The organism is Clostridioides sp. LIBA-2809, assembly GCF_056688965.1.
On the sequence record NZ_CP197004.1, the window covers coordinates 2,559,702 to 2,790,387 of the forward strand.

The 230,686-nt window shown below is 29.0% G+C and carries 220 protein-coding genes, 1 pseudogene, 2 CRISPR repeat arrays and 3 riboswitches (1 of these 226 running past the window's edge); of the genes and pseudogenes, 31 read left to right on the forward strand and 190 right to left on the reverse strand.

Translation table 11 applies throughout. The annotated features are described in order from the left end of the window. The first annotated feature begins 501 nt into the window (after positions 1-501). The 5 genes from modA (at position 502) to ACTG44_RS12150 (ending at position 4,567) form a co-directional block, all read left to right on the forward strand. Positions 502-1,314 carry a molybdate ABC transporter substrate-binding protein gene (modA, locus tag ACTG44_RS12130; RefSeq protein WP_021385111.1) on the forward strand — a complete coding sequence of 271 codons (813 nt, stop codon included), beginning with the start codon at positions 502-504 and terminating at the stop codon, positions 1,312-1,314. 87 nt (positions 1,315-1,401) lie between these two features. Continuing rightward, positions 1,402-2,115, forward strand: coding sequence for an ABC transporter permease (locus tag ACTG44_RS12135; protein ID WP_479920514.1), 714 nt, complete (start codon positions 1,402-1,404; stop codon positions 2,113-2,115). A gap of 1 nt (position 2,116) precedes the next feature. Next, positions 2,117-2,812 (forward strand): ATP-binding cassette domain-containing protein, encoded by a 696-nt coding sequence (locus ACTG44_RS12140; protein WP_021385115.1) that lies wholly within the window; start codon positions 2,117-2,119, stop codon positions 2,810-2,812. Further along, the gene (locus ACTG44_RS12145) at positions 2,799-3,530 is read left to right on the forward strand and encodes a Rossmann-like domain-containing protein (RefSeq protein ID WP_021385098.1); all 732 of its coding nucleotides are present in this window, start codon (positions 2,799-2,801) and stop codon (positions 3,528-3,530) included. Before ACTG44_RS12140 ends, ACTG44_RS12145 begins: the two co-directional genes overlap by 14 nt. Positions 3,531-3,766: 236 nt before the next feature. Next, positions 3,767-4,567 (forward strand): PIG-L family deacetylase, encoded by an 801-nt coding sequence (locus tag ACTG44_RS12150; RefSeq protein ID WP_021385246.1) that lies wholly within the window; start codon positions 3,767-3,769, stop codon positions 4,565-4,567. 105 nt (positions 4,568-4,672) lie between these two features. Here ACTG44_RS12150 and ACTG44_RS12155 read toward each other — a convergent pair whose 3' ends face one another. Continuing rightward, positions 4,673-5,326 (reverse strand): NUDIX hydrolase N-terminal domain-containing protein, encoded by a 654-nt coding sequence (locus tag ACTG44_RS12155; RefSeq protein WP_021385241.1) that lies wholly within the window; start codon positions 5,324-5,326, stop codon positions 4,673-4,675. Between the two features lie 452 nt (positions 5,327-5,778). Between ACTG44_RS12155 and ACTG44_RS12160 the strand changes: the two genes are divergently transcribed. After that, a complete protein-coding gene (locus ACTG44_RS12160; RefSeq protein ID WP_021385102.1) occupies positions 5,779-6,495 on the forward strand; it encodes a response regulator transcription factor in 717 nt (238 codons plus the stop codon). Continuing rightward, positions 6,464-8,056: a sensor histidine kinase gene (locus ACTG44_RS12165; protein WP_044213649.1), complete on the forward strand. Its 1,593-nt coding sequence runs from the start codon at positions 6,464-6,466 to the stop codon at positions 8,054-8,056. Before ACTG44_RS12160 ends, ACTG44_RS12165 begins: the two co-directional genes overlap by 32 nt. Positions 8,057-8,169: 113 nt before the next feature. Here ACTG44_RS12165 and ACTG44_RS12170 read toward each other — a convergent pair whose 3' ends face one another. The 11 genes from ACTG44_RS12170 to ACTG44_RS12220 form a co-directional block, all read right to left on the reverse strand. Next, positions 8,170-9,165, reverse strand: coding sequence for a GGDEF domain-containing protein (locus ACTG44_RS12170; protein WP_021385188.1), 996 nt, complete (start codon positions 9,163-9,165; stop codon positions 8,170-8,172). 339 nt (positions 9,166-9,504) lie between these two features. Beyond that, positions 9,505-11,007, reverse strand: coding sequence for a phosphohexomutase domain-containing protein (locus ACTG44_RS12175; RefSeq protein ID WP_021385156.1), 1,503 nt, complete (start codon positions 11,005-11,007; stop codon positions 9,505-9,507). A 110-nt stretch (positions 11,008-11,117) separates the two neighbouring features. After that, positions 11,118-11,783, reverse strand: a complete 666-nt coding sequence (locus ACTG44_RS12180) for a ribulose-phosphate 3-epimerase (protein WP_021385138.1) — start codon at positions 11,781-11,783, stop codon at positions 11,118-11,120. A 31-nt stretch (positions 11,784-11,814) separates the two neighbouring features. After that, complete coding sequence (rpiB, locus tag ACTG44_RS12185) at positions 11,815-12,261, reverse strand: ribose 5-phosphate isomerase B (protein WP_021385129.1); 447 nt, start codon at positions 12,259-12,261, stop codon at positions 11,815-11,817. 174 nt (positions 12,262-12,435) lie between these two features. Then, positions 12,436-13,356: a transketolase family protein gene (locus ACTG44_RS12190; RefSeq protein WP_021385137.1), complete on the reverse strand. Its 921-nt coding sequence runs from the start codon at positions 13,354-13,356 to the stop codon at positions 12,436-12,438. Between the two features lie 2 nt (positions 13,357-13,358). Beyond that, positions 13,359-14,171, reverse strand: coding sequence for a transketolase (locus tag ACTG44_RS12195; protein ID WP_021385185.1), 813 nt, complete (start codon positions 14,169-14,171; stop codon positions 13,359-13,361). Positions 14,172-14,261: 90 nt separating this feature from the next. Further along, positions 14,262-15,293: a zinc-binding dehydrogenase gene (locus ACTG44_RS12200; RefSeq protein ID WP_021385090.1), complete on the reverse strand. Its 1,032-nt coding sequence runs from the start codon at positions 15,291-15,293 to the stop codon at positions 14,262-14,264. Further along, the gene (locus tag ACTG44_RS12205) at positions 15,293-16,345 is read right to left on the reverse strand and encodes a galactitol-1-phosphate 5-dehydrogenase (protein WP_021385173.1); all 1,053 of its coding nucleotides are present in this window, start codon (positions 16,343-16,345) and stop codon (positions 15,293-15,295) included. Before ACTG44_RS12205 ends, ACTG44_RS12200 begins: the two co-directional genes overlap by 1 nt. Before the next feature lie 130 nt (positions 16,346-16,475). Beyond that, a complete protein-coding gene (locus ACTG44_RS12210; protein ID WP_021385204.1) occupies positions 16,476-17,750 on the reverse strand; it encodes a PTS galactitol transporter subunit IIC in 1,275 nt (424 codons plus the stop codon). 58 nt (positions 17,751-17,808) lie between these two features. Beyond that, complete coding sequence (locus ACTG44_RS12215; RefSeq protein ID WP_021385190.1) at positions 17,809-18,084, reverse strand: PTS sugar transporter subunit IIB; 276 nt, start codon at positions 18,082-18,084, stop codon at positions 17,809-17,811. A 64-nt stretch (positions 18,085-18,148) separates the two neighbouring features. Further along, on the reverse strand, positions 18,149-18,607 hold the full coding sequence (locus ACTG44_RS12220; RefSeq protein WP_021385161.1) for a PTS sugar transporter subunit IIA: 459 nt from the start codon (positions 18,605-18,607) through the stop codon (positions 18,149-18,151). A gap of 492 nt (positions 18,608-19,099) precedes the next feature. On the opposite strand from ACTG44_RS12220, the gene ACTG44_RS12225 reads away from it, so the two are divergent. After that, a complete protein-coding gene (locus ACTG44_RS12225; RefSeq protein WP_021385126.1) occupies positions 19,100-20,578 on the forward strand; it encodes an arylsulfotransferase family protein in 1,479 nt (492 codons plus the stop codon). 309 nt (positions 20,579-20,887) lie between these two features. On the opposite strand, the gene ACTG44_RS12230 is transcribed toward ACTG44_RS12225, so the two are convergent. From ACTG44_RS12230 to ACTG44_RS12270, 9 genes are all read right to left on the reverse strand, one after another. Beyond that, positions 20,888-22,807 carry an extracellular solute-binding protein gene (locus ACTG44_RS12230; RefSeq protein WP_479920515.1) on the reverse strand — a complete coding sequence of 640 codons (1,920 nt, stop codon included), beginning with the start codon at positions 22,805-22,807 and terminating at the stop codon, positions 20,888-20,890. Between the two features lie 6 nt (positions 22,808-22,813). After that, the gene (locus ACTG44_RS12235) at positions 22,814-25,099 is read right to left on the reverse strand and encodes a bifunctional diguanylate cyclase/phosphodiesterase (RefSeq protein WP_021385191.1); all 2,286 of its coding nucleotides are present in this window, start codon (positions 25,097-25,099) and stop codon (positions 22,814-22,816) included. A 716-nt stretch (positions 25,100-25,815) separates the two neighbouring features. Further along, positions 25,816-28,740, reverse strand: a complete 2,925-nt coding sequence (locus ACTG44_RS12240; RefSeq protein ID WP_021385120.1) for a sigma 54-interacting transcriptional regulator — start codon at positions 28,738-28,740, stop codon at positions 25,816-25,818. 137 nt (positions 28,741-28,877) lie between these two features. Beyond that, the gene (gene fsa / locus ACTG44_RS12245) at positions 28,878-29,528 is read right to left on the reverse strand and encodes a fructose-6-phosphate aldolase (RefSeq protein WP_021385171.1); all 651 of its coding nucleotides are present in this window, start codon (positions 29,526-29,528) and stop codon (positions 28,878-28,880) included. Positions 29,529-29,592: 64 nt separating this feature from the next. Next, positions 29,593-30,165 carry a xanthine phosphoribosyltransferase gene (locus tag ACTG44_RS12250; protein WP_021385179.1) on the reverse strand — a complete coding sequence of 191 codons (573 nt, stop codon included), beginning with the start codon at positions 30,163-30,165 and terminating at the stop codon, positions 29,593-29,595. Between the two features lie 181 nt (positions 30,166-30,346). Continuing rightward, a riboswitch (purine riboswitch) is annotated at positions 30,347-30,448 on the reverse strand. Positions 30,449-30,552: 104 nt separating this feature from the next. Then, the gene (locus ACTG44_RS12255) at positions 30,553-31,701 is read right to left on the reverse strand and encodes a mannitol-1-phosphate 5-dehydrogenase (protein WP_021385253.1); all 1,149 of its coding nucleotides are present in this window, start codon (positions 31,699-31,701) and stop codon (positions 30,553-30,555) included. An 18-nt stretch (positions 31,702-31,719) separates the two neighbouring features. Next, positions 31,720-32,142, reverse strand: a complete 423-nt coding sequence (locus ACTG44_RS12260; RefSeq protein ID WP_021385085.1) for a PTS mannitol transporter subunit IIA — start codon at positions 32,140-32,142, stop codon at positions 31,720-31,722. Positions 32,143-32,170: 28 nt separating this feature from the next. Beyond that, on the reverse strand, positions 32,171-34,309 hold the full coding sequence (locus ACTG44_RS12265) for a BglG family transcription antiterminator (protein WP_234781121.1): 2,139 nt from the start codon (positions 34,307-34,309) through the stop codon (positions 32,171-32,173). Between the two features lie 25 nt (positions 34,310-34,334). Then, positions 34,335-35,756 (reverse strand): PTS mannitol transporter subunit IIBC, encoded by a 1,422-nt coding sequence (locus ACTG44_RS12270; protein ID WP_021385174.1) that lies wholly within the window; start codon positions 35,754-35,756, stop codon positions 34,335-34,337. Positions 35,757-36,591: 835 nt separating this feature from the next. Between ACTG44_RS12270 and ACTG44_RS12275 the strand changes: the two genes are divergently transcribed. Next, a complete protein-coding gene (locus ACTG44_RS12275; protein ID WP_021385196.1) occupies positions 36,592-38,091 on the forward strand; it encodes an IMP dehydrogenase in 1,500 nt (499 codons plus the stop codon). Between the two features lie 143 nt (positions 38,092-38,234). Here ACTG44_RS12275 and ACTG44_RS12280 read toward each other — a convergent pair whose 3' ends face one another. The 9 genes from ACTG44_RS12280 to ACTG44_RS12320 all read right to left on the reverse strand — a co-directional run bounded on the left by ACTG44_RS12280 (position 38,235) and on the right by ACTG44_RS12320 (position 49,675). Continuing rightward, entirely contained in the window at positions 38,235-39,392 is a 1,158-nt protein-coding gene (locus tag ACTG44_RS12280; RefSeq protein WP_021385209.1) for a toxic anion resistance protein, read from the reverse strand. 114 nt (positions 39,393-39,506) lie between these two features. Then, positions 39,507-40,427 carry a 5-bromo-4-chloroindolyl phosphate hydrolysis family protein gene (locus tag ACTG44_RS12285; RefSeq protein WP_479919102.1) on the reverse strand — a complete coding sequence of 307 codons (921 nt, stop codon included), beginning with the start codon at positions 40,425-40,427 and terminating at the stop codon, positions 39,507-39,509. Between the two features lie 284 nt (positions 40,428-40,711). Beyond that, entirely contained in the window at positions 40,712-41,830 is a 1,119-nt protein-coding gene (locus ACTG44_RS12290; protein ID WP_479920516.1) for a 4-hydroxybutyrate dehydrogenase, read from the reverse strand. A gap of 19 nt (positions 41,831-41,849) precedes the next feature. Next, complete coding sequence (locus tag ACTG44_RS12295; RefSeq protein ID WP_479917077.1) at positions 41,850-43,157, reverse strand: acetyl-CoA hydrolase/transferase family protein; 1,308 nt, start codon at positions 43,155-43,157, stop codon at positions 41,850-41,852. Between the two features lie 25 nt (positions 43,158-43,182). After that, positions 43,183-43,458, reverse strand: coding sequence for a hypothetical protein (locus tag ACTG44_RS12300; protein ID WP_021385158.1), 276 nt, complete (start codon positions 43,456-43,458; stop codon positions 43,183-43,185). A gap of 134 nt (positions 43,459-43,592) precedes the next feature. Continuing rightward, positions 43,593-45,089 carry a 4-hydroxybutyryl-CoA dehydratase/vinylacetyl-CoA-Delta-isomerase gene (abfD, locus tag ACTG44_RS12305; RefSeq protein ID WP_479920517.1) on the reverse strand — a complete coding sequence of 499 codons (1,497 nt, stop codon included), beginning with the start codon at positions 45,087-45,089 and terminating at the stop codon, positions 43,593-43,595. 188 nt (positions 45,090-45,277) lie between these two features. Next, positions 45,278-46,669 carry an aldehyde dehydrogenase family protein gene (locus tag ACTG44_RS12310; protein WP_479920518.1) on the reverse strand — a complete coding sequence of 464 codons (1,392 nt, stop codon included), beginning with the start codon at positions 46,667-46,669 and terminating at the stop codon, positions 45,278-45,280. A gap of 31 nt (positions 46,670-46,700) precedes the next feature. Further along, complete coding sequence (locus ACTG44_RS12315) at positions 46,701-48,245, reverse strand: acetyl-CoA hydrolase/transferase family protein (protein WP_021385112.1); 1,545 nt, start codon at positions 48,243-48,245, stop codon at positions 46,701-46,703. Between the two features lie 26 nt (positions 48,246-48,271). Then, positions 48,272-49,675 (reverse strand): aspartate-alanine antiporter-like transporter, encoded by a 1,404-nt coding sequence (locus ACTG44_RS12320; RefSeq protein WP_479920519.1) that lies wholly within the window; start codon positions 49,673-49,675, stop codon positions 48,272-48,274. A 414-nt stretch (positions 49,676-50,089) separates the two neighbouring features. Between ACTG44_RS12320 and ACTG44_RS12325 the strand changes: the two genes are divergently transcribed. Beyond that, positions 50,090-50,962 carry a LysR family transcriptional regulator gene (locus ACTG44_RS12325; protein ID WP_021385235.1) on the forward strand — a complete coding sequence of 291 codons (873 nt, stop codon included), beginning with the start codon at positions 50,090-50,092 and terminating at the stop codon, positions 50,960-50,962. A gap of 175 nt (positions 50,963-51,137) precedes the next feature. Here ACTG44_RS12325 and ACTG44_RS12330 read toward each other — a convergent pair whose 3' ends face one another. The 16 genes from ACTG44_RS12330 to ACTG44_RS12405 form a co-directional block, all read right to left on the reverse strand. Further along, positions 51,138-51,737 (reverse strand): hypothetical protein, encoded by a 600-nt coding sequence (locus ACTG44_RS12330; RefSeq protein WP_021385234.1) that lies wholly within the window; start codon positions 51,735-51,737, stop codon positions 51,138-51,140. Between the two features lie 112 nt (positions 51,738-51,849). Beyond that, positions 51,850-52,929, reverse strand: a complete 1,080-nt coding sequence (locus tag ACTG44_RS12335; protein WP_479920520.1) for a M24 family metallopeptidase — start codon at positions 52,927-52,929, stop codon at positions 51,850-51,852. A 518-nt stretch (positions 52,930-53,447) separates the two neighbouring features. Further along, the gene (locus tag ACTG44_RS12340; protein ID WP_479920521.1) at positions 53,448-54,023 is read right to left on the reverse strand and encodes a flavodoxin family protein; all 576 of its coding nucleotides are present in this window, start codon (positions 54,021-54,023) and stop codon (positions 53,448-53,450) included. A 253-nt stretch (positions 54,024-54,276) separates the two neighbouring features. Continuing rightward, positions 54,277-54,693 (reverse strand): arsenate reductase ArsC, encoded by a 417-nt coding sequence (locus ACTG44_RS12345; RefSeq protein ID WP_479917082.1) that lies wholly within the window; start codon positions 54,691-54,693, stop codon positions 54,277-54,279. Continuing rightward, positions 54,680-54,961, reverse strand: a complete 282-nt coding sequence (locus tag ACTG44_RS12350) for a thioredoxin family protein (RefSeq protein ID WP_479920522.1) — start codon at positions 54,959-54,961, stop codon at positions 54,680-54,682. Before ACTG44_RS12350 ends, ACTG44_RS12345 begins: the two co-directional genes overlap by 14 nt. Before the next feature lie 87 nt (positions 54,962-55,048). Next, complete coding sequence (locus ACTG44_RS12355) at positions 55,049-56,065, reverse strand: permease (RefSeq protein ID WP_479920523.1); 1,017 nt, start codon at positions 56,063-56,065, stop codon at positions 55,049-55,051. Positions 56,066-56,143: 78 nt separating this feature from the next. After that, positions 56,144-56,446 (reverse strand): ArsR/SmtB family transcription factor, encoded by a 303-nt coding sequence (locus tag ACTG44_RS12360; protein ID WP_479920524.1) that lies wholly within the window; start codon positions 56,444-56,446, stop codon positions 56,144-56,146. Positions 56,447-57,015: 569 nt separating this feature from the next. Continuing rightward, entirely contained in the window at positions 57,016-58,161 is a 1,146-nt protein-coding gene (gene grdD / locus ACTG44_RS12365) for a glycine/sarcosine/betaine reductase complex component C subunit alpha (protein WP_479920525.1), read from the reverse strand. 10 nt (positions 58,162-58,171) lie between these two features. Then, positions 58,172-59,704: a glycine/sarcosine/betaine reductase complex component C subunit beta gene (gene grdC, locus ACTG44_RS12370; protein ID WP_479917087.1), complete on the reverse strand. Its 1,533-nt coding sequence runs from the start codon at positions 59,702-59,704 to the stop codon at positions 58,172-58,174. A 253-nt stretch (positions 59,705-59,957) separates the two neighbouring features. Beyond that, positions 59,958-61,268, reverse strand: coding sequence for a glycine reductase complex selenoprotein B (grdB, locus tag ACTG44_RS12375; protein ID WP_079747011.1), 1,311 nt, complete (start codon positions 61,266-61,268; stop codon positions 59,958-59,960). A gap of 31 nt (positions 61,269-61,299) precedes the next feature. Then, positions 61,300-61,773, reverse strand: coding sequence for a glycine/sarcosine/betaine reductase complex selenoprotein A (gene grdA, locus ACTG44_RS12380; protein WP_079739759.1), 474 nt, complete (start codon positions 61,771-61,773; stop codon positions 61,300-61,302). Between the two features lie 112 nt (positions 61,774-61,885). After that, positions 61,886-63,172 carry a glycine/sarcosine/betaine reductase component B subunit gene (locus tag ACTG44_RS12385; protein WP_021385101.1) on the reverse strand — a complete coding sequence of 429 codons (1,287 nt, stop codon included), beginning with the start codon at positions 63,170-63,172 and terminating at the stop codon, positions 61,886-61,888. A 275-nt stretch (positions 63,173-63,447) separates the two neighbouring features. Then, positions 63,448-63,765: a thioredoxin TrxA gene (gene trxA / locus ACTG44_RS12390; protein ID WP_021385220.1), complete on the reverse strand. Its 318-nt coding sequence runs from the start codon at positions 63,763-63,765 to the stop codon at positions 63,448-63,450. A 68-nt stretch (positions 63,766-63,833) separates the two neighbouring features. Next, positions 63,834-64,781, reverse strand: a complete 948-nt coding sequence (gene trxB / locus ACTG44_RS12395; RefSeq protein ID WP_021385149.1) for a thioredoxin-disulfide reductase — start codon at positions 64,779-64,781, stop codon at positions 63,834-63,836. A gap of 95 nt (positions 64,782-64,876) precedes the next feature. Continuing rightward, complete coding sequence (locus tag ACTG44_RS12400) at positions 64,877-65,248, reverse strand: GrdX family protein (protein ID WP_021385187.1); 372 nt, start codon at positions 65,246-65,248, stop codon at positions 64,877-64,879. Between the two features lie 103 nt (positions 65,249-65,351). Further along, positions 65,352-65,463: riboswitch (glycine riboswitch) on the reverse strand. Between the two features lie 330 nt (positions 65,464-65,793). Next, entirely contained in the window at positions 65,794-67,488 is a 1,695-nt protein-coding gene (locus ACTG44_RS12405) for a M3 family oligoendopeptidase (RefSeq protein ID WP_479920526.1), read from the reverse strand. Between the two features lie 511 nt (positions 67,489-67,999). Between ACTG44_RS12405 and yidA the strand changes: the two genes are divergently transcribed. Continuing rightward, positions 68,000-68,821 (forward strand): sugar-phosphatase, encoded by an 822-nt coding sequence (yidA, locus tag ACTG44_RS12410; protein WP_021385259.1) that lies wholly within the window; start codon positions 68,000-68,002, stop codon positions 68,819-68,821. Positions 68,822-68,954: 133 nt separating this feature from the next. On the opposite strand, the gene saoL is transcribed toward yidA, so the two are convergent. The 12 genes from saoL to nadA form a co-directional block, all read right to left on the reverse strand. Then, complete coding sequence (gene saoL / locus ACTG44_RS12415) at positions 68,955-69,596, reverse strand: MerB-like organometallic lyase SaoL (protein WP_265113941.1); 642 nt, start codon at positions 69,594-69,596, stop codon at positions 68,955-68,957. 12 nt (positions 69,597-69,608) lie between these two features. Then, positions 69,609-70,361 (reverse strand): ABC transporter ATP-binding protein SaoA, encoded by a 753-nt coding sequence (gene saoA, locus ACTG44_RS12420; RefSeq protein WP_021385238.1) that lies wholly within the window; start codon positions 70,359-70,361, stop codon positions 69,609-69,611. Further along, complete coding sequence (gene saoP, locus ACTG44_RS12425; RefSeq protein WP_479918796.1) at positions 70,361-71,161, reverse strand: ABC transporter permease subunit SaoP; 801 nt, start codon at positions 71,159-71,161, stop codon at positions 70,361-70,363. Before saoP ends, saoA begins: the two co-directional genes overlap by 1 nt. Next, complete coding sequence (gene saoB / locus ACTG44_RS12430) at positions 71,137-71,916, reverse strand: ABC transporter substrate-binding (seleno)protein SaoB (RefSeq protein ID WP_265113945.1); 780 nt, start codon at positions 71,914-71,916, stop codon at positions 71,137-71,139. The genes saoP and saoB overlap by 25 nt, the downstream gene beginning before the upstream one ends. Before the next feature lie 13 nt (positions 71,917-71,929). Continuing rightward, on the reverse strand, positions 71,930-73,021 hold the full coding sequence (gene saoX, locus ACTG44_RS12435; protein WP_479920527.1) for an ABC transporter substrate-binding subunit SaoX: 1,092 nt from the start codon (positions 73,019-73,021) through the stop codon (positions 71,930-71,932). A gap of 34 nt (positions 73,022-73,055) precedes the next feature. Further along, entirely contained in the window at positions 73,056-73,514 is a 459-nt protein-coding gene (saoC, locus tag ACTG44_RS12440; RefSeq protein WP_021385152.1) for a Cys-Cys-COOH (seleno)protein SaoC, read from the reverse strand. Beyond that, positions 73,507-74,592 (reverse strand): efflux transporter SaoE, encoded by a 1,086-nt coding sequence (saoE, locus tag ACTG44_RS12445; protein WP_021385130.1) that lies wholly within the window; start codon positions 74,590-74,592, stop codon positions 73,507-73,509. Before saoE ends, saoC begins: the two co-directional genes overlap by 8 nt. A gap of 26 nt (positions 74,593-74,618) precedes the next feature. Continuing rightward, the gene (gene saoT, locus ACTG44_RS12450) at positions 74,619-74,876 is read right to left on the reverse strand and encodes a thioredoxin-like (seleno)protein SaoT (protein WP_243192668.1); all 258 of its coding nucleotides are present in this window, start codon (positions 74,874-74,876) and stop codon (positions 74,619-74,621) included. 88 nt (positions 74,877-74,964) lie between these two features. Next, positions 74,965-75,297, reverse strand: a complete 333-nt coding sequence (saoD, locus tag ACTG44_RS12455; protein WP_021385110.1) for a DsrE-related protein SaoD — start codon at positions 75,295-75,297, stop codon at positions 74,965-74,967. A 262-nt stretch (positions 75,298-75,559) separates the two neighbouring features. Beyond that, entirely contained in the window at positions 75,560-76,396 is an 837-nt protein-coding gene (gene nadC / locus ACTG44_RS12460; RefSeq protein WP_479920528.1) for a carboxylating nicotinate-nucleotide diphosphorylase, read from the reverse strand. Beyond that, entirely contained in the window at positions 76,377-77,678 is a 1,302-nt protein-coding gene (locus ACTG44_RS12465; protein WP_479920529.1) for an L-aspartate oxidase, read from the reverse strand. The genes nadC and ACTG44_RS12465 overlap by 20 nt, the downstream gene beginning before the upstream one ends. Before the next feature lie 12 nt (positions 77,679-77,690). Further along, positions 77,691-78,605, reverse strand: coding sequence for a quinolinate synthase NadA (gene nadA, locus ACTG44_RS12470; protein ID WP_021385143.1), 915 nt, complete (start codon positions 78,603-78,605; stop codon positions 77,691-77,693). Positions 78,606-78,988: 383 nt separating this feature from the next. Here nadA and ACTG44_RS12475 point away from each other — a divergent pair, with 383 nt between their 5' ends. The 3 genes from ACTG44_RS12475 to ACTG44_RS12485 all read left to right on the forward strand — a co-directional run bounded on the left by ACTG44_RS12475 (position 78,989) and on the right by ACTG44_RS12485 (position 81,462). Next, on the forward strand, positions 78,989-80,446 hold the full coding sequence (locus ACTG44_RS12475; protein ID WP_479920530.1) for a carbon starvation CstA family protein: 1,458 nt from the start codon (positions 78,989-78,991) through the stop codon (positions 80,444-80,446). 219 nt (positions 80,447-80,665) lie between these two features. Next, complete coding sequence (locus ACTG44_RS12480) at positions 80,666-81,094, forward strand: hypothetical protein (RefSeq protein WP_021385192.1); 429 nt, start codon at positions 80,666-80,668, stop codon at positions 81,092-81,094. A gap of 59 nt (positions 81,095-81,153) precedes the next feature. Then, positions 81,154-81,462: a DUF1540 domain-containing protein gene (locus ACTG44_RS12485; RefSeq protein WP_021385244.1), complete on the forward strand. Its 309-nt coding sequence runs from the start codon at positions 81,154-81,156 to the stop codon at positions 81,460-81,462. A gap of 146 nt (positions 81,463-81,608) precedes the next feature. Here ACTG44_RS12485 and ACTG44_RS12490 read toward each other — a convergent pair whose 3' ends face one another. The 11 genes from ACTG44_RS12490 to ACTG44_RS12540 all read right to left on the reverse strand — a co-directional run bounded on the left by ACTG44_RS12490 (position 81,609) and on the right by ACTG44_RS12540 (position 95,673). Then, the gene (locus ACTG44_RS12490) at positions 81,609-82,631 is read right to left on the reverse strand and encodes an AI-2E family transporter (protein ID WP_021385219.1); all 1,023 of its coding nucleotides are present in this window, start codon (positions 82,629-82,631) and stop codon (positions 81,609-81,611) included. 174 nt (positions 82,632-82,805) lie between these two features. Further along, the gene (locus ACTG44_RS12495) at positions 82,806-83,312 is read right to left on the reverse strand and encodes an NUDIX hydrolase (protein ID WP_021385184.1); all 507 of its coding nucleotides are present in this window, start codon (positions 83,310-83,312) and stop codon (positions 82,806-82,808) included. Positions 83,313-83,370: 58 nt separating this feature from the next. Further along, the gene (locus ACTG44_RS12500) at positions 83,371-84,072 is read right to left on the reverse strand and encodes a YczE/YyaS/YitT family protein (protein ID WP_021385203.1); all 702 of its coding nucleotides are present in this window, start codon (positions 84,070-84,072) and stop codon (positions 83,371-83,373) included. Between the two features lie 217 nt (positions 84,073-84,289). Continuing rightward, the gene (gene buk / locus ACTG44_RS12505) at positions 84,290-85,360 is read right to left on the reverse strand and encodes a butyrate kinase (RefSeq protein ID WP_021385231.1); all 1,071 of its coding nucleotides are present in this window, start codon (positions 85,358-85,360) and stop codon (positions 84,290-84,292) included. Between the two features lie 52 nt (positions 85,361-85,412). Then, positions 85,413-85,988 (reverse strand): indolepyruvate oxidoreductase subunit beta, encoded by a 576-nt coding sequence (locus ACTG44_RS12510; protein WP_021385150.1) that lies wholly within the window; start codon positions 85,986-85,988, stop codon positions 85,413-85,415. 1 nt (position 85,989) lies between these two features. Then, positions 85,990-87,777, reverse strand: coding sequence for an indolepyruvate ferredoxin oxidoreductase subunit alpha (iorA, locus tag ACTG44_RS12515; protein WP_479919114.1), 1,788 nt, complete (start codon positions 87,775-87,777; stop codon positions 85,990-85,992). A 60-nt stretch (positions 87,778-87,837) separates the two neighbouring features. Next, the gene (locus ACTG44_RS12520; protein WP_021385193.1) at positions 87,838-89,097 is read right to left on the reverse strand and encodes a pyridoxal phosphate-dependent aminotransferase; all 1,260 of its coding nucleotides are present in this window, start codon (positions 89,095-89,097) and stop codon (positions 87,838-87,840) included. A 263-nt stretch (positions 89,098-89,360) separates the two neighbouring features. Beyond that, entirely contained in the window at positions 89,361-91,352 is a 1,992-nt protein-coding gene (locus ACTG44_RS12525) for a sigma 54-interacting transcriptional regulator (protein WP_021385125.1), read from the reverse strand. A gap of 16 nt (positions 91,353-91,368) precedes the next feature. Next, positions 91,369-93,198 (reverse strand): diguanylate cyclase, encoded by a 1,830-nt coding sequence (locus ACTG44_RS12530; protein ID WP_479921699.1) that lies wholly within the window; start codon positions 93,196-93,198, stop codon positions 91,369-91,371. Between the two features lie 83 nt (positions 93,199-93,281). Beyond that, positions 93,282-95,090, reverse strand: a complete 1,809-nt coding sequence (locus tag ACTG44_RS12535; protein WP_479920531.1) for a diguanylate cyclase — start codon at positions 95,088-95,090, stop codon at positions 93,282-93,284. A gap of 163 nt (positions 95,091-95,253) precedes the next feature. After that, positions 95,254-95,673, reverse strand: coding sequence for a DUF3785 domain-containing protein (locus ACTG44_RS12540; protein ID WP_021385113.1), 420 nt, complete (start codon positions 95,671-95,673; stop codon positions 95,254-95,256). A 317-nt stretch (positions 95,674-95,990) separates the two neighbouring features. Between ACTG44_RS12540 and ACTG44_RS12545 the strand changes: the two genes are divergently transcribed. Beyond that, on the forward strand, positions 95,991-96,173 hold the full coding sequence (locus ACTG44_RS12545) for a hypothetical protein (protein ID WP_227432649.1): 183 nt from the start codon (positions 95,991-95,993) through the stop codon (positions 96,171-96,173). A gap of 336 nt (positions 96,174-96,509) precedes the next feature. Beyond that, the gene (locus tag ACTG44_RS12550; RefSeq protein WP_479920532.1) at positions 96,510-97,532 is read left to right on the forward strand and encodes an alpha-hydroxy-acid oxidizing protein; all 1,023 of its coding nucleotides are present in this window, start codon (positions 96,510-96,512) and stop codon (positions 97,530-97,532) included. Positions 97,533-97,648: 116 nt separating this feature from the next. On the opposite strand, the gene ACTG44_RS12555 is transcribed toward ACTG44_RS12550, so the two are convergent. Genes ACTG44_RS12555 through ACTG44_RS12565 form a run of 3 tightly spaced genes read right to left on the reverse strand, consistent with a single transcriptional unit; the run spans position 97,649 to position 99,696 of the window. Continuing rightward, positions 97,649-98,251, reverse strand: coding sequence for a peptidoglycan-binding domain-containing protein (locus ACTG44_RS12555; RefSeq protein WP_479920533.1), 603 nt, complete (start codon positions 98,249-98,251; stop codon positions 97,649-97,651). A gap of 40 nt (positions 98,252-98,291) precedes the next feature. Next, positions 98,292-99,329 (reverse strand): M56 family metallopeptidase, encoded by a 1,038-nt coding sequence (locus ACTG44_RS12560; RefSeq protein ID WP_479920534.1) that lies wholly within the window; start codon positions 99,327-99,329, stop codon positions 98,292-98,294. Continuing rightward, the gene (locus tag ACTG44_RS12565; RefSeq protein WP_021385207.1) at positions 99,322-99,696 is read right to left on the reverse strand and encodes a BlaI/MecI/CopY family transcriptional regulator; all 375 of its coding nucleotides are present in this window, start codon (positions 99,694-99,696) and stop codon (positions 99,322-99,324) included. The genes ACTG44_RS12560 and ACTG44_RS12565 overlap by 8 nt, the downstream gene beginning before the upstream one ends. Positions 99,697-100,227: 531 nt before the next feature. Here ACTG44_RS12565 and ACTG44_RS12570 point away from each other — a divergent pair. Then, positions 100,228-100,527 carry a hypothetical protein gene (locus ACTG44_RS12570; protein ID WP_479920535.1) on the forward strand — a complete coding sequence of 100 codons (300 nt, stop codon included), beginning with the start codon at positions 100,228-100,230 and terminating at the stop codon, positions 100,525-100,527. A 386-nt stretch (positions 100,528-100,913) separates the two neighbouring features. On the opposite strand, the gene ACTG44_RS12575 is transcribed toward ACTG44_RS12570, so the two are convergent. The 4 genes and pseudogenes from ACTG44_RS12575 to ACTG44_RS12590 form a co-directional block, all read right to left on the reverse strand. Beyond that, positions 100,914-101,393, reverse strand: a complete 480-nt coding sequence (locus ACTG44_RS12575; protein ID WP_479920536.1) for a DUF2975 domain-containing protein — start codon at positions 101,391-101,393, stop codon at positions 100,914-100,916. Between the two features lie 292 nt (positions 101,394-101,685). After that, a complete protein-coding gene (locus tag ACTG44_RS12580) occupies positions 101,686-102,387 on the reverse strand; it encodes a radical SAM protein (protein ID WP_479920537.1) in 702 nt (233 codons plus the stop codon). A gap of 19 nt (positions 102,388-102,406) precedes the next feature. Beyond that, positions 102,407-103,111 (reverse strand): B3/B4 domain-containing protein, encoded by a 705-nt coding sequence (locus ACTG44_RS12585; RefSeq protein ID WP_479920538.1) that lies wholly within the window; start codon positions 103,109-103,111, stop codon positions 102,407-102,409. Positions 103,112-103,174: 63 nt separating this feature from the next. After that, positions 103,175-103,269: riboswitch (guanidine-I (ykkC/yxkD leader) on the reverse strand. Positions 103,270-103,399: 130 nt separating this feature from the next. After that, positions 103,400-103,573: pseudogene (locus ACTG44_RS12590) on the reverse strand (BlaI/MecI/CopY family transcriptional regulator); the annotation flags it as partial. A 404-nt stretch (positions 103,574-103,977) separates the two neighbouring features. Here ACTG44_RS12590 and ACTG44_RS12595 point away from each other — a divergent pair. Together ACTG44_RS12595 and ACTG44_RS12600 are read left to right on the forward strand one after the other, a co-directional pair. Next, positions 103,978-104,142, forward strand: coding sequence for a succinate dehydrogenase (locus ACTG44_RS12595; RefSeq protein ID WP_479917099.1), 165 nt, complete (start codon positions 103,978-103,980; stop codon positions 104,140-104,142). A gap of 20 nt (positions 104,143-104,162) precedes the next feature. After that, complete coding sequence (locus tag ACTG44_RS12600; RefSeq protein ID WP_479920539.1) at positions 104,163-105,149, forward strand: CPBP family intramembrane glutamic endopeptidase; 987 nt, start codon at positions 104,163-104,165, stop codon at positions 105,147-105,149. Positions 105,150-105,389: 240 nt separating this feature from the next. Here ACTG44_RS12600 and ACTG44_RS12605 read toward each other — a convergent pair whose 3' ends face one another. The 6 genes from ACTG44_RS12605 to ACTG44_RS12630 all read right to left on the reverse strand — a co-directional run bounded on the left by ACTG44_RS12605 (position 105,390) and on the right by ACTG44_RS12630 (position 111,132). After that, complete coding sequence (locus ACTG44_RS12605) at positions 105,390-106,406, reverse strand: transglycosylase domain-containing protein (protein WP_479919122.1); 1,017 nt, start codon at positions 106,404-106,406, stop codon at positions 105,390-105,392. A 128-nt stretch (positions 106,407-106,534) separates the two neighbouring features. After that, positions 106,535-107,041 carry a 3'-5' exonuclease gene (locus ACTG44_RS12610; RefSeq protein WP_479920540.1) on the reverse strand — a complete coding sequence of 169 codons (507 nt, stop codon included), beginning with the start codon at positions 107,039-107,041 and terminating at the stop codon, positions 106,535-106,537. Positions 107,042-107,252: 211 nt separating this feature from the next. Further along, positions 107,253-107,927: an MORN repeat-containing protein gene (locus ACTG44_RS12615; RefSeq protein WP_479920541.1), complete on the reverse strand. Its 675-nt coding sequence runs from the start codon at positions 107,925-107,927 to the stop codon at positions 107,253-107,255. A gap of 402 nt (positions 107,928-108,329) precedes the next feature. Next, on the reverse strand, positions 108,330-108,836 hold the full coding sequence (locus ACTG44_RS12620) for a flavin reductase (RefSeq protein ID WP_021385273.1): 507 nt from the start codon (positions 108,834-108,836) through the stop codon (positions 108,330-108,332). Between the two features lie 359 nt (positions 108,837-109,195). Further along, entirely contained in the window at positions 109,196-110,224 is a 1,029-nt protein-coding gene (locus ACTG44_RS12625) for a 3'-5' exonuclease (RefSeq protein WP_021385272.1), read from the reverse strand. Between the two features lie 47 nt (positions 110,225-110,271). After that, positions 110,272-111,132, reverse strand: a complete 861-nt coding sequence (locus ACTG44_RS12630) for a tRNA 2-thiocytidine biosynthesis TtcA family protein (RefSeq protein WP_021385277.1) — start codon at positions 111,130-111,132, stop codon at positions 110,272-110,274. Between the two features lie 268 nt (positions 111,133-111,400). Between ACTG44_RS12630 and ACTG44_RS12635 the strand changes: the two genes are divergently transcribed. The 3 genes from ACTG44_RS12635 to ACTG44_RS12645 are packed head-to-tail and all read left to right on the forward strand — an operon-like array spanning position 111,401 to position 112,477. After that, entirely contained in the window at positions 111,401-111,610 is a 210-nt protein-coding gene (locus ACTG44_RS12635) for a spore coat associated protein CotJA (protein WP_021385270.1), read from the forward strand. Then, positions 111,610-111,876 carry a spore coat protein CotJB gene (locus tag ACTG44_RS12640; RefSeq protein ID WP_021385274.1) on the forward strand — a complete coding sequence of 89 codons (267 nt, stop codon included), beginning with the start codon at positions 111,610-111,612 and terminating at the stop codon, positions 111,874-111,876. The genes ACTG44_RS12635 and ACTG44_RS12640 overlap by 1 nt, the downstream gene beginning before the upstream one ends. A gap of 28 nt (positions 111,877-111,904) precedes the next feature. Next, positions 111,905-112,477, forward strand: a complete 573-nt coding sequence (locus tag ACTG44_RS12645) for a manganese catalase family protein (protein WP_021385285.1) — start codon at positions 111,905-111,907, stop codon at positions 112,475-112,477. A gap of 239 nt (positions 112,478-112,716) precedes the next feature. Here ACTG44_RS12645 and ACTG44_RS12650 read toward each other — a convergent pair whose 3' ends face one another. Together ACTG44_RS12650 and dut are read right to left on the reverse strand one after the other, a co-directional pair. Continuing rightward, positions 112,717-113,907 (reverse strand): C40 family peptidase, encoded by a 1,191-nt coding sequence (locus ACTG44_RS12650; protein WP_021385281.1) that lies wholly within the window; start codon positions 113,905-113,907, stop codon positions 112,717-112,719. Between the two features lie 261 nt (positions 113,908-114,168). Further along, a complete protein-coding gene (gene dut, locus ACTG44_RS12655; protein WP_021385268.1) occupies positions 114,169-114,600 on the reverse strand; it encodes a dUTP diphosphatase in 432 nt (143 codons plus the stop codon). 112 nt (positions 114,601-114,712) lie between these two features. Here dut and ACTG44_RS12660 point away from each other — a divergent pair, with 112 nt between their 5' ends. Further along, a complete protein-coding gene (locus ACTG44_RS12660) occupies positions 114,713-116,941 on the forward strand; it encodes a type IA DNA topoisomerase (RefSeq protein WP_479917105.1) in 2,229 nt (742 codons plus the stop codon). Between the two features lie 112 nt (positions 116,942-117,053). Here ACTG44_RS12660 and ACTG44_RS12665 read toward each other — a convergent pair whose 3' ends face one another. Next, positions 117,054-117,539: a MarR family winged helix-turn-helix transcriptional regulator gene (locus ACTG44_RS12665; protein ID WP_021385271.1), complete on the reverse strand. Its 486-nt coding sequence runs from the start codon at positions 117,537-117,539 to the stop codon at positions 117,054-117,056. A 251-nt stretch (positions 117,540-117,790) separates the two neighbouring features. On the opposite strand from ACTG44_RS12665, the gene ACTG44_RS12670 reads away from it, so the two are divergent. Genes ACTG44_RS12670 through ACTG44_RS12680 form a run of 3 tightly spaced genes read left to right on the forward strand, consistent with a single transcriptional unit; the run spans position 117,791 to position 123,485 of the window. Continuing rightward, positions 117,791-119,014, forward strand: coding sequence for an efflux RND transporter periplasmic adaptor subunit (locus ACTG44_RS12670; RefSeq protein WP_479920542.1), 1,224 nt, complete (start codon positions 117,791-117,793; stop codon positions 119,012-119,014). A gap of 4 nt (positions 119,015-119,018) precedes the next feature. After that, the gene (locus tag ACTG44_RS12675; RefSeq protein ID WP_479920543.1) at positions 119,019-122,153 is read left to right on the forward strand and encodes an efflux RND transporter permease subunit; all 3,135 of its coding nucleotides are present in this window, start codon (positions 119,019-119,021) and stop codon (positions 122,151-122,153) included. Positions 122,154-122,174: 21 nt separating this feature from the next. Then, positions 122,175-123,485, forward strand: a complete 1,311-nt coding sequence (locus tag ACTG44_RS12680) for a TolC family protein (RefSeq protein WP_479920544.1) — start codon at positions 122,175-122,177, stop codon at positions 123,483-123,485. A gap of 318 nt (positions 123,486-123,803) precedes the next feature. Here the strand turns inward: ACTG44_RS12680 and ACTG44_RS12685 are convergent, their stop codons facing one another. Further along, on the reverse strand, positions 123,804-124,835 hold the full coding sequence (locus ACTG44_RS12685; protein WP_479920545.1) for a proline racemase family protein: 1,032 nt from the start codon (positions 124,833-124,835) through the stop codon (positions 123,804-123,806). A gap of 168 nt (positions 124,836-125,003) precedes the next feature. Between ACTG44_RS12685 and ACTG44_RS12690 the strand changes: the two genes are divergently transcribed. Continuing rightward, positions 125,004-126,269: an ROK family transcriptional regulator gene (locus tag ACTG44_RS12690; protein ID WP_479920546.1), complete on the forward strand. Its 1,266-nt coding sequence runs from the start codon at positions 125,004-125,006 to the stop codon at positions 126,267-126,269. Positions 126,270-126,335: 66 nt separating this feature from the next. Here ACTG44_RS12690 and ACTG44_RS12695 read toward each other — a convergent pair whose 3' ends face one another. The 29 genes from ACTG44_RS12695 to ACTG44_RS12835 form a co-directional block, all read right to left on the reverse strand. Continuing rightward, positions 126,336-126,581 (reverse strand): zinc ribbon domain-containing protein, encoded by a 246-nt coding sequence (locus ACTG44_RS12695; RefSeq protein WP_021385311.1) that lies wholly within the window; start codon positions 126,579-126,581, stop codon positions 126,336-126,338. Between the two features lie 215 nt (positions 126,582-126,796). Next, entirely contained in the window at positions 126,797-129,424 is a 2,628-nt protein-coding gene (gene ppdK / locus ACTG44_RS12700) for a pyruvate, phosphate dikinase (RefSeq protein ID WP_479920547.1), read from the reverse strand. 60 nt (positions 129,425-129,484) lie between these two features. Beyond that, positions 129,485-130,327 (reverse strand): pyruvate, water dikinase regulatory protein, encoded by an 843-nt coding sequence (locus ACTG44_RS12705; protein WP_044213707.1) that lies wholly within the window; start codon positions 130,325-130,327, stop codon positions 129,485-129,487. A 6-nt stretch (positions 130,328-130,333) separates the two neighbouring features. Beyond that, complete coding sequence (gene ccpN / locus ACTG44_RS12710) at positions 130,334-130,972, reverse strand: transcriptional regulator CcpN (protein WP_044213709.1); 639 nt, start codon at positions 130,970-130,972, stop codon at positions 130,334-130,336. Between the two features lie 448 nt (positions 130,973-131,420). Continuing rightward, positions 131,421-132,713 carry an NAD(P)H-dependent oxidoreductase gene (locus ACTG44_RS12715; protein WP_021385342.1) on the reverse strand — a complete coding sequence of 431 codons (1,293 nt, stop codon included), beginning with the start codon at positions 132,711-132,713 and terminating at the stop codon, positions 131,421-131,423. 37 nt (positions 132,714-132,750) lie between these two features. Beyond that, entirely contained in the window at positions 132,751-133,107 is a 357-nt protein-coding gene (locus ACTG44_RS12720; protein WP_021385302.1) for a PTS glucitol/sorbitol transporter subunit IIA, read from the reverse strand. Between the two features lie 34 nt (positions 133,108-133,141). After that, the gene (locus tag ACTG44_RS12725; protein ID WP_021385328.1) at positions 133,142-133,501 is read right to left on the reverse strand and encodes a transcriptional regulator GutM; all 360 of its coding nucleotides are present in this window, start codon (positions 133,499-133,501) and stop codon (positions 133,142-133,144) included. Positions 133,502-133,549: 48 nt separating this feature from the next. Further along, the gene (locus ACTG44_RS12730; RefSeq protein WP_479917110.1) at positions 133,550-135,523 is read right to left on the reverse strand and encodes a BglG family transcription antiterminator; all 1,974 of its coding nucleotides are present in this window, start codon (positions 135,521-135,523) and stop codon (positions 133,550-133,552) included. Positions 135,524-135,743: 220 nt separating this feature from the next. Then, complete coding sequence (srlE, locus tag ACTG44_RS12735) at positions 135,744-136,757, reverse strand: PTS glucitol/sorbitol transporter subunit IIB (protein WP_021385303.1); 1,014 nt, start codon at positions 136,755-136,757, stop codon at positions 135,744-135,746. A gap of 12 nt (positions 136,758-136,769) precedes the next feature. Continuing rightward, positions 136,770-137,315, reverse strand: coding sequence for a PTS glucitol/sorbitol transporter subunit IIC (gene srlA, locus ACTG44_RS12740; RefSeq protein ID WP_021385333.1), 546 nt, complete (start codon positions 137,313-137,315; stop codon positions 136,770-136,772). Positions 137,316-137,691: 376 nt separating this feature from the next. Further along, a complete protein-coding gene (locus ACTG44_RS12745) occupies positions 137,692-138,561 on the reverse strand; it encodes an AraC family transcriptional regulator (RefSeq protein ID WP_021385291.1) in 870 nt (289 codons plus the stop codon). A 255-nt stretch (positions 138,562-138,816) separates the two neighbouring features. After that, positions 138,817-139,668 (reverse strand): aldo/keto reductase, encoded by an 852-nt coding sequence (locus ACTG44_RS12750; protein ID WP_021385299.1) that lies wholly within the window; start codon positions 139,666-139,668, stop codon positions 138,817-138,819. A 167-nt stretch (positions 139,669-139,835) separates the two neighbouring features. Further along, positions 139,836-140,354, reverse strand: coding sequence for a cyclophilin-like fold protein (locus ACTG44_RS12755; protein WP_021385340.1), 519 nt, complete (start codon positions 140,352-140,354; stop codon positions 139,836-139,838). A 38-nt stretch (positions 140,355-140,392) separates the two neighbouring features. Then, entirely contained in the window at positions 140,393-141,511 is a 1,119-nt protein-coding gene (locus ACTG44_RS12760; RefSeq protein WP_479920548.1) for a C45 family autoproteolytic acyltransferase/hydolase, read from the reverse strand. A gap of 171 nt (positions 141,512-141,682) precedes the next feature. Continuing rightward, positions 141,683-142,174 carry a flavodoxin gene (locus ACTG44_RS12765; protein ID WP_479917112.1) on the reverse strand — a complete coding sequence of 164 codons (492 nt, stop codon included), beginning with the start codon at positions 142,172-142,174 and terminating at the stop codon, positions 141,683-141,685. 2 nt (positions 142,175-142,176) lie between these two features. Then, positions 142,177-142,731: a flavin reductase family protein gene (locus ACTG44_RS12770; RefSeq protein ID WP_021385292.1), complete on the reverse strand. Its 555-nt coding sequence runs from the start codon at positions 142,729-142,731 to the stop codon at positions 142,177-142,179. Between the two features lie 77 nt (positions 142,732-142,808). Continuing rightward, a complete protein-coding gene (locus ACTG44_RS12775; RefSeq protein WP_021385331.1) occupies positions 142,809-143,204 on the reverse strand; it encodes a MerR family transcriptional regulator in 396 nt (131 codons plus the stop codon). Between the two features lie 249 nt (positions 143,205-143,453). After that, on the reverse strand, positions 143,454-144,872 hold the full coding sequence (locus ACTG44_RS12780) for a YfcC family protein (protein WP_021385355.1): 1,419 nt from the start codon (positions 144,870-144,872) through the stop codon (positions 143,454-143,456). A 24-nt stretch (positions 144,873-144,896) separates the two neighbouring features. Continuing rightward, a complete protein-coding gene (locus ACTG44_RS12785; protein WP_021385322.1) occupies positions 144,897-146,036 on the reverse strand; it encodes a M20 family metallopeptidase in 1,140 nt (379 codons plus the stop codon). A gap of 258 nt (positions 146,037-146,294) precedes the next feature. Further along, positions 146,295-147,758 carry an alanine/glycine:cation symporter family protein gene (locus ACTG44_RS12790; RefSeq protein WP_021385330.1) on the reverse strand — a complete coding sequence of 488 codons (1,464 nt, stop codon included), beginning with the start codon at positions 147,756-147,758 and terminating at the stop codon, positions 146,295-146,297. 577 nt (positions 147,759-148,335) lie between these two features. Continuing rightward, the gene (locus tag ACTG44_RS12795) at positions 148,336-149,595 is read right to left on the reverse strand and encodes an MFS transporter (protein WP_479919131.1); all 1,260 of its coding nucleotides are present in this window, start codon (positions 149,593-149,595) and stop codon (positions 148,336-148,338) included. A gap of 23 nt (positions 149,596-149,618) precedes the next feature. Further along, complete coding sequence (locus tag ACTG44_RS12800) at positions 149,619-150,827, reverse strand: aminotransferase-like domain-containing protein (protein WP_021385332.1); 1,209 nt, start codon at positions 150,825-150,827, stop codon at positions 149,619-149,621. A gap of 30 nt (positions 150,828-150,857) precedes the next feature. Continuing rightward, positions 150,858-151,751 (reverse strand): bifunctional enoyl-CoA hydratase/phosphate acetyltransferase, encoded by an 894-nt coding sequence (locus tag ACTG44_RS12805; protein WP_021385300.1) that lies wholly within the window; start codon positions 151,749-151,751, stop codon positions 150,858-150,860. 17 nt (positions 151,752-151,768) lie between these two features. Beyond that, positions 151,769-152,827 (reverse strand): butyrate kinase, encoded by a 1,059-nt coding sequence (gene buk / locus ACTG44_RS12810; protein ID WP_479920549.1) that lies wholly within the window; start codon positions 152,825-152,827, stop codon positions 151,769-151,771. A 160-nt stretch (positions 152,828-152,987) separates the two neighbouring features. Beyond that, positions 152,988-153,527, reverse strand: a complete 540-nt coding sequence (locus ACTG44_RS12815; protein ID WP_021385325.1) for a 2-oxoacid:acceptor oxidoreductase family protein — start codon at positions 153,525-153,527, stop codon at positions 152,988-152,990. Positions 153,528-153,539: 12 nt separating this feature from the next. Further along, the gene (locus tag ACTG44_RS12820) at positions 153,540-154,259 is read right to left on the reverse strand and encodes a thiamine pyrophosphate-dependent enzyme (protein ID WP_021385321.1); all 720 of its coding nucleotides are present in this window, start codon (positions 154,257-154,259) and stop codon (positions 153,540-153,542) included. 2 nt (positions 154,260-154,261) lie between these two features. Next, on the reverse strand, positions 154,262-155,338 hold the full coding sequence (gene vorB / locus ACTG44_RS12825; RefSeq protein WP_479920550.1) for a 3-methyl-2-oxobutanoate dehydrogenase subunit VorB: 1,077 nt from the start codon (positions 155,336-155,338) through the stop codon (positions 154,262-154,264). A gap of 29 nt (positions 155,339-155,367) precedes the next feature. Then, the gene (locus ACTG44_RS12830; RefSeq protein ID WP_003416663.1) at positions 155,368-155,565 is read right to left on the reverse strand and encodes a 4Fe-4S binding protein; all 198 of its coding nucleotides are present in this window, start codon (positions 155,563-155,565) and stop codon (positions 155,368-155,370) included. Positions 155,566-155,854: 289 nt separating this feature from the next. Beyond that, entirely contained in the window at positions 155,855-156,622 is a 768-nt protein-coding gene (locus ACTG44_RS12835) for an IclR family transcriptional regulator (protein ID WP_021385347.1), read from the reverse strand. Between the two features lie 283 nt (positions 156,623-156,905). Between ACTG44_RS12835 and ACTG44_RS12840 the strand changes: the two genes are divergently transcribed. Beyond that, entirely contained in the window at positions 156,906-158,453 is a 1,548-nt protein-coding gene (locus ACTG44_RS12840; protein ID WP_479920551.1) for a nitrite/sulfite reductase, read from the forward strand. Positions 158,454-158,525: 72 nt separating this feature from the next. Here the strand turns inward: ACTG44_RS12840 and glyS are convergent, their stop codons facing one another. The 21 genes from glyS to prmA all read right to left on the reverse strand — a co-directional run bounded on the left by glyS (position 158,526) and on the right by prmA (position 175,745). Further along, positions 158,526-160,592: a glycine--tRNA ligase subunit beta gene (glyS, locus tag ACTG44_RS12845; protein ID WP_479920552.1), complete on the reverse strand. Its 2,067-nt coding sequence runs from the start codon at positions 160,590-160,592 to the stop codon at positions 158,526-158,528. After that, positions 160,592-161,470, reverse strand: a complete 879-nt coding sequence (glyQ, locus tag ACTG44_RS12850; RefSeq protein WP_021385338.1) for a glycine--tRNA ligase subunit alpha — start codon at positions 161,468-161,470, stop codon at positions 160,592-160,594. The genes glyS and glyQ overlap by 1 nt, the downstream gene beginning before the upstream one ends. Before the next feature lie 159 nt (positions 161,471-161,629). After that, complete coding sequence (locus ACTG44_RS12855) at positions 161,630-162,229, reverse strand: DUF4342 domain-containing protein (RefSeq protein WP_021385335.1); 600 nt, start codon at positions 162,227-162,229, stop codon at positions 161,630-161,632. Then, positions 162,222-162,995: a DNA repair protein RecO gene (gene recO / locus ACTG44_RS12860; protein ID WP_021385310.1), complete on the reverse strand. Its 774-nt coding sequence runs from the start codon at positions 162,993-162,995 to the stop codon at positions 162,222-162,224. Before recO ends, ACTG44_RS12855 begins: the two co-directional genes overlap by 8 nt. Next, a complete protein-coding gene (locus ACTG44_RS12865) occupies positions 162,961-163,116 on the reverse strand; it encodes a YqzL family protein (RefSeq protein WP_003416649.1) in 156 nt (51 codons plus the stop codon). The genes recO and ACTG44_RS12865 overlap by 35 nt, the downstream gene beginning before the upstream one ends. A 72-nt stretch (positions 163,117-163,188) precedes the next feature. Then, positions 163,189-164,568: a magnesium transporter gene (mgtE, locus tag ACTG44_RS12870; RefSeq protein WP_479920553.1), complete on the reverse strand. Its 1,380-nt coding sequence runs from the start codon at positions 164,566-164,568 to the stop codon at positions 163,189-163,191. An 11-nt stretch (positions 164,569-164,579) separates the two neighbouring features. Continuing rightward, positions 164,580-165,473, reverse strand: a complete 894-nt coding sequence (gene era / locus ACTG44_RS12875) for a GTPase Era (protein ID WP_021385319.1) — start codon at positions 165,471-165,473, stop codon at positions 164,580-164,582. 57 nt (positions 165,474-165,530) lie between these two features. Continuing rightward, a complete protein-coding gene (locus tag ACTG44_RS12880) occupies positions 165,531-165,932 on the reverse strand; it encodes a cytidine deaminase (RefSeq protein WP_021385346.1) in 402 nt (133 codons plus the stop codon). Between the two features lie 118 nt (positions 165,933-166,050). Further along, the gene (locus ACTG44_RS12885; RefSeq protein WP_021385290.1) at positions 166,051-166,770 is read right to left on the reverse strand and encodes a diacylglycerol kinase; all 720 of its coding nucleotides are present in this window, start codon (positions 166,768-166,770) and stop codon (positions 166,051-166,053) included. Between the two features lie 5 nt (positions 166,771-166,775). Then, entirely contained in the window at positions 166,776-167,237 is a 462-nt protein-coding gene (gene ybeY / locus ACTG44_RS12890) for an rRNA maturation RNase YbeY (RefSeq protein ID WP_021385287.1), read from the reverse strand. Positions 167,238-167,293: 56 nt separating this feature from the next. Continuing rightward, positions 167,294-168,310 carry a PhoH family protein gene (locus ACTG44_RS12895; protein WP_021385298.1) on the reverse strand — a complete coding sequence of 339 codons (1,017 nt, stop codon included), beginning with the start codon at positions 168,308-168,310 and terminating at the stop codon, positions 167,294-167,296. 37 nt (positions 168,311-168,347) lie between these two features. Next, positions 168,348-169,682, reverse strand: coding sequence for a sporulation protein YqfD (yqfD, locus tag ACTG44_RS12900; RefSeq protein WP_021385305.1), 1,335 nt, complete (start codon positions 169,680-169,682; stop codon positions 168,348-168,350). A gap of 12 nt (positions 169,683-169,694) precedes the next feature. Then, positions 169,695-169,931, reverse strand: a complete 237-nt coding sequence (locus ACTG44_RS12905; protein WP_021385288.1) for a YabP/YqfC family sporulation protein — start codon at positions 169,929-169,931, stop codon at positions 169,695-169,697. Between the two features lie 216 nt (positions 169,932-170,147). After that, positions 170,148-170,711 carry a ribosome hibernation-promoting factor, HPF/YfiA family gene (gene hpf, locus ACTG44_RS12910; RefSeq protein ID WP_021385351.1) on the reverse strand — a complete coding sequence of 188 codons (564 nt, stop codon included), beginning with the start codon at positions 170,709-170,711 and terminating at the stop codon, positions 170,148-170,150. Between the two features lie 192 nt (positions 170,712-170,903). After that, positions 170,904-171,401 carry a TspO/MBR family protein gene (locus ACTG44_RS12915; RefSeq protein WP_479920554.1) on the reverse strand — a complete coding sequence of 166 codons (498 nt, stop codon included), beginning with the start codon at positions 171,399-171,401 and terminating at the stop codon, positions 170,904-170,906. Positions 171,402-171,511: 110 nt separating this feature from the next. Then, positions 171,512-171,955 carry a GatB/YqeY domain-containing protein gene (locus ACTG44_RS12920; protein WP_054271053.1) on the reverse strand — a complete coding sequence of 148 codons (444 nt, stop codon included), beginning with the start codon at positions 171,953-171,955 and terminating at the stop codon, positions 171,512-171,514. A gap of 29 nt (positions 171,956-171,984) precedes the next feature. After that, entirely contained in the window at positions 171,985-172,164 is a 180-nt protein-coding gene (rpsU, locus tag ACTG44_RS12925) for a 30S ribosomal protein S21 (RefSeq protein WP_003416618.1), read from the reverse strand. 163 nt (positions 172,165-172,327) lie between these two features. Beyond that, positions 172,328-172,678: a histidine triad nucleotide-binding protein gene (locus ACTG44_RS12930; RefSeq protein ID WP_021385324.1), complete on the reverse strand. Its 351-nt coding sequence runs from the start codon at positions 172,676-172,678 to the stop codon at positions 172,328-172,330. Positions 172,679-172,720: 42 nt separating this feature from the next. Beyond that, positions 172,721-174,019, reverse strand: coding sequence for a tRNA (N(6)-L-threonylcarbamoyladenosine(37)-C(2))-methylthiotransferase MtaB (gene mtaB / locus ACTG44_RS12935; protein WP_479920555.1), 1,299 nt, complete (start codon positions 174,017-174,019; stop codon positions 172,721-172,723). 1 nt (position 174,020) lies between these two features. Next, positions 174,021-174,779, reverse strand: a complete 759-nt coding sequence (locus ACTG44_RS12940; protein ID WP_021385323.1) for an RsmE family RNA methyltransferase — start codon at positions 174,777-174,779, stop codon at positions 174,021-174,023. Between the two features lie 18 nt (positions 174,780-174,797). Beyond that, the gene (gene prmA, locus ACTG44_RS12945) at positions 174,798-175,745 is read right to left on the reverse strand and encodes a 50S ribosomal protein L11 methyltransferase (protein WP_021385334.1); all 948 of its coding nucleotides are present in this window, start codon (positions 175,743-175,745) and stop codon (positions 174,798-174,800) included. A gap of 363 nt (positions 175,746-176,108) precedes the next feature. On the opposite strand from prmA, the gene ACTG44_RS12950 reads away from it, so the two are divergent. Both ACTG44_RS12950 and ACTG44_RS12955 read left to right on the forward strand, forming a co-directional pair. Further along, complete coding sequence (locus tag ACTG44_RS12950) at positions 176,109-177,218, forward strand: ABC transporter ATP-binding protein (protein ID WP_479920556.1); 1,110 nt, start codon at positions 176,109-176,111, stop codon at positions 177,216-177,218. Positions 177,219-177,247: 29 nt separating this feature from the next. Next, positions 177,248-178,015, forward strand: a complete 768-nt coding sequence (locus tag ACTG44_RS12955) for a PucR family transcriptional regulator (RefSeq protein ID WP_479917118.1) — start codon at positions 177,248-177,250, stop codon at positions 178,013-178,015. A 186-nt stretch (positions 178,016-178,201) separates the two neighbouring features. Here the strand turns inward: ACTG44_RS12955 and ACTG44_RS12960 are convergent, their stop codons facing one another. From ACTG44_RS12960 to ACTG44_RS13040, 17 genes are all read right to left on the reverse strand, one after another. Beyond that, complete coding sequence (locus ACTG44_RS12960; protein ID WP_479920557.1) at positions 178,202-179,575, reverse strand: MFS transporter; 1,374 nt, start codon at positions 179,573-179,575, stop codon at positions 178,202-178,204. Positions 179,576-179,607: 32 nt separating this feature from the next. Beyond that, a complete protein-coding gene (locus tag ACTG44_RS12965; protein WP_021385304.1) occupies positions 179,608-180,543 on the reverse strand; it encodes an ROK family protein in 936 nt (311 codons plus the stop codon). 956 nt (positions 180,544-181,499) lie between these two features. After that, on the reverse strand, positions 181,500-182,654 hold the full coding sequence (gene dnaJ / locus ACTG44_RS12970) for a molecular chaperone DnaJ (RefSeq protein WP_021385307.1): 1,155 nt from the start codon (positions 182,652-182,654) through the stop codon (positions 181,500-181,502). 210 nt (positions 182,655-182,864) lie between these two features. Continuing rightward, on the reverse strand, positions 182,865-184,712 hold the full coding sequence (gene dnaK / locus ACTG44_RS12975) for a molecular chaperone DnaK (protein WP_021385295.1): 1,848 nt from the start codon (positions 184,710-184,712) through the stop codon (positions 182,865-182,867). Positions 184,713-184,803: 91 nt separating this feature from the next. Continuing rightward, on the reverse strand, positions 184,804-185,424 hold the full coding sequence (gene grpE / locus ACTG44_RS12980; RefSeq protein WP_479920558.1) for a nucleotide exchange factor GrpE: 621 nt from the start codon (positions 185,422-185,424) through the stop codon (positions 184,804-184,806). A 29-nt stretch (positions 185,425-185,453) separates the two neighbouring features. Next, positions 185,454-186,473, reverse strand: coding sequence for a heat-inducible transcriptional repressor HrcA (gene hrcA / locus ACTG44_RS12985; RefSeq protein WP_479920559.1), 1,020 nt, complete (start codon positions 186,471-186,473; stop codon positions 185,454-185,456). Between the two features lie 102 nt (positions 186,474-186,575). Further along, a complete protein-coding gene (gene hemW / locus ACTG44_RS12990) occupies positions 186,576-187,745 on the reverse strand; it encodes a radical SAM family heme chaperone HemW (RefSeq protein WP_479920560.1) in 1,170 nt (389 codons plus the stop codon). 172 nt (positions 187,746-187,917) lie between these two features. Beyond that, on the reverse strand, positions 187,918-189,231 hold the full coding sequence (locus tag ACTG44_RS12995; RefSeq protein ID WP_479920561.1) for an APC family permease: 1,314 nt from the start codon (positions 189,229-189,231) through the stop codon (positions 187,918-187,920). Between the two features lie 225 nt (positions 189,232-189,456). Beyond that, positions 189,457-190,794, reverse strand: a complete 1,338-nt coding sequence (locus tag ACTG44_RS13000) for a CCA tRNA nucleotidyltransferase (protein WP_479920562.1) — start codon at positions 190,792-190,794, stop codon at positions 189,457-189,459. 150 nt (positions 190,795-190,944) lie between these two features. Beyond that, the gene (gene lepA, locus ACTG44_RS13005) at positions 190,945-192,750 is read right to left on the reverse strand and encodes a translation elongation factor 4 (RefSeq protein WP_479920563.1); all 1,806 of its coding nucleotides are present in this window, start codon (positions 192,748-192,750) and stop codon (positions 190,945-190,947) included. Positions 192,751-193,027: 277 nt separating this feature from the next. Further along, positions 193,028-193,279, reverse strand: a complete 252-nt coding sequence (locus ACTG44_RS13010; protein ID WP_479920564.1) for a hypothetical protein — start codon at positions 193,277-193,279, stop codon at positions 193,028-193,030. Between the two features lie 29 nt (positions 193,280-193,308). Further along, positions 193,309-194,316 carry a stage II sporulation protein P gene (gene spoIIP / locus ACTG44_RS13015; RefSeq protein ID WP_021385341.1) on the reverse strand — a complete coding sequence of 336 codons (1,008 nt, stop codon included), beginning with the start codon at positions 194,314-194,316 and terminating at the stop codon, positions 193,309-193,311. Positions 194,317-194,333: 17 nt separating this feature from the next. After that, a complete protein-coding gene (gene gpr, locus ACTG44_RS13020; protein WP_021385350.1) occupies positions 194,334-195,287 on the reverse strand; it encodes a GPR endopeptidase in 954 nt (317 codons plus the stop codon). Positions 195,288-195,535: 248 nt separating this feature from the next. Continuing rightward, positions 195,536-195,919: a BlaI/MecI/CopY family transcriptional regulator gene (locus tag ACTG44_RS13025; protein ID WP_479920565.1), complete on the reverse strand. Its 384-nt coding sequence runs from the start codon at positions 195,917-195,919 to the stop codon at positions 195,536-195,538. 25 nt (positions 195,920-195,944) lie between these two features. Then, positions 195,945-196,295 (reverse strand): BlaI/MecI/CopY family transcriptional regulator, encoded by a 351-nt coding sequence (locus ACTG44_RS13030; RefSeq protein WP_479920566.1) that lies wholly within the window; start codon positions 196,293-196,295, stop codon positions 195,945-195,947. 563 nt (positions 196,296-196,858) lie between these two features. Continuing rightward, complete coding sequence (locus tag ACTG44_RS13035; RefSeq protein WP_021385485.1) at positions 196,859-197,035, reverse strand: hypothetical protein; 177 nt, start codon at positions 197,033-197,035, stop codon at positions 196,859-196,861. Positions 197,036-197,210: 175 nt separating this feature from the next. Next, positions 197,211-198,371: a PIN-like domain-containing protein gene (locus tag ACTG44_RS13040; RefSeq protein ID WP_479920567.1), complete on the reverse strand. Its 1,161-nt coding sequence runs from the start codon at positions 198,369-198,371 to the stop codon at positions 197,211-197,213. Positions 198,372-198,722: 351 nt separating this feature from the next. Here ACTG44_RS13040 and ACTG44_RS13045 point away from each other — a divergent pair, with 351 nt between their 5' ends. Next, positions 198,723-199,202: a hypothetical protein gene (locus ACTG44_RS13045; RefSeq protein ID WP_095903997.1), complete on the forward strand. Its 480-nt coding sequence runs from the start codon at positions 198,723-198,725 to the stop codon at positions 199,200-199,202. Positions 199,203-199,230: 28 nt separating this feature from the next. On the opposite strand, the gene ACTG44_RS13050 is transcribed toward ACTG44_RS13045, so the two are convergent. The 37 genes from ACTG44_RS13050 to ACTG44_RS13230 all read right to left on the reverse strand — a co-directional run. Further along, the gene (locus ACTG44_RS13050; RefSeq protein WP_479920568.1) at positions 199,231-200,028 is read right to left on the reverse strand and encodes an N-acetylmuramoyl-L-alanine amidase; all 798 of its coding nucleotides are present in this window, start codon (positions 200,026-200,028) and stop codon (positions 199,231-199,233) included. Beyond that, positions 200,028-200,285 (reverse strand): phage holin family protein, encoded by a 258-nt coding sequence (locus tag ACTG44_RS13055; RefSeq protein WP_227483856.1) that lies wholly within the window; start codon positions 200,283-200,285, stop codon positions 200,028-200,030. The genes ACTG44_RS13050 and ACTG44_RS13055 overlap by 1 nt, the downstream gene beginning before the upstream one ends. 15 nt (positions 200,286-200,300) lie before the next feature. Continuing rightward, entirely contained in the window at positions 200,301-200,531 is a 231-nt protein-coding gene (locus tag ACTG44_RS13060; RefSeq protein WP_021385516.1) for a hemolysin XhlA family protein, read from the reverse strand. A 130-nt stretch (positions 200,532-200,661) separates the two neighbouring features. Next, positions 200,662-202,323 carry a glycine rich domain-containing protein gene (locus tag ACTG44_RS13065; RefSeq protein WP_479920569.1) on the reverse strand — a complete coding sequence of 554 codons (1,662 nt, stop codon included), beginning with the start codon at positions 202,321-202,323 and terminating at the stop codon, positions 200,662-200,664. 135 nt (positions 202,324-202,458) lie between these two features. Next, positions 202,459-202,641 carry a hypothetical protein gene (locus ACTG44_RS13070; protein ID WP_479920570.1) on the reverse strand — a complete coding sequence of 61 codons (183 nt, stop codon included), beginning with the start codon at positions 202,639-202,641 and terminating at the stop codon, positions 202,459-202,461. After that, complete coding sequence (locus tag ACTG44_RS13075) at positions 202,641-202,934, reverse strand: hypothetical protein (protein WP_479920571.1); 294 nt, start codon at positions 202,932-202,934, stop codon at positions 202,641-202,643. The genes ACTG44_RS13070 and ACTG44_RS13075 overlap by 1 nt, the downstream gene beginning before the upstream one ends. A 14-nt stretch (positions 202,935-202,948) precedes the next feature. Next, positions 202,949-204,439, reverse strand: coding sequence for a hypothetical protein (locus ACTG44_RS13080; RefSeq protein ID WP_479920572.1), 1,491 nt, complete (start codon positions 204,437-204,439; stop codon positions 202,949-202,951). A gap of 16 nt (positions 204,440-204,455) precedes the next feature. Next, positions 204,456-205,259 carry a phage tail protein gene (locus ACTG44_RS13085; RefSeq protein ID WP_479920573.1) on the reverse strand — a complete coding sequence of 268 codons (804 nt, stop codon included), beginning with the start codon at positions 205,257-205,259 and terminating at the stop codon, positions 204,456-204,458. Further along, positions 205,252-205,899, reverse strand: a complete 648-nt coding sequence (locus ACTG44_RS13090; protein WP_479920574.1) for a YmfQ family protein — start codon at positions 205,897-205,899, stop codon at positions 205,252-205,254. Before ACTG44_RS13090 ends, ACTG44_RS13085 begins: the two co-directional genes overlap by 8 nt. After that, positions 205,896-207,026 carry a baseplate J/gp47 family protein gene (locus tag ACTG44_RS13095; RefSeq protein ID WP_479920575.1) on the reverse strand — a complete coding sequence of 377 codons (1,131 nt, stop codon included), beginning with the start codon at positions 207,024-207,026 and terminating at the stop codon, positions 205,896-205,898. Before ACTG44_RS13095 ends, ACTG44_RS13090 begins: the two co-directional genes overlap by 4 nt. A gap of 8 nt (positions 207,027-207,034) precedes the next feature. Further along, positions 207,035-207,493 carry a DUF2634 domain-containing protein gene (locus ACTG44_RS13100; protein WP_479920576.1) on the reverse strand — a complete coding sequence of 153 codons (459 nt, stop codon included), beginning with the start codon at positions 207,491-207,493 and terminating at the stop codon, positions 207,035-207,037. Next, positions 207,468-207,833, reverse strand: a complete 366-nt coding sequence (locus ACTG44_RS13105; protein ID WP_479920577.1) for a hypothetical protein — start codon at positions 207,831-207,833, stop codon at positions 207,468-207,470. The genes ACTG44_RS13100 and ACTG44_RS13105 overlap by 26 nt, the downstream gene beginning before the upstream one ends. Further along, the gene (locus ACTG44_RS13110; protein WP_479920578.1) at positions 207,826-208,788 is read right to left on the reverse strand and encodes an XkdQ/YqbQ family protein; all 963 of its coding nucleotides are present in this window, start codon (positions 208,786-208,788) and stop codon (positions 207,826-207,828) included. Before ACTG44_RS13110 ends, ACTG44_RS13105 begins: the two co-directional genes overlap by 8 nt. Beyond that, positions 208,785-209,456, reverse strand: coding sequence for a LysM peptidoglycan-binding domain-containing protein (locus ACTG44_RS13115; protein WP_479920579.1), 672 nt, complete (start codon positions 209,454-209,456; stop codon positions 208,785-208,787). Before ACTG44_RS13115 ends, ACTG44_RS13110 begins: the two co-directional genes overlap by 4 nt. Positions 209,457-209,668: 212 nt before the next feature. Then, a CRISPR array of direct repeats spans positions 209,669-210,157; the repeat unit is 29 nt; unit sequence GTTTACACACTACATAGTCATTATAAAAC. A 345-nt stretch (positions 210,158-210,502) separates the two neighbouring features. Beyond that, positions 210,503-211,708 carry an RNA-guided endonuclease TnpB family protein gene (locus tag ACTG44_RS13120; RefSeq protein ID WP_479920580.1) on the reverse strand — a complete coding sequence of 402 codons (1,206 nt, stop codon included), beginning with the start codon at positions 211,706-211,708 and terminating at the stop codon, positions 210,503-210,505. Positions 211,709-211,802: 94 nt separating this feature from the next. Then, a complete protein-coding gene (locus ACTG44_RS13125) occupies positions 211,803-211,961 on the reverse strand; it encodes a hypothetical protein (protein ID WP_227860895.1) in 159 nt (52 codons plus the stop codon). Positions 211,962-212,015: 54 nt separating this feature from the next. After that, positions 212,016-212,837, reverse strand: coding sequence for a BRO-N domain-containing protein (locus ACTG44_RS13130; protein ID WP_479920581.1), 822 nt, complete (start codon positions 212,835-212,837; stop codon positions 212,016-212,018). 118 nt (positions 212,838-212,955) lie between these two features. After that, entirely contained in the window at positions 212,956-213,144 is a 189-nt protein-coding gene (locus tag ACTG44_RS13135) for a hypothetical protein (protein ID WP_054276387.1), read from the reverse strand. Between the two features lie 219 nt (positions 213,145-213,363). Next, positions 213,364-213,854: direct repeats of the CRISPR family, unit length 29 nt; unit sequence CTTTACATACCACATAGTTAATATAAAAC. Between the two features lie 544 nt (positions 213,855-214,398). Further along, the gene (locus tag ACTG44_RS13140) at positions 214,399-214,938 is read right to left on the reverse strand and encodes an SHOCT domain-containing protein (protein ID WP_479920582.1); all 540 of its coding nucleotides are present in this window, start codon (positions 214,936-214,938) and stop codon (positions 214,399-214,401) included. Between the two features lie 74 nt (positions 214,939-215,012). Next, entirely contained in the window at positions 215,013-218,297 is a 3,285-nt protein-coding gene (locus tag ACTG44_RS13145) for a phage tail tape measure protein (RefSeq protein WP_479921700.1), read from the reverse strand. Between the two features lie 258 nt (positions 218,298-218,555). Beyond that, positions 218,556-219,434, reverse strand: coding sequence for a hypothetical protein (locus ACTG44_RS13150; protein ID WP_407964268.1), 879 nt, complete (start codon positions 219,432-219,434; stop codon positions 218,556-218,558). Positions 219,435-219,598: 164 nt separating this feature from the next. Then, positions 219,599-220,612: a phage tail tape measure protein gene (locus ACTG44_RS13155; protein ID WP_479920583.1), complete on the reverse strand. Its 1,014-nt coding sequence runs from the start codon at positions 220,610-220,612 to the stop codon at positions 219,599-219,601. Positions 220,613-220,814: 202 nt separating this feature from the next. Next, on the reverse strand, positions 220,815-221,312 hold the full coding sequence (locus ACTG44_RS13160) for a phage tail assembly chaperone (RefSeq protein ID WP_219674201.1): 498 nt from the start codon (positions 221,310-221,312) through the stop codon (positions 220,815-220,817). A gap of 82 nt (positions 221,313-221,394) precedes the next feature. Beyond that, entirely contained in the window at positions 221,395-221,808 is a 414-nt protein-coding gene (locus tag ACTG44_RS13165) for a phage tail tube protein (RefSeq protein WP_479920584.1), read from the reverse strand. Between the two features lie 15 nt (positions 221,809-221,823). Further along, entirely contained in the window at positions 221,824-223,245 is a 1,422-nt protein-coding gene (locus ACTG44_RS13170) for a phage tail sheath subtilisin-like domain-containing protein (RefSeq protein ID WP_479920585.1), read from the reverse strand. 2 nt (positions 223,246-223,247) lie between these two features. Beyond that, on the reverse strand, positions 223,248-223,451 hold the full coding sequence (locus ACTG44_RS13175; protein ID WP_167640252.1) for a YqzN/YkzM domain-containing protein: 204 nt from the start codon (positions 223,449-223,451) through the stop codon (positions 223,248-223,250). 12 nt (positions 223,452-223,463) lie between these two features. Continuing rightward, the gene (locus tag ACTG44_RS13180) at positions 223,464-224,288 is read right to left on the reverse strand and encodes a hypothetical protein (protein ID WP_479920586.1); all 825 of its coding nucleotides are present in this window, start codon (positions 224,286-224,288) and stop codon (positions 223,464-223,466) included. Between the two features lies 1 nt (position 224,289). Beyond that, complete coding sequence (locus ACTG44_RS13185; RefSeq protein WP_479920587.1) at positions 224,290-224,700, reverse strand: hypothetical protein; 411 nt, start codon at positions 224,698-224,700, stop codon at positions 224,290-224,292. A 12-nt stretch (positions 224,701-224,712) separates the two neighbouring features. Next, the gene (locus ACTG44_RS13190; protein WP_479920588.1) at positions 224,713-225,096 is read right to left on the reverse strand and encodes a hypothetical protein; all 384 of its coding nucleotides are present in this window, start codon (positions 225,094-225,096) and stop codon (positions 224,713-224,715) included. Next, positions 225,093-225,410, reverse strand: a complete 318-nt coding sequence (locus tag ACTG44_RS13195; protein ID WP_479920589.1) for a hypothetical protein — start codon at positions 225,408-225,410, stop codon at positions 225,093-225,095. Before ACTG44_RS13195 ends, ACTG44_RS13190 begins: the two co-directional genes overlap by 4 nt. A gap of 2 nt (positions 225,411-225,412) precedes the next feature. Beyond that, entirely contained in the window at positions 225,413-225,613 is a 201-nt protein-coding gene (locus ACTG44_RS13200) for a DUF7210 family protein (protein ID WP_479920590.1), read from the reverse strand. A gap of 14 nt (positions 225,614-225,627) precedes the next feature. Further along, positions 225,628-226,680, reverse strand: coding sequence for a major capsid protein (locus ACTG44_RS13205; RefSeq protein WP_332850908.1), 1,053 nt, complete (start codon positions 226,678-226,680; stop codon positions 225,628-225,630). 7 nt (positions 226,681-226,687) lie between these two features. Continuing rightward, the gene (locus ACTG44_RS13210; RefSeq protein WP_223195772.1) at positions 226,688-227,041 is read right to left on the reverse strand and encodes a hypothetical protein; all 354 of its coding nucleotides are present in this window, start codon (positions 227,039-227,041) and stop codon (positions 226,688-226,690) included. A 22-nt stretch (positions 227,042-227,063) separates the two neighbouring features. After that, positions 227,064-227,711, reverse strand: a complete 648-nt coding sequence (locus ACTG44_RS13215; RefSeq protein WP_054270870.1) for a phage scaffolding protein — start codon at positions 227,709-227,711, stop codon at positions 227,064-227,066. A 67-nt stretch (positions 227,712-227,778) separates the two neighbouring features. After that, positions 227,779-227,931 carry a hypothetical protein gene (locus ACTG44_RS13220; protein WP_021370617.1) on the reverse strand — a complete coding sequence of 51 codons (153 nt, stop codon included), beginning with the start codon at positions 227,929-227,931 and terminating at the stop codon, positions 227,779-227,781. Between the two features lies 1 nt (position 227,932). Next, positions 227,933-229,552: a hypothetical protein gene (locus tag ACTG44_RS13225; protein WP_479920591.1), complete on the reverse strand. Its 1,620-nt coding sequence runs from the start codon at positions 229,550-229,552 to the stop codon at positions 227,933-227,935. Between the two features lie 12 nt (positions 229,553-229,564). After that, positions 229,565-230,686, reverse strand: the 3' portion of a protein-coding gene (locus ACTG44_RS13230) for a phage portal protein (protein WP_479920592.1). The gene runs 384 nt beyond the window's last position; the window shows 1,122 of its 1,506 coding nt (coding positions 385-1,506); the start codon falls outside the window, past its right edge; the stop codon is at positions 229,565-229,567.

Consider the following 230,686-nt stretch of genomic DNA (forward strand, 5'->3'; position numbering starts at 1 on the left):
AAAATTTCTATGATTTACGCTTTATAACGCCTATTTCATATAATATATTATACACTAGAAAAATGACTTATTATATTATAATATGTAAATATTTACCATATTTTTATAAAAAATAAATATAAACTTTATATCAATTAAATAGAAGATTAAAACTCTAATTCCATAATATATAATATTTTTATTATGCAAAAATAAATTTATTATTTGAATTTATTCAATAGATTATAATTATTTTACATAATAGCTCTTAGTTCATATTTTATTAATTAAATTCATATGAACTAAGTTAACACTAGAAATTTTAAACAATAATTAATACAGTAAACTCTTTACAATCTAGACACTATATTATATCTACCCCCTCAAATAAATCTTTTTAACACAACAAAACATAACTAAACATTATAAAATATAACAAAACATAACAAAAACTTAGACATCGTTTTCTTAATATGATATACTGAAAAAGAATTTACATTAATTACTAAGGGGGAATATATTATGTTAAAAAAATTTTCGGTATTAGCTTTAGCTATGATTATTTCGTTAAGTATTACTGCATGTAATTCTAAAGAAAAGAAAGTTAATAATGAAACTAATACTAAAGTTATAACAACTAATGATTCAAAAGAAAAAGAAACGCTTTTTGTCTATTCAGGGGCAGGCTTAAAAAAGCCAATGGATGAAATAGCTCAAAAATTTGAGAAAGAAAATAATGTAAAGATTGAATATAGTTATGCAGGTTCTGCACAACTAATAGCCCAAATTGAAACAAGTCACAAAGGTGATGCATTTATTGTTGGCTCTGAACCAATTTACTCAAAAGCATTTGAAAAAGAACTTGTAAGTGAACATAAAACAGTGGCACATCATACACCTGCAATGGTTGTACCTAAAGGAAATCCCGCTAATATTGAAAAACTAGAAGATCTAAATAAAGATGGCATAAAACTTATTTTCGGAGATAAAGAATCTAATGCTATAGGTAAGACTACTCAAAAAATACTTGAAAAAAATAATTTAAAATCTATAAATGATAATGTTGTTTCTACAGCTGCAACTGTAAATGAAATGATTGTACAGTTAACATCAGGTAAAGCAGATGCTACAATAGCCACAAAAGACTCTGTTTTTGGTAATAATGATGTAGAAGTTATAGAAATTGCTCCAGACAAAAACATAGACCAAATTATATCAGCAGGAACTGTAAACTATAGTGATAAAAAAGATTTAGCTAATAAATTTATAAATTATGTAGCATCAGATGAAGCTAAACAAATATTTAAAAAATATGGTTTTGAACCAGTTAAGTAGTGCTTGAATTTGAGAAATAAAATTTTTACTATACTACTCACTGGATTTTTTGCTATAGTTTTTTTATTTATTGTATCCCCACTTTTTATGCTAATAATCAAAGGTCTGAGTTATGTTCCTATATGTTTAAATTCAGTGGAAGTACAATATGCAGTAGTACTCAGCATCAAGACATCTTTAACATCTACCATATTATGTCTTTTATTAGCTGTTCCAACAGCTTACTTTTTACATATTACTAAATTACCATTTAAAAAACTAATTATACAGATAATAAATCTTCCGATGTCTCTTCCTCACCTAGTATCAGGAATTGCTCTTTTACTTTTGTTTGGTAGAATGGGTATTGGAGATTCCATTTACAAAATTCTTAAACTTGATTTTGTGTTCACAAGACAAGGAATAGTTTTAGCTCAGGTATTTGTAAATCTGCCACTTACTATTAAAATACTTCACACTTCATTAAGTGAAGGTAATGAAAAAATGATATTTGTTGCACGTACTCTTGGATGTAATAGTTGGGAGGCATTTAAGTTTGTAATTCTTCCAAATCTAAAAATTGGAATAATATCTGCAACTGTAATGACTTGGTCAAGAGCACTTGGTGAATTTGGTGCAGTAGCTATGATAGCAGGGTCTACACGTATGAAAACTGAAATTATACCTACTTCAATATATTTAAATATGTCTACTGGTGATATAGATATTGCAATAGGTATAGCTGTAATTTTAATATTTATATCACTTACATGCTTGATGTTCTTTGAGATATTTTTTAATAGAGAGGTTGATGAAAACTAATATGTTGGAAATTAAAAATTTATCACTTGATTTGCCTAATTTTAAGTTAAAAAAAAATAGTTTAAACATTAATAACCACGAGTACTTTGTTTTATTAGGCTCCAGTGGTTCAGGTAAAACTCTATTTCTAGAAACATTAGCAGGAAGATACTCATCTGCTAAAGGTGATGTAAGATACAAAGAAAATTTAATATCAAATTTGCCTCCAGAAAACAGAAATATAGGATTTGTATATCAAAACTTTGAACTCTTTCCAAATATGAGTGTTGAAGATAATATAAGATTCCCACTTAAATTGAGAAAAATATCTAAAGATGAGCAAATATTTAAAGTTAATCACTTATCTAAGTTAATGCAGATAGAAAATATAAAAAACAGGTATCCTAAAAATTTAAGTGGAGGAGAAAAACAACGAGTTGCATTTGCACGTGCATTGATAGGTGAGCCAGACATATTACTTCTAGATGAGCCTATGAGCTCATTAGATTATATTACAAAAAAACATATAAGTAAAATACTAAAAGATGTTTACTTAAAGTACAGACCAACAGTGATTCATGTTACTCATGATATTTCTGAAGCAATGTTTTTTGCTCATAAGATAGGAATAATGAACAATGGAAAAATAAACCATATTTTTGAGTTAAATGAACAAGTAAAACAGAAAGGAGAGTCTTTTTTCTATGAATATATTTGATACCTTGAAAGATTACTTATTAGAACACGTTGACAAATATAATTTAGATATGGATATGATAAGTATTGTATCTAAATCTCTATCTGCTAAAGAAGCAATTGGAAATACCAAACGTAAAGATTTTCCAATTATAGTTGGTAAAGAAATAATGCTTGAAGCCGATTTTAAAGGAGCTAAAGGACAAGCATTTACTTCTACACCATCTACATTTGAAGGTTCTTTGAAAGAAATACTATCATTAGATTTACATGGTAGCTCTCATGATAGAAGCCTTTTTATAGCATCATTAAATGCGGTTATGAAGTACTTAGGCATGACAGATAGAACCATTCACTGTAAAAATAATGAGCCAGAAGTATGCGCAAAGAACTTTCCTAAATTTATAAAAAATGAATTTGATAATCCAAAAGTAGCAATTATAGGATATCAACCAGCTATAATTGATAATATTAAAGATTGTTTTGAAACTAGAGTATTAGATTTAAATCCTGAGTTTATAGATACTATTCAGTACAATATTAAGATTGAAGATGGCATACGAGATTATGAAGATGTAATATCTTGGGCTGAGATAATCATTTGTACAGGAAGTACATTATGTAATAACTCAATCATAAACTTTATATCATTGAATAAACCAGTTTACTATTATGGAACTACGATAGCTGGTGCATCAAGTATTTTAGGACTTAAAAGACTCTGTTTTTGTAGCAAATAATCAATTATACTAATAAGGAGTGCACAAATATCAATGTGCACTTTTTATATTTATGCCTAGATTCCTATCAATTCCCCATTCTTTTTATTAGTTTTACATATAAATATTTTTTTAAATTTTAAACTAGTAAAAAAATTTTATTCCATTAATCCACTCTATATTTTTTAGGATTTGAGAAATAATTTTTAGGATTTTGTTTGATAATATAACTAAGACAGCTTTCAGGAGATGATTAAATGACACTTAAGAATAAAAAATTTACTATAAATAAGTATGGAATTTTATCTATCATTTTAATTTTATGCTTGATTTTAACAGGTTTCAATAGTTATGTGAATTATAGTAATAGAAAATTTAAAGATTATGTTGTCTTCTATGTACAACATCAAGATGATGAAGTATTGTGGGCTGGAAGTGCTATTGTAAACGCTATAAAAGAAAGAGGAAAAAATCATGTATTTGTAGTTTTGGTGTCTACTGGATGTGGTATATCTGTTTTTAATAAATATAAAAAATATGAAAATCTTACAGACATACAAAAATCAGAGTACAGAAATAGAGAATTTTTAGCTTCTCTTAACAATCTTGGAGTAAAAAGAGAAAATATAATATTATTACCAGAAAAAAATACACATGGTAATACTGATTTCAATTATATGGAGAAAATTGCTCTCACTTTTGAAGAAAATCTCAAAAGTGTAACTCATATAGCACATACCTACAAGTTAGATGACCATTTACAACATTTAAAAAATGGTTCTGTTATCCAAAATTTATATAATGCTGGTCAGATAAAAGATGTTAAATATTTTGTAAAACCCAAATTTGCTGATAAGATAACTTTTAATAATAAGATAGTTTACAAAGCTCATTCTTCTGAAGATTATGAAAAAGTAAAAAATGCTTGTGAACAATATAAGCTTGTTGACGAGTTAGAATGTAGAGAAGGTATCGGCTACAAATCTGACCATAAATCATTTGATGAATTACTTAGTGATAAAAACGTCCCTGCTATACTTCATACTCCTAATTTATAATATTCATTTTAACTTAATTCATGATAAAGATATTTATTTGAGATTTTGTAATATAGCACTTTTTTGTGCTATACTACCTTTTCTCGTTTACTTATGATATTTATTCTAATCAAATTTTGTTTCCCAATTCTTATCTCTATATGCTTCAAAGCACATCTCTATTTGCTTTTGAGTATTTTTTTCTTCTGCAAGTAAAGGTAATTCATCAACTGTAAAATAATCAAATCCAATTGTTTCAATATTTTCTATAAATTCTCCACTAATTACCTCACAAAGTACAAATACTTTACATACTCCATAAGCGTATGTAGGTATGTTATGCTTATTTCTATCTTGTATAGCAATAATTTTCTTTGCTTTTACCTCAAGACCAGATTCTTCTCTTACTTCTTTCACTGTGTTCGATTCGATAGATTCAAGCACATCAACCCATCCACCAGGCAAAGACCACTTACCATTATTTTCATGGACAAGTAGTATTTTCCCATCTTTAAATATAGCTGCCCTCGTATCTAATTTAGGAGTTTGATACCCTTGTTCATTACAAAAAAGGGATTTAATTTTTTCAATTGGAATATCAGTTTTATAGCTCAACATTTCTGCTGATATATTTCGTAACTGTTCATATCGTTCTATATCATATACATCTTTTGAATATGTTAAACCACATTGAGCAATACTCTGAATCTCCATAGCCCATTTTAGCCAAGGTTCTGATAAAATAGTATTTTTAGATGTTCTAGTAAGTTTATATGACATGATAATCTCACTTCCTTTGTTTATTTCCTATATTCTACCATATGAATACATCTAAATTGAAGAATATAAACATGTTATCCTTAAAATCTATAAATTTTGTTCTTAAATGTTTTATATGTATTTATAATGAACTACATCAAAATAATTATTTGTTATAAATTCTTAATAATTATGAAACTCATTTGTTATTTATATTTGTTAATATATCTTTATACCTAAGAAATTAATAAATCTAAAACAAGGTAAGGAGTGTGATAAATTATACTAAACACTTTCATAAACTTTTAAGTTCATATTAATATAGACGTCTATACTTCAACATTTACTATATTCATTAGCAATATAAAAATACTAGTTTTATTTCATAATGAGTATGCTTACTGTTTTCTAATACCTGTTTTTAGTATAAAATAAAAATTGGTTAAAATAAAATTTCAAGGGGGATTAATAAATTGATTCAAAATATATTGGTTGTGGATGATGATAAGGAAATAGTTGATGCTATAGAATTCTATTTAAGACCTGATAACTTTAATATTTTAAAGGCATATGATGGATTGGAAGCATTAGATATATTGATTGGAAATGATGTTAAATTAATAATAATGGATGTAATGATGCCCAATTTAGATGGACTTAAAACTACACTTAAGATAAGAGAAAAAAAGAATATTCCTATAATACTCTTGTCTGCAAAATCAGAAGATATGGATAAAATTATAGGTCTGAACATGGGTGCTGATGACTATATAACTAAACCATTTAATCCACTAGAACTTACTGCACGAGTAAAATCTCAACTTAGAAGATATATAAATTTAGGCGATTTTAGCAATTTAAACAATTCAAAGGATACTAATTATATTCTAAAAAGTGGTGGTCTAGAGTTAAATACAGATACAAAAATAATTTCTTTAGATGGCGAGGAAGTTAAAATGACACCTATTGAATATAAAATACTTACACTTCTTCTATCAAGAAAAGGTAAAATTTTCTCTTCTCGCGAGATTTATGAAAATGTCTGGAATGAAGATGCTTTCAGCTGTGAAAGAACAGTTGCTGTTCACATCAGAAGAATTCGAGAAAAAATTGAAATTAATCCAAAAGAACCAAAATATTTAAAGGTGGTGTGGGGTATTGGTTACAAAATTGAAAAACTTAATTATTAATGACTCTAAAGCAAAATTTATTTTATTATTATTACTATTTCTATTAGTTTCTATATTATTTGAAGCAGTTTATGATTTGAATAATAACTTTGTTTATAATATTAACTATTATTATAGAGACTTTGCTATACCTTGCTTTTATTTTTTCGGCACTTCTCTGCATTTATCAAAAACAGAGTTACAGTTTTTTTGTATAGGTATTATACTATCAAGTTTTTTACTGACTATACTATGTTTTACATTGTATAAAAAAAATAAACAGACTAAAGTCAAATTCTTAGAAAATGTCATAAATATTTTTTCTAAGGTAAAAATAGAACTTACACTTATCTTAATTTTGATACTATTATTCTTAAGGTTTCATGCATTTACAAGTACTAAAATGTTTTATAATACTAATTTAACAATCTACAATTTTATCATTATATCTATAGTCTACATAATATATGAAAATATTAAACATAATAGCTATAATCTAAAAGATATGTCTATAACATATATATTCTTTTCAAACTTATTTAGTATGTATAATAGAAAAACTATAAATAAAAAATTAGCTATAGTATTTTTAATATCTATAGTTATACAAGCTGTTATTCAATATCTAGTTTTGATATTATTTATGTACATATATTACACTGAGGCAATAGCTATAGTTATTTTATTTACACTTGTAAACACAATTTTTCACTTTTATATATATAACTTTTTAGCTTCCAAGTTTAATTATGTAAACAACATATCAAAGAATATAAAAAATATTGAGAATGGAAATTTAAAATACAAGCTAGAAGTAATAGGAGACGATGAAATATCTGACTTATCCAAAAGTATAAATAATATAACAGATGGTCTTGAAGCTGCTGTAGATTCTAATATAAAAAATGAAAGGATGAAAACAGAACTTATCACAAATGTATCTCATGACTTAAAAACTCCACTTACATCTATATTAAGCTATGTAGATATGTTAAAAAATAATGAATTTGATAAAGAAACTATAAATGATTATATAAGTATTTTAGATAAAAAAGCACAAAGATTAAAGTTATTGATAGAAGATATATTTGAAGCTTCTAAACTCAGTAGTGGTGATGTAGAATTTAATATAACAAAAACTGATATAAGGGAACTTTTAATTCAGAGTACAGTAGAGTTTGAAGATAAAATTCAAAGTAGTGATTTAGATTTTATAATAGAAACACCAGAACATGCTGTATTTACTATGATAGATGGTAAAAAAACTTGGAGAGTTTTTGAGAATCTAATTAGCAATATACTAAAATACTCTATGCCAAATACTAGAGTCTATATAGATATGCTTGTAGAAAAAGAAACTATAATATTAACATTTAAAAATATTTCAAATGACAAATTAAATTTAAAACCAGAAGAACTGCTAGAAAGATTTAGAAGAGGTGATATATCTAGAAAAACCGATGGCTCTGGTCTTGGTTTATCAATAGCTCAAAATATAATTGAATTAGAAGATGCGAGCATGGAAATAATTATAGATGCTGATTTATTTAAGGTAATGCTTACTTTCAGAAAAATTAATTAATATAAAATTATATAAGGTTGTAAATTGTAAGATAGCTGTCATTTTGTATTACATTACAAATTGTATTACATTACAAAATAGTTATATTGCAACTTACAACCTAAAAAACTTTGTTAATATATAGTCCTGTCTTTGCCTAATTTTTTGGCTTTATATAATTTTTTGTCTGCTTCACTTAAAAAAATTTCGAAAGAACTAAAATTTTTCCACTCAGAGATACCAATACTTACAGTTATTTTATGTCCTATACCTTCGAAGTTATATTCAAGTAAATTACTATGGACCTTAGATTCTATATACAGTGCTTTCTCTATATTTTCTGATAAGATAATAAACTCATCTCCACCATACCTTCCAGAAAATAAGTAGTGAGATTCAAATGATTGAACCATATGACCTACCGCTCTTATAACTTCATTACCTATTAAGTGTCCATAATTGTCATTTACACTTTTAAAATTATCTATATCAATTATCATTATTGCATATTGTTTAAAATTTTCTTTAATAGCTTTTCTTATATTTCCAATAATTGCTCTCTGGTTTAATAAACCTGTTAATTCATCAGTGATGGCTAATTGCTGTAGTTTTTTATTTGCCTCTATTAACATAACTTTCTGTGCTTCTATTTCCCTCGTTTTTTCATGAACAATTGCTTCTAATCTATTATTTTCTGCTTCCATCAAACTTATTGGAAAATACTCCCCTACCTTCTGTAAGTCATTTGCAACAGAAGTATGAACACTACTTATTAATATCTCCCCTTCACATTCGATACATAAATAGGTTACTCTTATTTCTACTTGAAAATTATAGCCTTTCCTAGTTTTCTTACCAACCAAATATTCGCCAAACACCATATATAAATTTTTTGAATATTCTCTACTATCCAGCCATAATTTCTCTATGCTAAAACCTTCTGGAGACTGTTTTACATATGCCTTTAATAACTGTTCTACTTCTTCTATACTATTCCCTACTTCAAACTTTCCAGTGCCAACCCAACAGATATTTTTATGAAAAAAAGACATACATTTTTTCACATCTCTCTCTACAAAATATGAATTTATAAATTCTTCAACTCGCTTAATATATTCACTTTTAACCATATTATTATTATCCCCTTATCATTCAACTAAAGTTATTATATCATGACATTGTATGTTTTTAAAAAAGAAAAAAACCTCCTTGGAGGTCTCTTTCTAAATGTTGGGGTTTATATTTACATATTTTTTTGATTATACCTTTTTGGTTTGATATTAATACATTTTAAATTATATTTCTCTATAATTCATCATGTATTTCATCTCTCTGTATTTATAATATCACATAGAGTTTCCATAATCAGTTACATCTCTGTTACCTAAGATTACAATTTTGTAATATTTGTAATCTTAGGTATAAATTTACATCCATTCTTTAATATAAATATATGCTTTTTATTAATCTTAAAGACCTTTTAAATCATATTTTTCTAAGAAAATTTTTAACTTAGAATAAATTTGTTCTGCTCCACCAATCTTATTTGATTCAATATTTAAAGCCAACAATGGTTCATGTAGTGATATTCTAAGTAAAAACCATCCATCACCATTTGATTCATCACAATTAACTCTTATACCCTCGAAATTATTTGGTGCAACAGACCATCCATCAATACCTTCAACATTAGAATCTAAATCTCTTAATATATCTTCTGCATATGGTCTAAAATCTTCTTTATTAATGCCTATTCTAACTTCTTTTTCTTCTTTTGCTTCTTCAAGATTTTCTATTAATTCTTCTATCGTCTTGTCTTCTAAAGACAGTTTTGCTACTTTTATTAAAATTTTAGCTATTAAGTATGCACCATCATCTAAGAAATAATTTTCTTTTAATGCTGCATGTCCAGATGTCTCTATTGCTAAATGGCATTCTTCGCCTTCACTGTTTAATCTTATGGCTTCATTTATTACATTTTTATATCCTCTTTTAAACCTATGATGTCTTCCTCCTAATTCATTTATGAACTTAGCAAGACCTTCTGAAGTAATAGAATCAGTTACTATAGCTGTTTTTGGATGTTCTTCTAATATTATTGATGATATAACAGCTATAAGGGCATTTTTATTTATTGGTTTGCCATTTTTACCTACAATAGCAGCTCTATCTACGTCTGTATCAAATATTATTCCTAAGTCGCTCTTATTATCCACTACTGCTTTACATATGCTTTCCATTGCTTCTTTATTTTCAGGATTTGGTATATGATTTGGGAACATACCATCTGGGTTCAAAAATTGACTACCTGTTGTATCTGCTCCCAGTATGTGTAAAACTTTTTCAGCAAAAAATCCTCCAGCTCCATTTCCTGCATCAACTAATATCTTAAGCCCAGAAAAAGGCTTTTCATAGTTTTTACTTGAATTTACACCCTTTCTAATCTTATCTATTAATAAATTAGAGTAATCTTCTATTAGATTTTTTACTACCACTTCACCTTTTTTATCTACTTCTTCACAATCTACACTAACACTCTTAACAGCTATATCCAACATCTCTTTTATGTCAACTTTTTCTAGACCACCATTTTCTGTAAAAAACTTTAAACCATTATAATAATATGGTAAGTGACTAGCTGTAATCATAATCGACCCATCAGAATTGTATCCATCCATAATAGTTGTCATAAACATTGCTGGAGTTGTAGCAATATCACAATCAATTACATTACAATTATCATTAGTTAAAGTTTCAATAACAGTATTTCTAAATTGGCTTCCTGTTATTCTAGAATCAGTTCCTATAGCAACAGTTACCTTATCTTTCTTCGTCTTTTCTTTTAGCCAAATATGAAATGCTTTAGCTATTTTTTTTACTTCTTCTACAGTTAGATTAACTTCCTTAGAATCATTTTCATATGCTATTCCTCTAATATCAGTACCATTTTGCAGTTTATATAGGTCACCCATAAAAAATTCTCCTTACTTAATTAAAATTTTTATTAAATATTGTAAAATTTCTCTTTTCTATCTAAATTCTTCACTATTAAACAGAATTTTATTATAATTTTATCACATAGTTACTTTATACTTTCTTTTAGCTCTTTTATCTTATCTTTATATGAAATGGGAGGTTTATCATTAAATAAAGCTGAAGTACCTACAACGTATACATCTACTTTTTTACCATTCATAAGTTTGATAGTATCTTTATTTATATTTCCATCAACTTCTATAAATGGAGGATTATCATAATCTTTTAGTATCTCTGTAAGTTTATCCAACTTATCAAGCACAGAAAGATTAAACTTTTGACCTGCAAATCCTGGATTTACTGTCATTACTAAGATACCCTCAACCAAACCTATATATTCTTCTATTTTATCCACACTTGTTTGAGGACTTATTGCTAGCACTGGTCCTATACCATAATCTCTTAACTTTTGTATATCTGCTTTTACATCTGCACTTGATTCTACATGAAAAGAAATATATTTTGGTTTTATGTAAGACATCATATCAATATATTTATCTGGAGTTTCTGTAGCTAAATGAATATCTAAAGGTATCGTTGTATTTTCACTTATTGATTTTAATAGTTCTGGACCCATAGCCAAGTTTTTAACAAATATTCCATCCATAACATCACAATGAAGTAGTTTCACATCTGCTTCTTCAAGAGCTTCTAACTCCTTTTTTAACTTCATTTGGTCTGCACACATTATTGAAGCACAAATAATAGACATAACTTTCCTCCTCGTTATAAATTTTATATACTTATAAGTTTTCTTTTTCTATGTCATCAATCATTTGTAGTCTTCTTGCATGTCTTTCTCCATTATAACTTGAATTTAACCATTCTTCAACAATTCTCATTGCCAATCCTTTTCCAATAATTCTTTCCCCTAAACAAAGTACATTTGTATTATTATGTTCTCTAGTAGCTTGAGCTGAAAAACAATCTGAAACAACAGCAGCTCTAATTCCCTTAAACTTATTTGCTGCAATAGACATACCAATCCCTGTTCCACAACAAAGTATACCTAAATCTGATTTTTTACTTTGAACATTTTGGCTTACCTTTTTTGCATATATTGGAAAATCAACACTTTCTTTTGAATTTGTCCCTACATCTTCAATTTCTATACCTTTATTTATTAAGTTTTCCTTTATATATTCCTTTAATTCATAACCACCATGGTCGCATCCAATAGATATTTTCATTAAACAACACCTCTTTTTATAAATTTGTTTGCTTATCTTTATAATATTTTAAATTATCATAAAAATAAAGTACCGTAAAAATAAAGCTGTCCCATTGTAGAAATTTCTTTCTATTTTTAAGACAGCTTTAATTGATTTATATTAAATCAATTTGTTAATTGGATATATTTATATCTATAACAATTCTTTTATGTTTTTTACTATATCTTCTGTAGTTAATCCATAATGTTTTAATAAATCAGCTGGTGTACCTGATTGACCAAATACATCTTTAACACCAATTCTTCTAATCACTACATCTTTAGTTTCTGCTAAAGCTTCACATACTGCTGAACCTAAACCACCTATTATACTGTGTTCCTCTGCTGTAATTACTTTTCCAGTTTTCTTAGCAGTCTCTTTTATTAATGCTTCATCTAGTGGTTTTATTGTAGGCATATTGATAACTTCTACGTTTACTCCTTCTTTAGCAAGTTCTTCTGCTGCTTCTAAAGCTTTTGCTACCATTATTCCTGTAGCTATTACTGTTATATCAGAACCTTCTCTTAAAACAGTTCCTTTTCCTATTTCAAATTTATAGTTTTCACTGTTTATATCAGGAGTTGCAGCTCTACCTAATCTTATATACACAGGTCCATTATAATCAATAGATGCAAGTATAGCTTGTCTTGCTTCTAAAGCATCTGCTGGATTTAATACAACCATATTTGGTATACCTCTCATTAAAGATATATCTTCTATAGCTTGATGGCTACCACCATCTTCTCCTACTGTTACACCTGCATGAGTAGCTGCTATTTTAACATTTAAATTTGGATATGCTACAGAGTTTCTTATTTGCTCATATCCTCTTCCTGCTGCAAATATTGCAAAAGTACTTGCAAAAGGTATTTTCCCACAAGTAGCAAGACCTGCTGCTGTACCAATCATGTCACCTTCTGCTATCCCCATATCAAAAAATCTATCTGGGGCAACTTCTTTAAATGTTATACTTTTTGTAGCTTTTCCTAAGTCTGCATCTAATACTACTATATCTTTATTTTCTGCAAGTTCTTTTAACACTTGTCCGTAAGCTTCTCTAGTTGCTATTCCCATTCCTATAGACCTCCTTCTAAATCTTTCAATGCTTGTTCTGCTTGTTCTGCATTTGGAGCTGTTCCATGCCATGCAGCATTATTTTCCATAAATGAAACACCTTTACCTTTTACTGTCTTAGCTATTATTACAGTTGGTTTTCCTGTAACTTTTTTAGCTTCATCAACTGCATTTCCTATTTCTTCAAAAGAATGTCCATTTATTACCATTACATTCCATCCAAAAGATTTGAATTTGTCATCTACTGGATTTACATTCATTACTTCTTCATTAGAACCATCTATTTGTAATCCATTTAAGTCAACAAATGCAATTAAATTATCTAATTTGTAATGTGATGCTGTCATTGCAGCTTCCCATATTTGACCTTCTTGGATTTCTCCATCACCTAATATAGTATACACTGTATAGTCTTTGTTATCTAATTTTCCTGCAAGTGCCATACCATTTGCTGCAGATAGACCTTGACCAAGAGAACCAGTAGACATATCTATCCCTGCTACTTTTTTCATGTCTGGGTGACCTTGTAATTTAGAACCAAATTTTCTTAATGTTATTAGTTCTTCTTTTGGGAAAAATCCTTTTTCTGCTAATGTGGCATATAAAGCTGGTGCTGCATGACCTTTTGATAGAACAAATCTATCTCTATCATCCATTTTTGGATTTTCTACACATACATTCATTTTCTCAAAATACAACACTGTCAATATGTCAGCTATTGATAATGAACCACCTGGATGTCCGCTTTTAGCTTCTGCAACCATTTTTATTATGTTTTTTCTAATGTTATTAGAATGATCTCTAAGAGTGCTCATACTTTCTTCCTCCTGTTATTTTTTAAGACCTTACATTTCTTATCCTACAGTAGATTTTACAATTTTTTTTAAAATAATACAAATGTTTTTTTAAGATTTTACTGCTACTTTTATTTCTTCTCCGTTCATTAAAGCTGTAATACCCTCTTTAAATTCGTCTAAACTAACAGTTCTTGTAACTAAAGCTTCTGTATTTACTTTTCCATTATTCATTAAATCCAATGCTATAATCCAAGAACTAGGCTTTTGTGATCTACTTCCTATATATTGTAATTCTCTTTGAACTATCGCATCTTGGTCCATTTCATTTAGTTTCTTAGCAAATATTCCAACTTGAACAAAAGTACCTTTTTTTCTAAGTAATCTTAAAGCTTCATTAACTGCTGGCATAAATCCAGAACAATCAAAGGCTTTACTTACTCCATTTCCATCAGTCATTTCATTTATTACATCTGCTAAATTTTCTTCCATTACATTTACTGTTCTATCTACACCAAGATTTTTAGCTATTTCTAATCTTTCTTTATCCTTTGTAACTCCAGACATTATAACTGTAGCACCTTGAGATTTAACAACTTGAGCTAATAATAAACCGATTGGTCCTGGTCCTATTATTAAAACTGTATCATTACTTTCTATAGTAGTCTTTTCAAGAGCAGCATGAACACAACAAGCTAGTGGCTCTGTAAGAGCTGCTGATAATAAAGATACATTTTCAGGAAGCACATGTATACTTTCCTCTCTTGATAATACATACTCAGCAAAACTTCCATTTACTTGAGTACCAATACCTTTTCTAGTTGAGCATAAGTTATAATCTTTAGTTGCACAGTATATACATTTCTCGCAAGTTGCAAAAGTAGTTTCTGATGTAACTCTATCTCCTACTTTTATATTTTTAACATCTTCTCCTATTTCTACAACAATTCCAGAAAATTCATGACCTAATGTTACAGGAGCTTTTATATTTGCATATTCTCCTTTAAATGAATGTATATCTGAACCACATATACCACTATATTCTACTTTTATTTTAACCTTGTCTCCTGTAGCTTTTGGTTCTTCTACTTCCAAGACTTCTACATTATCATAACCTGGTTTAGTTTTAACTACTGCCTTCATTATTTTTCAACCCCTTGTGGTAAAATTAATATCTTATTAAATTCTTCTTTTCTATCTCTTATCATCTCAAACGCTTTGTATGTGTCTTCAAGCGAAAATCTATGAGATACCATTTCTTTTAATTTTATTTTTCCTTCATTAACTAGGTTGATTCCTTTAGTCCATTCTTGTCCTGGGAATGGTGCTGAATAAGAATTCCAGAAACCTTTTAATTCTAGTTCTTTTCTAAATATATTTTCAAATGCTTCTTCTGATAAAGTTATATCTGAATATGCTATTCCTAAAAATCCTATTTTACTTTTCTTTTTAGTTATAAGTAAGCATTGTTCTTGAGTTATTTTTGAACCTGCACATTCAAGAGCTATATCAACACCTTTTCCATCAGTAAGTTCTTTTATTTTTTCTACTGGGTTAACATCTTTAGCATTGATTATTATATCAGCCCCTAGTTCCTTTGATTCTCTTAATTTATTATCAGATATATCAACTGCTATAATTTTTCCTGCTCCTGCTATTTTAAGTCCTTGTATTACTAATTGTCCCATTGTTCCACTACCCATTACAGCTACAGTGTCTCCAACTTGAACACCTATATTAAGTACTCCATGCATAGCAACTGCTAATGGCTCTATCATAGCTGCATCTTCAAAATCCATGTCTCCTATTGGTAATACATTTGTAGCTTTTATATTTGCATACTCTGCAAAAGCTCCAAAAGTCTTAGCTCCTAACATTCCATGGTCATCACATAGTGAAAATAATCCTCTTTTACAATATTCACATTCATTACAAGGTATAAAAGGAATTGCAACTACTCTATCTCCAACTTTTACATTCTTTACATCCTTACCAACTTCAGCAATTACTCCAGAAAATTCATGTCCTGGTATAGCTGGAACTGGATATTTCCAATGTTTTAATACTCTTGGAGGATCTGACCCACATATTCCTGCTGCCATAACTTTTATTTTTACTTCATCACTTTCACATGGTTTTATTTCTATATCTTCAAATCTCATATCATTTGTGCCATGTAATACTGCTGCTTTCACGATAAATCTCCTCCTCTTGTATTTTGTATTTTTTAAAAATTTATAAAAAATATTACTCTTTTCTAGTAGCTGCTAAATGTTAAATTTTCGCATACTTTACTAAAAAAGAGTAATCTCTATTAACTACATATTAGAATATTCCAAATGAAGAAACTAATTGAGATAATTTCAATATTCCCCATTTTAGCAAGTTACCACCTGTATCTATACTTGTAACCATTGTTGTTCCTTTTGGCATCATATCTGCTTGTTGTAATAATTGTGTATGAACATCTGCAAAGTTTGTAGCCATGTAAAGTGATATAGCTATTACTATAGTTCCTGTTATAACTGATTGAACTATATTACCTTTTCTAAAGCATACTATAAATGCCATATAGAATGGTATTGTCGCTAAGTCTCCAAATGGTAAAACTTTATTTCCTGGTAATATAACAGCTAAGAATAGAGTTATAGGAACAAGTATAAGAGCTGTTGATATAACTGCTGGATGTCCAGTTGCTACTGCTGCATCTAGTCCTATATAAAGTTCTCTGTCTCCATATTTTGCTTGTAAGAAATCTCTTATTGATTCTGAAATTGGAATTAAACCTTCCATTAATATTCTAACCATTCTAGGCATAAGTAACATTACTGCACCCATTGATATACCTACATTGAATATTCCTGCTACATCATATCCAGCAAGTGCTCCAAGTATTATACCTAATATAATACCCATCATCATTGGTTCCCCAAATATACCAAATCTTTTTTGTATAGAGTCTGGGTCTGCTTGTATTTTATTTATTCCTGGTATTTTTTCAACAAATTTTCCTACTAAATATCCAAGTGGAGCAAATGAAGCTGTTGAACCAGTTGGTAATGCTATACCTTCTAAATCGTAAAATTCCTGGACGTTTTTGGCTGTTTTTTCTGCAATAAATAGTACTAATAATTCCATTAATATCGCACAGAATATAGCCCAAATATAACTTCCTGTTACTATATATCCAACTGCACCTGCTACTATAAAGTGCCAATAGTTCCATATATCAACGTTTAATATCTTTGTTTTATTGAAGTATAATAATAGTAAGTTTACTAATAAACAAACTGGTATTAATATTGGTGCAACTGGTGAAGCCCATGTTGCTGATGCTGTTGTTGGCCAACCAACATCTATTACTGTTAAGTTAAGTCCAAATCTTTCAACCATTCCTTGAGCTGCTGGCCCTAGTGTTGAAGTTAATAGGTTTACAACTAAGTTTATACCCACAAACCCTATACCAATTGTAAGACCTGACTTTAGAGCTTTTGTAAACTTAATTCTAAATATCATTCCTAAGACTACAATTGTTATTGGTAGTATTACTGTTGGTCCCATGTTTAAAATGTATTGTACTACTGCTAATAATTTATCCATTTATAAATCCTCCTTTTTCTGTTTTATAAAATATGATTTCAATGTATTTATGATAGGATTATTTTAAAGCATCTAATATTTTTTTATCTAATGCTGCTGTATTTACTCCAGTTATATACGCTGTTGCTTTTATTGCTGGTATATTATAAGTTGTTGGTAATATAGTTGTAGATACTATTAAATCTGCTCCATCTTGCTTTGTTGCACACTCAGCTATTTTGCATTGTATAACTTCTGCTTGTATATTATTTTCCTTAACTAATCTCTCTACCTTGTCACAAACTACTGTTGATGTTGCTATTCCTGCTCCACATGCTACTAATATTTTTTTCATTTTTATTTCCTCCCAATGATTTTATTTTTCTATTTTTTATTCTTAGTACTTTTATTTTTTATTTTTATAAAGACTTTATTGTCTTTAAAACTTCTTCTTTGTCAGTAGAATTTATTAACTTGTCAACTAACTCTTTATTTTGCATAATTCCCATTAACTCTGTTAATACAGATAATTGACTATGTGGTTGATTAAGTCCTAGTACAAAAGCTAAATTTACAGGAACTTTTTCATCTTGGTCTTCCATAGAACTAAATACTACTGGTTCATTAAAAGTACAGACTGCTATAAATTGCTCTTTTATATATTCTGCATCTGTATGTGGTATGGCTACTCCATAATCACCTAGATTTAAACCTGTTGGAAATACATTCTCTCTTCCTAATATTTTTTCTCCAAATTCTTCTTTTACAAAGCCTAATTCAAAAACTTTATTATGTATTTCTTTAAAGAAATCTTCTTTTGTTTTACACTCCATTTTAAGGTTTATAACTTTATCACTTACAAAATTTATAAACTCCATATTTACACCTCCTAATTGCACTTATCTTATATCTTGTTTTTCTTGCCTTTATATAAAGCATGTCGCGTGCCAAAAAGTGGCTTTTTTTGTGAAACAAAAGAAAATGTTTTCCCTAAAATACCACTCTGTTATAGGATTTAACCTAACTTTCATTGATAAATTTTTTTTAATTTTTATTTTAATTTTTACTTGTTAATCACTTAACTAACCATACTTTTTTATATTTTTTGTGGTTTTTTTTGTTACAGAAATGATTTTTTTGTTTTTTATTAATGGTTTTTTATGTTTAATAATAATTTTATGTAATTATTCTCTCTAAATATGATTTACTTTTTTATATTTTCTCTATCATTCTATTTTTATATGAATGAATTTTCATATAATTGTCCAATAAAATTCATTTTTGGCATAAATAAATTCATCTATTTTCTTTATTCATATAATAAAATCAAGTTGTCAATATGAAAACTTAATATGAAAAGGTGGTAAACTATGAAAAGAAAAAATTTATTTAAGATTGTATTTTTATGCAGTGTATTATTCATTTTTGGATTATTTGTAAATCGAGTCTTTGCAAGTCAAAACAAATCAAAACCAACACTAGATATTACTATAAATGGTTATAATATAACACTTTCTAAAGAAGGCATTTTTAATAGTCAAAATGTAAAGCAACTTAATTCTACTAATCAAAATAGCATAACAATAAAAAGTCATGATAAAGCAAGCATCGTAAAAATAAATGACAAAGAAATAGATATATCTAAAAATTCTACTTTTGAATTGAAAGAAATAAATAGCTCTTCAAAAATAAAAATATCTGTTATGTACAAAAACGAAAATTCATATAGAAATTATTATATAAATTCTCTTTCAAAAAATTTTCCAAAATATAATGTTACTGCAAATAGCCCTTATGATGGTGATTATTATCTTACTACACACAATGAAGAACATAATTTTGTATTTAAATTGGACAATGATGGAAATATAGTTTTTTATAAAGAAGTTGAATCAAATCCTTTTGACTTTAAAAAAATAACTACAGAGGATGGAAAAATTAGATATGGATACTTACTACAAGATAAAGACTCAACAAAAAGAATAAATGCCGTTGGATATTCACCAACTTATCTTGTAATCTTAGATGAAAATTATAATGAAATAAATAAAATTACTATGGAAAAAAGTGAAAATATAGAGGCTGGCACTGAATTAGAAAATCATGACTTTATATACATAAATGATAATCACTACATTGTTTCTAGTTATCAAAAAGTTAAAGCAACAAATATTTCATCAGACTTAAGTAAAGGGAATTCACCTTATGTGGTAAATAGTGTATTACAAGAAATAAAAGATGGAAAAGTTGTATGGCAGTGGGAAAGCATTGACAACCAGAAACTATATTCAGAAAGTGTTGAAAATAATACTTTTAGCGACAAAAGTGACTCAGCTTTAGATTATGTACATTTTAATTCTATGACTATTGACCCAAATGATGGAAACTTAATTTGTTCATTTAGAAATTTAGATGAAGTTATAAAATTAGATAGAAAAACAGGAGAAATTGTTTGGACACTAGGAGGATTAGGAGATGAGTTTAACTTAACAGATAATCAAAAATTCTCAAGACAACATAATGCTAGAATTACAGAAGATGGATATATAACTCTATATGATAATGGTGTAAAAAATCAAGCTACAAGAGTTGTTAAAATAAAATTGGATGAAGAAAATAAAAAAGTTACTGAATATCATTCATACAGTATAGATGACTACTATAAATACATGGGTTCAGTTCAAGAAATAGATAGTGATAAAAAAGTATTTTTAATTGGTACTGGAGGAAAAGCTGGAGAAAATCAAGATTTAGTAGCTATAGAAAAAGACTTTTCTAATGACAAAATTTATTTTAAGTTCTCATTTAAAAGTGGCGAAAGTATGTATAGATGTTATAAGATTCAATAAAAAATTTATCTTGAAATAGATACCAATTTAAATTAATACAGCTCCTGCAAGTAAAATAAACCTATTATTTCACTTGCAGGATTATTATTTTAATATAAAAAGCAGATGCCAACTTTTATGTTGTTATAACACCTGCTTAAATATTAGAAAATCACTATAATACCATATTATTGGTATTTTCCTGCCTACAGTTTTTAATTTCTTATATTCACTATATAATTCTATTTATTTGGACTATATAAATTATTATAATACATATTTTCACTGTCCTGTATTAACTTCTACTTGTATATATATTAATTTAAGTTGTTAAGGTTTTGCTATTACAAACCTTTGGTCTTCACTAGGAGAAACACTTTTCTGTTTTTCTATATATTCTGTTATTATATCAGTAACTTTAATGTTCGTCTTATCACACTTCTTAATATATTTCTCTGGAACACTATAGTCCATAACAGCAATTGAATATGATTTATTTAAATCTATAGAATCTCCTTCTGATGTTGTAATTTTTTTAATTCGTTTACCTGGTTTATCTGTTGGAGAGTACTCCATTTTAAGACCAGAGAAATAATAAAACCATCCACTACTATTGTTATCCACAGTTATAGAATGTTCTAAAGTATTAAGAAGGTCTTTACCAGTCATACTTATCTTCCATAGTGTACCAGTCTCTCCATGCTTTAAATCAGGAAATATTCGTTGTATATCTGTTGTAGTAATATCACCTTTATAAAGCTTAGCACTAACTCCTTTACCATTATAGCGTCCATCTTTACCATTATCTAAAAATAATGCAATTTCACATCCACTTTTAGCACGCATCGCATCTGTTATAATATTTCCTGTTTCAATCATAGAGAAATCTTTTTTAGCATTTCCAATTATTTTAGGACTTACAGCTTTTGAAGAAAGGGTGCTCTGTTTATCCACCATTTTTATAACATCATTTTTATCTAAAGTTCCATTTATCATTCCAGCAAGACCATCACGCAACGAGTCTTGTGTATTTTTAAAAGTAGGAAAAACAGCATATCTACCATGTTCTAAAGCTGGCAATAAAGGTTCTATCTCAGGTTCACTTGGTAATGACATTCCCTTTAGACTTGAGAACATACCACCTGCATCACTAGACAATGATTTTTGCCCTTCAGGCGTACTAATATAATTCATCAACTGCATTACTAAATCATATTTTTCTTTATTTTTTGATTCAGTTAAATTTTTATTAAGACCAATGTAACAAACCATATATAATCTAGCCCAATCTCCATCTTCTCCAGGGCTAAAAAATGGCATCAGTGCAAATTCATCAGTAGAACCAGTTTGAGCAAAACCTGAACGTGCCAATAAATTAGAATCTTCTGTCATAGCACACTTACGAGTAAATAACATGTTTTGGCTATCTTGATAATGTAGGTTTAAATCATTCTTCTTTAGTATACCTTTTTGGATAAGTTCTTGAAAAACATCTAGAGACGTATTAAATTGGTCGCCAAAACTTCCATTTCCATTATTATAATTATCAAGCCACTTAGCATCTTCAGGTTTACTAAAACTATTTGCATAGTTAAAACCAATAAATGGAGTCTCTAAAACTTCTTTATTTCCAAGACTCAATTGTAATGAACGTATACCTGTCTTCTCAATTTTTTGACATAGTTCAATAAACTCATTATAATTTTTAGGTACATCCCAACCATGTTCTTTGAATAACGTTTTATTATATACAATAGCACGTATAGTTGCAGGACCTGGTAAATAGTAAAGTTTTCCATCCCTAGTAATAGGTTTAAGCATAGATGTATTATATTTACTGGTAAAAGTCATACCAGACAAATCAATAAGTCGGTCATCCCAATATTCCTCTCCTACATCTAGTGGCCAAGTCATAACTATATCTGTTAAATCATCATGTTCTAGACGTGCTTTATATTCCTCTGCCAGAGTAGTATTAGCTGTATAGTTTCCAACTTGAACAATATCAATATTAGGAAACTTTTCTTCAACAGCCTTTTCAAAATTATTAATTGAAAAAGCATACTTAACCAAAATGGTAATAGGAGTTCGATTATCTTGGGTTACTTTTTGTGTTAGAATATCTTCTGTTTCATTTTTTGTACACCCACAAGTTATAAAAGTTACAAAAATACTAAGTAAAATTAATACCAAGGATAGTTTGATTTTATAAAAGCGTTTTAAACATTTAAGCTTCAAACATTGTAGCATATAGTATCACTCCTCATCATTTTTTGGTAACCCAAATAAAAGTTCTTCAAAATTTGAAATTGGCATTGGTTTTGCAAATACATAACCTTGAATATAGTCACAACCTATTTCTTTTAGCATTTTTACTTGATTATAATCTTCAACACCTTCTGCCACAGTAGTCATGGAAAGTGATTTCGCCATACCAATGATACTACTTACTACAGACTTAGTACGACCATAGTTGTTTTTAGTATTTCTAAAAAATATCTTATCTAATTTTAATGTATCTACAGGTATATCCTGTATAAGATTTAATGAAGAGTATCCACTTCCAAAATCATCCATAGAACATCCAAATCCCATTGAATGAATTTCATCAATAATGGCAGATAGGCGTTCAGTGTCTTCATATACCATATTTTCTGTCAGCTCAATCTCAATATACTGTGAAGGTACATTATAACGTGAGAAAATTTCATAATACTTATCTAAAAATTTTTCATCTTTTAATTGAATTCTTGAACAGTTTACAGAGATTTTTACTAAATCTTTACCTTCATCAAACCATCTTTGCAAAGTCATACAGACATTTTCAAACACCCATAAATCTACGTTTACAATAAATCCATTTTTCTCAAATAATGGGATAAATGCATCTGGATAAATCATTCCCTCTGACTTACTAATCCAACGGACTAATGCCTCTGCCCCTCCTATTTTTTCATTTTCAGTCATATATTTAGGCTGTAGATATACTTGGAATTCTCCTTCTTCTAAGGCACTTTCCATCATATCTTCTAATTGTTTTTCACGTACTAATTGTTGACGAACTTTTTCATTATAAATCGAGTACTTTATCTTATTATTTTTAAAATCTTTTGTAGAATCACGCAGTGCAAGCTTTGCACGGTCTGCCATGTATGGAAATTCCATAGAAGTATCTGTAATTATAAAAACACCAAACTGCATAGAAAGAGAAGCCCATTCAAACCCATACTTTCCAGAATTTTTCATTATGGCATTATACCAATCTTCAAATCTTTTAGTTAGAGAAGTGTCTTCACTATATGTTATAAGTATACAGAAGTTATCTGCAAACAATCTTCCCATACATTCATTAGGAGCTAAAAGAGATGTTATACCATCATATACTCCACGTAATATAGAATCTCCAGCTTCTCTTCCAAACTGGTCATTTAGCATTTTAAACTTTTCAATATTCATATATACAAGTGCATGTTGTTCAGATGATTGTTTCAATAATTCATCTGAGATATTATAAAATCGTTGTATTGTATTTCCTCTAGTTACAGTATCTACATAAGCAATATACTCTAAGTTCTTCTTATGTCTATAAAAAGATATTATCAAAGCTATTGTAAGAATTGCAAATGCTAGTGTTATAAAACCACATAATAATAATGTAATCTTCAACAATAAGTTTGACTTTGCATTTACTACAGATACTGGCACAAAAGTTAACAAGTACCAATCCTCCTGTCCAATAGGAATATATACCATATATTCATGTGAACCATTTAATTTAAATCCTACTTGCCCACTAAGATTATTGTTTATATCATTTTTCATCTTATTAAAATCACTATTAGAGTCTAACTTAGATTGACTTATAGTGTTCAGTATATTATACCCTGTTTTTTCAGCAATAGGAGATGACGAACGAACTACAACAGTACCATCTTTATTGATAATATGTGAATATGCTTGATTATTAAATGAAGTCATAGATAACACTTTATCAAAAGATTCAGGAGAGTAACTTATTGCAAGTGCAACTATATTTTTATTATCAATAACCACACTATCTAGTGGTACAGCAAAAACTATACATTCCTTATTATCTATCATTTGTGATGTAGACATAGACTCTTTCTTATTTATGACAGCATCTTGAAGGTATGTGTCACTACTAAGAGATACTGATTTACCATCAGAATTGTATGCAACTCCATTTTCATCAATCATCATAATATCTTGACAATTCCAATATTTTTTTTGAGAATCCATCATAGGCTTTGCTTTATGAAAAGAATCTATATTTGTATTTTTTATCATTAATGCTATTGTATCTAATATAGAGTAACTGTCATCAATAATCTTACTCACATTACTCCCTATTCTATTAGATATTTCTTGAAGATAGTTACTACTTTCTTCTTGCACAGTATTTCTCAATTTGCAATAGTATTTAAAACATACTATACCCATAAAAAAACATATAACTATGAATACTATCGCTATTGTTCTAACCATTTGTGCGCTGTTTAACGTTTTTCTTTTTACACTCATATAATATATATCCCCTTGAATAATAAATCTAAATATGTATGAATAATTTAAAAATTTCGAATTTAACTTAAGCTTCAAGTAAGTTATTGTATAATACAAATTTAGATTAACAATAATTTAAATATCTTTATTTATACAAGAATGTTATTTTCTACTACCCTCTATTACTTAAGAAAATAGGAAATTATTGTATTTTCATTACTAATCTCATAATAATCAATCCTTAAAAAATAAACACTTGATAGCCATTTTTATCAATTTATAAAAGATGGTTTAATTATTCTATTAGTTATTAGAAATAATTAATAATTAATTTTTTAATATAGCAACCTATCCTTATTATAGCTTCTATATTTTAATTTTGGAATAGTTTAGATATTTTTTATATTTATATATAATAATATCTTGATTTTTTTTAAAACCTATGTGCAACATATCTTTAAACATACCAAAAATCTTACTATGTACTTATATTTTAGTGCTATATTTATGTTTTAATATATAATAACAATACTATAAAAATAAAATGACAAAAATATTAATAAACATTATCTTATACTGAGTTATCTGTAAATAAAAAAGGCTAACACTATAAAACCAAATAAGCTGATTTTAAGGTATTAACCTTATATTGAATAATTGACTAGATAAAATAATCCATTTTAAAACTCATACTAAAATCAATTGTCCTTATTTTTACATTTTTATATTAAAAATTAACTTAATATCTTTTTTATTTCATTTTTATCTTCAGTATTTAATAGAACTTCTAAAGTATGTTGGTCATTAATTTTTGAAAACAAGCTTCGTATTTCTTTTTTATTGTTTTCTTTAAGTGCTAATAATACTACCAAATCTACCATAAATTTATTATCCCATACAATAGGTTTATTTAATCTTGCTATGGCTATTGCAGGCTTTATAACGTTTTCTGGAAGACCATGTGGTACAGCTACCTTTGAGCCCATTACAACACTTCCCATAGCTTCTCTTTTATATACACTTAAGATATACTTTGAATCTACATATCCACCTTCTTCAAGCTTTGAAACAAGAGTATCAATTATATACTCCTTTGAAATTCCTTCAAAATTGTATAAAATCAAATCTTCATGTATTAAATTATCCAATTTATTATCACTATTTAAAGCTGGTTGTTTATTATTTAAGTGTTCTAAAACTTTATTAATACCATTTTTTCCAAGTACCTCGTTATAAGAGATAAAAGGTACATTTTTATAATCTATATCAATAGTTCCACAGATAGCAATAATATTATATTCAGTTTCAATATCATTTAACTCTTCTTCTAAATTATTATTTAAAAAAGCAATTGGCTTTACTTCAATTGAAGTATCATACTCCTTAATTTGTTTTTCTATATGCTCCTTTAAATTTAAAGCTGTGCCTACACCACTCAAGCACAATGTAATAATTACATTTTTCTTCCCATACTCATTTTTTCTATAACTAAACTTATTTGTATTTATCATGGCATAATTTTTATTTTTCTTTAAATCCGCTATTATCCCATCTAAACTTTTTCCTTCAATAGTTGCAAGTTTTCCTGCTTCCATTGCCAATAATGTATCTACTCTGTTTACGGTTTTACATCTAATACCAAGTCTTTTTTCAACCTCATCACCAAGAATTACTAAAGAACCCATATCAATTAGGACTAGAATCCCTTTTCTAGCTTCTATCTTCCGAAGTTCCTCTAATACATGTTCTATACCTTCTGATGGTGAATCCGTAAGTGCTATTTCTATACCCAATGTACATTCTATACCAAGAATATGGTTTACGACATTAGACATTTCAATACCGACTTTACCATGTGTAACTATTACTACTTTTACTTTATCTTTTATACTTTCCTCATTATAGCAAAATTTATTTATATAATAAGCTAAATATCCAAGTTCATCTTCTGGAAATGTAACTTGTGTTAAGTCTTCTACTATACCCATTATATATCTGGATAACTCATATTCCATTGGCATTGATGCTTTTATTTTATCTAAACTCGGATTTATTATAGGTTTACCATCTTTTATTCTACCTATAGCATGTTCGATGTGAATTGCTAGAGCTAAATATAGCCCTTGATTTACATGTTTAAACTGCTCTTTAATAAATATTATTACCTTATCCATTATCTCTAGTGTAGACTCTTTTAATTGTCCACCCCAGTCTATTCTACTTCTCCTGTCAGACAAGTTTTTATTATTTTTAATAGCATTAAACTTTTTATCTAACTTTTCTATAAATGCATTTTTTAATTCTTCTTCAGAAAAACATTTACTCTCCAGAACCTTAAGTTCTTTTTCTGCATAATTGTATATTTCACTTATCTCATTATCTGATAAAATTCTATTTTTCCCACTAACCAATTCACTAATATCTATATATATATCTTCAACTGAGAACTCAGAATACTTTTCATTTTCACAATTACAATCATAATATCCACTTTTTATATAATCCCTTAAACTATCTAAATCTATAATTACCTTATCGCTAGAAAATATTGATTTGCTAAAAGCCCTAGCACAGGTTACTTGTATATCACTCTTTAACTGACCTATATTTCCAGTACACTTATAATTCATTAGTGCACACATAACTTCTTTAGTTATTATAAAATTCTTGTTTACTCGTTTTGCTTCTCTTTCAAAAAACTTTATTATTATTTCATATCTTTCAGACTTCGGTCTTTCACTCATATTAGGTAAATTTATTACCATTGGTATACGTCTTCTAAATGTTTGAAGTAAATTAGAATTTGGATTTTCTGTTGTAGCACTTATTATGAGAACATTTGCCTTTCTAGTAGAACTACTTTCTCCTAACCTTCTAAATTCTCCTCTATCTATTAATGAAAATAATATCTCTTGCCCAGCAGCAGGCAATCTATGAATTTCATCTAAAAATAAAATTCCATTATCAGCTTGTTCTACAAGACCTTCTCTATTTGCATCGGCTCCTGTATATGCACCTTTTACTACTCCAAAAAGTTGAGCTATCAATAAATTAGGATTTTCTGCATAATCTGCACAGTTAAACACTATAAACGGACTGTTCTCTTCTTTGATATTGTTTTTTACAGCATATTTATACATACATGTAGCTAGTTCACTTTTTCCTACACCTGTCTCTCCATATATTATAGTATGAAGACCATTAGGAGGATACATTATTGCTGACTTAGCTAAGTTTACCTTTTCTTTTAGGCTTCCTTTTATACCTATCAAGTCTTCAAATCCATCTTCTTCTACAGCCTTACTTACCTTTACATGCTTTCCCGATGATGCTGGTTCTTTATCTTTAATACCACTCTTTGACTGATTCAAATTTTCTTCTTTTAACAGTTTGGACACTGCACTTCTTGATATGTTATATCCATTTTCTATTAATATCTCAGTTATTTTTCTTTCAGACATATGAGGGTTTTCACTTACAATTTTTGATATATCTTTTATTAATATTGTTTTTCTTCTTTCTCTTGAATCTAAAATATTATTCTTCTTTCTGACTGCTATAACTTCAGACCTAGCTACGTCTAACATTTCAGCAAGTTCTTGGTCTGTATATGGATTTTTTTTATCTTCTCTTTGTATTTCTCTTAATATTTTATCCATTTTTCGCCTCCTCACTTAAAAAATTAATCTATTTCAATATATTATACACCAAAATAAGACTAGGCAAAATAGCCTAGCCTTATTACTTAGAATTTCCATAATAGCCACTTTAATATACTTATAATCACACTTTACAATTATAATTTTAAAGAAGCACCTTCCCAATCCTTCATAAAGCTATCTATTCCTTTGTCTGTCAAAGGATGCTTAATCATTTGGTTTATAACTTTAAGAGGAACTGTTGCTATATCTGCTCCCATTCTAGCAGCCTGTAAAACATGTATTGGATTTCTAACACTAGCAACTATTATTTGAGCCTCAATACTATTTACACTAAATATGTCAACGATTTCTTCAATTAAATCAAGACCATTTTGTGATATGTCATCTAATCTTCCAACAAAAGGACTTACATATGTAGCACCAGCTCTAGCAGCTAAAAGAGCTTGTCCGGCAGAGAATATAAGTGTAACGTTAGTTTTTATACCTTTACTTGATAGTACTTTTACTGCTTTTAATCCTTCTGCTGTCATAGGTATTTTTATAACTATATTTTTATGTATCTTAGATAATTTTTCTGCTTCTTCTATCATTCCTTTATGCTCTAAACTTATTACTTCTGCACTTATTGGTCCATCTATTATTTCGCTTATTTCTTTAACTACCTCTATAAAATCTCTACCTTCTTTAGCTATTAGTGATGGATTGGTAGTCACTCCACATATCACACCTAAATCATTTGCTTCTTTTATCTCTTCAATATTGGCTGTGTCTATAAAAAATCTCATAAAAAAATCCTCCATAATTACATAATTAAAATATGTGCTAAACACAAGTATATAATATCATAAATTATCTAAAGTTTACAGTTCCATTATCTATAGATTCTACTACTGCCAAAGATTCTAATCTTACATTATTGGCCTTTAAAAGTGCTCCTCCAGCTTGGAAACCTTTTTCAATAACAATTCCTACTCCAACTAAGTTTGCTTCTGCTTGCTCAATTAAATCTTTAAGACCAAGAGCAGCCCTTCCATTTGCCAAGAAATCATCTACTATCAGTATCTTTTCACCTTTGTTTATATACTTTTTAGAAACTTTAACTGAGTATTCCTTAGCCTTAGTGAATGAATATACATTAGTTTCATACACGTCTTTATCTAAGTTCTTAGATTCCGATTTTTTTGCAAATACTACAGGTGCATTATCAAAATACTGCGAAACAATTGATGCTATAGCTATTCCTGAAGCTTCTATTGTAAATATTTTATCTACCTTTTCTCCTTTAAATCTCTCTTTGAACTCTCTTCCTATTTCATTTAAAAAAGCTACGTCAATTTGATGATTTAAAAAGCTATCAACTTTTAGTATGTCATTTCCTGAAACACTGCCTTCTCTCAATATCTTTTCTTGTAAAGCCTTCATTGAACTCCCACCTAACCCTTTCTAAAATTATATTAATAAAAAAATTATATTTGCTCTAATTTTACTATCTATACTACTAGTATTTTATATTAAAATACTAAAAAAGCTCCTGTCTATATCATAGACAGGAGCTTAAAATTCAAAGTAATTAACTTAATATATAATTTAAAATAAGTATAAACTATATCTTCTTCACTCCTGTAGTCAAGCTATTAATGGTAGCTTAGTAGAAACATTTGAACCGTATTATCAAAAATATACAGGTAAATATATTAATTTATTCTTTTTAATTATATATTATAATTCTCTATTATTCAACAAATAATTCAAACTGTGTAGAATAATATACCATAAATAGTTTATCAACACTCAATTTTTCAAGCAAATTTATAAATTTTCCATAAATGTATAACTTTTTTCAATATTATCTAAAAGTTCATCATCATTTATATTAGCTATTTTAGCAATGGCTTTTTTTACCCCATTCAATTTTATCAACTCTTGTAATTCTACACTTTGAGCATCTTCACTATTATTATAATGAAGTGCTGCACCTATTCCAAGAATCAAATTATCAACTGATAATCCATATGACTTTGCTGTAATTAAAGGTTTAATCAATCTATCTTTGTCACTTAATTTTCTTAATGGCTCTCTTCCAACTCTAACTACATCGTCATTAAGATATGGATTTTTAAATCTATTTAAAATCTTATCAATATACTTATAGTGTGCTTTGGAATCAAAATTGTATTTTTTAATTAATCCTTCTCCACTTTCTATCATAGCATTTTTAACTATATTACAAATGTATTCATCTTTTATACTTTCTTCTATAGTCTTATATCCTTTTAAATAGCCTATATAAGCTGTTATAGCATGTCCTGTATTTAGTGTAAACAATTTACGTTCAATATAAGCCATAAGATTGTCAGCTAAGTTCATTCCAACTATGTTTGGTATCTCTCCTTTAAATCCTTGTTTTTCAACATTCCATTCATAGAAATTTTCGACTGTTACATCAAGAGGATTTTCATTTTTACCTGGAGGAACTATTCTATCAACTGAACAGTTTGGGAAACCAACATACATCTCTAAATAGTCCACTTCTTCCTTACTTAAATACTTAATAACTTCCTCTTTTAAAGAAGAACTTGCATATATTGCATTTTCGCAAGCTATTATATTTAGATTATATGTTAATCCATTTTCTTTTCTAGTCTTTATACCTTTTGCAATTGTAGAAGCTATTTTAGTTAAAACTAAAGGTCCAACTGCTGTAGTTATTATTTCAGCCTCTACAATCTCATCTATTATTTCTTCTTTTATAGATGAAACTCCACTTATATTATCAATTACTTCATCTATACATTCTACATCTCTTATGTGTATAGTGTATTTTTTATCTTTATTTATTGCGTTTAATATTTCTTCATTTACATCAGCAAATACTACATGATAACCTGATTTAACTAATAAGCCTCCAATAAATCCTCTTCCAATATTTCCTGCTCCAAACTGAATTGCCTTTTTCATTTTAAGTTCCTCCTAAGATTAGTTGGCAAAAGCTTCCATGAAAGCTTGTTTGTCATTTGAATTTTTTAGTCTTTCTGTTAAATCATCATCTAAAACTATTGCTATATTAGATAATATCTCTAAATGTTCATCTCCAACACCAGCTATCCCTATTAATAAGTAAGCTTTTTCTCCATCAAAATCTATTCCATTAGGAAATTGTAATATAACTATTCCTGAAGATAAAATTTCTTTTTTAGCTTCATTTACACCATGTGGAATAGCAACACCCATTCCCATATATGTAGTCATTACTTTTTCTCGTTCTAACATTGCTGGTATATATTCTTCTTTTACATACCCATTTTCAACTAATTTTCTTCCTGCTAAAGTTATAGCTTCTTCCTTTGAAACACTATCTAATCCTAAAAATATATTATTCTCATTTAATACTTTACTCATAATATCAACCTTCCTTTTTAATATAATTTTATTTATCTATAAATGTTTTTAATCTGTTTGTATAAAAATTAAAAACTATATCTTTTACTTCTAATATCATCTCTTCTATATAAAATTTATTTATCTTATTAGTAAAAACTATATTATCTATTAGTGAACCACTTATTTCACTCATTATTTGCCTCTGATAGCTAGGTGAATTTTTAGGAAGCAACATAAAAACTACATTATCAATTTCTTCATTTGAATCTAGCATGATTTTGTTTTCTAACTTTATTATTGCTAACTTCATAATATCTATTCTTTCACTCATACAATGTAATAATAGAATTTTTGATTCTTCTATATATGGAATTGAGATTTTTAATCTTTCTTCTAATGCTTCTTTTATAGATATTCTATCTTCACTAGACTTTGCAAATATTTTTGATGAATCTACAATAAGCTCACTTAAATCTTTACTTTTAAATTTTTCAAATTGAACTTCCTCTAAAAATTGAAGAATATCTTTTCCTATATTCATGCTTTCTGTTATCTGCTCATAAACTTTATTCTTATTTTTAGTATCGTTTTTTACATTTAAATTAATTAGTTTATTTTGAGCTATAGACTTTATTTTTTCCTTGATTATCTGTTCATCTTCTAAGCTCATAAATGGACCTACACATATATAATCTAAGTTTGTATTTAACTCAACTGTAGACACAATTAAGTCCACATCTTTTTCCCTTAAATAATCTTCATCTATATTTATAGCTGAGATGGTTTCAAGTATATTTAAGTTTGGAAACTTATTTTCAATCTTAGTTGATAAGAATCTTGATGTCCCTATTCCAGTAGGACATGCTACAACAAGATTTATATTAGTATACATCATTAGATTTTTTTCTATAGCTGATGCAAAGTGCATTGCAATATACCCTATTTCAGACTCAGGTATTGAATTTATATTTAGCTTATCTTTTATTATTCTAGAAATTTTTTCAACTCCATTATAGGCATATGAATACTTACTTTTTATTTCATCTAAAAGAGGATTCCTTATTTCTAATCCCATATTCAATCTATTTATAGAAGGCCCTAAATGATTTGCTAGGTCTTTAAACAATCTCTCATCATTTTTAAGACTTATTTTAAATTCATCTTCAGCTAAATCTATCATCTTGTTTGTAATGTCCATCACTTCTATATCATCTAAGTTTAAAGCTTTATGATTTGAAGATGACCTTTGCTTTGCACCTCTGATGTGCATGGTTATATATCCAACCTCATCTAATGGTATATCCATACTAAAGTCTATTTCCATACCATTTACGATTTCTTGGGCTAATCTAAACTCTTCTGTCATAGATAATTCTTTTAGAAATTCTTTGTCCATAGTTATATTTTCACCATTTTTTATCCTTTGTAAAGCTAATGAAATATGAACTACAAGACCTATATATGCACTATCAGCTAAATTCACATCTAAATCTGAAAGCTTCTTTGTTAATGTACTTTCAACTTTTCTTATTATGCATCTATCCATTAAGTTTAAAAGTCTATTTTCACTTAAAATTTCTATTGCTTTATCTGTCTGTATATTCTCACTTATATTTCTGACCATATCTAATATTTCTTTTTCATTGAATGAATCATATATAAGATTTACATATGCTTCTCTGAAGCTTTTTTCCTGACCTTTTAGGTAAACACCAAGCCCTGGTTTTCTAACAAGCTCAATATCAAATCTTTCCAACCATTTACTTGCTAATGCAAAATCATTATTCAATACCCCTTCAGATACTTTTAATAGTTTTGCAAAATAATAAGATTTTACTGGCTCATTAGAAATTAGTAGCTTTGATAATATAATTAAATTTCTTTCTTCCTTACTATATTCTTTTTCTATTTTCTCTTCTTCTAACAACTCGATTATAAAGTTTTGATTTTCTATATTTTCTTCTAAAATCAATCCAACTCCTGGTTTTTTTACAAAATTAAAATCATTTTCATCAAACCATTTTTCAATTCCAGACATATCTCTAAGTACAGTTCTTGAACTTAAATCCAACTCTCCTGCAATCTCAGAAATAGTTATTGGAATATTTTTTTTTGAATTTTCTACTATCATTAGTATTATCTTTTTTTGTCTAGATGTAATCTTCTTTTTTTTCAAATTATCCACTCCTAATCAGTGGTACTTTTTATTTTTATTTAGATTCTAATCTTTTAAATAATGTATCTAAATTTGGGTCATTTAAAAAGTTGTTTATTGAAACTATCTCAACACTTGAATTATTCTTAGCTACTCTTTCAACTAGTGTATTATGAGTTACTACTATTTGTGTATCATCTGGAAGATTATCGACAGATGAATTTGTAATTTCTATATTCAAATCTAAATTTTTTATTCTATTTTTAAATCTAGAAGCTCCCATTGCACTAGAACCCATTCCCGCATCACATGCAAATACAATCTTCTTAATTTCGTTTACTTCAAGTTGCTTTTCTTCAACACTTTTATCAGAATTCTTACTTGCAGATTTCATATCACTCATTTTTGCTTTAGCTTCTTCTAAAGTACCATCTTCTTCACTTTGATTTGCAGAAGCTCTCTTAACAAATGGCGCTGCTACCAAGAATGATACAGCTGTTGCCACTGCAACCCCTGCTAAGACTGGAAGTAACCCTCCCTTTGGTGCTAGTGCCATAAGTGCAAATATGCTTCCTGGTGATGGTGCTGCTACAAGTCCAGCTCCTAGTATTGAGAAAGTTAATATTCCTGCTGCTCCACCTGCCATTGTAGCTAATATTAAAACTGGATTCATTAAGATGTATGGGAAGTATATTTCATGTATACCACCAAAGAAATGTATTATTACAGCTCCTGGTGCTGATTGTTTTACGCTTCCTCTACTAAACATCCAGTATGCTAATAGAACTCCTAAACCTGGTCCAGGGTTACTTTCTAATAAGAACATTATAGATTTACCTGCTTCTTTTGCTTCAGCTATACCTATAGGTCCTAATATACCATGATTTATTGCATTGTTTAAGAACAATACTTTTCCAGGCTCTATAAATGCTGAAACTAAAGGTAATAAACTTTTGCTAACTATAAATTGAACTCCAGATTCTATAAGAGCTGTACCTGCTACTATTGCTGGCCCTATTGCATAAAATCCTAATATTGCAAGAAGCATACCTATTATACCTATTGAAAAGTTATTTACTAACATTTCAAATCCTGTTGGTATCTTACCATCTACAAATTTATCGAATTTCTTGATTATCCATCCTGCAAATGGTCCCATTATCATAGCTCCAATAAACATTGGTATATCAGCTCCAACGATTACGCCCATCGCTGCTGCTGCACCTATTACTCCACCTCTTTGTCCTGCTATTGCTTTACCACCAGTGTAAGCTATCAACAGTGGTAAAAGGTATTTTATCATTGGGTCACCTATTGTACTTAATTTCTCATTAGGCATCCACCCTGTTGGTATAAATAATGCTGTTATAAGGCCCCATGCTATAAAAGCTCCTATATTTGGCATTACCATACCACTTAAAAATTTTCCTATTCGCTGTATAGATGTCTTTATTGTCGATTGATTAGAACTGCTCATAATTTTACCTCCATTTGAATTATATTCTATATCGATATGATTCCCTTTTGTTATACTTTTATTATAGAGTTTATATTTTCTAGTAACAACTTTAAGAAATCGTTTCTATGTCACTTAAGATAATGACATTTGTCATTTTAGTTTTTGTTTAACTTTATTTATGTAGTACTTTAGAGTATCTAGTGTTACAAATAATACTATTTTTATAAAATATTTAAATTTATAATATTCTTTTTTATTATATATTGTATATTTTTTTCTGTAGTATTTTAAAACATATTAGTATTTTTAAGTTATTTAATAATTTTATACATTAGATTAGATACTGTTGACAAAGAAACACTCTGTAAATTATATATATTCTTCTATTATTTCTATATAATTTACTTAATTGTGAGAACATTATTATTTTAAAGTTACTTATACTTAGAATAACTTCATTACTTTGTGATTAATTAACTTTAATAGAAAAACCAATAATAATTCAATTAAATAATTTTATTAGAGGTACTTTTGGATATACTAATATAGACTTATTTGACCTGTGCTTTTGATATTTGTACTCTCTATGTCAATATTGTCAACATAAAGTGTATAAGTATAATGTATGGATAACTAAATATTAATTTCTAATTAGCTACTATACAATATTAAACATTATTTAATATACAATATTACCCTATAAAGCAATATATATTAAACAAATTTAATGAAAATAGTTTAAATTTTTCAAAAATCTCAATATTTGACAAAATACTTTAATAAAATTAAAGAATAAGTTATAATTAATACTATCAATTATAAAAAGTATAAAAATATAAGGAGTGATTAAAAAATGGCGTTTTATTTTGATACACCATCACATACTTTCAGTGAATACCTTCTTGTTCCAGGTTTCTCTTCTACTGATTGTATACCTGCTAATGTAAGTTTGAAAACACCTGTTACTAAATTTAAAAAAGGCGAGGAAGCAGATATTTATATGAATATACCTTTGACTTCTGCTATTATGCAATCTGTTTCTGATGACAAGATGGCTATTGCACTTGCTAAAGAAGGTGGTATTTCATTTATATACGGTTCTCAAAGTATTGAAAGTGAAGCTGCTATGGTAGCACGTGTTAAATCTCACAAAGCTGGTTTTGTTGTAAGTGATTCAAATATTAAACCTGAGAATACACTAAAAGACATTCTTGAATTAAAAGAAAAAACTGGACATTCTACAGTTGCTGTTACTGAAGATGGGACTTCAACTGGTAAATTATTAGGTATTGTCGCAAGTCGTGATTATCGTATAAGTCGTATGGATTTAGATACTAAAGTTAGTGAATTTATGACTCCTATGTCATCCATAGTTTATGCTAACAAAGACGTTACTTTAAAAGAAGCAAACAACATTATATGGGACCACAAGCTTAATTCTCTTCCTGTACTTGATGACAACGGTAATCTTGTTTATATGGTATTCCGTAAAGATTACTCTTCTCATAAAGAAAATCCACTTGAGCTTTTAGATTCTTCTAAAAGATATGTAGTTGGAGCTGGTATCAATACTAGAGACTTCGCTGAACGTGTTCCTGCTTTAGTTGAAGCTGGTGCTGATGTTTTATGTATAGATTCTTCAGAAGGTTTTTCTGAATGGCAGAAAATAACTCTTGATTTTATTCGTGGAAAATATGGTGATACAGTTAAGGTTGGAGCTGGAAATGTAGTTGACCGTGAAGGATTCCTTTACTTAGCTGAAGCTGGTGCTGACTTTGTTAAAGTTGGTATTGGTGGTGGTTCTATATGTATTACTCGTGAACAAAAAGGTATAGGACGTGGACAAGCTACTTCTATAATTGAAGTTGCACAAGCTAGAGATGAGTACTTTGAAAAAACAGGTATTTATATTCCAATTTGTTCTGATGGTGGTATCGTTTATGACCATCATATAACTTTAGCTTTAGCTATGGGTGCAGATTTTATAATGCTTGGTAGATACTTCTCTCGTTTTGATGAGAGTCCAACTAACAAAGTTAATATAAATGGTAGTTATATGAAAGAATACTGGGGAGAAGGTTCTGCACGTGCTAGAAACTGGCAAAGATATGACCTTGGTGGAGATAAGAAGCTTTCTTTTGAAGAAGGTGTTGACTCTTATGTACCTTATGCTGGTTCTTTAAAGGACAATGTAACTCTTTCTTTAAGTAAAGTTCGTTCTACTATGTGTAACTGTGGAGCTCTTAGCATACCTGAACTTCAAAAGAATGCTAAGCTTACACTTGTATCTTCTACTAGTATAGTTGAAGGTGGAGCTCATGATGTTATGTTAAAGGATAATAGAAATTTATAATATAAATAAAAGAGGCTGTCTCGAAACAGAGATAAGCTTCTTTTATATTGTTGAAATTATAAAAATATATTTATTTCATACAAAAAGAGCGCCTCATGAACTAAAAAGTTTATTTTGAGACACCCTTTTTCTAATATACGCTTTTATTTAACTGTAAATTCAAGAAGCTTGCTTTTAAGTTCATTTTCTATTTTTGATAGTTCAACTTCTGCTTCTTGTCTCTTTATTCTACCATCATGTTGTATCTTAACCACTTCATCAATAGTTGATATTAAAGATTGATTAGTTTTCTTAATTGTATCTATATCTACAATTCCTCTTTCTGATTCTTTTGCTGTTTCTATTGTTCCCATCTTTAGAGTTTCTGCATTTTTTAGTAATAGCTCATTTGTCATATTGCTAACTTCACGCTGTGCTTTCATAGCTTGATTTAAGTGAGAAATTCCAAGAGCAAGTACTATTTGATTTTTCCATAATGGAATTGTATTTACTATAGTTGATTGAATCTTTTCTGCCATCAAATTATTACTATTTTGAACTAGTCTTATCTGTGGAGCCATTTGAAGCGATACCATTCTAGTTAATTCTAAGTCATGAATCTTCTTTTCAAATCGGTCACAAAGTGAAACCATATCATTCACAGCTTGAGCGTCTTCTGTTGAGCCAGATAATCTAGCCTTTTCTCTCAATTTTGGCATTTCGTATTCTTTCATATCTTTTAACTTTTGTTTCCCTGCTATAATATACATAGTAAGTTCTTTTGAGTAAGCTAAGTTCAACTCATACATCTTATCAAGCATAGCTATATCTTTTAATATTTTAACCTGATGTTTTTGAAGTTCTTTGCTTACTTTGTCTACATTTACCTCTGCGCTATCATACTTAGTTTTTAGATTTGAAATTTTATTATTTGCCTTTTTAAAGATTCCTAAAAAACCACCCTGTTCTTTTTCGTCTGCTGAAAATGCTTTTAAATCAGTAACTAGATTTGTAAGCATATCTCCAACTTCTCCTAAATCTCTAGTTTTAACACTCTTTAAAGCTGTTTCAGAGAATCCTGCTACCTTTTTTTGGGCACCAGCTCCATATTGTAAAATCATATTTGTATTTGTAATATCTATTTTTTCTGCAAATTCCTTTACCATCTTACGTTCAGATTCAGACAATTTTTCTTCTTCTGGGTCTTTTTCATCCTTTTTCATTAACATATCAGAATTATTTATATCACTTGTATTTGATTCTTCTCCAAATGGGTCAAGTGTTAAAGTTGGCATAACTGGTATATCATCTAGATTATTCATTATATCTTTCTCTCCTCTTCCTTTATAAAGTACTGATTAACTTATATATCACATGTTTTTTACTTTATGACTACTTAATTGTTCAAAAATAACAGAATATTTTTTATATTGAAGTTAAAATTTACCACTCGTTAATCCCTCTTGAACTAACATGTTCTCTAAAACAGTAATGTCTGTAGAGATATCTATTGCTTCATCTTCAAACAGATAGTCTAATTGATTTTCAAAAGCTATTACGATTGTACTCATTGTATTTTCAATACTTTCCATAGTTGTCGTTATATTTTCTCTGTCTATACCTTGCTCTTCCAATGTATGATATGAATTCAACAGCTTTAAAGTTGTTGGAAGATAATAGTCCATAAATTTTTGTATTTGAGTAAGTTTTGATGGGTCATGTTTTACAACATCAAATATTTTCCCTGTAACATCCTCTACTTGTACAATTTTATTACACATTGACTCTGATTTAATATTTTTATTAGCTTCTTTTATTTGTGTTAAATAATCCATTCCTTTATTTATAATTGTATCAACTTCATTAACCTCATCAGTTTGTTCTTCTTCTTTGACTTCATATGCTACATCTTCATATCTTGGTGGAATGAAATCTTCATTTGTCAACACAATTTGATTACTTCTTTTATCAATATAAGTATTTATAAAATAGTTTTTATCTATCATTTTTTGCACATCTTTTATTATAAAATTTAGTGATTTAGATGTACTTTCGGCAATAAGTTCTACTGGAATAATATTTCTATTACTTATGATTGTACAATATTTTTTATAACGAGAAATTTGGTCTCCTAATCTCTTACCTTTAAAGATACAAACTCCTCCTATAATTAAAAACACTGCACATACTTGAATAGGAAGTATTACAGCCCATCCAATTATAATAGAAATAGTTGAAAGTACTAGAGCTGATAACGTAAATAAACCTACTAAGCCCCATCCAACTATTTTTAAAAATTTACTTAAAAATGAATTTATTAACACAGATTTTTTGGAAAAATTTTCTGATTTATACATAGTTTATATCCTTTCATTTTCACTAATATTATTAATATATTGCAGTTTGATTATACAATTACTTACTTATTACTGTCAAGGAATTTGAATTTCTACAAATTATTTCAAATAAAGTAATAGACTTAAATATAAGCATATTTTAAATCAAAAATATACTTATATTTAACTCCATATAAAAATAAGAGAACTTAACTTTAATTAAATTTAAGTTCCCTCATTTTTATTTTTATATAAATATAATTAACATTGTTTATCTTAGCTATACATATAAATGAAATTTATAATTAATAAAGATTTGCAAATATCTCTCTTATTTCTTCTCTGCTAAGCTCTACATAATTATTAGCAAGTAATCTTTGTTGATTTGCAATTGTACTATCTGTAAATTCATCAATTTGACTTTCTACCATTCCGTATTCTCTTAAGGCTTTTTTAGCTATTAATTTATTTAAAAACTTTTCTAATTCTCCATAAACATCACAATTAGGGTCACATTCAAGAGCATCTGCTAGAATTTTTGTACATTTTGTGATTTTTCCATCAGGATTTTTTCTAGAATACATCTTAAACACTTCAGTAAAGAACTGATAATTTGCTTCACCATGTGCAACATGGAAAGCCCCACCAATTGAATAAGATAAAGCATGAACTGCTGCACAACCAGCATTTCCAAAAGCAATTCCTGCATAGTTTGATGCAAGAACAAAGTCTCTAAGATGATTAAATCTCTCTTCTTCCCCTTTATCAACTATCTTTTTGTATCCATCCATAATCATTTTTATTGCTTGTAAAGAATATATCTCTGTAAATGGACTTGCTTTTGGAGAAAGATAAGACTCAATTGCATGTATAAGAGCATCCACTGAACTTGTAACAAAGAATTTATAAGGTAATCCTTTTACAGTCTCTGGAATTAGCACTGCATAGTCCGCATAAGTTTCTTCTACTGCTAGCCCTTTTTTAGTATGCTTAGATTTTAATTCTGCAATGGCTACATTTGTTACTTCACTACCTGTACCACATGTTGTAGGAACTACTACTAACTCTTTTATTTTTTTAGGTGCTACTTCTCCTTCAAATAAGTCAATAGATTTTTCTGGAACATCAAGTGCTAATATCTTGCATATATCAACTATTGTGCCTCCTCCAAATGCAATAATTCTATCGAAATTATATTTTTTCATTTCTTTTGTCATAGAATCTATCATTTCATCAGATGGTTCACCTGTTCCAAACTTTTCTTGGAAAATTAGATTTGTATCTATTCCAAGAGGCTTCATATATGGCTCATATATAAATTCATTAGTAATTACTAAATCATTTTTTCCTATTTTAAATTCTTCGTTGAATTCTTTAAATGTATCGAAATAAAATATTTTTGGAACTACTCTAAGTGCTTCCATTATTAACACCCCTCTATTATTAATATTTCTCCTTAAATCTTTTTTCAAATTCTAATGCTAGACTTTCCCTTACACTTGGATGAGCTATATTAATTAAATTTCTTGCTCTTTCTCTAAGGGACTTTCCTTTTAGCTCTGCTATACCATATTCAGTTACAATGTAATCAACATCATTTCTTGATGTTGTTATAGGTGCACCTTCATCCACAATAGAGACGATTTTTGAAATTACTGTACCATCCTTTTTTGTAGTTATTGAAGGCATAGCTATAATCGCCTTTCCATCTTCTCCCATAGATACTCCACGGATAAAATCAACTTGACCTCCAACACCACTAAACTGTCTAAGACCCATAGCTTCTGCAACTACCTGTCCCATCAAATCAACTTGTATGGCAGAGTTTATAGAAACCATTTTATGTTGTTTCATTATAATTGCTGGATGATTTACATAGTCTACAGGTTTTACTTCTACTGCAGGGTTATTATTTGCAAAATCGTATAATTTTTTAGTACCCATTAAGAAGGTAACTGTCATTTTCTCTTTATCAAAATTTTTATATTTGCCATTTATAACTCCTTTTTCATAAAGAGCTAAAGTTCCATCTGAAATCATTTCTGAGTGAATTCCTAAGTCCTTTTTATCTGTCAAAAATAACATAACTGCATCTGGAATTCCGCCAATTCCAAGTTGTAAAGTAGAACCATCTTCAATTAATGAAGCACAATTTTTACCAATTGCTTCTTCTACTTCTCCAATCTTCGCAGGTTGTAACTCATATAAAGGTTGTGACTTTTCAACTATATAATCAAACTCTGATACATTAACTACTTCGCCATAAGTTCTAGGAAATTGGTCATTTACTTGAACAATTACTGTCCTAGCACTTTTAATAGCCTCATAAGTATAATCAACCGATGTACCTAAACTACAATATCCATGTTCATCTGGTGGAGTTACCTGTGCTAATACAACATCACATTTTAATCTTTTTTCTCTAATTAACTTTGGAACTTCATGGAAAAATGCAGGTGTAAAGTCTCCATCTCCGTTTTCAATTGCTTTTCTTACATTTCCACTTACAAACATTGGATTTACTCTAAAATGAGCTTCCATTCCTTTAGAAGTATATCCTCCACTACCTAAGCTTACCATGTGTTTAATCTCAACATCTTTGTATTGTTCAGCATTTTCAATCATAGCTTCTACTAGTGCAGGAGGTTCACCTACACAATGTGCAAATACTACAGTATCCCCGTTTTTAATATGCTTTACGGCCTCTGTAGCGCTACATAATTTTTCTTGATACAATTCTCGCCAATTCAATGAAATCCCCCCATTTAGCTCTTATTTAAGTTTCACAAATTGCTGATTCAATTATATTTATAACTCTTTCTATATGGCTAAAATCCCACATCTTAATACACTCATTTTTCACTTTATATTGTTGATAGGATGCGCATAAAGTTGCGCATCCTCCAATTATAAGTAACAAATCATATTCCACGTTCTCTTGTGCTACACTAAAATCTACTCTACCATTGAAGTGCTCTTTGATTATTGTAAGAGCCTTCCCTCTTTCGTATCTAGGGTTACAGCCCCCACAAAATCTAACTCCACAGGTCATGTGTAAATTCTCCTTATAAAAAATTTCCTTGTTTAATTAAAAACCACTATAATTTTATAATTATCTCTTATACTCTATATTTTTTCATTAATTAATATATGTTGATATATATTTCCCTTTTACATATCAACTTTTTATAAATTTAAAGCTTCCTCTTTTTTTATTCCTGCAATTGTCTTAGCTAATTCTTTCTTTTGACTTATATTTCCTTGTCTTGAAATCATTATTCTCTGAGCTTGTGGTGAACCTGCTCCATGCATTGACTCAGTTCTATAACCAACAGCTGCTGAACCAAGACATATATTTTCTAAGAATCTTAAAACTCTCATTCTTTCTTCTGTTGAAGCCACTGAAGAAGCTTTAAAATACTTATTACATACTTCGCCAATAGTCATTCCACTTGTTCCAACTTTAAGGTCTGATTTAAAGTCTTTTTCTGAAGGCATAGTAACCATAAGACCACCAGCTATATCTTCTGCAAGTCTCACTATTTCATAAGGAAATCTAGTTACATTTTGCTTACATACATTTGCAAGAAGCAAATCTATTTGATAGTTTCCAGCTTCTGTCTTATGTCCTTCTGATGAACATGCTATACCACAACAGTATAAACTTTCATTAAGGTGAGTCATTTCTATTAATTTATCTTTTATATGTGAAGCTTTATTTGCTCCGTTATAGTCAGCTGCTAAAGCTGCTGCTCCTATTATTACATCACCTACGCCTACTTTACAGCCACCATAACTTTGTCTATGGTATCCAGCAAATCTCTCAACTAACATACCAGAGAAATCCCACTCTCCACATAAGAAAATTCTATCATTTGGAACAAATACATTGTCAAATACTACTAAGGCTTCTTGACCTCCAAATTCCTTATTTCCTAAATCAACATCTGCGCCTTCTTCTAATTTTCTAGTATCACAAGATTGTCTTCCATAAATCATGAACACACCCTCAGCATCTGAAGGAACTGCAAATGATACAGCATAGTCTTTATCTGCTTCTGTCATACTTATAGTAGGCATTATAAGATGCTCATGTGAATTTATTGAACCAGTTTGGTGTGCCTTTGCTCCTCTTACAACTATACCATCTTCTCTTCTTTCTACTATATGAAGGAACATATCTGGGTCAGGTTGAGCACTAGGTGACAATCCTCTATCTCCTTTAGGGTCAGTCATAGCACCATCAACTACTAAATCGTTTTCTTGTATATAAGTTAAGTATTTTACAAAATTATCATGGTACTTAGTTCCATGAGCTTTATCACATTCAAATGTTGTTGAATATACTGCATTAAATGCGTCCATACCAACACATCTTTGGAAACAAGAAGCTGTTTTTTGACCACATAGTCTTTGCATCTTTACTTTTTTCACTAAATCATCAGTACTTTGATGAAGATGCCCAAATCTATTTATTTTTTCGCCTGTGATATTTGAAGTAACTGTCATTAAGTCTGTATATTCTGGGTCATGAGCTAAATCATAAGTTGCTGCTACACAATTTATAGATGGTCTAATCATAGGATGGTCAACCCAGTTTTTAACCTCTTCACCAAACATATAAACCTTAGTATTTAATTTTCTTAAACTTTCAATATATTGAGCTCCTGTCATTAATGCCATAATAAAACCACTCCTTTTTTTTATAAAAATTTTTATTTATGTTAATTATAATACTTCCTTCTTATGTCTGTTTCTTAATATTTAAAATTTAGTACAATACTCTGCTTTAAATTTAATTTATGTCTTAAATTCATTCTAAATTAAAATATATTCCTATCTTAATCTAGAATGAATATTTTTTCTAAATCCTATCCCCAAAGTTCTTCATCTGTAGGAACTTCATTTTCTGGCATATAATAAGCAATTCTAGAAATGTTAATTAAATGCTTATAATCAAGATTTTCAGAAATACTGTTATTTCCCCAAGAACCACAACCTAGAGTATTAGTAGGTGCAAGACCATTAAAGAAACTTCCTCCAGCACTAGTAGCACAACATTGATTAATAACAAATCTTGATACCTCTATATTTTCTCCTGCATATTCTATATTTTTAACTGTATTTGAATGGATAGATACACTATGCCCTTTTCCTTCTACATTTAAATTTGCTTTTGCAATAGCTACACCTTCTTCAAAATCTTTATACTTATATGCAGATATAACTGGACACATTTTTTCTTTTGCAAGTATATCCTCTTCTCCTGGACCATCAGCTTCTATTACTATTATTTTTGTATCTTCTGGAATTTCAACACCTGCAATTTTTGCAATTGCATGAACAGATTGACCTACTGCATCTTTATTCATAGCTTTATTTATAAACATAGCATTTCTAAAAGCTTCTTTCTGTGCATTATCTCTAACTATAAAACCTTTATTATTTTTAAATTCATCCATTACTTTATCAAACATTTCTTCTGCTACTATCACTGATTGCTCGCCTGAACAAATTATACCGTTGTCAAAAATTCTTCCTGCTATGATTTTAGGTACTGCTTCTTTAATATCCACATCTCTATCTATAATACATTGAACATTTCCTGCACCTACTCCAAGTGCTGGTTTTCCACTTGAGTATGCAGCTTTCACCATTCCCATTCCACCAGTAGCAATTACTACATCTGCTGATGAAATTAAATTTCTTGTATTTTCTCTTGATTGTTGGTCAAGTATTTGTATTAAGTTTTCTGGTGCTCCTATTTTTTCTAATTCTTCATTAATCATATCAACAGTTTTAGTACTACATCCAATGGCTTTATGGTGTGGTGTGATAATGATTGCATTTCTTCCTTTAAGTGCAAACATTGCATTACTCATAGGTGTAACGATTGGATTTGTACAAGGAGTTATTGCCGCTACTACTCCAATTGGTTTAGCTACCTTTGTTATTCCAGTTTCTCTATCTATATCAATTATACCAACTGATTTTTTATCTTTTAGATTGTTATATATAACCTTTGCTTTACTTTTATTTTTAGCTACCTTGTCTTCATATACTCCCATTCCAGTTTCTTCTACAGCAAGTTTAGCTAAGTATTCAGCATTATAATACACTACTTTCCCAACTATCTTTACTATTTTATCTACTTGTTCTTGAGTATAACATTCAAACTCTCTTTGAGCTTTTCTAGCTCTCTCAATATAACCGTTAATGTATTCCTTACTTAAATCTTCAAAGTTTTCTACTGCTTTTTCCATTTTAAATCCGCCTCCAATTTATTAAATATTTTTATAATGCACTTTTAAAAGTTTCAGACTTTTTCATTGTACCTGTACTCATAAATTTACTATGCCATGATAAAGCTTCATCTAATATATGAGGAGTTTGTTTTGCTCCATTTTGACAGGCTCTATTTAAATAATCTCTAAGTTGTTCTTTATAATCTGGATGAGCACAATTTTCTATTATTTTTATAGCTCTTTCCCTAGGTGCAAGACCTCTTAAATCAGCATATCCTTGTTCTGTTACAATTACCATTACATCATGTTCAGTGTGGTCTACATGAGACACCATAGGTACTATTGATGATATATCACCATTTTTTGCAATTGACTCAGTACTAAATATAGTTATTGCTCCATTTCTAGCAAAATCACCAGAACCACCAATTCCATTCATCATCTTTGAACCCATAATATGAGTAGAGTTTACATTTCCATAAATATCAACTTCAATTGCAGTGTTCATTGCAATTACCCCAATTCTTCTAGCTATTTCTGGATTATTACTAATCTCTTGAGGTCTCAGTATAATCTTATCCTTAAAGAAATCAATATCCTCTTCAAATTTTATTAACCCTTCTGGTGATGGGCTTACAGATGTAGTAGATGCCATTGTAACCTTACCCATTCTTATTAAATCTAACATAGAATCCTGTACAACCTCTGTATAGCAAGTTAGATTTTCAAATTCAGATTCACACAATCCATATAAAACTGCATTGGCTACACTTCCTACACCAGATTGAAGTGGAAGTAGATTTTTTGACAATCTACCTGACTTTACTTCTTCTTTCAGAAAAGCAATAATATTATTTGATATTTTCTTTGAAGCTTCATCTACAATACCTAATGGACGTGTCTTATCTTGCATATTAGTGATTACTATTCCTGCAATCTTATTTAATCCGCAAGGTATATATGTCGTACCAATTCTATCTTTAGGATGATTTATTTCTATTGGCTTTCTATTTGGAGGATTTTCTGTAATATATATATCTGCCATTCCTTCCATTTCCATTGGTTTTGCAAGATTTATTTCAACTATCACTTTATCTGCACTTTTTATAAAAGATGGTGAATTTCCTATCCCACTAGTAGGTATAATATCCCCATTTTCAGTTATTGCAAGTGCTTCTACTATAGCTACATCTACTTTAGGTATAGTCCCATAATTTAAAAATTGAGTAGAATGACTTAGATGCATATCTATATAATTGACATCACCTTTATTAATATTATTTCTAAGTGTAGAATTAGTCTGATAAGGAAGCCTTCTTTCAATTATACCTGTTTCTGACCATGCTCCATCTACCTCTGGGCCTAAAGATGCACCTGAATACACAGTCAATTTTATTTTTTCTCCACTTTTAGCTCTTTCTGAAACTGCTAATGGTACCGCTTTTGGGTAACCTGAAGGTGTAAATCCACTAAGTCCAACAACCATCCCATCATTTATAATTTTAGCAGCTTCATCTGCATTCATAATTAAATCACATAACTTTTTATTTCTTAATCTTTCACTTAATTCTTCAAATACTCCTTCATTATTCATAAATATCCCCCCATATAAAGTCTTATTTACATTGGAAGTTTGTGTAAAACTATAACCAATATAACTTTAGTTAACAGTGCAAATGGATACGTAGCTCCATATCCTGCTGCTGGGTCATCACTATCAAGGGCATCAACAGCTGCTCCAAGACCTGGAGTTGATGTCATACCACCACAGACAGCTCCAGATAGTAAAATCCAGTTTAATTTAAATATATATTTACCAACTAAGAATCCTATCATCATAGCTGTAATACCTACTACTATTGCTACAAAAGCCAGATGCATACCAGATGTCATAATTGAATCAACTACTTTACCACCATATCTTAATCCAACTATTGCTAAGAAAAACACTAGACCTATTTGTTTTAAAATATTTAAAACCTTTTCTTCCATTCTAAAATTTACTGCCCCTATCTTACCTATATATCCAAGTACTAGAGATACAATTAGTGAACCACCTGTAGCTCCTAGTGTGAAGTATCCTAACGGACCCATAAATACATGTATTCCTCCTACTAAATATCCAGCTAGACACGTTAAGAAAAATGTTATTATATTAAATGGAACTTCTGGTATCGTTTTACCTGCAACGCTATCTCTTGCTTCCTTCATTTCTTTTTCATATTTTCTTCTTTCTTCTTTAAGGTCCATCCTAAATATTTTTGGAAGGAAATTTACACCTAATATTACTATTAAAACTCCAAAAGGATATGCAACTGCATGCCCTATACCAACACCTGCTTCAGCATATGCAATATATTTATCTATTTGCTCTTGAGTTAGTGATGTAGTTGTTTTTACATCTAATTTTCCTTCTGGGTCAACAATCTTTAAAATTTCTTTTTTATCCTCTATTGAAGCTTTTTCAAACTCTTTTGATACATCTTCTGCATGTTTACCAGCTGTTTCTAAAGCAGCAGCTAATCCAGGTGAACTTGTTAATGCCCCTGTATAAACACCAGAAACTTCATAAGCACTGCTTCCTTTATTGCTTGATAGTAAAGTCATTGCATAAGTCATAGAACCACCTATAAAAGTTATAAGAACTCCTAAGACTACAAATCTTGCTCCATACTTCTTTAATACAGCTTTCATATCTTTTGCAGCCAATAAACCAACTGCTGCAACAAATATGATTAAAAAGAAATCAAAGAAGTCAGGAGAAATAATTCCATTTCCCATCATGACAGTTGCTGCCTTATATCCTGCTGCTGTTTCTCCTTTTGCTATTACTGAATTTCCCAAGCTATATGCAAGCCATCCAATAAATAATCCTGTAAATAATGCTCCTGATACCCCAAAATTAAACTTCCCAAATTTAATCTTTCCAAATAAAATTCCTGTAATTACAGCAGCAAACATAAGTACAAAAGGATTCATTAAAAAATCCATTAACTCAAACTTCACTAAATCACTCCCTTTCATCGTTATTAAATTAACAATTATTATTAAAAAATATATCTCCCCTTTCTCCCCAAAACTCTATTTTGTTATTAAATTAACATTTCTAGTTAAAAAAATTTTCTTTTATTAATCTTAATCTTTTTCTTTGCGATTTAATTAATAATTTAATTTCAAAAATAATTACTTATTTTTAAATAGTTAAAATTTTAATATTCGTTGATATAACTACATTGTAAGTTGATTATCGTCAAAGTATATCAGCTATTCTCTTTTGTTAATTTAATAATAGCACTATTCTTAATAGATTGAAAATATCAAAAACTTATGATATGATAGTTTAAAACTATTCTATTTTTTTACAACAATATACAAAACTTATATTGTCGTTAATTATATACTTGTCACTAATACATAAATGAAAGGAATTAATATCCAATGAACATAAATTATCTATATTATTTTCAGACTGTTTGTAAATATAAAAACATGACTAAAGCTGCTGAAAGTATCCATATTTCCCAGCCATCAATAACACTAGCTATTAAAGAATTAGAAAAAGAACTTGGCTTTGAACTTTTTTACAGAATAGGCAACAAGATAGAATTAACTCCTGAAGGAAAGATTTTTTTAGATAAATCAAAAAATTTTACGAGACAATTTGAAGACTTTCAAAGTGATGCACTAGACTTAGGGAAAAAGAGAAAGGCCTCTCTGAAAATAGGTATTCCTACAGTTTTAGGTACTTTTTTACTTTCAAAGATACTGCCTAGGTTTAATGTAATTTATCCAGATATAGAACTTAAAATTTTCGAAGTTCCAACATTTGTTGGAGCTAAAATGATTGAAGAATCTTCACTCGATTTTTGTATTGGCATAATTGATAGTGATATTTATGATGATATAGATTCAAAAACAATCTACAAAACAGAATTGTATTTAGTTACAAATCCAAAAAATGAATTGGCAAAACAACCTATTATTTCAAATTATATGTTAAAAAATGTACCTTTTGTCATATTATCTGAAGGTTCTTATCATTATAAGATTATAACAAAAAGACTTGAAAAAGCTAAACCAAATATAATTTTACATTCAAACCAACTTTCTACTATACGCTATTTGTTAGAAAATGACTTAGCTTCAACAATATTGTATAAAGAAATATTTCAAAATACAGAAAATCTCTGTTCAATTCCATTAGAGCGTGCAATTACTGCAAACATTGGTGTTCTTTGGAGAAGAAATCAATACATATCTCATAGTATGAGACTTTTTATTGAATATATGGCATCTATTCATATAAATTAGCTTTATTTTATACTAGATAGTACAATATTTTATTTAAGTAAAACATTGTAAATATTTTAGAGTATCAGTATAAAAATAAAATATATAATCTTAGAAATTATAATTGTATACATTTACATTTAAATATTATTATACTGATACTTTTAACAATATTTTTTAATTAATAATCATGTTTTTAATCAGGTCTACTTGGACAACCTAACAAAAAACCCACGCATCCTGAGACAAAATCTCTCATCTGTGAAATAGTACCTAAAGAAGCTGGAGCTGTAGTCGTAAAATTCCTTACAACAAAAAGTACTATTAGTGCTACAACACAAATTACAGTAGCTATAATAATTTGTAATTCACTAGTTTCTCCTTCTTCAATACCTTCAATTTTATTAACAGACACTTTCTTTTCATAATTATCAGTATCTGAAGTAAATCCAATGGTATTTTTTACATTCATTATATTATTTGTATTTGGTCCTTGACCTTTATTAGATGAATTCTCATCTACAAAAATATTTGAAGATACATCAGTATTTATATACTTTCTCGAAGATTTCTTTATAAAATTAGCACTTAAAAAATATCCAAATATAGCTGCTGAAGTTGTTCTTACTACCACATCAATGGTTGTTGTATCTTGTGAATTCACTTCATTAACAAATAAATTGTATATAGATTGAAACATGAGTATTGCCATTACGATTATTAGACATCTGTCAATTAATTTGATTTTATACCAGGCTTTTTTTATATTTTTTATAAATTTATGGTTTTTATACATAGATATTATCACCTCTCACAATAAAACTAAGCCCCCTTTACTATAATATGTAAAGAGAGCTTAATGGTGAGATTACGCTATGTCTTATGTAAAAAAATATATATAAATTAAATTATTTGTCTAAAATCATCAAATCTTTAGGGAATTTAGTAAGTCTTTCTGGACCATTTTTAGTAATCAGAACAGTATCTTCTATTCTAACTCCACCCCATCCTGGGAAATAAATACCTGGTTCCATTGTTATTATACATCCCTCTTCTATAATTTTATCACCATAATTACCAATGAAAGGTTCTTCATGAACATCTCTACCAACTCCATGCCCTATACCTTGATAATAATAATCTTCATATTTCTTGACAACTTTTCTTATCTCAGCATCTGGGATTGTAGCATGTACACCAACTTTCATGTTTTCAACACCTACATTTTGTGCTTCTTTAACCAAATTATATACCTCTAGTTGTTTTTCAGAAGCTTCTCCAACTACAAAAGTTCTAGTTGTATCAGATATATAACCATTATACATAGCACCGTAGTCTATAAGTACAAAGTCGCCTTTTTCTATAATCTTATCACTAGGTTTACCATGAAGTAATGAAGTCTTTGCACCTGATATCAATATAGTCTCAAAGCCTATATTTTGTGCTCCATTCATCTTCATGAAATATTCCAATTTTGTAGCCAGCTCAATTTCGCTAACTCCAGCTTTTATGTGTGGAATCAATTCTTCTAATGCCTTATCTGCTATCTCACATGCTTTTCTTGTATTTTTTATTTCTTCTTCATCTTTTACGTATCTTAATGTCTCTACAATATTTTCTGTAGGTATTAATTCTCCATTATCTTTCTCAATTAGATTTTTAAGTTCCTCATATTTATCGAATACTATATTAGTTCTTTCAAATCCAAGTTTCTTTATACCTACTTTATCACACACACTTTTTACTGCTTTTGCCACACTTCTGTCAAAGTTATGCCAATTTATAATTTCAAAGCCTTTGCAAACATTTTCCGCAAGCTCCATATATCTACTATCAGTAACTAAGAAATTTCCGTCTTTACAAATCACTGCATATGCTTCCTCATCAGGAAAACCACTTATATAATTTACATTGGTCTTCTTTGTTAAATACAGTGCATCAAGACCTTTGGATTCCAATAATTCTACTACCTTTTTTACTCTGCTCATGATTTTGCCTCCAAATAATAAATTTTACCTCAATTATATTATATCACTAATTAGTGTTCTTTTTTATCTAATAGATACTTTATTTCTAAAATTTTTTCATATCTTTCTAACTTTATTTTAAGATTTCATTAGTTTTATCTAAGATATATTTATAATTGCAAATTACATTTATATTCATAAGTTCTATCAATATTTATGAGGATTTTTTTTCATTATATATGTTGGTTAATCAAAATTCAGTACCTACATTATGTGCATATGGGATACATAATAAAGTCGTTCCTTATGGAAGTATTAAACATTTGATTAAGCCTCTGCAAAAAAACCACGTTCCTTATGACTATATTGAAAATGAATGTTTTTTAGTTATAAAATCGCTTATAAATAGAGTGTTTATGCGGATAATTCAAATTTTCATATAAAAATTTCAAGTAAACTATTTACAAAAACAATTATAAGAAAGATGGTGAATTGTTATATAATATTCACTATCTTTCAGTCAATATCTGAAATAGATTTTATATATTAACATCCTTTGATATTTTAAATCCAAGATTATAGGCTTTTTTTAATATTTTAGGATTATTTTCAATTGAATTTTTTTCAAATGCTTTAGTCGCAATTATAGTTTTATAATGATTTAAACCCATTCCTTTAAGATGCTTACTTGTATATCTAAAATATCTTTTAAAGAATATTGATAAAGGTGCTGCTTGAGTATAAACCATAATTAGTTTTTTATCTCCAAATCTAGGCATATGTTTACCTTTATCTATTGTTGTAAGTGGATAAAGTCTATCTAATAATAACTTGGTTTGAGCTGATACCTGGCATATATAAACTGGTGAACCTATAATTACATACTCAACCTTTTTTATATCTTCATATACTTGAATCATATCATCTTTAAGTGAACATGAATAATTTTTTCTACAATATAAACATCCCTGACAACCTTTTATATTCATATCATTTAAGTAATACTTTTTTACATCAACATTATTTTTGTTTGCTCCTTTAATTATTTCATTAATTATTGTATCTACATTGCCATTTTTTCTTGGACTTCCTACAAATGCTATTATTTTAGACATTTTCAACACTCCTATTTAATATATATTTTCTATATTAAGAAATATTTGCTCCAAATATTTTTCAATTTCTTCATCTTTTCAATTTCAAAATTATTATAAAATATTGTATCTATTTTATTTATTGTATTTTCAGGCATTTTAATAACATTATATACTTTTTTAATGCTTTATATGAGCCTAGTTTAATATTATATTACTAATTTACTGTTTATAAGCAAGATTGATAATTGTATAAAAAAGAGAAGTTGAGATTTTAATAAATACTATTCATTTTGATTCTTTTGGAAAGTAACAATATTTTATCTAATATTTCATTTATCACAAAGATAAATTCTTCATCACTTTTTCCTGTGGGGTCATTCAGTCCCCAATCTTCTCTATATATACATGGAAGATATGGACATTCTACATTACACCCCATTGTAATAACAATATCAACTTCGGGTATGTCTTTTAGTAGCTTTGAATATTGTTCTTTTTCCATATCTATATTATAAATTTTTTTCATTAAACGTACAGCATCTTGATTTATTTGTGACTTCACTTCAGTACCTGCTGAATAACTTTCAAAAATATCTAAACCTAGTTTCTTTCCTAATGCTTCTGCTATTTGACTTCGACAAGAGTTATGAACACAGATAAAAGCTACTTTGGGTTTATAGGCTACCATGTTTTTCCCTTTCTATAATTGCTTTCACTTCATCAATTGTTAAGACCTTACCATATGATACAACCTTGCTATTTATAACAAGTGCAGGAGTACTCATTACTCCATAGCTAGCAATTTGAGTAAAATCAGTTATGTGCTCAATATTGAAATCTAAATTCATTTCTGAAATTGCTGTACGTGTTGCATTTTCTAAAGCTATACATTTTGCACAACCAGAGCCTAGAACTTTGATTCCATCTTTTTTCTTTGTCATTTCTGCATATTCCATAGTTTCTGATGTACAATTTCCACTACAGCAACATGATTTTTTTCTTCTTTTTTACCAAATAATTTCATATTAATTTCCTCCTAATTTTTATAATATTAAGAATGTATGCAAAACATTGAACATATAACCAACAGCGATAATACCAATTGTACAGATAGCTATAAATAAGGCAAGTAGTTTTGGTTTTACAGCTTTTTTAAGCATAATCATAGATGGTAAACTTAATGTTGTTACAGCCATCATAAATGCAAGTACAGTTCCTAATTGTGCACCCTTGATTAGCAATGCTTCTGCAACAGGTATTGTTCCAAAAATATCTGCATACATAGGAATACCAACCAATGTTGCTAAAATAACACCAAACGGATTGTCACTACCTAGAATTGTTTCTATCCAAGTTTCTGGAATCCAGTTGTGAATTATAGCACCAATTCCTACCCCTACTAAAATATAAGGGAATACTTTTTTAAATGTTTCACTAACTTGTTCTTTCGCATATTGAACTCTATCTTTTCGTGTCAAAGATGGTGAATCAATATCTACATGACTTGCATTTTGTATAAAGTCTTCAACATATTTTCCCATGTGCAATTTTTCGATAATAGTACCACCAATAACTGCAATTAATAGTCCAACTATTACATAAACAATTGCAACTTTTGCACCAAATATACTCATAAGAAGTACAAGACTCCCCAAATCTACCATAGGAGATGAAATCAAGAAAGAAAAAGTAACTCCTAAAGGAAGCCCTGCACTTGTAAAACCTATAAAAAGTGGTATAGAAGAACAGGAACAAAATGGAGTTACTGTCCCTAATAGAGCAGAAACAATATTTGCTCCAATACCATGAAAGCGACCTAAAATTTTCTTGCTTCTTTCTGGTGGAAAATAACTTTGTATATAAGATATAATAAAAATCAAAATACATAACAGTATAGTGATTTTTATAACATCATAAAAAAAGAATTGAACACTACCACCTAGTTGTGTAGTATTATCTAATCCTAAAAATGATAATGTGTTGCCAATAAGACTATTTAGCCATTTCATGCCAAGAATTTGGTCTTGAAAAAACAGTATGCCTATTTGTAATATTTCCAAAACAATTCCTCCATTCTATTTTTCATATCAATTTTATTTGATATGTTTTTTTTAATAAAAGCCATCTGTAGATGACTTTTATTTGCAACATTCTATATCTGTATTAGGTGTTGTGATTTCTAATAAACGCTTACTAGCATATTCACTGCCCTTTTTACTAAGGCTATAATGTGTCCATTTTCCATCTTGTCTTGATGATACTATGCCCGATTCACACAATATTTTCATGTGATAAGATAGTGCAGATTGACCAATATTCATTTTATCAATTAAAACACAAGCACATTTTTCGCCACTCCTTAAAAGTTCGAGAATTAAAAGCCTTTTTTCATCACAAAGGGCTTTAAATATTTTTGCATCATTTTTATAGTTAATCATCATTTTTCACCTCTCATATCAATTTTTTTTGATGTGTTTATCGTACTATACTAATCTTACTTTGTCAACAGTCACATCAATTTTTTTTGATATGATTTATTGATTATTTTTTTGACTAAATGCTCTATACTTAAATAATTTTCCTTTAGACATAAATCTTAATTAATATCCTCTACAACAAGATATTCTTTTATAGTCTAAATTCTAATTACTTTTTTATAGAACTATTTAAATGAGAAAAAAGTAATTAGAAATGGAGGAATAGAAAGGTAGATAAAAATTAGAAACAGAAATTAAGGATAATTTAAATATTCCTTTTAATGAAACTAGATTTACAGCTGTATTTAAATTAAATAATTTATCAGAAAAAGACATCTTAGGGTTTTGTAAAAGTAATTTAAGAATAGATATATCTTTCTTAGAAAAAATACAAAAATAAGGTTATGATTTTCAAAACCATAACCTTATAAATACTTAATTATCACTTAAAAAATAAATCTATATTTAAAGAGTACACATAAACATTTCCAAACTCATCAATTGGAAAGTCACATATTTTAATATACCCCTACCTATTTTGCAGTATATCCAGCTTTAATTAAAGTTTCAACTGCTAAATTACCTTTAGCTTCATTTACTAAAACTATTGGACCTGTACAACCCATACCACTTTCAGCATAGATTCCATTTTTCCACAACTCAGATACTGCATCTTCTAAGTCCATTATGTCAACACCAGCTATTTGACGAGTAACAATCTCTTTATCTGGCATTTTAACTTCTACTTTTTCAGCTTTAACTTCTTTTTTAGTAAGAGAAGCTATAATATCATCAAATTTTGCTTTTTTAACTTTTGCAAATTCATTTCTTGCAACATTACTTATATCGCCCTTTACAACATCATAAGCGTATTTTAGTGCATTTGCTACTACTGGAGAACCTGATGCTCTTGATACTATAAGGACTCTTCTATTATAGTCTTCTCCAACCCCAGGACCATATCCAAAACCTTGAGCTTCATAATCTCCACCTGTAGTATATGAAGAAAATACTTTCATAAATATATTTCCAGATAATGTATCAGTAACCATAACATCAGGAGCACCTACAAGTAAATCATTACCTCTCATTACACACCCACCATCTGCTCTAATTGAATCAGCAAATTCCATGTCATATCCATTATCTTTTAATTCTTTTAAACATTTCTCAACTTGTCTTGCCCCATCTACATTAAGTATTCCAACTTTTGGGCATTTATTACCCATTGATTTGGCTGTAGCGATACCATAAATGGCATTTCTCACCATTGCTTCTATTCTATTAGTAGCACTTGTTCCTGTTGTAGTTGCAAGTATCATTTCTTTTCCTTTAGCTGGAGTTATCACTCTACCTACTGTAGATACACCTATTGGAAAATTATAATGCATAGTAACACAAGCATCAATGTATCCTGAATCTAATAATTCTTCCATTTTTACATGCATTTCTTTTTCATCATTAACTTCAACTACTTCAAGGTCAGTTTCTACTTTTGGTCCAATAAGTACTATATCAAATAAATTAGATTTTGCTAATTGTGCACCATTAACCATGTTCTCTACACCATGTTCACTTCCAAGTGTAGTCACACCAATTTTTACTTTTTTGCCAAATTCGCCGCTTTCTATTGCATTAGCTACTTCTAAGAATACATCTGCGATTACTTTTTTTGACATATCCTCACCCCTATTCTTCTAACATGTCTAGTGCTAGTTTTTTCATAGATTCAGCTATTATCTTCTTAATCTCATCCTTAGATATTCCTGAAGTCTCTTCAGTAACACCTGTATTTCTTTCAGCTATAAAAGATACTCCATCAAATAAGTTAGTCATTCTTCCTAAGAATAAACTACCTTTTCCAACTATCATAGCTCTATTTCTCTCACCTGTAGTTAAATCATCTATTAAAAATCCTATATAAGGAGCTCCTGATGGTATATGTCCTTGAGTTGGTGCCCATCCTGGTAATCCTTTATTAGAAACAAAGTCTTTTAACTCTTTCTTTTCTAAGTCTCCACGCTTAACAGCAAGTGCTCCTATCATTTTGTAGTTTGCTTCTGGAACATCTCCTGCTCCTGCTGGCTTAGTTATATCTGGGTTTTGCATTTCAACAGAGTATACATCAACATCTGTTATTTTTAAATTAGCTCTATCAAGACCTGAAGTTATAAGTGCTGTCATAACTGCTTGAGGTGAAGAACCAGTTCCAACAGTATGCTTACCTGTTAAATCAGTTCTTATAACTGGGTTTACACCATCATTTTCAGATACAAGTACTGCAAATCCTCCAACAACATCTTCAAGTACAGGAAGTCCTTTTTTAACATGGTCTTTAGCATTCATTCCAAGTTTAGCACTTGCTCCACCTGCTACTACCATTACATTCTTATGTATTCCAGCTTTTACTAGAGCTGCAGCTTGAATTAATGCATGTGTTGGTGCTGCACAGAATCCTCTTGTGTCAGAACCAGTTGCATTTTGAAGTCCTGCTATCTCAGCTATTGATTTAGCAAAGTTTCCTCCACCCCTTTGGTTTATATCTCCACAAGCTTCTTCTGAACACTCAATAACATAATCTATTTCAGCAGGGTCTATTTTGCTATGTCTTAGCATTTGAATAGCAGATAAAACTCCAGATGCTTTTACTACTAGATTTTCAAACATTGTATGGGCATTTAAGTTAACATCTACATCATGTGCTCTTTTTACATAACCAATGAATTTCCCATTATGGTATAATCCTTCTGCTATGTGTGTTGCTACTAATTCTTTACCTTCTTCTATATCATCACCCTTTAATTTACCTACAAATGGAGCAATTTCAGGGTAGTTATTTTCGATTTTTGGTTTTACTTCATCAATAAATTCTTGTGATAATTTTACCAAATCAAATGCATCACTTATTTGCATTAAAGCTATGAACTCATCTTGAGGCATTATTTCTCCAAACTTACCATTTCTATTTCCCTCAATCTTTTGTTCACACCATGGCATTGGTAAATCTCTTAATTCCTCTGGTCTTCTATTTCCTATATAAACTTGATTTGGCATGTAGTTAACTACATCTTCGTAACTTCTTATATGATTGCTTACTTCCTTTAAAAATTCTGAATCTGGATTTGTTGCTCTTTCAACTGTACAAGTACTTCCATTTTGCACTATCATATCTGGAGTATGAATAAGTACATAGCCTGCCCCTTTTAAAACTGGATAAGTCATTTTGTGCACCTCCATAAATTTTATGAACACTTATTTTTTAATTTAATTAAAGACTCTAATTGTTGTTATTTTTGTTTTGTTGTATATTTGATTCTATTATTGTTTATGTATTTTGGCATTTTTTAAGATTTCATGAATGAATAACTCCAATTTACCCATTCATGAAATCTATATTATTTTTTTGTGTATAGTTATTTTTTATTTTTAGTGTGTGTTTATATTTTTATCTATATAATATATGTGTGTGTTATTTTTATTTTTCAAATACTGTCTGACCATCTACTTCTGTAGTTAAAGAGTTTAATGCTTTTTCTACAAGGCCTCTTCTTAAGGCTTTTTCTTCTGTAGGGTCAAGCGCTGGATTTCCAAGTGGATGAGGTATTGCTATAGTTGGAACTATTCTATTAGCCCCTACTGTTAATGAAATAGGTACTACTGTACACATATGAACTACTGGAAGTCCAGTTTTTTCTATTTCTTTTACCATCGTTGCACCGCAACGAGTACAAGTACCTCATGTAGAAGTTAATATTACTGCATCTACACCATCAGCCACTAATGCTGCTCCAATTTCAGAAGCATATTTTTTAGAGTTTGCAACAGATGTACCGTTACCTACAGTTGTATAGAAAGTTTCATGTAATTTTCCAATTACACCTTCTTTTTCTAAATCTCTAAGAACATCAACAGGTAATACTCTATCTGCATCTAAATTTGCATACACTGGGTCATATCCACCATGTGCAGTTTCATAAGTCTCTTCTGTTAAGTCCATAACTCCTGCTATAGAATAAGTTCCATATTTAGAAGCTGAAGAAGACTCTATTCTATCTGGATTTCCTTTTGGAACTATACCACCAGAAGTAACTAAAGCTATTTTGCATTTTGATAAATCTTTTACAGCGTTGCTTGGGTCAACTCTATCAAAGTTTGGCATTGGGTATTCAGTTTCAAATGGTTCACCTTTTATTTTCTTAACTAACATGTCAACAGCTCTCTTAGAACCTCTGTCTTCATGGAAGTAGTTAACTCTTATTCCTCTAGCTATGTATCCTTCATCTTTAGGAGTTCCAATTTCTTCTCCATTAGCAAGTTTTACTGCAAGTTTTGCTATTTTAGGAAGTGCTTTTCTCATACCTGCTGCAGAATCAGAAGTTTCTACTACATAAACATCTTTTTTGAACATATCTGCACCTGGATTTTCAATATACATACCTGTTAGGGCTGGTATATTTAAAGCATCTTTTACAACTTTAGTTATTGTTCCAGCAGCAACTCCATATCTACCAGCATTAAATGCAGGACCAGCTATGAAAAGTTGTGGTTCAAAACCTTTTATCATTCCTAAAACTTCTTCACTTGCACTGTCTATATTTTCATTGAAGTAGCTATCTCCACATACTACTGTTCCAACTATTTCAATATCTTCACCTAATAATTTATCAAGTTGTAAACTTATTGGAGGTAAAGTTTCTGCCACATGTGGCTTAGTATCAGCTTTTTCTTCTCCACCTATACCAGCAAAGAACTGATTAATATAATGTACCGCTTTTAGTTTTCCCATCTCTTAGTTTCACCCCTTTTGCTTTTAGGCATTAAAATTTACAAAATTCTTCTCTTATACCAGACATTTCTTCTTCTATTTCTTCAACTTCTAAAACCATTTCCATCATACTTATTTGATCTTCATATACAGTTTCATCAAATAAAGCTTTCATTGGTTCCTCTACAACATGGTAAACGCTTAATCCTAAAGCAACTCCAGCAAGTGGTCCAGCGAAAGTTGGATCCCCAGCAGTTACTGTTTCGGCTGCAAGACCTGCAGCTTCGGCTTCAGCAGCACCTAGTAAAATCACAACATTTTCAGCTCCGAATTTATCAGCAGCTTCTTTAACTCTGTTTTGATTTTCTAAGTCCATAGCCCCAGCAGCAGTTCAGACAAAGCATTCTGTAGATGAGAAAACAACCTCTGCTCCTTCTACTGTTTTTACACATTCTTCTATCGCAGGTCCTGGTATACCATCACGGTCACCTATTATAAGAACCTTTTTATTACTAAGTAAACTCATAATAATCCTCCTTATTATATTTGTAATATATTTTTTTATATCTATAACATTTATTATAATTTATCTATAATATGTTTAATTAACATTACTCAATCGTTTAATAAGATACTTCTTAATATCCTTTAGCAGTTAAATGACCAAATCCTGTTTCATTAGTTGCACCTGTTATAGCTTGTATTTCAACTTCAATAGTTCCATCAGCCTTTAAGCTTCCATCAGAACCACCAGCTATTACATCTACTACTTCTAAATGACCAATTACTTTATCTAATTTAGGAAGTACTACAACTTGGTTAGCATTTCCACCTGTTACAACAGCATCAGCTCTTTCATCTGCATCTGCAAGTGATTGAGAACCTCCATCACGTCCAGCATATTCATCTGTAACTATAACAGTTTTTACACCTTGCATTTCTATCTTCTTACAGTTCATTATAAGGTCAGTATCTGGATTTCCAAAACCTTCTTGTGAAACTATAACTGCATCTAATCCTAAGTATTTACATAATTTAGAAGTCCAGTTTGAAGATCTCTCTTTGTCTGCTAGGTAAACATTTTCATTAGTTATAATTACACCTACAAAGTTTATATCTTTACCATGTCTTGCATATAAGTCTTCAACAACTCCATTGTTTATATGAACATAACTTGGGTTTTTGTCACATGCAGAAACACAGTTACCACTTACAATTGCTCCGTCCATTAATTCTGTTGGATATAATAAAGTTGGTACTATTTGTTTTGCATCCACTCCATATACATAAGTATCATGTAATAATCCTTGAGTTTGAAGCATGTAAACATATCCTACTTTTGGAAGCTCTGGATATTCTTTTATTGACTCAAGAAGAGGCTTAGTTTCATATACTGAAACTTCGTCTGGAGTAAGATTTCTTGCTGCTTCTCCTAAATACATTGCTGCTTTAAATCCTATCATTCTAACAGCTTTTTCATGAGCGTATTGTTTTAAACCATCAATAGGTTCAGCTATTACTACAACATTATTTAATTTAGAAAATGGAGTGTATTTAGCTCCTTCTCCAGTCATGTCTACTATACCTTCTTGGAAACCTACTATTTTTCCAGTAGTTACAACAGCTACACCTTTTAAAGCATGAGTTTTTCCTTCTCCTACAGTGTCAACTTTAGACATTATACCTGGGAATATTCCCCCATTACCTTCAACTTTTACTCTTGGCTCAATAACATCTTTTACAGGTGTTATTCTTACGCTTTCACCTGGACGAGCTAATTCTATATCTATAGATTTTATATGCTCATCTCCACCAATCTCTTGTAGCATCTCTTGCTTATTGATGAATAATACTCCATCTTTTACTTCTGTTACATCACCAAATTGAATATCTTTTATAAAGATTTTCCCTAATTCAAGACGCATACTTGCACCTCCTGTTATTTAATTTGTGTATATGCATTTGAGTTTTTCTCAAAATTATATCATTTTATAACTTATCTTAAATCTTAAAGATATTTTTATAATATAGTATTTTTATGTCTTAACTATTTGTTATACTATTAAAAAATATTTACTGTAAAAAAATTATTTTATTTAAAATTATTTTTTTAACAAACTTGAATATAAAAATCTCTTTTATCTTATTATCTTCAGACTAAAACATATTTTTATTTTATTGTTAATATTTCGCCAATATCTTAAAGATATTTTTTAATCATGTCTTCTATATTAGGAACTGTAGCATCATCTTTAGTAACTTCGTCCACTTTTTCCCCATCTTTGTATATAGCCATAGTTGGAAGACCTAATACTTTTTGTTTTATAGCTAATCTTCTAGCTTTTGTTGTATCCATCTTACAGAATTTTATTTTGTCCCCATAAGTCTCAGCTAATTTATGAACATCTGGCATTAAAGCTTTACAAGGTTCACAACCTTCACTCCAGAAATCAACAAATACAAAACCTTCTGCGTTTAAAACTTCTTCTTCAAATGTAGCCTTATCTAAATCTAACATTTTCTTTTTCCCCCTTGAAATTTTTATTTTATTTTAAATATTATTCATTAAATTTAATTTACAGATTTTTAGTTTCCAAACTTTTCATCAATATATTTCTCAGCTACTATAGATGCAATTGCTCCATCGTTAGTTGCAGTTACAACCTGTCTTAGAGTTTTAGATCTACAATCTCCTGCTGCAAATACACCTGGTATGTTAGTTTTCATGTCTTCATCAGTTATTATATAACCTTTTTCATCCATATCAACTTTACCTTTGAATAAATCAGTTTGAGCATCTAATCCAACGAAAACAAATACTCCCATTGTTCCATCTTCTTCATCTGCAAAGTATTCATGAGTTTCTCCAGTAATCTTATTTTTAAATACAACTGACTCCAGTATTCCATCACCTTTGATTTCTTCTATTACTGTATCTAATAAGAACTCTATCTTTGGATTAGCTTTTGCTTTTTCTTCAACACTCTTAGCACATCTAAATCCTTGTCTTCTATGTACAATTGTTACTTTTCTAGCAAATTTAGTTAAATACATTGCTTCTTCTAATGCACTATCTCCTCCACCTACAACAAATACCTCAAAATCTTCAAAGAAGTCTGCATCACAAGTTGCACAATATGAAACACCTTTACCAGTAAGTTCTTTTTCCCCTGGGCAACCAATTTTTCTTGGAGTTGCTCCTGTTCCTATTATTACTGCTTTAGCTCTATATTCTGCTTTTTGACCTTTTAAAACTTTTATATCTCCATCTAGCTCAGTATCTACAATGTTATCTCTTAGAATTTCTGCTCCAAACTCTTTACATTGTTCAACCATTCTAGCTATTAGACTTGGTCCTGTTGCATTTGGAACTGACCCTGGATAATTTGCAATTTCATGTGTTATTACAATTTGCCCACCAGTTTTGTCTTTTTCTAGGATTAGAGTATTCAACTTTGCTCTTGCCCCATAAAGCCCTGCTGCAAGCCCTGCTGGTCCTGAACCAATTATTACTAAGTCATACACATTTTCCATTTTGACTTATCCTCCCCAATTAGATTTCTCATTTTATTTAATATTAAATTAGATTTAATATTTAGGCTGCTTTAATAATTTTTTAACAAATTTTTTTATTCATACTGCATTCTTTGTATTGTATTATAAAATATATCATAATCAATTACCCTAAAGTCGTCTTGAACACTTTCTGTCCATTTTGGAGTCTTTTTATTATTCTGAAATTTACTTGCAGTGATGATTGCTTCTTCAATTAAGGTTAAAGAGTTTATATCCAAACGATTTCCTCTCTTTAGTATAACAGTTCTATAAGGTGTTTCATTTGGTTTTACACTCCCATAGAGTGGATGAGATAAAAGTTCATATCCTTCATGTATCAAATCTCTACTTGCTTCTAAGATACCAATATAAGTTGTGTCTTTAAACAAAACTTCTCTTTCTTGAACTTCTTCTCTTACTTTCGGATTATTTGTAATTATTATCATTTTTTTACTCTCTTTCAATCTTTTATTTATTACTTGATAAATAAAAAACAGGAAAAACAAATCTCCCAATTTGTCTTCCCTGTTAAAATCATTTTCAGAGCCCCGTCCAAGTACAGTCATTTTTACCTGAGAATTTCATCTAATCTTTTGGGTAAATAGGATTAAATTTGTCCCTTCGGTCGCTTTTTTATAAAGCAGTCTCCCATACTCTTCATCCGGATTATTAAGTTATCAGAAAATTGAAAATTAAGCAATTTATCCTTTGTTTTCTATAAATAGCTTTTTTCTATCTCTGTTGACTTAAGTATATAAACATTCTATAAAATTTGCAATAGTTTTTTTATATGTATTTTGTATACATTTTTACTTTTTTTTCCAAGTGTTGATATTACATATTTCCTGTATTTTCTTTTTTTTTTAAGTACAAACCTTTTTTGGTTTACTTTCTCAAACTGATTAAAAATATAACTATTTTCACAGCAAATCTTTGATTTTTACATATTTTTTAATTTTTTACTTTTACCCATTGAAATTCTCATAATTTTTTATAATTTGCTATCATTTATTTCATCAAACCAAGATTTAACATCACCCATGATAGACTTAATACAGTTATTATCAAATGGTGAATATAAATTTCCCATACTTACAATATCTAAAAATGATTTTGTTCCTCCAACTTTACAAATATTTATATAATCTTGCCATCCTGCATCTCTATCTTGAATCATTTTTTTCCAAAATTGTAATGCACAAACTTGAGCTAGTACATAGTCTATGTAATAAAACGGATTTTTAAATATATGACCTTGCTTAAACCACCAACAACCTCGCTCTAAAAAAGAATTATTATCATAGTTTCTATGAGGTAAATATTTTTTCTCTAAATATCTCCATTTTTCTTTTCTTTTTGCCTTATCCTCATTAGGATTTTTATAAACATAATGCTGAAATTCATCAACAATTATTCCATAAGGTATAAATTTGACTGCTGTCGACAAGTGAGTAAATTTATATTTATCTGTATCTTCTTTAAAAAACAGATTCATCCATGGCCATGTTATAAATTCCATACTCATTGAATGAATTTCACAACTGTCAAGTGTGGGGAAATTAATCTCTGGCATATCAATCCATCTAGACATGTATAACTGGAACGCATGTCCTGCTTCATGTGTTAATACATCTATGTCATCAGAAGTTTGATTAAAGTTAGAAAAAATGAATGGCGACTTGTAATCTGGTATGTAGGTACAATAGCCTCCAGCTCCTTTACCTTTCTTTGTTTCTAAATCCATAAGTTCATTTTCTAGCATAAAATTAAAAAATTCATCTGTTTCTTTTGAAAGCTCACTATACATCCTTTGCCCATTCTGAATTATGTATTTTGAATCGCCTTTTAAACTTGCATTTCCTGTTAAAAATTCCACGTCTTCATCTATGTAGCTTAAGTTTTCTAAACCAAGTCTTTTAACCTGTTTTTCATAAAGCTCATTAGCCATTGGAACAACATATTTTAATACTTGCTTTCTAACGTTTTCTACCATATCTTCTCTATAGTCACTTCTCATCATTCTAACATATCCAAGCTCTACAAAATCTTCAAAGCCTAATTTTTTAGATATCTTATCTCTAAGTTTGACTAGTTTATCAAATATGTCATCAAATTTTGATTCGTTTTCTTCAAAAAAATTATAATACGCTTTGTTGGCTAATTCTCTTGTATTTCTACAATTAGAATACATAAACTTTCCCATACCAGATAAATTTCTTTCTTCTCCATCGAACATTATTTGTGCTGATGCTAAAAGTTTAGTATACTCCGAACACAATTTATTTTCTTCTTGCAATTCACTTATTATATCTTTAGAAAAACTTTTTAGAGAATAGTCTATTATTGTGAAAAATTGTTCCCCAAATTTTTTTATCAAATCACATTTAAACTTTGAATTTATTGCAGCATCATAAAAATAAGAATTTAATTCTTCATACAAAGGCAGATATTCATCCCAGTAATTTTTTTCCTCTTGATAGAATTTATTAAGTGTATCTATACTGTATCTTATTGATGCTATATTTGACAACGTTTCTATTTTATTTCTCAATAAATTAATCTTATGTATATTTTCTTGCTGTTCTTCATAATTACAGGATTTTTTTATATCTTCTACGCACTCCAAAAATTCTTTTTTTATACTATCATAATTGGGTCTTTCATACTTAAATTGTGAAAACTTCATTTAAAGCACTCCTTTACAACTTTATTTCATATCTTTATATCATACTTTTATATCTTTGATATACATATCTTTATATACTATCTGATGCCAACTTATAAATTATTATATATATTAAATATTCTTTACATTGTAATCATGTTGAATAATAACATATGATTCATATAATTACAATATTTTGTGGTATAAAACTGACTACTACATAAATTATTAGAAAAACATTCATATAAAAACTACCCTCTTATATAAAAGCTTAGTATCTATACTAAAATGCAAACGATAGCATTTTTATAATTAATACTTACAAAACAATTAAAAATCTGCTTTTTAAATACACGTATTATATAGATGATATTTTTATCAAAAAATTAATATTATTAAACTTTCTAAATTGCTTATCTCTTGGTATAATAGTATACAAAACTAATCATATTTTCCACTGAAATTTTGTTCAACACTAGTTGTGTCAACGTTTTCACAGGAAAATTGAGTATATAATTTACTGGAGGCTGATATGTACAAATTAATCGCATTAGATATTGATGGAACAATATTAAACACGCAAAAAAGGATTACTCCTGAAGTCTTTGAATCTATTCAAGAAGCAAAAAAGGCTGGAGCCAAAGTTGTTATAACAACGGGCAGACCTCTTCCTGGTGTCAAGGGACTTCTAAATCAATTAAACTTAACGGATGAAGGTGATTATGTTATATGTTTTAATGGAGCCATTATTCAAGAAGTCAAAAGTGAAAAAATTATACATGATGTAGAGATGACTTTAGATGACTTTGATTTTATATATAATAACGTTTGTAAAAAATATAATACCAAAATACACATAAATACAATGACAAATTTAATTACACCAAACGAAATTCCTGGCAAATATACACTTCATGAAGCGAAATTAAATGATATAGACGTTAAATATATACAAAAAGATAAAATTGATGAATCTATTAAAATCTGCAAAATTATGATAGTTGATGAACCAGAAAGATTAGAAGAAATTATACAACAACTACCTAAAAATTTATTCAATAAATATACTATAGTAAGGTCTGCTCCTTTTTACCTAGAGTTTTTAGGTAAGACCACTAACAAAGGAACTGCCCTTAAGACATTGTGTACTAATTTAGATATTCCTATAGAAAAAGCTATTGCTGTTGGTGATGAAGAAAATGACCAACATATGATAAAGTATGCAGGTCTTGGTGTAGCTATGGGAAATGCACGTAACAGTATAAAAGAAATTGCTGATTATGTTACAGATACCAACAACGAAAATGGAGTTGCAAAGGTTATAAATAAATATATACTTAATAGAGCTATTTAGATATATAAAAAAACTAAAAATAACTCTTTAGCTTTAAATTCTATTTAATCTATATACTTGATACTAAAAGCATCTAGTGATAGTATGGTCTAAAATTTTTAGTTAAAGGTTATTTTTAGTTTTTCATCTATATTTATAATAATACTTTTTGTTTAAGTTTAAATATTTTATATGATTCTACTATTGCTTCATTAATATCTAAGCAATATACATCTTCATCATCCGATAATCCTGCTTCTTTTGTCCAAGCATCAAAATCATTCTTCGTCCAGAAGAAATTCATTATATTTCAGCAACTTGCCGCCCAATTTGAATATTTATCAAGATTTATATGAAGCACTCTTAAATGTGGATTATTCACATATTCAATTTTTTCGTTTTTTATAAATATTTCTATTTCTTTACCTGTAACACTACACATAGAATTTATTCTTACATCTTGATTAAATGTACAAGAAGTTCCTATAGCATCTATTGCACACATTGCACTGAAACTTCTACCATCGCTCAAAGTTACTTTATGATTAGTTGGTAATGCTGATACAGGATATATAAAATTTATACTATCTCCATCAACAACTATTATATTTTTCTCAATAAAATATTGTAGTGTATTTTCTATATATTCTTTTTCTAATTTCAAATTATTACTTATACATTCAGTCACTTCTTTAAGTGTAGCACTAGAACCTTTATCTATTATCACATCCATAATGGATAGTCTTATTTTTTGTTGTACATTATCCAAACTATTGTATTTTTCTATTTGACTCATATCTACTCCTCTTTAAACCTCATAACACTTCGATAAAGTATCAGTTAATCTAGTCTTATATTCTTCATATTTTTTGCTTCCTCTAACTCTAGGTCTTGGAATATCTATATTTATATCATCAATAACTCTACCTTTATCCCTTGACATTACTATAACTCTATCACTCATATATACAGCTTCGTCAACATCATGAGTTACCATTAATGCAGTTATTTTCTTTTTTATCCATATCCTTTCTAACTCTTCTTGTAAGTTTTGTCTCATTTGAAAGTCAACAGCTCCCAGTGGTTCATCCATTAACAATACTTCTGGATTGCATGCTAAGGCTCTTATCATAGCTACTCTTTGTTTCATTCCGCCTGATAATTGATGAGGAAATAACTTTTCTTTTCCTTTTAAATCTGACATCACCAAGAGTTCTTCTAACATTTCTTCTCTTTTTTCCTTTTGTATTTTCTGCTGTTTCATAGGAAATAGAACATTTCCTCTTATAGTTTTCCAAGGAAATAAAGCGTAATTTTGGAATATAAAAGCTCTATCTATACCTGGTTTTTTAACTTTTTTATCATTTATAAAAACATCTCCACTTTCTGATTTTTGAAATCCTCCTATTATAGTAAGTAAAGTAGTCTTTCCACATCCTGATGGCCCTAAAAGGCAAACAAATTGACCATTTTCTATATCTATGCTTATATCTTCTAAAACCTTTGTATGTACTTTATTATTTACAAATGTTTTATTTATATCTCTTACGCTTAACTTCATTAATCTGCAAACCTCCATCTACAAAGGATTTTATTTACAAACTTTAATACTCTATCTATTATAAATCCTATTAAAGCTGCAAATATCATAAGCCCAATTAATACATCTGTATGCATTAACGTTTGAGCTTGTACCATTGAGTAACCGAGACCGGCACTCGTAGCTATAAACTCAGCTCAGATAACAGACATCCATCCTGTACTTATAGCAATTCTCGAACCAGTTAATATATCAGGAAGAGACGCTGGTACTATTACGTTTGTAAATATCACAATTGGTGATGCTCCCATACTTCTAGCCGCATTATAATAATCTTTTGATATTGCTCTTACACCTTGAATAGTATTTAAGATTATAGGAAAAACGCCTGAAAAAGCTATTAAAAATATTGTTGGTCCATCTCCTATACCAAACCATACTATAGTAAGAGGCACCCATGCCATTATAGGAACCTGTCTTACAGAATCTACTACTGGAGATAAAACTTTTTCAAAAGTTTTAGAAAATCCCATGATAAATCCTATTGGAAGTCCAAACAATAGTGCATACATAAAACCTTTAAGTACTCTCTGTAATGTAATAAAAAGATTAGTAACTGTCTCTATATCTGTTATGCAATAAAAGAAACCTTTTATTACATCTACTGGCATTGGAAGTAGTAAAGAGCTTCCTATATCTTTCGCTGCAAAATGCCAAACTGAAAATATAATGACTAAAAGTATTATCTTATATAAAATATCCATACCACTATCAGATTTTTTCTTAGTTAATTTATCTATTTTATCTTTAGAAATTTTAATTTCCAATTTCTTATTTCCTCCATATCTATATTTCTTATATTCTTGTACTGTTTCAGTGCTTTTTTAAATGTAGCTTCATTATTTAAAGCATCAACACTTTTATTGTAAAGTTTTATAAAATCACTATATCCTTTACTTTTTTTAAATTCTTTGCTTACAACTAATACATAAGTATCATAATCACCTAATTCAGTTGTAGGTTTTCTTATTCCTTCTAATCCGATTGATTTTATACAGTCCATTACAACACCATCTACTAGATTGCTTTCTAATCCATATGCTAATGCAGTCCCTAATAACGGAGATATTTCTACATTTCCATAGTATTTCTTCACTAATTCTGATTGGTAATTTCTATTTTGAATGATTCCAATTCTTTTGGGATTACTCTTACTTAATAAAAATATATCTGAATTTTGAACTACTGTACCAACAATTTCAAATCCACTAGTTGCATTTACATACTGTTTTGCTGCATCTTTACATATGATTGCTATATCTATTTCCTCTGAACTCAGAGCCCATTGCATTGTACTTGCTCAGCAATCATTAATTGTAAAAGTATCCATTATATCACTTACTTTTATATTTTCAAAGTAGTCCCTATTTACCATATAATTTATTACAAAACCAGAGGTATCATCAGATACCCCTATTCTTAGTTTGCCTTCTATTTCTTCTTTATCTTCAAAATTAAAAAATATTATAAATATACTTCCCAAAATAATAATAAAAAGTATTATTATATTTTTTATATTCTCCATTTATTTATAATACCTTTGCTTTCCAATCTTCATAACTCATACCTTCAGGAAACTCTGGATTAACTTTTTCTTTTATAAATTTATCAAAATCATCTGCTCCACAAGAATCCAATAAGCTCGTATCAATTGTATTTTCATATTTAGGTATATCATCTAATGCTTTTAAATCTTTATACATTTGTAAATTATTTTTATATTCTTCTCCTGTAACTTTCCAAGTAATCGTTCTACCTTCTCCAACTGTCTTTTTATAAATAGTTCTAAGTGCAACTTCTTCTTCTACATTATAATATTTTGCAAATATCTTAGCAGCTTCAGCTGGATTTGTATATATGTATTCTATTGCTTTTGTATGAGCCAAAACCAATTTTTTTGCTAAATCTGGATGTTCTTTTATAAAGTTTTTGTTTAATGAGAATGAACAACAGTTATATTCTTTACCATTAGCTTTTTCTTTATATTGAGTAGATGCTATTATTTTTCCTGCACCATCATTTTCAGCTACAGAACCCCAAGGGTCGCAAGATGTAAAAGCTTGTATTTTTCCAGTTTTAAGAGCTAAATATTTATCTTTGTCTGAATCCATATTTACAATTTCATATTTTGATGGGTCAGTTGGTAGACTTGTTTCTGGCCCATAATCACTTGTCCATAAAAAATCACTCATGTCTGTTGCAATTTTTTTACCTACTAAATCTTTAGGTTCTTTTATATCTTTTGAAACTATTAAGTATTCAGAACCTCCAGTATGATTGTTAGCTGCTATTGTTATTGGTGAACCCTTAGGTATAGCTCCCACTAGACCTTTTGTCCCTATATAACCAGCATCCATTTTTCCTGCTGCCATAGCTTCAGGAACTTTACCATTTCCGACAGTTTTTACATTAAGACCTAAATCCTTATATATTCCAGCTGCTTCTGCTACTGGTCCAGCAGTCATATGGTCACAGTTATAATACCCTACTGTTATTGTATAATCATCCTTTCCAGCTTTTGCTTCTTCTTTCTCTTTTGGTTTACTACTACAGCCTGTTAGTATGGATGCCCCCATTACACTAACTAAGATTAATGCTTGAATCTTCTTAGATACTCTCATCTAAATTTCCCACCTTTGTGTATTATTTTTATTTTTAACAACATTTGTCCATATCTTCTCCAAATAAATCAACAAACTTGTTGCCTTCTACCCTATAAATTGCATACCCTACATTACCATTCTTAGAACCTGACACTATTACTTCTATTGGTGGTTTATCATCAATATTTTTAAAAGTTATGGTTTGATTCTCTATAGGTGCTGGTATTGGTTTTGTTATATAATGGCTGTTTTTATCAGAAACTACCACTACCATTTCATTTGAATTATTACCTTTTTTATATATAACTACTAAATCTTTTTCTCCATCATTATTTAAATCTTCTTCAGCACAAGTTATTATATCTTCTTTATAATTTTTTCTAAAATACTCTAATGTTTCTTTATTCACATTTGGAATAGAGGCATCTTCTTTAAGGTTATCATCCACTATTTTTGATAAAACTATTAATGCAACTACTACACAGGATATTATAACTATCTTTTTAAGCATTATTCCCTATGACCTCTTTCATCTTTGGTATTATTGATTTAAATGCAAATAAAATAATTAAAATTGTACATACATATTCAAAACTATCTGGTATATTTAACATTAGTTTATTTGCCAACTGTATTGAAGAATTTGTTGTATCTAAATTTACTGAATTGTTGTTTACTAAAAGTAAATTTGTTATGTATCCAATTATTATTGAGGATAATGTCAAAGTTACTGAATATATAATAACAGTCCTTTTTCCAATGAGTTTAAACATACTTATAAGCTCTGGTAGATTTGTAGCTGCACCAGCTATTAGAAATGTTATCGCTATCCCAGGAGATGCTCCACTTGCAACAAGAGCTGCTATAAATGGAATATGTCCTACTGCACATACATACATAACACATGCAAGTATTGCTATACTTCCAAGTGATAGCAAACCTGGATTCCCCAAATATTTTTGAATTATACTATTTGGAAAAATTGTTGTTATAAAACCTGCAAAAAGCATTCCCATTACTACATATTTACTAATGGTAAGAGCTAACTCTCCAAAAGACCACTTAAGCCCATCAATCATATTTTCTAGAAAACTTCTTTTTTCTTCTTCTAATTCTATTACATCTTCATCTGAATCATTATGCAAAGATAATTCTTCTTTTCCAAAGCAGTTTCCCAAAAATCCTACTAAAAATGGTACTAAAAAACCAGATATTAGATAAATAGTTGTAACTTTAGGTCCTAAAAGACCTAGACAAAGAACTACAGCTATTGGGTTTATTATTGGAGTTGATGTCATAAAAGCAAGTACTGGTCCTAAGTATGCTCCTGAATAATACATACTTATACCAAGTGGTATTACCCCACAACTACATATTGGTAAAAACATTCCTGATATAGTACTTTTAATCAAAGAAGAAAATTTCTTATTTCCAAGTTGTTTTTGAAACCTTTTTGGAGTTAAAACATTGTGGAGTATACCTGCCAATATGAAACTTATCATAAGCCATCCTGATGCTCCATTTAATGTAACTATAGAAGCTACTATCGTCTCTTTAACTCCATTTAAAACAATTTCTAATATATTCATTTTTGCTACTCCTAATTTTTAAACTTTTAACTATTATTTATAGCTTCTACTATTGCCTTTTCAATTGTATCTTTATTTAATCTGTCATATTTCTTTTTCTGATTTATTATTAATGTTCCTTTTGTTATAATTCCATATTTTTTTACATATGAAAAATCTTTACCTGCCTGATACAGTTTCACTTCCAATTTATCAGTATATTTTTCTGACATTTTTTTTATAAACACTCCATGCTCATCACAAGATGGTCAAGTATTTATAAATTCAACTAAAACTTTAGACATTTGTTCATCCCCTACTCAAACAATTTATCCTTGACTTAAAATAATCCACAGAAAATAAGTTTTCCCATGGATTGTATACCAAACTGTTTTATAATGTTATGACTTGGTCTACACCTGCACTACCTAAACAAGCATATAAGTTTGGAAAGCATCCAATCGTAGCCCCATCAACCAAGTTATTCTCTATACCTCTCTCTATAGCACATTGGTCACAAGCCATTATTATCATATCCGTTTTTTTATGTAATTCACTTAGTTTTTCTCCTATTGGATTTCCTTTCGATAAGAATAATGTATTATCCATAAAGAAAAACATCCCTAGAACATCTACTCCATGAGTTCCTTGTTCTAATTGTGGTATTATCATTTTGTCTAAAATCTTATGTACATTAGTACTATTAAAGATATATGCTACTTTCATTTTTATTCCTCCATCCATTTTTTTCCTAAATTTTATACAAATTTTTACATATACAATTATATTATAAGTTCTTCTATATTTATATGTAAAATAGATAATAGCTATATCATTAAAAGTATATATAGTATTTATCTATATTTATTAAATTATTGATTAACATTTTTCTATTCTTATTAATTTTAATAAATAAAAAATAGACTCCTTAAACTTATCAAGTAAATTTAGGGAGTCTATCTTAATTAAATTTATATCAATATCAAATTTATATATTTCTCAGATTTTTCATACTTATATCGAGAGCTTTGACAGAATGTGTAAGTGCTCCTACAGAAACAACATCCACTCCAATTTTTCCTATAGATTCTATGGTATCTAAATTCACATTTCCAGAAAATTCTACAATGGCTCTTCCATTTATAATATCTACAGCTTGTTTTGCCATTTCTAAGCTCATATTATCCAACATTATTATATCTGCTTTTGCTTCTAGAGCTTCTTTTACCATATCTAATGTTTCCACTTCTACTTCTATTTTTCTGACAAAGGAAGTGTTTTTTCTAGCTAGTTCAACTGCATTTTTAACACCACCAGCAGCTCCAATATGGTTGTCTTTAAGCAATATTCCATCAGATAAATTAAATCTATGATTACATCCTCCACCTACTTTGACAGAATATTTATCTAATATTCTAAGATTAGGTATCGTTTTTCTACTATCTAACAACTTTGTATTTGTACCTTCAAGCTTTTCAACATATTTACTAGTAGTAGTAGCTATACCACTCATTCTCTGTAAATAATTTAATGCTACACGTTCTCCTACAAGTAAATTTCTAGTATTCCCAGTTAATACAGCTATCTTTTCACGATTTTTTACTTTATCACCATCATTTTTATATAACTCTACATCTACACTTCCAAGAATCTCAAACACTCTCTTAAATACACCTAAACCAGCTACTATACCATCTTGCTTACAAATTAAATCTACAGTAGACTTAGAATTTTCATCCACAATAGAATTAGTTGTTATATCTTCACTTGGCACATCTTCTATTAAAGCATCCTGTATCATTCTATCAATAATCAAATAATTCATCGCCAAAATCCTCACTTGTTCTTTCAATTTCTTTTATAACTAATATTTTATTCTCTTTTTTTATCTTTTCTATATCTATGTCCATATCTGGTATATCTATAAATTTAACTTTTATATTGTCCATAACTGAGTTTATATTTTTGGCTGCTCTCTTTGAAAATACAAGTCCTTCAAGTAAAGAGTTACTTGCCAGTCTATTTGCTCCATGAACGCCTGTACAACTAATTTCACCAACTGCATATAAATTTTCCATAGATGTTTTTGAGTCCAAATCGACATGTATTCCACCCATAAAGTAATGCTGTGCAGGTGATACTTTTATGTATTCTTTAGTTATATCTGTTCCTCTAGCTAGACATTCATTGTAAATAAAAGAAAATCTATTAATTAAGTATTCACTACCTAAATGTGTTGCATCTAAATATACATAAGGTGAATTGTCTTTTTCCATTTGTTCAAAAATAGCTTTTGAAACTACATCTCTAGGAAGAAGTTCATCGACAAATCTTTCCTTATTTTTATTTAAAAGTTTAGCTCCCTCTCCTCTTAGTGATTCAGATATAAGCATTCTCCTACCTTCACTATTCTCTTCATAGAAAGCTGTTGGATGTATTTGAATATACTCTAAGTTCTCTATTTTTATATCATTTCTTAAAGCTATAGCGATTCCATCACCTGTAAGGTGTCTTTGGTTAGTAGAGTTTTTAAAAAGCCCACCTATTCCACCTGTTGCTAAAACTACCACTTTTGAAAAAACATGAATCTCTTTTTGAGACTTAAAAAGTCTAGCTCCAATACACTTATTACCATCTTTTAATATATCTAAAAGATATGCATCTTCTATAAGAGTTATATTTTCTCTAGTTTTAGCTTCCTTTAATAAAGTCTTAAAAACAACCTCTCCAGTATTATCTTTACTATGAACTATTCTATTTACACTATGAGCTCCTTCTCTTGTGTAATCTATCTCTCCATTTTCTCTATCTAAAGGCATGCCATAATCTACTATTTGTCCTACATTTTCAATAGATTCATCTGCAAGAACTTGTACTGCTTCAACTCTATTTTTATACTGTCCAGCCTTCATTGTATCTTCCACAAAAGACTCTATATCATCAATATTTCTAGCAGTTGAAATTCCCCCTTGTGCAAGATATGTATTATTGTTTTCAATTGTAGATTTTGATACTACTAATACATTTAAATTTTTTTCTAAATTTAATGCACAATATAATCCTGAAATACCACTTCCAACTATTAAAACATCTTGTTCTAAATTCATAAGTCTATCCCTCTATCCTTCTGCTAATCTGTGCATATTAAGCAGTGAATTTAAAGCTTTTTCCATAATTTCATCTTCTACAGTAACTTCATTTTCCATATTTTTAAGTGTACTGTATAAATTTTCTAATGTTGTCTTTTTCATATCCGTACATAGTATTCTTCCTCCAGGGATATAAAAGTTTTTATTAGGATTCTTTTTCTTTAATTCATGTAATATTCCTTCTTCAGTTGCTATTATAAAATTCTTATTTTCACTATTAGTAGCATATTTTATTATTCCTGATGTACTTCCTACATAATCTCCTAAATCTCTTATTTCCTTTTTACATTCTGGATGTACCAATACTTCTGCATCTTTATACTTATCTTTTAATTCAATTATTTCTTCAGCCTTTATATTGTTGTGGTATTTACAATATCCGTCCCAAAATATAAAGTCTTTATCTGGAAATTTCTCTGCAATATATCCTCCTAGGTTTTTATCTGGAAGGAATATAATTTCTTTATTATCTATGTTTTCTAATATTTTAATTGCACTGGACGATGTAACGGAAACATCACAATGTGCCTTGACTTTAGCTGTAGAGTTTATATAACATACAACCAAAGCATTTGGATACTGTTGTTTTAGTTTTATCACGCCTTCTTCATCTACCATATCTGCCATAGCACATCCAGCGTTACTTACTGGCATTAATACAGTTTTCTCAGGTGATAATATCTTAGCACTTTCTCCCATAAATCTTACCCCACAAAATACAACCACATCTTCTTTACAATCTCTAGCAATTTCACTTAAGTAATATGAGTCACCAACTGCATCTGCTAATTCTTGTATTTCTGGTGGTTGATAAAAATGGGCAAGTATTATTGCATTTTTTTCTTTCTTTAGCTCTTTGATTTGATATGTTAAATCTTTATCCATAATCGCACCGCTTTCTATATGTACTAGTGTATATACACCTGTAAACTCATTATATCACTTGACTATTCTTTCTTCAAGAATTTTAGACCTCTTAATATTGTTAAGATATAGACATTTACATTATCAATTGATTTATCTTTTTTACTTACCTATTTAAACTATTTTTTATGTTTTTTAATTTTTTTGTAAAATATTATCAGAATTTTGTTTATATTCTTTATTGCTATAATATTGAAAATTTTACCAAACACATGTATACTAAGTACATGATTATGTGTATGTATTAATTTCTGAAATTATATTACTTTTAGTATTTTATAGAATTGGTAGGTTATTTCAATACGTATACAGAATCCAAAAAATTTTATAAATGGGGTGATATTATGACAACGTTCTTAATTGGATTGGCTATATTACTAATAGGAGGTGCTTTATATGGTGCTTATTGTGAAAAAGTATTTAGCCCAGATGACAGAAAAACACCTGCTATTGCTCAGAGTGATGGTGTAGACTACGTTCCAATGAAAAAATGGAAGAATAGTCTCATTGAATTGCTTAATATAGCTGGTACAGGACCGATTCTAGGACCTATCCAAGGTATATTATTTGGTCCAATAGCATTTATACTAATCCCTATTGGTTGTGTATTTGGAGGAGCTTTACATGACTATATGAGTGGAATGATTAGTATAAGAGAAAAAGGAGCGCAGATGCCTTCACTTATCAGTAGATTTTTAGGTAACAAAGTCTTTCAAGTCTATAATATATTCCTTTGCCTATTAATGCTTTTAGTTGGTGCAGTTTTTATTTACACACCTGGAGATTTGGTTGTTACACAAATCTTAAACATGAAGTCAACTATAAATAATCCAGTTGTATGGATAGTTTACGGAATTATTTTTGTATATTACTTATGTGCAACACTATTCCCAATTGATAAAATTATAGGAAAGGTATATCCAATATTTGGAGCAATCCTACTTTTATCTGCTGCTGGTGTTGGAATCGGAATATTTACACAAGGTTATGATTTAGCTAATTTAAGTCTTGCGAATTGGAAAGGTATTCATCCTGATGGAATTCCTCTTATCCCTACATTCTTCGTTACAGTTGCTTGTGGTATAGTTTCTGGATTCCACTCAACTCAAGCCACTCTTATAGCAAGATCAGTTTCAAATGAAAAAGAAGGAAAAACTACTTTTTATAACATGATGATTTTAGAAGGTTTAATTGCAATGATTTGGGCTGCAGCTGCTATGGGTATTTACAATAAAGGTATACCTAAGGAATTGATAGGCTCTCCTGATGTAATAGGCTTAGTTGCAAGAGATTTACTTGGTTCTATTGGTGGAATCATCGCAATAATAGGTGTTATCGTTTTACCAATAACTTCTGGAGATACAGCTTTAAGATCTCTAAGATTAATGCTTGCTGATTATTTTCATTATGACCAAAAGGAAAAGAAACATCGCGTTATACTATCAATATGCATATTTATTCCTGTCATAGCAATTCTGATATTTGCAAAACTTAGTTCTTCTGGATTTAATATATTATGGAGATACTTCTCATGGAGTAATCAAACCATCGCTATATTTGCATTTGCTATGATTACAGTCTACCTTATAATAAAAGAAAAAAATTATATTATAAGCTTAATTCCAGGTATGTTTTATTCTTTTATCATATTTAGCTATATATTCAATGCTCAAATTGGATTTAACTTAAGTATAAATATATCCTATATTTTAGCTGCTATCTTTACTGTATTATATGCTGTTTTAACCGTCTATTATGGTAGAAAGTTAAAAAACAAGGCAGATGTTAAACTAGCTGACTAAAATCAACTAAAGTTACACTTAGATTAAACTTTTAATATAAAAATCATAAAAAGAGACTGTCTCAAGCTAGAGATTGTCTCTTTTTATTCAATTCATAAATAAATAAGTATTTACTCTTTATTGGAATATTTATCCTGTATTTCTAATATAAATAAATAAAAGTTTTAAAATAATCTACACATTTATATACTTAAAATAAATTTTTTTGGAGGAATACTTATGAATAATAAATTACATGAACTTGAAAAAAATCTACCAGAGACATCTTGCTCTTTTTGCACACATCTTTTATTCAAGGGGCCTAGCCTAGACTATAGATATGATATTAGATGTGTTATTTCTGATACCAAACCTGATTTTAGAGGGTGTTGTGAATATTTTGAACCAGAATATACAGAGTTAGATACAGGAGATTTAGATAATCTATACATAAATTTTCTTGAAACATGCCTCAAGGTGAATTACAATGATTACATCAATTCTATGTACTGGAAATTATTTAGAGAAAGAATTTTACTAGAAAACAATTTTAAATGTTCTATATGTGGTTCAACTGAAAATATAGATGTATATCATATCAATAGAAATTTAGGAAGAGAAACTTCAAAAGATGTAGTTGTTAAATGTGATAAATGTAATTGTAAATAGGTGTATAAAATTTAAATAACTTCACATAATAAGTGTAAATAAAACTTAGGAGGTTATTTATGAAAAATAATAATTTAAATTGTGATGCTACTAATTGTGCTTATAATACTAGTGGATACTGTTATGCTGGTAGCATAAAAGTAGATGGAATGCAAGCAACTACTACAGGAAATACTTATTGTGCTTCTTTTGAAGACAAATATACTTCTGGAATAACTAGTCGTTCTAATGATACTAATCAAGTTGATACAGACAATATTCATTGTGAAGCTGTAAAATGTAAATACAATAAAAATGAACTTTGTAAAGCTGAAAAAGTTCATATAAATTCAGGAAATGCAAGTTGTGAAACTTTTGAAATGAAATAAATTTCTTGTTATTTAATTATATAGTATTTATAGAAATCCAAATGGAACCTATAAAATAGACTTCTTTTATTAATGACGTCTATTCATAGGTTCTTTTTTAAACAAATCATAAGTCACATGCACAAATAAATTATTGCTGTAAAATATTATCTAGAAGTAAATTTAACACCCAAAATATCCATAAGGAACATGAATATTGGAACTCCAATTAATAATCCCCATACACCTAGATAATGCTCTCCTACAAGTAAAATAATAAACACAAAACAAACTGGAAGTTTTGTTCTATTTGACATCAATTTAGGATTCAATATGTATGTTTCTACTGCATGTACTATGCAAATCATTGCCAAAACTCCAAGTACTTTCGTTATTCCACCTATATTAAAAGCTATTACAGTTAATGGAATTAACGATACTATAACACCTGCCACTGGAATAAGACCTAATACAAAAATCATAAATCCTAAAGCCCATATTTGAGGAAATCCCATGAAACCTAAAAAAATCATAGAAACAACAGAGTTTATAAACGCAATCATAACTTGTACTTTCATTACTTCACCAAAGTTTTTCACAAAACTCTTTCCAAAAAACACAAGGGAATTATAAATGAAGGAAATCTTACTATCTGCAAGTTTATTTCCAAATTTTTTAATATCATTTTTTTCAAGTAAAAGAAGTAAACTCAATAAGAAACCTAATAATATGTTTACTCCAAAGCTTCCAACCTTTGTCGCTGTTGATGCTATAAGTAGCCCCGCCTGTGAGACATATTTATTAAAATCTAACTTTGAAACAAGAGGATAAAGTTTTGGTCCTAGAGATTGAGCAAATTGATTTACATCAAAATCACTAAAAATCCTACTTAGCTCCGTAAGTTGTACTATAATTATTGGTACAACTGCATAACTAATCAATACCAATAATACAGCAAATAGTAAGTATAACACTACAATTATCAGCGAATCAGGAATAATTCTAGAAGAAATTTTATTAATTCGCTTTCTTATGGCTACAAGTAAATTATAGAAAATAAAGGTCATTATAAATGTTAAAAGAACCATATTTAACATGTACCAGAATGTAATTAAAATAATTACTACAACAGATATAGAAACAATTTTATATTTTGAACCATCACGTGCCAATTCTTTGTTATCTTCCACAGTTTAAATCCTCCCCAAATCTTTATGACTTTACAATGCTACTCTTTTTTATTCTAATTCTAAAAAATAATCAGAAAAACTTTAAAAATAACTTATTAATTCTTCATAAAACAATATTAAAATCTAGAGAAGATAATTCTATACAATCATATTTATACTAAAATCTGCTCCACATCATAAGTTTAAATTATTATTATCTATATCATATAGTAATTCATATATTTCTGGATATTCAAAAAACAAACCATCCTTTATCAATTGTCTTATTTTATCTGTACTTACCCATTTTATATCACTTACTTCATCTTCTTGCAAAATAGCTTTTGATATATCATACTCTTTCTTAACAAAATATACATCCCAAAGTGTATCATCATGAATCATACTTCTAAAAACCTTCATTTCATCTTTTGATATATCTATCCCTATTTCTTCCTTTGCTTCACGAATTGCTCCTTCCAAACTCTCTTCTCCAGAAACAATACATCCAGTTGTCATTCCCCACATATTTGGCAATGTCTTTTTACTTTTAGACCTTTTCTGAATTAAAATTTGAGAGTTACTATTTAAAATCCATACTTCAACTGCTAAATGATAATAGCCTTCTTCAATAGAATTACCTCTTTCTATAACCTTTCCTGTTTTAATTCCATCAGTATTATATAAATCCCATAATTCCATTTCCAAATCTCCTTACCTTTACATAAATTAGATAAAATATAAATATATTTTAGTATACTTAATTTTGCTCATTTTTTATTGCAACACTTGATTTACATTTATGTTCATCGCTTTTCTTCTCTTTCCAATCTTTTATATCATCTATAATAAATCTATGCTTAAGTGACTTTGTATCAAAGTTAAACATCCTAAATACTATTTGTAGTACATATCCTAATCCTAATGCACTTACAAGCGTACCAATACCTACAGAACCTCCTAATAACCAACCAACAACTAATGCTAGTATTTCAAGAATTGTTCTAACAAGGCGTACTGATTTATTAGTTTTCTTCTGAAGTGCAATCATAAGACCATCTCTTGGTCCACTTCCCAGGCAAACACCTAAATATAAAAAACTTGCTATAGCTGCTAAGATAATTCCTATAACAACCATAAAGACACCTACATAAGTGTTACTTGCATGAGGTATTACTTCAGAAAATATTACTAAATCAATAAATATTCCTATAAATGTCATGTTCAGTAATGTACCCCATCCTATATTTTCACCAAAAACTGCATCCAATATAACGATTATAACTCCAACCATTATAGATGCCTGACCTATAGTTATACCTAATTTTATAGATAAACCTTGATGAAGCACATCCCAAGGCATAAGCCCAACATGTGCATTAATCATCAATACAGAAGAAATTGCAAATATAAAGAAACCTGAAAATAATCTTATCATACTTTTTAAATTTATTTTTCCCATCAAAAATCACTCCTCATAATAATAATAACAATAAATACCAATAAAATATATATATAAATACAAAATTTTACATAACTCTTCATTAATTTAATATAAAATTTCAATCACAAAAAAAGTGGCAATCCAGATTTTATACACTTTTACCTATGTTCTAAGCTTTCGTGTATAAAAATGGATATACCACTTTTTAATATATAAACATTTTTAGTTGTTCTTATTAATTTTCACTATAAATTCTAGCTTCTTCTTCTCCATTTAATACTCTTAAAGTCCCAAAAGCAAGTGACTCTAGCTCATTTTCTCCTGCTATAATTTCTACTGGTGCTATAAATTCAACCTTCTTTTTAACCATTGAAGTAAACATTTCAGAATATGCAATTCCACCTGTTATAATTATAGCATCTACTTTTCCATCTACTACAGTTGCTAATTCTCCAATGCCTTTTGCTAATTGATAAGCCATTGCTTCATAAATAATTTTTGCTTCTTTATTTCCTTCTGCTATCATTTTTTCAACTTCTCTAGCATCTACAGTATTTAGATATGAAACTATACCACCTTTACCTCTTATCTTTTTAGTCATTTCTCTTTCTGAGTATTTGCCTGAATAGCAAGCTGCCACTAATTTTGTAGCAGGTACTCTTCCTGACCTTTCTGGAGAAAATGGCCCTTCATCATCAGATAACATATCAACCATTCTTCCATTTTCATGAAGATAAATACTTACTCCTCCACCAATATGAGCTACTATTAAGTTTAAACTCTTATAATCTTTCCCATTATCTTTAGCATATTTTAAAGCCATTGCTCTAGTATTTAATGCATGCCCTGTACTTGCTCTATCCATTCCACAAAGTCCAGATACTCTTGCTACATCTATAAGCTCATCTACTGCAACAGAATCATAAATATATGAGTTTATTCCAAGTGGCTCTGATATTGCATGTGCCACAACAGCTCCTAAGTTAGAAGCATGTTCAAGCACTGGTCTATGTCTAAGTACATCAATCATTTCTTCATTTACTAAATATGCTCCTGATTTTACTGGTGGTAAAACTCCACCTCTTCCTACTATTGCACTAAGAGATTTTAAATCTATATTATTTTCTTCAAGAATATTCAAAACAGCTTCTTTACGCATTTCAAATTGGTCTTGTATTGTATTATATTTTGCAATCTCTTCAGCTGGATGGTCTATTGTCTTCACAAGAATTTGTTCTTCTCCATCGTATACTGCTATTTTTGTAGAAGTAGAACCTGGATTTATGGCTAATATTCTGTAAGTCATAATTTTCTTCCTTTCACCTTAATTTCTATAGTTTATCTATATCTATTATAAACTATTTGCTAACCATTTCCATACCTTCATGGAAAGCTTTTATGTTTAATTCAATAAATTTTGGTTTAACATTTTCACTTATAATTTTTTCCCAATCAATAGACTCTAACTCCATAGATTTAACTAGACATCCTAATAAAATAACGTTCATTATTTTTGAATTTCCTAGTTCTTCAGCTTTATCAGCTGCATTTATAACTTTTGCATTTAATCTATTTAACTCTGCATCTATATCACTTTCTAGATATTCAGCTCCTCCGATTAAAACAGTCATAGAATCTATTCTATAGTCGTTTACTAAAGCTTTTCCTTCTGGCTTTAGATAATTGAACCATCTTAAAGCTTCCATTTTTTCAAAAGATACTAATATATCTGCTCCACCAATTTCTATAACTGGAGAATATACACAATCTCCGTATCTAACTTGTGAGGAAACTGAACCTCCTCTTTGACTCATTCCATGTATTTCACTCATTTTTACATCGTATCCAGCTTCCATCAATCCCATAGTTAATAATTTACTAGCAAGTATAGTTCCTTGACCTCCTACACCTACCAAAAGTATACTCTTAGTCATATTATTTTTCCTCCTTAACTATTGCTTGTTTTGGACAAACTTGTGAACATACTCCACATCCTACACACTGATTTCTATCTATATTTGATAATTTATTTTCTTTATCAAATGATAGGGCTGGACATCCAGTTTTCAAACATAATTTACATCCAATACATTTATCATGGTCAACCTTACACTTAGTCTTAAATGGGTTATTAAATTCTTCTATATCTTCTTTAGAGAATTTTTTAAGTACACATGGCCATCTTGTAATTATTACTGATGGTTCATCTTCTATAGCTAAAGCCCAATCTAATGCTTCATTTACTTCTTTTAAATTGTTAGGGTCTATAACTCTTACATGCTCTATTCCGCAAGCTTTAACTAATCCTTCTATGTCAACATCTTTAGTTTTTGCACCTTGTAAAGTATATCCTGAACCTGGATTTTCTTGATGACCTGTCATTCCAGTTATTCTATTGTCTAATATAACTGATATAGAATTTCCTCTATTGTAAACTACATCTAAAAGACCATTTATTCCTGTATGGAAGAAAGTTGAATCTCCAAGTACACCTACTAATCTTTTTTCGTTTCCTTCCTTCATATTAAGAACTTTTTGAGCTCCATGTGCAGTTCCAAAAGCAGAACCCATACAAACAACATAATCTATTCCATTATATGGAGGAGCAAATCCAAGAGTATAACATCCTATATCTCCACCAACTATTAAATTTTTTCTCTTTCCAAGTTCATAGAAGAATCCTCTATGTGGACATCCTGCACAGAAACTTGGTGGTCTTGGTGTTACTAATTCAGATTTGTATTCTATAGTATCATTTGTTTTTCCAAATATAGCTTTTCTTAAAACATCTGGTGTCATTTCTCCATATGGAGGCATTACATCTTTTCCAATACAATCTATTCCATATGCTTTTATTTGTTCTTCTATAAATGGGTCATTTTCTTCTATTACATATATTTTATCAACTTTATCTGCAAATTCTTTTATTTTTTCATAAGGTAATGGATTTGTAAATCCTAACTTCATATATGATGCATTTTTTCCAAAGACTTCTTTAGCAAAATTACAGCACATCCCTGAAGCTATAACACCTATTTTTGTATCATTTATTTCATAATAGTTTAAGTCAGTTTCATTTGAGAATTTTTTAAGAATTTCCATTCTTTCTTCAACAACGCCCCTTCTTATTTGAGCATTTGCTGGAACAGTTACCATTTTTTTAGCATTTTTAGTATACTCTTTAATTTCAACTTCTTCTCTATCATAACATTCTACTAAACCTTTTGAATGACAAAGTCTTGTTGTAACTCTATATAAAACTGGTGTATCATATTTTTCACTAACTTCAAACGCTTCTTTTATCATATCTTTAGCTTCTTGGCTAGTTGCTGGTTCAAATAAAGGTATCTTTGCAAATTTTGCATACATCCTATTGTCTTGCTCATTTTGAGATGAATGCATTCCCGGTTCATCTGCTGTAATAAGTACCATACCACCATTTACGCCTGTATATGCATAAGTAAATATCGGGTCAGCTGCAACATTTACACCAACATGTTTCATAGAAGCCATAGTTCTTGCTCCTGCAATTGAACCCCCTATAGCAGCCTCAAGTGCTACCTTTTCGTTTGGAGCCCATTCTGCAACTATTGCATCTTTATATGTTGCTATATTTTCTAATATTTCTGTACTTGGAGTCCCTGGATATGCGGATGCATATTTAACACCAGCCTCATAGGCTCCACGTGCAATTGCCTCATTACCTGTCATCAATTGTTTCATATAAAATTCCCTCCATCTACAATTATTAAATTCATAGTCCACCCAATTTGTTCAATGAAATTAATTATTTATTTTTACTTCTAAACTTTCAAGTGCTTCTTTTATAATACTTGGGGCTTTCTTACATTTTTCTTCTGAAACTGCACAAACTGCAAATCTTAAGCCCATTTTTAATGGAACTGCAAATAGATTATGTTTAGTTAATTCTTCACATACTTCTCTTGGATTATCACATGGTATACTTACAAAGAATCCTGCTATATACGGAAGAATTTCTAAGCCTACTCTTTCAGCTTCTTTTACAAATACATCTGCTCTTCTAGTTAGCATTTTTTTGTATATTTCTTTTTCATCTTCATATTCTTTGAATTTTTTAGGGTCATTTACAATGTTAGATAATACTGCCATGGCACTTCTATTACAATTTGACCAGTTTGCTCTACATGAATGAACACATGAATAATGGAACTCTTCAGCTACATCTTCACTTGAAGATATACAAATTATAGCTCCCATTCTCATACCATAAGCTGTAAATCCTTTTGACATACTGAATCCAACCAATACAAGAACGTTTTCAGGAAGATTAGAAAACTTCTTAAAAAACTTTCTACAGACATTATCATCACCTGCAAAGTCAATATATGCTGAATCTACGAAAAATATTATCTTTTTATCTTTATCTTGTGCGATTTCTTTTGATAAATCTAATATTTTATCCCATTCATCATCTGCAACACTATATCCAGTTGGATTGTGAGCTGGCGTATTTATAATTGTAAAAACTCTATCTTGTTTTTCTGCTATATTTACAAAATTTTCTTTGAATGACTCAAAATTAAATCTTCTATTTTCATCAAACAATTGGTAGTTTACTACTTTTCTATTAGCTTCTTCAGCGATACTTACATATGGACTCCAGAACCAATCAGATGTTAAAACTTCATCACCTTCATTAGTATAGTTCCATACAGCCAACTTTATTGCACCACTTCCTCCTGGTGAAGCTAATACTCTTATATGTCCTTCTGGTAAGTAATCTCTGAAAAATACTTTTTTAACTGCTTCTAAGTAATCTGGCTGGCCTTCAAGAGCCGCATATGCACCTATCTCACAGTTATCTAGTGCCTTATATTCTTCATATACAGTTTTCATTGTTATTAATTTTCCTGAATCATCCATTAGAGCGCCTATTGTTGCATTTATTACATTATCCATACCTAAAGCCTTCTCTGCTGCTTGAGCTCTACCAGATATGCTAAATATAACATCGTTTTCTTTTGGCCACATTGCATGCTTACCAACCATACTTTGACTCATACCATCACCCCTAAAATTGTATTTACCTCTCACATTATATATTAAGCAATTAGCATGCCAATAAATTTTACTTTATGTAAAACTACTTTTGTTTAGAATTCTGATTTTTTTCATTATTAAATTAAGTATTTTAGTTATTTTTCTTGTAAATATATATGCTTGTCTAAAAAAACAAAAAATTGCAAAAAAATAATGTTAATTTTTTTTAACACTTGTTTAAAAAAATTAACATTATTTTTAAAATGATATATATGTATTTCTATCTAAAGATTTTTGTTATACTTTTTCCATAAAGATGTCCTACTTATCCCAAGAACTTGTGCAACTTCATTTTTGGAAAGCCCCTGAGCAAAAAGCATGCTTATTATTTTTTCTTCAACATACTTATTTACCTCTTTTACATCTATACATACCTTACCATCATTTATCTTACTTATATCTACAACTTCATCTTGTATTTCTACACTGGCTGTCGTTTCAGAATTAAATTTGTCTATTTCAGAGCTAGATTCTACTTTTTGAGTTTTAAAATCTCGTTCTTTTCTCAATTTAATTTTTCCTGTCACAACATATTTCTGGGCTATTGTTTTCAATTCTCTTACATTTCCAGGCCAACTATAATTATACAGCTTATTAATTTCATCTTCAGTTAAAACAAAATTTTCATCTATGCTGTTTATTCCATTAAGACCATCATCCTTTAATACTTCATTTACAAAATTATTGAACAGTGGTATTATATCTTCTCTTCTATCTCTTAAAGGCGGAATATTTATCTCTAAACTACTCAACCTGTAAAATAAATCTGCTCTAAATGTACCCATAACTATTTTTTCAGTTAAAGATTCATTTGTTGCTGCTATGATTCTTATATCCAAAGGTATTATATAGTCAGAACCAATTCTCATTATTTGGCGTTCCTCTATTACTCTCAATAGTTTTGTCTGAATATTAAAGGATAGACTATTTATTTCATCTAAGAAAAGAGTCCCTCCATGTGCAAGTTCAAATAGTCCTCTTTTTCCACCTTTTCTAGCACCAGTAAACGCACCTTCTTCGTATCCAAAAAGTTCACTTTCAAGCAAATTTTCTGCTATAGTAGCGCAATTTATTGCAACAAAAGGTCTATCTTTTCTTCTACTTATGTTATGTATACTATGAGCTATAATTTCTTTACCAGACCCACTTTCTCCATATAGTAAAGTTGTATAATCACTTTTTCCAATTTTTTTAGCTTCTTCAATAAATTCTTTAGTTAATTTATCTTTAAATAAAAAATCATCAAAAGTATATCTAGCATAGAGACCTTTTTGATTTAAATCAAATCTTATTTTTCTTTCTAAGTTTTGTAATTTTGTTATATCTTGTATTATTCCTAAGACTCCATAAGTGCTATTGTCTACTTTTATCAATGTAGTTCTAGTATTAACAATTAAGCTATTTATATTTCTTATCTTTCTATCTTCTACATCATTTTTTTCATGTAAACAGTCTAACATCCACTCCATTTTGGGAAATACATCTAGTATGTATTTATTAAGTGCACATTTTCTCTCCACTTTAAGCATGTTTTTTGCACTTTCATTGTATAAAATTATACTACCATTACTATCTATAGCGATTACTCCATCTTTTATACCATCAAGTATATTTCGTAAGACTTCATTATTAAATTTTTCTTCACCTAATGTATCTAATAATTTCTTACAATACTCAACAGCTTCTCTTATAGATTCATCACTCGCAGTTGCAAATACACTATCAATGCCATATTGTCTTGCAAAAGAACAAGCTAGACCTCCACCTACTATTACTACTTCATCTTTTTGGTCTATATATTTTACAACCTTACTTCTTATTTCATATTTAGATTCAAACCATTCCTCGGTTATTTCAGTACTTATAACATTTCTCCAGCCAACATAATCAAAAGAAACCTCATTATCTCCAAGAATCAATACTACTTTTTTAGAATATCTCTTTGCTATTTCTATTGCCCTTAAGAGGTCAGTTGATTTCATATTCATTGGTATAACAGGTACATTTACTGTATCTATTACTAGACTATAACCTCCACCTCTACCAATTATAGCTTGTGCACCTTTTTCAACAAGTATACGTCCTTGATTTTCCATTAAGTCTAGATTAAGTATGTCGATTATTAAAGTTCCATTTTCTACATCTTCTCTATATAATTCTTCTATTCTTTCTTTTAATTCAATATCAGAGGCTATAATTCCTATTTTTTTTCTCAATAAAATCACCTCAATTTTAAATTATAATATATTGATTTCTACCTGCTTTTTTTGATTTATATAGTTTTTTATCTGCATCTTCAATTAATAGTTCAACATCTTTTCTACTACGACATCTTTTTATACTTACTCCAGCACTTATAGTTATATGTTTTTTTACTTTAGAATGCATATGTTCAATACCTTCAAATTCAAGAAGTTTGAAGACTCTTTTAATATATAATTCTATATTATTAATTTCTTCAATATTTACTGATTTTATAGAATCCACTAATATTAAGATTTCTTCGCCTCCGTATCTAATTATGTGTTCTGTAATATCTATAAATACATTTCTTATAATATCAGTTACCTTAATTATAACTTTATCTCCTGCTAGATGACCATAGTTATCATTGTAACTTTTAAAATAATCTATATCTACCAATATTGCGACCATATTTTTATCTCTGACTCCATTAAATAAATCTAATTGTTCTTCCAAATATCTTCTATTATATAGTTGAGTAAGTCCATCTTTTAAAATATCATTTTCTAACTTTTTATTATTATCCACAAGAGCCCTTAAACTTTCTTGTTTTTTTCTAAGTTCATATTGTTTATGAATTCCCTGAGATGTTTTATAGGAATTATTTTTTTCCCACTTATCAGAGTACCAATCCATACTTTTATAATATTCTATTGCTAGTTTAAAATCTTTTTTTAGTTCATATCCATTTGCTATTAGTCCATAAAATATAGACATTTTTTTAGGGTTTAATGAACTTTTTTTAACTAAGTTTAAGCCTTTTAGATAATAGCTTATACCTTCATCTATACTACCAAATTTTATATATAAGTCTCCATACAACTTATATATATAATCTAGTTTAGAATTATATATAAAAACATCTCCAAAGCTTTTATATATGTTTTTTGATAAAATCAAATATGCATTTACTATTTCAAAATTAAAATTATCTTTCTTTAACTCAATTTCAGCTGAATACAAAAATATAAATGAGTACAAATAATCTTTATATACTCCTTCAACAACTTTCATCAATTTTATAGCATTTACTAAGATATCTTCTGCTTCTTTGTTCATACCTTCCTTTAGATACGCCCATATAAGGTCTATTTTTATGGCAACTCTTTCAGTTAGTGATATTGAATTATTATTGTGTGCAACATCTAGTACATTCTTTATGTATTTTATAGCTTCTATATTATTTCCACTTTCCAAATAACACAAGCTTATTATACATTTGCAAAAAGCTTCTATAGAATATAAGTTATTTTCTTGAGCCAACCTTAGGCATTCAATTAAATACTCCATGCTCTTTATAAAGTTATTAAATAAATATAGATAGACTCTTCCAAATATATAGTTTGCTCTACTTACAAGGGTTTTGTTTTTTAAATTTGTAAAAAAAGATACTTCCTCTACTAAGGATATTACGTCCGTTTTGGTCTGATATAATGCACTTATTTCTACACATAAATTCATATTAAACAAGACTAACAACTCATTTAAGTGATATTGTTTTATAATCTTTTTTGCTAAAAAATAAAAGTCATTTGCCTTATCATATTTCCTTATAGAAATAGCTGATAGTGTAAGATAGATATAAATCTTAGATATTATTTCTGCATTCTCTTTTAATGGCAATTTTTTAATATCCTTTAATGAATCTATCAAATATTTGTATGATGCTTCCCTATCTTTTTTTATATAGTTTATTAAACTAATTAAATATAAAACATAAACTTTATTCTTAACTTCTATGTTTGTATTTAAGAGTTCTTTGTGATAATCCAAGATGTAGTTTAAATCTGTCAAATTTAGATAGAATTTAGTCAACATATCATATTCTATCTTTTTTATATTTCTCTTTAAATCTTCTATTGAACATCCTTTCAAGTAAATCACCAATCCTATTTAAATAGTTAAAAATTCTTAAAATCATGATAATGCAAGCATCTATTTCTTCCACTTTGTTTTGCTTTATACAAGGCCTTATCCGCATTTCCAATTATTTCACTTATATCTATACTACTATTTTTACATGTATCAATACCAATACTAACAGTTAAATTATTGTTTAAAAATTTTTTTACAATTCTACACAACTTTCTTCCAAATATTTTACTTTTTTTATAATCTTTACATACAGACAGTACTAAAAATTCTTCTCCACCGTACCTTATCATAAGCATGTCTTTTTTTAGATATTTTTTTATTATTGTAGTTATATTTTTAAGAGCAATATCACCATTATAATGCCCATAGGTATCATTGTAGTCTTTAAAGTAATCTACATCTATCATAAACGCAGTACTGTATTCGCTGACTTCCTGCATTTCTAAAAAATCATTCAGAAAACTTCTATTATATGCACTTGTCAAATGGTCCATATATTTTTTCTTATCTAAATCAATTTTTACTTTTCTCATGTTATTTATTTCTTTTTCAATATATTCGTGTCTATAATTTAAAGAATCTATATAGTTTCTATTTCTAGCTTTTACATACATCATTTTTAACTCATAATATATTTTAAAGTATTTCATGCTCATTTCATAATCTTGAAGTTTTTCAAAACACATATATATGTTCTTATATGATAACTTCACATAATTATAATTTTTAGCATTTTTAGATTTCTCAAGTAGTTTTTTGCTTGTATTTAATGCACTATTATAATCTCCAAAACTATAATATATCTTTACTTGATGATAATCTACTTCCAAATCATACATTATATATTCTTCTTCATTTTTTATAATACTTAATATATTTTTAGCTCTATCTAAATAACAAATTGATTGTTCAAATGAGTTTTCATTACTTTTTGCATAATACATAGCTAAACTTATAAATAAATCGAACTTCTCAACTTCTTTTAAATTTTGATTTTTAATTTTTTCTAAATATACTTCAGATTTTGCTAAATTATTTATCGCCTCAGAATAGTTTTTAGTTTTTATTAATATTTTAGTTATATTATTTGATGCTCTATATTTTTGTATTGTATCTACATTTATATATTCTTTATTACTTATTACTTCATTAAAATACTCTATTGAACCTTCATAATTTTCAAATGAACACTCACATTCACCTATTTTTATATTACATAACGAAGATACTTCCATGTCCTTCAATAAACCTGCATATTTTCTTGCTTTTAAAAAATTTACTTTAGCAATTATAGCATCATCTAAAAACAAAAAATATATTTTACCAACAATAAAAAAATATATTTTTTTACAATTAAAATCGTTGATTTCTTTTACCTTTATATATAAATCCTCTATCTCTTTAATTATTATAGAAGACTCTATACACTTACTTGCCTTAATATAAATAAGTTGTGATTTGAAAATAATCTCTTCAATTGAACAATTATTATCATTACAAATAACATTAAATTTATCTATATGTAGCTTTGTATTATTTATATCTTCATTTTTAAAACTTAAAATAGCTATTTGTGAATAAAATCGTGCTAGAAACTTATAATCTTTAGGTAAGTCTTTACTAATATATTTATAGGAAATCAAAATATACTCTTTCATTTTTTCACTAAGCCCTTGAATACCATATAATAAAGCTAACAAAAAATTTAATTTTAATAGCATCAAACTATTTTGTTCAATTTTATAGCAATCGATTGAATTCTTTACTACGTCAATTTTATTTTCAATAAAATCATTATTATTCAATAATCTTTCATTCAAGGTTAACCTAAACATTAAATCTAAAATTGTATCATCTATCTCTTCCGAACATTTAATATATATTGTAACTCACCTCCGACTTACATTATCTCATAAATTTAGTAATTTTCCATACTATTTGATAAAAAAGTCGGTGTCCCAATTTAGAAATTTCTCCTAAATTAAGACATACTTTACATTAAACTATACAATTTTCTATCTGAATTATATAATCCTGACAATTTTCGCAAATTATCACACTCACAATATAACTATTATCAACTTTATTTGCTCTTGATAATTTATTAAAAGATAATCCTTCATAATCACTAGATATGTTACTTATTACATATTTTCCATCTTTACTAAAAATATAAAAATGATATTCTAAGAAAGGAAAGAATTTTTTCTTTTCTTTAACTCCTTCTAGACATAATGGACATGCCTCTTGATAATATTCTATGTCAAAATCAACCTCATCTACTTCATTAAGTATATCAATTATTTTTGAAACACTTATTCCTTGAATTGGATTTTCTTCATCATTTATTAAAGCACTACAATTCTCCTCTTTTAACAAATATTCCTTATCATCATATGTAAACTTATATAAACTCATATTATATCCTCCTTATAATTATTAATCTCCAAGTTATTCTACCACTTAAATAACCTTAATAAAAGCAATTGTTTATAATATCTTCAATTAATTAAATCATGTATACATATATCGTCATACATTTACATCAATTAATTATATTAAAATCCAAGTTTACGCTTTAAATATCCAGTTTTTCAAAACCTATTGTCAAAACTCACTTTAGCTATTAATATAATGATATAAATATAGAACTGCATAGATGTGACATACTCAAATATTTAATATGATACGATTTTGTATCTAAATTTATATATTGTATATAGGGGGAGATATATATGTATAAAGACAAGAGTGATGAATGTATACACTTAATGACTGCCTACATTGATAGTATAAGTGGATATTATTCGTTTATTGACACACAATTAGATGATTTTATGGTGAAATATGGTGAAAATATTGTTGATTCAAATTTACACAGTATAATGATGTTGCTCTGTAAATGGGGATTGGCGTAGCATTTTGAGAAACTTTTTTGTATATTGTATTCTATATTATATATTCATTAATAAAAAAGGAATTGACATAAATTTAAGGACTATATATAGATTTTCAAAGAAATCTATATATAGTCCTTTTAAAGTTTCTCAAAATGTATACTTAAACAAGCACTATTTATTTTTCTATAATTAATGCAGTTCATATGCTATACTTTAAGTATCTACAACAATAAAAAATATCTAATATGTATTATCTAGTTTAACTCATCATAATATCATTTCTACACTTACAATTAAGATATTTTCAATATAGTAATGCTCAATTTTAATATTATAAAAAAGGAGGATTTTTATATGAATTATAATGAATTGTTAAAATCAGCTAGAGAGAACTTTAATGGAACATGTAAAGTCTGTAAAATTTGTAATGGATTAGCTTGTGCTGGAAATGTTCCTGGCATGGGAGGCAAAGGAAGTGGCTCATCTTTTATTGAAAATAGAAAGAGCCTAGAAAAAATAAAGATAAATATGAGAGTCATACATAATGTTTCAAATCCAGATACTTCTATAGAATTATTTGGCAGAAAAATGAGTTCTCCTATATTCGCTGCTCCTGTATCAGGTACTGTATTGAATATGGGAGGTAAAGTTTCTGAAAAAGAATACATAGAACCTGTTGTTAGAGGTTGTTCCAATTCTGGAATTTATGCTATGGTTGGTGATACCAATGTGGACACTTTTTTATTGAATAATTTAGATGTATTAAAAGATAATGATGGAAATGGGATTGTATTTATAAAGCCTTGGAAAAATTCAAAGATAATAGAAAAGATTAGATTGTCTGAAGAAGCAGGTGCTTTTGCGGTTGGTGTAGACCTTGATGCTTGTGGATTGATTAATAATCAACTTCAAGAGAATCCTTTTTCTCCTAAGACGATTAGTGAAATTAGAGAATTAGTTGAGTCAACTAGATTACCTTTTATTATAAAAGGAATTATGACTGTGGAGGATGCTTTGATGGCTGTAGAGTCTGGTGCTAGTGCTATTATCGTTTCAAATCACGGAGGAAGAGTACTTGATTATACTCCTGGTACTTGTGAGGTACTTCCAGATATAGCTAATGCTGTAAAAGGAAAGATAACAATACTTGCTGATGGTGGTGTTAGGAGCGGTGTTGATGTAGTTAAGATGCTTGGATTGGGTGCTGATGCTGTTTTGATGGGAAGACCTTTTGTTACTGCTTCTTTTGGTGGTAGTCTTGATGGTGTGGAGTTTTTTATAGAGAAGGTTAGAAATGAGTTATGTGAGACTATGATTTTGACTGGTTGTCAGAAGATTAGGGATATTGATAGTAAGGTTATATGGAAGTGCTTATGATATGTTAAAAATCTTATTTAAACTTTAGATATAATAACAGTTGTTTTTATAAGTTAGGATTAATATATTTTATATAAAAGGTTGTCGCCCTATTCCTTAGTGCGACAACCTCTTTTTTAGTAGCGTTCTCCAGCAGCTTGCCAAGTAGCCTTTCCAACAACACCGTCTTTTGTTACTCCAAGTCTTCCTTGTAGTACTTTTACTTGAGTGTACGTTTCATTTCCAAATTTACTATCAGGAACAATATCAGAACCATTTATTTGTTGGCATAAAAGTTGCACTAAATGTACAGGATTACCTTTTTCTATATGTCCATATCCTACTACAGTAGTATTTATATTTACACTATAACTTATAGGACCAGTAACATCAAAACGATTTAATTCTTTTTTATATCTAACAATAAAAGCTCTTGGTTCAATATTGTAATCCTCTATATTTATATTATATCCATCTATAAATTTTTCATTAATAAAGATTTTATCATCTTTAGATGGATTTATATTCAATTCTTCACATTTTTTTTCATAATCAGATTTTATAGATTGTGGTGCATTTTCATAAGTAAATTCATAACCAGTTATTGTAAATGAACTTGTTGTTTGCTCTCCATTACTTTTTGATACATTTACATCATTGTTAGTGTTCGCAAATACTAAACTAGTAGATATTAGAGTCAAACATCCTGTAACTACTAAAATTTTTTTCAGATTTTTCATTTCAAAAGTCCTCCTAATTTGTTTTTAATAATGTAGAAATTTATTCATTTGGATACATAATTTTCATGTTATAATCATTCTCTTCTCTAAGATTAGCTCCTGATTTTTCTAAAATCCCTATATTTCTTAAAGAAGTTGGATTATCAAAACTAATACTTTCAAAATCAAAATATGTAACTGAAAACAATGTAAACAAAATTAATAATACTAATATTCCATTTCTGCCTTTCTTCTTAACAATGCTATCAAGTCTCTTTTCTAAATTGGTCTTATTAAATTCAGTTGTCAAAATACCACTATTATAATTTTTACTCAATTTAATTGACTTTATAAGTGCTAATGCATAATCTTTCTTATCTTTTAAAGAACAATCAGACAAAACACTTTCATCACAACATAATTCACAATCTAGATTTACTTTATTACTCATTATATAAACAAGTGGATTAAACCAATATATTATTTTGACAGACAACACTGCAAACTTTATCAAAATATCCTTGTTTTTAAAATGCATTAATTCATGTTTTAAAATCCAAGTCAACTCATCCTTACTATAAGGATAGTCTGGTAAGAATATGTAAGATTTAAATAATCCCATACCTGCTGGACTTATCAATTCATCAGAACCTCTTAACTCAATTTTCTTTTTTATATTTAATTCTTCCAACAAATTTTTATAGATGCAATTTACATCATTATCTTCAATATCATAAGATAGATCAACAACAAGATTTTTAAATTTTGTATACTTTACAAATGTATAAACTGCAATGACTATGGTTACAAGTATCCATAAATAAGATAAATACAGCATAATATTATTACCTGTAGAAATGTCAATAATATCGTTTCCTACCACATTCCTTTTAGGCTCTTCTACTTCATACATTATTGTATAATTAAATAGAAAAAGTAACATTCTAAAAACTACTATCAACCAAACATAATAATTAAATCTCTTACTAAACTTCTTAAACACATATCTTTTCAAAAATAATAATAGACAAATACCAAGACTACATATAATAGTTGTCTGTATAAGATTGTCAAAGACATATAGCATATAATTATTCATCCTTTAAATTATCAAAATAACTTTCTAAAAAATCCAGCTTATCTCTGCCTAAATTTTCATCCTCATGTAATGCTGAAATTAAGCTTGTAAAAGAATCATCATGTATATTGCTTAGGAAATCCTTTGTCTCAAAGCTTAAATATTCTTTATGTTTTACCACTATTGTGTAATGTGTATATCTGTCTATTTTTTGAGCATCTAAGAATCCTCTTTTTACTAGCCTTGATAAAAGTGTCAGTGTCGTAGTTTGTTTCCAGCCATATTTTTGTTCCATTGCTTCAATAACATCTTTTGATGTCACTGTAGCATCTACTCTCCAAATAAATTTCATTACTTTTAGTTCTGCTTGTGGTATTTTTTTTATCATTATTTACACCTCCCCCAAAACTCCCGCTAACATAATTCTACAACACGTGAATTTTTTAGTCAAACAATTTATGAAAAAAATGTGAATTTTTGTATTTTTTGTTAATTTTCTAATTTTTATACCATATTAAAAGTTAGATTTAGAAATATACTTTTCTAAATATTTTACTTTTTTTATATATTTAATTACAATAATATATAGTAATTTTTTTTATACTAAATTTTTTTCATAAAAATGCCTCTATTTACATACAAAGGATATTATAATACTTTTTTTCAAAATAGACTAGACTAATCAGTAAATAAATTTTAATAATATCTTTACTTCACTTTTATTACATACATATATCTATTTTATATCAATTATTTCCCAATAAAAAAATATCTAGATTTTAAAATTATTATAATAATCACTATTTTTCCAGTATCAATTTATTTTTGAATGTTAGTAATTGAAAGTGTAGTACTATTAAAAATTTCAGACTTTGTAAAATATGATATAATTCTAAATAAACAAAACTGGAGGTTAATAGTGATTATAAAAGTAAGCTTTGGTGGCGATTACAATTCTGATTACATACAAGTACCTAATGACATTGATTTAAAAAAATATGAAATTAGAGATAAATTCTATAATTGGATTGATAATACAGAAGAAGAACATCCTTTCTGGGAATATGAAAATGGATTTAAAATTGGGTTAAATTATAGAGGAAATGCAATCGTTTATTGGCTAAACAACTATGTTCTAAAAAATGCTAAATGTAAGTCAAAGTTAATTGAAAGTTTTTCTAACAAAAACCTAGATTATGATTTAATGATAAAGTTATAGAATATAATATGTAATTTATAGCTTCAAACATATCTATTTAAATTAATCACCTATGCCATTGAGTAAAATTATTTAGAGTTGTACCTTAATAAATTACAAAAAAATCACTTTAATAAAAAAGTAGCTTTTTTATTAAAGTGATTTTTTTATTTTAATTGAAACATAATTATATTTTATCATGATAATTTCTGTTCATTTTATTATTCTGTTAATAGTATTATGATTTAATACATTTTATCTTAAATTGCTAATTAATTACTCTTTTAGATTTATTTATCTTCTACATATTAGAGTATATCTCCTGTTTGGCAATCTAAAACTTTAAGAGATACTCTTATTTTTGCCATCATTACATCTAAATTAACTATAATTGACATGTATACTTCCTAAATAGTCAAATCATTGTCCTCTTTTATCTTTATTGCTTTTATAAATCCATCTGCAACTACAAAACTCATAAGAGAAGTTATAAAATATACAAATACTGGTACTGTAAAATAAAATCCAAAACCTAAATCTATAAATCTCATGCCTTCCCCAGTAGTACCAAAAGTTGAAATAAATTCAATTATAGAATTTAAAAGCAAAAGATAGCCAATAAGCTTAAATCTTTTTACATTTTCTTTTACAAATAGACTGTACTCAGAGCTATTTAATACTTCTATCAATGATTTTATAATAATAAAATATGATACACATAAAACAAACATTAATGTACCATAAATAGATCCTTGTAGAGTTGCTTCTCCACTAAAACAAAGATACATAAAACTTTTAAATCCTCCTATTACAATTGCTAGTCCCAAAAGAAAAAATAAAATTTGAAGTATACCACTTAATAAATTTTTTATAAGTTTATTAGACATCATATCAGCTCCTTTAAAATATTTTATATATAGTATAATACATTATTTAATATCGTTTTTCAATAAAAATATTATAAATAACAATATATTTTTATTGTTAAAGATACAAGTTGAAAATATATCGTAAAAAGCCCTTAAAATAGATTGATTTATTATTTTAAGGGCTTTTATTATATTCTAATTTTTTATTTTCTATTTATAAAATATTTTAAATTTATAACTTTCTTTTACTCTCTTATAATATAAACATGAAATTTCATCAGATTTATAATTATCCATATAAATACTTAATTTATTTCTTCTTAATACTTTTAATATTACACAATTCTTTTGAAATTTCTTCAAATCTTTCATCAGATACACTAAACTTTTTCTTAAACTTTTCATCATTCATTCTTTCAACAATCACTTTATCTGGAGATAATTCAGCAATAATACTCTTCATCTTATCAATAGACTTATCATTATATCCCTTGATAACTGTTACATCTAAAATAAATTTTCCTCTATACTGTCTATTAAATAAAATCATATTTGAAATATATTCATCTAGAGTATATCCTACAATTGGTCTTTGAATTCGTTGAAAATCTTCTTCTGATATTGTTTTTATCTCTCCAACAACTTCATCACACATATTGGCTACTTTTATATATTCATCTTTACCCAATAGATACCCATTAGAAAGTAATCGTACAGATACTTTCTTTCTCTTTATTAATTCAATAATATCACAAATTTTATCATTCAATAGAGCTTCTCCCTTTGAATTAATAAAAATTAGTTCTGCTCTATTCTTTTCTATCATACTTTCTAATTCTTTCAATGAATCATTCATATCATAAAAAGATTGAGGCACATCTACTTTATTATACGACCTTCCAATAGGACAAAATATACAGTCAAAATTGCAGTACTTTTCAGGAAGTATGTTTACTTCCAATACCCTTTTTCCATCCTCAACATAGATGTCTTTATAGCTAAAGCTACCCATCACTATATCACCTCCAATATTAATTTATTGATACTTCTTTATTGTTAATATCTAAAATTGAAATTTTACATGTACCACCTAAATTTTCTTGAATCCTTTTAGCTAACTCACTTAAAGCATTTTCAAATTCTTCAAATCTACTTTCATCTACTAATTCAATACATAAAAAGGCATTGTTTGTACTTTCAGTAAGCATTGTTCTTATTGCTTCACGCCAATTCCAACATCTACAAATTGCTCCTTCATCATCTTTATAGACTATCTCTCCTTCATATGGAGATGAATTTTCATCTGTCCCCAATGGAATAAATTCCTCATTTCCAATTGCTCTAGTTAACCTAATATCTCCTATAAATTTATCTATATCTTCTCCTCCACAAGGTAATGCATATTTTAGTGAGATAGAATTGTAGATATCCACTAAAGGGTTAATAGTTCCTATATTGTTTCCATTATGTACTCTTTTTAATAACGCCTCAATAGATGACCTTGCCCCTTTTTTCGTTTTAAACTTTTTAAATGCTTCTCTCCATACTTTAATTACTTGATTATTACTAAACTCTGAATCCTTCAAGTATTTTAGTGCTTCTTCTTGTCCCTGCAAAATCATTTTCTCATATTCTTCATTTCCTATAGAGTTGTCTATATCATGACAAATAACAACTCCAAGCTTAGCATTGGGAAATAAATTCCAAAACTCATCCTCAATAACAAATCTTTTCATTAGAATACCTCCTAAATTTTAAAATATATAAAAATAAAAAAGCCTAAAGAAATATTATTAAATATCTCCCAGGCTTTTATCCTTCCGTGTACACAATAATCGTGCGTTTTCTCTTGGACCTGGCCATTCTAAAATGCGGAACCCTAGAAAACTAAATCTATTTCTAAGTTTACAAAATACAAATAAATTTTAGCACACTATAGTGTTTAAAACAATACTCTATTCTCAACTTGCACACTGAAACAATTTACCACCGCATTTAATATACTAACAGGATTATTCATCTTCTTATAATAAATCTAAGGTATTGTCGTCTACTTGCTTATCTTTGCCATATAATGCTGACACTGAGCTTGAAATTGAATTTTTACATATGTTCTTCAAAAATTCTTTCATTTCAAAACTTAGATATTTTTTCTCTTTTACTAGTATACTATAGTGTGTAAGTTTACCTATTTTCTCTGTACTTAAAAATCACCTCCCCTCTAACCTTTTTAAAACACCTTATTTTTAGCATCAAATGAAGCAAGTAATGTAACTGGTATATTTATGCCTGTTGATGGAGGTTTTACAGCATTCTAAATGTTTTTAAACATTATCATTAATAATTTATACTTTAATAAAATATACATCAAAAGCACTTATATTATTAGAATGCTTTTAATGTATATTAATGTAATTTGGTAATTTGATTATAATATTTCTTATATTTTAGTATGATAATTTTTGTTCATTGCACTATTACAATTTTTACTATAAATTTATATCATTTGTTAATATCTGTAATATTTTAGATACCTTTTGTACTTGTTTCACTGCTATACTCTAATTAAATAAACTAAATTAGAGTATAAGTTGGTGATTGTATGAAAAGAAAACTTTCAACCTATTTTGGGGGATATATTTTAGGTCTAATTATAGCATTTTTTATATTTAAAAAATTGATAATAGATACTATGGTAGGAATAATAATTGGAACTGGAATTGCATTTTTATTAATTTATTTATTTAACAAAAAAAGAAAATCCTAATCTAAAGGAGGTTTTTTCTATTGAATTTACAAGATAAATGGATTAATTTATTAAATCCAATATATATTGAAGACGAAACAAAAAGAAAGAAAATTCAGATTATAATATTTTTTTCTATAACTTTTGGATTAACTTATTTATTAGGTTTTCTATTATATTTTAAACAATTTATTGACCCAGAAAACTTTGGATTATTTATGATGATATTACCCTTATCCTCAGTTTCAATTGCAAAATTTTATACAGAAGGAATGACTAATGATAAATATAAGTTTTATTCATTAATAATATTATTTTTTATAATTTATTTATTTCTACTTATTATTGAATTGTTAAACTTAATAAATAATCAGCAATTTCAATCACTAAATACTATATTAGTTATTATAAGTAGTTTATTTATTATTCTTTATTCTGATAGTGTAAAAGATTTGTATCTTATAAAAAATATTAAAATAGGCTCTTTATTAATTTTTTACTTCATGCTTTCCAAAATTATTCCAATATCATTTAGCCTGATAATGCAAGGAAATCAACCTAACTATGAGGGTATTTTGAATTATATATTCTCCTTTATGATGTCCTTCTTCTCTATATATCTCTTTTTTGGTGAAGAATATGGTTGGAGAGGCTTTTTGCAAGATATCTGTTTTGACAGATTTGGTAAAAAAATAGGTGTTATAGCACTAAGTATGTGTTGGAATTTATGGCATTTACCTCTAATATTTACATTATATACACCTGAAACACCAGTATTAGGCTTAATATCTCGCTCAATATACATATTTGGAATTTCAATATTTTTAGGATATGTCTACATGAAGACTAAAAATGTATGGTTTTGTGCTGTAATCCACGCTTTAAATAATACATCTTTTCTTATATCGACTTCTAGTCTGACATATGGTACAACTATTACTCATTCTGATATAGTAGAAGTATCAATACTTATTTTAATTTTTTATGTTCCATTTCTATTTACAAAGGAATATAGACAAAACACCTAAGACTGATTCTTCTGTTAGAGATATACAAAAAAGACTTAGTCATAATAAAATTACCACTACTATAAACACGTATTCTCATGTAACTAGTAAAATGAAAACTGAAACAGTGAATATTTTTGAAAAAATTATAAATTAATTTGCCACCGAATTGTAACTTCGGTGGCAAATTGGTGGCAAACCACCCATTTTGTTGCATTTTAAGTTATTCAAACTGTTGAAAACGCTATATTTTTTATAGTTTTAATCAATTTCTGATTTAAATGGAGTATCATCAGCTTTTGCTATTCTATATTCCTTATCGGTTATATAACCGAGCTCATGCATCTTATACAACACAATCAATTGTCTCTTCTTAGCCTCTCCATGGTCAATATACCTTGCAGGATTATTCGTCATACCAGCTAACATAGCACATTCAGCTAAATTTAACTCACCAACTTTTTTACCAAAATACACTTCAGCTCCCTTTGCAGCTCCATATGCATTTTTACCTAAATACATATTATTTAAATATGCTTCAAGAATTTCATCCTTAGTCATAATCTTATTCATCTGCTTAGCATTATACATATCCCTTATTTTTCGTTTCATAGTTTTATCATCACTGGTAAGCAGATTTTTTGAAACTTGCATATCTATAGTACTTCCACCTTGTGTCGTATCTGTAAATACATTATTGAGCACTGACCTAGCTAAAGAAATAACATCTACTCCTTTATGCTTATAAAATCTCTCATCTTCTATGGAAACTATAGCCTGTTTTAAATCATTTGGCATCTGCTTTATACTTACAACCTCGCTACTTATATATTTAGACCTAATTAATTTTTTAGTGACTTCAGGCGACCCTTTTATAGCTGAAACTGTAAATATTGCTCCTGATACTGAAAGTATAATCAGTGCAACTAGCATAATAGATAACAATGCTCTAGCTATCTTAATCCTTTTTTGTTTTTTTCTTTTTTTACTTTTTAGTTTTTTCTCTCTTTGCTTGTAATCAACTCTTCTTCTTTCTCTTTGATTATAATCTGTATTTAAAGGTCTTACATTATCTCTTGTAAAACTATCTCTTTCTCTTTTTATAAGATTCTGTGAATCTACTTTTTCACTCATTCTTTTACTAGAACTTGTCTTAGAATTTTTATTTTTTTTATTTGTCGAAGTATAAGAATGTTTAGATTTTTTATTACTATCTTTACTATTATTGACTTTTTTACGTCTTATTTTATTATTATCATCATCATCGTAATAACCCATTTTAGTCTCCCTTCTTCATACTAAGGTACATTATACATTGTTCTACAAAATAAATCAAAGAACAAAATTGTAAGTTTAAGGGTCAATTTTATAAAGGATATTTTCACTAATTTTCTCTTTATTTAAGATTAATATTCATCTTTTATTTTCAAAAATAGTTTTGCAGTTGCTAAAGTATCACTGTCAGCTCTATGAGCATTTATATTCTCTATATTGTAATAAGCACAAGCTGTTTCAAGCTTCTTATTTTTTCCTTTATAACTTTTACATTTTTTTAATAATTCTAGTGTACATACATAATTGTTTATTGGCTCCAAATCTAATATTCTAAGATAGTAATTTAAAAACTTTAAATCAAATTTTGCATTGTGTGCAATTATAGTTCTATTGCCTATGTATTTTCTGAATCTAGGTAAAACCAATTCTAGAGGCTCTTCGTTTTCTACCATTTCATTACTTATATGTGTCAATTCTGTTATAAATGAAGAAATTATACCTTTAGGTTTTACCAACCTTGAATAGTTTTTTACAATTTCGTCATTTTTTATTTCTGTTATTCCTATTTCTATTATTTCACAACCTTTATATGGATCTAAACCTGTAGTTTCTAAATCCACAACTACATATTCATTCATATCTCTTCTCCTTATTCTGAACCTCTCATGACTAAAGTTACAAGGTTCCTGCTTCATAGAATTTTGCATAATCAAGTGGATATATTTATATTCTATATTTATGTAATGGACTAATCAATACTTAATTTTATATGATATAGGAAGATTTTACAAATTACAACACACATATATTATTTTTTTCACTAAAATAAAGATTATTTTTTTATAATTGCTAAATTTTCACTTTATGATTGTTTAATCTATTCTGATAAAAATTATTTCTTTCTTTATTGTTTAAATCTTTAAAATCTAAATTTTTACACTGTTCATCATCTTCCCATATTCCTGCCTGTTTATTTCCATCATTTTTGTATAATACACCTTTGCCATTTTTCTTATTATCTAAAAAATATCCCTTATAAATATCATTATTTGGATATGTTAACTTTCCCAAACCATTTTTTAATCCGTATTTAAATTCACCTGTATATGTTGAACCATCTCTATAAGTATACTTTCCTATTCCATGCATCTTATCATCTTTCCACAGCCCTTCATATCTTTCCTTACTTGAAAAAATATATATTCCAAATCCATTTTTCTTTCCATCAACAAACTCACCTTTATATAGGTCTCCATTGTCATATTTGAATACTTTTTCTTCTTTTAATTTTTTATTGCTATTGCTGCTATTATTCTTATTAATATTATTGTCTTTTACATACACATCTTCTCTTCTAGCTTCAATTAAATCTCTATCATATCTAAATCCTTTTTTCATTTTATTCTTCTGATTAATCTTTTTATTATTAATGAATACTCTAGCTAATTGAATAAATATAAATACAGACGATAAACATATAAATACACATAATATTGTTCTAAAATAACTAGTTATACTTTCCATAATAAATCACCCTTTAAAAAATTTATTTAAAATACCTAATACAATATATATTTTTATTAAGTGATATTTATACTTTTATAATAATATATTGAATAAAATTAATATTAAAGTTATTTATGTTAAAACAAAGCCATTATAAAAGTAATAAATTTAGATTCTAATTAACATAAAGATATTTATAAAATACACTTGAATATTTCAAATAAATATTTTTATTCAGATAATTAATTTTACATGAATAAATAAAAAGATGAACCCTATCAAATGGAGTTCATCTTCTTTTACAATAGTATCTATTTAATAATTAACATCTGATTAGTCATTAGTATCTATATTAAATACTAGATAAAAAGTTACATTAATTCCCTTATAATGAATTATTTTTAGATATTTTTACTATAGCTATTCTTTTACAAGAACTTTTATAATTTCTGAAATATACATAGTATGATAATCTTTCTCTGGATACCACTTTTTATCATTTTCTTTGGCATCAAAATTTTCTGGTGGCATAGAGTCATGATATAATTTCTTGCATACCATAATCATGTTAGCTTCTTCAAAAGCTACAGTATCATCTACAAAATATGGTGTAAGTCCTGATTTTTCTACTTTATTTATATCTCTACCAGAAATAGTTCCACAAATATTTAAAGCTTCTCTGTATGTTTCATCAAAAAATGCAATTGTAAATGTATCATTATTATCTACAAATTCCTTTGTATATCTCTGTGGTCTTATGTAAGTTGTAACAACATTTTTACTCCAATATACTCCAACACCACCCCAGCTAGCAGTCATTGTGTTAAATTTTTCTGAATTACCAGCTGTTATAAGCAACCATTCTTTACCAATCTTAGTAAATGGATTAAACTGTAATTCCTCAATTTTCACTTCTCTAAAACCCATGACTTCATCCTACCCTTCATCTTTTTAATATATAAACTAATAGTTAAAATTTTGAATATATCTACTCTAATAATACCTTTTAATTATCTTACATATTTATGTAAATTATAATACAACAAATAAATTACTTTCGCAAGAAGTAGTTTTTGAATTTTACAATCATAAAATATCAATAAAATATATTAATTATAAAACCTATGCTACATTTCTTAAACTTAAAATAATGTATAATGAAAAATGCAGAAAGTACACATACCTTCTACATTTTTTATTATTTTATATTAATTTAGCTCTATTTAACTTTAATCTCATAAAAAATTATCATACTCATCAAGTTTTACTGTATTATTAATAATTTCCTATATCTTATTAACAATATTTATACTATTATCTTTATTTATATATATTTTTTCATTATATAAATCTTCATCAAACATTCTTATTATATTTTCTACCTCATACTTATACTCATCTTCATGCACTCTATAAAGCATTAAATCTTCTAGTAAGTCTTTCATATCAAAATATACATCTTCCAATAAGTAAAAATAACCTTCTTCTATATCTTTCAGTTTATCTATAGTATCCAGTTTCTTACTTACATCTTTCATAACCTCTAAATTTTGTATATTTATATTTATAATTGTTGATAAGTACATTCTCACAGTTTTTATTATTTCAATAGAAAAATCTACAATATTATAATTTCCTTCTTTTTTATACAGTGACTCTTTAAATTTATTAAAACAATTATCTAAATCACAATTTATGTCGTTAAATGGTGGTCTTATTATATCTCGTATTATCAAAAGATTTTGTATTGCTACATTATTTGTGATTGCCTCATCTAAAACAAATAAATTATATGCGTCGTTTAATGGGTCATGAGCGTCTCCACTAAACTCTAAATTGGCAAACTCAAGTAAATTTTTTAATGATATGTAGTTCATACATCTCATACCACAATTTATATATTTTTCTTTTATATCTATAAATAAATCCCTAATATTATTTACAAATCTTGGATGATTGTTTTTCTTAGAACTTCTAATATCAGTATTATTGAAACATGTCAAATCTAAGTTGCCAAAAGTATATATTCCTTCAATATCAGAAAATATGCCTAGCCATTTTTTAAACTTTCTCATGACCTCTTCATAACTTGGTGCATTCTTCAATTCTTCTGAAGATATATGTGTTAATTCCTGTATATGAGGATACACTTCTTCATTACTCACTGGCTTTATTAAAGATTTAAATTTATCAATATTTTTTGTTTTTTCATCATACATAACTGCTCCAATTGCAATTATATCAGAATTCAATACTGCCCTCTTTGATTTAGAATTTGGCATATTCATTTCAAAGTCTATATATACTCTTTTCAATATAAACACCCTTTCCAATTGTTTATAGTGATTCTTTTTAATTATTTTTATTCAAAATCTTCTAAGAAAGAATGTTTCTCCCCATTTTGTTGCCAACCAAGTATTGAATCAAGGTTTACATTTTCTGCCGCCTTAAATATAGATTTTTCTACATTTTTAAAATTTGGCTCTAAGCTCTTTATTAAGTCTTTTATCTCATATCTCTTGTTTCCTGTTTTTTTAGCAGCAACCATACATGCACAATTTAATGGCCATATCCCACTATTTTGAATAAATCTTATAATATGCTCTTCTCTTATATAATAAAGCGGTCTTATGATTTTTATTCCTTCAAAATTAGTAGAATTAAGTTTAGGAAGCATTGTTTTAAAATTACCAGCACACAATAAATTAAGCATTGTTGTCTCTATTACATCATCATAATGATGACCTAATGCAAGTTTATTACATCCTAACTCTTCTGCTTTTGAATATAATGCTCCTCTTCTCATTCTGGCACACATATAACATGGATAATCTTTTGCTATCTCATCTGCTATTTCAAATATTCTTGAATCAAATAAATGTATTGGTATATTTAGATACTCACAATTATCTATAAGTAATTGCCTTATATTTGCATGATATCCAGGGTCCATAGCAATAAATTCAACATCGAAATTAACTTGTCCATGTCTTTTTAACTCTTGAAACATTTTAGCCATAAGAATACTGTCTTTTCCACCAGAAATTGCTACAGCTATCTTATCCCCTTCTTCAACTAATTTGTAATCTCTTATTGCTTTCATAAACTTGGACCATAAATTTTTTCTATATTTTTTTATTATACTTTTTTCTATATCTCTTACTGGAAGTCTTTCCTCAAAAGGAACTATAATTTCACAGCCTTTTCCTGATAGCTCACTCATTTAATCACCTCGTATATTTATGTTAATAATATTTTACAAAAAAGTCTACCTTCATCTATAAAATACTATAATTTTCACTTTAATTTCAACAAATAATTTATAATTTTCAATAATGCATAAACTTATAATAACATAAATAACCTCTTTCTTTTATTATCTTTTTTATTTTTCTCATTTAATATTTTATTATGAGTAACGATTTTTAAATGACTGAATATTATACACTAGATAGAGTTACCTATCTATTTACAACAAGGAGGTTTTCATCTTGGAAAATAAAACTAGAGATATCAAAAAGAATTGTGGTCCATCTTTAGCTAGACCATACGTTAATAATCAAATTTTTACAGAAATGTACTGCCTTTCTGATGCATTAAAATTTGGAACTATATTTCCAGAACTAAATCTATTAGATTCTGAAATGTACAACAAAGAATTATATGCTAAGCCAAAAAAATATAGAGGAGGTAGAAGATAATGAAAGATTCATCTAGAGCTGAACTTATGAGAAAAATTCAGGAGACATCTTTTGCATGTGTTGATATGAACTTATATTTAGACACTCACCCTGATGATAAAAACGCTATCAACACTTACAATTCATTATGTAATCAATTTGCGCAAGCTAGATACGCTTACGAAAATAAATACGGTCCTTTAACTAACTTTGGGTATGCTCCAAGTAGATGCCCTTGGCAATGGGCTGAACAACCTTGGCCTTGGGACAGAGAATTTAATTATTAGACATCAAGTATTGGAGGATTGAAAATTCATGTGGATATATCAGAAAACTATACAACACCCAGTTAATATAAAAACTTGCGACCCTAGAATGGCTAAATTTCTTATAACTCAATTTGGTGGGCCAAATGGAGAACTTGCAGCATCTTTAAGATATTTAAGCCAAAGATATACAATGCCTACTGGCAATATGCGTGCACTTTTAACAGATATTGGTACAGAAGAACTAGCTCACGTTGAGCTTATATGTACTATGGTTTATCAGTTGACTTCTGATGCAAGCCCAGAAGAATTAAAGGCTGCAGGTCTTGGTTCAAACTATGCACAAAATGGATACGGAATTTATCCAACAGATTCAAATGGTGTTCCATTTGATGTAAGACCTATTGCTGTTATGTCAAACCCTGTAACTGATTTACATGAAGATATGGCTGCTGAGCAAAAAGCACTTGCAACTTATTATCAACTTATAAATTTAACAGATGATGTTGATGTTATAGAAGTACTAAAATTCTTAGGTCAAAGAGAAATAATTCACTATCAAAGATTTGGTGAAGCTTTAATGGATGCTTACGAATTAGAAGAATCTCAAAAAATGTTCTAAAATTTTTATTTATATAAACTACTATTATTTGATAATTTATAATTTACTGTTTTTGTTAAAGTTTACAAAATAAAATAAACATAGTTTATTTTCTATACTTAAAGAAAATAAAGAAAAAAGCAGGTACCAATTAAGTAGTAACATAGATAATAATCTATAATACTATCAATATTGTACCTGCTTTTATATTATAAGCAATAAAGAAAAATCTATTTATTGAGCTCTATAATAAAAAATGATTATAAAACTCTTCTTGCATTTACATATCTACTTGAATAGTAACTACTATTTATATTAGATATTGTTACCTTTTTTGATGAACCTGAAGATGCATGTATCATATCTCCATTTCCTATGTATATTCCAACATGACTTACAGAACCATTATTTGACCCTTGTGTATCAAAGAATATTAAGTCTCCACTTCTAAGGTCTCCTCTATTTACATATGTTCCATACTTACTTTGATCTCTAGACACTCTTGGTATACTAACTCCTGCTGATTTTTTCATAACGTATTGTGTGAATCCAGAACAGTCAAAACTATTTGGACCTTCCGCTCCCCATACATATGGTTTTCCAAGTAGAGTCTTTGCAAAACTTATTACACTATCAGCTCCCTGACTTGGAGAGTTAGTTGAATCAGATGGAGTTGAAGTATCAACAGAACCTTTTTCAGCAAGATATTGACTTGACACATATCCCGTTTGATTGTCATGATTTACTTTTGTCCATCCTCCATTTTCAGCAATACTTCCAACTTCAGTTCCATAGCTTAATGTAGCTACTTTAGAGTGACCTGTACCTGGTCCTGTTCTAAGGTTTAGTGATTTTGCCGTTACAACCTTTGTGTCCTTTACAAGGTCATTTGAACTACTGCCAGTATTTCCATTTGTAGATTCATTTATACTAGTTCCTAAGTATTTACTTGAAACATAACCCACTCTACCATTAGAACTTATTTTTGACCATCCATTTGACTCAGATATGTATCCAACTTCAGTACCGTATCCTAGTGTAGATATTTTAGAACTACTTGTACTTGGTCCTGTTCTAAAATTTAACCCTTTTGCTGTAACAACTTTTGTTGACTTAACTGAAGCATCATTACTTTCATTACTATTTCCAAGGTTATTTATTCCTACATAATTTCCATGCACATAACCTGTGTTTCCATTATATTTAACTTTTGCCCAAGAACCTTCTTTTCCTACATACTCAACTTTATCTCCTTTGTAAAGTTTCCCCATTGATTCATGGTCTGTACTTGGTCCTTTTCTAAAATTTACTGCATTCCCTGTTATTGTTCTGTTTTCTATACTTACACTCTCTACCCCAGACTCATCAGCATATGCTAAGTTCCCCATTGTAGGCATTATTATCGCAGTTGCCATTATGCTGGCTGCTATTCTCTTTTGATTAAAATTCATAACTTTCCACTCATCTCCTCTTTTCTAGTAGCTTTATTCATTTTTTAAATATAAAAGAAATAACTGACACTATATTAAAATATCAATTATTTCTTTTATATTAATATTATTACAAATTTGTAACTATTTGTCTATAGTAATATTTATTTACCATAAATTACCATAAGTGAATTTTAATCATCAATAGCCTGCAACTTAGTAATATAGCCATCTTTTGCCTTTTTAAAAGATGGCTATATTTTTTAACTTTTTTGTAACTTTTTAAAATCCTGTCGAACCAAATCCACCTTTTCCTCTTTCAGAATCACTTAATTCTTTCACTTCTTCTATATTAATATCATAGATAGGTTTTACTATCATTTGAGCAATTTTCATATGTTTTTCAACTTTAAAATCATTTTTCCCATGGTTTATTAATATAATTTTAAGCTCTCCTCTATAACCTTCATCAATAGTTCCAGGTGTATTTAACACAGTAATTGAATGTTTTAAAGCAAGCCCACTTCTAGGTCTTACCTGCGCTTCTGTCATAGTAGGAAGCTCTATACATATTCCAGTTTTAATAAGTTTAGTTTCTCCAGAAGGTATTACCACCTCTTCTATAGAATACAAATCCATACCAGCATCACCTTTGTGAGCGAAATTAGGTATTATAGCATCGTCATTTAGTTTTTTTACTTTCAAATTGTACATTTTATATCTCCTTTCAACTTTCTATAAATATTATAACTTAAATTTCGACCTCTTGAAGTTTTTTATTTTTTTGTGGTAATATAATTATTAGTGTTTTAAAGGAGGATTTTTTATGAAACTTGTACTTGCTGAGAAACCATCTGTTGCAAAAACTATAGCATCCTTTCTGGGTGCAAAGACTAGACAAGATGGTTACTTTGAAGGAAATGATTATATAATTACTTATGCAGTTGGGCACTTAGTATCATTATATGATATGAAGGATTATGATAAAGATAAATATTCTGGTTCTTGGAAAATGAATAATTTTCCATTTGTTCCTGAAGATAAGTTTAAATTTAAGATTGATAGTTCTAAAACCAAACAATTCAATACTGTGAAAAAACTCTTGAATAGAAAAGATGTAGAATATGTAATAAATGCCACTGATAATGACCGAGAAGGAGAACTCATAGCATTTCTAATATTTTTACTTGCAAACAATAAAAAACCAGTAAAAAGAATTTTAGTAAATGAATGGACGCCAGAAGACATTACAAGAGGTATAAAAAGCTTAAAAGATGAAGATGAAATGAGAAATCTTCAAGCCGCTGGATACACAAGACTTATCACTGATTGGTTGATTGGAATAAATTTTACTTCCGTTGCTACGTTGAAATATGGAAATGGAAAATTATTAAATATAGGTAGAGTAATTCTTCCAACAGTTAAATTAGTCTATGACAGAGACATGGAAATACTAAATTTTGTTCCTAAAACTTATTATGAAATAGAAGGTCATTTTAAAGCTGAGGCTGGTGAATATAAAGGTAAATATATTAAGGGCAAAGAAAGTAAATTTGATACACTCGAAGATGCAAATAAAATTATAGCTTCAATTACATCTGAAACTGGTAAAATACTAGATAAAAAAGTTACTATGTCAAAAGAATATGCACCTAAACTTTTTAGTTTGACATCACTTCAAGGATATATAACTTCTAAGTATTCTAATTTTACCTCTGACAAGGTCCTAAATGTCTGTCAATCTCTTTATGAGGGTAATGGTAAGGGTGGATATATAACTTATCCTAGAACTGATTCTATTTTTTTAGAGGAAAGTTTGACTTCAAAGGTTTCTCAAACTTTAGACAAACTAAAAGTTGGACTTGAATATGAAACTAAGATTAAATTTTCTAAAACTAAAAGGGTCTTTGATTCTTCTAAAGTAGATTCCCATAGTGCTATAATCCCTACTTATATAATTCCCAAAAACTTGTCTAAAGATGAGCAACTGGTTTATGATGCTATAAAAGATAGGTTTATAGCAAACTTTATGCCCCCTGCTGAATACGAGAATACAGAAATTAAGACTGAAGTAGATAATTGCACTTTTTTAACAAAGGGTAAAGTACTCAAATCAAAAGGATATCTTGAAGTATATAATAAGGAAGAAAAAAACGATTTACTTCCACTTGTAAATAAAGATGATATTGTAGATGTATTAGAAGTAAAGCCATTAACTAAACAAACTACTCCTCCTAAACCGTATACTGAGGACACACTTTTAAAAGCTATGAAAAATTGTGGTAAAAATGTACCTGAAGAAGATACAACTGTGTTGTCAGGATATTCTATAGGAACATCAGCTACACGTGCTGATGTATTGAAGAAGATAAGTCAAGTTGGATATGTAAATAAAAAAGGAAAGTCTTATTCTATAACAGACCTCGGAAAAAATTTAGTTGAGATTTTTCCTGTTAAAGATTTATTTGATGTAGATTACACTGGAAAACTTGAAAAAAGTTTGAGTGATATACAAAAAGGCAAATACACTAGAAAAGAATATCTTACTAATATCATTAATTTTATATACCAAAATGTCAATATTATAAAACACGATGCTTCAAAAAACATAAATACAGAAGCATATACTTTTGATTCAAAAACTAAAAAGTTTACTAAAATAAAAGAAAAAAAACAGAAAAAGAGTATGACTAATACTGAAAAAGAAGTTGCTGTATCAAAAGATTCTGATAACAAAAAAGAAAACAAAAATAAAGATGACAATCCATCTCTTGGTAAATGTCCTGTTTGTCAGGGTGATGTACTTGAATTTGATAAAGGGTTTGCTTGTAAAAATCATAAAGAATGTAAATTCGTTATTTGGAAAAATGATAAGTATTTAAATCTTTATAAAAAGAAAGTTAATAAAACAATGGTCAAAAATATTTTAAAAAAAGGTGAAACCAAAGTAAAATCCTTAACATCTAAAAATGGCAATAAGTTTGATGCTACATTAAAATATAATAAGAATCCAGATAACGGTTATTTCAGTTGGAAAATAGAGTTTGATAACTAAATAATACTCGTAAAACAATAAATGTCAGTAGCATAATATTCTATATTATGCTACTGACATTTATTGTTTTACGATTTTTTAACTTTGTTAACAATGACTTCCACAATTACATCTAGCCTAATTTTTTTACTATCTCTGATAACTTCAGTGTATGTTCATCTAATAAAGTTAATTCCTCCTCAGAGAGATTTGATAGTTTCTTTACTAAAGACTCTTTAAGGATAGCTTTTACTGCATCAAATAAGTCGAATGCCTTATCTGTTAATTCCACCCTAAGAATTCTTCTATCTTTTGGGTCAGGAAATTTATTAACTAAATCATGTTCTACCAATCTATCAATAATTGGTGTCATATTTGATTTTAAGATTCCTAAATTAGAAGCTATTTGAGAAATTGATGATGAGTTCGATGTCATAAGATAAAGAATTACCTTAGCATGCGATGGAGCCATTGGACATTCTTCAAAATACGCTTTCATTATATCCGAGTTATTTTGAAATTTCTTTAACAAATCACTTTCTTTAAATATATTATTTTCAAGTACAAATAAGAAATCTAAAAAAGAGTCTGCTATTTTAAGTATATTATTGTTATCCATCTTTGTAACATCCCTTCAATAAATAATGTAATAAACCATTCGTTATTTATATAGTATAAATTATAAACTATTAATAAATTTAAAACAAGAAAAAGTTATTGACTCATAATAATTATAAATTTATAATCAAATTAGAGAATTATAAATTGCCAATAAAGGGAAGTTTTTTAATTAGCCTAAAACTAAACTTAAATTATAAGACACTTTAAATTCTACAACAAGCTAGTGTGCAATATATAATAGGAGGAGATATGAAAAGATATTTAATAGTTTTCTTAATGTGTAGTTCACTGTTTTTAGTTGGATGTGGAAAAACAGAAGAACCTGAACCCGAGAAACCAATAGCAGTTTCTGTTCAAAAAGCAGTAGGAGGAGAAATTGAAAACACAAATGCTTTCTCAGGAACTACAAAGGTTAAAGATGAAACAGCTGTTACTGCACAGACTGTTGGCACAGTTCAAGAAGTTTATGTAAAACTTGGGCAAAATGTAAGAAAAGGAGATGAATTATTGAGTATAAGCAGTCCAGATTTAGAAAATAGTGTAAAACAAAGTAAGGCAGCACTAGATTTGGCTAAAGCAAGTTATTCAAGTGCAACTGGTGGCTCATTAGAAGCACAAGTAAATCAAGCAAAAACAGCTCTTGATAACGCAAAAATTCAATATGATGAATCTCAAAGGAATTATGACAATAATAAGGTTCTTTATGAGCAGGAAGTAATTAGTTTAGACCAATTTAAAAAAATAGAATTTGCTTTAGAACAATCAAAACAACAACTAGACTCTGCTCAAAGATCATACGATACAGCAACTTCAAAGAGTATACCTCAAGCTAAGGCTCTTGCTAAAAAACAACTTGACCAAGCTCAAGTATCATATAATTTAGCAATGAGTAACTTAGATAAATTAACTTTGACAGCTCCAGTAGATGGTACAATAACTGCTAAAAACTTTGATGCAAAAGAAATGATAACACAATCACAGCCAGCTTTTACTATTTCTAATCCTAACATATTAGAAGTTGATTTAAATGTAGCAGAATCAGACATAGGTAAATTTAAGAAGGATGGAAATGTAGAAGTTATAATTGAAGACCAAAGGATTTTAGGAAAGGTAGATTATGTACCTTCAGTAGTTGACCCTCAGACATCTTTATATCCTGTTAAAGTGCTTGTTACTAACACAAACAACAAGTTTAAAGCAGGAATGTCTGCTCAAGTAAACTTAAGTGTTGAAAAAGAAAATGGTGCTGTTACAATACCTAAAAAAGCAATATTTGAAGAAAAAGGAAAGAAATATGTATACATAGCAAACAAAGATAATATAGCAAAGAAAAAATTAGTTCAAACAGGAATTGTAACAGAGGATAAAATAGAAATCAAAAGTGGTGTAAGCGAAAAAGATACAGTGGTTATTGGGGGGATAAGTCTTATTTCTAATGGAACTAAGATATTTCCTGTAGAAAAGGAGAAATAGTACTATGAATTTTATACAAACTTCTGTTAAGCGTCCTCTTACAATCATAATGGTTTTCTTGGTATTAATAGTTTTTGGTGGTATTGGATATAAGAAAATGTCAATAAATCTAATGCCTGATATAGAAATACCTGTTGTAATGGTTATGACTACTTGGACAGGTGCTGGTCCTCAAGACGTTGATGAACAAGTTAGTCAAAAAGTTGATGAAAGTCTATCAGCTGTTTCAAACGTAAAATCTACCATATCAAGTTCACAAGAAAGTGTTTCTATGGTAGTTGCTCAATTTGAGTTTGGAACTAATTTAGATGAAATAATGAACGATGTTAGGTCTAAAGTTGACGCATTACAGACTAGTCTTCCAGATGATGCAGCTAAACCAACAGTTCTAAAATTAGATATGAATGCACAAGCTATAGGTCAGCTTGTTATATCTGGAGGAAATGAAAATAGTTCACAGGCATTGAGAAAATATGCTGAGGATGTGATTCAACCTAAAATAGAATCTATAGATGGTGTTACATCAGCAGACCTTAAAGGTGGAGAAAAAGCACAGGTCAATGTAATAGCTGACCCAGCTGTTCTTTCAAATTATGGAGTTAGTTTATCAACTATAAAAGGTATATTATCATCTAGTAATAAAACATACCCTTATGGCTCAATTACTCAAGGTGAAGATAAAATAGTTTTAAGAGCAATTGATAAACTTGAATCTTTAGATGATATAAAACAGATTCAAATTCCTGTAAAGGGTGGAAATACAGTTAGATTAGATAATCTTTGTAGTGTAGATTATGGATATGCAGACAAAGACAGTATTTATAGATATAATGGAAAAGACAGTTTAGTAATAGATATTTCTAAACAGCAAGATGCCAATACTGTAAAAGTTATGCAAAATGCGTATAAATACGTAGATGAATTAAATAAAGAAAATCCTCAATTTAAAATTAAAATTGCTAACGATACAAGTTCGTACATAAGTGAATCAATAAACAGTGTAATGAGTAACTTGCTTATAAGTGCTGTTATTGCCTTTGTGGTAATCTTTGCTTTCTTAAAAAGTGTAAGAGCTTCACTAGTTGTTGCCATAGCAATTCCAATTTCCATAATAGGAGCCATAGCAATTCTCTACTTTACAGGAGAAAGTTTAAACCTTATTACGGCAAGTTCCTTGGTAATTTCAGTTGGTATGGTTGTCGACAATGCTACAGTTGTAATTGAAAATATATTTAAATATAGGAAAAGTGGTCGTATGAGTATTGATGATTGCGCTATTGAGGGTACAAGAACCGTAACCAATGCCATACTTGCATCAACATTGACTACTATAGCAATATTTTTACCTATTATGTTTACAGAAGGTATAGCTAAAATAACTTTTGGAGCATTAGGTAAAACTCTTATCGCTTCCCTAGCCTTCTCTTTCATAGGTGCGATTACTCTTGTTCCTAGTGTGTTCGCAAAATTAAGTAGAGGTAAGAATAGCGAAAAGATGCAGGAAAAAGACAGTCCTATATTTGATAAAGTAAGTGAAGGGTATAAAAGATTACTAAGTGTATGCTTGAGACACCAACGCTTAGTAGTAATATCAAGTTTACTTATTTTTATAGCTTCTTTAATTGGAATGAGCTTTATAGGTATGGACTTTATGCCTGCTGCCGACAAGGGAGCACTTGCTGTTTCTATAGAACTTCCAAAAGGTCTTAGTCTAGAATCTAATGATTACTATGTATCTATGACTGAGAAAAAAGTTTCAGATATTCCAGAAGTTAAAACTTTAATAACAACTTTAACATCAGATTCAAATAACAATACAGCAAATATAGCAATTGAATTAGAATCTCAAAAAAATAGAAAGAGAACTACTGATGAGATAGAAAAAGAAATAATTGATAGAGTTGCCACTGTCCCAGATTGTAAAATAAATGTAAGCCAAAATAGTAGTGTCATGGGTGGAAGCACAGGAGCAGACTTTACATTAGAAATGAAAGGCCCTGATTTAGATGTATTAAAAATATTAGGAAAAGAAGCTGAAAAAGAATTCAGTTCAATAAAAGGATTTAGAAATGTCGAGACTTCTCTTACAGATACAACACAAGAAGCTCAATTTACAATAGACAAACATAAAGCTCAAGAATATGGTGTAAACACTGCTGAAATAGCAGGATTACTGCGTACAGCAATAAATGGTGACTCAGTTACTACCGCTACAATTGATGATTACAAAGTTGATGTAAACTTAAAATTTAAAGCAGACAGTATTGATAATCTAGAAGATATAAAACAATTAAAAGTAAACTCTGCTACTGGAAAAGAAGTTCCTCTTGGTGCTTTTTCAGATATAAAAATGGCAGATGGTCTACAATCTATATCTAGAACTGATGGAGATTTCTCTGTAAATATAACTGCTACACTTGATAATGTAGATGCTGGTACTGCTACAAAATTAGCACTAGAAAAAACTAACAAAATGGTAATTCCTAAAGATTACTCTATTGGCGTTGGTGGAGAAACAGAGATGATGAATGAGTCTATGGCAAGTCTTGGATTCTCAATGGTTATAGCTATAGCACTAGTTTATATGGTAATGGTAGCTCAGTTTGAATCATTTAGTAAACCATTTATAATCATGTTCTGTGTTCCATTTGCATTTGTTGGAGTTGTGCTTTCTCTCCTAGTCAGTGGGCAAAGTTTAAGTACTGTAGGTATGTTAGGTATAATCTTACTTATAGGTATAGTTGTTAACAATGGTATAGTTCTTATTGACTACATAGAACAGCTTAGAAAAACAAATCGTAACAATGATTTAATTGGATTGGTTTCTATTGGTTGTGCAGCAAGATTAAGACCAGTTCTAATGACAACTGCAACAACAATTTTAGGTATGTTACCAACAGCGCTATCTCTTGGTGAAGGTGGAGAAACAATGCAACCACTAGCTATAGTTATAATGGGAGGTCTGACTGTATCTACACTTATAACTTTGGTACTTATACCTACTATATACTTAATATTTGATAAATGGGAAGATAAGTTTTCAGACAAAATGCCTAAAATATTTGGTAAAATAACAGATAAAATAGGTGCTATAAAAAGAAAAATAATAAAGAAACCAAAATTGAAAGCTAAAGTTTAAATAGAATGGAGGGTGATTGTATTGAATAAGAAGGTTAGTAAAATAGTTGCGATTGGATGCGGTGTTGGAATAATAACAGCCAACCTAATGCCAGTTTATGCAAATGATAATACTTCTTCTATAAGTAAAGTTGATAATTCTATAGTGAATGATTCAACTAAAAGGACATCTGAAAAGGAACTTTTAACTGCTAGAGAAGCTGTCAGTGCAGCACTTAAAAATAGTGATAAATTAAAGATGAAATCAGAAGAAATAAAAATGTTAAAAGAAAAATTGGAAGTACAAGATGAGTTTGATAGTTTTACTGGAAGTGATAACTCATTTCCATACGACCAAATCGGACTTCTTAAAAATCAAAGTGAACAGGCAAAAGGGTTTATGGAAGACCAAATAGCAAATGATATTACTAATAAATACAATGATTTAGTATCAAGAGAAAATGAGTTGGATAAAATAAAAAACAATCTTGAGATAAAAACTAAAGAAATTAAAGATATGAAATTAAAAAAAGAGTTAGGATTAGTAACATCATTAGAAACTGAGTCAGCTGAACTTGAACTTCAGACACTACAAAATACTCAAAAAGCTAAACTTCAAGAACTAAAAAATAATCAAGACTATTTTAAGCTATTGACTAATATAAATTTAGATAATTATCAATTGGATAAGGAATATAGATTTGAATCTTTTAGAGTAGGTGGCTCAGTTGATTCATATATGGAAGGTAAAGTAAATGAATACTTAAAGTACGACCAATTGATTTTGGAGCGTACTGAAGAAAGTTTTAATGATGATGATGAGAATAAAGCAGATTTACCAGATAGACCTAATCTTACAAGACCAGTTGCTCCTACAAAACCAGAACAAGGTAGTTTGACTGATGATGAATATAAGGTTATTATGAATAAGTATGAAAAAGATTTAGAAAAATATAAAGCAGATGTAGTTGAATATAACAATGAAAGACAGACTTATGCTGCTGGTCTTACTACATATGCAAATTATCTTCAACAAAAATACAATACTGAAAATGGTCTAGTAACATTAGAAGACAGTAAAAAAGCTCTAAAAAAAGGCTTGATTGATAGTTATGCTCAATTACTTGCTTTAGAAGATACAATTGATATTACTAAAAAACAACTTGAATTATCAGAAAAACAAGTAAAAAATACTAAATTAAGATATGATTTAGGATTAATCACTCTAACTGATTATAAAAAACAAGTAGTAAGTAATGAAGATGCTAAAAATAGCTATGACACGCTTATTGTAAACTATAACTCATTAAAAAATGGTATAGAAAAGCCTTGGATACTTAATACTGGTAAATAGAAAATATTAAACAACTTTCACAAAATTATTTAATAAAAATATATATAGAATTGATTTATTATTAAATAAAAGACTGTAGATAGATTTGAATAGAAGCAAATTTATCTACAGTCTTTTTAATATACAATTTATAAATTTGTTTTATACAAATCTACTTAATTGTCTACATCTAGGATTTCAATTTCATATAAAATAATCCTCATTTTAAATCATTATAACTTTTCTAAGTTTTTTATGATATAATCTCATTTTACCTAGAACTTATACCTATGTAAGTCCCTATTCTAATAGAATAATTGACAGTAAAAAAAATAAATATTATTTTGAAACTTGGAATCCATATTTTAAAGGGTCATCATTATCAATAATATAAGTAGATACTCCTGTTACATAAGCACTTCCTGTGATTTTAGGTATTACTGCAGAATACTCTCCAGCCTTTGCTTCTTCCTTGATTACACCTGTAAATGTAGTACCAATAAAGCTTTCATACACAAAAGGCTCTCCAATCTCAATTTTACCTCTTTTATAAAGTGTAGCAAGTTTAGCACTCGTCCCAGTTCCACATGGAGAACGGTCTGCCATATAATCACCAAAGATTACAACGTTTCTCATATCACATCCAGTTGTTGAAGTAGGACAATACAATTCAGCAAGGTCAACAGAAGTAATATCACACTCAGGATGTTGAATTTCATTTTCTTTGTTGGCATGTTCAATCAATTTCATACCAAAATCAGTTAGAAATGGAATATTTTCAGGTGTTACATCCATACCAAACTGTGTAACATCACACAATGCAAAGAAACTTCCTCCAAATGAAATATCATATGTAATCTCTTTCCCATCAATAACAGTAGTTAAATTTTCCTTATACAAAAATGCAGGTACATTTGTTAATGTTACATTCACAACCTTACCATCTTTTACCTCTGCCTTTGTACGGATTAAACCAGCAGGTGCATCTAATACAACCTCTGTATATGGTTCTTTTGCTTCTACAAGTCTCGCTTCTATAATTGCAGTAACAGTTCCAATAGTTCCATGCCCACACATATTCAAATATCCACCAGTATCCATGTAGATAACTCCATAATCTGCTTCTGAATTAATTGGCTCAGTAACAATAGAACCAAACATATCATGATGCCCACGAGGCTCAAACATTAACGCCTTACGATACTGGTCACAATTCTCTTCCAAATATTTTTTCTTTTCAATCATTGTATCTCCTGGTAATTCTGGAAATCCAGATAGCACAACACGTGTAAATTCTCCAACTGTATGTGTATCAACAGCAGTAAAACATTTCTCGTAAATACTAAGATTTACATTTGGTTTTAGTTCCATTTTGGAAACCCCCTCAATATTATGTAATATAGTTATGTAACTTTATTTTATAACTTTATTTTTAAATTGTCAACTCAGATAACTGGAAAAGATTAAGAAAATATGATATCGTATATTTAAACAAAAGTAACGACCAATGAAATGTAACAAGAAAGGAAATATAGTCTTATGGGAAATAGAGAGAAACATGTAAAAAATGCATCCATGCCTTCAGACTTAAAATATTTAAATCGGAAACGAATACTTTACATCATCAGAAATTCAACAGAGGTATCAGTCAATGATATCAGTGAAGCAACCAAAATTAGCCGTCCTACAGTAAAAAAAGCTATGCAGAGTTTTGAAGAAATAGGACTTTTGGTTTCAGTAGGTAAAGGAAATTCTACAAATATTGGTGGAAAACGCCCAGAATTATATTCGTTTTCTTGTAATAAAAGAATACTGTGTATATCACTTGAAGAGAATTATATTCATTTTGCAATTTTGACCATGAAAAATGAATGTATCTTAGAAATAGAAATTCCTGCCACTTACAAAAATACATTGGATACATTTCAAAAAGAACTTGCAGGTCACATTGAAGAGATTCTAGCAAATGCAGAAGTCTCTCATGAGGAGTTATATGGTATAAGTCTTGCAATTGCTGGATTTGTAGACCAAAAATGTGGTATTGTCAGATTTTTTATGATGGCTCCACATTGGGGCAGAAATATTAATATAAAAGAATGGCTTGAAAAATTGTATCCAAAACAGGAAATTATAGTAGAAAATCTAGTTAGAATGGCTGGAAATGCACTTCTTCTTGAAGAAGAATTTCGCAATAAAAGAACAGTTGTCATGTATGCAGAAGCAGGAATTTCTTCATGCTATATTGATAAAGTTGTGCTTACTGGTAGAAATGCTCTTATTGGAGAAATTGGACACATGACTGTTGATTACAGTGACGAAGAGATTTGCTCCTGTGGAAGTAAAGGATGCTTTGAACGTATGGTTAGTGCTGAAAGGATTCGCTATAGGCTAAAGAAAAATTCATTAAAACTTTTGGAATCATCTATAAACCAGTGGATAGAATCTAAAAATTTACTTCAACATGTGTTTGAAGAAGCAGACAATGGAGACGAGCTAGCAAAGATAGAGGTTGGCTATTTAGCAGAAATGTTCTCACTAATGTTAAAAAATGTAGCAATCAATTTTGACCCAGAAGTTGTAGTCTTACTTGGGCAGTATGCTTATGCAGGAGAATATTTTAAGCTTAAATTAAAAGAAGAACGAAAAAAAGCTCGATTCTTCCCAGAGGAAACTGCGTCTATAATATACTATGATACAAGACCATTAAGAGAACTCCAAAAAGCTGGAGGATATCAGGTCTTAACGCAAATTTTTTTTGATAATCCCGTACTTTACGAAGGTAGCGTTAAGGGAAATGAAGAATAATCAAAAACCTATGCTTTTATAGAGCCATCCGAATTGGATGGCTCAAAAGTTTAACTCTAAATTTAATTATCTTTTGTCAAATGTCTCATCTATTTTACATCTCACCATGTTAACAAATTCAGAAATATTATATCCTTTCAGTTTGCATCCACATTTAGGACAATAATCCAATTTCCTAGATACCAAAGCCCTACAACTAGGTTCTGGGCATCTCATTTTCAGACTTTCCTCTGCTACTTTAAATCCACATCGTGGGCATATACTACCTGGACGTGATGATACTTCCTTTCCACATTTAGGACACTTTGTCAACTTTATCCCCTCCAGTAAACTCAATTTAATTGCTAGTTGAAATTTCTCTCTACAATAATATATGCAATATAATTAAATACGTTTCATTTACAACTATATAAGTTATCTTTTTATAATAAAATAAAAATCCCCTATATTCAACTTACAAATAATTTATTTGATACATTGAATGTATAGGGGATATTAATTTAATTATATAATTTTACAGTATATGACTATCTAGGATTTTTTATAGATGCCTGAGCTGCTGCAAGTCTAGCAATTGGCACTCTAAATGGTGAACAAGATACATAGTTAAGTCCTACACTGTAACAGAACTCTACTGAAGATGGTTCTCCACCATGCTCTCCACATATTCCTAGTTTTAATTCTGGTTTAACTTCTCTACCTAATTTAGCTCCCATTTTAACTAATTTACCAACACCATTTTGGTCTAGTACTTGGAATGGGTCTTTTTCTAATATTTCTTCATCTACATATTGACCTAAGAATTTGCCAGCATCATCTCTTGAATATCCAAATGCCATCTGAGTTAAGTCATTAGTACCAAAGCTAAAGAAGTCTGCCTCTTTTGCTATTTCATCAGCAGTTAAGCAAGCTCTAGGTATTTCTATCATAGTACCTACAGTATAAGGAACTTCTACACCTTCTTCTTTTATTATAGCATCAACAGTATCCACTATCATTTTTCTTATTATCTTTAATTCATTTACTTCTCCAATTAATGGAACCATTATTTCTGGAGAAACTTTAACACCTGCTCTTATTGCTTCTATAGCACCTTGTATTATAGCTTTAGATTGCATTACACATATTTCAGGATAAGTTATTGCAAGTCTACAACCTCTGTGTCCAAGCATTGGGTTAAATTCGTCTAAATCAACTATTCTCTTCTTAATATCACTTACTTTTATTCCCATAGATTTTGCAAGTTCTTCTATAGTCTCATCATCATGAGGTAAGAATTCATGTAATGGTGGGTCTAGTAATCTTATATTAACTGGTTTTCCATCCATAACTTTGAATAACTCTACAAAATCTTCTCTTTGCATTGGTAATATTTTTTCTAGTGCTTTTTCTCTTTGCTCTACTGTATTAGATAATATCATTTCTCTAACTGCTGGTAATCTATCTTCATCAAAGAACATATGCTCAGTTCTACATAGACCTATACCTTCAGCCCCAAACTCTATAGCTGCACGAGCATCTCTAGGATTATCTGCATTAGTTCTAACCATCATACACTTGTGTTTATCTACCCAGTTCATTAATTTCTCAAAGTTTCCAGTTAAAGCTACTTCTGTTTTCTTAACATCTCCTAAGTAAACATTTCCTGTAGAACCATCTATAGAAATATATTCTCCTTCTTTTATAACTACATCATCAAGTGCTCTTATTTCTTTGTTAAACTCATCAACTTTTATTTCTCCACATCCAGCAACACAACATTTACCCATACCTCTAGCAACAACTGCTGCATGTGATGTCATTCCACCTCTAGCTGTAAGGATTCCTTCAGCTTTAACCATACCTTCTATATCTTCTGGAGATGTCTCTAGTCTAACTAAAACTACTTTTTCTCCTTTTTCATTTGCTTTTACTACATCATCAGCATTGAAATAAACTTTACCACTTGCTGCACCTGGTGATGCTGGTAAACCTTTTGCTATAACTTTAGCTTCCTTTAATGCCTTATCTTCAAATTTTGGATGTAATAATTGGTCTAATTGATTAGGTTCGATTCTCATTATAGCTTCTTTTTCGTCTATTATTCCATCTTCAACTAAATCAACTGCTACAGCTATTGCTGCTGCTGCTGTTCTCTTACCATTTCTAGTTTGTAATATATATAATCTTTCATTTTCTATAGTAAACTCTATATCTTGCATATCTTTATAGTGACCTTCAAGTATATGAGTAATTTTTACGAATTCATCAAATACAGCTGGCATTACATCAGCAAGAGTTGATATATTTTGAGGAGTTCTTATACCTGCAACAACGTCTTCACCTTGTGCATTCATTAAGAATTCACCAAATAATTTATTTTCTCCTGTAGCTGGGTTTCTAGTAAATGCAACACCTGTACCACTAGTTTCTCCCATATTACCAAATACCATTGATTGGATGTTTACTGCTGTACCTAAGTTATGAGCTATATCATTCAATTTACGGTATACGATTGCACGAGGGTTATTCCATGATCTAAATACAGCCTCTATAGCAAGCATTAATTGCTCTTTTGGGTCTTGTGGGAAATCACTTTTAATTTCTTTTTTGTATATTGCTTTAAACTCTTTTACTATTTCTTTTAAATCATCAGTTGTAAGCTCTGTATCAACTGTATATCCTTTTGATTCTTTTACTCTATCTAATACATTCTCAAATTTATATTTTGGAACTTCCATAGCAACATCAGAAAACATTTGTATGAATCTTCTGTAACTATCATATGCAAATCTTTCATTTTGTGTAGCTTCTGCTAGACCAACAACACTATTGTCATTAAGACCTAAGTTAAGAATTGTATCCATCATTCCTGGCATAGAGAATACTGCACCAGAACGAACTGATACTAATAATGGATTCTTATTGCATCCTAATGTTTTATTTAAGTCTTTTTCTAAAGTAGCCAAATGCTCTTCTATTTCTTTTATTATATCTTCTCTTATACTTTCATTGTTAACATAATAATCATTACAGGCTTCTGTTGTTATAGTAAACCCAGGAGGGACAGGTAAGCCTATCTTAGTCATTTCTGCTAAATTGGCACCTTTACCTCCTAGTAAAGATTTCATGTCTTTGCTTCCTTCACCAAAACTATAAACATACTTAGTTTCCATTGTTAAATCCCCCATTAATCTTTTTATTTTAATTTATATCATTTTTATTAATAGACATTATTAAATTTCTATTTCTTTGTATATCTTTAGACCATTTTCTTTCATTATGTCTAAGATTATACCTGCTGTTTCTTCTATTGCTTTATTTGAAACATTTATTACTGGGCATCCAATTTTTTTCATTATTTCTTCTGAATAATCTAATTCCTGAAGTATTCTTTCTAGATTAGCATAGTTGGCTTTACTAGATAGACCTAAAGCTTTTAATCTTTGAGTTCTTATTTCATTAAGCTTTTCAGGTGAATTAGTAAGACCTATTATCTTCTTAGTATTTATCTCAAATACCTCTTTAGGAATTGGTATTTCTGGAACTAATGGAACATTAGCTACTTTTATATTTTTATTAGCCAAATACATACTCAAAGGAGTTTTAGATGTTCTTGAGATTCCCACTAAAATTATATCTGCTTGAAGAACACCTCTAGGGTCTTTTCCATCATCATATTTTACTGCAAACTCTATAGCTTCAACTCTCTTAAAATAAGATTCGTCTAATTTTCTAATTATACCAGCTTCTCTTTTAGGTTTTCTTCCTGTTCTCTTGCTTATTTCTCTTAGTATATCTGTCATCAGGTCTATACAGCTAAGACCTTCTCTCTCACAATATCTTTCAACAATACTGCATAACTCTTCATCGACTAATGTATATACAATCAAAGCGTTTTCAGCTTTTGCATTCTCCAAAGTTTCAAGTAGTACTCCTTTATTAATCATGTATGGAAATCTTTTTATTTCATAAGTTTCATTTACATAAAACTGAGACATACATGCTTTTGCAACTTGTTGTGCAGTCTCCCCAACTGAATCTGATACTGCATATATAATTAGGTTTTTCACCAGCATACCTCCTTAATTGTCAACTATTTCTAAGAATAGCTTAGTTATGTTGGTTTTTGATATTCTCCCAACAACTCTCATATGATTTTTGTCTTCTCCCTTATATTCAACAATTGGAATCGAATCTACTTCATGTTCTATTATTTTTCTTGAAGCTAATAAAACACTTGCTCCTTTAGTTAAGGTAACTACATTTGGAGTTCTTGTCATTATCATACCTATTGGCATCTTATTTATATCAGAACCTCCTATTGTTGCTTTTAACAAGTCTTTTCTGGAAACAACTCCACATAACTCTTCATTCTCATCTATAATAACTATACTGCCTACATCAGATAAAAACATAGTGACTATTACATCATATATACTTTCGTCTTTCTTAGCTAGTACAGGCATGCTCATTATATCTTCTACTGATTTCTCTTTTATACTTTTACCAATTAAATTAATTTCACTGACTCCTGAATAAAAATATCCAACTTTTGGTCTTGCGTCTAGTATTCCTGTCATTGTCAATATAGCTAAATCAGATCTAAGCGTAGCACGAGTCACATTCAAGCTGGAGGCAATATTTTCACTCGTTATTGGTTCATTTTCCTTAACTATATCTATAATTTTTAGTTGTCTTTCATTAAGCTGAATAATAATCACCTTCTTTCATTGTGCTATACTTTTTATCTTTTCGCATCTTATATAGTATATTATATAACTATATATACCATTCTGTAAACAGATTTTTTATTGAATACGATATATTTTTTTACTAAGTTCTCTCGCTTAAAGATATTTATTATATATTAATGGGGGATATTTCTTTAATTAATAGAACTATATTAGTGTTACAGTTAATATTATAATACATAATGGGTCATTTTAATTCATTTTATATTAAAATTTTTAATTATATTATTTTAAATATGAATATAAAGTTGCAGAATTAATTTAAATTAAATACACTATTAAAATTTTTAATTATAAATGACCTATAATATACCTCTATACAAAATATCTTAACAAAAATATATAATTTTAAAAGGGCTGATTTAAAAATAACCATCAACCCTTTTAAGCACTATCTATATTATATTATCATCAAATCTTACCCAAATATTTTTTCTTGTAATTGTCTTAAATGATATAAAGTAGTATCTTTTTCTATCTCCACCATATCATAAGTTATAACTTCACCTTTTTTAATATCTTTAACTACTTTAGTCTTTTTGCTAACTAATCCAATAGGAACAGCATTCATAGCTTTTGCAACATCGTATTTTTCTATAGTACCATAACATGTATATGCACCATATCCATCCATATACTCACCTTTTTTCAAGTCTTTCTTAGCTATAGTCATAACTTCTGCAACTAGTCCATTTTTAGGTACTATTGTAGCCTTATGCTCTAAAACTGCCATAGCTGCTGATAAAGGAGTCTCTAAGCTACATAAATGATATGGTCTATATAATATGTAATTAGGTCCATCACCCATGCTTAAATACTTTAATTCATCATTAACAGCTTTTAATTTATGAGCAACTACAACGAAAACTCCAGGTGCTATACCATTTACAAAATCAACTACACCATAATTATCTAATACTCCACCTTCGCTCTTTAATGCATATTTTTTAGGTACTTCGTTTACTGTAGCCTCAATACCATGACCACCTCTTACATCAGGCACAAATCCAGTTGCATTACACATTAGGGCCATTTCTACCATTGTCTTAGTTCCTTCTTTAAAAGAAGCTATCATATGAGGTGAAGCTCCTTTTCTTTCTGCTTCCTCTCTAACAGTATCAGGATTACAATCTAAATCTAATTTATTATTTTTACCTTTTCCTATCACTCTAACTTCAAATCCCATTGCATCTGCAAAATCAAACAATCCCATTACTGCTCCTGGCTCATCCCCTGCAGAACCTGTAAATATTACTCCAGCATCATCTGCTAATTTTTTAAGTATTGGTCCAACAACACAATCAGTTTCAGCATTCAACATTACTATGTGTTTTTTATTTAAGATAGCATTTAATGCTATTTCTGCTCCAATTGCAATACCTCCAGTTGCATCTATAACTACATCTATTGACTTAGTCTTACAAGCTACAAGAAAATCATTACAAGTTAATACTTTTCCTTCTTGTAATTTTAATTCTGCATCATTTTCATTCGTTACATTATCTATAACTTCTTCATCTATGCCTGCATCAGTAAATGCTTTATGAGCTAATTCTAAATTTATATCTACAACAATAGAAGCCTCAATACCTTTCATATTTGCCATTTGGCTTACCATTCCATTACCCATATGACCAGCACCTATAAGAGCTACTTTTATTTTTTTACCTTCTTCTTCCAATTTTGCAAGTTTTCTGTTTAAATCTAACATATCAATTCCTCCTGTTATAATAATTTTATTTTTCAAATTAAGAAATAGTTATTAAATCTCCAATAGTTATATTTGGATTTCCTATTTCCACATGTATTTCTCCTGGTAAGTTTACTTCACATTCTCCATCAAATTTGATTGTACAGTGACCAATTTCTCTAAGAGTCTTTTGAGCAATATCACCAACTGAAACTATACAATAATCTCTATTTCCTATTGTAAGTGTATCTCCTATTTCAACATTACTTTTTAATGTCGATATTGAATGAATTACAGATATATCCTTTAAGTCCTCATCATTGATGGTTTCATCATATATGATAAGACAATTGCTTTCATCCATTAATTCTTTAACTAAACTGCCTATTCCACTTATCTTAACTTCATATTTCATGACATTCCTCCTGATAATTTATATTTATATTAAGTTAATTAAAAGAAACATTTATTTTTTCTTTTATAAATTTTATGGCTTGTACAATACTTTCTTCATCTTTAAATTTTTGCTCTGCACTATATATATCTAGACCTTCTATTTCTTCAATCTCTTTAAACTTAGCCATCACTGTACGCCCTTTTAGAATTTCTCCAAACTTTATAAATCCATCTGAATCTGAAGATATAATTGCTATACTTCCTTTAGAAAAATAACTTTTCTTTTTTCCTGTAGATACTATATCACCCTTTTTTTTAGCTCTATTTAAAGTTTTAAAATATAATTTATTCTGTTTCATTATAAATATAGTATTTAGAACATAAACAACAAATAAAATTACAAGTAGTTTCATATTTATACACCTTCCACAAACACATTATTTTTTTATTCTATACTATAGCTACATAAGATTCTTAAGTAACACTTTTTTAAACTCTAAAAAACTTCTACATTTACTTATCTTATTTGTTAATTTTACATCTTGTCCTATCTTTAAAACTTCTTCATAAATTTTTACTAATAAATCTGAATCCATTTGGTTCTCACATGGAAACATTGTCATGAGTATTATTTTTATACTTCTATTTGCATATTCTATTGGTTCTTCTAAAATTCCAATTGCCATTAAGAATTTATCTGATTTTTCATTTACAGAATGTGGGAATAATAGACCTTTATCAAAAACTGTAGGAGACTTTTCTTCTCTATTAATTATGTTTTTTCTAAACTTATCATCAATACATCCCAAATCCATAAGCTTATCCATCATTTTTTCTAAAGACCCAAGTATAGTCTTTTCATTCAATATCATAAATTTATCTTCATCCAACAAATTATTTATTAATAAATTTGTAGAATTAGTAGTATCAATATTTCCTTCTCTTAAACACAACACTGTCTTTAACTGTTCTCTTAGCTTATTTTCATCAAATATTGTATTTATTTTTAATACTATGGTTCCTATATTTGATGTGTCTAAATCAATAGTTGTAAAAACTATATCGTATTCATTTAAGTTAATATTTCTCAAATTAAAACTTGAAAGAGTATCAATCTGAGGATTGTTACCTATTAATTTTTCAACTCTTATTTTTAGTAATTTCGCAGTTCCTAGACCTGTACCACATATAATTGCTATTTTCTTTATTGAATAAAATCTACTGCTATTTCTTTCTAAGTATCCACTGAAATGAATTGCTATGTATCCAATCTCATCTTCTGAGACTTCTAAATTATATTTCTTCTCTATTACTCTCCCTGCTATTTGCGCTAATTTAAAAGGAAGTATATAGTTCTGTTTAATCTCTTCTAGTAGGACATTTTTTAACTTTATATTAAATAATAGCCTATTTAGAGTAAAACTAAGATGGTATCCTAGCCCTATTCTTAATTCATCCTCATTTATCAAAATACCCATATCAATATATATCTGCTTAAATATATTTTCCATCAACTCATCAATATTTTTATTAATTCTACTACTATTTAAAGCACATTCTGATGCTGGTGCATTTCCACTTACTAATGGTATAGTCAAATAAATAATTTCCTCATCATTCAAAATACATTCAAATCTTTTTGATAATATATGCTTTATTTCCCTAGCAATAAGGTATTCATCATATGATTTAAGCAAATCAAACTTTACATTATACTCTTTCACTTTCTTCTTTTCTTTTGCTCTATAAATTAAAACTACTATATAGTTAAGAACCTCTCTTAGCATCTCATCTGTAACATAAAAATTGTTATTTTTGAATAAAAACAATAATTCTTCTTCCAAACTTGAGAGTTCTTCTTTTTTAATGTCTTTAAAATATTTCGAATTATTTAAATCTTTTCTTGAGTTCTTATACAACTGATTTAATATAAGCAATCTAATATCAAGTTCATTTCCATGTAATTTCATCCCTGTATTCTGTTTTTTTATTAAGTTTAAATTATACGAAGCTAGAACTTTTTCTACATACTGGAAATCATTTACTAGAGTAGTTCTTCCTACACACATCTCATCTGCTAAACTATCAAGTGTAATAAATCCATCTAGTTCTATCAAATAATTTAGTATAAATTCTACTCTATCTTCCTTTGAGTTTAATGAGAATACATTTTTTCTATTCATATCAATAATCTTATTAAGTACTTTCTCATCTTTTATTTCCAGTTTATATCCTTGACCTTTTATGTATTTGATTACTGCTATATCACTACCTAAATCTTTATTCAATTGTTTTATATAAGTTCTTACACTTCTAGTTGTAACATTCAGTTCATTTGCTATTGAATTGATGCTTACAAACTCTTTTTTACTACATATAATCAATATTTTAAATATCTTGCGGTCAATAGAAGGAATTTTCTCAGTTACATTCATTTTGTATCTCCTCCTTGATTTCATTCTAGTACAAACTTGAAACCAAATTAATACATAAAATTTCACTTTAATAGAGGAAAATTTAGTATTAATCTAAATCGGTAATTACAGTTAATTAATAGTATAAAAGCTAGTCTCTCATTAACAAAACTCTTGACTAGCTTAAATTTATATTCTAAATTTTATTAATCAAATTTAAACCTAATATTGACATTAAACATTATCTTAAAGCAAATACTGCAATACCATATGCAATAATAACAGATATTGGTCCAGTTATTAAACGAGAATAAAATAGAGCTGGAACACCATATTCCACGGTTTCTGGTTCTGCTTCTCCCAAACTTAGTCCTACTGGGACAAAATCACATCCAGCTTGTCCATTTATTGCAAATAAAGCAGGAAGTGCTAAATATGCTGGTATTGCACCAAGACCAATTTGTGTACCTACAAGAGTTCCTACTACTTGGGCTATAACTGCACCAGGTCCTAATATTGGTGATAAAAATGGAAGTGTACAAATTATTGATATAATCAATAATCCACCAATATTACCAGCAAGTGGAGATATTACTTTTGCAATCCAATCTCCCAACCCAGATGCTAAAATAATTCCCATAAGCATACTTACAAATGCCATAAATGGTATTACATTATTCATTACCATTTGGATAGTATCTCGTCCTGCATCATAAAATTTTGATACTACTTGTCCTGCTCCTTGCCCAATAGAAAGTATTATATTCTTTTTAGCATATTCGCCCTGTGCTTTTGATTTTACTTCATCATAATTGTCAGGCTTTCTAATAGAACTCTTATTTTCACTTTTATTCTCTTGAGATTTTTGTGGCATTTCTTCTCCATCTAAAACACTTATACAATTAGGGCTAACATCTGATACATAATATTCCTCTGTTATAAATTTTGCTAAAGGACCTGTTTTTCCAACTGGATTTACATTAATTGTTGGAATTTTTTTCTTTGGATAAACTCCACATCTAGCAGTTCCACCACAATCAATAATAACTACTGCTACTTCTTCATCAGAAACACCAGTTTTAAATCCATCTACAATCTCACAACCCAGTAGTTCTTTTATTTTTAATGTTACTTCATGAATACCACCAGCAGTCATTGATAATATCTTATTTCTATTTCCTTCTTTTTTTATATATAAAGGACCTCCCCAACCAGAAGTTCCTTTTTCTATTTTTAGTATCTTATTTTCATCCATATTAACTACCTCCTAAGCTTTATTTGCCACTTTATTTTTTCTTGTTAAAAAAGCATACATTTTTTCTGTTATTATACCTCTTATAAAAATTACGATTAAACCAACTATAAAATACCATAATGCTAATGTAGTAGTCTCTTTACCTAAAGTAGTCAACCCTGCTGATATTCCTAACCATACAAAAAGTTCTCCTGCATTTGCATGTGGAAAAAGTCCTGTAATTGGATGTACAAATGAAACTGCTGCATCATAAAATCCTGCTTTATGTTCTTCTTTTAAAAATCTACCAAATGTATAACACATAGGATTTCCCAAGAAAAAGACTGATACTAATGGAAGTAGAATATATCTTGTAAAAGAATTCCTTCCAAGTTTAGAAGCCCAATTATTAACTCTTTCCTCACCAATGATTTTAATCAAAGAGTTAATGGCTACCATTAATACAATTAGTGTTGGAAGAGTTCCTGAAACAAGACCTATAAACTGTTCTCCTCCCTTCTGAAACAAACCAATAAACCATTCTGCACCTTTACTTAGACCTGTAATAACGTTTTCCATAAAATTATAACCTCCCTATAATATCTTTAAATTTTTAATTTTATTACTCACTCTTAATTTTACAAATTACTTCTTTTTTCTGTACTATATGATATTATTATAAATGTTTTTTATATTAATATCATTTTAATATAATATTTTTGATAAATAAATACATCTTTTTTCAACTTTATGAAGGAAAAAATTGTACTAATTAGAATTTTCAGAAATATACGAATCTTATTTCGACTATATTTTAAATTTTGCTTAAAAATTTAAGACCTTATTTTTATTTATTTTAATTAATATTATCTAAGTCTTATAAAAATAAAAAAAATAGATGCCTTATTATGAGCATCTATTCTTTAATAAAATTCTTTTTTAATTTTATCATAGATTATTTTATAGGTATATAAATATCAATTTGCGAATCTACATTATTAGGACCTAAAAATCTTTCATCATATACTTCAAAATCATCTCTTATATCAAGTTTTTCTTTTGAACTTAAAAACCAAGTACCCCATATATATTCATAAGTTTTGTCTAAACTTTCTAAGCTACCAATATGAGTAAATACAGCATACTTTCCTCCTTTAATAGTTTTTGAGACAAAGGAGTCTGGAATATACTCATAACTACTAACTTCAAACCCTATTGTTTCATTAAACTCCATTTTTTCACTAACTAGATGTATTTTAGATGTTGCTTCACAAATTCCAAAAGCTCTCTTTGATTGTAGAGTATTTGGAACAATATGATGCACTTTTCTGAACTTTTCCCATAAGTGAGGTAATGAATTATCTTCTAATATCACATTATCTCTTATGCCAATTATCTTTATTTCATCTATTTCTTTTATCGTTGGCTTAATTGTTATATTTCCAACAAGATGTCTCATAAAATCTAATTCTAATTTTTTCTTTTTTCCAACAAATACATCTATTCTGTTTTTTCTATATTCAATAGGGCTAACTTTATATATAGATTTAAATGCCCTACTAAATGCTTCTGAAGATTCAAAACCACACTCAATAGCTATATCTATCACCTTTTTATCACTATATAAAAGTTCTTTTGTGCTATTGACCAATCTTCTTTTTTTTATATAACTTCCTACACTCTCACCAAACATAGACTTGAATAGGCGTGTCAAATGATAATATGAATATCCAGATTCTTTTGCCACATCATTTACAGTTATATTTTCTTTTAAATTATTCTCAATATATATTACAGCTTTTTCAAAATATTTTAAGTAATCCAATATGACACCTACCTCAATTAAATGTTCTTATAAATTTTAAGTATACATATCTAAATTAATACTATTTTCTTAATATACTAAAGTATAATAAATAATTCAATACATTGCTATATACTTTTTATTATTTTACAATTTTTAAATTGTTTATAGAGTTAAATAAAAAAGAACTAAACATTTGACTATCCTTAAAACAAAGTATCTATAGAAAAGCATAGTGCTCATTCATATAAAATGCCTTTTTCTCTTATGAAAATATTATTGTTCAAATCGTATTCTATGCAAACGATAGACTTCATTTAAATTGGAAATATCAAGAATAAGGCTATCTCCCAAATCCATATTAGAAACTTTCTCCATATCTTCATTAGAAAGGTAAAAGTCATCAATCTGATAATTTTCCTGTATTCTTTCCAAATGAACAGACTTTGGAATTGCTATTATACTACTTTGATTAAGCCATTTTAAAATAACTTGAGCAGGTGTTTTCCTATAAGAGGCTCCAACCTCTGCCAACAAACTATTTTGAAAAATATTTTTTTGTCCTTCTGCAAATGGTGCCCATGCCATAGGTTTAATATCATATTTCTCCATAATATTACGTAATTTTTTCTGCTGACAGAATGGATGAAGTTCAATCTGATTGACTGATGGGGTAATATCATGGCTTAAAATCAAATCCACCAAACGATCAGGTAGAAAATTGCACACACCAATTGATTTGATTTTTCCCATACGGTAAAGTTCCTCCATTGCCTTCCAGCTTCCATGATAATCCCCATATGGCATATGAATAAGATATAAGTCTATATAGTCCATTTGTAAATTAGATAGTGTCTTTTCAAAAGATATTTTGGTTGTTTCGTAACCAGCATCCTGAATCCATACCTTCGAACAAATAAACACCTCTTCTCTTGAAATACCACTTTCACGAATTGCATCACCCACTGCTTTCTCATTTCCATAACAAGCAGCTGTATCAATTAGACGATACCCTGTACGCAACGCATTTAAAACACTTTCTTTACACTCTTCATAATCAGTTACCTGAAATACACCAAAACCTAACAATGGCATTTCCAAATTATTATTCAATCTAATTCTTTCCATAGAGTACCTCCTATTTTTAATTTTAAGCTAAATATATTGTTGTATAAATATTAGAGATTTTAATTATATCTACTAGGATATATAATCTATTCTTTATGAATCCTATATTACATATAAAACTTATCTATAATCATAAGTTTTATTATCAAACCTCATCATATTCTAATTTATTCTTGTACTGTAATCTTGATTGTTTTAGAAAGTGTATCAATATAATCTTCACCTGATATAGCAACCCCTAATTCATAAAGATTACTGCCACTTCCAGAATAGTCATAAAACATTACAACATCATCCCATGGAGAATAATAAGCTAATGTTCCTTTATCAGCATTTGCCATAGGTGTATCTGTAGTATTTAACTTTTTAGGTGGATAAAATACTTTCTCATTAGTACTAAAATTTTCTACTTCCATTGTCAAGGGAAGTTGTGCATATAAATCCTTTGCTGCCTGTGAATCATTCAATTCATATACAATCGTATTTCCATTTCCTGATACCTGAATTTTCATTTTATTATCCTTATTAATATCCTCAATATTTGTCATTTCTTCTGATTGTTTTGTATCTACGTTTTCTTTATGTAGCTTAGCTTGTGCTTCTTTTTCTGTATTTGTAATTTTGATATAATTATAACCTGATACAATAAAACATAATATACAAACACATAAAATCAGCTTCTTCATATTATTTACCCTCTCTTTCAGTGTATCAAATGTGCTTTTTATTCAATCAACTCAAAAAAATCAGATGGTGCTTTTTCAATATTTATATTTATTATCTGTGTTGTAGCTTTAATTTCGTCCTTTAAATAGTAGGCATTCCATATATTACTTTCTAATCCACCCCATAGTATATTAAACTTTCCTGTATTTAAGTCCATAACTATACTTTTTAAAGTTCCAAAAAAATCATTATAGTAATTACAAGATAAACCATATGGATATTTTGAAGATAAGAAATCCATTAAATCCTTCTCACTAATTTTTTTAGAATTATCTACATATTCTTTAATTAAATTATATCTATAAATCGAATTATTCATTGACTCTGGTTCTAATTTATGAAGTTTATCAATATGGATATGGTTTGTAGAGTGGAGAAAATATTCTCTCTCATTTTTCAATTCATTTATTCTCTTTACCTCTTTTTTCCCATCTAGAGTTTCTAAAAGTGCCATATTTCCAGACTTATCTGCAAGTAATAAATTAATATTATATGCAATAGGCATATCTTCTATATAATCTAATGCCTCCTCTACATCTTTGCAATTTTCTAATAAATATCTAATAACAGCCCAAAACTGTAAACCTACAATTTTAGGTTTTCTCATACCTTCTTGGCTTCCTACAGGGTAACCACAAGATGTTTGACTTACACCCAAGCCACATTCATTCATACCTTCAGTTCTTCCAAATTGCATGACTGTAGTTCCAATGTGTGCATATTTCCCAACCACTTTAGTTTTACATAAAGCAAAATCTTCCATATGGTGTGAGAAGTCAAAATTACGAGCAAAGAGAACATGCCCATTTTCAGTTAGCTCTGGTGTTAAAGCAACTTGACTGCAACCTGGTCTAAGATAGGTCATAGTATAGTATAAAAGTTGACTACTATCTACTTTAATAGCATCAGCAAAACCTTGTAATTCTTCATTAAGCCCTGGGCAATATTTATCAAATAACTCCACCATATGATTTTCTTCTTCTTTAGTTACAACATTAGATTTATTAGTCTGTTCACATATCAATTCTGGTATATTTACAATTGATTTTCCTAACTCATACCCTATTTCATAGTTTGTACCACATAATTCGAAAGTTCTTACTTTTAAAGTTTCCATATTATTTCCTCCTATATATATCTTGTACTTGATTTTATCATTAGGGCTATAACCTTTCATGATATTTTTTGCTATAATAAATTCACAGTTCTAAAAAGTCTAACAAGTACTAGATTTATATAGGATTATTTAAATATCTATTATATAAATTAAATGTTAAAACTTAAAAGCTTACTTTTGCTCATACATATTTATTCCCTTAAGCCATGAAATAATTTTTTCTTCTGCACCATTTCCTCCATTTCCATAAATATCAAATATATCTAAAACTTTTGAATTAGGACATAATTTTTTTATATCTTTATCAGCATGACCTTTTCCACCACCTCCATGAGTAATAAAAGGTATAATATTTTTTCCACTTAAATTATTCTGGTTAAGTAAAGTTGCTATAGGTGGTGCAATTGTACTCCACCAATTTGGTGTCCCTAAAAAAATAGTATCATAATCATTTAAATCATATGATATTTTTTTAATACTAGGCATAATACCTTTTTGTATTTCTTGTTGGGCTTGTTTTACTAGCGCGTTATAATCCTTTGTGTATGGTGTTTCTGTAAATATCTCTTGTATATCAGCCAATGTGTATTTTTGAATAATCTCTGCAATTCTTTTAGTGTTTGATGAAATTGAAAAGTATATTACAATATTTTTTTTACTCATATCTATTCCCCCTCATTCTTTTTAAGTGTCATACATTTAGCGACTGTATTTCCTGTTTTTAAATATGTATATCCAGGCATTTCAAATAAAATTGGTTTTAATTTATCATAATCTATTTTACTTTCTTCATTTAAAATTTCTTCAGCTGCATATGTATGACTTATTTTTAAGATAAAATTTTCAAATCCATTTGTTTCATAAATATCATCTACATAACATTCCATGTTTAATTTTGATTCTTTTATTAGTGGTGCACCTTCGTTACCTATTTCGTATTCAAATACTTTTGATTTATCAATTTTACTTCCACTTACACAACCAACATAATCTGCTTTTGACAACATATATTCATCTACAATATTTACAGAAAGTACTTTGCTTTCTTTAACTCCTTTATTCGTATAATGTGATTTTGCTAAACTTATCATAATATGGTCATGTCCAATAATACCTAAATGTCCTACTAACATCCAGTTAGGTCTTTCATTAATTACTACTCCAACTACTACTAATGGTGTAGGATATAGTCCTATTACAGAACCTAAATCTTTTTTCATATATAATTACCTCTTTTCTTTTATTTTTTATATTGTATTCCCTTAACTCAACTTAAGGTCAAGTACTATTTTTTATATTAATGCTTTTCTTTCCACTCCTTAACCATTTTTTGTGTTACAGGGTCACACAGATTATAGTAATTTTCAATTTTATACTCAACAACATCTAAACATTCTTGAAGTTTACTAATCTGTGTAGTCAAATCTTCCTTTACTTCCACCAATATTTCTCTACGGACTTCCTTTGTATCATCATCAGAACATGCAAGTCGTACATATTCAATAATAGCTTCTAAAGAAGCACCTGCTTTTTTAAACTTCATCACAAACTCAATCCAATGAATAGCACGTTCATCATAATCACGAATTCCAGATTTATTTTTAGGAATAGGTGGAATCAAACCAATCCTTTCATAATAACGCAAATTATCGACTGATATTCCAGTACGTTTTGAAGCTTCTTTAATTGTCATAAGCATCACACTCCTTATAATTATCTTTTTTTTAATATACAACCTTAAGTTAACTTCAAGTCAAGTCTTTTTAAGAATTTTTTTTATAAATTAAAAAAGTAAATCAAAAAGGTGAACTATACAAAGTTCACCTTTTGTTTTAGAGACTATACTTAAATGTAATTTATTATATTATAAATTTTATAATTTAATTATGTTTAATCCCAATATATTTTATTTTAAAATTATATAAATATATTTTTTAACACTTTAAAAAGGACCTAAATTAATCTGTACTGCAATCATCAAAAATATAAACCCTAATGCTAATTCCATAAGTATTATCTTTGATGCAAATTTAAACCATCTTGTATAAGGTACATGAGCAATAGATATACCAGCCATAAGAACTCCAAGTGTTGGAACTATCCCATTTGCAAATCCATCCCCCATTTGATAAGCTAATACTGCAACCTGTCTAGGTATGCCTATAACATCTGCAAGTGGAGCCATAAGAGGCATTGTCACCATAGCTTGACCAGTGCCTGAAGGTATAAAGAAATTAATTACAGACTGCATAATCATCATTACTCCACCACTAAAAATTCTAGGAACATAATTTAATACCAGCGACAATCCATGAACTATTGAATCTAAAATTACTCCTTGTTCTAATATAACTACTATACTAGATGCAAATCCTATCAAAATAGCTGGATAAACCATATCTTGCATACCTTTCACAAATCCAGAAGCAATTTTATTTGGACTCATACCATATACCACTCCACATAAAATTCCTAAAGCAAAGAAATAAGCTGATAAATCTGACATGCCCAAAGAAAATTTTACAATCAATATCATCAAAGCAAGTATACCGCCAAAGAATGTAACTAATACTCTAATATTTCCAGCAGACAATTTTTCTTTGACAGATGACTCATCTAGTTTCCAATTACTATAATCAATATCTGATACTAAACTTTTACTTGGGTCTCTTTTTATTTTTTTACAATAAAAAATTATATATGTTGAAAGTAAAATCATAGTACAAATCCAAAATATCCATCTAAACCACATTCCTGAAAAAAGTGGCAGTCCAGAAATACCTTGTGCCAATCCCACAGTAAAAGGATTAATAGTAGCTGAACCATAACCTGATGCAAGTCCTAGAAGTAAAATACCTGCAGCAACTAAAGCATCATATCCTAAAGCGATACATAAAGTCATTAATATAGGCAAGAATGCAATACATTCTTCATACATACCTACAACTCCACCAGCTAACCCAAAAGTCAATACTAAGCATGTAATTATAATCTCACCTTTTTTGCTTCCCTGACTTTTAGAAATAACTCTTCCAATCAAAGCATCTAGTGAGCCAGTAGAATTCACTATACCAAATGCACCACCAATGATAAGTACAAAGAAAACTGTAACAGAATTTTTTCCAAGCCCACTTGGTATAGCTCTAAATACATCCATTATACTAACTGGATGTTGTTCTCCATATTTAAAACTTCCTGCTTGCACAAGCATATTTCCAGTAGTTAAATCTTCAACTCTATTATATGTTCCAGAAGGAACAATATAGGTCATTACGGCTGCAAATATTATAAGACCTATCATCAAAACATATGCATCTGGGAATGTTAATTTTCTCTTTTTGCCTTCAGTTTTATTAGTCATAGTAAAGTCCCTTCTATTTAAAATCTACTCCTCTTTCATTTTTTCAATTAACTCTGGATTTTCAAATAATCTAAATCCTGTTAAGGCCAATATCTTTATACCATCAATCACTCTATTTTTTGCATATGGATTCATAGAAGCTTTCAAAAATTCTTTTGTATGTAGCTCTTCGCAATTTTCAGAGAATTTCATTAAAGGGTGTATACATGGTATCATTTGACTTAGATTTCCCATATCTGTCGAACCTAATAATACCTGGTCATCGTCATCATATATACCAAATTCCTCCATAATATTTGTAAAAATACCTGTTAAAACCTTGTTTGCATTTAAGCCTTGGCAAGTTGGCTCAAAATGGTAAAACTCAAGTTCACAACCAGTAGCTATTGCAGCTCCTCTAGCACAATTTTTTACTTTTTCAACTACCTCATCAAAGTAGTCTTGCTCTTTTGCTCGTATTTCTAGTCTTACTTTCCCCATGTCAGGTATTACATTTGCAGCAGTTCCTGCTTCTAGTATGATACCATGTATTCTAGTTCCATCTACCAATTGTTGTCTCAATGCATTCACATTATTATATAATAATACTACTGCATCCAAAGCATTTATTCCATTATATGGCTTAGCTCCTGCATGAGATGCTTTTCCAGTAAATATGAAATCTAATCCCCCTATTGCGATAATTTCTGGTGTTACACAAGTTTTTGAATTTGGATGTATCATCATTGCTGCATCATATCCATCAAATACTCCATGTTCTATTAAATAAGGTTTTCCATCTCCAGTTTCTTCAGCTGGTGTCCCAATTATACTTACCTCTCCTTTGTAAGTATCTAGTATACTTGCAAGAGCTATTCCAGCTCCAACTCCCATGGAAGCTATCAAATGATGGCCACATGCATGACCATTACCTGGAAGAGCATCGTATTCTGCTATAAAGGCTATTCTTGGACCATCGCCATTTTTCTTGGTTGCTTTAAAAGCTGTTGCCATACCTGCCAAATTTTCTTCAACCTCAAAACCTTCTTCTCTTAGAAATTCAGCTATTTTTTTAGCAGACTTATATTCTTGTAAAGCAATTTCTGGCTCATCATATAGAGATTGACATAAACCTAAAATCTTTTCTTTCTTTAAATCCGCCACTTGTATTATTTTTTCTTTCATATCAATCTTACCTCCCACTAGATTTATTTGTTAGTTATTGTATCCTATTATAAACTTTAATTCACTATATTGAACCTATAATCTAATCACTTACAGTGACACTACGATTAGATTTATCATAAAATATAGTCATAGCATCACTGCAAAATATAGTAACTCAATGAATATTCAACTTTCTAGTATACATAACATTGAATTCATATTTGAGTTTATTATAAAAACTAAAATAAAATATATATAAAGCTCTATAAATTATCTTTAATTTAACCCATTCTTATTCTCTTTTATGCACTTATTTTCCCAAAATTCAGCATTTTTTATATCCAATTCTATAGGATTAAAAGTTCTATCGTTCCTTTTTATTCCCATCTTTTTCTGCCTTTGATAATCATAATATGCTTTTATAGCTGGTTTTTTTAATGTAAATATACCAACTAAGTTTATATATGTTAATACACCTATACATATATCACCAAGTGCCCAACTTGTAAGTGGTTCTATAAAACAACACATTGCTGCACATACTATAAGCATAAATCTACAGACATTAATTATGTACTTTTCGTGCTTTTCTGCTTTAATTCTAGTTACTAAATAAGATACATTGGTCTCCATCATGTATGAGAATGCTAATAATGTTGTAAATGTAAATAGTAGTAAAACTATTGCTATAAAAATATCACCTAATTGAGGATGTAATGTATTTATTGCACTCTGTACATATTGTGGTCCTGGTTCTACACCTGGTAACGTTGTATAAACATCTGTAACATTATACATGCCTGTTATTATAATCATAATACCTGTGGCCATACATATTAATAATGTGTCTACATAAACAGAAAAAGCTTGTACTAGTCCTTGCTTGGCTGGGTGACTTACTTCTGCTGCTGCTGCACCATAAGTTCCAGAACCTTCTCCTGCTTCATTTGAGTATATACCTCGTTTTACTCCCCAAGATATTGCTGAACCTAACATTCCTCCAAAAACCGAACCAAATCCAAATGCAGATTTAAACATTGTTATAATAGCTCCTGGAACCAAATTTATATTTGCTATGATTATTACTAATGTCATAATAAGGTATGCTCCACCCATTATAGGTACTACTTTCTCAGCAAATAAACCAATTCTTTTAATTCCTCCGAAAATTATTATCCCTAGTGCAATAGAAGATGTAACTGCTATTGTCATTTTTGAAAATCCAAATGCTTGATTCATTGCTAGATATAAAGTATTTGATTGTGTACCAGGCATAAAAAATGTATAGCTTGCTATTGCGACTACTGAAAATAAAATTGAACATTTTTTCCAACCAAGACCTTTTTCAAAGTAATATGGAGGGCCTCCTCTGTACTGTCCATCATGCTCATCTTTATATATCTGAGCTAAAGTGGATTCTACAAATGCAGTTGCCGATCCTAATGTAGCCATTATACACATCCATACTAATGCTCCCGGTCCTCCCATTGCTATCGCCACAGCTACACCAGCTATATTTCCAGTTCCTATTCTTCCAGCCATAGATGTAGCAAAACCCTGAAACGAGGATATTCCAACATGAGAGCTATCTCCTTCAAGTAAAAGAGTAAACATTTCTTTTACATCTTTTATTTGAAAAAATCTTAGTCTCAGTGAAAAATATAATCCTATACACAAACACATTGCAACTAATACAGGTGACCAAACAATTCCATTAATGGTGTTAACTAAATCGGTCACTTAACTCACCACCATTCATTTTATATTTATAGACAATAATTTAAACAGCTATGTTTCAATATTTTATATAATCTTTAACTCATATATATCTAAAAAATCTATCTTCTATTTATATTATTTTTAATCCACAAACTATAAATATTTATTTTTAAAATTAAGAATATTAATTGATATATAAACATAAATTTATAAACTTTTTAACGATATGTATTTGACAAATAATCAAACAATATAAATTGGAATACATGTAATGAAAAGCCTGAAACTGTTATTATATAAATAGTACAATATACAATTATTAATATATAATTGAATAGCATATAGTTAGATTTTAAATTTTCGTATTTATTATGAGGTATAAAATTGAGTACAATTACCACCTATTTTTTAAATTTTTTTAAGATTTAAATTAAATAGGTTTATGTAAATATGTAAATAGATGATAATTGCCACTCAATTCCAAACCTTTAGGGGTAACTTTATACTAAAACCTAGAAACTTGATAACATTTTGATATTTTACACTTTAAACTTTAAGTATTGCTATAAAAATTAATATTTTGGTATTCTTACAATGCTTATGCTTCTAACTTACTTTCTCTTCTCTTCTTAACTTTTAATATATATAAACAAGATAGTATACCAATTACTAGAATTGCTATCTGGAATATAAATGTATATGTGTAACCTTTATTACCATAAGTATCTATCCAGTGTCCTATCAATGCAAATTGGAATACATCTGGTGAAAATCCTAAAGCTGCAGCTATACCTATAGTAGTTGCTGAATATTTAACTGGAACTTTTACTTCATCTTGAACTGCATAGTATATACCTTTTCCCATGTAGCCTAATATACCTACTACAAATGTTAAAGCTATAAATATAGTCATTGGAGTAGATGCAGGTAATACTAGGAATAAAACTATTACTGCTATACCAAATACATATATTGGTAAAAGTACTTTTGTAGGTGATTTCACTTTGTCTGCACAATATCCTCCAAATGGCGCTCCAAATAATTTTAGACCATGTTGTCTTATTATTGCTAATGCCCCAGACAATGCTACAGAGCCTCCAAGTACTGATGTTATATATGGTGTAAAATAAGACATTGTAACTGTGAATGAATATACACAGAATATACTTATTCCTACTAGCCAAGTATTTGGTGATTTTAGTACTGTCATAAAATCACCAGCAGACATTTTTTCACTTACTTCTTCTTTATCTTCTCTAATATCTACATCTTTAATTACATACCATAATACTGGACACATTGCTATTGATAATATTCCTAAAGATATCATTACCCATCTCATACCTAATACAGGAGTTGAAAAGCATGTATAAATATATAAGAATATTGCTCCCATTACTACTCCAGAAACTCCAACCATAGCTTCATTGAATCCATAAACTTTACCTTGATTATCTTTTCCTATAACTCTAAGTATCTTTACCATAGAAGGATAGTTCATAACTAATGATGTTATTGCACAACCTACCCAAGTTGCAACTGCAAACGGATAGTTCATATTAAATGCAAATGCAAATGATACTAATCCATTAAGAAATATAGAACCTAAAATTATCTTTCTATAATCAAATCTATCTGCTAACCAACCCCCTATAGGAGCTCCAAATATATTCCCTAATCCATAAATCGTAAGTAGAAAACCTAGTTGAGTATTTGTACACTCTAATGCTTTTAAGATTGGATCATATAATGTATATTGGATAAATGGTATAATATAAACTAATTCCCAAGATATTGCTATAATAACAAGTTGAAACATTAACTTTCCAAACTTTATACCGTTCCCTTTTTCTCCCATATTTAAGCCCTCACTTTTTATATTTATTCACAAGCATAATTGAGTTCTTTTTTTATAACTTCTGCAAGTATTTGAATTCCATTAACTATTTGTTCTTCTGACATTGTTGTATAGTTAAGTCTCATAGTGTTTTTTGGTCCATTATTTGCAAAGAATGATTCTCCAGAAACATAAGCAACTCCAGCATCAATAGCTTTGTCTAGTAAATCATCTACATTTATACTTTCAGGAAGCTCAACCCATATGAACATTCCTCCATCTGGTTCTGTATATTTAGCTTCTTCTGGAAAGTGTTTTTTCATAGCATCTAACATCAACAAGCATCTTTTTTTATACTCAGCTCTTATTTTTTCTATATGTTTATTTAAATTATATTTCTTTAAGAATTCTATTACTTGTACTTGAGAAAATTGATTTGACTGTAAATCTATACCTTGTTTTAAAAGTTCTGCCTTATCTATGATATCTACATTACCACACATCCAAGCAACTCTAAATCCTGGACATAATACTTTTGAAAATGAACCTAGATACAATACTTTATCTTTAGTATCAAGAGATTTAAGTGTAGGTAGAGGCTCTGGTGTAAATCTTATTTCTCCGTAAGGATTATCTTCTATAACTATGACATCATATTTATTCACGACTTCCATAAAATCTTTTCTTCTTTGTAGAGACCATGTCTTTCCTGTAGGATTTTGAAATGTTGGTATTACATAGATTACCTTTATGTTAGAATTTTCAGATAATAATTTATCCAAATCATCCGTTACCATTCCTTCATCATCAGTATCTACTCCTAAAAAATCACATTCATAAGGTCTAAATGCATTTATTGCACCTAAGTAACTTGGATTTTCTGTAACTACTATGTCTCCTTTTTCTAATAGAATCATAGCACTAAGAGATATACCTTGTTGTGAACCAGTAGTTATTATTATATTTTCTGCTTTTGTATCAATATTTTCCTCTTCTTTCATTCTTTTTACTAATAGTTCTAATAACTCATCTTCACCTTTAGTAGGTCCATATGCTAAAGCAAACTTGCCTCTTTCATTAAGTACTTTTTGAGTTATTTCACTTATCTCTTCTATTGGAAATAAATTTGGGTCAGGAAGCCCTGCAGCAAAAGATATAACAGTACCACCACTTGCTACCTTCTGAGCTATTTTCTTTTGAGAAGCTCTTATAGCTGAAGCTTTTACCATATCCATTCTTTTTGCATATTTCATAATAATTTATCCTCCTTAAATAATAATTTCTTATTGTGATGCTAAGCACGCTAATGCTATTGAATTTATTTTAATTTCAGCTGTATCAGAACGTGAACCTAAAATTATTGGATTTGTTGCTCCTAAAACTATACCTGCCCACTTAGCTTGATTAAATCTAAGCCATGATTTTCCTAATATATTTCCGGCTTCTATATTTGGAAATACTAGTAAATCAACATCACCAGCTATATTACTTTTAATGCCCTTATGTTCTGCTGCATGTGCATCAAATGCCACATCAAATGCTATTGGACCCTCAGCTACACAATTTGGTATTTCTCCTGATTTCTCCATTTCTACAAGTAAGTTAGCATCTACAGTAGATTGTATTTTAGGGTCTACCATTTCATTTGCAGTAAGTATAGCAGTTTTAGGATTTTCCATGCCTATACTCTTCATAGTAAGAAGTGCATTTATCATTATATCTTTTTTTTGATTTAAATTTGGTGATACATTTATACCACTATCAGTACAATAAAGAAGTTTGTGGTATTGAGGTAATTCATATACTGCAAGTAGACTCAATAATCTCCCTGTTCTAAGACCAGTTTCTTTATTTAATATAGCTCTCATATAGACACTCGTATTTACTAATCCCTTCATAAGAACTTTAGCTTCCTTATTTTTAACTATCTCTACAGCTTTTTTAACTGATTCATCAGGATTTTGACATCCTATTATTTCGTGACCTTTTAATCCAATTTCTTTTGATATACTTTCTATTTTTTCTTTGTCTCCTACAAGAATAGGCTTTATAATGTTTAAATCTGTTGCTGATTTCACAGCCTTTAATACTTCTTTATCTTCTGCAACAGCAACACTTACAATAACAGGTTCAAGCTTTTTAGCCTCTTCTAATAAATTATTAAAATCTTTTAACATACTCTTTCTCCTAAATATTAATAAGTTTTTGCTATTTCTTCTCCCTTAAGTACTCTAAGTGCTCCAAGAGCAAGTGCTTCCATCTCCATTTCTCCTGCAACTATCTCTACTGGTGCCAAATATGAAACTCTTTCTATGACTCCTCTAATTACCATTTCCGAATGTGATATCCCCCCAGTTAAGATAACTCTATCTACATTCCCTGAAAGTGAAGCTCCATACATAGAGATTTCTTTTGCTACTTGATAAATAAATGCATCCATTATAAGTTTTGCTTTTTTATCACCATCTTTAATTCTATTTTCAATTTCTATCATATCTTTTGTACCTAAATAGTCGTACATTCCTCCAATTGAACTTACTTTTGCTACCATTTCATCATGAGTATATTTTCCAGAGTAACATAACTCTACAAGAGGATATGCAAGTAATCCACCACTTCTTTCTGGAGAAAATGGTCCATCAGACCTTCCACCACTTCCATCAATCATCTTTCCTTGTTTATGTGCTACAATTGATATTCCTGAACCTAGATGAGCTACAATAAAGTTATAATCCTCATATTTCCCACCTAGTTTTTGTGCAATTTTTCTTGAAACAGCTTTATGATTTAATGCATGTAACCAACTAGCTTTTTCTATATCTGAAATTCCTGTAACCCTTGATACATCATCAAACTCATCTACAGAAACTGGGTCTACTACAAATGATTGTACTCCTATTTCATCTGCTATAGTCTTAGCCAATAATGCACCTAGGTTCGATGCATGTTCTCCATTTATCTCACTTCTCATGTCATCAATCATTTCTTCATTCACAGTATAAGTGCCGCCTTTTATAGCTTTCATAAGTCCACCACGACCAACTACCGCATCAAAGGAATTTATGATATGATTCTCACTATTTAAAATATCCACTATTAATTTTTTTCTATAGCCATATTCATCAAATACTTTAGAAAATTTTTTTAAATCTTCTCTTGTATGAGTTATATTTTTTTTCAAAACTTCATTTTCATCTTGAAAAATAGAAATCTTTGTAGATGTACCACCAGGATTTATTACTAGAATTTTCAATTTAACACCCCCTAGTTTCACTATATAGAACATCGTTCTGTTATTTTAAGTTTTAAAAAATCTTTGTACCACTACTCAGAACGACGTTCTATATTTTATTAATTAAATACTAACATATAAAAATAAGTATTTCAATAATTATTTTAAATATTTAAAATATTCACTTATAATCGTACCCAGCTTCAAATGCTTCTATATTTTTGGCATTAAACTTGCCTTTTCCTTGATTTTCAAAGTATTCACACATTCCACTTTCAAATTCTTCCTTTGTAAATAAGTCTAAATTCTTTACCATAACTCCTAGCATACAAATGTTAGCAGCTTTTTCATTACCTAAATTTTGTGCAATTTCAGTAACAGGTACTTTTATAACGTTAATATCTTCTCTATATTTTCTATCCTTACTTACTAATGATTCATTGACAAACATATAACCATTTGCTTTCATTAAACTTTCATATTTATCCACTGATACACTATTCATTCCCAATAATATATCTGGATTTTTTACACAAGGATTTGCAATTTTTTCATCGCTTACAACAACATTACAATTTGCACTTCCTCCCCTCATTTCATTTCCGTAAGATGGGAACCATGTAATTTTCTTATCTGCTTTATATGCAACATACATTATAATTTTTCCTGCTGTAAGAACTCCCTGTCCTCCAAAACCAGCACATATGATTTCATTTAACATATCATTTCCTCCCTAATCAATAAATTCTCCAAGTGGATACTTTGGAACAAGTTCATTTTCGATTCTCTTCATTGCATCTACTGGCTTTAATCCCCAGTTTGTTGGACATGGTACAAGTACTTCTATTAAGCAAAAACCTTTCTTTTCTTTTTGTTTTTCTAGTGCTTTTTTGATGTATCTTTTTGTTGTATTTATTTCTTTAGGGTTAGTTATTGTTCCTCTTGCTAGATACGCTATATCCAAATTACCCATAACTTTTACAACATCAAATGTTGAACCATGATCTGCGTAATTTCTACCATTTGGAGTAGAAGCTGTATATTGACCTTCTATAGTAGTTGGAGCCATTTGACCTCCAGTCATTGCAAACATATTATTGTTCATAACAAGAAATATTACATTATCATTTCTAGTAGCAGCTGACATAGTTTCCCCAAGCCCTATCGCATAAGCTCCACCATCTCCAGCTATTGTAAATATATATTTATCTGGTCTAACTCTTTTCATAGCTGCCATTGCTGCACCCATTTTACCATGTGGTGGAACGACAACATCTACATTCATACTAAATTGAAACATATGATTACAACCTATATCTGAGCATATAATTGTATCTTGACATATATCCATTTCTGTTAATACTTCTCCAATGATTCTATCGACTATAGAATGTCCACAGCCTCCACAGAACATATTTTCACACATCATTATTGCTGGTGCTTTTTTAGCCATAATTAAAATACCTCCTCTTGCTTAGCTTTTCCATCTATAATCTCTTGAGCAAAATCTATTAATTGATTTACTTCTGCCATATATTGAGCTGTTGCTACTGAATATACTGGGAATCTATTATCACATGCTATAATTACATCTTCCTTCATTTGTGCCATCATGTTCATTTCAACTGTTACAAGACCTTTTAATGAATCATTCAATTTTTTAAATGCTTTTCTTGGATAAGGCCACAATGTTTTTGGTCTTATTAATCCTAATTTTATTCCTTTTGCTCTAGCATCTCTAACTGCACCTTCTGCTATTCTTGATGAAATCCCATATGCTACAAATACTACATCAGCATCTTCTATCTCTATTTCTTCCCATCTTTGCTCATTTTCTTGAACTTTTCTCATTTTTTCTATATAGCCTTTTTGCCATATATCTTGGTCTTCAAAATATGTTATATCAGTTATAACTTTATTTTTTTCTCCTACAGGTGTTCCTTTTGCTGCCCATGGAGCTTTATCCTTATCGTACTCTTTCATTGGTGGAGCTAGACAAGGTTCTACCATTTGACCTATTGTAGCATCAGAAAGTATAAGCACTGGATGCATATATTTCTCAGCTAATTCAAAAGACTCATATGCCATATCCATATTTTCTTGAACACTATTAGGTGCCAATACAATCAAATGATAATCTCCATTTCCTCCACCTTTTACAGCTTGCCAATAGTTGTCTTGACCTGCTCCTATAAATCCATCACCTATACCATATCTTTGTACACATGCTACAACTGCTGGCAAACCAGCTGACACCCAGTATGCAATACCTTCTTGTTTTAATGAAAATCCTGGTCCAGATGAAGAAGTCATAGCTCTTGCTCCAAGTGCACTTGCTCCCATAACCATATTTACACTGGCTATTTCTGATTCCCCTTGGATAAACACTCCTCCTACTTCTTTTTGTCTCCATGCCATCATCTCTAATATTTCTGATTGTGGTGTTATTGGATAACCTGCATAAAATCTACAGCCACCACGTATAGCACCTTCTGCTAAAGCTTCATTTCCTTTAATTAATAAACTCTGCATACTTTTTTCTCCCCTCCAATAAAAATAGTTTATAATATCTCAAATACTAAATCAGGACACATTGTGTAACAAGCGCCACATTGAATACATTTTTCTTCATCAACTTTGATAGTTACAAAGCCTTTTTTATTTGTGTAATCAGAAAGACTTATTGCATCTTTTTTACAAGCTTCAATACAAAGATAACACCCCTTACATCTTTCAACACTCAACTTGACTTTTTCCATTTCTCAAATCTCCCCTTTATGTAATATTTTTTTCCTTAATTTTAAATATATAATATTTATATTTTGTATAGACATTATATATGTTCTGGTGTTGTTCTGTAGTTTAGAACATCGTTCTATTTTTTTGTATTGCTTAATTAAAAGATAACACATTCGCTTATATATTTCAACAACATTTTAAATTTTAAGAATATTTAATTTTTGATTAAATAAAAAGAGGCCATATTTAAACTGATATTCATAAATAACAATTTAAATATAGCCTCTTTTTGTTGTTCGGGTTAAAAAATTATCTAAAAAGCTCGGATATACTTTTTGCAGTTTCCATAACTCTCTTAATTTTATACTCAAAGTCCCCTTCTCTCATTCTTATAGTTGGACCTGATAAACTTATTGCCGCAATAGCTTTATTATCTTTATCTAGAATAGGTGCTCCAATACAAGTTAGTCCATGTTCCAATTCTTCATCATCTATGGCATATCCCTGTTCTTTTATTTTTGCTAAAAAAAGCATCATATCATCCCAATTATCAATTGTATGTTCTGTATACTTGTGTATTGGTGTCTTTCTATATTTTTCAAAATCTATAGAATCATTAAATGCCATAAGACATTTTCCAACTGCTGAACAATAACATTCGCTACTGGAGCCAACTGAAGGATTTACTGAGAGTAGTTGATTTGAACCATATTCTTTATGTATTATGATACTTCTTGGAGAATCTTGAGCTCTTTCTTCTAATATAGATACATTAACTACTTCGTTAAATTCTTGATTTAATTTTTTCGTATATGGTTTTACTATTTCAGTCAATGACATTTTTTCTCCCACAACCATACCTATTGCATATAAATTTATTCCTAGCCAATACTTGCCATTCTCTGTGTTTTGTATAACAAAACCTTTGTTTTCAAGAGTGACTAAGGTTCTATGCACAGTACTTTTATATACTCCCATAGCCTTACTTATTTCAGTTATTCCCATTTCTCTCTTTTCATGATATAACAGCAAAATTATGTCTAGGGCTCTATCTAATGCATTTATTATTTCTCCCATATACAAGTACTCCTCCTGCGAATATTAAGTGCTATTTCAACACTCTACTAAACATTATATATTAAAATTACAAAATTATCTATTTATCTTAATTATATTTTATAAAACAAAAATATTATACTTATTTTATGAAATAAAAACAAAATATTTACTATATCTTCCTTATTTTTTTCTCCTAGTGATATTGTTCTGTTATATTTTTATCTCATCTAGATAATAATAATATATATCTCTATTATACAATAGATTTAGTTTTATACAAAACTAATAATGAGGTGAGACAATGGATAATTTTAAGGAAAGATTGTTAAATGAACTACCCAACTTTAAAGAATATTCTTTAAAGTTCTTAGATGAAGAAATAAATAAAATACAATACAAAGGCTTCTCTGGTGGATATGGAGTTTATGCTCAAAGGGACAAAAAGTCTTTTATGATAAGGCTTAGAGTATCTGCTGGAGTTTTATCCAAATATCAACTTAATAAAATTTATGAAATGGCTATTAAGCATGACTTGAATAAAATACACTTAACAACTAGACAAGCTATACAACTACATGATTTGTCTATAGACTCTATTGTTGATGTTATGGAAGAAGGAATAAAAAACGACATATTTACTAGAGGTGGCGGTGGTAATTATCCTAGAAATGTCGGATTATCTCCACTATCGGGAGTTGATCCTGATGAAGCCTTTGATGTTACTCCATATGCAGTTGCTACTGATAAATATTTTATCAAAAATGCTACTACATATCATTTACCTAGAAAATTGAAGGTTTCTTATTCTAGTTGTTATACAGATACTGCTCATTGTAGCATACAAGATTTAGGATTTGTAGCTACTTTAAAAAATGGTAAACCATATTTTAGAGTTTTCTTAGGTGGAGGTTTAGGTAAACAACCTAAGGTTGCTTTAGAGCTTGATGAACTTATAAAACCTACAGATGCACTATACTGTGTCGAAGGTATGATTAAGTTTTTTATGGCTTATGGTAATTATGAAAATAAAAATAAAGCTAGGGTTAGATATATGGTTGAAACACTTGGTGAGGAGTTATTTTTAGAAAAATTTAAAGAATATTATAAAGCAGAAAAAGAAAAAGGTAATCTTGAACTCAATGTTGAACAAATAGATTACTCAAAGCTTGGTATTAAAATAGATATACAGGATTCTAGATTGATACCCCAAAAACAGGATGGTTTATACACTGTATATATGCATCCTGTTGGAGGTATCTTGTCGACAGAAGATTTAAACATTTTACTTCAAGAATTAGATAATATTGAATCCCCTATGATTAGATTGGGAATGACAGAGGGATTATACATCTTAAATTTAAATGGAAATGAAGCAAAACGAATATTGGAAATAAGTAAGACTATTAGTTGTAATTCTCAACTAGAACAAAGTATCTCCTGTATAGGTGTTCCAATATGTCAAATGGGTATACAAAACAGTCAGAAAATGTTACATGAAATCATAGATTACTTTAGATTACAAAATAATGAAGAAGTTTTAAATAAAGCTCCTAAATTATATATATCAGGATGTTTAAATTCATGTGGTGTTCATCAAGTTGGTAGTATCGGTTTATGTGGTAAAAAGAAGAGTGTTGATGGAGTATCTACAGATGCATTTGAATTATTTGTTGGAGGAAGTTTTGAGATAGGCAAAACTAGATTAGGAAAATCTATAGGAGATTTTAAAACTAGTGATATTCCCGAAATGCTTTATAAAATATCTGAAATTTCATCAGGAAATTTTTATGAATGGATAAATTCTAATAGTGATATTTTAAACAAAATAACTGATAAGTATAAGATATAAGTTTTTGTGTTTACTTATAAAAAATGAGATAGTTATAAGCTATCTCATTTTTTGTAAATAATTTAAATTTTCTTATTTATAAACTATTTTAGATAAATCACAAATCTCTAGCATAGTATCATATATTTGTTTAAGTAGACCAAGTCTATTATTCTTGATGGCTTCGTCATTATCCATAACCATAACTGAATCAAATAAGTTATCAACTACTGGTCTTAAAGATGCAAATTCATCCAAAGCAACACCATATTTCTTATCTTTCAATAGTTCCTCAACTTTTACCTTTACTTGTTTAAACTCATTGTAAAGTTTGATTTCAGCATCTTCTTTTAATAATGATTCGTCAACTTTATCACACTCTGCTTTTTGAGCTAAAGTAGAAACTCTATTAAAAGCAGTAAGCATCTCTACTAATTCATCTTTTTCTAGCCAATTATTAAGTTCTAAAGCTCTCATGTGCATATCAGAAACATCATTTATATCAGAACTTAAAACAGCATCAACAACATCGTATCTTATTCCTAAGTCTTTAAACAGATTTTTCACTCTCTCATTGAAGAAATTCATTATTTGTTCAACAACCTCTTCTTTGTTAAAATCTAATTCAGAATAATTATCTAAAGCATGTTCAATAAGCACTTTTATATCTACTGCAACTTTTCTATCCATTAGTATACTAAGTATACCTAAAGCTTGTCTTCTTAAAGCATATGGGTCTTGAGAACCTGTTGGTTGTATTCCTATAGCAAAGAAACCTGCTATTGAATCCAACTTATCAGCTATTGATAATGCAACCCCGGCATTAGTTTTAGGAAGTATATCTCCTGCAAATCTTGGAAGATAATGTTCAAAAATAGCTTCACTTACAACATCATTTTCTCCTCCAACCTTTGCATATTCTTTTCCCATAAAACCTTGTAATTCGTCAAATTCTCCTACCATTCCAGTAACCAAGTCTGCCTTACATAACTTAGCAGCTCTTATAGCATCTGATTTTTCATCTACTAAACCTAAACTATCAAGTATATCAGCACTTAATTTTTCAAGTCTTAAAGTTTTATCATAAATAGTTCCTAGTTTTACTTGGAATACAACAGTTTTTAATTTTTCTATGTAGCTTTCTAAGTTTCTCTTAGTATCTTCTCTATAGAAAAATAAAGCATCTGCAAGTCTTGCTTCTAAAACCTTTTCGTTTCCAGCTTTAACATTATCTATTCTGTAAGAATCACCATTTCTAACAGCTATAAAGTTAGGTAATAGTTTTCCGTCTTTAAGCACAGGGAAATATCTTTGATGTTGTTTCATAGGAGTTATAACAACTTCTTTTGGTAATTTTATATAATCAGTATCAAACTCTCCATAAAAAGCAGTTGGATACTCAACTAAGTAAGTTACTTCTTCAAGTAAATCTTCATCAAATTCAACTTCTCCACCTAAAGAATTTGCAACTTCTATACATTGTTTTCTTATAATTTCTTTTCTCTTACTTTGGTCTAAAACTATATAATTTTTTTCTAATTTTTCAAGATAGTCTTCTATAGAATTTACTTCTATTGTACTTTCTCCTAAGAATCTATGACCTTTTGTTATATTAGAAGATATTATTCCTTCTAAGTCAAACTCTAATACCTTGTCATTCAACAATGTAACTATCCATCTTATAGGTCTTGCAAATTTAAGGTTTTTACCTCCCCAACGCATAGCTTTTGGGAATACTACAGATTTTATAGTCTCTGGTAATATATCTTTTAATACTTCTGAAGTCTCTTTTCCATCTTGTTTTATAGTTGCAAATATATATTCATCTTTACCAACTTGTTTAAAGTATATATCAGACTCACTTAATCCTTTGCTTTTTATAAATCCTAATGCTGGCTTTGTTAAATTATTTTCCGCATCAACAGCAATTTTTTTAGCAGGACCTTTTATTTCTTCTTCTAAGTCACTCTGTTTATCACTCAATCCTTCAACTACCAAAGTCAGTCTTCTTGGTGTACCATATGCACTTATTTTGTCAAAAGATATTCTATTTTCATCAAATAATTTGTTAAGATTGTTTTTTAATTGTTCTAGTGTACTGCCTACAAATCTAGATGGCATTTCTTCAACACCGATTTCAAATAAAAGATAATTTTTCATTATTTGTCACCGTCCTTTAAAAGAGGGAATCCCATTTCTTCTCTTTGTTTTACAAAAGTTTCTGCAACAGTCTTTGCCATATTTCTAACTCTACCTATAAATGATGCTCTTTGACTAACACCTATTGCGCCTCTTGCATCCAATGTATTAAATGCATGAGAGCATTTTAATACATAATCATATGAAGGTATTACAAGTCCTTTTTCCATAAGTCTTAATGCTTCTTTTTCATATATATCAAACAGATTAAACAACATATCTGCATCACATAATTCAAACGCATACATTGAGTTTTCATACTCAGCTTTATTAAATACTTCACCATAAGTTATTTTATCATTCCATTTTAAATCATAAACACTATCAACTTCTTGAATGTACATAGCTAATCTTTCTAATCCATATGTAATTTCTCCTGTCTCAAGCTCACATTCAATATTACCTACTTGTTGGAAATACGTAAATTGAGTTATTTCCATACCATCTAGCCAAACTTCCCATCCAAGTCCCCATGCACCAACTGTAGCAGCTTCCCAGTTATCTTCAACAAATCTTATATCATGCTCACTTGGGTCAATTCCAATTTCCTTTAAACTTTCCAAATATAACTCTTGTATATTATCTGGAGATGGCTTTAATATAACTTGGAACTGATGATGTTGATATAGTCTGTTTGGGTTTTCACCATATCTTCCATCTGCTGGTCTTCTTGAAGGTTCTACATAACATACTTGCCAAGGCTCAGGTCCTAGTGATCTTAAAAAAGTATTTGGATTCATAGTTCCCGCACCTTTTTCAATATCATAAGGTTGCATCATGATACAACCTTGCTTTGACCAGTATTTTTGCAACGCTAGTATCATCTCTTGAAAATTCATAAAAATCCCTCCTATAACAATAAAGCCTCTCGTCTACACGAAAGGCTATTTTAATAGTTCTTCTACAACTTTTAGAATATCAAATTCTATAAAATTTGTCAATGTTAGTGATAATTCTTATAATTATCTTCTCTTCATTTTTTAAAAGTCACTTTATATCTATTTATTTTCGTCTTCGTCTTCTTTATTCTTTTCAAATTCTTCTTTCATAAGGTCAGCAGTTACATCTTTATCATCTTCTTTTTTGTCAACTACTACATCCTTAACATCTTTAGCAGCATTAGTTATCATATTCTTCAAAACATGAAGTTTTTCTTCATTCAATTCACCTAAATCTACAATTTCTCCATCTTCTTCATTTTGAACTTTTATACGATATTTACTTATAACAGCAGCTGATAAGCCTACTAAAGTAGCTAATGGAACAAAAGCTAATCCAACAACCCCAACTGTTAAAGGAATGTTCATCATAGTTTTTCCATCTTTCTCAACTATCACTCTTACTACACTACTTTTTCTAAGAAGTTCTTTTAGTTGAAGTTTTATATTTTCTCCATCCTTACCAAACACTTCTTCCATAGTTTCTTTAGCAGATTTTGCTTTACAATTACAAGTATTTTTTTTATTTTCTAAATATATTACTGCCTCAATTACATCTCCATTACATACTACTAATGCTTCTTTTGCTTCTGCATAAGTTGCTCCTGGAACTCTTTCAAAGACTGAATCAACCATTTCAATAGTTATATTACTACTCATCATTATCCACTCCCTTATTATTTTTTACACTTTGTAATACGTGTAATGATTTAAAATTAATATTATCAACATAAACTTTCAAATACTTGTCTAGAATATTCTCAAGCTCATGTGTTATATATTTTGATACTTTAGCTTTACTACATGTTAAAATATCATTCTTTAATACATATTCCATAAGACTTACAGTTGTTAAGTCTAATTTTATATTATTATCAAAAAGTTTACTACACTTACTACATAGTATACCACCTTCATAGATATTAAACACAGAATTTTGTAAAATTTTACATTCACAATTAATGCATTTATTTACTATAGGTTTAAATCCTATATAGTCCAAAAACTTCAACTCGAATGCTGCTGTTATAAACCTATTATCTGTATTCTCCTGTGTATACAAATACAGTGTCTGCGCAAGTAATATAAATAGCCTATTATTAGTCTGATTTTCAAGTATAGAATTCTCAACTAATTTTGTAATATATGTAGCATAAGAAAATGCTTCTATATCATAGGATATATTATAAAAACTTTTTATTATTTCACTTTGAGTAACCTTGTACATATTACCTTGTTTTTTTAAGGTAAAATTGCTATAAGAAAATAACTGTGATGATGAAAGTAAAGAGCTCTTATTTTTTTTGGCTCCTTTTGCTATTGCAGATACTTTTCCAAGCTTTCTAGTAAATAATGTAAGTATTACGTCACTTTCCTTGTACCTTATAGCTTTAAGTACTATCCCCTGGGTGTTCAGGATTATCATCGTCTTCTTTTTTCTCCCTTACTTCTTCAATTTCTTCATGTATGTTTTTGCAATCACAGAAATATAGATATGCATCTATACTACCTGTTTTTTTAAAAACTTCCCAACTGATATTGTTCATTTTTAAAAAACCCCCTTCTTACATTTATACTTATATTTTTAGTAAGAAGAGGATAAATCATACATAAAGTTATTAAACAATTTTTGACAATAATGCCGTTGTTATTATAAAGTAAACTGCTATTCCAGTTATATCAAGAGCTGTAGATATAATTGGTGATGAAACTGTAGATGGGTCTGCATCCATTTTTTTTAATAGAACAGGCATAAATGCACCTATTGTTGCGCCCAAAACCATATTTATAAATAATGATATTGAAACAATTAGTACAATGTCTAATTTTCTCATAACAAAGTAAATTACAATACCAGTTATTATACTACACAAAAGACCTGTAATAATTCCTACAATACCTTCTCTTACCACATTACTAAAATTCAAATCTTTATTAGATAGTGTTATTACTGTAACAGATGATGATTGAGTTCCGATATTTCCACCCATACCTATTACTACAGGTATAAAGAACACTAGTGGAGCATATACAGGATTCATTATATAATCTAAGTTAGAAAGTATTAAGGAAGCCAACAATCCTCCTATTAGTGTAATAATTAACCAAGGTAATCTTCCTCTAAGTGCCGATATTGTCTGCTCTTTCAATGTAGGATTTTCTTTTTCAGCAACTTCTCTTTCATGTTCTGAACTTCCTGCAAATTTGTACATATCTTCTGTTGCTTCTTCTTCCATTACATCAATTATATCATCTACTGTTATTATTCCTTTTAATTTTTCTTGTCTATCTACTACTGGAATGGCTATTAAATTGTATTTAGATACTAATCGTACTGCTTCTTCTCTATCTTCATCTACATAAACAGAGATTATATTTTCACTCATTAAATCTTCTACTATGTTTGCATCTCTTGCGATTATTAGTTCTCTTAATGATAATACTCCAACTAGTTTTTCTTCATCATCAACTACATATATATAATAAATAGTCTCAGCTTCTTCAGCTTCTTCTCTCATATGTTCTATTGCTTCAAGAGCTGTCATATCTTTATTTATAGATATATATCCAGTAGTCATTGTTCCACCAGCAGAATCTTCATCGTAGAATAATAGCTCTTTTACATACTCAGCATTTTCTTGATTCAAAAGATTTATTATATGTTCTCTCTCTTTTTCTTCAAGCTCACTTAATTTATCTGCCATATCTCCAAGAGACATAAGTTCAAGTATATTTTTTGAGTGTTCTACGTCAAGCTTAGATAAAATACTAACAAAAAACTCTACACTACCTTCTTCTAATATAGAAGATGCCATATCTAAAGGAAGAACTTCAAATAATTGAATTTTCATGTCTTCCTCTAAATTTTCCATTATATCGAATATATCAATTATATGATATTCCTCTATTAATTCTCTTAACTCCAATACTTTATTATTAGCAATTAATGATTTTACTTCATATAATAAATCTTGGGAAGCATCCAGTTTCCTATCCATATAACCCACCTTTATTTATCATTATATCCAAAATTATTTATATAATTTTGTAAATTTCTCCAATTTTCTTTAACCTTAACCCATAATTGAAGATTTATTTGTGAACCTAAAAGTAATTCTATATCTTGTCTTGCTGATTTTCCTATTCCTTTTAGTTTCCTACCATTCTTTCCTATTATTATTCCTTTATGAGAATCTCTTTCACAATATATCACAGCAGATACATCTACTATTTCTTTATCATTTCTTGCTTTCATTTTTTCAATTTCAACAGCTACACCATGAGGTATTTCATCATTAAGATAGTGAAGAACTTTTTCTCTTATAAGTTCTGCTATTAATACTCTCTCTGGCTGGTCTGTAATCATATAATCTGGAAAATACTTTGGACCTTCTTCTAAATACTTTTGTATAACTTTTATTAGAGTATCCGTGTTTTTTCCTTTTAATGCTGATATTGGTACTATTTCTTTAAAAATGCCCTCATTGTCATACATTTTGATTATATCAAATAACTCGTCTTTTTGCTCTAATTGGTCTATTTTGTTTACAACTAGAATTATTGGTGTTTTAATACTTCTCAAGTCCTCTATTATCTTTCTATCTCCAGGACCTATTTTTTTAGAATCATCAACTACAAATAATATTAAATCTACATTTTTAAAGGCATCTGTTGCTGCCTTCACCATAAATTCACCTAACTTATTTTTTGGTTTGTGAATACCTGGTGTATCCAAAAATACTATCTGCATTTCTTCATCTGTATATACTGCTTGTATTGTATTTCTTGTAGTTTGAGGCTTATCACTCATTATAGCTATTTTTTCTCCAACTACATTATTCATTAAAGTAGATTTCCCTACATTAGGTCTCCCTACTATACTGACAAAACCTGATTTGAACATTAACTGTCTCCTAACTTTATTTATCTTCTTGTTTTAATTATTTTATATTTTTTAAATCTATTTTAAATCATTTCCAGAGAAATAGTTTGGCAACAAATCCTTTATATCGTGCTCAAAAACCTCTCCTTTAGTATATCCTGTTATTATTTTTATATCAGAACCAAACTCTATAATTACCTGCCTGCATATTCCACAAGGATATGTTTGCTCATTATTTTCTGAATTATCACTTGCTATAGCTATTTTACAGATATCTCTGTCACCTTCTGATATTGCTTTAAAAATAGCTGTTCTTTCTGCGCAATTTGTTCCACCTAATGATGCACATTCAATATTACACCCAGTATAAACTTTACCACTCTTAGTTAAAAGAGCCGCACCCACTCTAAAACCAGAGTAAGGAGCATAAGAATGTTGTCTGGCATTTTCTGCCAACTTTAACAATTCTATGTTATCCACAACATTTCCTCCTGTATACAATAATTAAAAGTTATTTTTATTTAATACTCTACATTATATCATAAAAATTTAATTAGCACAGATTTGTTTTATTTTAAATATTTTATGTACATTCATTTTAATTGTAGAACATTCCAAGCTGAAACACTAATATAGCTATTAATACACCTAACAAAGCCCCAGCTATGGTTTCCCAAAATGTATGTATTTTTCCTTCAATCCTACTTTGGGCAACTAATACAGCCATTATATATGCAAGAGTAGACGCAACAACTCTTTCAGTCATAAGTGTAATTGCAGTTGCTATAGCAAATGCTAATGCAGCATGGCCACTTGGCATACCACCTTTTAGAGGGGTTCCTGTGGAGGTCAATGCTTTTACAACCACAACAGCTATAAGAACCAATAATATACATATCAAGGTTATATGTAATTCTGATTCCCTTATCTTATAAATTAATATTCCAGATATATCTGTCAATTTATCATAAAATAATATATATCCAACCACTACTGAATTTAGTGCTGCTACTAGAACACCACCTGCTGCAACATCTTTTGCTATCTTAGCAAGTACATGGTATTCATCAGTTACCAAATCAACAGCTTTTTCTATAGCTGTATTAAACATCTCAGCAACTACAACTAAACATATGGACATTAATAACATTATCATCTCTAATTTTGAGAAGTTGAAAAACAAACTTATTATAAGTACAGCAACTGAACCTAAGTAGTGTATTTTCATATTTCTTTCAAATTTAAATGTATACAATATCCCTTCTATAGCTGCATTAAAAGCTTTAATTATACCTTGACGAGTTTTTCCTGGTTTCATAAAAACTACTCCCTTGTTATGTTTAACTTATTCAATATGTGTTCTTCTTTTTCTCTCATTTCTTTAGTATTTTCATCTGTATCATGGTCATAACCTAAAAGATGAAACATACTATGACATATTAAAAAACATACTTCTCTTTCAAAACTATGGTTATACTCTATGCTCTGTTCTAAAGCTCTTTCAAGAGATACTACTATATCTCCTAGAGATTCTTCCTCTAACTCAACATCCTCAAAATCATCACTTAAAAGAGGAAATGATAAAACATCAGTCGCTCTATCAACGCCTCTATACTCTCTATTTAACTCATGAATCTCTTTATTATCTACAAAAGAAAGACTCACTTCATAATTATCATCATATCCTTCATAATCCAAACATTCTATGATTATATCCTTTATCTTTTCAATTAACTCTTCATTTACTTCTAATTTATCTTGTCTATCATCTAATATCAAATCCATTAATTACACCTACTTTTTATTCATTAATAATGCTATACATCTATATTACTACACTTTTACTTTCTTTTGAAAGTCTTTTCCTGTATTTTCATTTTTTTGCGTTCTTCTTTTTTAAATTCTTCTCTTTTATCATGTTTCTCATATGCTCTTATTATTCTCTGTACCAGCTCATGTCTTACAACATCTCTATCTGTTAGCATTATAGACCCAATCCCTGGAACTCCTTTAAGAATTTCTGTAGCTTGTATTAGACCACTTTTCTTATTTTGTGGTAAATCTGTTTGTGTTATATCACCTGTAACTACAGCTTTAGAACCAAATCCCAATCTAGTTAAAAACATTTTCATTTGCTCAGAAGTAGTATTTTGAGCTTCATCTAATATTATAAAAGAATTGTCGAGAGTTCTACCTCTCATAAAAGCAAGTGGTGCAACCTCAATAGTACCTCTTTCCAAATATTTATTAAATTTATCAGCACCTAACATTTCAAACAGTGCATCATATAATGGTCTTAAATATGGGTCAACTTTATCCTTTAAATCTCCTGGTAAAAATCCTAGACTTTCCCCAGCTTCCACAGCTGGTCTTGTAAGTATAATTCTACTAACTTCATCTCTTTTAAAAGCTTTTACTGCCATAGCAACAGCAAGATAAGTCTTTCCTGTTCCAGCAGGTCCAACACCAAAAGTTATATCATTATTTTCTATAAGCTTTATATATTCTTTTTGACCTAATGTCTTAGGTTGAACAGCTTTCCCTCTCTGTGTTACAACAATTGTTCCCTCAAGTTCTTTTATTTTTTGTTCACTACCTTCAAGTAAAAGAGATAATGAATAAGAAATACTCTGTTTATCTAAATGTTTACCATTTGATACAGTTTGATGCAATTCATTCATAAGTTTTAATGCAGAATCTACATTTTTTTCTTCTCCAATTAAAATTATATTACCTTCTCTAAGTATCACATCTATATTTAAAGTTTTCTCTATTAATTTTACATTTTCATCAAAATTTCCAAATAATTCTCTTTCAAAACTTCCATCTGCTATTGTAAATTTTTTTTGTATTATCAATTGAATTGTTCCTCCTCAAGTTTTAAGTTTAATTTTGTTAGTTATTATTATTATTTTGGCTGTTGTTACTATTTTGATTACTATTATTTTCATTAGAATTATTTTTATTATTATCTTTAGTATCCTCATCAAAGTCATTTCTTATATCATTTAATGGTCTTTTTTCTGGATTAGAAGGAACTTCCTCTTCTCCTTCTTTTGGTTTACTTTCTTCCTTTATAAATCTTTCTGCTTCTGATTTACTAAGAGGATAAATTTTAGCAATATTTTCACTAGTTTGAACTGTTATTAAATATTCTAACATATTTTTATTAACCTTAAAGTTATGTTTTACATCTATTATTCTAGCCGAAGCGGGGATTATGTATTCTAACTCTTTTAAAGCTTTTTCAGATAATTCTTTTTTCAACTCTTCTTTATTTCTTTTTACCTCAACTTTTTTTGTTTCATAAAAGGTACTCGTCTTTATCTTTATTGGAAAAGTATAATCTCCTATAGATAATTTTTTTTCTTTATTTTCAACAACATAATTTTTATATTTTATATTTTTCCTAATTGTAAATTCTTTATCATAAAAGCTTATTGTGTATATGTTTTTCTTTTCTCCTGTCTTTTTATTTACAGTATCTACGTAACTTGCCTTTTTAGAAGATTCATAAAAAGTACTTGCCCATACTTCTGGTATTGATTTTGTATTAGCTCCATTTAGAAGCACATCTCCCTTTTGTACTATATCTCCAGATTTAATAACGGATTTACCACTTCTAGGGATTACCTTTTCTATTATACCATTTTTTAAAGCAATTACATTACAATAATTTGATTGGTCTGTAGATTTTAGGGATTCTGCTTTTTTTGTAACAGTAACAAATATATTTGTTCCTTTTACATTAATAGATAAATATGCCACATCATTAAATTTCGACATCATGTGGTCTCTGACTTCTTTTCTATCAATACTCTTCTTGTAAACTCCTGGTCTTACTCCAACCTTGTAAAGCTCACTTCTGAGAGCTTCTTTTTTTATACCTTCAGGAGATTGTATATATACATCTGTCACAAACTGCGATGTCGACATCAATAAAAATAAAGAGAGAATAGCACAAATCCACATACCTTTGTGCTTATAAATTCTTTTAATAATAAAAGGAACTCCTGTTTTTTGTTTTACCTTTATCTCAAACTTACTCCCTCTATAAATATTCTTAAATTCTTTTATATCTTGTCTATCTATATGAAACTCAATTTTAGTATTTTTTATTCTAGTTACATTGTAAACACTTATCCCATTTCTTATAAGATGATTTAAAAATTGTTCAAGTCCTACTCCTTCCACAACTATAACATAGTATCCCCTTATAAAGCTTATCAAGTGTATCTCCTCCTAATCAACATACTCCATATTGTAGATAATTCCTTTTATACCTATCTCACTATCAGTAATATACTTAAGCGAAAGTTTATCCCCAGATATTTTAATCGTTTTAACTTTAGTCTTTATTCTTATTAAATCAACTTCATACTCAAGTATTGATAGATAATTTTCTATACTAATAAACGTATTACCTGTAACAGTAACAACTGGTTGATTTACCTGTAAATCAGTGGATATTTCTAACATAAGCATTACCCCCTTAATTAATTTTATGCTTGAAATAGGTATTTATGCACTTTATTGATGTTATAACAGCTTAGTTATAAAATTTTTATACAATAAATACCCTAATAATTAATATATTATTTAAACAATAAAAAGGTAATCATATTGATAAAAAATCAACATGATTACCTTTTTATTTTTTCTTATATAAAGTCTACAATGTATACAATTTTTTTATTAATCTTGTTCTATTAAACCATATCCACCAGCTTTACGCTTATACACTATGTTTATTTCAAAATTATCTTGATTTCTAAACATATAGAAATTGTGTCCTACCAATTCCATTTGAAGTATTGCCTCTTCTGAACTCATAGGTTTTACATTAAATTTCTTTCTTCTTTCTATAACTATATTTTCATCTTCTTCATCATCATAATCATAATCATTAAATTCACTGCTGTTATCTATAAAGTCAATATTTTCAAATCTTATGCTTTTATTATTTTGACTTTTGTCTTTAACTTTAGTTTTATACTTGACAACTTGTCTACTTAATTTGTCACAAACAATGTCAATTGCTGCATATAAATCATCTTCTACATCTTCTGCTCTTATTATTTGCCCACTAATAGGAATTATTGTGACCTCAACTTTTTGTCTATCCTTTTTCGCACTTACTGTTACTTTCACTTCTGATTCAGGATCAAGGTATTTTTCTAACCTACTTAATTTTCCATCTACGTATCCTTTTATTCCGTCAGTTAATTTCATTTGTCTCCCAGATACTATTATTTGCATAAAAACCTCTCCCTTCGAGCCTTTCCAATTCTAATACTTTAATATGTTAATCTTTAAATACAATTTTGATAAATTTATTATATTTAAATTAATATTATTGTATATGAAAATGATTCTTTTTAATAGTCTATTCATTTTTTATTTGATATGATATTATTAAAAGTACAGGGTAATTTACAGAATCTTTACATTCTATTTATTAATAAACCATATAAAATAATTCAAAAATCCAGCGTAGACAAGCCACATCAAATAAACCAAATTTATGTATCCAGCTCTCTTATCTATTTTAGAAAACTTTGAAATCATTATTATAAAAACCAAAATCATTATTATTATGTCTACTAAAGCTGTAAATCGAAGTCCAAATCCAAAAAATAATATAGACCAAACAAAATTTAATGCAAGTTGTAACCCATAATAAAAGATTGCATCTCTTACTTTAGGTAAGTTATAACCCTTTCTTAATATTAAGTATGAAGATATCCCCATCAATATGTACAATACAGTCCAAACTATTGGAAAGATAAATGCTGGTGGCGCAAAGCTCGGCTTTGTAAGTTGTAAATAGTAGGTTGAAATATCTGTCCCACTAATAATCATTGTTAAAACACTACTTAAATAACCTATTATTAATGGTATAAATATGTTTATCAAAAAATTTCTAATTTCCTTTACTGATATAATCAAATTCTTCCCCTTCTTTCAAAATTTTCTTTGATTATAGATATGCTCAAATATGACTTGTTATTCTCAAAAAATATAAAAAGCCTAGAGATTTCTCTCTAGGCTATATCAATCTATTGTAAGTTTTGTTTTACCAACTTATTTATAAGTTTTCCGTCAGCTCTTCCTTTAACCTTTGGTTGGATAACTGACATTATTTTTCCCATATCCTTCATAGATGTTGCTCCTACTTCAGATATAGTAGATTTTACAATTTCTTCTAACTCTTCTTCGCTTAATTGTTGAGGTAGGTACTCTTTTAAAACTTCAATTTCAGCTTCTGTTTCTTTTATTAAGTCTTCTCTTCCAGCTTTTTCAAATTCAACTAATGCATCTCTACGTTGCTTTAATTGCTTTGCTATTACATCGATAATTCCATCTTCATCAAGCTCGACTCTATTATCAACCTCATACTGCTTTATGGAAGCTCTTATTAAAGTTACTACAGATTTTCTCACTGTATCTTTGTTTTTCATAGAAGATTTCAAATCCTCTTGTAACTTTTGCTTAAGGGACATCCCCTTCACCTCTTTATTCTTATTTACTACTATTTCTTAGCGTTTTTTCTTCTTGCTGCTTCAGCTTTTTTCTTACGCTTAACGCTTGGCTTATCATAGTGCTCTCTTTTTCTCACTTCTGACATGATGCCAGACATTGCACATTGACGCTTGAATCTTCTTAAAGCGCTGTCTAATGTTTCATTCTCTCTAACTCTTACTTCTGACATTTCTTTTTCCCTCCCTCCAATAGCGCAATTATGCTGGGACTGTAACTATGTTCTTTTTTGCATAATATGCATTACAACCTAACACTTTGTTTATTATAAACTAAATTTTTACTTTTATCAAGTATTTTTATCAAGAAGGAACTCAATTTTTCAATAATTTAGTTTAGTTTTGTCCCGCTTCGTAATTAGGAAGCTTTTTACCAGCTAAAATATGATAGTGCAAATGTTTAACTTCTTGCCCTCCATCACTTCCACAATTATTTATGATTCTGAATCCAGTTTGGTCAAAACCTTTCTCCTTAGCTATTTTATTAATAACAACATGAATATGTGACACAATGTCCATCTCTTTATCAGGAATATCAATTACACTATCGTAATGTTTTTTAGGTACTACCAATATATGGTATGGAGCAACTGGGTTTAAGTCGTTAAACGCTAAGACTTTATCATCTTCATAAACTTTAGTTGAAGGTATTTCTCCGTTCGCTATTTTACAAAAAATACAATCCATTTTTTCCACCTCCTATCTTATAAATATTATAATTTCTACATGTTATATCAAAATTCCTTCTACATATTCATCTTTTACATCATTTATTTTCACTTTTAATATCTGACCTTGTATATTTTTGTCACTTTCAACAACAACTCTTATATAATTTGACGTTAGTCCCTCAAATTTATTTCCTTCTATATTTTGTTCAAATAAAACATCTAACTCACTTCCAATAAATTTATTTGCAAATTTATTAAAATTTACTTTGCTTAAATTTAAAAGTTGTTCACTTCTAAAATGTTTCATTTGAGGGTCAACCTGATTTTCCATAGTCGCGGCTGGAGTTCCTTTTCTTGGTGAGTATTTAAAAATATGCATTTGTGAAAGCTCTATTTCTTTTAAAAACTCATATGTTTCTTTAAACTCATCATTTGTCTCTCCTGGAAATCCTACTATCACATCCGTAGTTATTGCGACATTTGGCATTTTACTTCTCAATCTGTCTACAATAGTTTTGTACTCTGAAGTTGTATATCTTCTATTCATTCTTTTTAAAGTTTCATCACATCCACTTTGAAGTGATAAATGGTAATGAGGACAAACTTTATCCATCTTTAAAACTTCATTCACAAATTCATCTGTAAATAAGATTGGTTCAACAGAACTAAGTCTAATTCTCTCTATTTTATCTATTTCATTTATTTGTTTTATTACATCAAGAAGTTTAATATCCTTATCTTTTAAATCTTTTCCATAAGAGGCAACATGTATTCCTGTTAATACGACCTCTTTATAGCCATTATTAGCCAATTTTTTTACTTCATTGACTATACTATCAATATCCCTACTTCTAACGCGTCCTCGTGCATAAGGAATTATACAGTAGGTACAAAATCTATCACACCCATCTTGTATTTTCATAAATGCTCTAGTCTTTCCATTAGTTTGACTAATTTCTATTTCTTCAAATGCTTTAACTTTCATTATGTCATCAACTGTGCTAACTTTCTTACTTGCATCTATCTTTTTAATTTCTTCAACAATCTTTCTTCTGTCATTTGTACCCATAACTAAATTTACTTCTTCTATATCCAAAATTTCCTCTGGAGATACCTGAGAATAGCATCCCACCACGGCTATTACTGCATCTGGATTTTTCTTTTTAACTCGTCTTATATATTGACGAGATTTTCTATCACTCATATGAGTAACTGTACATGTGTTTATAACATAAACGTCGGCATATTCTTCACTATTGACTTGTTCATAACCATCTTTTTCAAATAGCTCTAGCATAGCCTCAGTTTCATATTGATTGACTTTACACCCAAGTGTATAAAAAGCTACTTTTTTCAATTTATTTTTCTCCTCCTAAATCACTTAGCTCATACAAAGCTATTGTTGATGCTACAACAGAAGCTGTCTCAGTTCTCAATATTCTAGGTCCTAATGATACAACACTACAATTATCTTGTTGTACTTGTTCTATTTCTTCTTCAGAAAATCCACCTTCAGGACCTACAAAAATTCCAATACTATCTATATTAGAATCACATTTTTTAAGTGCATGCTTTATTGAAACTGTTCTTTCATTTTCATAAGGGCAAATATTTATATTATTCTTCTTCATATCTTCTAAAGCTTCTCTAAAACTTAAAACACCTCTTAGTTTTGGTATTTTACCTCTTTTACTTTGCTTTGCTGCTTCATAAATTATCCTTTCCCAACGTTCAAATTTTTTGTCTTCTTTTTTGTCATCAACTTTAGCAACACTTCTCTTCGTCTGAACTAATATTATTTCTTCTACTCCTACTTCAGTTAATTTTTGAAGTATCATCTCCATTTTTGGAGCTTTGGGAAGCCCCTGATATAACCTTATTTTAAGTGCTGATTCTCTATTTATATCAACTTTTTCTAAAATATTTAAATTAACCACACTTTTATCTATATTCGTTATCTCACAAATATACTCATTATTATCTTTGTCACATACCTCAAGCTTCTCACCTAACTTACATCTTAAGACTTTTGAAATATGTTTTACATCTTCACCTTCTATAGTGCAAGTTTTATCTTGTAGATTTATATTATTTTTTTCAACAAAAAATCTGTCCATTATACTCCACCATACCCTCTATTTTTTAAGCTTAGAAACTATTGCTGACCATTCACCTAATTTTTGAACTTCAACTATTTCAAATCCATTTTCAATTAAACTTTCTTTAACTTCTTCAACTTTATCCAGAATTATACCTGAAGATATGAATATAGCATCTTCTTTCATAAAGTTTTGTACATCTTTTGCAAGTATCTTTATTATGTCGGCTATTATATTTGCAACTATTACATCAGCTTTATCTTTTATTACATCAGTTAAATTGCCATGCATTACAGATACATTTTCTTCAACTTTATTTTCAATTACATTTTCTTTTGCAACTTTTACTGCCACTTCGTCTAAATCTACAGCTATAACTTCTTTTGCCCCTAATTTAGCTGCTGCTATTGCAAGGATTCCACTACCACAACCAATATCAAATACTTTAGAATCTTTATTTACATATTTTTCTAATTCTCTGATACACATACTAGTAGTCTCATGTGTCCCTGTACCAAATGCCATACCAGGGTCAAGCTCTATTATTAAATCCCCTTCTTGCATAGTATAATCTTCCCATGTAGGTTTTACTACTACTCTTTGTCCTACTTTTGTTGGTTTGTAATATGCCTTCCATGCATTTGCCCAATCAGCTTCATTTACTTGGTCTAATGATACACTTCCTTCACCTATATCTATACCAAAATCTTTTAAGCCTAAAACTTTTTGCTTTATTATTTCGACAAATTCCATCACATTTTTTTCTTCCGAAACGTAAGTTTTTATAAGTACGTTGTCTTCTTCATTCTTTTTAAATACTTCTTCTTCAACATAATCCCAATCTAGTTCATTTTTCTTTTGAAATAAAAAGTCTTTTGGGTCTTCTATTACAGCCCCACCAGCTCCTTGTTCATATAGTATGTTTGTTATAGGCTCAACTGCTTCTGTTGTTGTTTTTATAGTTACTTCTATCCAATTATTCATAAGTTTACCTCTCTTCTATATAGTAATATTCCTGTTTTTCCATAACTTTTATTATATCATAAATATTGTGCTTTTTTGTTTTATAAATTTTTATTAATAATATCTTAATGACGTAGACTTTTCAATTTTTACTAAATTAAGCCTAGAAGTAGTAGTCTAGAGGGCATAAATTATTAAATTCTACTAAAATAATAATAGATATCTCTTTTTAATATCTTTTGCAGATTACATAATAATCCACATTATATGTAAAAATAATAGTAACTACATTATTAAACAAAAAAGTTTAGCTATTTTACACATTTAATAGAATAAAAAAATTTGATATTATATAATTAAAATTTAAATATTAAGGAGAACACCATGTCAGAAGTAATCTTAAAAAATATATCAAAACTTTACTCTAATGGATTTAATGCAGTAAAAAATATAAATATAGATATCAATGATAAAGAATTTATCGTTTTAGTAGGTCCATCTGGTTGTGGTAAATCAACTACACTTAGAATGATTGCTGGTCTTGAAGAAATATCTGAAGGAGAACTATACATTGGAGATAAACTAGTCAATGATATAGAACCAAAAGATAGAGATATAGCTATGGTTTTTCAAAACTATGCTCTATATCCACATTTATCAGTTTATGAAAATATGGCATTTGCACTTAAACTTAGAAAATTATCCAAAGATGAGATAGATAAAAAAGTTAAAGAAGCTGCTAAAATATTAGATTTAACACCCCTTTTAAATAAAAAACCTAAAACATTGTCTGGTGGACAAAGACAAAGAGTTGCTCTAGGACGTGCAATAGTTAGAAATCCTAAAGTATTCTTAATGGATGAACCTCTATCCAACTTAGATGCAAAACTTAGAACTGCCATGAGAACAGAAATAACCAAGCTTCACCAACAGCTTGGAACTACATTTATCTATGTGACACATGACCAAGTTGAAGCTATGACTATGGCTGATAGAATCGTAGTAATGAAAGATGGAGTGGTTCAACAGATTGCAACCCCACAAGATGTATATGACTATCCAACTAATATCTTTGTTGCAGGATTCATTGGAGCACCACAGATAAATTTTATTGATGTAACATTAATAGAAGATAACAATGAAATATATGCAAAAAATGAAAATATTAAACTTAAATTAGATAAAGAAAAACACTACGATTTAATAAAAGATAATTATATTAATAATGAAGTTGTTATAGGCATCAGACCAGAAGATATTCATGTAGAAGATGCTTTTATTAAAGCCAATCCAGACACTTGTTTTAAATCAAAGATTGAAATAAAAGAACTCATGGGAGCAGAAACTTATGCTCATTTAAAACTGGGTGAAAATACGATAACAATTAGATTTGATAGTAAAAACAGAATTAATGTTGGTGATGACTTAACACTTTCAGTTGATAACAGTAGAATACACATATTTGACAAAGAAACTACTTTGGCTATAAGATAAGGATATAATCTTATTTTTAAGGAGACTTTATGGAAGATTTAAAAAGTTTTTTAGAAAGACAACTTAATAAAAAAATAAATATCTATCCGTATGAAAATCAAAGTTTGAACTCTAATAGCAATTTAGTTACTTTCAATAATACTATTTATGTTGTTGATTTTCTAGATGAAAATAATTTTGATAATCTAAAAGGTAACTTTTATTTAATTTATCAAGCCCATATAGATTTTGAATATCTAAAAAATATTTTTTACAACTTATATGATGATATAAATATAATACAACACAATGATTTCTTTGTTGTAAATTCTAAATACGACTTAGATATTAATGTAACTACACAAAATATAATTGAAACTGAAACTTATCAAAGTACCTATATTTTTTATCTTGGTGAGTTAGATAATAAATCTGACTTTAATTTTAGAGTTCAATTATGTTCTGATTTACTGCCTTCTATTGTAAAAGATAATGCTGAAAATAAATTTTTAAATTTATTTGACCTTATTAGATATAAAACTTTTGACTTGATTAATAAAGACAATATACTTAATAAATTAATAGACTTTAATAAGATTAAATCTATTGATGAAGAACTTCTATATACAGGAATAAAGTTTATAAATAATGACTTAAATATTTCTAAGACATCTACTAGTATGTTTTTACATAGAAATACGCTAGTCTATAGGTTGGAAAAGATTAATGATATACTTGGATTTGATTTAAAGAACTTTGAAAATGCAATGATTTTTTATCTGAGTGTCAAATCTTATTTTCTATATAAAAAAATTTAAGTACTAAATTAAGCAGAACTTTGAAATATTAGTTCAAAGTTCTGCTTAATTTTAATTCATAATATTGTATACCTATTAAGTATTCTTCATTTCAAGGCTTGAAGTTTATAAATATCAATCACTCATGTTTTACAAACAATATTTTCAAATATATTAAATGTTAAACCTATTAAAGGCGTAAATTTACTATTTTACTGTTCTTAATTCTTTCTTTAAAACAAAATTCAATAAAAAACTTATTGTACCTAAAACCACCATAACATAACCTAATATTTGAAATTGAGCTGATGTTATACTTGCTTCAAATACCATTCCAAGTAGAACTGTTGCTAAAATAGAACCTAAATAACGACTAGTTTGAAATAGACCTGAAGCTGTTCCTATACTATCAGGAGGGCTTTCTTTAAACATAGACGACTGTAATGCCACATTTCCAACTCCATAACTAATACCTGCTAATGATAAAATAATACCCTTTCCAACTACTGGTATATGAACAAAAATTATCGCAAGAAGTACTGCACTAATCAGCATAAAAATTGATGACATCATCAGAGGCAATCTAGTACCAGATTTGTCTATCCATCTCCCAGTTAATGGAGATATAAATATACCTATACCAGACATAAATAACATAAATAACCCAGTCGATTTTGCACTATAATGTAGTGCATCTTGAAAGTAACTAGGAAGACCAAAAAACAAAATATAATTAAAGAAATTTAATATAATAAACTGTAAGTAAACCTTTGACAGTTTAGGATTATTTACAAATAACTTAATATCTATAAATGGTAATTTTGTTCTAAGCTCATGCCAAATAAAAATACACATCAATATTACACCCAATACAAGTTGTTCTAAATTAAGAGACTCTTTCATAGATAACAAGAATAGTAATAGAAAAATCATTGCAATTGAAAATAAAAGTATACCAATAATATCTAATCTCGATAAAACATTTTTTAAAGTCTCTTTTATACAGTTTTTCCCTTTTGTTTCTTTTGGAAATAAAAAATATCCTAAACATATAGAAACTATAACAATAGGTATGTTCACAAGAAATATAGCATGCCATCCACCTAAATCCAACAATAATCCCCCAAGTGTTGGCCCCAATCCTGCTGTAGTTGAAGCAAAGATGGTTAAAACAGCCAATGCAGAAGATTGTCTTTCCTTTATATTATTTTGTATAAGAGCAACACCAGATGGATATAGAGTACTTGTTCCAATAGCCTGAATTACTCTTATAAAAATCAATATAAAAAATGATTGAACAAATGGTACTATAGATGCCGACAAAATCACAAGTATCAAACCACTCAAAAACAAGACTTTCCTACCTATTAAATCTCCTATCTTCCCTGAAACTGGTTGTGCAATGGCACTAGCTAAATAAAATGCTGAAACAATCCAAGACACCGTTGTAAAGCTAATATGAAAATCATTTTGTATACTATGTAAAGCAAGTGAAATCATAGAGGAATTGAGAGGATTAAGCATAGTTCCTGAACCTATAGCTATCAAAAAAAGTGTTCTTCTAGCATTTATTTTACTCATATATCATGCCTCCAATAAGCAACTCCTTTACCTTATAAAAAAGCTGCTCCTATAATTCCTGCGTCTGAACCTAAAGTTGCACATGTAATTGTAGCTATCTCTTCTTTTTTGCACAATACAAATTTTCTTACCAAATCTTCTATTCCATCAAGTATTATATCACTAGCTTTAGAAATACCTCCACCAATAGATATAATTTCTGGGTCTAAAGAATTTATTGTATTTGCAAAAGTCTTAGCTAAATATTCTTTAAATCTATTTATTACTTCAATTGCAACTTCATCATTTTCTCTATATGAATCAAACACCATCTTTGCATTTATATTTTCTAAATTTCCTTCTGCTAAATCTAAAATCATACTTTCTCGTCCCTCTTGTATCAACTTTTGAGAATACTTTATAATTGCAGTCGCTGAACAAAAAGTTTCTACACAACCATTATTTCCACAATTACAATCAAAATAGTTTTCTCCTATAATTTGATGACCTATTTCTGAACCTAATCCATGTGCTCCAGAAAAAACTTTTTGATTAATTATTATTCCTCCACCTACACCAGTTCCTAAAGTATATAGAACACCAACATTAGCACCCTTCATACTTCCAAATTTTGCTTCTCCAAGTGCTGCTACTGTTGCATCATTTTCTCCATTAATTTCAACATTTGGAAAGATTCTTTTTAGTTCCTTATTAAAATCTTTTCTCTCCCATTTTAAATTTACACAGGTTACTAAATCATCTTTATTTATAAATCCAGGTACACCAAACCCAATAGATTTTATATTGTTAATAGTAAGTTTATTATCTTCTAACAACTTATCAATCATTACTTTTATGTCATTAAGTACTCCTTCAAAGCCTTTTTCAATCACGGTCTTACATTCCGACCTAAAAAGTATTTTACCATTATCATCAACTACCCCTGCTTGTATACCTGTTCCACCTATATCTACACCTATATAATACATCTTTCTTCACCTTTCTCTTTTGAATCATTTAATTTTACTCTATATTTTATTATATATATAGTATATTAAAATGTGACACTATGCAAATTTTTCATAACAGTTTATACACAAAGTAAAAACATCTTCCCACAGTATATCTTTACTGCGAGAAGATGTCTATTTTATTAATTATTTTAATTTGTTAAGCGTTCAAAACAAACTATATTTAAAACAAGTATTTTAAATCTTTATCTCTACTTATTTTTTATCTACAATATTATTTATAACTAAAAATCAAACAAATCTTAAGTATATCTTTTAGTAGGTATAAATTAACTTTCTGCAAAAGCCACTTCTATCTTCATCCAATCTATACTAAAAATCTTAATACACATTACATGTATATTTCTTTACACATACATATATCTAGCTACATATTTCTTTACATACATATCTAGTACAGCAACTAATAATACATACATATTTCTTTACACACGTACATAAAATCAATTTATAATTATTTTTCCTTAACTTAATTATAATTAGATAAATCTTTTGTAAAAATTTTAATTTACACTATACAAAAGATTTAAAAATTAGATACCTTGTCTATATAACATTACTATTTTACTATCAAAGGTTTAAGTCTAGGTAATTACAATAATTATCCCAGCTTATGAGTTTTTCCAGTACTTAATACAGCACTAAAAGTATCTAATTTTATCTTATAGATTATAATTGAGTTTTCTTCATCATTTGGCAGTGCCACATCCGTTCCCACTGGAATCACCCCTTTCTATTGTTTGATTATATTATAGCATATTATATATTGTGAGACAAGTATTTTTCAGAAAATTTTCTATATTCAGTTTTAATTTTTTTACATGAAAATAGCCAATATAAAAATCATAATATCCGTTGAAAATCTCTCAAATAACTAAGATTTCAAAAATATGATTATATATTGGCTACTTTAATTACTTTTTCTTAAACATATCTTCTATCTTCTGTCCAAATGTTTTTTTCTTTTCGTGGACGTTCGACCCACACTCCTTCGCAAATTCTCTTAATAGATCTTTTTGCTTGTCGTTTAATTTTTTAGGGATTTCAACTACAACTTTAACATACTGGTCTCCTCTTGAATTACCCCTAATTCTAGGAATTCCTTTTTCTTTAAGTCTAAATACAGTTCCAGTTTGTGTTCCTTCTGGTACACTGTATTTAACTTTTCCATCCAAAGTAGGTACTTCTATCTCATCACCTAAAGTTGCTTGAACAAATGTAATTGGCATCTCAAAGTAAATATCATTTCCATCTCTAGTAAATAGTGGATGTGACTTAACATTAACTACAATATATAAGTCTCCTCTTGGAGCACCTTTTTCTCCTACTTCACCTTGACCAGAAAGTTTTATCATTTGACCATCATCTATACCTGCAGGTATATCTACTTCTATAGTCTTAACTTTTCTTGTATTTCCAGTTCCGTGACATTTACTACATGGAGACTCAATAACTTCCCCAGTTCCATTACAAGCACTACATGGTCTTGAACTTGCTATATTACCAAATGGAGTTCTTTGAACAGTTCTAACTTGACCAGTTCCATTACAAGTTGAACAAGTTTTCTTTGATGTACCTGGTTTTGCTCCAGTTCCATCACACTCTTCACACTCTTCACTTCTGTTTACCTTTATAGACATCTTTTTACCAAATGCAGCTTCTTCAAAAGATATACTAACACTTTGTCTTATATCCGCACCACGTTGAGGACCTCTTCTTCTCTGTCTTCCACCTCCGAAGCCTCCTCCAAACATGTCACCAAATATATCTCCAAACATATCTTCAAAACCACCAAAGCCTTGACCGTTAAATCCTCCTTGACCACCAAAGCCTCCTTGGCCATTTAGTCCATCATGCCCAAACTGGTCATAAGTTTTTCTCTTTGTATCATCTGATAGTACTTCATAAGCTTCATTTATCTCTTTAAATTTTTCTTCTGCTTCTTTATCTCCAGGATTTCTATCTGGATGGTACTTCATTGCTAATTTTCTGTAAGCTTTTTTTATTTCCTGAGCTTCTGCACCTTTACTGATGCCTAAGACTTCATAATAATCCCTTTTTGTACTCAAAAATTGACACCACCTTCATTTTACAAAACGATAGCTTGTAGAATAATAAACTACAAGCTATCATTAATTCTTATATTCTACTTTAAGTTATATAATCTATGATATATTATATTCTTTATGATGTATATTGTCCATATATCTTTAATATCTATATGATTTTCATAAATCATATATTATCTAGCTATAATTTAGCGTTACATATTATATATCTTATTTGTCTTCATCTACTTCTTTAAAGTCAGCATCTACTACATTGTCATCTTTAGGTCCATTGTCTTGAGCTTGTTCTGCACCTTGTGCTGCTTGTTGTTCTTGCGCTGCTTGTTGGTACATTTCTTGAGATACTTTTTGGAACTTAGTCATTACTTCGTCTGTAGCTTTCTTAAGTTCTTCTGCTGTAGCATCTTGTTTGTCTTTTACAGTTTTTAAGTTTTCTATAGCTTTTTCTATATCTTCTTTATCACTTGAACTTATTTTATCTCCAAGTTCATTTAAAGTCTTTTCAGTTTGATATATAGTAGATTCAGCTTGGTTAAATGCTTCTATTTTCTCTTTCTTTTGTTTGTCAGCTTCTGCGTTCATTTCAGCTTCTTTTACTTTTTGCTCTATCTCAGCTTCTGATAGATTAGTGTTTGATGTTATAGTTATTTTTTGTTCTTTTCCTGTACCTAAGTCTTTAGCTGAAACATTAACTATACCATTTGCATCTATATCAAATGTAACTTCTATTTGAGGTATTCCTCTTTGTGCTGGTGGTATATCTGTTAATTGGAATCTTCCTAAAGTAGTATTGTCATAAGCCATACTTCTTTCACCTTGAAGAACATGTATATCAACAGCTGTTTGATTATCAGCGGCAGTTGAGAATACTTGAGATTTCTTAGTTGGTATTGTAGTATTTCTTTCTATTATCTTAGTCATTACATTACCCATTGTTTCTATACCAAGAGATAATGGAGTAACGTCTAGTAATAATAAGTCTTTAACATCTCCTGCTAAAACTCCTGCTTGTATAGAAGCTCCTGCTGCAACACACTCATCTGGATTTATACCTTTGTGAGGCTCTTTTCCTATAAATTTCTTAACAGCTTCTTGTACTGCTGGTATTCTTGTAGAACCACCTACTAATAATACATCATCTATATCACCTGTAGAAAGTCCTGCATCTTGTAAAGCTCTCTTAGTTGGTTCCATAGTTTTTTCAACTAAACCTCTAGTTAATTCTTCAAATTTAGCTCTTGATAAATCTATATTTAAGTGTTTTGGTCCTTCTGCTGTAGCAGTTATGAAAGGTAAGTTTATGTTTGAATTCATTGTTGATGATAATTCTTTCTTAGCCTTTTCTGCTGCTTCTTTTAATCTTTGAAGAGCCATATTGTCATTTCTTAAGTCTACACCTTCAGCTTTTTTGAATTCATCTGCTAAATAGTCTATTACTATTTGGTCAAAATCATCTCCACCTAATCTATTGTTACCAGCTGTAGCTAAAACTTCGAAAGTTCCATCTCCTATTTCAAGTATAGATACGTCAAAAGTTCCTCCACCTAAGTCAAATACTAATATTTTCTTTTCTTGGTCTAATTTATCCATACCGTAAGCAAGTGCTGCTGCTGTTGGCTCATTTATTATTCTCTTAACATCAAGCCCTGCTATTCTACCAGCATCTTTAGTAGCTTGTCTTTGAGCATCTGTAAAATAAGCTGGAACTGTTATAACTGCCTCTGTTACTGTTTGTCCTAAGTAACTTTCTGCATCTGATTTTAATTTTTGTAATATTATTGCTGATATTTCTTGTGGAGTATATGATTTTCCATCTATATTTACTTTGTAATCAGTTCCCATATGAGTTTTTATAGAAGTTATTGTTTTATCTGCATTTGTAACTGCTTGTCTTTTTGCAGGCTCTCCAACTATTCTTTCACCATCTTTTGTAAATGCTACTACTGATGGAGTAGTTCTCATACCTTCGCTATTTGCTATTATTTGTGCTTCTCCACCTTCTAATACTGCAACACATGAATTTGTTGTTCCTAAATCTATTCCTATTATTTTTCCCATGACTAAAATCCTCCTCGAGTAATTATATAATTAAGTTTTACTTATTTGAATATTTTATATTAGGTTAAATAATTTAACCTTTAATTTATATTTAGCAAGAAACTTTAACCATTGAAGGTCTTATAACTTTAGTTCCTAGCTTATATCCTTTTTGAAGCACCATTACTATTTGATTTGCTTCAAATCCATCTACACTTTCTTGCATAACTGCTAAGTGTAAATTAGGGTCAAATTCCTTAGATTCTGCTTCTATTTCTTCTACTCCAAATTTTACTAGAGTGTCTATTAACTGTTTATGTACAAGGCTTATACCCTTATACATAGTATCTTCCTTATCTTCACATGCATCTAAGGCTCTTTCCATACTATCTATAACTGGTATTAACTCAGTTATTATCTTTTCATTTGCAAACACACCTATTGTCTCTTTTTCTTGTTGAGTTCTTCTTCTATAGTTTGCATATTCGGCTTGAAGTCTTTGATATTTATCATTTGATTCATCTAATTCGTCTTGCAATTTTTTTTCTGCTAATTTAGAATTTATATCTGTTACATTTTCATCATCAACTTCTTTTTCATCACTTGTTTTACTTGATTCCTCACATTCTTCATTAACAATTTCCTCTTCTAACTCTACTTGAGTTTCAGATTCTTGGTTAATAGAAGTATCATTTTCTTCTTTTACTTCCTGTTGCTCATTTTTTTTATCCAAGACTTTACACCTCTCAATTTAAAATTTCTTTACTTTCTATTAATTAATAAACTCATATAATTTATTATAGAGTAAATCCTAGCATAATCCATTCTTGTAGGGCCTATAAAACTTATTCGCCCAACCAAGTCTCTATCTACATTATAAGTTGCTGTAACTATACTACAATCCTGTGCCAATTCACAATCATTATCACTACCAATTATTATATTTAGATTGTCCTTTTGTATTCCCTTTGATTTAATTATGTCAGCTATTGTTTCCTTTTTTTCCAACATATTTAAAAATGACTTTGCTTTTAATACATCATTAAATTCTGGATAGCTAAATATATTAGTAGCTCCATTTAATGATAGAGAAAAATCTTCTTCTTTCATATTTGAATTCAAAGCATTTAAAAGCTCATCTATAAGTCCAGAATACTCACTTATTTCGTATTTAATAAAAGCAATTAGATTATCATCCAAATCTGTTATACTTTTACCTAAGAGCTTCCTTGTAAGATTATCAGAAATCAAGTTTAACTTAGATTGATCTAAATATACATTAGTTGTAAGGCTAGCTTTTTTTAAATCTCCTTTATCTGTTACAACTATAAGTAAAATATTATTGTCATTCATAGCAACTAATTGTATGTGCTTTATAACACTTTGATTTATTAAACTCTTAGTAACTGCTACAGTCGTATAGTTTGTTAGTTGAGATAATAGCTTGGAAGTTTCATGAATCAATTCTTTTATATGATTTATATTATGATTCATACATTGCTCAATAAGAATCTTATCATTATCATCCAATTCGCTTTTACTCATAAGAGAGTTTACATATAACTTATAGCCTTTTTCAGACGGAACTCTACCCGCAGAAGTATGAGGCTGAATCAAGTACCCTAATTCTTCAAGGTCAGCCATCTCATTTCTTATGGTAGCAGCACTAACACCTAAATCATGTCTTTTAGATATTGTTCTAGAACCTATAGCTTCAGCTGTTTCTATATAATCTTTAACTATAGCTTTGAGGATATTTAATTTTCTTTCATTTAATTCCATCTTAGTATGCCTCCTAGCTGTTAGCACTCACCAAGTTTGAGTGCTAAAAAGATTATATATATTATATACCATTATAAATTTATTTTGTCAATACTTTAAAAATTATTCCATAAATTCTATAAATATACTATTAGATATTTCCCTTCCCTTTTGAGTTAATTGTATACCTTCAAAACTCTGATTTATAAGTTTTCTATCTGATAGCATTTCTATTTGCTTACTATATTTTTCTTTAAAATCTAGTCCAAATTTTTTTTTGAAATCTTCAAATTTTATACCTTTGTTCATTCGAAGTCCCATAAATATTTTCTCTTCTATCATATCTTTTTCAGAGAGAATTTCATTTTCTTGTATTGGTTTTTCTCTTTTTACTAAACTTAAATGATAGTCATCTAAAGATTCCAAATTATTATATCTATTCTTATTAATATAGCCAGAAGCTCCTGCTCCAAGACCTATATAATGTTCACATTCCCAATATAAAATATTATGCTCACAATTATAACCTTCTTTTGAGTAATTTGATATTTCATATTGATTATATCCTTTTGATTTTAGATAGTTTATTGTATACTCATACATTTCTATATCCACATTTTCATCTATAAGTTCAAACTTATTGCTCTCATACATATTATATAGCTCAGTACCCTCTTCTAATATAAGAGAATAGGCTGATATATGTGTTGGATTTAAGTCTGTAACTTTTTGAAGTGTTTCCTTCCAGTCATATAGAGTTTGATTTGGAAGACTGTACATTAAATCTATATTAATATTTTTGAAACCTACACTTAATGCATCTTTGTAGTTTTTCTCAAATTCTTCATAAGTATGTATCCTTCCTATAAAGTTCAAATGCTCTTCTTGAACAGCTTGCAAGCCAATACTAAGTCTATTTATACCAATGTCTTTCATAGCTTTTAATTTTTCTAATGTCAATGTACCAGGATTACACTCTATAGTTACTTCTGCATCATCATCTATATTAAACAGTTCTCTTATACTTGTAAATACTTCTCTTATTTCATCAGATGTCAGTATACTAGGTGTACCTCCCCCTACAAAAATACTAGTTATTGTATCATTTCCATTTAGACAGTAACCTTCTTTATCTTTATTATCTTTGTATAATTTACTACTGTATAACTCCATTTCAATTTTTAAATCTTCTATATATCTTCGTTTTGAATCTATGTCCATTTTGTAAGAGTTAAAGTCGCAATACTTACATTTCTTCACACAAAATGGAATATGTATATAAAGTCCTAACATTTTTTATTCCTCATTTCTTAGATTATCTTAAAATACCAGTTACTAAATTATAAATCAAACAGGATAGCACATCAAGTAACATATAAAACACTTATATTATGTAATATTATAAAAAATTTGGATAAAAGTAAAATTAACTTTTATCCAAATTCATCTAACTTAAACTAAGCACTTATCTTTTCTTCATATAATAATACACTGGTAGACCTAATAGTGTTATAAATATTCCACCTAAAGATATTACGGTTGAAGTCAATAGTTGATTTATTATTACAAATAGACCTCCCAGTATAGCTATGATTGGTATTATTGGATATAAAGGAACTCTATATGGTCTGTGTAAATCAGGCTTTTCTCTTCTAAGTCTCATGACTCCTATAAAAGTCAGTACATAAAATACCCATATCGAAAATATGGTTAAATCTGTAAGAAGATTAAATTGACCAGATAACGCATATACACAGGCTAATACAGTTATAAGTAATATTGAATTTACAGGAGAACCACCAGAATTTACTTTTAAAAGAGCTTTAGAGGCTGGTAAAGTTCCCATTTCAGCTAGTGTATATGGTATTCTTGAACCTGTCAATAAATATCCATTCAACGTACCAAATACTGATACTAATATACCCACAGTTATTACTTTTCCACCTAAATTTCCAAATAATCTTGTTGCGACTAATGTAGCTGGTGAGGTAACTGTTGCTAATTCACTTGCTGGCACTACCCAAAGATAAGCTATATTTATTATAATATAAACTGCCATAACTAATGATAAACCACCAACTATTGCTCTTGGCAAATCTTTATCAGGAGACTTCATTTCTCCTGATATAGCTCCAACATTTATCCATCCATCATATGCAAATAAAGTTGCTATTAATACTTGTCCAAGTGCATTTGATACACTGACACCATCGCCTACAAATGGACTTAACACTTCACTACTTTGACCTTTACTAAACCCAAAAATTATTATTAAAATTAAAGGTATCATTTTTCCAACAGTTGCTACTGTCTGAACTTTTCCCCCTAAGGATGAGCCTATTATGTTTAGTAATGCTAGAAATAATATAACTCCAATTGCTATAGGAAGTACATTAGACATGTTATTTGGGCTCATGCCCAAAAGCTCAGATGCTTGTTGAGCAAATATTACTCCTAGTGCTGCTGATGTACCTGGGAAAAATAATACAGTTTGCATCCATCCAGTTAAAAAACCTAACTTTTCCCCATATATCTCTTCGATATAAATCATCATACCACCAGTTTTTGGTATAGCAGCTGAGATTTCTGTAGCTGTAAGACCTGCAGTTATTGTTATAAATCCACCTAAAAGCCATGCTATAATACCTAGACCTGGAGCTCCATTAGTTGTAGTGTATATTGCTTGTGGCTTAAAAAAAACTCCCGAACCTATAACCATACCTACAACAGTAGAAAGAGCTGCTGAAAGACCAATGGTCTTTTGTAGTTGAGTACGCATACTGTCCCTCCTCACTGTTTTATAGTGCATAAAATATTAATTTTATAAATTATGGTTTTAGTATTCCCAAAGTTTTTTTTTATATTAATCTGCTAATTTTAGATTAAGTTTCTATACATTTAAAAATTGTACAACCTCAATCTCTAAAAATCATTTATTTTTTCTAAATAAGTACTATATTTTCAGCTTTTTAAATTAATTAAACTAAAATTTTTATACTCTATTCTAAAATGTATATATATTTAATACTTTTTCTTTCAGTATTTCTTTTTCATTTAGTTCTGGATTATTTATAACAATTTCAAGCATCTTATTTAATATGTGTCCCATATCTTTACCTGGTTTTACACCTATAGATATCAAATCTTTTCCATTAATAGCTAAATCCTTAATATTAAAACATTCATTTTGATTTATTATGTGTTTAAATTCTTTTTCACACTCGATAAGATTTAATATCTTACTTTTTGCATATTTTGGATTTTTAGCAAGCGTATCTGCCCAATTAACCTTTATTAAATCTTCAAATAGTTCAACATCTTCAAGTTTATTTAATAATTTTTTAATTATTTTCCTTTTTGGCTCTATCCTATAATCATGATACTGTATTAATGTCAAAACTTTATTAATAGTATAATTATCGTACTTGAGTCTCTTTAAAATTCTCTTTGCAATCTTTACAGATTCTCTACTATGAGTATAAAAGTGGTCAATTCCGTTTTTATCAGTCGTTTTAGTTACCTTTTTTCCCAAATCATGAAACAACATTGTAAGCTTTAAATATAATTCATCTTCAATCACTTCTGTAGCCATTAAAGTATGTTTTTGTACATCATAAATATGGTATGGATTATGTTGAGTAACTTCCTCTAATTCACATATTTCAGGAATTATAAATTTCAACAAACCTGTTGAATTTAATAATTCTAATTTAGATGAATCAGATACTAGCATTTTGTTGAATTCTGTTTGAATTCTTTCTATAGAAATATTTTTTATCAAGTTTGCTTTTTTGTGGATACTTTGCTTAGTCCCTTCAGCTATTTTAAAACTGAGTTGTGCCGAAAATCTAACTGCTCTAAGCATTCTAAGTGCATCTTCTTCAAATCTATCTACTGGATTTCCAACACAACGTATATACTTATTTTGTATATCTTCATACCCATTAAATGGGTCAACCAATCCATTCTTTGTATTGTATGCAATTGAATTGATAGTAAAATCTCTTCTTGATAGGTCCTTAACTATGTTATTTGTAAATTCTATTGAATCTGGATGTCTACCATCACTATAATTTCCATCTATTCTATAAGTTGTTACTTCAAATGGTTCATGACCAAGCATAACTGTTACAGTACCATGCTGTATGCCAGTTGGAATTGTTTTTTCAAATAGCTCTACTACTACTTCTGGTTTCGCACTAGTTGTTATATCCCAGTCATTTGGAATTCTTTCTAACAAACAATCTCTAACACATCCTCCAACTACATATGCTTCATGACCATGTTTTTCTAATTCTTTAATTATATAATCTACTTTTTTAGGAATTTCTATATTAATCATAAATATCACCTTTTTATTTTTCTTTAATATACTCTTGTTTATATTTTCTATTAGTTTACTTAAAATATACCACAAAAAAGCTAGATTAATTTAGAAATAATTCTAAAATCACTCTAGCTTTTAAATATCTTTATCTAAATTTATAAAAATTTATTCATCTAATTTAAGTACAGACATAAATGCTTTTTGAGGAACTTCAACAGAACCAATTTGTCTCATACGCTTCTTACCTTCTTTTTGCTTTTCAAGAAGTTTCTTCTTACGAGATATATCCCCACCATAACATTTAGCAAGTACATCTTTTCTTAACGCACTTATCGTCTCCCTTGCAATAACCTTATTACCAACAGCAGCTTGTATAGGTATAGCAAATTGATGTCTTGGGATTTCCCCTTTTAGTTTTTCACACATTGCCTTGCCTCTATGGAAAGCACGAGTTTCATGAACAATAAAACTAAGTGCATCTACTTGCTCTTTATTAATTAATATATCAAGTTTTACAAGTGTAGATGGCACATAACCTTTAACCTCATAATCAAGAGAGCCATATCCTCTAGTTCTTGATTTCAAAGCATCAAAGAAGTCGTAAACAACCTCATTAAGAGGAAGGTCATAGTGAAGCATTACTCTTCTATCATCTATATATTCCATATTTAACATGTTTCCACGTCTTTCTTGACAAAGTTCCATGACTACACCTACATAGTCTTTAGGAACTATTATATCTCCTTTTACTATAGGTTCTTCTATCATCTTTATCTCAGATGGCTCTGGTAAGTTTGCAGGATTTTGTATCATTACAACTTCTCCATCAATTTTTGTAACTCTGTATATAACAGATGGTGCTGTCGTAATTATATCAAGATTAAATTCTCTCTCAAGTCTTTCTTGCATTATCTCCATATGTAAAAGACCTAAGAAACCACATCTAAAACCAAATCCTAGTGCTGCTGAAGTCTCCGCTTCATACTCAAGTGCAGCATCATTTACTTGAAGTTTTTCAAGAGCATCTCTTACATTTTCATACTTTTCTCCTTCTCCTGGATATATACCACAGTATACCATTGGAGTAGCTTTTTTATATCCTGGTAAAGGTTCATCTGTAGAATTATTTGAATCTGTTATTGTATCTCCAACACGACAACTTCTTATATCTTTTATGCTTGCTGCAATATAACCAACATCACCTGCTGATAATTCACTAAGCTCAGTTTGACCTGGAGCCATTACACCAACTTCAGTTACTTCAAACTTTTTGTTAGTGTTCATCATTTTTATTGTCATGCCTTTTTTAACAGTTCCTTCAAATACTCTAACATAAGCTACAACACCTTTATAAGCATCATAGTAAGAATCGAATATTAACGCCTTTAATGGTGCTTCATTATCTCCTTTAGGTGGAGGAACATTTTTTACAATATCTTCTAATACATCTTCTATGTTTAAGCCAGTCTTTGCAGAAATAAGAGGTGCCTCACTTGAATCAAGCCCTATTAAATCTTCTATTTCATGCTTTACTTCCTCTGGTCTTGCACTTGGTAAATCTATTTTATTTATTATTGGTAATATTTCTAAATCTTGGTCTATAGCAAGATAAACATTGGCTAGGGTTTGCGCCTCAACACCTTGAGCTGCATCGACTACCAGTAATGCACCTTCACATGCAGCTAAACTTCTTGATACCTCATAGTTAAAGTCTACATGTCCAGGTGTATCTATAAGATTTAAATAATATTCATTTCCATCCTTCGCTTTATACATTAATCTTATGTTTTGAAGCTTTATAGTAATTCCTCTTTCTCTTTCAAGGTCCATATTGTCAAGCAATTGACTTTTCATGTCCCTTTCACTAACAAGCCCCGTTTGTTGTATTAATCTATCAGCTAAGGTAGACTTTCCATGGTCTATATGTGCAATTATACTAAAATTTCTAGTTCTACTTTGTTTATTGTCCACCTTAAAATTCCCTCCTCTTAATTATTCTTATAGTTATTATTTTACATTATATAAAAACTCTTTATATAATGTAAAACTTTTGAATATAAACTAATTGGCACTAAACAAAATTATCCACATTATATGTGGATTATCAAGTCTAACACTAAATATTATATAATATCATAAACTTAAAGTAAATCCTATAAGACACAGTTAATGCATTTTTATTTTATATCCTAAGAATATATAACTAAAATAAGGTTTATTTTAATCAATAAACCTTATTCACTTATTACTACTTATTAAATTTTTTGATGATTCCATTTATATCAAAGTTCGATATATCAAAATCAAAGTTTGTTATATCAAAATTAATACTTGGAAAATCATATTGTTTCATTCCTAACATACTTTTTGCATTACTATCTACTATAAAGACACAAACTGATGTACCTATTATCATAGTAATCAAAAACACGATTCTCATAATATACTTGTATTTTCTTAGTTTACTTTTACTTTCTATATTTTTTTCTAATCGGCTCATTTAACATGCTCCTAATTGTACCTAACAATCTAATTTTTTTGTTTAAAATATTCATCCAAAATCTCAGCTAGATACTTTGTAGTAGCTTTAGATTCTTCTATACTTGTTGCATTATTTCCTATTTCTACTAGCATATGATTCTTAACTGCAAATTGATTAAATCTAGCATAGTCTTTTTCTACTATTGGAGACACCAAACCAGGATATTTCTTTTCAGCAAAAGCAGTTATATCATCTGCTAAAGCTCTGAGTTGTGCTCTATTTGTATTTTTACCTCCTACAACAAAGAAAAACTTTGCTACTCTCTCTCCATTTATCATAGTTGTATATTTTAAATGGTCTTTTTCTTTAGTGGCTGGATTAGTTAAATCCCTAGCATCTCTATGTAAGTCTATTGCTATGTCCACTGAATTATATTTAGGGAGTATACTTTTTATTGTTTTTAAGCTACTTGCATAAGAATTATTATAAGATGGATAGTCATGGTACTTAGTTGTATGAACTACACCCCATCCTTTGCTATCTAAGGCACTAGTCAATGCACTTCCTACTTCCATTACCGAATTTTTCTTATCTCTTGAATGATAATTTCCAGCAGGTGAATTTGAATAAGTTTCACATCCATGAGTATGATATATTAAAATTCTTGGATTTTCTTTAGTCACTCTTAAATCATCCTTGTATTCTGAGCTAGATGTAGTATTAGTTTCAGTCGTGTCAGAATTCTTTGACTCAATATCTGGAACATTTTCTTTACCAACATAAAGTTTTATATATTCTTTTTCACTTTCTTTTTTGCTATCAACTTTACTTGCATCTTCAGATTTTTCTTTTTCATTTTTGCTTTCTTTATTTTCTTCTTTATTTTTATTATTCTTTTTATCTTCTGTATTATTTCCTTCGACTTTAGCTTCTGGATAAGATGAGTTTACTAAAAACTTTAAAAAATCATCTTGATTCAAAGCCAATGATTTTCCTGGTAAAATGCATGCTAATATAAAAGTCAAGGTTACTACTTTAATGCATTTTTTAAACATAATTGTTCCTCCTTATTTTATACCAATCTACCTGGATGCAAAGACCTATTTAAACCTTCGCTTATTATTATAGATAGATTTTCGATTGTATCATCTATATCCTTTGGTGTTACTATTAAGTTTTTGTCATATGGGTCTAATGAATCTTTTATTAGATGATATTTTTCTTCTTCTTTAAGCTTTTTCAACATTTCATAAAAGCTTTCTGTTTCTTCTGATTGAGCTATTAAATTGTCTATTGCCATATCTAAAACATCTATCGTAAGAGTGGCTGCATCAACCACAGTTGGTACACCTATTGCAATAACTTCTACTCCTAATGTTTCCTTAGTTAGAGATTTTCTCGTATTACCAACACCTCCACCAGGTGATATTCCTGCTGTTGATATCTGTATAGTAGAGTTTACTCTTTCCATTTTTCTTGAAGCTAGTGCATCTATTGCTACTACTCTATCTGGCTTAACTTTCTCAACCAATGACTTTACTATTTCACTAGTCTCTATTCCAGTAACACCCATAACTCCTGGGCTTAAAGCTGATACCTCAGTGAAATCATCATCATAGTCTTTATTATAATTTTTAAAAAGATGTCTAGTCACAAGTGTTTTTGATACACTCTTTGGTCCTAATGCATCAGAAGTAATATTTCTATTTCCAAGACCAATTACCAGTGTTTTTTTGTTTTTGTCTTGTCCAAATATATCTACCAATTCCTCTTTCAAATAACTTATCATTTCTTCTCTTGATTCATCATCATCAAACTTCATAAGATTACTTTCCAGAGTTATATACTTTCCTATATCCTTATTCATTATTTCTGCGCCTTGTCCATCTACTACTTCAACTTTTGTTACAATACAATTTTCTAATTCTTTAGTTTCTATTTTTACACCAGGAATACTACTTCCTTCTTGAGACTTTTCACACATTTCACTAGCTTCTAAAGCTAAATCTGTTCTTACACTAATCATATAAACCTCCAGTATAAATTAAATGCTAATTATAATTGTTAACAAAATTTAGTATTTTATAACAAAAAACTATAAATTTATTTAAAACAAGTAAATTCAACGCTTTCAGAACCACAAAAATGAGTTTGGTCAGTAAATGGTCAGTAAATATATTCATCCACATTTTATCCACAATGTTATCAACAGATTTATCCACAGATATAAAAAAGGTAGCAACTATTTATATAGGCGCTACCTTTTTGTATCTATTAATCTTCTTCTTTCCAAGTTTTTATCCAATCTCCTATTTCTGTTATTTTATCTTCCGTTATTTTTTCCCCATCGTGTAATTTTGAAATCAGTTCTGATAGAGGATTGTTATGTAAACCTCCAAAAATTCTTTTACCTTCTAATTTTAAATATTCTTTTTCTTTTACTAATACTGTATAGTGTACATGTTTCCCAATTCGCTGAGATATTAAAAAACCCTTTTTAGTTAGTCTAGTTAAAAGTGTAATTGTAGTTGTATGTTTCCAGCCATACATTTTTTCTATCTCATCTGAAACATCTTTTGATATTACAGTTTTATAACCAGTATTCCATATGTATTTCATAATTTTTAATTCTGCATCTGGTAATTTCTTATTTATCATAATATATCCCTTCTTTCTATAAAACTCAAACTTGTCTTTTTATCATATCTTTTATATTTGTTATGAATTTTTTAAATTTTTCTTCTATTATTTGATTCCTTCTATGTATAGTTGTAAATATTCGAGTAAAAAAATCATCATCTATATTTATATTTCTTTCTTTTCTTATAGCATTTAAATATTCTTTTTTAGTTAATAATACTTCATAACTAAACTGAAAACCTATCCTCTTCTTTTTTAATACTTTCATCTTTACTAATCTTTTAAGTAAAATTTCTGTAGTACTTTTCCTCCATTTATACCTCTCCTGCATTGCTAAGATTATTTCTTTTTTAGATAGAATAGACTTTTTCCTCCACATATATTCCATTAACATTAGTTCTCCCCTGCGTAATTTGGCTATTACCTCTTGCTGCTCCATCTTATGTCACTTCCTCAACTTGTCTAACTTAAACTAATAATAGGAGCTTTTTAACACAAAAACTAGAGGTAAAATTTACCATATATTCTACTGTTTTAGTTTGTTTTTATATATAAAAAATATTATTCATATCTATAAACTTATTCAATTTTCAAACACATATAATGAATAATAACTAGTTGTATTGTATTGTTTTAATTGTAGAATAATACTAAATTGGTAAAAATAGAGGAATTTAGCGGCATAAATATTTATTAAATAAGACTTGTAAGATGAGTTATAAGTTATATTAACAAGCTATCAAAACATATACTCTTTTGATTTTATGAAAGTTTTTTAGGTGGGCAATAATATATATACTTAGAGCTAAAATAAAATATATTTCTAGGATTCATAGTTTTATTTTTTGTTAAAATGCGATATAATAAAGATGTAAAATCGCATCAAAAATAAAAAAAGAAACTACAATCTATTAGCCTAGAGCGAAGTTTCAAATTCAAAATAATTTAAGTAATGATTTATTCATTGAAATCGTCTTGATTGCCGTCAGGACGATTTCTTAGTTTATGTAAAGATTCTTTTAATTTACTTATAGAATCTAATAATCTTGTTATAGACTTCACTATTGTTGTAATAGATTTTATTATAATAGTAATATAATACGCTATAACAAGTATAAACATAAGTGTTTTCATATACTCACCCCCTTTCATACGAAGGTGATTTCTGAAAACTTTCGCCCTTAGATTGTAGTTTCTTACAAGATATATTCTTGCATTTTAATTATAGCATAATTTTACAATTATCAAATATCATTTTTCATCTTTTATACTCTCAACTATATCTTCTATAATGCAATACACATTTTTTCTATGACATCATGCTATACATCTGTTCTTTAAGTCTTTTTTTAACACTATCTATCTGCAAATTTACGTCTCCTAAACATTCTTGCAATTTCTCAAAATAATTCATATCTTCTTTTTTTATACTTACTTTTACATCTTTCTTCTTCAATCTAAGTGCCTCAGAATACATAGATTTTTCAATCATAGCCTTATGTTTTTTAAGGCGATTAAGATGCTCTTCTAATAGAACTATTATTCCTGTAGTACATTTTATGTCTTGAATATCTTTGATATTTTCTTCATAATTAATACATTCTATGTCTTCTGGTGAGCCAATATAATTAACTTCTTGTAAAACACTTTCTCCTATTTTATCCTTATTTTGTTCATTAAAAATTTCAATAAAAGTTTGCATTGAGTACATATGAAATTTTTGCTTCGAAAAATTATAAAATTCTTTTCTTAATTCATATCTAGGTCCGATTATCTGCCCATGCACTTTATTCCACCAATCTTCTTTTTGGTCATTTGTGATATAAATTATATCTTTCTTATTATTTTTTGAATAATCTAAAATTTCATTCCATATAATTAAATCTCCATATTTATTATTATCATCAAAATCATCTTTTTGTTTTTTAAAATCTTTATATCCTGGAGGTACATTACATTTATATCTACTTTCCCCTTCTTTTTTTATTTTTTCTAAATCTTCTTTTTTATATTCCTCTCCGACTTTTCCATCAAACAAATTTAATATTTGCTTTAATATATTATCTTCACTAGGATTAAAAACTTCTAGATTTTTAATTTTATTATTGTTTATCCAACCATCAATATATGTTTCTAATTCTTCCAAATCTTTATCCTCTTTTGCTATCTTTAATTTTTGTCTAATATCTGATACTAATTTTTTTGAGTTTTTAGATAACTCATCATATTTATTTATAGATTCAAAAATTATATTGCATCTTTGTTCCATAAATTCTTTAGCTACATGATGTGGCAACCATATTCTATCTTTAAACCCTTTCAAAGCGGATAAAAGACTATTCCTTGTTGTCGCAGAGTACCTATATAAATTTAACAATACATTTGTATCAAAAACAACAATAGCATCTGACATTAAATTTTCCTTTTCGTCACTAGTTGGTTCTATATACTCACAAACTGCTTTTCTCATAATATCCCCCTAATAAATATTATTTTTTATACTTACATTATATCAAAATAATATAAATTTTTATTAATAATTTTAAAGTTATGGAATGTAGTTGAAGATTAAATTTATTGAAATAAGTAAAAATTATCTTTACCTATTTTAATATATACATCAAATTTATAATTTTTCTTTTACAAATTCTCTAGCTATATTTATTATTAGCCACACATCAACAGAATAAACTTGAGTAAATTTTTTTCCTGTAATCTTGCTTTATCTTTATCTAAAATCGTTCGACAAATTGCTGATATAAACTCTTAAATATGCTATAAATTAAAGTATATTAGACATTAATTTATGGAGGTATAAAATATGTTTCTCGATGATATATTTGATATTATTAAATTTAACAAAAAAAGCCCTATAGAGCAGTTGCATATTATTCAAGGAGAAGAAAAACCAGACATAAAAGAAGCTGAGGAATATTATAAATGCAATTACAGATTTTATAATTCTCTTAAGGAGATGGATTCAATAGAAAATATAAAAATAGAAAAAACACGCATCAAAACTATCTTAGATTCTAAAAATAACCCATCAATTCCATTTGCAATTGCTGTTATTGCTGCATTTATATCAATTTTCTTTAGTCTACTTACTAGCAATATTATAAAAGATTTTTTTACTGCTTGTGGTGTAATACTTCTTTTTTTTGGCACTTATTTATGTTTAATATGTGAAGCTCAGCAAAAATCGAATAGCTACCAAAAATTCTATATGAGTTCGCTGCAAGTATTAGATAATATGGAAAGTAAAAAACTTAAAGAAAGAAAGTATAAAAAAAGAAGGTAACAACTAACTCTAGTTGCTACCTTCTAATCTATCTATTAATAAAATCCAATGCTTTATAAAGTGTATCAAACCTATCATTTCCCTTTATCATAGTATATCTTTCTTTAGTTATAGAACCTATCTTATTACATGCTCCTCCACCTACAATATATAAATTCTCCGTTTGACCTGGCGTATAGTCTTTTATATCACAGACTCTACATTCATTTTCTTTGTAGTTCCAACTAATTATTTGTGCTAGAACTTTGTCAACTTCTCCCTCATAAACTACTGTATGCTTATACATTTGTTTCACCTCAATATTATCTATTTTCTTATTTAATATACCCTCAGCTATTAGCTTTGCAACTGTATTTTTATTTTTAATATAGTAATCTGTATCTGCTTTACTGTCTACAAAACATACTTCAATTAATAATGCTGGTGCTTTTGTATGATTAAGCCAATACAAACCCCTTACATCCGATTTAGCACCCCTATTTTTAAATACCATTGATAGTTTATCATTGACTCTATTTGCATACATTTTGCCATTATTAGTTTTATATATAGTTTCTGTACCCATAGGATTTAGGGTTGTGTTATTTGCGTTGAAATGTACTTGTACTGCTAAGTCTATGTCTTGTTTATTTGCTATTTGACATTGTTCAGATAGATAATCATTCGATTTATCTATCTTACCAGTATATATAGTTGCTCCACCTTGTTTTAACCATTTCGCGATTAAGTCAGTTAGTATTCTATTTTCTTTTCCTTCGTCTATATATCCAGTTGCTCCTGTTCCTTTTCCACTTAAAGTGTGTCCTGGTACTATTGCTATTTTCATTACTTATTTTCCTCCTTTAACTGTTTGTAAGTTTGATTTATACCTATTGATATACCCCAGCAAATCACACCTTGTAAGACTGCATCAGCATTTAACCCTAACATCCATACTGAAAAACCTACTCCAAGTATCAATAACACTACTGGAATATACTTGTTATCTAACTGTTTATACTTCTTGCAACCTGCTCCTATAACATAAAGAGCAGCTACTAAAATTAGTAACTGCTCTGGTATAAAACTTATTAAATTATCCATTTATTTTCCTCCTAATTAAAATATTCCTCTCTGTATGGCAAATATAAAGAATCCTACTAATGTTGTAATCATTGTTCCAATTAGCCACTTTAACATACTTGTAAGTGAGTTTAAGTTCTCGCATAATGCTTTTAACTCTGCTTTAGACTCTATATTTGCTATCTTTAATTCGTCTATTTCTTCACCATGCTTATTTATTCTTGTTTCGTGTCTTTTTAAATCTGCGTTGAAAAGTTCTTCATTCATGAAAACCTCCTTATTTGTATTAAAATAAGACTTAGAGGTTATCTAAGCCTTATAAACATTTTCTAGTATTAATTCTCAATACCATTTCTCTATATTTGATTTATCTATTTAATCTTTTTATTTCTATTTTTTATTCATACGCTCTCCAAGTAAACACTCCACCACTTCTAACTTCAACATCATCGCATCTAGGTCCGTCATCTGAATTAGATAATATAAGTTTAAATGAATTAGATGTTATGTTACTTATCTTAATAAGCCCTCTTGTATAATAAGCAGCCTCTTTAATTTTTTCTGCTCCCAAATTAATATTATTTAGATTAGATATATTACTAAATAAGATACTGTCTCCTTTTGAAGTCCAAGCTGGTAATGTATCAATTATAATTACACTTGGTACAAAATCTAGATCCATTAATATATCTAGAGTAGCAGATTCTTTTTGCCCTTTTATATAAAAATTATAGTTGTCATATGACGTGAAAGTGTAACTACCCGTTGCCCATCTCTTTCTTTGTTTTATCTGATTATTTAACTGACTTATAGTATTATTCTTTTCAGTCAATTTATTTTGTAAATCTTCCACACTAGCATCTGAACTATCAAAAGATTTCTTTATCTTTTCTGATAATTCCACTAAAGAATTATTTAAACTTGATTCAATATTCTTTAGTGATAATACATTTATTATAGAAGTTTTTCCATTTATTAATCCTTCTTTTATTTCACTAACTTTACTTGCTATATCTTGTAGACTTGCGTCATCCTCTAATGGCATTATACTTTTGCTTATGCTTATAACTTTTTCTACAGTTTTATTATTATTGTCAGTAACAACTATTTTTAAAGTATGCAAAGCACTATCCTCAATGGTATAATTAATAATTTTCTCTGCATAAAGATTTGTTGCTATTGTTTCTTTTAATGTATTATCTATAAAGCATTCAATTTTAGAAAGATTATTATCCTCAGAATGAGATGCAACAAATACAACTTGTGTTTGTGAATAAGACTTAATTGTAAGTAAAGGAAATCCTTCTAATAATGTTATTTTAGCTTTTCCTCTATCATGATTTATATGTCCAATACTCATATCTATATTATTAAGAAAATATTCTGATGTAGGAATATATCCATTGGGTTTATAACTGCTATTATTTAATGCATATCCGCTACCGCCACCACCTCCAGCTCCTCCGCCTCCACCAAACCAACCACCACCTCCTCCTCCATATTTTTCATTTTCTCTGCCTGTTGCATCTCCTCCTATCCCGAATGAACCACTTTTTCCATAATTGCCTGTTCCTCCCCTCTCTTGAGAAGCTCCATAACCTTGAAGACCTGGATGTAAACCATTAGTTCCATACGCACCACCACCATCCCCGCCTGCATAAGCTGCGAAGTTTCTACCTCCTCCACCAGCAACAATTATACGTGATAGTAAACCTTGTTTATCATTCCAGGCACCTCCAGTAAGCCTTATATCTGTGGCACCACCACCATTACATTTATAGGGTTTGTTATCATAAACTTCATCGAGTAATGTATTTCCTCCTCCGTTAAAAATCGGTTCACTTCCATAACCCCATTCACCTACATATACATACATTGTTGTTTCCTTGTTTAACACAAGTTCTCCTTTTGTATAACCACCCACTGAACGTTGTGATACATCAGTTATAGCGGCTCCTCCTCCTCCACAAGCCCCCCAACATTCAAATTTATATTTACCAGGTCTTAATGTCACACTTTGTTCACTTCCTGTATAATTAAATTCATAAACTGTTGCCATTTAATCCACCTCTTTCTTAATTTATGGTTTTATTGTACCTAATTTTAAAACCATAAACGTCTGCAAAGTGTAGATGAAGTGTGGGCAAAATGTAAATGAATTTATATATTTTTAGAAATAAAAAAGGAACATTCCTTATACTGTAGGTTCTGCTCCTTCTACTACTCCACTTTCTCTAATTATATAATCCTCTACCGCTTTTCTATACTCTGCATTAGTTACATCATCCAGTTTAAAAGGTCTGTTTTTTAAAGGATTTAATCCTTTGTTTAATATTCTTTCTGCTAATATTCTTACTACAATGTTATTTATATTCATTATAATAATCCTCCTACTTTTTCATTTTCATTTAATAAAATTTGATTTTCTAACTCTTGTATTCTCTTTTCTTCTTCACTCACATAGATTGGTATTTCTTCTAAAATTGGTTCTTTTGTTTCTATATTTATGCCTATAACTCTATTCCTTGTATAATCTATACTTCCATATTCAATATCTATATAATGCAATTCTGTTATTATATCATGTGGCAATACATCTCCACAGGACTCGCCTGTTTCAAAGATTGTTCTACCTGTTTGGTCATATATTATTCTGTTTGGAACATTCATGTTTTCTCCTCCTTTTAAATAAATTTAATAGCATACCATTTATAAGTATGTTTTTGAGTTGAATCAAAGCTATAAGCTGGAATCTGAACGCCAGTATTATTAAAATAGACATCCCCCTCTGAGTTACTATATAGCCATCCATTAGCATGAAAATACTCATCACCACTTTTTCTGATAAAAGATGTAACACTTGAAAAATCAACACCTCTTTGTGTGGCAACACCATTACAAGCGAAAAGGAAAAGTTTATAATTATTTTTATATTCAGCATCATAGTAATCAAAATCAGCAAAGAAAATATTAGGTTTAAAGCCTAAATTACTAACTTTAATCCAAGAACCAGGTTTAGTAACATTGTCGGTTAGATATGGATAAGCAATTTTAGTACTATCCGCAAAAGAAGTAACTGTACCACTAGCAACTTTATACTTAGTATTTAACTGTGTTATAGTATTATTGGCTTGTGTTAATTGATTCATCAAATCTTGTAAACTAGCGTCTCCACTATCAAAACCTCCCTTAATTTTTTCTGATAACTCAACAAGTGTATTATTTAAATTGGCTTCTATATTTTTAAGTGCTAAAGTATTTATAATACTTGTTTTCCCATTTATAAACCCTTCTCCAATTTCTACTAATTTAGATGATATATCTTGTAAAGTTGAATCAGTTTGAAGTGGCATTATTTCTTTACTTATACTCAAAACGTTCTCAGCAGTTGCATTCTCTGCGTCTGTAGCTACTATTTTAAGTGTGTGTATTGCATTGTCTGTAAGTTCATAGTTTATTGTTTTTTCTGTTGTTAAATCTGTTGTTATTGTTTCTTTTAATACATCATCTATAAATACTTCTATTTTGCTTAAATTATTATCTGCGTCTATTGCTGTAAATATTGCAGTAGTTGAGTTATAAGCGGATATATTCAATTTTGGTTTAGTGTTGCCTTTTGTGAATGTAACAGTTTTATCTAACATTTTACCACCAGCAACAGTGCCAAGCTCAATAGTTATATTATTTACAGAATTAAATACTAAATTAGATAAATGTTCATCAGTTAAATCTATAGTGTAATTAGAATCTACTGTATTATTTTTTTCACTTATTACAACATCATTTAATTTTACAGTTATTTTAAAACTAACATCAGGATTGCTATCATAAATATTATATTTTATACTGCAAGCATCGCCAATTACACCTAAATCATTATTTATGGATATAGATGGATTTGGCACAACTTGAACGGTAGTGTATTGATACATATTATAAGTATCAGTTACAACTTTATTGTTGTTTATATAACGATAAACTTCATATGCCATAATCCTAAATTCTTTAGTTTCAGTTATAGAAATAGATTTATATTTACTTAAATTAAAACTACCATAATAAGTAAGAAAATAAGGACTCCCTTCTTCATAAGCACAAGTAGCCACGTGAATATCACCTTCGGAATAATAGCCTTTTCTTCTTCTAACAGTTCTATAAACATCAAAAATTCCCATTTAATCACCTTCCTTTCTACATTGGTATTAAATTATTATTTATACTAGATATAATACTACTTCTATTACCTTTTACTTCTTGCATCACTTCTTTTAATGCTCCTTCAACATTATCACTTTCAAATAAGTTATCTGTATCTTTTATAGTTGTTTTCTCTGCTGTTGTTTCTATACTATCTACACTAGTTTTTACCTCATTCAATGCACTAACTATATTTGTTTTCTCTGTTGTTTCAAGTAGTGTTGTATCACCTATTCTAGTGTTTAACTCTGTCTTAGTAGTTTCTATGTTGCTTGTTAACTCTGTTTTAGTTGTATCTATTTTAGTGTCTAACTTATTGATATTTGTTAATATTTTTTCTTCATCTTTTTTAGTTAAAAATATCGCAGTTGGGTCAACAACTAAGGTCACTTTCTCTACATTAGATACCTCTATAATAAATTTTAAATACAAATCTTTCATAGCCCCATTGCCAACTTTTGGCTTATATGTTTCAGGACTTTTACAAATTGCAATCATATCTCCTTCATTATCTATGAGAGCCATTTCTCTAACTGTAAATCCACCTATTGAACCAGGTACACATGCTGTTGCAATAATCCAATTAGGATTATTTTCATCCTTATCAAAAGCATTTATATTTCCTTCCCAAACTTTATTTTTTAATGCTGTTTGGTCTTCTGTTGGATTGTAATAGCTTCCTCCTGCATCACCTGCTTGAATCTTCTCTAGTACTACTGATTTACCTAACATTCCTGCGTTAGCAATCTTAGCTTTACCTATATTTGTAAGTATAGTGTAAAATTGTTCATCAGCCATTTATACCACCTCCTTTTGGATATACTGTCAATATTTCTGAACTCATGTTATGGGCTAATGCAAACTTAGCTTTTACATTAGCTTTTACTTCTTTACTTGAATAAGGATATACTGTTATTTCTTCACTCATAATTGTTGTTTGTGCAAAATAAGTTTTACTTTTTAATAAAGATACTAACTTATAACTTACAGATAAATGAGAAGGTTTTATAACATTTACTCTCTTATATAAATCTTCTAAATCTCTAGGAAAACCTTGAGTACTAGTTAGCTCAACACCAAAAGTATATGGAGATATGTTTTCATTTATTTTTATATTTGCACCTGTATAAGATTGAAGTATCATTGACATTCTTTTAGGTGTCATAATATATTTGCTTTGGAGCTTAGCAATAACTTTTCTTCTTCTATCTTCTATATCTTCATCTATATTAGTAGATAAACCTACTCTATTTTCCCAAAATTCAAGTGCCCATGTAGCAGTTTGAGGAAATAATTGTAACTCTATTTCTTCATTCAATAACTCTAGATTATCAAATTCGCTTCCTATAGCCTCATATATAGAGTTCATAACTAAAGATTGTTCATAGATAGGAGATAATGTTAGAAGCATTTCTCTACCCTTTTTAGAAGTTATCACGCTATCACCTCATTGATTATCTCACCTATTCCAACAACTTGGTCATTTAAAATAATATTTGTTGTTCCATCATTTATTGTCAAGTTAGAAAAATCTTGTATTCCTTCATCTGCAAGCATCATAGAACCTGCTAGTGAATAAATTGCATTATAAGAAACAGTACCTCCAATATCTATTTTATCGAGGTATTTGTCTATTTTATTTTTTAAGATATTTAGCACAGTTTCTTGACTAAATCCATTTGAAAACACAAAACTAGCTTTTACATTAATTAGTAATGTTTGTGGAGTAGCTATAGTTACAATAGCACCTATAGGAGCTTTTCCGTCTCTATTCCCTGCTACGTTTAATGGATATATATATTCTTGAACTTCATCTATCAATTCTTGTGTTGCTGCTTTTCTATTTTTATCTAGTATTAATACTTTTACTGTCCCTGCTCCATTCCATTCGGGAACTACATAAGCATATCCAACTCCATCTACTTCTTTAGCCCATCTTATATAATCTGAACTAGCTCCACTAAGTCTGTCTTCTTGCTCTGCTACAAGAACTCTTTCTCTAAAATGTTCTTCGTCTTCTATATCTGTCCCACCTTTGAAATCTTCTTTATTAGTAACAGATTTAATCCCATTAATAGAACCTAATAAAACAGATATACTACCTTTAGATACATTTCCTATAGTTCCAGTTTCTCTGCATTCTGCTTTAATATCTACTGTTTCATTTTCTCCTATAGTTTTAGTTTCAAGAAGCTCAAACTCTATACTCTGCTTTTCATCAGTTGCAACAGTAGTTACTACAGTCCCTTTTGCAATGATAGTTCCTTGTACACCTGTAAATGTAACCATGCCAACCGATTTAGTTGGTTGATTTTTAAATACTCCTTTACATTCTCCCAACCATTCTAGGTATTCTCCATAGCTAGTTTGAGGAAATGCAATCTTTAGATTATTTTGTAGTCCTAATTGTTTTAACTGTGTGATTTCTTCTGCTATAGGTCTTGTTGCATCATAAATAAAGTCCCCTTCTAGTGTGCTCACATCTTGAAAGTTACTTAACATCCTTTCGTGTATTGCTTCCTCATCTTCTGTCAAAAATACTGGTATAGGTAGTTCTCTTTCCATATAATCACCTACCTTTTTATGTTTCCATCTATTGTTATATTTTCATCATCTATTGTTAGTACATCAAATTCATAATTAACAAGCCTACTATTTTCAAGCCAATTGAATATAAAATTACTCACTTCTTTTGTATATGGATGAACTAAAATAGTTTCTTTTATTAATCTAGATATTTCAAGTTCTTTAGCACTTTGAGATAGGTTACTAGCAATTAAGTCTTTTATTTCACTTCCATATACACTAGAATAAGCTGACCGTTTGTATCTAGGTGTTAATATAGCTTTTTGACACCATTGTTTATATGCTTGAACTTTATCACATCTTTTTAATGTTCCATCTGCATTTTTGACAAATTCACCTTTTATAAAATCAAATAAAAAAGACCCCTTTAGGTCCAGTTCATTTTCATTATTATTTTTTAATTCTACAGTTTCAAAAGTTTCATTTTGTGGAAATAGGTTTGGCATTTACAACCCTCCCAATTACTACAAATTCAGTTCCCATAACGGCTACTAATACATTATCACCTATAGTCAATGGTTTCAACTCTTTTGGAGTTTCTATTTTATGTTTATGTCTATATTCTGCACCTAATATTTCATCTGAAAGAGTAAAATAATCTTCTTTTAATGTTAAATTCTCTAACACTAAATAGTCCTGTATTTCATCTTTATAACCATTTACTTTCAGACCATTTGTTGTTATTTCTGCAAGTGAACAACCCATTCCAAAGACTCCATCATTAACACTTTTATTCATTTTTTCTTTTAATATTCTAGCAACCCCATTAAATCTAGCATCAGTCATTTGTATAAAACTTCCTCCTTATATATTCTAAAGTCCCTATATTCAGCTTCATTTTCGGTATAGAATCTAGTGTATGAGTAACATCTATAACATAGTATTCTCTTCCTTTTAGAGATACCTTGTCACCTGCTCTTATTCTGTTTATGTCTACTACGCAATCTACACTTATTGTTTCCTCGCCCGAATTAAACATTGCTTCTGCTGCTTTCTTAGCTTCTTTTGCATTTTTTATCTTTTCGTCTTGTTTAATCTTTTGTAGTGTCCCATACTTATCTGAGTCCTTCTTATATGTGCCAATGATAGGTGCTTTTGTATTTTCATCTTTACTCTTACCTAGCACTTTTACACTTGTTACTGCATCATTAAAACTACTTGTAAAGTTTGCATCTTCTAATATACTATCTAATTTATATACATTTGCATTGGTACCAAGCTTAAATAATTTCAATTTATTATCCATTCTTACTCTAAATAAATCTCCACCCTTACTAGCGGTTTCTTTTAAGTCTTTTTTAATCATATCTAGTATGTTAGTCTTATGTATTACTTTAGCAAGTTTCTTCCCTGTGTTGGCTAAATTGTAGTAAGGTATATTCCATTGTTTGCAGTAGTACTCAATTCTCTGTGTTGCTGTATTTTCTTTAAAACTATATTGTTCTTCTGACTCTTCCATATAGACTGTTCTTTCTCTGCAAGACAATGTTAGTTTCTTACTCTTTTCACTTCTTCTAGTTTCCCATATGACTCCATCAAAGATTGTTTCTTCTTTTTTACTCTCATATGCAATGTCAATTAGAACTATTTTATCACCTTTTTTAATTCCTATATCTTGCAAAGTTTTAGATTCTATTAAGGATACATCCATTTTATATGCAACTCCATCTATAGCTTCTGAAAGAGTTATTCCTTCATTAAAATTTGCAATGTCATATTTATTATTTAGTATTATTTTCATTTGCTAGGTATCACCAACTTTTGTCCTTTTTTTATTACATTTGGATTTTTACCAATAACTTTTTTATTTTCGGGGATATTATAAATCTCTGGCCATCTTGAACCCTTACCTAAAAGATTTTTAGCTATCTTATATAATGTATCACTTGATTTAACAGTATATATTTTTGGAGTGGTTTTATTGTTAGGTCTATTGTCTTTTAAATCTGTTTTAGTATTACTTTTAGTTTCTTTTTTTAATGTCTCTATCTTCAATTCTCTATAAGTTCTAAATGTTATCTCAATGTCTCTATCTTCTTCTCTTCCTGCTGTTTGAGTATTGCTAAAACTAGATATTGTAACTAACCCATTGTAGCCAAAACCAGTCATTATAAGTCTTAGAGGTTCGCTTTGGTCTACCCATTTTTCAAGCATTGCAACTATTTCAATTGGATTTTTTAACTCACTGTATCTACAATAAGAAGCATCATATAAGTTTGGTAAGAATGTCTTGAATGATATTTCTCTTATCTTCTCTCCTTCTTTTTTAATGTCAAATTCACCTAGATTTACTATATCAACAGTTTCAAATCTTTTTTCTTTTTTTATAGATAAAGAATCTTGTGGATTAACAGGAAAATGGAAATCTATTTTTTCTTTTTCATTTTTTAGGTATATGTCTATTACCAAGTTATCACTTCCTTTCTAAAATATTTTTGAACATTACACCGCAGTTTTCTTACCATATATTCACCTTCTTTGATTTTTTGTATAAAAAAACACCTACTTTTTAAGTAAGTGTTATTTATAAACATTTATTTTTAATTACTATAAGATTTTTTGGATGCACGTAGTCATTATAAAACGGCTTAGCCTCGTGGTCGAGGAATACTGTTGTTTGAGTTTACACACTACATAGTCATTATAAAACCTACTTATAGATATTTTATAGAAGCTATCGACAAAAAGTTTACACACTACATAGTCATTATAAAACGCGTTGAGACATTAAATTTTTCTTGACATAAATATCGTTTACACACTACATAGTCATTATAAAACGGGTGTTTAAAGATGATTAGTTTAGAAACGCTTTGTAAGTTTACACACTACATAGTCATTATAAAACGTAGATTAACAAAAGACCCCGAACTTAAATATATTCCGTTTACACACTACATAGTCATTATAAAACATTAAAAGAACTACTATTAGAATTAATGAAAAAATAGTTTACACACTACATAGTCATTATAAAACCTTTTTGCTTTCACCTGCATTTTTTACTTTTACCTCGTTTACACACTACATAGTCATTATAAAACAAGTTGATGCAAAGACGAGTTCTATTATTTTAGACGAGTTTACACACTACATAGTCATTATAAAACCCTAAATAAAATACAGCAATTGCAATACTTTAATCTATGTAATTTACGAAATATTGCAGTGAGCGACCAGTAGTGTTTTTGATGTTTTAAAAATAATCGCTACACCATAGTAATTTCAACTGCTTAGAGTATGTAGATGTAAAAGTTCGCTCACTGCATTTTATATATAATAGTGTGCTTAGTTGCCATCATAAACTAAGGTTTTTTCGGCTTAGTGAGTGGTTATAGCACATATTTGGCATACTACCTTATGCGTTTTATCTATACCCTCACCCTTCGGATGCAAGATTTCTCTTGGAGATGTTACCATTTACACTAAATCACCCGTACATATATTCTTGTATTTTATTTTACAAATTTATCACTTTTTCCTATATTTCTAGCAGCATTATAATCTGCATTAGCTTCAAATCCACATTCCAAACATTTAAATTTAGCCTGTGTCTCCCTGTTTTCTTTGTCTACATGACCACATTCTGAACATGTTTGAGAAGTATAAGCAGGATTTACATATTTAACTTTTATCCCAGCTCTCTCTCCCTTATATTTTATCATTTCTTGAAGTTCATAATAAGACCAATTTCTAAGAAGTCTATCACCAAATCCATCTTTAGTTAACTTTTCTAAATGTATATACTCACATTTATTTTTTTTAGCAAATTCAACCACTCTTTTACTCAAGGCATGATTGTAGGTCTTAACCCAACTTTTTTCTTTTTCTCTTAATAATTCTAATCCCTTTAATTTATCTTTTCTGCCTTTACCACCATTTACATTTTTAAGTTGCTGTTGAAGCCTTCTTCTTCTTGACTGAAATTGTAGTCTTTGTTTCATAAATTCGTCTATAGTTCCCATTCCTTCTCGTACATATGAAACATCATTTAAAGCTACATAAATTGGAATGGCTATACCCATATCTACTCCACAAACTCTACCTTTTACTATTTCATCTACCTGCTTATATGGTATATCTATTGTAAGATTAAGTATTAACTTATTATTTTTGTCAAATTGTAATGAGCTTTGGCTTACTTTGTATTCTTTATTTAGAACTTTATTTAAAGTATGTATTAACTCAACTTTGTTTTTATCTTTTCTACCAATTAGAACTTTAAAAACTATTTTGTTTACCCACTTTATATAAAATTCCTTATCTTCTTCATAGAATTTCAAATCTCTACCCCTAGTCATCAAAGGAAAGTCTCTCTTGTAATTAGTGAAACCTCTTTCACCTTTAGCTAGACCATTTTTTAATGATGTAGAAAAATCCTTTTTAACTTTTTGGGTAATAGAACTTTTAGTATCAATACCTTTACCAAAGTTTATTTCATTGAATATCTCATGTGAGTTAGTTAAACTTTTCTGAGAATCTTTAAATAAGTCTGATTTTATATCTCTACCACTTGCTAAATATGCACTTGTTAATATTCCCATTGCTAGATTTAAACCTTGATATTGTGCATATTGACTATCTCTTATAAATTTATATTGCTCTTTTCTTTTTTCTTCTTCTCCAACTATAGTTAATTTTAGTTTTTTAACTGCAATCATAGCAACCATCCTTATTCTACAAGTTAACAATATTATACCATATTTTGGAAGATAAAGCACTTTTATGTACTTATAAGTGCTTTATCTATATTATTTACTTATTTTTCTCTAATTTTTTCTCAGAAAGTTTATATACTATACTTTCTATCTTATTATATATATCTATATCTGTTTCTCTTATTTTCAAAAGTTTAATTCTATATTCTTCTTTTCTCTTTTCAATATACATATTATCAAGTAAATTCTCACACATTGTATTAATCCCCCTCAAAACTAAACTAAAATAAATTATTTAATACAATAGAATTTACTCAATCTTATAAACCACATGGAAATTCTTCTTTTCACCCTGTATCTTAGCAGGTCTATTATTATCATCTATCCAACACTTAACCTTATCTATTACACTTTGTGTATACTTATTTACAGTACCAGTCCAACTTCCATTAGTCTCCCAAACTCCCTTAACTTCATTTTCTTCTAATTTTATCTTTTTAATAATCTCACAAACAGCCATCTGTGCTGGTTTATTACTCTTAGAATATATTTTCAGTTTAGATGCTATTTGCTTTGTATCAAAATAATGTTCTTCTTCATCTATCTCGATTGGTAAATCAATGCCTGCTTTCTTGTACAATGTCTTTGCTGTTAGTAACTTAGATTTATTGTCAAAGCCTGCATCATCTAGTAATTCTTTTAACATAGATGTACTATTATAAGCCAGTTGCAGTTTTTCAAGCTCACTTGCTTTTTCTCTCAACTTATCTGGGTCAGCATTGTTAGTTATGTATGCACCATGTTGTCGAATTTGAGGTAGTACTTCGTCACTCACCCAATCTTGAAATTTCTCTGCTTCTTCTTTCTGAGATTTAAATATTAACTTATATACTCCACTCTCAGTTAAAAACTTTTCACCTGCATTATTTAATTTTCGGATGTCCTTATCTAGGACAGCTGAATTTTTTAATAATACAGCTTGAGTATCATTCATTTTAGATAAATGATTTCTTATTGCACTATCACTTAATTCTAAGCATTTTCCACAATCATATGGATTAAATAAAACTTGCCCATTATATTCAAGTACTTCAACTTTCTTTTCTTCAAACATCATTAATTCATTTTTCATAATATTGCACTCCTTAAAATTGATTTTTTTCAAGGAATGACGTATACTATAGTTAGTGTATATAATATACGTCAATAAGGGATGTTCAATCTTTGGTCGGGGAGAACGTCCCTTATTTTTATTCCTCTTTTTCTAACTCTTCATTAATCTTTTCTTCAAGCCAAATAGTTTTAGTCTTGTTCTGTTTTTTTAAATGTTCTTCAATTTTTTCTACTTTCTCTTTATCTAATAGAACACTGAAAGTTTTCTTATTCTGTCGTCTTTGCTTGAAGTAATCTGCTCTACTGCTATCAGTAATAATTTTCACCTCTTTTCTGTATCGCGATAATATAATTATACATTGTATCGCGACACTTTTCAAGAGTTTTTACTAATTTTTTCTAATTATTTTACTCAACTGACCAATTTGAGCAAAACAAAAGCACCTACATATTTGTAAGTGCTTTCTTTTTTCTATTTAATTTTGAATCCACATAGTTAATATAAAATGAGTTTATGAATTAAAGTATAGTGTACAAGATTCAAACTTTACATACCACATAGTTAATATAAAACCTAAAGATATTTTACCTCTTGAATGGGAATTTCAAGGCTTTACATACCACATAGTTAATATAAAACGAAAAGATATACTGTTCAATCCTTTTCTGAATCTAACTTTACATACCACATAGTTAATATAAAACATTGCTACAAAGTTTTGTACCATATGAAAGAGAACAACTTTACATACCACATAGTTAATATAAAATCTTTATAGTAGTAGTTTTTATTCCTTTATCTTTCAACTTTACATGCCACTTAGTTAATATAAAATTTGGAAATGTAAGCCAAACTGCACATCATTTAATAAGCTTTACATACCACTTAGTTAATATAAAACCCCAGCATCGATGAGGAAGGAAATATAATTGTTCCACCCTTTACATACCACTTAGTTAATATAAAATTATTTTCCCCAGCTATAAGAGATTCGAGCCTTTTTACATTTACATACCACATAGTTAATATAAAACTTGCTAGTAATACTACTCCTGCTATAACAGCACCAACCTTTACATACCACTTAATATAAAATGATGTTGAAAAAGGTGTTGCAATATCTTCTATATTCTTTACATACCACATAGTTGATATAAAATCTGTTTTTTATATCCTTGATATTTTGCATTAGTATTTACATTCCACACAGTTAATATAAAACATCTAGAACAGGTACACCATATGCACCTACAATTGGCTTTACATACCACATAGTTAATATAAAACGGATTCTCTTAAAAAGAAACTTTCTACCAAAATAACCTTTACATACCACTTAGTTAATATAAAACAAAATACAGTAGATAAACTTTATATAACAGGTATGGGATTTACATTCCATATAGTTAATATAAAACATAAATTTGCAACTGTAGTCAAGTTGGTTACAGTTGAATTTACATACCACTTAGTTAATATAATTTCCTACCTATATTATATCATTTTTTACTACATAAAGCACCTGAAACAACAGAATATTCAAGTGCTCTGTATGTTTATGCTTTTTTATTTTCTCTTGTTATAAATTCAATAATTCTTTTTTCTTCTTATTAAATTCTTCTTCTGTTATTGCTCCCATGTCTAATAACTCTTTTAATCCTTTTACTTGTTGTATTGCATCATCATTATTTTCGACAGTTTTATCTAGCTTTGGATGTTCTTTTGGTATTCTTTTTATTATATTCTCAGTAAATTCTATTCTTTTTTTCTTACCAATCCACGCTTCTTCCAATAAAATATTTTTTATTTCATTATTTTCTACATACTCTATCTTAGTTAAAAATATAAGTTCTGATTTTGCATTCTTATCTACCCATGTTGTTAGAGCTGAAGCTAAATTTGTTTCTGTATATCTACTTATGCTATATAAATCAGAAAATCCTACAGAAAAAAAGGTTTCTTTTGCACTTGTAGCATTTTGAAATTCCAAACACTCACTTTTATCATTTATTATTAAATAAATAGAATTAAGAGAATTTCCTGTGAAGTTTTTAATGCCTTTTGGATTATAATAAATCTCTTTCATAATTTCTTCTTTATTCTTTTTAAATAGTCCCATATGAAAACCTCCTCATATAATTATAGTAAAATTATAACATCTATAAGGAGGCTTTTTTTAACAATAATTCGACATTATCCAATGTCTTGTAATGCTTCTCTTAATTCATTTTCCACTTGAGCTAATACTTCTTGTATCATTTCTTCTTTGTTATCACTATTTTGAACATTGATAGATATTCCACCTAAATTTATTGTATTCCCACTTGAAATTGAATTCTGTGGTTGAGCTTCTTTGTATTCTTTATTATCTGTATCTAAAATATTTTCGAGAGGAAATTGTCTAACATTATTTACAATATTAGAATAACTTCCTCCAACTTTTTGAGAAGGAGTTGAGCCTAACCCTAACATTTTACCTGTTTGTTCATACAAGCCTATCGCTCGATTTCTTCTATTGTTAGAAAGAGGAATAACCATTTCAGCTCCATCTTCTCCACAAATAGAAGTTCTTGTTACAACTCCACCATCTGCAAAATGACCAAATATATTACTTAGTATTCCACCGCTACTTTCATTTACTGTCCTTTTGACAGTTGTTTGAGTAGTCTTAACATTAAAAGATGCAGAGATTGGTGTTGAAACTGTTGCTCTTACACTATTCCAGTAACTAATAATTTGACTCGACATAGCACTAACTTGACTTACTACAGAACTGCACATAGCAGAAATGGCACTTATAGCTGAACTACTTAAACTCGTAAAAGATATCCTAGCTCCATTATACATACTACTACACGCTACTCTAACATTTGATGCTAACATATTAAAAGAAGTTGTAGCACCATTATAAAGACTTGAACCTGCTTCTCTGCCTATCTGTGCTAGTTGTGTAAAGCTTTGTTTAGCTCCGTTGTACATATTAGTCGCTCCTTGCTGAACTGTTGCAGTAGCTTGGTTGAATGCTGTGTCTATACCATTTGTAAGATTGCTATTATCAATTTGAGGAGTTGCACTATTTACAGCATCTGTAACACCTTGCTGAGCTACTGCTCCTAATTCATTGCCTTTTTGTTGTACGACTGGCACACCTGCTTGAACTCCGCTAACAACGCCGTTTGTTATATCTACACCAAGCTGTTGTCCTGCTTGTTGTACGGCTGGATTATTTTGAGTTAGAGCATCAACCACTTGTTGGTTTGCTTGTTGTGTAGCTTGAGAAGCTGAACCTTGTATTTGACTTGAAGCTTGAGCAAAGATACTCCTTACAGTTTCTAGAGTCTTTGGTCCTTCTATCCCTAAATTATTCAAATTTTCAAGAACTTTACTGGCTTGTGTTTCTATTGGAGTGCTAAAGTCTACATCAGCAAATACTTGACCCATATTTCCATCCATTTTCCCTAGAGCTGCTTGCATCTGTGGTCCTATTTGATTAATGGTACCAAGCATACTGCTTATTGCTCCATTCATACCGTCTTGATTAAAACCAATTTTAAACGAATTAAATGTATCACTCAAACCTTGCTTTAGGTTTGTAGTATCTAGTGCAGTAGAAGCTTGTGAAAAAATAGTTCTTAATGTGTCTATAGCTTGTGTACCTTCTAAACCTAGATTTTTTAAATTTTGCAATACTTTAGTTTTTTGTGTATCTATAGAAGAATTAAAATCTACTCCCTTAAAAATCTCGCTTGCTTTTCCTCCTAAGCTTTTTAATGTTTCTAGAGCCTGTGGTCCTGTTGATTTCAGTGAATTTAGCATTCCTGTTACGCCATCTTTTAAGCCTCCCACATTTGTTCCCTCTTTAAATGCATTAAAAGCATTACTTAGACCATTTTTAACATTATTAGAGGAACCAGCTCCATATTTATTTATAAAATTCATAGTTTCTTGTATGCTATTTCTGTAGTCTTCTGCATTTAATTTTCCCGATTTAAATGCGTCATCTAAATTTTTAGTAATTTTTCCAATCTTCTCATTAGGTTTCATATTAGCACTTACACCTGACAAAATTATAGCCATATTATCATTTAACCCTCGCATCATAGTAAGAGAACTTTCGCCCATACCATCTAAAGAATTTCCTAGAGCCTTTGCGATTTCACTAGACTTTCTTTCAGTTACATTTTTAGATTGTTCAAAAGCCGTTGAAAAAGCTTTTGTCACTCCTTGTAGCTCTTCTTGACTAGCAGTTTTTAACATAGCTGTAGCATTTGAAGTTTCTCCTGCTATATCGCTCAAAGCTTCCTTTGTATTTGTTTTAACCTCTGCCATAGTCTTACCAAATACATTTTTTATTCCAGACATCTTTTCATCCCAACTTTTATCTGATAAAGCTATTCCAATAGCTTCAACAACACCACCTAGGATAGTTATTAAATTACCAAAAACTAGTTTTATTGTTCCTCCAACTCGTTCCATAAGTCCTGTTACGAAATCACCAAAGACACCAAATCTCTCTTGCAAAGACATTATTGCCACTTTATTATTAGAGATAGCAACAGACATTCCTGCAAAAGCTATAACAATAGCTCCTATTGCTACAGGTAGTAATATAGCACTTATACTTGCAACCTCTAATGCAGTTGCTAATGCAGTTAATCCTTGAACAGCTCTATTAAAAATAAATGCTGCTTTTAATAATGTAATTGCACCAATTACTGCTCCAATTCCAGGTATAAGTACTTGAAATCCTGCTTTTATTTTATCGAAATTGTTAACAAACTTAGCAGTTGTACTTACCATAGCTTCTCCAATTTGTGGTATTTTTGCTGTCAAATCCTCTACGAATTTTCTAGTCATAGGACCTAATTCTCTACCAATACTTTCTTTTACTCCGTCTATAGAGCTTTTTAACAAAGTAAATTGTCCCGACAGAGTATCTAACTTCATATCAGCTATTTTCTTTGCCATACCTTCGCTTTCAGCTATGGCTTTTTTTAGTTTATTGTAGTCACTTTCACTTGCATTTATTATTGCAGCCCAACCACTGCTTGCATTAGCCCCTACTATATCACCTAAAGCTCCTACTGCTTTAGTGTTTTCAAGACCACCAAGCTTATTTCTAAGTTCGTCTATTGTTGCTGCTAAATCTAAGCTTCCATCTTTTGTAGTTTTCATTTCTATTCCATATTTTTTCATAGCCGCAGAAGCTCGCTTAGGCTCATTTATAAGTCTTAAAAGCCCCATTCTTAAAGAAGTACCTGCTTGGCTTCCTTTTATAGCACTACTCGCCATTAAGCCAGTTGCCAGAGCTACATCCTTCATAGGTACACCTAATGAACCTCCTAGAGAGCCAATGAATTTAAGTGTTTCCCCAAATAACTCAACATTGGTGTTAGAGTTTGTTATAGTTGCAGCCATAATGTCAACGAATTGGCCAGTATCTTTAGCAGTCATTCCTAACGCAGTTAGTCCATCCAGTAGTTATTATCTCTAAGCTTTTTATCTTAGACTCTAGAAGTTTCCCTCATTTTCATCGGCTTGTCTTTTCAAGCCTAGTTTGGCGTACATTTTCACCCTCGTCTAATTCGTTAGGGTGTTCGGCACTCTTGGGAGTATTATATTTATTCAACTCCTACGCTCTACGGTGTATTACAACCTTTCGTAATCTGTAATATTACCTCGGTACTTTCATATTCTTATTAAAAAACTTTAATATAATAAAAAGCATCTTAAAATTTAAGATGCTTGATTCTTGTTATTTTTTATAAATTCTTCAAATTGTTCTTTCTTATTATTTCCAAATCCATATAAATTGTGAAACTTATTATGGCATACCTCGCATAAAGTTACTCCATTATCTACACTAGTCCTTTTCTCTTTGCACCAATTATAACCATCTAAATGATGAGCTTCTAAATTTCCACCTTTATCATCACTACAACATTGGCAAGTATAATTATCCCTTTCATATACAAGTCTTCTCCATGTGTTATACCCATCTATGCATCTTAATTTCACTCTATCTTCTTCACTTAAATCCAATTTGTAAAATGGATTATTTTTCCCTACTAAAATTACTTGTTGATGTTTAGCTTTACAATCTTGTGAACAATAATGATATTTATGAATTTTATATTTATGTCTCTTAACATTTATTTCTTTTCCACAATTATCACAGTTACAATTAATATCTCCACCTTTAAAATTTGGATTGCTTTCTTTTTTTAGAATTTTCTTTTGATGTTCTGCTTTACATATCTGAGAACAATAAAAGTTTTTTTTAGTTGTACCATCAGAATTTTTAATAGTACATTTAAGTATATTAATTTTTTTTCCACAATTACTACACTTAACATCAATATTAGCTTTTTTAAAGTTAGGATTACTTTCTCCTTTTAATGTTAGCTTTTGGTGTTTCGACCTGCATTTAGATGAACAATAATGGTGCTTTGACCTTTCTATCTCATATGGTCTTTTTTCTATTTTTTTGCCACAATAATCACATTTTGTTATTACTTTCGGAAACTTTAATTCATTGGAACATTTTCTTGAACAACACTTCTGATTAACCTTTCCATTAAATTCTTTCCCACAATTTTTACATAGATTTTTCATTTTTAAATACCTCCGCAGTATTTTTCCTACTTAATTTATAAAAGGGAAGAAGTCTCGGAAATACTCCTTTTCAATTAGGCTCGCGACTTCCTAATCTATCCCTATAAATATTATACTATAAATTATCAATTAGAACTTAGAATCTACCGATTTTGCCGAATGTTTTATGCTATAGATTTCTCCATAACCGACCAATGTATTTCAGTCACAATGTCACTCGTTAGTGCTAAATCTGTTCCTCCTGCTGATGCAAGATTTAGTATACTTGGCATACCTTCGATAATTTGGTTAGTTTTCCATCCTGCCATACCCGCGTAGTACATCGCATCCCCCACTTCTTTTGATGTATAAACAGTTGTTTTCCCAAGATTTCTAGCTTTATTTGTTAAACTATCTATTTCTTTTCCAGAAGCTCCTGTTACAGCTTCAACATTTTTCATTGATTGCTCGAAATTTGCAAAGGTCTTTATCGAAGAACCAACTCCTATACCTCCCAACAAAGCACCTGCCGCAGTAGCCAACTGAGCGAATTTACTAATAGCTCCACTTACAAAGGAGTTTATTTTTCCTGTAATTCCTCCAAGTGCTGAACTAGCTTCATCTCGAATTTTGACTGCTGCTTCATATCTCTTACTCACAAATTCTTGCAATTTATTTTTAGTTCGAGAAATAGTGTTTATAGCTTCATCAGCTTGAGATTTTATTTTTATGATAGTATCAGCTTTTAAGTTCTGCATCTTAGCTTTCACTTTATCTATTATAGAGCTAGACTCATCTTGTCCTCGAATTATCACAGGAGGTACAGGCTTAGCAACTTCTTTTATCTTGTTATTAACTTTGTTAACAGTAGAACTCGCATTATCTGTAGCTTTTATCCTTGCTGTTACTGTCTTTCTAGCTTTATTAACATTATTACTAGCTCTATTGGCTACTGGACTAGCACTATCTGTAGCTTTTATCCTAGCTGTAACAGTTTTTCTTGCTTTATTCATATTGTTATTAACTCTATTTACAACACTTGAAGCTTTATCCGTAGCTTTTATAGCAGGATTAACCTTTATTCTATTAAGTGTTTGCATCCTTTTTTCTGTCTGCTTCATGTATTTTTCCATTGCACTTAGTTTGCTTTTCGTTTCTCCATCACCTTTTGCACTTATGACAACATCAATATGATACATTTCCTTTTTAGCTATTTCCCTCACCTACCTTTCTAAATTCATATTTATTTTTTCATAGCTTTATTTTCTTGCTCTATTTCATTTTGAGTAAATACTTTCATTAAGCGTTGAGACATTAAATTTTTCTTAACATAAACATCTGGGGGAACATGATGCTTAACAAAAATGTTATTTAAAACAGTCAGTCGCCCCCCCATTTTTATTAGTTTTTTATATCATCGTCACTTATCTCATCATAAAAACCGGATAATTCTAATATTTGGTCACTTATTTTACTCAATTCTCCTGCTAGGAATTTTCTCTTTATAAATTCTCTAGCATTTGTTACTTTCATAGCTTCAAGTAATTTTTGATTAGAAAAGTTAGGTTTCACAGTCCCTTTTTCTATCAACGCTAGATTAAACTCATCATCATTTAATTTTTCTTCTCTTCGCCCTTGTACCTTTACAATTTTAGTGCAATCTTTTCTTATTTTACTAATCTCTTTTTCTGTTAATGCTTTCAATGTGATTGGTATTCCTAATCTTTCTAAAAATACAGTTCTTTCAGGTACTGGTGAATCCTCCAATAGCTTTGCTATTATTTCATCCTCTTTCATCTTCAACCTATCTTCATTCGTTTCTTCTATTTCTTCATCTAAATCATAATCTTCTTTTTCTATTTCCTCATTTTCTAGCTCTCTTTTATCCATATCTAACATATTCTTTCCTCCAATATTTTTGATTTTAAAAAGCTACAAACAAATTAATTGTTTATAGCTTTATGCATAACACTTTTATATTTTAAAGTTCATTCAATAAATCATATCCTCTAAAACTTCCCTCTACTTCTATCTTTACAATCTCGCCAGCTTTAGAATTTATAAGAGGTAATTTTTTTAGTCTACAGTTTTTTAATCTTACACTTTCATATCCTAGTGTTTCACCATTAGATAATTTATATATTATTTCAAAAGACCTAAATCCTAACTTTGCAAATCTTGAATCTGTCTTATATCCATTTAAGGAGAATGTCCCTTTAGTAGTCCCAACTCTTGATATTTCATTTTGACATCCTAACAGTTTTATACTTTGTTCATCTTGCTCAAAATCAGCTTTTATTTCTTCCATGTATAGTTCTTCTACACCATCAATAAGTATAACCACATCAGAACCATTCAAAAAACTGGCTTCTTCTATATAATCATCATTATACATATTCTACAACCTCCTTTATCCTAGGTACCCAGTGCCAAATATTTTCTTCATTACATCAACTTTAATAGCATCCCATTTCCAATAAAACTCATCAGCTTTGGCAGTAGCCTGTAACTCTGCATCTATATCAACATTAAATTCTGATATAATACCTTGACCCATTAATTCTTCAAAATATTTCTTTAATGCACATATAACAGTTGTCTGCCCTGTTGAATCGTTAAATATTTTCCCTACAAACTCTTTTCTTTTCAAAGAAGTATCTTTGTTTATAGTATTTATAAACATAATATTAGAAATATATCCCATAGCTTCATTCTTATCATCTACATACTTTTTAAATGTATTTACATCATCAACTATAATCACGTCTCCATCATCAAAATCAAGTATTAATGTTCCCGACTTTAAACACTCTTTAACTTCTGATTGACTTAATCGTGGTTCTACTTCTTCAAATATAGTCTTAGCATTACATATACTACCTGTTATGCCTTTGCTTACTGCTAATGCTCCTATATAAACAGCTACTTCACTAGGTGTATATTTTATTCCCTCATAATAGGCTGAGCTTCCAACGTTAATTATATTTTCATCATTAAAACTTTTTGATTTATCATTAATTTGTTTTATATTATCCTCTTTTTTCCCACCTAAAAATAATAATATATCTTTTCCTAATTCTTTATTCTTAGCCACCCAAGCCTTTGTAGTTTCCTGCAAAGCTTCGTCAGCCACACCATCAAGTGTAAAGCCATCAAAGCTATATCTTTCAAATTCTTCCAATGCTTTTAAATAAGACTCATTTGTTATAGATGTGCAACCATCATTTCCACCCTCAAGTGCTACATTCACTAAGTTTGCTAATGTTGTATCACTATCAGCTACTTTAGTTGCAATTACATACTCATTATCTAAATTAGAGTTTATTTCTAGCACTATTTCATCTATAGTACCTTTGACTGAACTAGAAAATAGTTGTTTAGTTCCTTCAAAGAAAATAAAATCTTTTTTATCTGAATCTACTAAATTGGATTTTATTGTTACATTAAAATTTCTGCTAGTTGGATACTTAGTTTCTAGCTTAATTACATCTTTTGTAGTATTTTCTGTAGTATCTTTAAGTATTAATGTACCATTTTTTTGGTTTCCATCTACGAGCCTATACAACAATAGTTCCTTTACATTCCCTAATAAAGCTAGTTTTCCTAGTTTGAAAGCTGAATAACTCATATCATCACCAAATAGAGTTTTAAGCTGTTTTAAGTCATTTTTTACTGTTATTACCTTCCCTACATCTCCCCAATTAGCCTTAACAGGCATTGCTAATCTACCCTTTAAGCCTGTATTTGTAGATTTTTCCGCTTGTGTTTTAAAGCGATTATAAAAGCCAGGTATTTCTTTTTTTTCTTTTTCATTCCATGTTCCTGTTGCCATTTTTACTTCACCTCTCTTTCTAAGAAATCTTTTATTAATTTCTCAAACTCTACTTTTGTAAGTTCTTCTTTCTTACAATTAAATAAAGCACCTGCCACTACTTCTTTCTTGTAGCCAAGTGCTTCACTATTTTTTAAGAAATCATTTTTCAAATATTTTTCTTCTTGCTTACTTACACTAATCTTTTTATTAATTGTTTCAGCCAACCCTTGCACCTCCTATCTTAAGTTTCCATTACTATAAATCTCATTTATAATAGGTCCTTCTCTTTTTATCTTACCTATCATTTTGAATACTATAGTTAATTGACCATTAGAAAACATGTCTGATTCTCTATCTTCAACTACACTTACAAGAGTTAAATACATGTTTTTATCTTCTCTAAGTCTTACTCTCTTATCTATTATTAGCTTAGTCTCTAATTCTTCAAGAAGCTTAACTATTTCATCCTTATTTTTACTTACAACATGACACTTCATAGTTTTAGTAATCTCAATCAGATGATAGTTAATCCTTTTGTTTTCAACATTTGTAGTTCGCCACAAACAGCATGGTGCTATAAAATTTTTCTTCCAATTATCCTTGTAAACTTCAATTTCCAATAAATCTTTTGTGTACTTAGATAGAGCTTCTACCCATCTATCACTAGTTATATCTTCTTTATCATCTAAAGCTATTACACTAAATTTCAGACACCTTATTATAGCTTCCCATTCTTCATCTATAACATCTTGACCAACTGCACCCTCATAAATACAAGTAAATACCTCATTAGAAGTATCATCTGTTATAGTTTTAAAATCTAAAATCTCTATAACTTCTTTTGTAAGTTCATCCAGTTTATTAAATGTAGTCCTTTTCTCATATAACCAAATATTTATGGTCCTTCTAAAACCTATAACATCACCTTCATTGTCAGCATCTTCACCTTGGACAATTACAATATAAGGTTTTATAGTTTTTTTATTAGGAACAGTTGGTTCATAGCAATCTTTTAATCTTGGTATGTTATCAATCAAGGCTTTTCTTATTCCTGCTCTCATATTATTTACTCCAATGCCCTTCTATTAATTTACCTATCTTAGGCATATTCCTACTGACTGTAGACTCTAAAGAATGTGTCCCTTTAGTGCCAGGATGTTGTACCTTCATAACAGGATGTGAAGCTCCATTCCAAAATAAAGCTTTAGCACTTTTAGGTTTTATAACATGAGGTGCTGAACCTTCCTCTAAAATAGTTCCATAGTCAACTCCATGCCCTAACCTAACAATGTATTTATTTCCTCCACCTAGACTAGTTCCTGTTATGCCTTGCCTTGCATTTCCTGTCCTATCAGTCCATTTTGCACTATTCTTAGCTTCTCCTTCTAACATAAAAGCTATATTCATACACAAAAGTGGCATTGTAGCCTTTTTCTTATCAATTTCATTTATAGCCTTGGTAAACACACTCATAATAAATCACCTCTAATCTATCTTTTCAAGACCACATATATAACCACAAATCTGTTCCTCAACTACAATAGGATTTACATAGTTTAGTTTCATAGTGCCTTCAATACATTTAAAAGTTATATCACTTTCATTATTTAATCTTAAACTAGCTTCTTTATCTGCAACCATACCAAAATTTTTATTTTTATAAACTGTACCAATAGTTTCACTACTTATTACTGTATCGTTGGTTTTTTCGGGATATATAACTACTATTAGTTCCTTTATTTCATTTGTAATCTCAATAGCTCCATCCACTATTTGTTTAATTTCCTGCTCTATAGTTATTGTTTGAGGATTTAAAGCTATCCCTCGATTAATAGTTTTTATTATCTTATCAGCTCTTAACTTTCTCATTGTCCATCAACTCTTGTTATAGATGTTTTATATCCTGTGTTAGTTGTTTCATTCTTTGATTTTTCTTCTAAATAATCAGTTTTATATATATCTGCTAATGACAACCAGTATGAACTATTACTACTTTTAGTTTCTATAGGACCTATTTTAATACAATCATCTGTGGCACCTTTGAGTAAACAACCTCTCCATGAAGCTTTTAAAACATTATTCTCATTAGATTCTAATAACATCACAAGTTGTTCATCTGTAAAATAAGGATACTCTTCTTCTTGCAAATTGAGTTTTAATTTATCTAAATCAGTAATAGACATATCTACTCACCATCTTTATTAAGAAGCTCGTTATTATTCTTTTCTTCAACTTCTCCTAAAACTTCTATATATCCTTTTTCTTCCATAAGTTCTTGGTCAATTTTTCTAATCTCAAACACATCATCTATTTTATAACAGTCATTATCATATTTTAAGTAAACCAAAGCTTTTACTTGCATTAAATTATCTTTCTTTTTAGCCATAATATCCTCCTTTTTTAAGATGCTACTGTAGCAAAGAAGCAATCATCTGCTCTTTCAAAACTTGGTATTCCTACCATAGAAACTTTTGTATCTATTGCAACAGGGTCTTCCTTAACCATAGTTGTAATTGCTATGCCAGTTTTTACAACTTGTGTATCTAACTTACCACTACCATATTGACTGTCAAATTCTTCAGGAGTAGTTCCAAATATGGTTTTTCCTAATGTACCTTTTGGAATCAAAGACACAAGATTGTCTTCATAATAATTCATTGAAATTTCTTCTTCATTCAAGAAAGTTCCATTTAGAATTGCTACTTCTAAATCTAACTTTTTCTTTAAAAATGAAATATAATCTTCATCAGTAATTATAATATCTCCAAAGTTTCTAGTTTTCAAATCTTTTGTTATAGCTTCATTTTGAGTTATATATATAAAGGTCTTTTCAGTTAATAACATTCTTGTTGGTTTTTCTAAGCCTTCATCTACAAATATTTTTTGCCATCTTTTTATGTCTCCCACTATATCAGCTTTAGGGTCGCTCCACATTGCACTTCCTGTTAAAGCTTCTTTATGGTTAGCTGGTATATCATAATCAACAACAACATCTCCATCTTTTGTAATCAACTCTATTTCACCTTTTTGCATCAATTGAGCTCTCATTCTTGTCATTTGAACTCCTGCTCCATCAACTAGATTTGCATAATTTTCAAAAACTGTTTTTGTCAGAAATTCTACTAGATTTTGATTGTTGGCATCTTGATATATAGTTAATTGTCTTCTGTCATTTTCATCAATTCCAACAGCTTCTTTAAAGAATGGCATTTCTTTTTTCTTTATAGATACATCTGCTTTCAATGCTCTTACTTTTGCTGCTGAATTAAATGTACTCATTCTTAATGCAACTGGATTTTTCTTACTACCTTTTGCTATCTCTATCTCTGTAGATAACTGCTTTGTTACTGGAAATAGAGCTTCATCAATAGTTACTCTTGGTGGTAAGTTTTTAATATATAAAGCTATTTCCTTTGAATTTATAAAGTTTTTTAATTCCATTAGTCTTTTCATCCTCCCGTTATATAAATAATATTCTTCCTGCTACTGCTTTTTCAGCTTCGACAGTTATTTCTTCATTTGTGTATTCTTTTAATCTAGTTTTATTAAGAAAGCCGTGTACTAACACTGGTAATATTTCTGTTCCTTTTGAATCATTAAAGTCAACCTCATTAAATACTACTCCATAAGTTGTTGCATCATTTACAGGTATCCCACTACTATTTACTAAAGTACCTGCTGGTAATACACCATCAACTAACTTACTTTGTACATCTGTCTTTTTTACCTTAAAATTTAAATTTATATAATGCTCTCCTGCTATATCTCTAATGTCTTTTTTCCCTACAGAAATTGTTTTTGAGCTTTGTCTCATTTTTTATTCCTCCTTTTATAATTTATTTAAAAAAGCTATCTAGTGATTCTGTAGCTTTACTTGCTTCTGCTTTTTCAGCTGCTAATCTCTCGCCTAGACTCTTTTTCTCGCTTCCTTCTTCACTTGATGTAGTAGAACCTAAGTTATCAAGTGGTTTACCATCTATTTTTATCTTTATATCTTCTTTATCTTTAAATAAATAACTGTCACTTTCTTGATAAGCTTTTATTTGTTCATCTAAGCCAATGAAATTACCATCAATTAATTTAACATTTTCTTTGTTTATTAGGGCTGCTAAAGCTTTTGGATTTTTAGGATTATAACTTTCAATAGCTCTTTCAAAAGCTGTATTAAATTTTAAAACCTCAATTTCTTTTTCTGCATTTTCTTTAATTTCTTTATTTGCATTTTTAAGACTTTCAATTTCATCTGATAGCTCTTTGTTATCTTTAACTTTGCCTTGTAAATCATTTAGTTGCTTATCTCTATCCCCTATTTGCTTTTTATACTCTTTAATCTCTTTATTAGCATTCTCTAGTTCTGTCTTTTCAACGTACTTAGAGTTTTTAATATTATCTAAAAGAAGCTTATTTTCTTTATCTTTAGATAACTTTTCATATATTTTCTGACCTTCCTCATCTCCAAATATCTTTTTAAAATATTCTAACATTCAATTTCCTCCTTAAAATTAGGCATAATAAAAGCACTCATTAATTTTTAATTAATAAGTGCTCACTTTATTTTTGTATCAATTCTTTTAACTTTTCTTTGTACTCAGCATAACTATTGTATTCATCATAGTTAAACCCAGGTGCGTTTTTACCATACTTCTCTTTATATAATCGTCTTAACTCTAACAATTTTTTATCTTTTCTCATTTCTTCAAGCAATCTAAATCCCTCCTAACAATTCATTAAATATTTTATCCAAATCATTTAAATGTTCTTTAATAAAACTATTTATTTCTTTATTATTTTGATACTTTAGTGTAAATAAATTAGCAAATATTTCTTTCTCTTTATTTCTGTTTTTACTCCAATATTTTTCGCTATGAGTTGCTAATAAATCCTCAAATTCATTATTAGATAATGCTCCTAATACGTCACTAATAAATTCGTTATTGTATAGCTCATTAGAATTAGTATATATACTTTGCAAGTTCTCAATATTCTTCATAACATATATAGAGCTATTTTCAATAGCTTTTTGGAACTTAATATTATTATAGCTCTTAATTTCTTTTATATCAATTCTATGCGCAAACTCATGAAGTAAAGCAGCTTCTTTATTATATGATTTAAATTCCTTGATATTTGGATTAATACCAACTAAATCAACCTTAGTATAATAAATAAAAGGTATTTTTTGACTATTATCAATTAGTATTTTGCTTGGTTGCACATACTTGTTAATATATTTTTGAACTTGTTTAGGTGCTTTCTTTGACTTATTCTTAATTGAATTAGTAAGGTTCTTTTTAATTCTATCATCTTTACTATTTGTAGCTATTTTATTCTTTTTATTTCTTTGTTTCTTAATAAGTGGAACACTATTATTTTGTTGTACTGCTCCATTATACCAACTATCAAGAATATCATTATCTCCACCAGTTGTCCAATCATTCATCATTTTAGAAGCTTCACTAATTGGTACAATCACTTGAACTGGATAACAAAGACAATTTGGATGTGGAATAGGATACTTTTCGGGTAGGAAAACTCCCTCACCTAGACCAAAACGATTTTGTTCTGCATACTCGTCACATTCATCCTCGCCCCTCCATTTCACTTGTCTAATATAATGTTGAGAACTTAGGTTCCATTGTAACCCCACACAGAAAGGATTATTTATCGCATTTTGAACACTTGTTTCTACAAAAGCATGTGTTATAGAGGTTCTAGCAAGTCTTTGAGCTTGGTAAGATATACTTTTATTCATTCCAACTTCTAGCGTTTTAGCTTCTGTTTTTCTAGCTGGATTAACATAATTATCTAAGCTCTTTGATAAAATTTTTGCATTAGCACCTCTTGCAACATTAGCTTTTATTAATCTATCAATATCTTTTCTATTTTTATTACTATAACCCCAAATCCTACCCTCTAATGACTTTTTATCTTTATAAAAGTTACCTGTAACTAGTTTTTCCACTACACTAGTAGTTGTCTTTATACACATAGCATCACATGCAAGGTTCATAGCTGTATTTGGAACTATTGATTGATAGTAATACATTTGTAATTCTTTAGCTATATTAGAAGCTTCTATTATACTTTTTTCTGCAACAGGTACTAATCTTTGATTTAACTCATTGATATACTTCTCGATTGATTTATTTAGTTTTTTTAAGTATTTAGTACTTAGATTTAACTCTTTATTTTTAGCAATATCACTTAAAATAGTTTTACTAGCATCTTTGTAGACATTTAATATCTCTATTTGTATTTTTTTATCTAATAATAAAAGTTTTTTTCTAGCTTCAAGAACTTTTTTTGTATAAGAGTTGTCCTTCATATTAATACCTTGTTATTCTTCAGTATTCTTATTAGAATTTTTATTATTAGATTCATCATTTAATTCTTCATCAATATTATCAATCTCTATATCTGCGTCTTTTCTGAACTGGTCTTGCTCTACTGATTGTATTTTTTCAATATCTTCTAATACTTCATTAAAAGATGTTTCATAATCATCATCACTACCAAAGTCTTTTATATAGCTTCTATGACTTCTAACATTGTTGTTGACTTCCTCCATTGCTAAACGCTTGTTGTCTTCCTCGTCTTCGGGTATTGGAAATTTCTTTTCTAAAACTATTAAATAGTCTAGTTTAGTCCAAGTTTTATCATAGTTATTATAACAATTAAGTTTGTCACATGCTTCGATTATTAAATCAATTAATAGTTTAATCCCTGGCTCCCAATCGTTCCATTTCTCATAGCATCTAGCTATTAAATCATAGTAAATATATTTTAAAGCTTTAGCAGAAGGAATATTTAAAAGCTGTTCGGGCTTTGGAATACTCAGCTTATCTGACATACTATCTTCAAGCCTTTTTAAAAACATATTAATTGGTTCAGCACTAGAGAATGAACTTTCAACCCTTTTTGCTTGTGCCTGTTTGCCATTTTCACTTGCATCATTACTTTTTAGTGGCATCAGTGCATTAGGAGCTATTTTTGTTTTATTTACAGTTTCCTCAGTAGCATCTATAATAGCTGTTTGACCAAACATTTGAAATCTTAGAGCATCTGAGAAATCAGAAACCCTTCTATTAAGCTGATTTTGAAGCTCTTTTAACTGTGTTATGTCACTTTGACCTCTTGTATTTATTAGGTCGCTTTCATTTAAAAATAATATGCATGGTATTTTTGTAAATATTGTATCATATGTTTGAACACTTATAGGATTACTTAAATCTTTTTCTTTGAACTGCTCTATTTTAAACTTACATACCTCATTTTCTAAGTAATAGGTATATCTATTGTATAAATTATCATCATCTATTTTACTTATAAATCTAACCACTACAACTTTAGTTAGATTACCTTTCATATCAACTTCATAATTAAAGTCGCTTGAATCGTGGTAATATAAACTAATTGGTTCATTTTTATTAGCTTCAATCCTTAATAATACTCTTTTAGT

What these genes read in the sequence shown, in the direction of transcription:
- ACTG44_RS12620 (WP_021385273.1), bottom strand. Translation starts at nt 108,836, where the DNA reads ATGGGTTTTAGAGAAGTGAAAATTGAGGAATTACAGTTTAATCCATTT.
- ACTG44_RS13045 (WP_095903997.1), top strand. Translation starts at nt 198,723, where the DNA reads ATGTTTCTCGATGATATATTTGATATTATTAAATTTAACAAAAAAAGC.
- ACTG44_RS12665 (WP_021385271.1), bottom strand. Translation starts at nt 117,539, where the DNA reads ATGGATAACAATAATATACTTAAAATAGCAGACTCTTTTTTAGATTTC.
- ACTG44_RS13170 (WP_479920585.1), bottom strand. Translation starts at nt 223,245, where the DNA reads ATGGCAACAGGAACATGGAATGAAAAAGAAAAAAAAGAAATACCTGGC.
- ACTG44_RS12835 (WP_021385347.1), bottom strand. Translation starts at nt 156,622, where the DNA reads ATGGGAGAAATAATAAATGCATTAGATAGAGCCCTAGACATAATTTTG.
- ACTG44_RS12660 (WP_479917105.1), top strand. Translation starts at nt 114,713, where the DNA reads ATGAAACTTGTACTTGCTGAGAAACCATCTGTTGCAAAAACTATAGCA.
- ACTG44_RS12140 (WP_021385115.1), top strand. Translation starts at nt 2,117, where the DNA reads ATGTTGGAAATTAAAAATTTATCACTTGATTTGCCTAATTTTAAGTTA.
- spoIIP (WP_021385341.1), bottom strand. Translation starts at nt 194,316, where the DNA reads ATGTTTAAAAAATGCATTAAAGTAGTAACCTTGACTTTTATATTAGCA.
- recO (WP_021385310.1), bottom strand. Translation starts at nt 162,995, where the DNA reads ATGATAATCCTGAACACCCAGGGGATAGTACTTAAAGCTATAAGGTAC.
- ACTG44_RS12615 (WP_479920541.1), bottom strand. Translation starts at nt 107,927, where the DNA reads ATGGAAAGTATAACTAGTTATTTTAGAACAATATTATGTGTATTTATA.
- ACTG44_RS12255 (WP_021385253.1), bottom strand. Translation starts at nt 31,701, where the DNA reads ATGAAAAAGGCAATTCAGTTTGGAGCAGGAAATATTGGAAGAGGATTT.
- ACTG44_RS12325 (WP_021385235.1), top strand. Translation starts at nt 50,090, where the DNA reads ATGAACATAAATTATCTATATTATTTTCAGACTGTTTGTAAATATAAA.
- ACTG44_RS12720 (WP_021385302.1), bottom strand. Translation starts at nt 133,107, where the DNA reads ATGAAATATGAAGTTAAGATAAGTGGAATAGGCAGTTTAGTTAAAGAA.
- saoC (WP_021385152.1), bottom strand. Translation starts at nt 73,514, where the DNA reads ATGCTTAAAAAGATAGTTATAATATCCTGTGTAGTAGTTGCATTAATA.
- ACTG44_RS12715 (WP_021385342.1), bottom strand. Translation starts at nt 132,713, where the DNA reads ATGTTAGATTTAAACAGAAAACTTGCAAAATTGGAAGAAGAAGGTAAA.
- ACTG44_RS13210 (WP_223195772.1), bottom strand. Translation starts at nt 227,041, where the DNA reads ATGAGACAAAGCTCAAAAACAATTTCTGTAGGGAAAAAAGACATTAGA.
- ACTG44_RS12855 (WP_021385335.1), bottom strand. Translation starts at nt 162,229, where the DNA reads ATGAGTAGTAATATAACTATTGAAATGGTTGATTCAGTCTTTGAAAGA.
- ACTG44_RS12385 (WP_021385101.1), bottom strand. Translation starts at nt 63,172, where the DNA reads ATGCGTCTTGAATTAGGGAAAATCTTTATAAAAGATATTCAATTTGGT.
- grdD (WP_479920525.1), bottom strand. Translation starts at nt 58,161, where the DNA reads ATGTCAAAAAAAGTAATCGCAGATGTATTCTTAGAAGTAGCTAATGCA.
- ACTG44_RS13155 (WP_479920583.1), bottom strand. Translation starts at nt 220,612, where the DNA reads ATGTATCATATTGATGTTGTCATAAGTGCAAAAGGTGATGGAGAAACG.
- ACTG44_RS12225 (WP_021385126.1), top strand. Translation starts at nt 19,100, where the DNA reads ATGAAAAGAAAAAATTTATTTAAGATTGTATTTTTATGCAGTGTATTA.
- ACTG44_RS13110 (WP_479920578.1), bottom strand. Translation starts at nt 208,788, where the DNA reads ATGAAAATAATACTAAATAATAAATATGACATTGCAAATTTTAATGAA.
- ACTG44_RS12820 (WP_021385321.1), bottom strand. Translation starts at nt 154,259, where the DNA reads ATGGCTAAAAAAGCACCAGCAATAATGATGTGTGAAAATATGTTCTGT.
- ACTG44_RS12730 (WP_479917110.1), bottom strand. Translation starts at nt 135,523, where the DNA reads ATGAATGTAACTGAGAAAATTCCTTCTATTGACCGCAAGATATTTAAA.
- ACTG44_RS12920 (WP_054271053.1), bottom strand. Translation starts at nt 171,955, where the DNA reads ATGTCCCTTAAGCAAAAGTTACAAGAGGATTTGAAATCTTCTATGAAA.
- ACTG44_RS12480 (WP_021385192.1), top strand. Translation starts at nt 80,666, where the DNA reads ATGAATAATAAATTACATGAACTTGAAAAAAATCTACCAGAGACATCT.
- ACTG44_RS12400 (WP_021385187.1), bottom strand. Translation starts at nt 65,248, where the DNA reads ATGATAATAATTACAAATAATCCGAAAGTAAGAGAAGAAGTTCAAGAA.
- vorB (WP_479920550.1), bottom strand. Translation starts at nt 155,338, where the DNA reads ATGCAGAGTTTATTAATTAAAGGAAATGAAGCTTTAGCAGAAGGTGCT.
- ACTG44_RS12545 (WP_227432649.1), top strand. Translation starts at nt 95,991, where the DNA reads ATGTATAAAGACAAGAGTGATGAATGTATACACTTAATGACTGCCTAC.
- ACTG44_RS13040 (WP_479920567.1), bottom strand. Translation starts at nt 198,371, where the DNA reads ATGAGAAAAGCAGTTTGTGAGTATATAGAACCAACTAGTGACGAAAAG.
- hrcA (WP_479920559.1), bottom strand. Translation starts at nt 186,473, where the DNA reads ATGGAATTAAATGAAAGAAAATTAAATATCCTCAAAGCTATAGTTAAA.
- ACTG44_RS12785 (WP_021385322.1), bottom strand. Translation starts at nt 146,036, where the DNA reads ATGAAAGAAAAAATAATACAAGTGGCGGATTTAAAGAAAGAAAAGATT.
- ACTG44_RS13200 (WP_479920590.1), bottom strand. Translation starts at nt 225,613, where the DNA reads ATGGCTAAAAAGAAAGATAATTTAATGCAAGTAAAAGCTTTGGTTTAC.
- ACTG44_RS13030 (WP_479920566.1), bottom strand. Translation starts at nt 196,295, where the DNA reads ATGTTAATGGAATATATGTGGAGGAAAAAGTCTATTCTATCTAAAAAA.
- ACTG44_RS12775 (WP_021385331.1), bottom strand. Translation starts at nt 143,204, where the DNA reads ATGACAATTAAAGAAGCTTCAAAACGTACTGGAATATCAGTCGATAAT.
- ACTG44_RS12610 (WP_479920540.1), bottom strand. Translation starts at nt 107,041, where the DNA reads ATGAATGAATATGTAGTTGTGGATTTAGAAACTACAGGTTTAGATCCA.
- ACTG44_RS12175 (WP_021385156.1), bottom strand. Translation starts at nt 11,007, where the DNA reads ATGGGTGACCTATATAAACTGCAAAATGGTACTGATATTAGAGGAATA.
- ACTG44_RS13055 (WP_227483856.1), bottom strand. Translation starts at nt 200,285, where the DNA reads ATGGATAATTTAATAAGTTTTATACCAGAGCAGTTACTAATTTTAGTA.
- prmA (WP_021385334.1), bottom strand. Translation starts at nt 175,745, where the DNA reads ATGAATAATTGGATAGAAGTAACTATAAAAACAACAACAGAAGCAGTT.
- ACTG44_RS12335 (WP_479920520.1), bottom strand. Translation starts at nt 52,929, where the DNA reads ATGAGCAGAGTAAAAAAGGTAGTAGAATTATTGGAATCCAAAGGTCTT.
- nadC (WP_479920528.1), bottom strand. Translation starts at nt 76,396, where the DNA reads ATGAATTATTTGATTATTGATAGAATGATACAGGATGCTTTAATAGAA.
- ACTG44_RS13180 (WP_479920586.1), bottom strand. Translation starts at nt 224,288, where the DNA reads ATGAGAGCAGGAATAAGAAAAGCCTTGATTGATAACATACCAAGATTA.
- era (WP_021385319.1), bottom strand. Translation starts at nt 165,473, where the DNA reads ATGTTCAAATCAGGTTTTGTCAGTATAGTAGGGAGACCTAATGTAGGG.
- ACTG44_RS12965 (WP_021385304.1), bottom strand. Translation starts at nt 180,543, where the DNA reads ATGTATTATATAGGTGTAGATATAGGTGGAACAGGTATACAAGCAGGG.
- ACTG44_RS13165 (WP_479920584.1), bottom strand. Translation starts at nt 221,808, where the DNA reads ATGTATAATGATGATTATATAGAAGAAGCCAGTTTTTTGAATGGTTCT.
- ACTG44_RS13000 (WP_479920562.1), bottom strand. Translation starts at nt 190,794, where the DNA reads ATGATTAATATAGAAATTCCTAAAAAAGTAGATTATATAATTAAAGAA.
- ACTG44_RS13095 (WP_479920575.1), bottom strand. Translation starts at nt 207,026, where the DNA reads ATGGAAAGAGAACTACCTATACCAGTATTTTTGACAGAAGATGAGGAA.
- ACTG44_RS12200 (WP_021385090.1), bottom strand. Translation starts at nt 15,293, where the DNA reads ATGAAGGCAGTAGTTAAAACTAAACCAGGTTATGATAATGTAGAAGTC.
- dnaK (WP_021385295.1), bottom strand. Translation starts at nt 184,712, where the DNA reads ATGGGAAAAATAATAGGAATAGATTTAGGAACAACAAATTCATGTGTT.
- ACTG44_RS12315 (WP_021385112.1), bottom strand. Translation starts at nt 48,245, where the DNA reads ATGAATAATGAAGGAGTATTTGAAGAATTAAGTGAAAGATTAAGAAAT.
- modA (WP_021385111.1), top strand. Translation starts at nt 502, where the DNA reads ATGTTAAAAAAATTTTCGGTATTAGCTTTAGCTATGATTATTTCGTTA.
- ACTG44_RS13050 (WP_479920568.1), bottom strand. Translation starts at nt 200,028, where the DNA reads ATGAAAATAGCAATAGTACCAGGACACACTTTAAGTGGAAAAGGAACA.
- ACTG44_RS12535 (WP_479920531.1), bottom strand. Translation starts at nt 95,090, where the DNA reads ATGTTTAGGTTAACCTTGAATGAAAGATTATTGAATAATAATGATTTT.
- ACTG44_RS13215 (WP_054270870.1), bottom strand. Translation starts at nt 227,711, where the DNA reads ATGTTAGAATATTTTAAAAAGATATTTGGAGATGAGGAAGGTCAGAAA.
- ACTG44_RS12240 (WP_021385120.1), bottom strand. Translation starts at nt 28,740, where the DNA reads ATGGATAAAATATTAAGAGAAATACAAAGAGAAGATAAAAAAAATCCA.
- saoX (WP_479920527.1), bottom strand. Translation starts at nt 73,021, where the DNA reads ATGAGAGTATCTAAGAAGATTCAAGCATTAATCTTAGTTAGTGTAATG.
- ACTG44_RS13160 (WP_219674201.1), bottom strand. Translation starts at nt 221,312, where the DNA reads ATGTTAGATATGGATAAAAGAGAGCTAGAAAATGAGGAAATAGAAAAA.
- ACTG44_RS13085 (WP_479920573.1), bottom strand. Translation starts at nt 205,259, where the DNA reads ATGGCTGATGAACAATTTTACACTATACTTACAAATATAGGTAAAGCT.
- ACTG44_RS13065 (WP_479920569.1), bottom strand. Translation starts at nt 202,323, where the DNA reads ATGGCAACAGTTTATGAATTTAATTATACAGGAAGTGAACAAAGTGTG.
- ACTG44_RS12960 (WP_479920557.1), bottom strand. Translation starts at nt 179,575, where the DNA reads ATGAGTAAAATAAATGCTAGAAGAACACTTTTTTTGATAGCTATAGGT.
- gpr (WP_021385350.1), bottom strand. Translation starts at nt 195,287, where the DNA reads ATGATTAGTGTAAGAACAGATTTAGCTTTAGAAGCTAGTGAAATGTGT.
- ACTG44_RS13060 (WP_021385516.1), bottom strand. Translation starts at nt 200,531, where the DNA reads ATGAATGAAGAACTTTTCAACGCAGATTTAAAAAGACACGAAACAAGA.
- ACTG44_RS12330 (WP_021385234.1), bottom strand. Translation starts at nt 51,737, where the DNA reads ATGTATAAAAACCATAAATTTATAAAAAATATAAAAAAAGCCTGGTAT.
- ACTG44_RS12670 (WP_479920542.1), top strand. Translation starts at nt 117,791, where the DNA reads ATGAAAAGATATTTAATAGTTTTCTTAATGTGTAGTTCACTGTTTTTA.
- ACTG44_RS12235 (WP_021385191.1), bottom strand. Translation starts at nt 25,099, where the DNA reads ATGAGTGTAAAAAGAAAAACGTTAAACAGCGCACAAATGGTTAGAACA.
- ACTG44_RS13190 (WP_479920588.1), bottom strand. Translation starts at nt 225,096, where the DNA reads ATGAGAAAGTTAAGAGCTGATAAGATAATAAAAACTATTAATCGAGGG.
- saoE (WP_021385130.1), bottom strand. Translation starts at nt 74,592, where the DNA reads ATGAATATATTAGAAATTGTTTTAAATGGAGTTAAAGAGACGATAGTA.
- ACTG44_RS13185 (WP_479920587.1), bottom strand. Translation starts at nt 224,700, where the DNA reads ATGAGTGTGTTTACCAAGGCTATAAATGAAATTGATAAGAAAAAGGCT.
- ACTG44_RS13100 (WP_479920576.1), bottom strand. Translation starts at nt 207,493, where the DNA reads ATGCCAAACCTATTTCCACAAAATGAAACTTTTGAAACTGTAGAATTA.
- ACTG44_RS12485 (WP_021385244.1), top strand. Translation starts at nt 81,154, where the DNA reads ATGAAAAATAATAATTTAAATTGTGATGCTACTAATTGTGCTTATAAT.
- ACTG44_RS12765 (WP_479917112.1), bottom strand. Translation starts at nt 142,174, where the DNA reads ATGAGTAAAAAAAATATTGTAATATACTTTTCAATTTCATCAAACACT.
- ACTG44_RS12905 (WP_021385288.1), bottom strand. Translation starts at nt 169,931, where the DNA reads ATGTTAGAAATATCCACTGATTTACAGGTAAATCAACCAGTTGTTACT.
- glyQ (WP_021385338.1), bottom strand. Translation starts at nt 161,470, where the DNA reads ATGAATTTTCAAGAGATGATACTAGCGTTGCAAAAATACTGGTCAAAG.
- trxB (WP_021385149.1), bottom strand. Translation starts at nt 64,781, where the DNA reads ATGGAAAATGTGTATGACTTAGTAATAATTGGTTCAGGACCAGCAGGG.
- ACTG44_RS12360 (WP_479920524.1), bottom strand. Translation starts at nt 56,446, where the DNA reads ATGATGATTAACTATAAAAATGATGCAAAAATATTTAAAGCCCTTTGT.
- trxA (WP_021385220.1), bottom strand. Translation starts at nt 63,765, where the DNA reads ATGTTAGATTTAGATAAGGCTACATTTGAAGAAGAAGTTTTAAACGCA.
- ACTG44_RS12195 (WP_021385185.1), bottom strand. Translation starts at nt 14,171, where the DNA reads ATGAGCACTCTTAGAGATCATTCTAATAACATTAGAAAAAACATAATA.
- ACTG44_RS12585 (WP_479920538.1), bottom strand. Translation starts at nt 103,111, where the DNA reads ATGAAAAGATTTGTTATTGAGGATGAGTTTTGGAATTTATTTCCCAAT.
- ACTG44_RS12580 (WP_479920537.1), bottom strand. Translation starts at nt 102,387, where the DNA reads ATGGGTAGCTTTAGCTATAAAGACATCTATGTTGAGGATGGAAAAAGG.
- ACTG44_RS12350 (WP_479920522.1), bottom strand. Translation starts at nt 54,961, where the DNA reads ATGGAATATGCAGAAATGACAAAGAAAAAAGATGGAATCAAAGTTCTA.
- dut (WP_021385268.1), bottom strand. Translation starts at nt 114,600, where the DNA reads ATGTACAATTTGAAAGTAAAAAAACTAAATGACGATGCTATAATACCT.
- ACTG44_RS12550 (WP_479920532.1), top strand. Translation starts at nt 96,510, where the DNA reads ATGAATTATAATGAATTGTTAAAATCAGCTAGAGAGAACTTTAATGGA.
- srlA (WP_021385333.1), bottom strand. Translation starts at nt 137,315, where the DNA reads ATGGAAAACGTTATTACAGGTCTAAGTAAAGGTGCAGAATGGTTTATT.
- ACTG44_RS13010 (WP_479920564.1), bottom strand. Translation starts at nt 193,279, where the DNA reads ATGAGCCGATTAGAAAAAAATATAGAAAGTAAAAGTAAACTAAGAAAA.
- ACTG44_RS12770 (WP_021385292.1), bottom strand. Translation starts at nt 142,731, where the DNA reads ATGAAAAAAGATTTAGGTTCTGTAATAGGACTATATCCTACACCATTA.
- ACTG44_RS13070 (WP_479920570.1), bottom strand. Translation starts at nt 202,641, where the DNA reads ATGAATATAAATAACATTGTAGTAAGAATATTAGCAGAAAGAATATTA.
- ACTG44_RS13080 (WP_479920572.1), bottom strand. Translation starts at nt 204,439, where the DNA reads ATGGGAATTTTTGATGTTTATAGAACTGTTAGAAGAAGAAAAGGCTAT.
- fsa (WP_021385171.1), bottom strand. Translation starts at nt 29,528, where the DNA reads ATGAGATTTTTTATAGACACAGCCAATATTGAAGAGATAAAAGAAGCA.
- ACTG44_RS12270 (WP_021385174.1), bottom strand. Translation starts at nt 35,756, where the DNA reads ATGAGCAGTTCTAATCAATCGACAATAAAGACATCTATACAGCGAATA.
- ACTG44_RS12135 (WP_479920514.1), top strand. Translation starts at nt 1,402, where the DNA reads ATGCTAATAATCAAAGGTCTGAGTTATGTTCCTATATGTTTAAATTCA.
- ACTG44_RS13105 (WP_479920577.1), bottom strand. Translation starts at nt 207,833, where the DNA reads ATGACTGATGCTAGATTTAATGGGGTTGCTAGAATATTAAAAGAAAAA.
- ACTG44_RS12795 (WP_479919131.1), bottom strand. Translation starts at nt 149,595, where the DNA reads ATGGGAGAAAAAGGGAACGGTATAAAGTTTGGAAAGTTAATGTTTCAA.
- ACTG44_RS12865 (WP_003416649.1), bottom strand. Translation starts at nt 163,116, where the DNA reads ATGAACAATATCAGTTGGGAAGTTTTTAAAAAAACAGGTAGTATAGAT.
- ACTG44_RS12575 (WP_479920536.1), bottom strand. Translation starts at nt 101,393, where the DNA reads ATGTCTAATAAACTTATAAAAAATTTATTAAGTGGTATACTTCAAATT.
- ACTG44_RS12190 (WP_021385137.1), bottom strand. Translation starts at nt 13,356, where the DNA reads ATGGGAATAGCAACTAGAGAAGCTTACGGACAAGTGTTAAAAGAACTT.
- hpf (WP_021385351.1), bottom strand. Translation starts at nt 170,711, where the DNA reads ATGCAAATAATAGTATCTGGGAGACAAATGAAATTAACTGACGGAATA.
- ACTG44_RS12510 (WP_021385150.1), bottom strand. Translation starts at nt 85,988, where the DNA reads ATGACTAAGAGTATACTTTTGGTAGGTGTAGGAGGTCAAGGAACTATA.
- rpsU (WP_003416618.1), bottom strand. Translation starts at nt 172,164, where the DNA reads ATGTCAGAAGTAAGAGTTAGAGAGAATGAAACATTAGACAGCGCTTTA.
- ACTG44_RS12565 (WP_021385207.1), bottom strand. Translation starts at nt 99,696, where the DNA reads ATGATAAAAAAAATACCACAAGCAGAACTAAAAGTAATGAAATTTATT.
- ACTG44_RS12310 (WP_479920518.1), bottom strand. Translation starts at nt 46,669, where the DNA reads ATGGAAAAAGCAGTAGAAAACTTTGAAGATTTAAGTAAGGAATACATT.
- ACTG44_RS12705 (WP_044213707.1), bottom strand. Translation starts at nt 130,327, where the DNA reads ATGCTGGTGAAAAACCTAATTATATATGCAGTATCAGATTCAGTTGGG.
- ACTG44_RS12840 (WP_479920551.1), top strand. Translation starts at nt 156,906, where the DNA reads ATGGATAATTTTAAGGAAAGATTGTTAAATGAACTACCCAACTTTAAA.
- ACTG44_RS12170 (WP_021385188.1), bottom strand. Translation starts at nt 9,165, where the DNA reads ATGGTTAAAAGTGAATATATTAAGCGAGTTGAAGAATTTATAAATTCA.
- hemW (WP_479920560.1), bottom strand. Translation starts at nt 187,745, where the DNA reads ATGTTAGGACTTTATATACATATTCCATTTTGTGTGAAGAAATGTAAG.
- ACTG44_RS12250 (WP_021385179.1), bottom strand. Translation starts at nt 30,165, where the DNA reads ATGAAGGCTTTACAAGAAAAGATATTGAGAGAAGGCAGTGTTTCAGGA.
- ACTG44_RS12300 (WP_021385158.1), bottom strand. Translation starts at nt 43,458, where the DNA reads ATGACCTGTGGAGTTAGATTTTGTGGGGGCTGTAACCCTAGATACGAA.
- ACTG44_RS12285 (WP_479919102.1), bottom strand. Translation starts at nt 40,427, where the DNA reads ATGTATAAATCAGAAAATTTTTCCAAAAAATCTGTGTTAATAAATTCA.
- ACTG44_RS13125 (WP_227860895.1), bottom strand. Translation starts at nt 211,961, where the DNA reads ATGTGTGAGAATTTACTTGATAATATGTATATTGAAAAGAGAAAAGAA.
- ACTG44_RS12595 (WP_479917099.1), top strand. Translation starts at nt 103,978, where the DNA reads ATGAAAAGAAAACTTTCAACCTATTTTGGGGGATATATTTTAGGTCTA.
- ACTG44_RS12760 (WP_479920548.1), bottom strand. Translation starts at nt 141,511, where the DNA reads ATGGAAACTTTAAAAGTAAGAACTTTCGAATTATGTGGTACAAACTAT.
- ppdK (WP_479920547.1), bottom strand. Translation starts at nt 129,424, where the DNA reads ATGGAAACTAAGTATGTTTATAGTTTTGGTGAAGGAAGCAAAGACATG.
- ACTG44_RS12830 (WP_003416663.1), bottom strand. Translation starts at nt 155,565, where the DNA reads ATGGAAAAAGTCAAGTTGAGTGTTGAAAGATGTAAGGGGTGTTATCTT.
- ACTG44_RS12605 (WP_479919122.1), bottom strand. Translation starts at nt 106,406, where the DNA reads ATGGGTTATTACGATGATGATGATAATAATAAAATAAGACGTAAAAAA.
- mgtE (WP_479920553.1), bottom strand. Translation starts at nt 164,568, where the DNA reads ATGGATAGGAAACTGGATGCTTCCCAAGATTTATTATATGAAGTAAAA.
- ACTG44_RS12650 (WP_021385281.1), bottom strand. Translation starts at nt 113,907, where the DNA reads ATGAATTTTAATCAAAAGAGAATAGCAGCCAGCATAATGGCAACTGCG.
- ACTG44_RS12465 (WP_479920529.1), bottom strand. Translation starts at nt 77,678, where the DNA reads ATGAATTTAGAACAAGATGTTTTAATAGTTGGAAGTGGTATTTCAGGA.
- ACTG44_RS13035 (WP_021385485.1), bottom strand. Translation starts at nt 197,035, where the DNA reads ATGAAAACACTTATGTTTATACTTGTTATAGCGTATTATATTACTATT.
- ACTG44_RS12495 (WP_021385184.1), bottom strand. Translation starts at nt 83,312, where the DNA reads ATGGAATTATGGGATTTATATAATACTGATGGAATTAAAACAGGAAAG.
- ACTG44_RS12560 (WP_479920534.1), bottom strand. Translation starts at nt 99,329, where the DNA reads ATGAATAATTATATGCTATATGTCTTTGACAATCTTATACAGACAACT.
- ACTG44_RS12725 (WP_021385328.1), bottom strand. Translation starts at nt 133,501, where the DNA reads ATGAAACTACTTGTAATTTTATTTGTTGTTTATGTTCTAAATACTATA.
- ACTG44_RS12800 (WP_021385332.1), bottom strand. Translation starts at nt 150,827, where the DNA reads ATGAAATATGCAAAAAGAATGGATATGGTAAAAGCTTCAGCTATAAGA.
- ACTG44_RS12230 (WP_479920515.1), bottom strand. Translation starts at nt 22,807, where the DNA reads ATGCTACAATGTTTGAAGCTTAAATGTTTAAAACGCTTTTATAAAATC.
- ACTG44_RS12805 (WP_021385300.1), bottom strand. Translation starts at nt 151,751, where the DNA reads ATGTTAAAAGATTTTAATAATTTATTAGAAGAGGCTAAAAAGCTTGAA.
- ACTG44_RS12675 (WP_479920543.1), top strand. Translation starts at nt 119,019, where the DNA reads ATGAATTTTATACAAACTTCTGTTAAGCGTCCTCTTACAATCATAATG.
- ACTG44_RS12885 (WP_021385290.1), bottom strand. Translation starts at nt 166,770, where the DNA reads ATGAAACCAGGAAAAACTCGTCAAGGTATAATTAAAGCTTTTAATGCA.
- ACTG44_RS12345 (WP_479917082.1), bottom strand. Translation starts at nt 54,693, where the DNA reads ATGGTAGCCTATAAACCCAAAGTAGCTTTTATCTGTGTTCATAACTCT.
- ACTG44_RS12690 (WP_479920546.1), top strand. Translation starts at nt 125,004, where the DNA reads ATGGGAAATAGAGAGAAACATGTAAAAAATGCATCCATGCCTTCAGAC.
- ACTG44_RS12150 (WP_021385246.1), top strand. Translation starts at nt 3,767, where the DNA reads ATGACACTTAAGAATAAAAAATTTACTATAAATAAGTATGGAATTTTA.
- ACTG44_RS12930 (WP_021385324.1), bottom strand. Translation starts at nt 172,678, where the DNA reads ATGGATTGTATTTTTTGTAAAATAGCGAACGGAGAAATACCTTCAACT.
- ACTG44_RS12950 (WP_479920556.1), top strand. Translation starts at nt 176,109, where the DNA reads ATGTCAGAAGTAATCTTAAAAAATATATCAAAACTTTACTCTAATGGA.
- srlE (WP_021385303.1), bottom strand. Translation starts at nt 136,757, where the DNA reads ATGGATGAAAATAAGATACTAAAAATAGAAAAAGGAACTTCTGGTTGG.
- ACTG44_RS12540 (WP_021385113.1), bottom strand. Translation starts at nt 95,673, where the DNA reads ATGAGTTTATATAAGTTTACATATGATGATAAGGAATATTTGTTAAAA.
- ACTG44_RS12475 (WP_479920530.1), top strand. Translation starts at nt 78,989, where the DNA reads ATGACAACGTTCTTAATTGGATTGGCTATATTACTAATAGGAGGTGCT.
- ACTG44_RS12275 (WP_021385196.1), top strand. Translation starts at nt 36,592, where the DNA reads ATGGCGTTTTATTTTGATACACCATCACATACTTTCAGTGAATACCTT.
- ACTG44_RS12685 (WP_479920545.1), bottom strand. Translation starts at nt 124,835, where the DNA reads ATGGAACTAAAACCAAATGTAAATCTTAGTATTTACGAGAAATGTTTT.
- ACTG44_RS13205 (WP_332850908.1), bottom strand. Translation starts at nt 226,680, where the DNA reads ATGAAAAGACTAATGGAATTAAAAAACTTTATAAATTCAAAGGAAATA.
- ACTG44_RS12290 (WP_479920516.1), bottom strand. Translation starts at nt 41,830, where the DNA reads ATGGAAGCACTTAGAGTAGTTCCAAAAATATTTTATTTCGATACATTT.
- ACTG44_RS12630 (WP_021385277.1), bottom strand. Translation starts at nt 111,132, where the DNA reads ATGAGTGAGCTATCAGGAAAAGGCTGTGAAATTATAGTTCCTTTTGAG.
- rpiB (WP_021385129.1), bottom strand. Translation starts at nt 12,261, where the DNA reads ATGAAAATATCTATTGGATGCGACCATGGTGGTTATGAATTAAAGGAA.
- ACTG44_RS12750 (WP_021385299.1), bottom strand. Translation starts at nt 139,668, where the DNA reads ATGGAAAGAATTAGATTGAATAATAATTTGGAAATGCCATTGTTAGGT.
- glyS (WP_479920552.1), bottom strand. Translation starts at nt 160,592, where the DNA reads ATGAAAAATTATCTTTTATTTGAAATCGGTGTTGAAGAAATGCCATCT.
- ACTG44_RS12320 (WP_479920519.1), bottom strand. Translation starts at nt 49,675, where the DNA reads ATGAAAGGGAGTGATTTAGTGAAGTTTGAGTTAATGGATTTTTTAATG.
- ACTG44_RS12405 (WP_479920526.1), bottom strand. Translation starts at nt 67,488, where the DNA reads ATGAAGTTTTCACAATTTAAGTATGAAAGACCCAATTATGATAGTATA.
- ACTG44_RS13225 (WP_479920591.1), bottom strand. Translation starts at nt 229,552, where the DNA reads ATGAAGGACAACTCTTATACAAAAAAAGTTCTTGAAGCTAGAAAAAAA.
- ACTG44_RS13150 (WP_407964268.1), bottom strand. Translation starts at nt 219,434, where the DNA reads ATGAAAAATCTATGTAAAAATTGTGGGAAAGAATTTAATGGAAAGGTT.
- ACTG44_RS12155 (WP_021385241.1), bottom strand. Translation starts at nt 5,326, where the DNA reads ATGTCATATAAACTTACTAGAACATCTAAAAATACTATTTTATCAGAA.
- ACTG44_RS12815 (WP_021385325.1), bottom strand. Translation starts at nt 153,527, where the DNA reads ATGTTAAATGAAATCATATGTGCTGGTTTTGGAGGACAGGGAGTTCTT.
- ACTG44_RS12955 (WP_479917118.1), top strand. Translation starts at nt 177,248, where the DNA reads ATGGAAGATTTAAAAAGTTTTTTAGAAAGACAACTTAATAAAAAAATA.
- ACTG44_RS12340 (WP_479920521.1), bottom strand. Translation starts at nt 54,023, where the DNA reads ATGTCTAAAATAATAGCATTTGTAGGAAGTCCAAGAAAAAATGGCAAT.
- abfD (WP_479920517.1), bottom strand. Translation starts at nt 45,089, where the DNA reads ATGGCATTAATGACAGGAGCTCAATATATTGAAAGTTTAAGAAAATTA.
- nadA (WP_021385143.1), bottom strand. Translation starts at nt 78,605, where the DNA reads ATGGATAAAGATTTAACATATCAAATCAAAGAGCTAAAGAAAGAAAAA.
- ACTG44_RS12995 (WP_479920561.1), bottom strand. Translation starts at nt 189,231, where the DNA reads ATGCGTACTCAACTACAAAAGACCATTGGTCTTTCAGCAGCTCTTTCT.
- ACTG44_RS12780 (WP_021385355.1), bottom strand. Translation starts at nt 144,872, where the DNA reads ATGACTAATAAAACTGAAGGCAAAAAGAGAAAATTAACATTCCCAGAT.
- grdC (WP_479917087.1), bottom strand. Translation starts at nt 59,704, where the DNA reads ATGACTTATCCAGTTTTAAAAGGGGCAGGCTATGTACTTATTCATACT.
- ACTG44_RS12555 (WP_479920533.1), bottom strand. Translation starts at nt 98,251, where the DNA reads ATGAAAAATCTGAAAAAAATTTTAGTAGTTACAGGATGTTTGACTCTA.
- ACTG44_RS12180 (WP_021385138.1), bottom strand. Translation starts at nt 11,783, where the DNA reads ATGTCTATTATTTGTGCTTCAATAATGTGTGCAGACCAAATGAAGTTA.
- ACTG44_RS12280 (WP_021385209.1), bottom strand. Translation starts at nt 39,392, where the DNA reads ATGAATAATCTAGATGATATACCAGTTATGCCAACTTTAACACTTGAC.
- ACTG44_RS12755 (WP_021385340.1), bottom strand. Translation starts at nt 140,354, where the DNA reads ATGAAGAAGCTGATTTTATGTGTTTGTATATTATGTTTTATTGTATCA.
- ACTG44_RS12145 (WP_021385098.1), top strand. Translation starts at nt 2,799, where the DNA reads ATGAATATATTTGATACCTTGAAAGATTACTTATTAGAACACGTTGAC.
- ACTG44_RS12220 (WP_021385161.1), bottom strand. Translation starts at nt 18,607, where the DNA reads ATGGAGTTTATAAATTTTGTAAGTGATAAAGTTATAAACCTTAAAATG.
- ACTG44_RS13130 (WP_479920581.1), bottom strand. Translation starts at nt 212,837, where the DNA reads ATGAAAAATGAATTAATGATGTTTGAAGAAAAGAAAGTTGAAGTACTT.
- ACTG44_RS13075 (WP_479920571.1), bottom strand. Translation starts at nt 202,934, where the DNA reads ATGAATGTTCCAAACAGAATAATATATGACCAAACAGGTAGAACAATC.
- ACTG44_RS12640 (WP_021385274.1), top strand. Translation starts at nt 111,610, where the DNA reads ATGAAAGATTCATCTAGAGCTGAACTTATGAGAAAAATTCAGGAGACA.
- ACTG44_RS12520 (WP_021385193.1), bottom strand. Translation starts at nt 89,097, where the DNA reads ATGAGTCAAAGTATGGTTGGTAAGCATGCAATGTGGCCAAAAGAAAAC.
- ACTG44_RS12210 (WP_021385204.1), bottom strand. Translation starts at nt 17,750, where the DNA reads ATGGATAAATTATTAGCAGTAGTACAATACATTTTAAACATGGGACCA.
- ybeY (WP_021385287.1), bottom strand. Translation starts at nt 167,237, where the DNA reads ATGGATTTGATATTAGATGATAGACAAGATAAATTAGAAGTAAATGAA.
- ACTG44_RS13195 (WP_479920589.1), bottom strand. Translation starts at nt 225,410, where the DNA reads ATGTCTATTACTGATTTAGATAAATTAAAACTCAATTTGCAAGAAGAA.
- buk (WP_021385231.1), bottom strand. Translation starts at nt 85,360, where the DNA reads ATGACTTACAGAATATTAGCCATAAATCCAGGTTCTACTTCTACAAAA.
- ACTG44_RS12530 (WP_479921699.1), bottom strand. Translation starts at nt 93,198, where the DNA reads ATGTTGACTAAATTCTATCTAAATTTGACAGATTTAAACTACATCTTG.
- iorA (WP_479919114.1), bottom strand. Translation starts at nt 87,777, where the DNA reads ATGAAACAATTGATGACAGGTAATGAGGCAATTGCACGTGGAGCCTAT.
- ACTG44_RS12645 (WP_021385285.1), top strand. Translation starts at nt 111,905, where the DNA reads ATGTGGATATATCAGAAAACTATACAACACCCAGTTAATATAAAAACT.
- ACTG44_RS12215 (WP_021385190.1), bottom strand. Translation starts at nt 18,084, where the DNA reads ATGAAAAAAATATTAGTAGCATGTGGAGCAGGAATAGCAACATCAACA.
- ACTG44_RS13120 (WP_479920580.1), bottom strand. Translation starts at nt 211,708, where the DNA reads ATGATTGCAGTTAAAAAACTAAAATTAACTATAGTTGGAGAAGAAGAA.
- saoD (WP_021385110.1), bottom strand. Translation starts at nt 75,297, where the DNA reads ATGAAAGTAGCATATATCTTTAATAGTACTAATGTACATAAGATTTTA.
- ACTG44_RS12500 (WP_021385203.1), bottom strand. Translation starts at nt 84,072, where the DNA reads ATGGGAAAAATAAATTTAAAAAGTATGATAAGATTATTTTCAGGTTTC.
- ACTG44_RS13140 (WP_479920582.1), bottom strand. Translation starts at nt 214,938, where the DNA reads ATGGGACTATTTAAAAAGAATAAAGAAGAAATTATGAAAGAGATTTAT.
- ACTG44_RS12260 (WP_021385085.1), bottom strand. Translation starts at nt 32,142, where the DNA reads ATGAGTAAAGTATTAAATGAGAATAATATATTTTTAGGATTAGATAGT.
- saoA (WP_021385238.1), bottom strand. Translation starts at nt 70,361, where the DNA reads ATGAAGTTAAGCGTAAGAGATATAAATAAAACATTTGTAAATAATAAA.
- ACTG44_RS12940 (WP_021385323.1), bottom strand. Translation starts at nt 174,779, where the DNA reads ATGGACAGATTTTTTGTTGAAAAAAATAATATAAATCTACAAGATAAA.
- ACTG44_RS13025 (WP_479920565.1), bottom strand. Translation starts at nt 195,919, where the DNA reads ATGATAAATAAGAAATTACCAGATGCAGAATTAAAAATTATGAAATAC.
- yidA (WP_021385259.1), top strand. Translation starts at nt 68,000, where the DNA reads ATGTACAAATTAATCGCATTAGATATTGATGGAACAATATTAAACACG.